Below are 230,686 nucleotides of genomic sequence, written 5' to 3'. Positions count from 1 at the left end.
TTGCCATTTGAAAAATTCCTGGGGCTTGATTTCATGAGTAATTAAGTGGGAGGAACTGCCTTTAGTTTTTTGCACCAACTCGGATATTGTCAAATTGGGCGGATAGCCAGCGAGTAAATGAACGTGATCAACTATGCCACCAATAGCAATTACTTTGCATCCTAACTCGGAACATTGCTTGGCGATCGCTGAATAAATAATCTCTTGAATATCCGGTGTTACCAAAGGTAATCTATCCCAAGTTCCCCAGACACAATGTATGTACAACTGTGTAAAATTTCTGTGCATTTGTTACTTTATTTAGTATAAAAGCCTGCGTAGGCAGGCTTTGTTCTTATAGCCGCGACTTTAGTCGTCTGCTATATTTGCTTTTCGCTGCTAGTTGTCCAATTTTTTTGCTTTCTTGAATAAATCGCGGAATTTCTCTGACTGCGACTGGTGCAAAAGTAGGACTTAATTCGACTTCTGAATATTGATTATCTAATAGAGTATAAATTCGCAAAACAGTACCGTTATATCTCCAAAATTCAGGGATACCCATTGCCGCATAGAGAGATAATTTATCTATTTTGGGTTTGGAGTAATCAACTTTCAGCACTAAGTCTGGTGGAGGATCTTGATTTAAATTAATATTTTCTTTGTCTCTGACTAAAAGTTCATGCTGAATATAATAACTACTATCTGGCTCTCCTCCTTTTTCTAAGTCGTCCCGTGTTAATGTCAGTGAGCCTGTGGTTTTGACCTCCAAACCAAATTCTTCACAAAGAACAAGAATCAAGCCTTCTATTAGGCGGTTCGAGTTCTCATGAGGCATTAATGGGGTCATAATTTCTAATTTTCCATTGTCATAAGCAAGTCGAGAGTTTCGTTCTTTGCCCATATCTGCCAGCATGGCTTTGAATGTCTGCCAGCTAATGTTGTTGAGCAAAGTTCTTGTTTCTGCAAGTGGAACTGTTGTCACCATAGCAATCACTGTTTAACTTAGATTGAGTGCATACATTGATCAATTTGTGGTTTGATGGTCTTTATTTGTAACATTCGCCATAACTATACTCTTGGATGAGTCAAGTCATCATAATGTGATGAATTTTTTGATTTTTTGAGACCCTTACTCCCCAGTGTTGGCAAGGTTTATTTATAATGTCAGCCATTTGGCTATTCCAAAAAGTGTTAAAGCTATCTTTTGTTAGTTTGTCGATCGCGGCGAAGTTTGGTAAATAAAAGAAATAGACTGCGTTGTTTGCTTTTATCCCACATTTTATCTAAAGCATTGTGAGTGCAAAACGGTTGCCAGAAACTACTGCCCATGTTAAAATAACACGCCAATCCTGGCAACATGGGTTTCTTGAGGGCGAAGTCAGCGCCGGAGATTTTGAATGGCATTTCCAATGGCATTTCCGCCGTGGAGAACTGTCGGTGAAACCCTCTCAAGGTCGCGCTTTAATTAAAGAACCTCTTGGTCGCTTTTTAGAAAAACAAGATTATCAGCTAGAACCAGGAGGAGATTATGCTTTTACTATCCGAGCCGAGTTGTAAAGCAACCAGGGACAAGGGAGAGATTCACTATTGCCTATTAACAGTTGATTCTGTCAGACGATTTAAATATCTTTCAATTAATAAGATAGCCACGATGTCATCTATTGGTCTTGGTGGCTGGCGCATTCCTTTTGGCAAGAGTTTTGTTAGTCCTTGGGGTGGATACATCTGCCAATAGCGATCGCGTGCTTCTAAAGTAGAATATCGCTCATCTACTAACATGATATTTAATGTTTGTAACAATTCTTGTTGTAATTTTTGTTTCCACTGCTTGGCTGTGGTTTGATTACCCATCACAAGTAAAGAAACAGGGTATTGTTGTCTGAGTGTTTCTATACTAGCGATCGCTGCTGATGCAGGTACAACTTGATGATAATGTAGCTGTCTGTCTAATCCCATCACAGCTAAACCACACTTATCTTTACCAGGGTCAAAGCCAAGAATCACTGGTTGATTGGGTGAGAATTCATTTAAATTCATATTCAATCAGCTTTAATTTTTAACCTTAACTGAACTATTTTCATTCTGACTTCTGCTGTCAACCCTAGCCCCTAGACTCTAACCTCTAGCCCCTAATTTAAGTACTAAAAATCACTTTACCGTTTTGGACAGCTAATAATTTCACGCGCAGAGGCCCGGCTGTGTATGTATCTTCGGCGGCGATCGCTTTAATATCTAAAGGCTGATCGTATTGTCTTAGCTGGTTAATAAAGCGCAAAAATGTGCCATCTACTTGCACACCTTCTACAATACCGGCATTTCTGGCACGAAATTGGGAAGCAGAAATCAACAAATCTAATCTTTGCCGTAATTGATAAGATGTCATGGTTTTGGGATCAGCACTGGTGCTTGCCAAAACCTCTCCTCCCGTAAAGACTAAGATATTGCGTGCCGCATCTGCAAAAAATTCTATCTGTTTTTCGCCCCGGACGTAATTACCTGCGGAGAAAATTCGCACGACATATTCCCTACCATCGCTGATTTGTCTAATCAACTGCTCAACTCGTTCGGGAGTGACGCGCAATATTTGGGTTTTTTCTGGTGTTGCACTCGGCTCAGTTAATTGAAAGATGGCATTTTGGTTAGCATCGCCTAAAAGTTGCAACACCGCCTGACGCGCCGCCGAGGCTTGACTAACTTGAATTACGGCACCGGCCAAAATTTGACCACGCACCAACGCCAATTTGCCTAAACGCAAGTCTTGATAAGACTGATAATATTTTTCGAGTCTGGCTACTTCTTGTTCTAAATAATCCTGTTGTCTTTCTAATTCTTTGAGGCGAGCTTCTCTGGTGGCAATTACCTGTTCTCTGGCAGTAATTTCTAAATTGCGATTTTGAATGAGTTTATCTAATTGGGCGATTTTGCGATCGCGCTGTTCAATAATTTCTTGTCGGTTGGCGAGTTCCTGATCTCGTTTGGAAATGGCTGTTTTCGCTTCATCAATCGCCTTTTTCGCCTCTGCGTACAATCTTTGTTGTTCTGCCTTTAATTGTCCTACCGCTACTTGTAAGGCTTTTCTTTGGTTATAAACGTTTTCTAATTCTGATCGTGCTTGCTGATATTGAGTTGCAACTTGATTCAAACGCCCTTGAGTGCTTTGTAATTGCCCTTGGATCTTTGCTTGGCGGCTTAGGGTTTGGTTAAGTTTTGCTTGGGTTTCCCGTTGTTTTGCATTGGCCGCTTGCAAAGATTTATTAATTCTTTGTAAGTCTTGTTGCGCTTGGGTTTGTTCTTTTCTGGCTTGACTTAATTCTGTTTCGACTTGGCTTTTTTGGGCTTCTGCGGTTTTGAGTTGTTCCCGCTTGTTTCGCAAGTCTTTTTGAATATCTTCTAATTCAAAGACTCCCTTACGCAAGCCCTCATCCGCAGCAAACAAAATGCCCAAAGTTGATGCAGAAATCAAGCCACCAGTAAAAATCGTCACCACCACTGCCGTATTTTTGGGACGAAGCTTAAAGAGTGAGAGGCGAGCTTTGCCAACCCGTGTGCCAATGCGATCGCCCACAGTGGCTATTACGCCTCCCAAAATTAAAATTGCTGCAATGAGGATGTACCCGGTGGTCATCTTCAGCTACCGAAATGGTTCCAGATACAGCCTACTACTTTCGACCATTGTCTGTGGAGGATTGGAAATTGGCAATAGCGAAGATTTATCAATTTATGATTTGCCTCCAGCTATGGGTATTATCTGCAAAAACACCATACTTGCCAACTTCATTACCTCCAATGCTTTGAATAACCAACAATGTCAGAGTCAGAAAGTCGAAATGCAGAATGAATCACGGTTTGATTCTGACTCCTGACTTCTGACTGCTTTTTTAAGTGAACTGCCTACTTAAGCTAACAGGTTTATGCACAGTAATCTTCTTTTTATGAATAGAAATCATTTTCTTTTCGCGTAAATCACCAAGCAACCTAGTGACTGTGACGCGAGTCGAACCAATTGCTTCTGCGATCGCTTGATGAGATAGCTTCAGATCAATTGTGATTCCATCCGCACAAGGAACACCAAAATCACGACAAAGAATTAATAAAAAACTCACCAATCTAGAACCCATATCTCGGTGAGCGAGGGTTTCAATCATCATCTCTGTCTGTAAAATCCGCGAAGATAGACCCCGCAGCATTAACATAGACAATTCTGGATTTTCCTTGAGTGCTTGCTCTACTTGTTCGATTGGTGCTGATAGCAATTCTACAGGTGTAAATGCAACAGCATGGTAAAACCGATCTGACTTATTTCCAGTCAGCAAAGACAAAACACCAAAAACACTATTTTCCCGTAACAGTGCTACCGTTATTTCTTCTCCTGCTTCGTATACCCTGGAAAGTTTTACAGCACCCTTAAGAAGAAAATAAACTCGTTCAGCAGGATCGCCCGGAAAAAAGATCGTTTTGTTTCGTTCAAACGTCTCCACAACAGGTGGAAACGCCCCAGTTGCCATCTGACGAAAAACATTTGCTAGGGCTTTATCTTGTGTCACGATCATCTCCCTTCCCCTACCCAATGCCGGAAAAACAAATAAACTGATTACCTAAGAATACACCTGAAAAATCAATAAATCACCGTCAACCTTTCTGTACTTTCCTATACTCAAAAGCCAAACTTCAGACTTATTTGTTCATAATGATACATAATTTTTCACCTTTTTAGCTAGTAGTTGTTATAAGTACTTACAAACTCCTATTCATCAGGTTTTTTGCCAAAAAATTCATTGTATCTTGAGAATATCTTCAGGAAGAGCAGACAATTTTTATGCAGCAAACACACCAATTGAATTAAAGAAAAATTCAGACAGCAGAATTTAAGACGCAAAATTAGTCAATGGAGAAAAACACTCACCACTTAATTTGCTGTGTTGTTTGTTTATTCATCCACTAGCCTCACAGAATTTAAGGCTCAATTCGGGCTTCTGGTTTCTTGATTCTGGCCTGTAAAACATGATTTTGATAAATCAAGAAAAACAGGCCTCAGTTTCTAGTATCCTCCTAAGAGGATGTCTGAAAAAGTCCCAGGTGATACACTCAGCAGTTGAAGTATCCTCAATCCCCCTAAAAAATTTAGACTTCTGGCTGTAATTACCTCTGAAAAAGAAAAGTGAACACAGCTACACAGCAGTCAAAAATAGCCATTGTGTTGCCAGACAGAATGCTGCACTCTGCTTAGGGGAATCAAAAATAGTTGATACTGCTCAGACATTTTTTATCATGATTGATCCTGTTAATAATTTCTATGCTGAATCTGACTGGAAAAAACGCCCTCGTTACAGGTATTGCCAATAATCGCTCCATCGCTTGGGGCATCGCCCAACAACTGCACGCCGCCGGAGCGAACTTAGGTATTACTTACCTCCCCGATGAGCGTGGCAAGATGGAGAAAAAAGTTGCGGAATTGGTAGAACCTCTAAATCCCAGCTTATTTGTTCCCTGTAATGTTCAAAACGACGAACAGATTCACTCTACCTTTGAAGCGGTGCGAGAAAAGTGGGGTAGGTTAGATATCCTTATCCACTGTTTAGCTTTTGCAAATAAAGATGATTTGACTGGAGGCTTTAGCCAAACCTCCCGTTCGGGTTTCAATACAGCTTTAGAAATTAGTACCTATTCACTAGTACAGTTAAGTGGCGCGGCGAAACCTTTAATGACCGAAGGCGGTAGCATTGTCACCTTGACATATTTGGGTGGTGTACGAGCTGTGCCTAACTACAATGTGATGGGAGTTGCCAAAGCAGGTTTAGAAGCGAGTGTGCGTTATCTTGCAGCAGAACTCGGCCCGGAAAATATTCGGGTTAATGCCATTTCGGCTGGGCCAATTCGGACTTTGGCTTCTTCGGCTGTTGGGGGAATTTTAGATATGATTCACCATGTAGAAGAAGTAGCCCCTTTGCGACGTACAGTAACTCAACAAGAAGTGGGCAATACTGCGGCTTTTTTGTGCAGTGACTTAGCCAGTGGTATTACTGGGCAAGTGCTGTACGTGGATGCAGGATATGAAATTATGGGAATGTAATAAGATTTGGGGAGTAGTGAGTGGGGAGTGTGGGGAGTGTGGGGAGAGAGGGGAGTGTGGGGGGAAAGATTTCTTCACCATCCTCCCACACCTCCCACACCTCCCACCCCCCTGGATTTCTCTCTTGTGAGAAATCCAGGTTTATTCCCAACTCCCCACTCCCAACTCCCAACTCCCTCAATTAACTATGCAAATCAGCGATACTTCTCACAAAGACTCAATTCTGCACCAAGTTAACTTAACCACGGCGCGTATTGCTTCGGTTCACCGTGTGACTGGTGAAACTGATGTGCAAGTAACTGTCAATTTAGATGGGACAGGAAAATGTCATGCGGCGACTGGTATTCCATTTTTAGACCACATGTTGCATCAAATTTCCTCTCACGGCTTGATTGATTTAGATGTCCAAGCCAAAGGAGATTGGGAAATTGATGATCATCACACTAATGAAGATGTTGGTATTACGTTAGGTCAAGCTTTGCATCAAGCTTTGGGTGATAGAAAAGGGATAGTCCGCTTTGGTAATTTTTTAGCACCATTAGATGAAGCGTTGATTCAGGTGGCGTTAGATTTTTCGGGAAGACCTCACCTCAGTTATGGCTTAGAAATTCCCACCCAAAGAGTTGGTACTTATGACACTCAGCTAGTTCGGGAATTTTTTGTCGCATTGGTGAACCATAGCCAAATGACCTTACACATTCGTCAATTAGATGGTATTAATTCCCATCACATAATTGAAGCAACATTTAAGGCTTTTGCTAGAGCTATGCGAATGGCTACGGAAGTTGATCCCCGTCGCGCTGGGACAATTCCTAGTTCTAAAGGTGTTTTGTAAAAAAGGCAGAAGGCAGAAAAGTCAAAAGTAAAAAACCAAAAGTCAAAAGTACTCTTGATCTTTGACTTTTAACTTTTGCCTTTTGACTTACCGCTACAAGGTTGAGGCAGGAGGTAAATATTATTACTCTACCTGCCATTTGTGCTTTTGAAATGTCCTACCTAACACTTCGACTGCTATATTTAGATGTGTTGCCAGGCTAGACAGCTACTTATTTGATTCTGACTCCTGGATTCTGACTTCTAACTTCTTCTTCAAGTAGATTGAAACTGACATAACAACAAACCAAACCATTGATTTGTATCAGTCCATGTTTGAATCGGAACTAAACCACGGCTTTGGAGTTGTTGTTTAATGGTGTTGAGGTTAAATTTACGTGAGATTTCGGTCAGGATGGTTTCGCCTGGAGCAAAATTAACGGTGAGGTTGAGAGATTTTAATTGCACAGTTTGCGATCGCATACTCCGCAAGTGCATTTCAATTTGATGTGCGGTTTCATTATAAAATGCCCAATGTTCAAATTGTGTGGTATCAAAATTGCCTTCAAATCTGCGATTTAAATGCTCCAGCATATTGATGTTAAATGCTGCTGTCACACCTTGGCGATCGTTATAAGCTGGTTCTAAAATTTCTTTTGGTTTTTGTAAATCGATTCCCAGTAGGAAATATTCACCTACTTGCAGTGCATTGGTAATTTGCGAAAAGAAAGCCTCACACTCTTGGGTAGCCATATTTCCCAAGGAACTACCAATAAAACCAATCATCCTACTTGGAGACTGTTTTAGTGGGAGTTGTGCTAAAGCCATTTCATAAGTTCCCGCTAGTGCATGAACTTGCAGTGAGGGATATTCTTGGAGTAACTTTCTCGCGCTATTTTCCAACATTCCCGCACTCACATCTATTGGCAAATAGCACTGAAGATACCCTAACTTTTGATAAGCATCCAGCAAAATTCGGGTTTTTGTCGAACTCCCACTACCCAGTTCCACTAATTCGCAAGCACCTGTGATTTGAGCAATTTCACCTGCATACTGTTGTAAAATTGCCGTTTCTGTGCGAGTTAGGTAATACTCCGGCAAGTCACAGATTTGTTCAAATAAGTCAGAGCCTTGGTCATCATAAAAATAGTATGGGGGTAAATATTTGGGGTTGTGTGTTAATCCTTTGACTACATCACGTCCTGCTGTTGATGTGACTACTTTTGTGGCTTCTACCAAACGCTGTATTTGCAAACGTTCTTCTAGGTTGTTGAGAGAAGTAACTTTGCTGTTGACAGCTTGAGATATTGTCATTTAACCTCCGTAGAGTTGCAGTAGTAGATTGCTTGGCAACCCAAGCTTTCCTCTAGCTAGTGAAACACACAGCCACAGCTGCTAACCTCACGCTTAAGCTAGATAAATCAAGGTTTAACACTAAACTTGCGTATTTACCACTAAAAAAGCCATAAATTTTCGTTAATTAACACTTGTAGCACAACGAAAACCGGTAAAAACTTGGCGTACATACGGATAGTACCAGTTACGAAAACTACAACGTGCTACCCAGGGACGAGTTGCCCAACTACCGCCTTTTAATACACGGTGTTTGTTATCAAAATAAACTTGAGAGTAACCCACATAAGGGTAACTTTGGAAACCTTGGTATGGGGTAAACCAAGAAGCTGTCCATTCCCAAACGTTGCCGAGGGTATCTAACAAGCCGTAGGGACTTTGGCCTTTAGGGTAATTACTTACTGGTGTTGTCTGACCAATGAGGCGATCGCAATTACAATATTTTTGTGAGGGCATTTCTTCACCCCAAGGATAGGTGCGTCGGCGTTGAGCTTGAGCATCCCAACTAGCGGCTTTTTCCCATTCGGCTTCTGTGGGTAAACGCTTGCCAACAAACCGCGAATATGCTTCAGCTTCGTACCAACTGACACCGCAGACTGGATGATCATCATAACTGCGATCGCTCTGCCAATAAAGCGGTTGTGTTACCTGTTCTGTTTGTAGCCATTGCCACCCAGCCTCTGACCACCACTCAGGATTTTCATAGCCTCCCGCCGCCATAAATTGCTGATACTGCCTGCAAGTCACGGGGTAACGGTCAATCCAATAAGTATCCAGATATACGCGATGACAAAGACTTTCATTATCCAACGCATCTAGAGAATTGTTTCCCATCTCAAATTCCCCAGCCGGAATCATCACCATCTGAGTGTTAAGTGCTGAGTAGGAAGAGGAAACGGGGCAGGGGGCAGGGAGCAGGGGAGAGAAGGATTTTTCCTCTACACCCTTTCTGATTTTCGACAGTTCCAACACATAGCTGAGAATTTCACAGTGTTGACTTTCGTGCTGAATTAAAAATCGCCACAGACGTTCTTGGGGTTCAATATCAACTACTTCCAGATATTGCAGCACTTTCTCGCGGACTGTCTGCAAGTAATAACGGATTTCGGCTAAGTTTGGTAATTTGACACGTTCTGACTTGGGTAAACCATCAGCCGCAAACAGCTTACGATATTGCGGAAATAAACACCTTAAACTGGCACTATGTTCTAGCAACCATAAAGACTCAGTGTAAGCAATATGTCCCAAGTGCCAGCCAATAGGACTAAAATCAGGATGATACTGATTGCAAAATGTAATATCATCTAGCTCATCCAGCAGCTTTAAAGTTCTTTTTCGACAATCATTTAAAGCATAATAAATAAATTCTTTGGTGCTAGTAGATTTGCTCAATTTTGATATCACAGTCTTCTCCCACACTGATGATGCTATTCTCTGGGCAAGGATTCCAATTACCAGGAAATAAAGGTTCCGAAGCAATAATTACTGAGTTCGGGAAATTCAGCTCATCTCGTATCCAATACAAAGACGGATTTGCTGCACCAATAGCAAAACGCGAAGCTATCAAACGTTTACCATCACTGAAAATAATGTTAGCTAAAACCTTGATTTGATGACGTTTCGCTAGTTCAGCAATACCTAACAAAGTAGTGCGTAACGCATATTCTGGCGGACGATGTTTGTTAATTTGACGCTGAGAAAGTAACAATGCAAATAAATGTTCAGAATCTGTACTGCCATAAATTTTGTCGTAAAATTCTGGTGCTAAAGTGCTACGAATTCTGCGGTGTAATGTTTGCCGAAAATTTTCAATGAATCCGTTATGCAGAAATAGCCAATTTTCGTGATTAAATGGCTGACAATTGGCAAAATCTAAAGCTTGTCCGATTGTGGCACTGCGGACATAACCTAATACACAACTTGATTCTACGTAACGGCTCAGATGGGGTAAGTTAATATCATTCCAAATCGGCAATGTATTTTTGTAGATGTAGGGAGCAGTATCTTTGTGAGTATGATACCAACCCATACCAAAACCATCTGCATTTACTACCCCAGAATTCATTTCGCGGGGTTGATAACTTTGGACAATCAAAGAATGTTCTGGTTTATACAGAATATGTTCCAAAGATACAGGTGAACCAAGATAGGCAAGTAAACGACACATGATAAAAGTATTTACTCCCAATTACAGTACAGAATAAGCTTGTTGGCTGAGAATTTCCTGAATTGTAAATGAGTTTGCCCTATACTTGCCCGCTTCACTTTGCAAACCTCCTGATGCACTACAATTTTTTCAAGTTATATTATTCTCTAGTAATTAGTAACCTTGAATACAAAATTATTTACCAATTACCTAACCAATAATTGCTCATGACTAACTCAATGATGGTGATTTTTCCATACAGGCATAATCAAATATGGGTATTTGATGATGAGCGTCTGGGTTTGGTGCAAGAACCGTTTGTGAGTGGTGTACCTGAAATGATTGATATTCTGGTTCAGGGTATAGCTAACGTGGATGAAGGATTTAAATTGCTGTTTTCTGCTAGTCCTTTCCCTGGTTATCAAGCAGAATTAACTTGGTTACGTGAGGAGTATAACGGTAATTGGTATTTGTGGGGTGAAAAAAGTCTGGAAGGTTGGTTATGTCCAGCGTTATTTAAATATTTTGAGCAAGCACCAGCAAAAATATATTGTCAAGCTGAAGGTTTGTATTCTTAAATTTATGCCTGAAATACAAGATCCCCGACTTCTTTAAGAAGTCGGGGATCTGAATATGTCGATATTTAGCTATGGCAGAAGGCAGGAGGAAAAGTCTTACTATCCCTTGCATTCAAGCTTTCAAACTGTCCTAACATATCTGACTACCGCTATATATTTACGAAACACTAGGTATCAGAGAACGCAGAGTATTGATAAAGTTTTGCGCGTAGTTCTGGGTGGAGAAATCGAGGGCGCGTTGGCGTGCAGCGACGGCAACATTTTGGGCAAAGTCTTGTTCATCTAGGTAGCGCAGAATTGCGATCGCCAATGCCTCAGAATCACCGTAAGGTGTTAATAAGCCATTCATCCCGTCGGTAATAATTTCGGTGGGGCCGCCAGCATTACCCGCAATTACAGGTTTACCCAGTGCCATCGCTTCAATAATCACAATACCAAATGGTTCTTTATCAGAAGCATGAACAAAAACATCCATCGCTTGCACCCATTCGGGAATATTGCGCTGGAGTCCAGGCATAATTACTTTTTCTTCCAGTCCTAAATTTGTTATTTCTGATTTAAGAAATTCTTCGTAGTCTGCCTCTAAATCATGCTTACCACCAACTACCAGACAATGAGCATCAGGATACTTCTCTAACACTTTCGGCATTGCTTGAACGAGGACGTGCATTCCTTTCCAGCGTTGCAGTCTGCCCACAATGCCAATTAACGGCCCCTGTGCTGGTAAGCCGAGTTTTTGCCGTGCTGCTTGAGGTGAAGGTAAAGCAGCAGGTTCAAATCTGTCTAGGGCGACACCAGGATAAACCAGAGGTGTGGGACGATGAGGCCAAATTTCGGCTTGGGCTTGCTTACCATCTTGAGAGAGGGTGATAACAGCACGGGCTGGTAATGCTGTGGCGAGACGGACTAACCAAAACTTGTCATGGGGTACTTCCAGTTGATACCAAACAGATGGTAAACCTGCCAGCATAGCTGCCATACCACCATAAAAATGGGTAATCCACATCCAATTGACGATTATATCTGCACGTTCCCGCCGAGCGATCGCAGCGATTCGCAAAACTGTAGAAATTAACTTATGAACTTGCCGCAACCTGCCACTTTCAATCACTCGCGTATCAATACCCAACTTTCTGACTTGTTCCACCATTGGGCCTGATTCTAAAAAGATGGCTATCCACTCGACACCAGCATTCCGTCCTTGCTGCATCAAGTCCAAAAACATCATTTCACCGCCGCCTCTTTGTTCGGCTAGGGGCATGATAACTATAGCTTTCATATTTTTTAATGTATAGGAATCCGATTTGATTTCCGAATCTAGTTGTGTAGGCAGGGAGTAGGGAATGGGGAGTAGGGAGTAGGAAAAAAGCCTGACCTGGGTGTACTGGTTTTTTTCATAAATCAAATATGAGTCCTAATATAAGGGTATAAGTGTTGACTAGATCCCCGACTTCTTTAAGAAGTCGGGGATGTAAGTGTTATAAATTCAAACTTTTTTGATGTTGATAGTATTTATGTGCTGACATTGCCATTGCTAAAAATCCCCACAAAATCATGCCGGAGACGCTTAACATCCCGCTACCGATGACTAATTGAGCGCAAGAACTAATCCCAATGGCACGGGCAGCACTGACGAAGCTATCAAACCGCGCTTCGCTATACTGGATGACGCTAACAAGAATCAGAATTAATCCACCTAAATAAAATACGGCTCCAAACCAACCGAGGGTGAAAAACATATCGAGAATGCCGCTATCAATGACAAATACTTCGATTTGTCCGGTTTTTTCATTTACTTTCCAGATATTGCCTAAACCATTACCCAAAACATTAGAAAGGGCAATACTAAGGTTGCGATCGTAACTACCGGATCTATCCTTAAAACTAGTATCTTTTTCGAGATTAGAAAAACTTTCTAACCGCGCTGATACTACTTCAGAAATTGGTTCAATGGTTGTAAGTGGAATTACACACAATGCCATCACAACCACGATCGCAATTAAGCGCATTTGGATTTTGGCTTTGACTGAACCCATAATCAAAATTACGCCGAGTAGCCAGCCTCCCCAGTTAGTCCGGGCTTGGGCTAATAAAAACGACAAGTAGCCAACAGCCGAAGCGGGAAATATTAATGGCCCAGAAGCGGTAAATAATAACAATAATCCTGTCTGCATTACCGCACCAAATGGCCCGACTGAGTGCAATGTACTCCAAACACGCATTCCAAACGGTACAGGGTTACCAGAACTGGTAAATAATTTTGACTGAATTAGCCAGTATCTATCCCACTCCGGTGCGACGACAAATTGATAGATACCGTAAGCACCAGTGAGTAAGACGCAAAACAAAAATGTCCTCTGTAAATTCTGGCGATAAGTGGGATAGTCTCGCCAGTTCATAAATAGATGAAAAGCAAAAATAATGGGACTCAGCCAGTCTAATAAGCCGCGAGCTACGGGAACTGGAGCGTTATAAATTAAACCTACGAGAAAACTATAAACTACGCCGATAAAAGCCAAAATAAACGGTAAACCTCCCTGACGAGAGGCTCTGGGAAAGTGTCGTAAGAATGTGGCAATTGTGACAAAAACAACTAAATAAGGGGCGATGAGAATTTGGCGGGTAGGGTCCCAACCAACCTTATAATCAATTAAACGCGCAACTAAGGGTGTGAGGAACCACATCCACCAAGTAAAACCGATGTATAAAATGGGATGTCGTAAATATAAAAATATCGCTACGATTAAGGCTGTGACTGGATAAATCAGGCGTAAAGTCCCAGCCGCCCCAGCAAAGTAACAAGTGACACTCAGCAATATAAAGCCGAGAATGGCACTCCAACCTTGTAGCGATCGCTGTCGGGGTGAAAATGGTGTTTCTAAAAAGCTATTAAACAGTAAAGATTGAGAAATCATACCAATTCGTCATTTGTCAATAGTCATTAGTTCTTTGATTCCCACTGCACCCCTGTAACCTGTCATCTCTAACCTGTCACCTGTTACCTGCCATGTCTGCCATCCTTGCCAGCGACCGCGCCAGGAGGCTAATAATTTGCGGGTGGCGAGTCGGCCTTGATTGGGGAAAAATCTCAGCCATTGGATGAAGCCGAAGCAGTCTCTTGTACCAATGAAAATTGCCCACAACAAGAAGATGATCCGGCGTAGGGGTGATAAATGTTCGAGTAAAACTAGGGTTTCGTTATGAACTAAATTAATTTGAGCGATCGCATTAAAATTATTGCGTTGGTCTTCATCAAATCGCTGGGCGGGATAGTGGTCTACTGCAACTTGTGGGTCATAAATCATCTGCCAGCCGGCACGTTTTAAGGCGAGGGTGAATGCCATTTCAAAGTGTACCTGTGCGCCGGAACCTCGCATTCTTTCATCAAAACGTAAGTTGGCGATCGCTTGGGTGCGGAAACTCATGTTCACACCTTTGAGGACATCGACTGGACGGGCTTTGCCGACTCCGAGATGATGGTTGCCAATTACACGCCCAAACCACTGCAATTCACCCACCACAGCGCGAGATTCATCCTCAATTTTGTCACCGTAATGTATCCAATCACGCCCACCAACACCGCCTATTTTGGCATCTGCGAGCAAGTGGGCGTTAATTTTTTCTAACCAATCAGGACGAGGTGCAGCATCATCGTCAGTAATAGATAAAATATCTCCCTCAACGACTGCAAGTCCAGCGTTGAGGGCGGCGACTACTCCGGGAATGGCGACGGTAACAATTTGTAAAGGTAAATGATGGGCGGGAAAGGCTTGGAGAAATTGCCAAGTTTGAGTATCTGTATCCCGCACAACGACGATGACTTGATCAACGGGTTTAGTTTGCGCTTGCAGTGCCGAAAGGCAACGAGATAGATCCAGAGGACGGCGATAGGTCGGGATGAGAACTGTGTTCTTCATGCTGTTGTAACTCCTCAAATAGATCCATATAGGTTTGGGCCATTGTTGACCAACTGTGTTGTTGGGCGACGGCGCGGGCGGCTTGACCCATTTGTTGCATCAAGGTGCGATCGCTGATTAAAGATGACAAGGCAGCAGCTAAGGCCTCAACATCATCTGAATCTGGTAAAACAATTCCACATTCAGGTGTGACTAACTCTGCCCCACCGGTAGCTGTGGCAGTAATTACAGGCAACCCAGAGGCGAGGGCTTCTAACAAGACCAAGGTGCAAGCTTCATAACGGGAGGGGAACACAAATAAATCTACTGCCCGCATGATTTCGGCAATATCACGGCGATAACCGAGAAAATGTACCCGTTCGCTAATGCCTAAATCGGCTGCTAACTGCGGAAAGGGACTACCATCAGTACTCCCGACTACGGCTAGGTGTAAATCAGGTACTTTCACCAAGGCCTGTAAGACGCTATCTAAATTCTTCCGTGGTGTACGGATGTCTCCGGCAAATAATCCTAAATTTACATTTTCTGGTAGGTTTAATTTTTGGCGAGAAGCAACAATATGATTTTGGATTTTGGATTTTGGATTTTGGATTGGGAATTGGTGTCTAGTTTCTGTCAATTCATCAGGTGCAATTATTTGGGAAATTGGGCTGAATTCTTGTAAATCTACGCCGTTGACGATGACTCGGATGCGATCGCGTGGTACACCAATTTTAATTAACTCTTGGGCAACTTTCTCGGAGACGGCAACTACCACTTTAGCGCGTTGAAAAGCTTGTTTTTCCCAACGGGCATTTAAGGCGGTGTACAGCCATTGATAAAAACCGTAAGCATCGCGGCGAACGCGGGAAATATGTACAGGCGATCGCAACCAAGAACTATGCACAAAATGTACAGCATTCACATCAGCCGCCACATTTGTAATTGCGCCATTGATTTTTAATAAATCGATTTGTGAACGATTTTTTTGTAACCAAGCCGCACTTTTATAAGCAAAGATAAAATTCCGTATGAACTCGCTGGGATAATTATCTACGGAAATTCTTATCCAATTAACTTGGTTATTTTTGGCAATTTCTGGTGCTATTTCACTGGCTAATAATGTTAATTGATGACCCCGGCGGATGGCTTCTTGAGCAACTTCATAGTTGACTCTTCCTTGTCCATCACCTTTTTTAATTGTGTGGGTGACAATGCCAAGTTTCATTGATTTTTATACTCCCAGCAATTGATTAGCTAATGATGACGGAGTAAAACTGAGTGTCAGTGCTACTAAAGTTCTGAGATTTAACTTTTTACTTTTGAGGGATTGGAATAAATAAGGACGGGCTGCGGCTATTTGATGATTCCGCAGTAAACCAATACCTAAAGTGGTATGTGCTTCTAAGAATTTAGCTTGAAAATACTCATGGAATTCTTGCAGGCGGCTATCTTCCATGAATATCTTGTAGCAAAATATTTCGCTTTGGGCTTTGCGAATTTTGGCATTAGCATTTTTACTCCCACTTAACATTGTGTCTGTGAGTTCATGGGCGCGGTAATAAGTTAATCTTTCGGGATAATAGTAAGCACCATAACCTGAAATGCAGCAGAGATAAGTTAAATATAAATCCCACATACCGCCGACTTCTTGAGGAATGCTATCCCAATCAATGACACCATTACGAATTACACAAGCAGCAGCAGTAGGGATACTTTTATTAATTAAACCAATTTTAGTGAAAGATGTATGAATACCTGGTGCTAAAATATCTCGCTTAAAACCGCGTGTATTTGCTTCTGTACCAATTGTATTAATGTTACCGTCACCATCAATAATATATTGGTCAGAAAAAGCCAAAATCAAATTAGAATTAGCTTCCAGTGTTGGTACAAGTTTCGCTAAAAAATCCTCATGCCATATATCATCATCGTGGAGACTGGCAAGATATTTACCCCGTGCCATTTTAAAAGCATTCATTTGATTAGACAGCATCCCCACATTTTCAGGATGTCGCCAAAATCTAATGCGTGAGTCATCAAAAGATTCGATAATTGCTTGGGGGCTTTCGTCACTACAATTATCAGAAACAATGATTTCAATATTTTGATAAGTTTGTTTAACTGCACTGGCGATCGCTTGCTTTAAATATTCTGGGCGATTGTAAGTTGGAATAACAACACTAACTAATGGTTCTGGTAATTCAATACTGCTCGACATACAATTAAATCGTTATATTTTTTAATACATTTATCTGGAGACTAAGCATCCCTAGTTATTTTCTAAAAATCCCATTGATGATAATTTAATTTCACACTTTATCCTTTCATCGTGGTATGAAATTCAGCGATAGTTTGGGCATAAATTTGATTTAAACGCTGAACATGAACATCAATCGTAAATTCTTCTTGATACCAAGCTTGGCCTTTTTCACCCATTGTTCTTGCTTTAGCATAATTTGTTGCTAATTCATTAATTGCTGCCGCTAATTGTGCAACATTGTTAGGCGAAACTAAAACCCCGGTTTTGCCATCTTGTATGTGTTCAGGTATTCCCCCGACAGCACTAGCAATTACAGGTCGATAACGCCCATAAGCTTCTAAGGTGACTAAACCCGCAGGTTCCGGCCAAAGACTAGGAAAAATCACCGCCAAACACTGTTGATATAAAGTTTCTAATTGTTCAGAATTACACCAACCATGCCAAGTAATGCGATCGCCTAATCCCAATTCATCGGCTAATTTTTCCATATTTGCCTTATCCCAACCATCACCAGCAATATCTAAATGGATATGTTTTTCAGTTTTGGTTAAGGCTTTGAGTAACCACTCTAAACCTTTATCGGGAACTATCCGACCAACAAACAAAATGCGCTGATTTTGATAAATTGTCCGACTCAGAGGTTCTGTCACAACCTTGGGTAACTGCACACCGCAACGTAGGGTGATCACACGTTCTGGAGATATCCCAGCACTAATGATTTGCTGACGCACATATTCACTATTAGCAATTACAGGAATTTTGAGTCTTTTCAGGTTAGTTAGGGGATTGTAAGCATTCCACCAATTCCCCAAAATTTTGTGTGGTCGCCGACTACCACAACCATCAATTACATGACCCCAAGCACAACCAAGGGGATTCATGACGCGATCGCAAATTTTGCCTCGGTCTGCTAAATATTTCGTCCCACTCGGACAGTAACTACAATGATTATGCAGGGTAAAAATTGCCGGACATTCTTCGCGTAAATCCGCTAAAAATTCTGGGTCGTGAATGTGCAGTAACTTAAATTGCTTTTGATTCTCTGTTTTAATAGACTTGAGAACACGTTGATGCACAGTCTCTTGTTTTGAGACATTACAAGATTCCGAGAGTTGTGAAAGTGCTAAAGAAGCGACATAAGTTTCAATACCTCCTCCTCCGTTAATGTTAGTGTTAGTGCAGTGGTAAATCATCTCTGTATTGGTTACATTTTTGCTCATTTTACAGACCGACATTAAACCAAAATTTGTGTCTGACATCATTAACGTAATGTCTTAAAGCAATATGTTTAGCAGCGTAACGGTCAGGATAAATAAATTGGTCGTCAACGTTGATAATATATTTATCTTCAGCTAGTGCTTTAGCATGGGCATTGTGCATAGCTAAATGCACTATGGTTTGGTCTGTATAAAAAATAGGTGAATCGACAAACTTAGCTACTCGCTCTAGTGGCTTGAGCCAATCGAGTTGGGTTTTGAGAATAAAAAAACCTGCATTAACTGGGTTTAGTTTATCATTTTCATCTAATAAAATTCGTTCATCTAAAGAAGGTTTGCAATCTGGTAAATACCAAGCATATTTATCTTCCCTCTCGCATAAATCGATTAAATCTGTCGCACCAGGAAAGAATAAAATATCGGCATCTGTACAAATAGTTGGTTTGTCAATCGACAGCGACATAAATACAGCCAGTCTACGCCACATTGCCATTGTTGGTCGGTGTGGATGATTGAGGGCATAATCAAAGATATATCCAGGGATATTTTGATTAGCCAAGTCTTTCCAATCAATAACTTCTACACAACTATTGATTTGGCATAATATTTTCCGGGAGTGAACTGTATAACTACCATCGGAAATGACAATAAATTTATCAGGGATGCCTACATGACGAATAAATGAACGAATACTCGCTACTTGTACAGGCAAATCTCGTTCACAAGAAAAAGCATAGACGTTGGTATTAACTCTGCGAGATTGCTTAATAGGTAAACCGCTAATTTTGTCAACTAGTTTCCGATATATATTACTAGTAATTTGCCCTTGGAATCTGGCGGTATGATAGCCAATGTTTACCATTTAATTTACCTCGAAAATATGAGAAAAATAATTAACCGCAGATAAACGCGGATGCACGCAGATAAAATTTCTCGTTGAAAAATCAGAGCGAGAATAGTGAAGTATGAAGTATGAAATTTCATACTTCATACTTCACACTTTTTACCCTGCTTGTCCCATTTCGTACTGAGTTTTGTGATATTCCCAAAGCTTACCTTTTAGCTCTAGGAGTTCTTGATATTTGCCTTGTTCGACGATGCGTCCTTGTTCTAAAACAACAACTTTATCGGCGTTGGCGATAGTAGAAAGACGATGAGCGATCGCAATTACTGTCCGACCTACAGATAGTTTTTCGATGGATTCTTGAATCAAGCGTTCAGTGACAGAATCGAGTGCGCTGGTAGCTTCATCTAATATCAAAATTTCTGGGTCACGTAACAAAGCCCGCGCGATCGCAATTCGTTGGCGTTGTCCTCCAGATAATCTTACGCCTCTATCTCCTAATTTGGTGTCAAAGCCTTCTGGCATTTCTTCAATAAATTCTACAGCGTTGGCTAACCGTGCAGCTTCTCGAATATCTGCGGCTGTAGCGCCTGTTGTGCCATAAGCAATATTTTGCCAAACAGAAGTATTGAAAATGAATGTATCTTGACTGACGACGGCAATTTTATTTCGCAGTGAATTGATATCAAATCTTTGAATATCAACTCCATCAATCATCACATGACCTTCTGTGGGGTCGTAAAATCTCGGAATTAAATCAATTAATGTACTTTTACCTGCACCAGTGGCTCCTACTAAGGCTGTGGTTTTGCCTTTTTCAATACTGAGGGTGACATTATTTAATACTAAATGATTGGGGTCATAACCAAAATCTACAGAAACAACATCAATTGAATGTTTTAACCCAAGAAATTGCAGTTTGCCATTGTGTACATAGGTTTTATCATCAGTCCTCACTAAATCTTTAATATTGTCGGCTGCACCTGCTAAAGTACTCAAATGCGCTCTCGTACCATTAATATCTTGCACAATCGGCACTACTCGAAACAACACAAAGAAAAATGTTAATAAAGACGCAACTTGCAGTGTGCCATTAACCACAAATACTGTAAAGGCAAAAATAATCATTCCGATGAGAATTGTACTAGCGATACTTTCTGCTAATGGTCTCACCAGCGCCCAAATTAAGATAACTTTTTTGGAACTCTTGAGTACATTATCACTAGCCTGATAAAAACGCTGACGTTCAAAATTTTGCGTCCCAAATGCCTGAACTGTACGAATCCCATTAATAAATTCTATAGCGGTGGAAGTAAAATGACCGTTAGCAATAGAAGTACTAAAACTACTTTCCCTCGCACGCGCATTAAGAGTTGATAACCCGACACCAGCCAAAGTAAATAGTAATAAAGATGCAATCGATAACTGCCATGATAACAAAAACATCGATATAAAATAGACGGTAGCGGTGATAGTTCTGGTCATTAAAAATGCTGCACCACTAAACCACTGTTTGATGCGCTCAATTTCTGTTGTAATTGTATTGATCAGTTCCCCAGAGCGAGTTTTTGCGAAGTAACTGAGGGGCAAACTTTGTAACTGTTCAAAAATCTGTTTCCGCAGGCGATCGGCTAAATATAGCTGAGTACTTTCTGTATAGACTTGCGCTAAATAATTAAAACCAGCCCGAAACCAAGTACTGAGTAAAATCAGTAAAGATATCCGATATAACCGATTAATTGCCGAACTATTAGCAGCTAAAATCCAAGTATCAAACCATTCGACACCAGTTTGAATTGGTTTCGCATTGGGGTCAGTTAAATTTTGCAAAAATGAAAGCAAAAAACCAATACTAAAACCTTCAAATGTTGCCGCTAAAAAGGAAAATACTAAAGCAAATATAGCAACCTTGCGGAAATGTTTAAATTCTCGCAATATTAAATAGTTATTTTGCCAAAATGTAGTAGCTTTAAATAAATTATTTAATTGTTTGGTTAGTTTAACAAGCATGAGTTTGCGAATAAATGGTTTCTAATTCCTACAGATGGCTACAGATGCTCTATAAGATTTAGCTTTAGCCTAAATGCGGCAAATGATGTGATCAATTACCGCATTGTTTGTAGAGGTTGTTAGCTAGATAGAGAAGACGGCAGTTAATAATTATGAATTATGAATTATTAAGTTTGATTCTGCCTGGACTGACCAAGATTTTGTAATCACAGGTAATTGATTCAGGGAAATTTGCGCTTCTGAACTTAATCTTATTGCTGTTGATAAAGTCAAATAACGAGACCCAATCAAACCCATATCACCCCGCAGTACATTGAATAACTGTGGTAAGTTTTCAAGACCAGATTTACGTATCCAACGAATTAAGGGTGTAAGCTTAGGTTTGCTTGTAGTGGAGAACTTAATAGCTTGGAAAAGTCTACCTCGTTCTCCTACATACCACTCAGTAGAAAATAGAGAGTCAGGTGAAGTAATTTGCAACAACAGCACTAATCCCAGGATGGCTGGACTTAGTAATAGCAGCAGAAATAAAGCTGCTATCCAATCAATCAGTCGTAGAAACCATCCCCAAGGTTTACTATTTTGTTTAAACAGTAAATTTTCTGAAGATCCGTAAATAAATATGGGCTTATGGGATTTTTTACAAGCATCTGCCCAAAACTTTACCCAAGTCTCACCAATTGTAGGATCTACGCTCACCAAATTTACAGGCGAATGTTTTAAGCAATCGATTAATAATTCCTGGTTTTCTAAAGCTGGCAAATATGGCTGTTTAAATTTACCGGGAGATTTCACTAACAATTTATCCCGCCGCCATTGTAGTGTGCAGTATGGGGTAAGTTCAGTTGTAGGTTGTGGAGTTACACTATCAAAAGTCTGTGGAGTACGAACTAATGAGCTAGTCATGTGTCTTTGGATTAGTACGATAGTAAGTTGCTGATCTCGAAGGCGATTCATGCCAAAGACTTTGATCTGAATCTTGTCTTGCTCTCAAAATTAGTAGATGACTGATGACAAAAATATTCCTTCAAAGCTCAATTTTGCAGAATTTTACTGCTCTGAAGATAGAGAAAATACAAAGATAATAATTAGGTAGATAGCAATCAATATTTAGGAAAGCTTGCAGGTAAACTTGGTATTTTGTGAGTAAAAGAAATATTGGATAGATGTAGAGGCAAATCATCCAATATTCTTTTACGTTATGGATGAGAACTATGTTGAACTTTATCTACCTTAGTTGTTGATTTTCTCAGTCGAGAAAAACTAGTCCACTATTGTCTTTTAGCTGCTTGGAAGGGGCTTTAATCTCTAGGATATAAGAGTCTGTAGAATTGACTATATGCGGAAGTAAATTCTTTATTTAGTCTTTAAAATCATTAGACTTAATCATCATAATTATAAAGCTGAGATAAATATACTGATGTTTTACTTAGTAAATTGGATTTAATTTTGACAACAAAAATGTTTAATTAAGACATTAAAAATAAAAAATTCAGATACTCGACTTCTTGAATAAATTGGGGATCTATTTTTTCTAGGACACAAAAAATATGTGCGATCGCATCCTCCCCAAGAGCGATCGCACATATCTATAAACTTCTAAGTTGTACTATTTTTCTACCGCTTGTTTCAAAGCCAAACGGTATTCCTTGGGATAATGGACAAAACTGCTATCTGAGCTAGAAACGCCATTAGCCACCACCCCAATTAGATTTAACTTGCTCAACATTCCTGTAGCTTGAGCAAGTTGATTACGAGTCACCACACCCATACTAGCCACTAACACCACACTCCGACAGGACGACGCTGTTAACATTGCATCTACCAAACCCAATACAGGCGGCGCGTCTATCAGTACCAAATCATAATTTTCTTCAAAGGTTCTCATCAATTGCATCATGCGCGGAGAACTCAACAAATGGGCGGGATCAGTCGGTTTCGGCCCAGCCGTCAAAATATCAATATAAGCTGAACCTAAAGACTGAATGCCAATCTGATTCGGTAAAGTAATCTCGCTACCCAGTAAAGTCGAAAGTCCTTGCTCATTAGGTAGATTTAGCTGTTCGTGCAGACTGGGATTGCGTAAGTTTGCATCAATCAACAACACCCGTTTGTGTAAGCGAGCCGCACTCATCGCCAAACCCAAAGCCATACCTGATTTAGCTTCATCAGGTAAAGCCGAAGTAATCATCAAAGACTTCAAAGTAGATACAGTATTGAGCAGTTCAATGTTTTTGTAAATTAAGTCCAGAGATTCCCAACGTGGAGGCGACTGTAACACCTGAATTGTCCAAGGTGCAGGGGTTTCCGGCTTCCCAAAAGGTAACTTAATAATTGAATCTCTGGCTTTGGCGGGTGGTAATTTTGGTGTTGTTCCCAACAAAGGTAAAGCAACTTGCTTTTCTAACTCAGCCGTTGTATGTACCGCATCATCAGAAGCCTCACGTAAGAAAGTGGCAATTCCACCCAACATTAACCCCACCACAGCACCTAATAAAAGGTTTTGTTGCAAGTTGGGGCCTAACTGCACACCAACATGGGGTTCTTCTACGACTTCCCAATTAAATCCACCTTTGGCTAATTCTTGGCGCAGTTGTTGTTCGGCTCTTAACAACTGCTCAAATCTTTCACGGCTAAATTGCAACTGTGGTTGGATGCGATTGTAATAAGCCAACAAAGGCGGGAAGCGTTTGATTTCAAAACGTAATTGAGTTTCTTTTTGTGCCAAAGTTTGGTCACGGGCGCTCAATGCAACTATTGTTGTTTGAGTTTCAACTAGTTCACTCGCCAAGTTCAAATCAATTTGGCCAAACTGTCCTTGTTCTAACAACGAGTCTCTAGAACCAACTACACCAGATGATCTTCCGCCTAAAGTTCTACCTACTTCTTGTTCTAATAATGCTTTTTGACTACCTAACTGCTCTTGTAGCTTCTGCACATTGGGAGTTTCATCAGTGAAGCGCAAACGTTCTTGAGCTAAAGCTAATTCTGTTTTTTGAATTTCGTTGAGTAAGCCTTGGTAACGTGTAGATTGGCTCAACCGGGAAGCAACGAGGGCATTTTGAGGAGAACGGTTCAATTGTTCTTCTAAAGATTTCTGTCGTGCTATCGCCTCTTGATATTGAGCGCGAGTTGTACGACGTTCTTGCTCAACATTATTCAGTGCATCTTCCAAGGCTTTGGCTTGAGCCACCGGGTCGATTAAATTTTGGTTACGACGAAATCTTTGGAGGTTAGACTCAGCCGCATTGACTTCTTCACTGGCCTTACTCAACTGTTCCCGGATAACTTGTAGACCTTTTTGCAGCCGAGAATCTTGTTGTTGTTTGTTGTATTCCACATAAACTTCCCGAACAGCAGTTAAAACTTTTTGGGTTTTGATGGGGTCTCTGTCGGTGTAGTCTACTTGGAAAATTTTGGTGGCGATATTATCTTCTTTGGTTTTGAGTTGATTTAAAGCTAAAGCGCCTTTAATCTCACCTACAGTTATGTCTGGGTATTCTTTACGCAGTTTATCCACTGCCTTTTGAATCAGCCCTGAACTCTGCATGAGATTTAGCTGAGTCCCTGTGTCTATCTCTACATTTGATTCAGTAAACTGATTTTCGACTCCACCTGCTTCTTGTTTACCTTGATAGTTAGGTTCTACTAACAGTTGCATTGAGCTTTTGTAAGTAGGTTTAGTTTTAGCAGTAATAATTGCTGCCATCGCAATTGAAGCTACGAATACTGCGACAAACCAAGGAAACCTGCGAATAAAAACTGCTAATATTTGTCCATAACCCGGCTCTGTATCAGTAACTATATTTACACTGGGATTAAGACTAGTTTGAACCACTTTTATTATCCTTCTCTGCGAGACGCTACACGAACAACTAACAAGCCAGATGAATAATTAATGAGTTATACAAGTTTGATCAATAAGTTGCTCAACCTTCCTAAAAAATACTGGTTCTGAAAAATTGTTCACTGCATGATTACGAATATTTTCATAATTCCAAGTGATGCGTCCGGACTCTAGTAATGCAGCTTGTAGAGAGTCTGGTGATTGTCGTTTAAAAAAGACTCCAGTTTCGCCGTGAATTTGGGTATCTAAAACACCACCAGCGCCATAAGCAATAACTGGTGTACCACTAGCATTAGCTTCTACAGGAACTAATCCATAATCTTCTAAGGCTGCAACAATCACTGATTTGGCTTTTGCAAACAAATCTTTACGTTGGCGATCGCTAACATGACCTAAAAATTCAATATTATTTAATGCCTTGGCTTTGAGGCGTGCTTGTTCTGGGCCGTCACCTGAGATTAATAATCGCCACCCCAACCAATTAAAAGCTTCGACGATTATATCTAGCCGCTTATAACTGATCATCCGTGCAGATGCTAAATAATAATCTTCTTTGGTATCAGAATAAACAAATTTACTGGTATCAATTGGATAGTTAACTACAATTGCTGGTTTACTGTAAATCTGTTGAATTCTTTTGGCAACAACGCTGGAATTAGCAATATACAAGTCTGGTTCCTGAGCATATTTCAGGTCTACTTGCCGCATCAGTTGGAAAATTCTTTCAATTAACGGTGCGAAATATCGATAATCTCCATACTCGCGTAAATATGTTTCTGTATCCCACAAAAAACGAGTGACATTATGACAAAAACACACATGATGAGCATCAGGTCTTTTGCGTACAGCTTTGGCAAAACTTGTGCTACTGCTAATAATTAAATCGTAGTCTTGCAAATCCAAAGCTCGAAAAGCTGGAAAGTAAAATGGTGCCATCATTCTAAAATATTTGGCTGCACCCGGAATTTTTTGTAAAAAAGTTGTATTGACTATCCGCTCACCTAAATCAATAGTTTTTTGTGGGTCATACAAAGAAGTAAAAACATCGGCTGTGGGGTAGCGCCTACATAATAATTCAAATACGCGCTCTGCCCCTCCACGCTGTGTTAAATAATCATGGACAAGAGCAATTTTCATAAATTTTATTCAACCTGCTACCAATTTTGACGAGACAAGTAATTTAGCCAATTACTGCTAAAACTTTAGTGTTTAGCACTATAAAATTTCATAACTAATTTATTGGTTTACTAGAATACTTTTTGGCAATATTTATCTGATTTTTTTAGTTGCTTAGATTATTTATAATAGTTACTTCTGATCAAAATTCATTATTCAGTAAAAATATTTCTTTAGATATAGAATAAAAACAAAATTGTAAAAATTGCTAGACTCAGATCCCCGACTTCTTAAAGAAGTCGGGGATCTGGTTGTTCACGAATGATTAAATTAAATGTCAAAACTCAGGAGTCAGAATTAGATAAAGCCAAATCTTACACCAAATTGAATAATGATTGTGAGAAATAGATTTATTGTAGAGACGTTGTATACAACGTCTCTACTCACTTCTACAATCTAAAATCCAAAATGGGATTACCCAATAGCTACGAGAACTTTTTCAGAAGCAAAATAAGCATTTTGTTCTGCGCGTAATTGGTCACAAAGTCTACCTTCGGGTAGCTCTACATCGTCATAAGTCAGCACTTGATCGCGGGGAATATCTCGTTTTAAGCGACAGCCTTCAGCTAGACCCATTGGTAAGAGTTTTTGTGCTTGAACAATGGGTGAATTTTCACATTGGCCGTAGGTCATATAGTAACCAATACCATCGAGAGTTTCGCCAGCTTTCAAATCGATTTTGGCCGTTGTGACTACATCGACCATTGGTTTACCAATTGGAGCCATGACTGCATCGTGGAATAAGACAGCACGAGCCACTGATAAGGGAACTTCAAAATGACAAAGGTGATAAGGAGTATAGAAGCTATAGAGAGGCCCTTCACCTAATTTGTAGAGGTTGAGGTAATGGCGTTGTTTGGGGTCGTCGTGGGTAGCGAAGACAAATACACCGGGGCCGGGTTTAGCACCAACTACATAATCGACGATACCGCCGAGTTCTTTGAGTTGATCAATGTCGTACATATTGGTCATTTCATCAACATGACCTGTGAAGTCATAGCCCAGCATTCCCCGTTTGGCGACTTGCATCCCGGTTGCATTAGCCACGATCGCCTGCTCAAAAGAAATTTTGCTCCCATCAGCAAAGCTTGTTACCATGTGGGCTTTTTGTCCCCAACGTTTAGCAAAGCCTTCTTGGGTGGTGGGGTTGCGATAGGGGTCTTGCAAGCCTTTGATGTTACCGCACAGTAATGGTGTTAAACCAATGCTTTGAACAAAGCGGTACAAATTCATTTCTACCCCTGGCTGGTCGCCATCGCAAGCACTGAGGATAACGCCTGCTTTGTCAGCGTAAACTTTCAGGATGGGGCCGACAGTACCATCAAGTTCAGCGTTCATCATAATGACATGCTTGCGATGGGCGATCGCTTCCATAACGATATGAGCGCCAAATTCGACTGCGCCAGTCACTTCAATAATTGCTTCAATGCTTTCGGCTTGACAGATGATTTTAGCATCGTCGGTGATTGCATATTTGCCACTGGCGATCGCATCTTCTAAATCGCTCGCAGTGTTCACAACTTGCACATCTGCAATCCCAGCTTCTGTATAAGCTCTTTTGGCTCCATCAATACTGCGGTTGAAAATAGCAACTAACTCCATTCCCGGAACAGAATTAATAATTTGATTAGCAATTCCTCGCCCCATAAAGCCAGCACCAATCATTCCCACTTTGATGGGATTCCCAGCAGCAGCACGAGCTTTTAAAGCATTATCAATAATAATCATGAAATTCCTCTTTGAATATCGCTAAATTATCGGCAGTTAATATCAACTATTAACTCAATCATCAGCATAAATATGTCTCATTACTTTACTAATGACAAATGACCAATGACAACCTTAACTAGTTAGTTTGATTTGCACCGACTTACTTATACACTTGCTGAAACAGCTTCAGCTTCTCCGACACGCATCATACTCAACAATGGCCAATTCAAATCTTTCTCAGAAATTTCTGTAACTTCTACAGGCCATTCAATATTGAAAAATGGGTCATTATAGCGTAAGCCACGCTCATATCCTGGTGTATAAAACTCACCAACTTGATAGATAACTTCTGCGTCATCTGTCAGTGCTTGATAACCATGAGCAAACATTTCAGGAACGTATAAAGCCCGATGGTTTTCGGCGGTTAATTCCACACCAATATGCTGTAAAAATGTTGGTGAATTAGGACGCATATCAATAATTACGTCGTAAATTGCCCCTTTAGTACAGCGCACTAATTTTGTTTCGGCTGCGGGGTGGAGTTGATAGTGCATTCCCCGTAGAGTACCTTTTTTATAGTTATAAGATAAATTACATTGAGCAACTACTGGTTTTAAACCGTGGGCTTCAAATTCTTGAGCGCAAAAATATCTGGCAAAAAAACCGCGATGATCGTTTCTTTCTTCTAAGTCAATAATGTAAGCATCTTGAAGACTTGTAGCTGTAAAAATCATGAATTACCTCAATATTAATGTTTAAATTTTTCAGAACTTAGGAGCTATAAATCAGTACTAAAAATACTTAAAAAATCAGGAAAAATTCATAAATTTAAGCATCAATTATCCTGGATAGATTTTAAATTCTCATCCTTCGACAATTTCAGGGTATTACTTCTGACTTATGAGTTCTGAATTCTTACTTACTTTGTTAAACTAAAGTTTTTTCAACTTCAGATACAGTCACTTCAGCCCTGGGATGAGTATCATTCCAAAATTGTGTACACAGGTCTGGTCTTTCGGGAGGATTAGCTGTGTAGCAAAAGAACAGAGTTGAGCGTGTTTCGCTGCGTACAGTGCCATGATGTAAAGTATTTTTGGTATCTACAAAAATGACTGTACCTGCTGGCCCTGGACAAGATTTCCAAGCTGATTGAGGTATGATTGTTTTGACAATTTCATTATCAATCCCCATATAGCTTGACTTGAAAAGATGATAATAAAGTCGCCAATATTTCAGACTAAATAGAGGAGTTAAAGAACGGGGAATGTATTGAAAAGGCCCGGTTTTTTCTTCTACATCATGCAGACAAACAAAGATTTTAATCAAGCGGCGGTCTTCAGCATCACTATGCCATAGTAAAGTGCCGAATTGATGATCGCTAGGGAAATCTTGACGTAAATGTACACCATGAAAAGTGATAGGTATGCCAATATAATTTTCAATTATATTTAGCAATCTTTTTTGCGTTGCCCATTGAGAAAATTCTGGTAAAGCCGTTACTGTGGTAATGTGCGGCCATTTTTCGGCTAAATGTTCATTGTTGGGATTTCGTATCCGAGACAATTGATAATTAGCAGCTTGGAGTAGTTCAGCACTAAAATCTAAACCCAAATCTGCCAAAGTTGTTACATAAACACCGTCTCGTTTGAGAGTTTCGACGATTATGCGATCGCGTGATTCTAATGCTGGTAAATTTTTAGTATGTCGCCAACGTTTGAGGTTAAAAACTAAGTCGGAGTATAGAGAAAATATTTTGTATTTAATTTTTTTTAACATGAGCTTATGATGTCGAAAATTGTCAGTCAACAGTTGGAAATTTATTTCCTCAATTCCTGGAGTGATACTATGTAGCACTAAGCAATTTCTTGCAGCATCTCTGGCTTGGGAAAAGTGTCATCCCAATATTGAGTACAAAGTTCTGGTCGTTTGGGTGGGTTAGTTGTATAAACAAAAAATAGTGCTGACCTTGCTTCGGTGCGGATAGTACCGTGATGTAAAGCAGTTCTGGGATCTGCAATCAAAACTGTACCTGCTTTCCCCGTGCAAGATTGCCAAGCTGATTTGGGAATAATTTTTTCTACTTGTTCATCGTTAATTCCTAAGTAACCAGACTGACGCAACTTGTGGTCAATTCGATAGGAATTTAAGTGGGTATATGATGTTAAAGATAAAGGAATATACTCAAAAGGGCCGTGCTTTTTCTCAACATCATGGAGATAAATAATTACCTTCACTATTTTGCGGTCTTCGGAATCTTTATGCCACAATAATGTGCCAAATTGATGTTCATTGGGAAAGTCTTTGCGTAAATGTACACCGTGAAAAGCAACTGGTAAACCTAAATAATTTTCAATTATCTTTAATAGTCTTTTATTACTTCCCCATTGATAAAATTCTGGTAAATCTGTGACTGTATAAATTTGTGGTAGTCGCTCATTTAGATGCGCGTTATTAATATCTGCCATTCTGCTTAATTGTTGATTAGCAGCTTGTAGCATTTCTTGAGTGAATGGTAAACCTAAATCAGCGAGTGTAGTTACATAAGCACCTTCTCGTTTGAGAGTTTCGACAATCAAGCGATCGCCTGATTCTAGTATTGGCAGTTTGGCTGTATGCTGCCAGATTCTCATTCTATAAGCTAACTCTGAGTTGAGTGTTGCCATTTTGCCTTTTAGTGTGTTCAGCATATATATAACTACTTGGTTTTAATCATGGATTTGGGTTGCGATCGCCTGTTATTAGTACCTCGTACTTCTTGTGGCGTTGGTTCGTTAGCTTCGGCAAGTTTCAAGTCTTTCAACGCCATCACATCAAACATCGAAAGACTGACTAAAGCAACAAACGGAACCGCTACTTTAATGGCAGATACAGGCCATCTTCTTAAAGCACCTAAGAAAACTTTTAAATTAACTTCTTTGCCATTTTGTAACAGCATCCGTCTGCAAAATTGCTTAGAATAACCACATTCTTCTAGTTTCAAAATTACTTCGGGAATGTGTTTGTATTGCATTAAAAGGGCAGATTTTGGCTCTTTTTGCCAATAACTCACACCCACAATACATTCTAAATAAGTTTCTTTAGTGACAATGATTTTGCCGTGTCCAGCACAATAGCCAGCTAAATATGCTAAAGATATCCAATTACTTGCAGCATCCGGCCAAATTTGTAAGGCACGTTTTACTAAGTCAGCGCGGTAAATACTAGCAGTGAGAAAAATAACTGCACCAACACTTTTAGCAAAGCAATGCTCAAATATCGCTTTACTATCTCCTTGTCCATCTTCTGCATCAGCATCAAACCAGCGATTACCCACAATTGTCGGGGGATGAACTGGTTCATTGTTAATTTTATTTCGTCCAGAAAAATTGAGAAATAATAATCCTAAATCTTCATATTGTTTGAGCTTGTGAATCACATAGGGAATAGCTCTATCTTGAATTGGATCATCATCTCCAATTGTCCAAACATATTTAGTTGTCGCAGAACTTAGGCAATACATAATATTCCGCATTACGCCTAAGTTTTCAGGATTTCTATTCGACCTAAAGGTGATATTACTCAGTTTTGCTTGCCATTTCTGAATTACAACCTGAGTATGATCTGTAGAACAGTTATCAGAAACTAAAATTTCACATTCAGATTCAAAACCTTGAATTGCTTTTCCTAGCCATAATAACTGTTTATCCAGTAATTCAGCCCGGTTATATGTAGGAATGGCAATGGTGAGTAATTTATTCATTTTTCGCTAATATCACGGGATAATGTTTACTCTAATTAAAATTGACTGAATTTTGATATACCCGACTTCTTTAAGAAGTCGAGTATATCACTTTGTTAATATTTGAACTTACTTTTTAGTCCAGAAGAAATCTTTGTCAATTTGTTCGGTGCGGATGAGATATTCTAGCTGCTTTAAGCGAGTAAATCCTCTAAATAAGAAGGTGTCTTCAGTCATATCAATTTGACTGAATAAGTTAAATAATTGTTGTGCGCCTAAATGGGCGTTCCAATCACATTTGAAGCCAGGGAGAATGCTGTTAATTTTCTCGAAGGATACGCGATAACTGCGGTTATCAGCGCCATTTTGACCAAAGCTTAATTTACAGCCGGGAAAAGCATCAGCAATAATTTCAGCAATTTCTTTGACTCGATAGTTATTACTGGTATCACCAACATTAAATATTTGATTGTGTACAAGGTCGCGTGGTGCTTCTAAGGCGCAGATAATGGCTTTACAAATATCTAATGCGTGGACTAATGGCCGCCAAGGTGTACCATCGCTGGTCATTTTAATTTCTTTACTTGTCCAGGCTAAACCTGCGAGGTTGTTTAATACGATGTCAAACCGCATTCTAGGAGAAGCACCAAAAGCTGTGGCGTTCCGCATGAATGTTGGGGAAAAATCATCATCCGCCAGGGGTCTAACATCGCGTTCAACGAGGGTTTTACATTCTGCGTAAGCAGTTTGGGGATTGATAGGAGATTCTTCTGTCACATCGCCTTCGGTAGCAACACCATAAACACTACACGAAGACATATAGACGAAGCGTCGCACACCCATTGTTTTTGCTAAGTTAGCAAGGCGTACAGAACCTAAATGATTGATTTCGTAGGTAATATTGGGTGCTAGTTGTCCAGTGGGGTCGTTGGATAGTTCCGCCATGTGAACAACTGCTTCTACACCTTCTAAATCTTCTGGGGTGATGTGGCGGATATCTTTGTTGAGGGTTTTAGCGGTAATTTCTGTACCGTTGTATAGCCAACCAACTTTATAAAAGCCTGTATCAACACCGATGACTTCATGACCACGTTCAATTAGCAGAGGAGGCAATAAAGAACCTAGGTAGCCTTCTGTTCCGGTTATTAATATTTTCATTTGTGGAAATTCCTTTAAAAGTTTTGAGGTAAGAATTCAGGAGTCAGAGAATGTTTTAAAAGCCCTCTATTTGCTAGTAAGACATTTGAGATACCCCTAAATCCCCCTTAAAAAGGGGGACTTTGACGCATTTTCCGGGACTGTAATATATTTACGCCACTCCCCACTCCCAATACTTATGCAACAATTACAGCTTCAAGATGGGATTGTTGGGGAACTTGAGAAGCGATCGCTTTGCCAATTTCTAAAGAAGATGTGGCTGCGGGTGAAGGTGCATTGCAGACATGAATGGAATTTTGACCAGGAATGATCAAAAAGTCATCTACTAGTTTGCCGTCATCCATTAAAGCTTGGGCGCGGACTCCCGCGTGGGTGGGAACTAAATCTTCGGCTTGAACTTCAGGAATCAGTTTTTGCAAACTTCTGACAAATGCTGCTTTGCTAAAGGAACGAATGATTTCTTGGATTCCTTCATCAGCATGTTTAGCTGCAAGCTTCCAGAAACCGGGGTAAGTCATGACTTCTGCAAAATCCTTCAAGTCAAAGTCGGTTTTTTTGTAACCTTCGCGCTTGAGGCTGAGAACGGCGTTGGGGCCAGCATGAACTGTACCATCAATCATTTTGGTAAAGTGAACGCCCAGGAAGGGAAAATCAGGGTTAGGTACTGGGTAAATTAGGGTTTTTACCAGATACCGTTTTTCTGGGATGAGTTCGTAATATTCGCCCCGGAACGGTACGATTTTCGCTTTGGGTTCGACTCCACCTAACTTAGCAATGCGATCGCTATGCAATCCGGCACAATTGATGATAAATTTCGTTTCAAAGTTGCCTTGATTAGTTTCTAGTACTTGATTTTTCCCACTCGCAGAGATTTTCAATACTTTGGTATTGAGGCGTAAATCTCCACCTTGATTTTCAATTAATTGGGCGTATTTTAAACAAACTTGCTTGTAATTAACAATACCAGTTGAAAATACCCGAATGCCAGCCACACAGCTCACATGAGGTTCAATTTCTTTTACCTCTTCTGGGCTGATTTTCTGGACTTTTAAGTTATTTTCTAAACCACGTTGATAGAGATTTTCTAAACGTGGTAGTTCTTGTTCATCGGTAGCAACAATAACTTTACCGCAAATTTCATGGTCAATTCCATACTCTTGGCAGAATTCCACCATCGAGCGACTACCATCACGGCAAAATTTAGCTTTAAAACTCCCTGGTTTGTAGTAAATGCCAGAGTGAATTACCCCGCTATTATTGCCGGTTTGGTGAAATGCCCAGTTGCTTTCTTTTTCTAATACTAAAATGCGTGCTTGTGGATAGCGTTTACCCAAGGCCATCGCTGTTGATAAGCCTACTATGCCACCGCCGACAATCGCAAAATCGTACATGTTATTTGTCATTTGTCATTTGTCATTTGTCAAAAAGCTGAAAGTAGAAGCTTGAGGATGAAATTTCATACTTGACACTTCACACTTCATACTTCTTACCATATTTGCCAAGGAGCTTTACCACTCTGCCATAGTTCTTCGAGATGATTTTTATCGCGTAAAGTATCCATTGGCTGCCAAAAACCATTATGTTTAAAAGCAGATAACTGTTCCATGTCAGCTAACTTTTCTAATGGTTCTTTCTCCCAAACGGTGCTGTCATCCGCAATTAAATCGATAACATCTGGTTCTAGGATAAAATAACCACCATTTACCCAAGCACCTTCACCGTCGCGTTTCTCACGAAAGCTGGTGATTTTTGTTTGCTCTTGTTCTAAAGAAATAGCGCCAAAACGTCCGGCTGGTTGTACTGCTGTGAGTGTCGCTAATGTTTTTTGTTGTTTGTGAAATTTAATTAGCTCGGTGATATTTATATCACTCACACCATCACCATAAGTAAAGCAGAAAGTGTCATTTCCTACATGTTCAGCAACTCTTTTTAAGCGTCCACCAGTCATGGTACTATCGCCAGTGTTGACTAATGTTACACGCCAAGGTTCTGCATAACCAGAATGTACATTCATTTGGTTAAAACGCATATCAAAAGTTACATCTGACATGTGCAGAAAGTAATTAGCAAAATACTCCTTGATCACGTAACCTTTGTAACCACAACAAATAATAAAATCATTAATGCCGTGGGCAGAATAAGTTTTCATGATGTGCCAAAGAATTGGTTTACCACCAATTTCAACCATTGGCTTTGGTCTGATACTGGTTTCTTCACTGAGGCGTGTACCAAGTCCACCAGCCAAAATCACCGCTTTCATGCAATTACCTCGGAGATTTGTAGGGAATTATTATTTTTATTTTCTGGAGATGAAGAGGATGCACTTGGTTGGGGAGAATTTGTCTTTGCTCTGTTTTTCTCCGTACATAATCTAACTAGAATTTTTGCTACTTGTATGAAGAAAAAGTAAATTAAAATCTTAGATGTGTAAAAGGTTGATGAATAGTTTTTATATAATGATTCAGCTCAGAGGGGATTGATAAGTGTAATATGAATTACCTCAGAGAACTAGAACAGGTAATCGAGAAACTCAAAGTAGGTAGAGATTTAGACAGCAAAACATCATCAAAACTACCATCGGGAGACATTCTAAAAAAACCGATAACGGTAGGTAAAGTTTTTGCTGTTACGTTTATTACAGATAGTCAAACTAGAGCAATTTTTATTTGTATAAAATACAGATTCATCCGCGTTTATCTACGTATCCTACCCTTCGGGTTCTCCGAAGGATTACGGGAAGCCGCTACCGCGTCTAAATCTCCGGTTAATATTTATGGGATGTTAAAATAGGAAAAATAATGACTACTTTATCTGGACAACCAGACTATGTTAAATCTTTTGTATTTAGCATTCAGTACGGATAATATAAGTAGCTCAATGTTAAAAATTACCGTTATGACAAGGAAGGAAGCAGGAAGAAAGAAGATATTAGCTGTGTTTACCTGTCTTAACTTAGTTTTATTTTTTCCCACCGACTTACTTAGCGTTTCTTAGTCTAGTGAACTACAATAACAACAATGAGCGAACCAGTTGTAAATATCATCTAAAGAGATTTGGCTAAAAGCAGTTTCAATGGCTGTGGCTAAATTAGGATAACTCCTAGCATCGAGAGAACAGAGTATATTTTTAATCTGTGACCAACAATTTTCAATGGAGAAAAAAGCAGGAGAATATGGTGGTAAATAAATCAATTTAGCTTCGGTAGATTCGATGAGTTTTTCAACATCTCCACCTTTGTGAATTGAGTTATTGACCATGATGACATATAGCGGTTTTCATCCAATGAGGTATATTTCCCTAGCCTCTAGCCTCTAGCTTCTAGCCTAAGCGCCTCTGTTCCTTATCTACCTGTACTGCACTCAACCGAGAAACGCTGTAAATCCCTCATAAATTGCTTCTGAGTGCTGAATTCTGACTTCTAAATTTTTCAAGGTTTTTCGCTCCATGCTCCAGCATCGTAACTAATGACGGCGCTTTGGGAGTCCCGCGCTAAAAGACCGTCTTCCATTTCGACAATCCGATCAGCTATGTCTAAAATCCGGTTGTCGTGTGTCACTAACAAAATGGAAGTTCCTTGTTCTTTGGCGAGACGCTGCATAATTTCTACAACATCACGTCCTGATTGTTTATCTAAGGCGGCGGTAGGTTCGTCTGCTAAGACTAGTGGCGGATTGTTCACTAGGGCGCGAGCGATCGCAACTCTTTGTTTTTGTCCCCCAGATAAGTTATCAGGATAGTAATTAACTCGGTTCTTTAAGCCAACAGCAGTTAGCATGGTTTCTGCTTTGGCGATCGCATCATTTTGACTGACTTTATCATTTAGTTCTACTGCCATTTGAACATTTTGCCGCGCAGTTAAAAATCCTAGTAAGTTATGCGCCTGAAAAATATAGCCAATGTTGCGCCGAATTTGTACTAGTTGAGTTTGGCTAGATCCGAATAATTCTACACCCAAAAATTTTAAATTACCTTCTTGGACAGACCTTAAACCGCCTATCAAACTCAGTAATGTTGTTTTACCTGAGCCAGAAGGGCCTGTCATAATCACAATTTCTCCTGGATAAATTTCCAGGTTAATGTCAAATAAAATCTGTCTTTTTAGTGAGCCTTTGCCATAGTAATGATTTAGATTTTTAATGGCAATTACAGGTTCTTGTCTCATGTTCAGTTGTGGTTTAGAAGTTGACAATCGCTTCTCGGAACTCTAGAGCCTGTCTGCAAATTATGAGTAAGAATTCAGGAGCCAGAATTCAGAATTCAGCATCATAAATCAATCAAGAGTCTCCCAGATTAAAGTTTTGATAGTCTTATAGTATTAGTTATCAAACTCTTATTAACTTTGGCTTCTGGATTCTGTATTCTAATTTCTTACAGTTATAGTGACAGTTTAAGCATTAAATATATATCATTTTGATTATAAAAACTGATTGCTTGCTACATATTTATCAAAATGATTTAGAAAATATCAGCCGGGTCAGCAGAACGTAACTTACGTACAGCGATCGCACCAGATATAAAACACATAATCATGGTTAATATTAATACCGAAACTGCTCTATCGAAGGTCATGAAGATTGGTAAAAGTGTAGCTTCTTTGGCTTTTTGATACATTAAAATTGTAAAAAATAATCCAGGTAGATATCCCAAGCAAGCTAATAATAATGCTTCTTGTAAAATCACTGTCAACAAATATTTTTGCGTATAACCTATAGCTTTTAAAGTCGCATATTCAGATAAATGGTCTGACACTTCTGTATAAAGAATTTGGTACACAATTACAGTCCCGACAATAAAACCCATAATTGTGCCTAAACTGAAAATAAAGCCAATGGCTGTACTACTTGCCCAATAATGACGTTCAAATTCGATAAAGTCTTCTTTCGTCAATACATTTACATCTTGGGGTAAATATTGGCGTAAATCTTTCGCCACAGCCTGAATATCTGCTCCTGGCTTGACTTTAATTACTCCAATATCAATTAAGCCTTGCTGACGGGTATTAAAGATACGCAAAAAGTTAACGTCGCTGGTAATTAAGTTACCATCCGCACCAAAAGATGTGCCTAAAGTAAACAATCCGACTACTTTAATTTTGCGTCTTCTGAGTTCGGCAGTGACAGTTTTACCTTGATCAAAATCAGAGGCGATCGGCCCATACTCCTGCCTAGAAGAACGGTCAAATAAAACGACATCAGGTAGCTTTAATTTGTCGAGATTTTCGGGAACTCCAGGTAAATTAAATAAATTAACTTCCGGGTTAATGCCAAACACAAGTAAGGTACGTGACCGCCCTGTGACTGGATTTTTCCAAGCAGTATAATCTAAATATATGGGATGTACTGATTGTACTGTTGGTAAATCCAAAGCTTTATATAACCGCCGTTGCGAAAAGCTTTTCATCGACAAAATCGCATTAGATTGGCGGTTAATTAAAACAATGTCACCATTTAAACTACTATGTAACTGGACGTTACTGTAATAAAGCGCATCTCGGAAACCGAGTTGGGTAAACATCAAAATATCAGCAAAAGCAATCCCAGCTAAAGCTACGGCTAATCGCGTTTTATCTCGCGTCATTTGTAGCCAAGCGAGAGGTATTTTTTGAAGCATGTTATTTATCAATGGTCTTCTGGAATGAATCAGATTAGTAACTGACTTGAAAGTGCTGAGTCACCGAAGTTTGCTCAACGCGGGGAACCCGCGCACGCAACTTCTCGCTGAGGAGCCAGTGCGTTGGGCGGCTCTGCCGACTTGAAGCAACTGGCGTTGCTGAGTAAAAATGCTAGTCCCACTTTTATGCTTGGCTATGAAATAAGTTTCATTGGGACTGCCTTCTGCTAGTTAATTAGAAGCTGATGGGTTGTTAATCTCAACTAAAACTTTGGCATTAGTTAAGCCAGAAACTTTACTGCTATCTTCTGGAGAGATGGCAATTTTAACTTCTACAACTCTGGCATCAACATCAGCAGCCGGATCATTATTCAGCACATCTTTTTTACCGACTTTTCTGCCAATTTCAGCGACAGTTCCTTTTAATTCACCTTCAAAAGCACCATTATCACTGCTGACAGCAACACTTTGACCAATCCGAACTTTACTAATACTATCTTCTGGAACTTCTGCGATTACCATCATTTGCTCTGTTTGACCAATCTCCGCAATACCATTGGCGCTGATTGCTTCGCCTGACTTGGTGTAAATCTTTAAAATTTCTCCAGAAGTTGGTGCTTGGACGTAGCTTAATCGTAGTTCTGCGTCGGCTTGTTTAACATTAGCGATCGCATTGCTAACTTGTGCTTGCGCCATTTGGACATTCGTCGGATCAACTTCTATCAGTCTCTTGAGTCTGGCTCGTTCTTCGTCGAGTTGTCTTTGTAAAGTGGCTACAGTTTTGTCACGGGTGACTCTAGCTTCAATTAGTTGCTGTTGTAAGCTGGTTAAGGTCTTGACTTGGTTCGCCCTAGCTTCTGCAACTTGTTGACGCAAAGTTGCGATCGCTTGTCGCAGAGTCGCTTGACTTTCCACTACCTGCTGTTGAGCTGTAACTGCACTTAGTCGCCGTCTATCCCGTTCTTGCTGCGATATAGCACCTTGGCGATAGAGAAAATCATAACGTCCAGCATCAACTTGAGCATTACGCTGTTCGGCTTGAATGCGTGTCAAAGTGGCTCTTAAACTATCACCTTGTCCACGCAATTCTGCTTCCAAGCGTTCGACTGTCGCCTGTTGAGCTAGTTTTTCTGCACTCAACTGCGATGCAATTCTAGTAATGGACGCTTGTTGAGCATCCCTCTCGCCGCGTAACTGAGCTTCTAGTCGAGCAATTACCGCTTGTTGCGCTTGCACATCTCTAGGTGAACCCACTCGAATTTGGGCTAAATTAGCACGCGCTTCTAGTAATTTGGCTTTGGCTTGTTCGACACTAGCTAACTGAGTATCATGATTGTCTAAAATTGCAATCACTTGTCCTTTTCTCACCTGTTCTCCTTCGCGGACAAACAGTTGCTTTACTCGTGATGCAGATTGTAATCCTGCTGCTGGTGCAGAAAGTTTAATCACTTCACCGCGTGGTTCTAAACGCCCCACTGCACTAATACTGTTAGCAACTGGTTTGACAGGTACAGATGAGTTAATCTTTCTCAATTGCTCAACTTTAGCTGTAGTAAGTAACCCCGCAGCGATTACTATTGGTAAGGCTACAGCAATGCCCCACCAAATCTTAGGTTGTTCTGGATCAAGTATTGGTGGCCTTGATCTTGGCTTCTCAGTCACCCTTGACATGGTTGTTGCCTGTTTATTTAAAAATGTGCTGATGGATATAAAAAAGTATGAGACGTAGTAGAGATTTGATAAATTACCTCTACTAAATACCCTCTGAAATTTGATGCCAATTAATACTTAGAGCCACAACTTTGACATCATGACACTAATAGTAGGTAGCGTTTATCTCATTAATTTTCAGTAGTGGTAGAGCGAAATTAATGGGACAAACCACCAGTTATTCAATAGATGCAACAATCAAGACAATTGCTAATGCGTAATTAAAAGATCAATGAGAATCCACCGCTTTGAAAAGCAACTCCGGTTCAGTTGGAGACTCAATCTTTATCAGAAACTTAATTATGAACTAGCAATTACAAATTTTCAATCAATTTTCTCAAATAGAGCATCCCTAAGATTACAGTTTCCTTAAACTTGTAGTCAACTAATTATTAGGTTTGTTAACTTTGAACTCATTGGGAAATTTTCTCCACAGATGCTACAGCTAAGGTTAAACTCCATTAAACTATCGTCATAGCAAGAGGCAGGAGGCAGAAGGCAGGAGGTAAAAGTATTAGTGTGCTTCCTGCATTTATATGTTCAAAATTTCCTAATCTATATGCTTCTTGCTATAACTGAATTCTACATTTATCAGTTGCAGGAAAACGTAACAGAATCTACAGATGCGGTAGGGGAAGAAAGTCTGAAGTGTGTAGATGGGTTTTGCTCTGCTTAGTCAAAGATAGTATAAAATTTAGGACTTACGCAGACTCTACGATTTCTTGGCGTTCTCGGCGACTTGGCGGTACCCTGCGGGAAGCCGCTTCGCGTCTACGATAAATTAAGCTTTTTGAGAATTTTTGCGTAAGTCCTGAAATTTTTTCCTTCTGTTTCCTAATTTCTACCTCCTGAGTTGAAAGTGCTGAGTGCTGAGTGCTGAGTAAAAATACGAGTCCCACTTTCATACAAAGCTTGTGAAACTTGTTTCATCGGGACTGCTTTTTACACATAACAAATGACAAAGAACAAATGACTCAGGACTTATTCTGGCAAATCAAATAAGACTGTCGTCATGTAATTATCTGCCCATTCTTGCCCAAAGGCTTTTTCAAGGACGCGGCGGGTTTTATCGTTTTGTTGTTGTTTGGTACAGTAGTTGCGTTGTCCAGCGATAATTTCTTGAGTTTGTTCGGGGGAAACTGGACTAGCTGCAATCGCTTGGGTACAATGTACCTCTAAAAAGTCCTGCACACGTCCCAAGAACCTCGCTTCTTCTTCTGGGGAACTAGGACGGATAAACAAGCAAAATTCTGAGAAGATGTGACCCCATTCTGGTAATTCTCGCGTTTGGGAAAATTCTATTGTTTTCAGTGCAGAGAGTTGATTTGTATAGGAAGCTGGCAAGGTCAAGTCTAAGTGTACAGGAGACAAGTCGGCGATCGCTGCACTAATTTGTCCTCGACCACCAACTAAATCGCAACCAAACATCGGTAAGTCATATTCTGGGCGCGGAAACATCACGCAATGCAAAATATCCAGCATATTTCCCACCTTCGCCAGTTCTAAGTGCATTTTGCGAAACTGTGGTGTTTGATAGCAGCGATTTTCAATTGTCAGTTTTTCACCCTCTAATCGACCTTCCACATATCCCAACTCTGCTGGTAAATGGTAAGGCGACAGTTCTAAATGCTTGTGCCAAGCCGCCTCGATGCTATCAGCTAACTGCCGAATTAGGGGATGTTGTTGTTCACGCAGTGAGGGAGTTGAAGTAAATGACATATTCTCATCAGAAATGCTATCTAAGGCCAGTCTACAGCCAGCCGTGCCACTTCTATTCTGCCGCGCAACATTAAGCAAACTGTTACGCATGGTTGCGTAAAGTTATAAGACATTGACTTTTCAAATTAATTACTTATTTTGTAGTCTTAGTTACAGAATTATTTTGATTTTCATTCATCAGGGAGTCTTCGATTATGCAAATTAATACTCAAAGACCAAATTGTGCTATCCCAGCAGTTAGACAAAATCTAGCTTGGTTAAGCAAAGCCTATAGTCAAAATTCCTTCAAGTTATGTCAACCTGCTGTCTGGGTACGCCTTGCAGAACTCCCTAGCCCATACAGCTATGATGAAGCATTGTTACTCTGCCAAGTTTCTGCCGATGAGTGGTTAGCTTGGGTTCCAGATCATGGCGAAGTGACATTGCGTCTTACTCAAGGGTCAATAGTTTAGGACTTACGCAAAAATTCTCAATTTCAGAAAACTTGACGTAAGTCCTGTTGTAATTAGTTGATTTACTGCCAAAAATCAGTGACTTCATATCCCAGTTCTGCCAACATCTGCCGCAGCAAAGGTAAACTGAGACCGATGACATTACTGTGACAGCCTGCTATTTTCTCAACAAATAAACTACCAAAACCTTCCAAAGCAAAAGCACCAGCACATTTGAGAGGTTCGCCGGTAGCGACATAAGCTTGGATTGCGCGATCGCTCATGGTTGCAAAATAAACCCTCGTCACCTGACACTTAACTAAAGTCTGGTTTTGGGCAGTGTCAATCAACACATGACCTGTGTATAAGTCGCCTATATTACCCTGCATAAATTGCCAGCGAGCGATCGCTTCTGCTGCATTTGCTGGTTTGCCATGAATCTTACCATCAATAGCCAAAACCGAATCACAGCCCATAATTAAAGCTGATGAAAACTGCGGTGCGATCGTTTCTGCCTTACTTTGAGCTAGAACCTGCACTAACTCACCAGGATCACTCAGTTCAATTTGTGACTCATCAAAATCACTGGGTTTAACTATCGGTTCAATCCCAACCGTTTGCAGCAAACGCCGACGTGCAGGAGAAGCAGAAGCCAGTACAAATTGAGGAATATTTATAGTCATTGGTCAATGGTCATTTGTCATTTGTGCTTATATTGCCTTGCTTTCCCTACTCCCTACTCCCTACTCCCCACTCCCTATTAATAATTAATACACGGTGAAAGAATCGACAACATTTTCCATAGTCCGTTTCACCTTTGTCCAACGTTTTTCGGGAATCGAGGCGTTAAAGGTAAACAGTTTGCCACGACTAACAGCAACACTAGCGATGTTATGTCGTTGCTGAGAATTTGGGAGTTTGACTAAATACTCTAATATATAGTAGGTTTTACCTTCAGTATCCTTCTCTCGTGCATCAACTAACTCGGCTGTCCGACCAGAATCTGAAGGTGCAAGGGCAGCTTTGCCAAGTTTATAACCAACTTCTGTGGGAGCGCCCAATTCTTTTAAGGTTTTACCTTCAGGAACCGGACTAATCACTACAGAAACATTTTCGGAGATTTCAATTAAATCATGAAATACGACATCAGGTCCATTGGCAACTTTCACTGGTAGCCAGCCATTGGGGTATAAAAACTGATAACCATCAGCAGTATCTACATAGCTTTTAAATCCAGCCGCAGCAGCTACACCAGGATTAATCAAGCTAAAGCTCAACATTAATAAGCAAATAATTGCAATTTTTTTCCACATTGTTAGAGATTCCTTTGGCGGGAAGTAACAAAAATTAAACATTATGTATCGTTTTTATTGTCCCACCAACGGGGTCGCTTCATCTCGTCATTGGTGATGAGTCATTTGTCAAAAATTAAACAATTTGCAAAACCACAAGTGTCATATCATCAGTGTTTTGCCTATCAGTACCGATAAACTGTTGGACTTGGTTAAATAAATAATCCACAATTTCTTCTGGCCCGTTGCAATAGCGACAAGCGGCGCTAAAGGCTGCTAAAAAGTTTTCTTCATCGAAGCGATCGCCACTAGCCGCCGCCGCATCCGTTAAGCCATCTGTATAATAAATTATCGTATCTCCAGGTTCTAACTGTGCCTGGGCATCTTCATATTGACTGTTGGCATCTAAACCAATCAACATCCCCAACGTATCTAAGCGGCTAACTGTTTTTGTGGCGGCGTGCCACCATAGGGGAGGATTGTGTGCGGCATTGCTGTACGATAAAATCCGATTTCTGGGATTGTACTCAGAATAAAACAACGTCACAAAGCGGTGGGAATTTTCCAAATCCGCATACATCACTCGATTCAAATTTTGCAAAATCCCCGCCGGGGAATTGCCATGCAATACTTCACCCCTCAGCATTCCCCGCATCATCGTCATAATTAATCCGGCGGGAACACCTTTCCCCATCACATCCCCAATTACAAAACCCCAACGGCTATTTTCTGGAGATACTCTATTGATTAACTGCAACTGGTTATGATTTGTAGGAATAAAGTCGTAATAATCACCACCCACACGATTAGCAGGTTTACAACGTGCTGCTAGTGATACACCAGGAATATTCGGACATTGACGCGGTAAAAGTCGGCGTTGAATTTCTGCCCCAATTTCTAATTCTTGGTCTAGGCGTTCTTTTTTCCGCAGTTCTACAGCTAGTTCATCGTTTTCAATGGCTACTGCTGTTTGGTCTGCAACCAAGCGCACTAACTTTTGTCTGGTTTCTGTCCAGCTATAGTCAGGGTCACGACTTAAAACGTAGAGCCAACCGCGTTCTGTATGCTTAACTAAAATTGCCGTGCCGAATATTTGCACATCAGGCCCCAAATAGCGGTGCATCTGATCATCTAATATGCCGGTGGAACTCGCCAAAGGTGTGCTGTTGGGCAGTAATGTAACTTGACTACTGGCTGTTTCTAAAGCTTTGCGAATATTTTTGCGCTGGCGACTATCCTGCCAGTGGAGTTGCTCTAACCTAACTTGACCGTTAGGCTTGTAGAGAAATAAAGCACTACCATCAGCATCTGTCACCCTTGTTGCCATCAAGGGAATCAGTTCTAAAAACTGATTTAAATTGTTGAAGCTTCTGAGGGCAAATCCTAAAGAACTCAGCAAATCTTGAATCTTGTTCTGTTCTCGATGCAACCTTGCCACAAGTTCTTTTAGTGCTACGACTGGTGTGACATCCGTCGCGGCACTATTATTACCATCAGTAGGTTGAAAGGGTACTTGAGACACAGGCACAGATAATATCCAGTTAAGAGTAGTAGATTTTCAATTGATTAATAACTCTTTGCGGCAAAATATTGCTAAATCATATTGAGACAAGATAAGTCAATTTAGCAAGAGTAGAAAGACGTAAGCGAGAGCGATAAAAAACTATAGCATTCGCTCATTTTATTTCTACCTAAATCCAGATACATAAATTTCATGTGTTTTTACGCAAAAGCTGATGAGTATAAATCGGTAAATACCTCCATTGCTGAGAAAACTTCCCACGCTCAGAGCAGTCAATTAGCAAATCATACATCATGAAACATAAAATTCCTTAATTAATTGATTAATTATTTTTGCCAATTTTTGAGATTTTTTCTCGTTTCGGAGAAATATTCAGATACTGAAATAAACGATAACTTAAAATTTTCAGGGAAAATATCACTTTGAACTGGATCAGCTAGAGCATTTTTCTAACTTTTAATTTACCTTTAGAGAATATTTGTCAGCTTTTCAGGAAATTTACTTCATATATACTCCTAAATTTTGACAAGCTGATTTGCTGATAACAATAGGCTTTTGCTAAGTTAACAACGAACTTACTTGAGCTTTTTTGTTTTTTTCAGTATTTATAGCAGTTCTCAATTGGGTTTACAAGGTTGGAACTGGCGCAAAAAGATTACTGGTTGAGACTGGGTGTAGGGGTGTAAGGGTATAAGGGTTTTACATACCTAGACCCCTACACCCTTCTTACATACCTGATTTTTGCGTTTGTCCCATACAGATTTAGCCACTCAAGAGAGCTTCAACAAACTCGTAGCTAGAAAATGGGCGTAAGTCTTCAATTCCTTCACCAGCCCCAATAAAGCGAATTGGTAAACCTAATTGTTGGACTACAGCCAATGCGACACCACCTTTGGCGGTACCATCCAATTTGGTTAATACTACGCCACTCAGTTGGGCGGCTTGGGAAAATACTTCGGCTTGGCGCAAACCATTTTGACCAAGGGTAGCATCTAAAACTAACAGAGATTCGATTTTGGCGTTTGGGGCTTTTTTGTCGATGATGCGGCGAACTTTTGTGAGTTCATCCATTAAGTTCTTTTTATTTTGTAATCTTCCCGCAGTATCAACTAATAATAATTCTGTGTCGCGTGCTTGAGCGGCTGCGATCGCATCAAACACCACGGCGGCTGGGTCTGTATTTTTACCAGGGTTGGCAATGACTTCTACACCACTTCTGTTTCCCCAAACCTTGACTTGTTCGACAGCCGCCGCCCTAAAAGTATCTGCTGCGCCAATCAAACATCTGTAGCCAGATTTTTGCGCTAAATGGGCAATTTTACCGATGGTTGTGGTTTTGCCAGCGCCATTTACACCAGTAATTAACCAAATATTTAAATTGTCTTTATCTGGGGCAAAGCTGGTTTTCTCAGATTTGCGAATTGGCTCTTCTAACATATCCCTTAAGATTTGTTTTAAGTAAGCGATCGCTTCTTCTGGAGGTGTAACTTCTTCCCGCAGTTTTTGTTGTAAAGCACTGATAATATAATCTGTGGCTTCTACACCCACATCAGCTTGTAACAATACAGATTCAATTTCGGTTACGGCTGCTTGGTTGAGTGGCCCTTGTCCAACAATGGCTTTTAGTTGATTGACGATGTTCCGCCGGGTTTTGTCTAATCCTTGGCGTAACTTTTTCAGCCAAGTGATTTCTTCAATCGAAATGTCTTCCGCACGTCTACCTTGAGCCGCCAATAATTCTGCTGACCAGACAAACCCTTCATCAAATGCCAAATCTGGCATTTCTGCGGCAGTTGCTTCACTAACACTTGCTGGCTGTGCCTCTGGTTGTGTAACTTCAATGGCACTAGCTATTAAGCGTTCTTGCTTGGCTTGCCGTTCTGCTGCTGCCCGTTCTAAAAAAGATAATGCAGCCGTCTCGGTGGGCTGAGTTTCTTGTGATGTTACTTCTTCAGTATTGGCTGTAACAGCTACTTCCTCAACAGTAGCCGCTACTTCTGGTTGTGGTGTTTCGATAGTTACCGCAGGTTCTTGACTGGGAGTTGTAGCCTCTTCTGAATCTGCGGCTATCGTGTCTGTTGGAACTGGTTCTCCAGTTTCTAATTGTTGTTTTTGCTGGATATTTTTATAGGCAGCTTTAGCAAACGCCAACAAATCTGCTGCCGAATCTGGTGCAGTTTCTGGGTTAGTATTTGATGTTTCGGTTGCCTCTGGTTCGGTTATAGGTGTGGGAGTATTTTCTGCCTCTTGGTTTTCAGAGGGAGTATCAGAAGAATCGTTATATTGACGACGAAACCAATTAAAAGCCATTGCTGCTAACAGTGTTAGTTGTGATTTAAGTTAGGAGTTATGAGTTCGTAAGTTAAGAGTTTAATAGAATTTGTTACTCTTCCCTGTGGTGAAATCCTCCGGGATATCCTCACCTCTCAATTTCGGGTTACTAGGAGGGGGTGATTCATCCCTCACAAGTACCTGACTTCTCCTCACCTTCAACTCACAACTTAGCATTCAGAATGGTTACAAAGTTAGGATAAAACACTAGGAAGTTTTTTTTGTTCTGTGAATCGCCGCAGCACTCCATTAATAAATCGATGACCTTCATCGCCACTGTAGCGTTTGGCTAACAAAACAGCTTCGTTGATGGCTACGCTGTCAGGCAAGTTTAAAAATGTCATTTCAGCTACAGCGATGCGGAGAATATCGCGGTCAATTTGAGCTAGACGGTTGACTTGCCAATCTACCAAAGCCGCCGATATTTGTTCATCGATCAAGATCCGATGCTCATTTACAGTTTTGACAATTTGAATGGCATATCTGCCAACTTCTCTGTCTTGGTTGGCGAGTTGAATTAATTCGGGAAACTCAACTGCTGCACCAAGTTGATTGATGGCGGTTTGGGTATAAGAGATCGCTTCTTGTAGCATAGTTCTCGCTGTATTCATGTCAGCAGCGCGAGTTTGGCTGGTCAATAGGCGATCGTTACTGCGTTGCAATTCCGCCGCAGCGTTGTCTAAAGTATCTTGCACTTCTGCCCTCAAGGTACGCACGGTTGCTAATACTAATTTGGGCAGATGTTCTTCGGTGAGTTTTTTGGGGTTGACTGGCAGCTGGCTGAGACTTAACAGCGCCAGTTCACGAGCGATTTGTTGGGGTTTGCGGTCTTGCATGGAAGTGAGTGCCTAAGCACTGAATTAGGGTGAAAATTTAATTGATTGCTACAAAGCCAGACATTCATAATATCTATTTACTTGTGTCTTTGCCGGATAAATTTTATATTTCCTCGACGGAAATTACTGAATGTTTTGATTCCCTGGTTAAACTCGCTAAATTTTGTTCTTTGCCTAAAACTAGCGGTGGTAAGGGCGTATTCGGTGCCACAATTCCACCAGAGACAATCACTTTAAAAGCATCTTCGATTGACATTGAAAGATTGATTACATCTTCTTCTGGTACTACTGCATACCATCCTGTAGTCGGGTTGGGTGTCGTTGGGATGAAAACGCTTAACATTGGGCAAGGCATTTGGGATTGAATTTCACTGGCGATCGTACCTGTGACAAAGGCGATCGCCCAAATGCCTTGTCTGGGATACTCAACTAAAACCACACGCCGAAATTTGCCAGGAGAATCTTTCAGTAACGTTTCTAAAAGTTGTTTTAAGGTTTTATATACCTGTCCTGCTAAGGGAATTGCCTGTAATACTCGCTCACCAAAATCTAATAACCATCGCCCAGCAATATTCCGAGCCATTAACCCAATTAACAAAATACTTAACAGTGGTACTGCTAGACCCACAGCTAAATTTAGTATATTTACTAAAATTGGGTGTAGCCCATCAAAGGGATTGAGTTGTTTGGGAACTTGGGTAAGGAAGTCGATTACCCAATTAGCGATCGTGATTGTGAGCCAGATGGTGGTTGCTAGGGGGATAACCACTAACAATCCTGCTATCAGGTCATTTTTCAAGTCCTGCTTTAAGCGATCGATGACCAAACTTAGTTTCTCCTTTTCTTGGCTAGTGAAACTCTAGATAAGCGGAAATTCATACCAGCAGCCGCCCAATTTAGCAGGCTTTACTAGTAATATTTTTTACCCTGTTTTATTTTAGAAAGCTGTCATTAAATAGCTTTTATCTTGATAATATGCTGTTTATCCCAGAAAAGTATTGATTTTTCGCTAGTTAGATGTTGAATACAAAAAGATATAGCTAACTACCGATAGTTCTTCCATCCGCGAGGATGTTACTTTTCTTTGTACAGCTTGTAAATGAATGTTGCAAATATTTTAATTATTACTAATCCTACCGCGATCGCTCAAAATCTGACTACGTTTCTAAAACCTATGTATGACAACTAAAAATCTACTTGTAACTAGTTTAGAACTAACCCGCAGGTAAAGGATGTTTTTCTGAAAAACTTTTGTTATAAATTTTAATATAGTCGTTGAATCAAGATTCAGAATAGACAGTTAAGCTGAAGCCATAACTACCAAATGGTAAAGGGTGTAGATGATCAAAAACCCTGACACCCCTACACCCTTATACCCACCAGAACAAACTAGTTTTGTTTCACCCTTCTCCAGCAATTTGTGTAGCGACAACCTTGCTTTTCTCAGTTTGGGATAGTGTTTCTTCTAAGGTCGGTGTAGGTAGATGCTGCATTTCCCAAACTTTCAGCAAAATTAGGTACTCATAAAAAGCTTGCAAAGTACACCAAGCCATCCCAGCGCGACCATCCAAGCAGCCACCTAACAAAAAATACATATAAAGAAACCGCAAAAAAGGTCTAGCTGGTAAACGCAAAGACAAATCTTTCAAAGCACGCCGTCTTTCTACCTCAGTTTTGCCAAAAAATAAATCCCGCCAAACAACTGTGCCATTTTCTAGTTGATGTACTGTTTCTTTGGCTTCATCAGTAGAATAACGATTATGTTTTTCAATCCAACGGCTCAAACCCTTACTGCAAGTGTAATGAGGGTAAGTTTCTTTTAAAAAACTAGTAGCACCATCACACACTTCTCGTTCTGTGTGACCATAGTCTGTAAACCAGACCTTACCGTGGCGGAAAAGACGCATCTGATAACGGGGATATTGGGTGCTATAGCGAATCCAACGATTCATAAACATTACCCGTTCAGCAACGTAGTAACCAATGTAATCTGGGTTATGTGTTGCTTGTGTGCATTCCGCAAATAATTCTGGTGTCATCCGTTCATCAGCTTCCAGAATATAAACCCACTCATATTTCGGGGGTAGAGATTCTAGCATCCAAGTGCGTTGACGACCGTGGCTTTCAAAAGCGTGCTGCACAACCCGGACAGGATAGCGACTGGCGATTTCCACAGTGCGATCGCTACTGCACGAATCCACAACTATAATGTCATCCGAAAGCATTGCCGACTCAATACAAGGTGCAATATCTAGTTCTTCGTTATATGTCAGTATGTAAATTGAGAACATTTGCAGATTTTATAGCGATTTTCCTAACAGTTAATTTTTAGGAGGCAGTCCCGATGAAACAAGCTTCACAAGCTTTGTATGAAAGTGGGACTAGCATTTTTACTCAGCACTTTCAAATCAGGAGGCAGGAGGCAGGAGGGTCACAATAATTCCTACTCCCTACTCCCTACTTTTTTACCGTGTAGCAGCTTTACGTCCACCTGTTTGTAAAGCACCGCCACCTCTTAATCCTGTCCAGCCAATAATAATGTACCCAATTGATAATAAAAGACTGCTAATTCCAATCCGCAAGCCAGATTTCCAAGCATTGTCTCTTGCTTGTTTTTCCGCATCTTCCTTACGCTGACGAATTTGCCCTTTTCGTTGATTTGCCAGTGCTTGAGGATCGGTTTGTTGGGCAATAAATTTGTCCAGTTCTTGCGGATTAGCTTTAAACTTCTGGAGTAGGTCTTTCTGTGATTGTGGTAATTGCGGATTTGCCAGAGCTGCTTTATACTTTTGATCATCTTTCAGCAAGTCAGCAAACTGCGCTTTTGCTTGGGCGCGGAGTTGTTCTAATTGGGCTTTCCCCTGATCTGTATTGAGTTGCGCCTGAAATTGATTTAACTGAGTGTCGAGTTGTTTTTCTGCCTGATCAGCTTCTTGAGTAATTTGAGTGACAGTTTGTGCTTTGGCTTGATTGACATTGTTCAGGTGCAAGGGAAAAATCAACAAGAAAATTAGACCCAAGACACTAGAAAGTATAAACGCTGGCAATCGTAAGTCGATACCTTTAGGGCCGCCATCACTAGCACCATCAATCCAATAGCCAATCAACAGCGAACCTAAGCCCACCATAGGTACAATCCCCCGGTCAACTAGGGCGGTTGCTAAGTTAATTTGCCATCCGCGATCAGTAGGTTGAAAGGGTAGCAATAAAATTAGAAAGTCCAGCAAAAAGGACAAAATTAAAACTGCCCCAATCACTTTGAGACCAAGGGCTGCGTTCCCGGAAGTAAAACGATTAGTCATATTTTCCAAACTTAATAGTGAGTCAGAGTGATTGTCCTATTTAAAGTTACTGGAATATTGTTCCTGTAACTCTGCCTGTTCAATAAAACTATCTCTTATATAGAAAAGGCAAAGGTAATCCTAGTGGATACCTGTAGGTTTGAAACTACACCACGGTAGCACTAGTTAACTTGAGTGTCTTCAGAAAATACATGGTGTTTGAAGATACGAGATTAGCTGATATTCATCAAAAAAACAACTTTTATTTTCAGCTTCTACTCTATAATTTTTCGCAAATAAACTGACTGCTGAAGCACTTCCTGCCAAATAAGCAAATCCTCTGGTCGGTCAACATCAGCCAAAGTTGGTAAGTATATAGATGAGACACCCAGGGTTGCCGCAATATCTACAGTTTGTTTTAATACCTGAGAAGTTCCCCAATCGATGTTAGTGAATAATTCTGGGATGAAGCGACGCACACCAATTAAGTAATAACCACCATCAATAGCTGGCCCTAGTACCAAATTAACAGTTTGTAGTTCTTGAAAAGCTGTTGCCAAAATTTGAGATGTCACACCAGGACAATCGCTACCAATGATAATTACATATTCAGCATTTTTGCTGAAACCATCAACCAGCGATCGCGCCATCCTTGTACCTAAATCGCCTTCACCTTGAGATGCGTAAAGTAATTCCCCACCCAACCAATCTTGCATTAACTCCAAACTACCACCAGCAAACCGCACTTCCACAGAAACATCAATCGCTTTTTGTAATTCTCCAACTTGCAACAGAGTATATTCGGTCATTTGCTGTTGCAAATTAGCAGCACCAATACTCCCCAAAGCTGGTATTAGCCGAGTTTTAGTCTTTCCTGGTTCTGGATAGCGGGTAAAAATAATCAAGTGCTGCTTTTGAATTTCTGATAATTTCAGCACGTAATAACCTTAACTGTTAGCGACTCAAATATTTTAATAGCAATACTTATCGTTTTCATTAGCACTAGAACGCTCTCTGCCCTTTCGCATTGCGCCTAAAATCGTAGAAACATAGACACATCGCCTAGCCTTGCCAGTTTTATAACTGTATAAAGTAATTTGTCCCAACGTTCGCAACGATGTATTCGTACATTCGTCTCCAGGCTGATAAACTGGACAACCTTGGTGGTTAAAAACAACACGCCAAATTGCTTGAGAAGTATGTTTTGGTAAAGTAGTCTCAGATGTATTGCGATTATTTAAATTTTTATCAATTAGAATATTATTTTCTAAATTCTGCCATAAATTGGCATTATTATTCACAGCATCAGAAATAAAAAAATTTACATCTGCTCGATGAACTGCCCACTTCACAACATTATTTTCCTCACGAAAACTTACTTGCCAACTTACTTTTTCTTTTAGAGCTTGGCTTTGAGCTTGACGCATAGCCAAATAAACTTTATCTTGAGCAGTATTAAGACGGCTTCTATCTACAAAAGCTAACCAGTTTGGTAATACCAGCCCAGCTAAAACACCAAACATTAAAACAATGACTAAAATCTCCGGTAATGTAAAGCCACTACAGGAGTCCGCATATAAGATATTTTTTAACTTATCCCTATAAAATAAATGCACCTGAAAATACTTCTAAAATTAATTTAATGATCACGTACCAAGTTTAATTTCCAAAAACTATGTAGTTTTCATTGTGATTCTGTTAAGTATTTTTGTTGATGTTTTTGTTGGTAAAATAACTATTAATGCGATTTTAAGTAGTAATTTAAACGTAAAATCAATTCGTTTTAATCTTGCGGTATCATAAATAAAAAACAAGTATAAAAACCTAGCAGCTAATATTCCTTTTTGTCGATTAAATGGTTCTTGGAGAGCTTTACATACTAGATACTTATAAAGATTAGTCAGGCTTAAATCCCAAACATTTTTATTTACTAATTTTCTAGTATGATATGCACCTTCTAAAACATGTAAACAAGCTTTTTCCTGTCTAACTAAATTAGAAGATAACGAATTAGCACTGACTCTATACAAAATTTGCACTTTCGGAACACAAACAAAAGAATATTTAGTAGCTAATCGCAACCACATATCCCAATCTTGAGCAGCACTTAGTGATTCATCAAAACCACCTAATTCAATTAAAGCTTCTCTATAAATTAATGGATTAGAACCATTTTCTAAAAAGTTACTTACTAATAACCTCTCATACACATCACCATTAACAGTAATATGACTACCTGAAACTAAAAATTTCCCATTTTCATCTATATAATCAGTCCAGCTATAAGCAATCCTCGCATCAATATTATCTTGCAAAACCTCCAACTGACTTACCAACTTATCAGATGTCCAAACATCATCCGCATCTAAGAAACTGACAAATTCTCCAACTGCTTGCTTTAGTCCTCGGTTGCGGCTGACATTACCACCAGCATTTTCAAAAGAAAATACCTTAAGACGTGAGTCTTGAATTTGTGAAACAACATCTAAAGTTGAATCTGTCGAACCATCATTAATAACAATCAACTCAAAATCTGTAAAACTTTGGCTCAATACAGAATCTATAGTTGTTTTAATAGTTTCTTCGCTGTTATAAGTTGGAATAATTACAGAAATTTTTGGAATATTTTGAATGACATTAGTCATGATTTATCCAAGTTATCTACAAATTTATTAGACAAGTAGCATCGTAAAGCATATAAAGGACTCATCATACTAGCCCAATAAAACTCTATTTCAAAAAGTGCAATCAAATTACTGCTTAAACCTCTTCTATACTTAATCAGATGATTTAAAATTCGGCGCAAATTTCCCAAAACAGTTTTGCATAAGATCATTGGTTTTTGCCAATTTTTAGCATTGATTAACCGGAGTTGGAAAATACACAAACCGCAACCACGAGCCAAATTTAACAAGTAACTCTTCTCAAATCGCCAGCGAGGAATTTGATGATAAACCTGCATCGCCGGATTGTACCAAATTTGCCAGCCAGCTTTGTGTATATATAAAAGTGCTTCTGTATCATCACCACTAAGCATTAATTTTCCTAATCGACCTTTGAAAATCAATTGCTGAGGAACACTTTCAAGCCAAGCTTGTTTACGAACCACCAGTGCAGCACCTGGAGGTAATCTTAAATTATCTGCATCAAATCTGTATACTTCCTGCCCATCTTCTCTAACAGCTAAAAAAGCCTGTATTCTGGAAAAATTTTCTGGTGGTTCTACCTCAAATTTTCCATGAATTTGACCACTCCATGCGCCTGCTTGAGGATATTCTTGCCCAAATTGGTAAGACCTGAAAACCCAATCAGTTTCCGGCAAATTATCATCATCTAAAAATGCAATAAGTCTTCCTTGAGCTTCCTTAACCCCACGCGCACGCGCAAATGCGATTCCTTGTTGGGTTTCTAAAAAATATTTTAAACAACAGTTATTAGCATATAAACCCTGATAATTAATAAATACGTTAGCAGTTGAATCTAAACTATTATTATCAATGATAATAATTTCCCAATTTATGTATTCAACACCTGTTTGTTTTAATAAAGCATCCAAAACATTGGGCAGGCGATCTGCTCCATTATATGTAGGAATGACTATAGAAATATCTAAAATACTGTTCATTAATTTAAAAATAAAAAGCCGTGGTTGAATTATTATATTTTGTTATTTAAATATCCATTTTTCCATAAATAAAAAGGACTAATTAAACTACTTAAAAATAGTTGCATTTCACAAGCTGCTACTAGATTATCTTGAAAACTACCTCTGTATTTTAAGAAATGAACAATTATTTTTCGTAAATCATTTCCTAAATAAATCAGAATTATAAATGGTTTATTATAATATTTTGTATTTACCATTCTAGTCACATAACGGCTCAATCCAATACCTCTAAAAAATGGTATTAGGTAATCCCTTTTTAATCTAGATTGTGGTATTTGATGATAAATCTCCATACTCGGATTATACCAAATTTCCCATCCTGATTTTTGGATGTAACATAGTACTTCTAAATCTTCACTAGTCAGCATATTACCAGGAATTCTCCCAGTTAAAATAGTCTTTTGCGGTACACTTTCTAACCAAATTTGTCGCCTAACAACTAATCCCGCCGAAGGAGGAAGTAATTTTTTGTGAGATTCATAGAGTAAGGGTATATTACCACGCTCTGTAATGGCTAAAAAAGGTGCAATGCGCCGTTGAAAATCTTCAGAAGGTTCTACTTCCCAATCTGGATGAATTTGACTACCATAAGCCCCAGTTTTAGGGTATTTCTGAGCAAAAGTATAAGCTTCTGCTACCCAATTTGATAACGGGTAGTTGTCGTCATCAAGAAAACCTATTAATTGACCTGAAGCTTCTGCTACTCCACGTTTTCGCGCGTAAGCTGCTCCTTGTTTAGCTTCAAACACGTACTTTAAAGGGTAAGCATATTGCCAATTTGTTTGATAATTTTTAACAACTTGATCTGTATTATCTGTACTGTTATTGTCTACAACAATAATTTCCCAACTGATATTTTCAGTATGTTGTTGCTGTTGCAGTCGTTCTAATAACTTAGGTAGACGAGTTGCACCGTTATAAGTCGGGATAACTACTGTAAAATCAAGGCTTGCAGTCATATTTTGAAGTTTATACTTTATGGATATTTTTGATTACAAGTTTAAAAAATACAAATATGAAACCTCATACTTAACTAATGTTATGATTTTGTGTTGAATATACAGTATTATGTACTGTATTTTTATGATTTTTTTGCTGAATTTTAATTACACTCATTATTTTTGCCTCTTAGAGTCGAGCCTAAAATAGTTTTTACAATCACACATCGCTTTGTAGAATTATTAGATGCAGCTACGACAATTTTTAATCCTGGTGCTTCTCCTGTTGCTGGTGTAACAAAGTTTGGCAAAGTACCCATGTAGTCAAAAGTGATTGTTTGTGGACTATTTAAGTATGTTGCACTTGTATTCACGGTGGGGTTACTAATGTTTTTACCAGAGCTAACATTCAAATTTGTAAAAAGGCTGATTTGTCCAGATTTGATCCCTAAAGATTCTTGCATAGACTTCCATTGAATATTAGGACTAGATGCTGCTGTAGAGTCAGGATGAATAGCCAACTTAGGAACTTGATTGTCCATTTTAAAACTGACACTGTAGCTGATTTTTTTTTGTTTAGCTTCTTTTTGTGCTTCTTGTATAGCGGCAAAAACCACATCATTAACTTTATTCACTCGTTGCCGATTAAGGAAATTAAACCAGCTAGGAATAGCAATTGTGCCTAATATACCTATCATCAGCACTACAGCAATAACTTCCACCATACTGAAACCAAAATCATTTTGGATATGTTCAGATAGGTATCTATTTTTAGTTCTCTGAAAAAAACTTAAACTTGACCAGTACATATTATATGCTTGATAAATTAACTATGGTATTTATAAAGATCATTTAGTCAACAAAAACCCGCGTCCTTGTACTCGTACACTTGTACTAGGAAAGTAAGCTCTTTGAGAATTTTGATAATTCAGGTTATTGTCTTGTATGCGAGCAAGTGCATTGCCTCTGATGAAAACCTGTGCTAGTACTTCAGCCGCATCAACACAAGTATAAAAACCACTTGTGAGGCTACCCACAAGTTTAGGACTGGCATTTGTACCTGGACAAACTCCACTGGTGTTAGTGCTAATTGAAGGGCTAGTAGTACTAATGAAATCAATTAAAGTTGTAACTGGTTGAGTGTAGCTGGCTGATCCTGTTAACGCAGTTTTCCATTGATTCATTCTTTCTTTAAGTGTAGAACCAGTGATGTTGGGATCAAGTGGTGGAGGACTAAAGCCAGTATTGTTAGTGGTGTTAGTATTAGCTGAATTAACTTGACCTCGAATTTGAAACCTACCAATTCGTGCTTGTTTAGACCAAGTAGTATTACTACCATTGGTATTAGTAATTAAATAGTATGCGACTAATGAATAAGCATAGCCATCATCTCTGGTTGTATCAGTAGCAGAAGTGACACCAACACTACTAGCTAAAAATTCACGTTTCCAAAATACAAGTATTGGTTTACAAACATTTGCATCATTGCAATTAGGGGCTGTTTTGACTGGTGGTATTTGGTCTTGAATACCTGACAGAGTAATATCTGTAGTATTTCTATTTCTTGTTACTCCATCAGCATCATATATGTATATAGCTTGCTGTAAGTCGCGTGCTATGTAATCTATGGCGGCTTGCATTTCTTGTTCTGTGGTTGCTTTGGCTTGTTCTTTACGATCGCCTTCTAAAAGATTGATCATAAATAACATTAAGGGAGTTATGACTAAAAACGCCATAAGCATAGCTACCAATAGTTCAATCAATGTAAAACCCTTGATGTGATCATTTTTTTGGCAATGTTTGAGATGAGTAATCAGAAGAAATTTTAGTGAACTCATAATTTTGTGGCTTCTCGTTTGTTCACAGGTAATTAATAATCAATATTCAATTGCAGCCACCGCTAAAGCGAGCGCAAAGGTCACTATATTTAGGTACGATATCGCTAATATCTGCTGTCATCTCTACTAATGGTGCTGTCCTTTGACCAATACCTGGGGTAAAAGTGCGTTGTGTAGTTTTGCTTGTAGCTGTATTCTTAAGTAGAGTAGCACTGCTTCTAAAAGCATCTGATCTATAAACTCGTAGTCCCAACGTATATCCTGTAATTGCAGGGTTGCTGTTGCTGTTATTTGGGTTGTAGCGAAAAGCTTGCACAACCATATCTGTCAGACTGTTAGCTTCACAGCTATTAGTACTATCAAAATCTACACAATATAAAGATGTCCCTGTTGGCGCTGTGCAGTAAGAGTTAGCAGTGCAGGTAAGAGTTCCCGTAGTTGTGGGTGCAGGATTATTAGAAGGGGTATTCGTTCCACTTTCTGTTGGGGCTGTGATTTTTTGAGTACGAACTGCATCAATGTAAGCTTTAGCTGCTTGCGTTGCTAATTCTACCCGTCGAGATTGTACACGGGTTGCCACAGATAGGGAAAGTACTGGAGCGATCGCAGCCAGCAAAATTGTTACTACCAGTATCGCTACTAAAGACTCAACAATAGTAAAACCAGCTGCTTCATGTGTTTCTGATATTGTTTTCTTGTCCGCTTTATTTGTTGCTAACTGGAGGATCATTTGTTTCCCTATCATGGCAATTTACCCAATATGTACAAAAAACGAATTGTTAGTTGTTTGGTATGGCTGTCAAAGATGGACAATCACTTGGACGATAACTATCAGGAGCTGCGTAAGCAGTTGGTGAGCCTGATGCTGGTTCAACAGCACAAAGTAATGTTTTTACCCAGGCATCATCTCGCCCTACTTCTCTAAAGAACTCGTTTGGACGGCCTGTTGACGGTAAGGTAAATCTTTGAGCAAACAAGTCTGGTTGTTCAGATAACAGCCCAACATCAAACCCCCATTTTCTGTCAGGTGGGGAGTAGCTAGGTAACACACCATCACCGTTCTGTGTGGGGTAATTGTCTAAGGTGTAGTCAAAAAGACTCAAATTATTAGTTGCAGAAGATGTAATTGAGGTTCGAGCATCCAAAATTGGTGCAATAGGCGCTGTGGAATAAGTACTGCGCTTTAACTGAATAAAGCTGCCGCTAATTTTGGCTGTTTTACTTAATGAGTTGAATGTGACAGGCTCTTTGACACTCCAAGCTTCCAAGAACCGCACCAAGTTTTGCAAACCTGCTGAAACTTCCTCTGGCCTACTAGGGCTATTACCTAATACAAAAGTCGCGTTAAATGTGGTGTCAGCACTAGGAAATTGTAACCAATGATATCTATAGTCATCGCCATTTGCCACTCCGGAACTATCAGGTCTCACATTGGCGTTATTAATTGAAGCTGTATCTTCCGCATTATGAATTTGCAAAACTGGTACTAAGCGTGGCTGACCATCTAAATCTGGATTAGTATCCGCATCAGGGCCATCAATAGGTGGATAATAGAACAGCGATTGCACGTTGTAGTAGCGCGTATTAGCAATGTCAGTGGGATTATTGGCGGTGTTGATTATAGTTCTAAACCACAAGGCACTGTTTCCTTTTTTTCCGTAATGAGTCTTTTCTGTTAAAGTCCCAGTAGCATAACTGCATCCGTTATTAGTGTATGTATTTCCAGTGGTATCCAGGGGACAACCGATTCCCATTGGTTTGTAAACAGTGTTTGATCCTACAGTGGCTGTAACTAGTTGATTGGTGTCATTGCGTGCAAAAGCGACTCGACGGGGATAACCGCGATCTGTAATCATTAATGCTTGTTTATCACCTGTATCACCAGCCCCTAGTCTTTGTCTAATACTCTTGCCACTAGAGGTAGGGAAAGCAGCATCCCAATCTGATAAGGCTGTTGTAGCTGCTGTAGCAGAACCGGCAGCATTGGTTATTGCTTTACCTAATTGATAAGCTTTAATGTCTTTTTCAACTAAGCTTTCACCTGAGTCAGAAGTGTCTCCATCAGAATTTAAATCCAATTGAACAGTGTCATCTAAGTCACCATCCCCATTTACATCAAACCCAACCACCCAATCACTTGGTGTACATTGTTCAATTAAGTCTTTACGGCATAATTCCATTACATACATAGGGTAGTCATCAATTCGGCGCTGAATTGGTGTGACACCATTACGTGCATAAGAACCTGCACTTGCTTTGGGGAAATTCTTATTAGTTCCACTACTTTGCCACCAGCTTGCATTGGTAGCAAAATAGTTTTCCCAAAAGCCATTTTTAAGGCGATTTGTTCTGGCAGAATCGGTAGTATCAACTGCAATACCGCTATTATTGTTGAGGTTATAATCACCATCACTACGAAAACCCTCTACAAAACCACCAGATAGCAGAGTCATGGAATCGGCAATCAAAGTTGCAGGTCTCCAATAATCACTTTTTGTACTGTCGCAAGCAGGTAATCTGTTACGACGACAAGCAAATCGAGTTTCTGCGGTACTGCGGTCATAGAAGTTAGTAGTTGGCTCTTTTTCTGTGAATTCCTCTAGTTCCGTTGTACTACCCAGGGTTGGTTGGTGGACATTGAATTTACCCTTGATGTATGCAGGTAAATTAGTAACCAAAATTAAACCTTTTTCTTTGGGATTGTAATCATTGTTATCAGTGTTAGTTTTTCTGGCCAAAGTCTCGCCATTGATGAGACGGATACCATTTGGACGACGTGTAGGGTCAAGTTGAAAATCTGTGGGACTGAGTAATTCCGATTCAGTAGTGGTGTTACTCGCATCACGCAGGGCATCTTCCCTGGAGGCATAAATAATACCACTATAAGGTAGTAAATATTCGCTAACTGCGATGGTAGTGCCACGTAACTGACTTAAATCAATATCAGTTACACGAACTTCTAATGGTTGACGCTGTTCTAAGTCAAGGTCATAGGTGCTGGAATTAGCGGCTGCACTAATCTGCTTTGCTTCTCTCGCATCTAGGAAAGTTGCTTCTTTGATTGCACCATGAGGAGGCTTGTTAGTTAATGAGGTAGCAAAACCAGCCTCATTATTCAGAATTGAAATAGCGCAAAGAGCAGTATCAATTGCGGAATAGTCAACTAACTGCAAACCTGTGCTGGGTACTGTAGTACCAGCACCAATTTTCCCTAGAGCATCTTTTAGTGGTTCATTCACCCAACGCCCGTTAGGAAATTTTAAATTAGCTTGTAGTTGCAGACGGGTTTTATTAGTTGTAAAGCTTCCTCTGCCAGGATAGTTGTAAACAACACCATTGTTTGACCGACCATTTGTGGTATCTATGCCATATCCACCATTTTGATTGACTTTGTTTTTAGCTGTGGTGCTATCGGTTGGGTCATAGTAGCTACTTACGCAAGCAATTGGCTCCTGGTCGGTTCCATAGTCTACTTTGTAGTGATAGACAGCCGTAGCACGCATGAGCAAATCACCTTTTTTTGTGGCATCTGCTGGTGTAGACATAGGCATAGTATCTGGCCAGACAACAGTAGCAGCACTAGTGGCTGGTAAAAAAGAATAAAGACCACGAGGATAAAAGGGGCCAGTTGTTATGTTAACTGTGTTACCAGTACCATCAACATAGATACCAGCACCAGTGATTATTCTGACACCACCGACACTATCTAGGTCATTAATGGGGTTCTCGGCAGCTTTTTCTTCCCAAAAACCATTGCGCTCGGAGATACCTAAGTCTGCGATCGCTTGAATTTGGCTATTACGCCATCTATTTTGATTTTGTGCCGGATCTGGAGAAGGTGGTTCAGTCCACTCAACATTATTACCAGAACTATTTTTCACAAAATATTTACCATCAGAACCAACATATTGACCGTTGAGTAACCATCTTGCAGGTAAATTATTACCAACCAGGACGCGATCGCCTAGATAAAGTTGAGTGCCTTTTTGCTTTTGAAAGGTTGGATAAGTTGCAGATAACCTGGTTTCGTTCAGAGTAATAGTTGTACCAGTTAATTGATTACTGCTATTGATTGGTTCTCTCCAAGTTGCTGGCGGATTTAAACTGGCATTAATAGCTGTATAGCCAGTTGTAGCTGAACCCCCACTAGCAACTTCAGCAAAAGGTACTCTTCTTGTCCTATTTCTCAGATAAATCTCTACTTCATCTGCCAGTACATTTTTAGCTGTAGCCGCATTATCAGTACTAGTATTGACTTTAGCTGCCACATTTCTTTTTACGTCGTCTGGGTATCCACTGCCATTCACTGCTGAAATTAAAGCACTAGCAGTAGTAGCACTCTGACAAGTTGTACAAGCTGCCAATCCATCTATCTTCATACGAGCAATACGCTCGTTATATGCTGTGTCGTTAAATCCAATTTCCGAACCACCTGCACTGTTTGTAGATTTCTCTGTGCTATCAATCTGTTTTGTCGTGATACCTTTTCCAAACCCTCGATAAAGGTCAACGGTAACAGCACTCTGATTTGTAGTTTGGTTCACATTGCCAGTACCTACATTACCGCCTACACTAATCAGTCCATTTTCTTGGTTATAGAAACATGATGTTTTACTACTCACTTGCCGCAAGGTAAGATCACCAGTACCTCTTCCTACTAGTAAGTTACCGTTTGTATGTATTCTGCCGTTCAGCAATAAGTCTGTAGAACCAACGATAATCTCTAAATCATTTTCAAACCAAACAGCATTATTTGGCAGAGGAACACGACTACGGTCTTGCTGAAATTCTAGTGCGGCAACACTTTTGTTTCCTTTATATGGTTCGTATTGACTTTGATTAGTAGTTATTGCACTATATGCCGCTTGAGTTATTGGGACATTCACAGTGTAGACAAAAAAGCTCTTACCAAGATTACCGCTTTGAAGTTGATACCAACTGGAGTTACCGACTAGGCTAGAAAAGCCAGTAGCACTACTACACTGAGTATTTGTAGAGGCATTATCCATCGGTGGAGTTCTAGCTTCTAACGGGTTTCTTTTACGATTAAATTGCCCTGTGTTAGTATTTCGCGTTGGAGTACGAAAGTAAATTCCATAAATAGTAAAAGTATCTTTTTTCCCGTTATTATCTGTATCAACTGCATATTTCCAAGCAGTTTTTAAAGTTTCGTCATTTTCTAACGGTAGAGGATTAGAAGTGGTGCTAGCTTGAATGCCGGATGTGCCATTAAAGTCAGAAGTTATTTTCAGCCGAGTTTCATCACCTAGACTATACTTAGTCTTGTTTAAAGCATCATATAAAGCACTATCAGTAGGAGTTCCTCGTGGTAATGTAGGATCTTCAAGTAGAGCATCTATTTTAGCTCTAGCACGATCAATAGCAGGAGTCGCAGCATTCAGAACAACTTCATTAACTCGCACATTACTAGCGTTTTTAGAACGTTCAAACGAACGAAATAAAATGGCGGTAGTCAATAAAACAACCACCAATGCAACCATAGCTACTGTTGGCAACACAAAACCAGCATTTACAGAGTCTCGCCGTTTCCTGCTGAGAAATAAAGTCCGCAGTAGCCAATTAATCTGCTTTTTTATCGTGAATAAAGAGTACTTACTAAGTTTTTTGGAGATGATTTTGATAATCTTGACCAGCTGGCGTTTTAAAGACATAACTGCTTTCCTGTCAAGTGGTTTGATGCTAATTGATTTTTGGGCAATTGTGAAATTTACCTGTTGAGTGATTCTTCAGGTTAAATAATTTTATTGATGCTAATTTTTGCTTAACCTGTTGAATTAATATCTCAACACAGTAAAACACCAGACAATGATTTTTAAGTTATACCATTGCTAAACTTTTTATATTTTCTGGAAAATACTGATTTTTCCACTTCAATTAATTTGTTGCTGATCTGGGATAAAATACGTAGGCTTCATCTTAACTTTAAAGATGTGTATTGTATGGGCATACAACTTTATGAAGGTATGTTTGACAAGATAAACTTAGACTACCCAGATGGAGAGGAAAAAATATCAATTGAAGATAAAAAACATGAATTAATTAAAAACCTCCCGATTGCAGGGAGGTTGATAGCATCAATATTCAGAATTTATTAGCTATTGATACATTCGTTGCAAGTAATTTCAACGTATATCTCTCGTATCCTTGCGATTACCAAAGATGAGGATGAATAATTTAAAACTAGGTATTTATGTACCTCTTGTACACAAATACCATCTCGTTGAATTCGCCTTGTTTGATGGTTTAGTAATGGTTCAGGTTAATACCTGCTTCTTTAGCCATTGCTTCTAAACCTTTGACTTCTAAGGTTTTGATGGCTTTGGTAGATAGTTTCAGTTTGACCCAACGATTTCCGCCTTGCCACCAAACGCGCTTGGTTTGGAGGTTGACCTGTTGAAGACGCTTTGTACGGCGATGAGAGTGAGAAATTGCAAAGGCGTTATTTGCTTTCTTACCAGTTAGTTGACAGCGACGAGACATAGGAATTTTGATTTCAATACAACCTTTCTATTTTAGGGCTTCGGAAACAGAATCGGGAGAGTGAGTAGTAGGACTAGTACCGCTACGCGGAAGTCAAAAGTCAAAAGTCAAAAGTCAAAAAGCTTATATTACAAGCTTTTAACTAACTTGAAATGGTATTTTTATTTCCACCGCGTTGTACTAGGTAATTAAATTATTTGTTTTGGGGTGTAGGTGTTCAAAACCCTTACACCCATCTCAACAGGCGACTTTTCTGTGTCAGTCTGGTGTTAACAGCCCTACTTACTGACTTGTTCTGTTAGCTTGGTGAGTACATCGTTAGAACGCTCGACAAAAGATTTCATTCCTTCTGCGTCGAATCCTTTTTGAGACATCAGTGCTAAATCATAAACATGTTGACAAATCATGTTGACTAGCTGACCTGTCGGAGATTCTGCGCCATCTTGAATGATGCTACCTTGGTTGAGATTTGCCAGATTTTGAATTAGGGGATGGGCAGTGTTGACTAGTAAGATATGGTCTTCAGGAAATTCTGCGTTTTGCTGCTGCATCATGGCGTTCATTTCTCGCAGGCGGCGGAGAATTTCTGGTAAGAGTACCATTGCAGGGGGTGTTCCTTGAGGATCATCAGATTTTAAAGCTTCGGTGCGAATGTTGACTTTGGGTTTGTTCAGAGCTTTTTCAAAGAGTTCTTTGATGACTTCGCTCTTGGTTTTATTGGTTTTAGGATCAACAATTTCGCCAGATTTGTCTTGATCTAGCAGTGTATTATCTAAGTCAGAGTCTACGCGGCTAAACTTGACATCATTATATTCTCGTTCCAAGAAGTTAATGAAGTGAGTATCAATGAAGGAGTCCATAAATAGAACTTCCAAGCCTTGATTTTTGTGTAGTTCTATGTAAGTGGCTTGGCTGGCTTCATCGGTACTGTAGAAAACGCGGTTTTCGTGGCGTTCTTTGTTGCGTTCTAAGTATTCTTTGATGGTGGTATAAGGAGAGGTGGTAGATTTGGCTGGGCTGACATCTTGCCAAACATCACCTTCTTGAGATTGTACTTCAACGGCGGGAGTTTCAGCCGCTATTTGGTCAAATTTGGCAGTGCTGCGGAAGATGATAATATCTTCGACTTGTTTTTTGAATTTTTCGTCGTTGAGAGTGCCAAACTTGACGAAAGTGCCGAGATCCTTCCAAGCATTAATGTACTGCTCACGGTCATCACGGTACAGTTCTTTGAGGCGATCGCCTACTTTTTTCGCTATATAATCACCGATTTTGCGGACGGTGCGATCGCCTTGTAACGCGCTGCGGGAAACGTTCAACGGAATATCGGTGCTATCAATGACACCCCGCATGGGCATCAGGAATTGCGGAATGATTTCGTCACAGTTGTCACTGACAAAAACTTGATTGCAGAATAACTTGATTTGCCCTTTTGTCACATCCACATCTGGACGCATTTTGGGGAAATACAAAATACCGTTGATAATAAAGGGATAATCTGTATTCAGATGTACCCACAGCAACGGTTCTTCTTGGAAAGGATAAAGATAGCGATAAAACTCTAAATAATCTTCTTTGGTTAAACTGCTAGGAGACTCTCGCCAAGGCGCTTTTTGTCTATTTAATACTTCACCATCCAATTTGATGGGTACTGGCATGAAGTCGCAATAAGTCTTGACAAGATTCTTGATACGTGCTGGTTCTAGATAATCTTCCTCATCTGGCATTAAGGTGAGGGTGATGGTAGTACCGCGAGTAGTGCGGGAAGAGTCATCTAAGGTAAATTCTGGGGAACCATCGCAAATCCAGTGAACTGCTTGTGAACCTTCTTTATAAGATAGGGTATCGATTTCTACCTTTTGCGCCACCATAAAAGAAGAGTAGAAACCTAAACCAAAATGACCGATAATTGGTTGATCTGCTTTCCCTTCATATTTGTGGATAAATTCTTCCGCACTGGAAAAAGCAACTTGGTTAATATATTTTTTGACTTCCTCTGCGGTCATCCCAATACCATTATCGGTAATGGAAAGAGTCTTTTTATCTTTGTCAATAGCAATTTGAATTTCTGGTTCGTCTACATCACCATTGTATTCTCCGGCGCGAGATACCATTTTCAGCTTTTGAATCGCGTCTACAGCATTGGAGACTAATTCCCGCAGGAAAATTTGATGATCTGAGTAAAGGGACTTCTTGATAATCGGAAAAATATTCTCAGTATGAATACTGATAGTGCCTTGTTCTAGCATGATTGGTAGTTTTGGATGATAGTATCTGAAATTTTTAGGTTATGGCGCATACACCTTGGTCTACTGCAATTAGAGGTAAATCCAGATAGTACAGCCAGCCATGATACCAATTAGGATTTTAAAAGCATAGCTTAAGCGATCGCTCTTTGTTCAAGGCTTGTTTGCCCCCAAGCTATGATGCGGATTTCCCTACCTTTGAGAAAGTATGATACTGAGTGAACAATCTTAATTGTTTTCGGTGGTTTTTTCCAAGACTAAAAAATAGTGATAAGGATTTACGGGATCTGTAAATTCTTGTTTTACCTTTAACCCTGCATTACCAATTGATTTTAAAATCCGTTTTTCAGAGTAGCCTTTTAATCCTACTTCCCAGTAATGCTGATCAGATATGGGTTTGGTACTCCAGAATTTGGGGATTTTAAGTGATAGATATCTTGGCCTTGGTATGTCGGAAACTCTTAATTGTAATGCTAAATATAGGCTATTATAAGGAAGCGAAATTACCAAATATTTCTTTGTGGCTGCTGCCAGTTTTTTTAAAGCTTGCTCTGATTGTTCATAAGGCAAGTGTTCTAAGACTTGAAATAGCACAATAACATCAAATTTATCTTTTGGTAATGCAAAATCTTGTGCTAAATCTAAAGTTATATCTGGGTTGAGATGATGATCGATATCTGCTGTAGTTACTTCATAACCATTGCTCTTGAGTATTTCGGTTAATAAGGAATTGTAAATTCCTATTTCTAAAATATGGTTAACTTTTTTACCCAGAGAAAATATCAATCGCAACTGATGGTGATAACTGATAAATCTGTCTTTCGATAAATATTCTGAATTTTTTAGGTCTAATGATGTAATTAGCTGCATAAAAAATTACCTGTTTCATCTAGGTTTAGGGAGTATATGATTCAAGTTTTCCCATAAAATCACTTTAAGTAACAGTTTATAGCTTTTCTCAGTTGGGCGCAGTATGAGTTGATAGGTAGAGAAATGTACCTCATGGAGATGAAAAACGCTGTAAGACAAGAATAAATTTGGCTTAGTATCTTTTACAAACTTGACAGCCAGCTAACTTGTAGGATAAGTTTCATTTGATGACCTTTCGTCCCACATATTGAAGTGGGTAGGAGGCGATGTATGATTGGCAGTATTTCTTTAATGGCGATCGCACTTATCTAAATCAAGGTTCTTACCGCATATTTGAACCGGAGTGGAAAGCCGAAATTCTCCACTGGTTCAGTCGAGAGGATGTCGATAAGCAGCAAAAAGAAGATTTTATCCAGGCTTTAATAGATTTTGATGACGGTTGCGGCGGTTTTTATCGCTATCGCGCCTATTTTCTGGCTGCTGAGGCTATAGCTAAGTTTCCCGAATGCAGTTTGGCTGATAGGATTGTCGCACAACTGCTCAAATGGAGTTATGGCTATTTTCGTCAAGATAAGCGAGATTGGCAGATATTACCCCAACCTTTGGTAGAGAGGGCGAGAAAAACGCTGGAATTAACCGACAGAAAAAGAGTAGTTGCGGCTTTTGTTCATTTGGTACATACGACTGAAAGCCGCACAATTATGCGACTCGCGGCGGAGAAGTTAGGAAAACTCGATCCAGGTAATAAAAGTGCGATCGCAGCTTTGGCGTTAATGCCAATTGCTGAGGATGAATACGGTTTTTGTGGGCGAAGTTACAGCCTTGCTGAAATAGGTGTAGGCGATGAAACGGCAATTACTACTTTTATTCACGAAATCCAAACTAACCCAGATGCCGAATCTTGTTCCCAGAGCATATCAGGTTTGGGCAAAATAGCTCATGGAAATGAAACTGCGATCGCCGCTTTAATTCACCTGATAGAAACCACCCAGAATAAACGCAACTGTCAAGAAGCGATCGCTTCTTTGAGGAGAATTGCTTCTGGGAATCAAAATGCGATCGTGGCTCTCGGCAAATTTTTACAGACAAACCAGGGCGATACGATCTGCTATGTTGCCGCTTGTGCTTTATGGACAATTGATACAGGAAACCAAACTGCAATACAGGCTTTAGTTAATATCATTGCAACTTCAGCCAGGGGCTATTTAGTAGATTCAGCCGCAGCATATTTGTTAGAAATTTCTCCTAAAAACCAAGAGGCGATCGCATCTCTGTTAGAAATCATAGAGAATACTAAAAACGAATCTCTCCTGTATACAGCCGCTTTTTATTTATGGCAATTCGAGCCTGTTAATCCACAGGTAATTAGCACATTATCCCAGCTAATTCAAAGCACTCAAGATGAATCAGTGCGTTATTATGCAGCATATAGTCTGCTAAAATTTGATCCAGGTAATGCACAGGCGATCGCTGCTTTGTACGAAATACTAGAAAGCGGGCAGACTGAATGGAGACGTTTACAAGTAGCTAAAACATTACTCAAAACTGATGAGTATAGTCACAAAGCAATTCAAACTGTATGTGAGCTAGTGAAATCACCAGATAAGTGGATATTTTCTGATGCGATCGCAGCTTTCTTGCAAGTGCTAGATCCCAATCATCCTCTAACAATTGACACCTACATTCATCTCCTAAATACCACTAAAAACACATCAATTCTGATGGATGTCATTTGGAGTTTACAACGGCTCAATCTAGACAACAAATTATTCCAAGAAAAATTGACTGAACTTATTTCTTCTCTAGTTCAACTGATTCAGACCTTTGTAGATTCTGATGAGCAAAATAGTTGTAGTATTCAGTCTACAACTACTCTATCTTATGAATCCTATCTGTTAGATATAGCTGACAGTTTAAATAAAATCCTGCCAGTTGAATATTTGCCACAAGTCCTCACATCTTTAAAAGACTATTTGAACCAACAATTTTACAAAAATAGTTCTTATCGCTATGAGGCTGTATTTAAAATTATCTTGCATTGTGCTGAAAATCTAAATTATCCAGAGTTTTACCAACTTTGGCACAGCTAATAAATTAAAAAGCTACGCAGAGAAATATTTTAATTCTCTCTGCGTAACTTTGCGTTAAACAACAATCTCACCACTCATTCGCTGTTCCAACAAATCCAATAACCCATCTACATCTTTACCAAGTTGGGCAAAACATTCAGGCGGTGTTGGTTCTGGTGCAAACTGAATTAACTTAACTTCTCCCTTACCAATACCTATCATCAAAACTTCTACTTCTGGCTGATGATGTTCAATAATTCCTAAAATCTCTTGCAGGCGATTTTCCACATTCTCGTTTAATTTCTCTACCGCTTCTTGGGGACAATAAACAAAGTGGGGAGTTGGCTGTAAATCGATGCCGATAGTACCCTGACTGTTGCCATTTTCTAACCATAATGCCCAAGATAACGCCGCCAATTCTTTTTGATTCGCTTTCACAAACCTATCCAACTGACTACGCCACTTACTATCACCTGTCTCCGGCTGGGTACTACCAAACATCATTTATTTGCGCCTTTGCGCCTCTGCGCGAAACTTATCTTAAACCACTCTGCACACGCCACAAACTAGCGTAAACTCCATTTCTTTCCAACAACTCCTCATGGGTTCCCGACTCGACTAATTGTCCATATTCCATGACATATATACAGTCGGCATTACGAATTGTGGAAAGACGATGAGCGATCGCAATTGTGGTTCTATCTACTGTAATCTTTTCTAGCGATCGCTGGATAGCGGCTTCGGTTTCATTATCTACAGCTGATGTCGCCTCATCTAAAATCAAAATTGGCGGATTCTTTAACACTGCACGAGCGATCGCAATTCTTTGGCGTTGTCCACCAGATAACTTTTGTCCCCGTTCCCCGACAATTGTCTCATAACCTTGGGGCAGATTTTGAATAAATTCATGGGCTTCTGCCACCTTCGCCGCTTGGATGATTTCTTCGGTAGTCGCATCAAACGTGCCGTAAGCAATATTCTCCGCTACCGTACCATGAAAAAGAAACACATCTTGGCTAACTAAGCCAATACAACGGCGTAAATCACGCAAACCTAAGTCTTGAATATCCACTCCATCTACCGTAATACTGCCGTTTTCCACCTCATAAAACCGCAGTAACAGCTTCACCAAAGTACTTTTCCCGGAACCCGTCGAACCAACAATGGCGATGGTTTTACCAGCCGGAATCAGCAAAGATAAATCAGTAATTACCGATAATCTATCTTTATAAGCAAAAGTCACATTTTTAAACTGTACTTCGCCGCGCACATTCTCCACAGGTAAGGCGATATTTCCGGGATGAATTGCAATTGGTGTATCTAATAAATTCATCACGCGGTTAGTTGAAGCCATCGCCCGTTGATATTGGTCAAAGGTATCACCTAACCTAGTTAAAGGCCACAACAACCGTTGAATTAAAAACACCAACACGCTGTAAGTGCCAACAGTCATTTGTCCCGCAACCGCAGCCATTCCACCATATAATAGTAATGCGGTGAAACCAACTAAAATCAGCATCCGAATCAGGGGAACAAATGCAGCTGAGAGTTTAATTGCTTTCGAGTTACTTTTTTTGTAAGCTTCACTGTCTTGGGCTAAACGATAACTTTCATAATCTTCGGCGGTGAAACTTTTAATAGTAGTAATCCCACTTAAATTATTTACTAGTCGCCCATTTAAATAACCTACCTTTTCGCGCACATCAGCGTAACGCGGTGCAAGCAGGCGTTGAAAAGCAAAGGAACCCCAAAGAATAAAGGGCATCGGCGACATCGCCATCCACGCTACACTAGGAGCCAAGATAAAGAAAGCTCCACCAATAATGACTACTGTCGTGGCTACCTGGATAATGTCATTAGCTCCCACATCCAAAAAACGCTCTAGTTGGTTGATATCATCACTGAGGATAGACATCAAACCACCAGTACTGCGTTCCTCAAAATAAGCTAATTCCAAATCTTGTAGATGGTTGTAAGCATCCAGTCTCAGGTTATGCTGAATATTTTGCGCCAAATTGCGCCAAAGTTTGGCGTAAGTGTACTCAAAAACTGACTCTAGTATCCAGATGACAACTGTGAGTAGGGAAATAATTAAAAATTGTCCAAAGACATCTTTGACACCCAACTGGGCAATGATAGAATCCTGCTGTTTGACTACCACATCCACCGCTACACCAATTAACCCCGGTGGCGCTAAATCAAACAGTTTGTTCAGAATAGAACAACCAATTGCCAACCAGATTTGTTTACGATACTGGTGTCCGTAGTCAAGCAGGCGGTGGAGGGGATGCACTGAATGTCTACGCTGGTTTAATATCTGACGAGAATTAAATGCTATGGCCACAGTCGTTTAAAATTGTGTGCATTTGATAATAACACGCAGAGGACGTATCTGACTTTTGTAGAATTTAGCCAGACTCAACAGGCAAATAAAGTCTCACAATCATACTGGAGTTGCGGGAAAATCCAAAAGGAGATACAACCTTGAGAAATCAACAATTTGGCAATTGGCAAACTACAATTTTAGGAATTTTGTTAGGAATACTGGTGATTATTGGGCTGAATGCCTTTATCATTATCAATCCAGGGCAAGCAGGCGTGATTAGTATTTTGGGTAAAGCTAGAGATGGTGCTTTATTGGAGGGAATTCATTTGAAACCGCCCTTGATTTCCGTGATCGATGTGTATGATTTAACAGTGCAGAAATTTGAAGTGCCAGCCGAAAGTTCGACCAAAGATTTACAAAATTTATCGGCACGATTCGCCATTAACTTCCGTCTTGATCCTTCACAGGTAGTAGAAGTGAGAAGAAGACAAGGAACTTTAGAAAATATAGTATCAAAAATCATTGCTCCCCAAACCCAAGAAGCATTTAAAATTGCAGCAGCTAAAAGAACAGTAGAAGAGGCTATTACTAAACGGAGTGAACTAAAAGAAGACTTTGATAATGCGTTAGGCGATCGCTTAGACAAATACGGAATAATTGTGCTAGATACTAGTGTAGTTGACTTGACTTTCTCGCCCGAATTTGCCAGAGCCGTAGAAGAAAAACAAATTGCCGAACAACGCGCCCAAAGAGCCGTTTATATAGCCAGAGAAGCAGAACAAGAAGCCCAGGCAGAAATTAATCGCGCTAAAGGTAAAGCCGAAGCACAAAGACTTTTAGCCGAGACTCTCAAAGCTCAAGGCGGACAGTTAGTTTTGCAAAAAGAAGCAATTGAAGCATGGAAAACAGGTGGCGCACAAATGCCGAAAGTTTTGGTTATGGGTGATAAATCCCAAAGTAGTGTACCCTTTATTTTCAACCTGGGGAATGTTCCTAATCAACAATAATTTAGGTAAATTAACCAAATATCCAATCATCAATGATTTACAAACATCTCTGCCTTGTCTACCTTCCCTTGTCTTTTTTGTTCAGATATCCAATAGGGCTGCCATATATTTCACAGTGCCACTTTTAGATTACAGATTGTAGATTTTTTGGCTTTATACCAGGAAACTTACCCACTCAAATTGTTTCCCTTTGTAGCTGAAGATAAGATCAAAATCCCCAATCTAAAATTGATTCTGTTCACCTCACACAAAAGGCAAATTCTCGAAAACCATGATTAAATCTATGCCAAACTCCAACCAACTCCCCCTGACTGTTGCTGATGCTCGAAAATTCCTCAACAAATTCAACTGTTTAGATATTGCCCCAGTCCTTGATAATGCCGAAAAAGCCTTGGTGCGTCAGTCTTTAATCTTAATTACCAAACTTTCTGACTATCAAATATTAGGAATTTGTGCTGACACCGCCGCCGAAGCCCTACTGGCGATGAAAACTTACTCACGGGCTTTAGGTTATGGAGTCCCGACTGATTTACCCACCACCGAAGGGCCAGTCTATATCAAATTAAATGGCAAAAATGGTCTGTGCTATCTTGATTCCTACGCTGGACATCATCGCGGTGTATTAGTATCTTGCCAATCTTATGACGAAAGAGGAATCAACGAAATGTATGGACATCTACCCCTCGATTTATTTGCCTAAAATTTGGGAGAATGTAGGTAAGGTAAGCACCTTGCCTACTGGCTGGCGATCGCAAATAGCAAATCCATATCATGAGTATTATTACACTCCAATCTGTTAAAAAAGATTTTGGCATCAAAGAAATATTAAAAGACGCTAACTTTAGCATTGATGCTAATGATAAAGTTGGTTTAATTGGTACTAATGGTTCTGGTAAATCAACTCTATTAAAAATGATTGCCGGGCTAGAAACATTTGATAGTGGGCAAATTATCACTAGCTCTGGTGCTAAAATCATCTACCTACCTCAGCAACCAGATTTAGATGCAAATCGCACAGTTTTAGAACAAGTTTTTGCTGACAGTGGCGAACAAATGACGCTGGTACGTCAGTACGAAGAACTATCAGATAAACTCGCTCATTATCCTGAAGATACTCAGTTAATGTCGCGCCTATCTAGCGTTATGCAAAGGATGGACGCAACAGGTGCATGGGAATTGGAAACTAACGCGAAAATAATCCTCACAAAATTAGGAATTGCCGATTTTGATGCACCCATAGCCACATTATCAGGGGGATATCGTAAGCGCATAGCCTTAGCCACAGCCTTACTTGCAGAACCCGATGTTTTGCTGATGGATGAGCCGACAAACCATTTAGATGCACTCTCTGTAGAATGGTTACAAAGTTATTTAAATCGCTTTCGCGGCGCATTATTATTAATCACGCATGATCGCTATTTCTTAGATAAAGTCACCAATCGCATCATCGAAATCGATAGAGGTGATATTTACACGTACACAGGCAATTATTCATATTACCTTGAAAAGAAAGCCCTAGCTGAAGAATCAGCAGGCAGTACTCAACGCAAACATCAAGGAGTATTGCGGCGAGAATTAGAATGGTTAAAACGTGGCCCTAAAGCTAGAAGTACCAAACAAAAAGCTAGAATTCAGCGCATCCAAGCTATGCGCGAAACCGAATTTAAGCAAGGTTTAGGCAAAGTAGATATTTCTACAGTCAGCCGCCGCATTGGTAAAAAAGTCATTGACATTCAAAATATTTCTAAAGCTTATAACGATAGAACTCTCATTAAAGATTTTACTTACGAATTCAGCCCCGAAGACCGAATTGGCATTATTGGCGGGAACGGCGCAGGTAAGTCTACTTTAATGAATATGATTACCGGACGTATACAGCCAGATTCAGGTAATGTAGAGATTGGTTCAACAATTCACATCGGTTATTTTGACCAACATTCTGAAGAGTTACTCACAGCTTTGAATGAAAATCAGCGTGTGATTGACTACATCAAAGAAGAAGGCGAATTTGTGCAAATTGCCGATGGCACAAAAATTACTGCATCCCAAATGTTAGAGAGGTTTCTATTTCCAGGAAACCAACAGTATGCACCGATTCATAAACTTTCTGGTGGCGAAAAACGCCGCTTATTTTTATTGCGTATATTGATTAGTGCGCCCAATGTGTTAATTTTAGACGAACCTACCAATGATTTAGATGTACAGACATTGGCAGTTTTAGAAGATTATTTAGAAGACTTTTCTGGTAGTGTAATTGTAGTTTCGCACGATCGCTACTTTTTAGACCGCACTGTAGACACAATCTTTGCCTTAGAAGAAGGTGGAAATATCCGGCAATATCCTGGTAATTATTCTGTTTATCTCGATTATAAAAAAGCTGAAGAAATAGCACAACAAGAAGCCAATAAAAATCAAGAAAAATCCAAAAACTCTGAATTTCAAACCCCAACTCCTGCAAAGTATAACGACACCAAAAAACGCCGTAGATTATCCAATTGGGAAAAGCGAGAATTTGAACAATTAGAAGCTAAAATTTCTCAATTAGAAGCCGAAAAAGCCGCAGCCGAAACAGCAATGAATAAAGTTGTGCCAGGTAATTATAGCCAAGTACAGCAACTCTACGAACAAGTAGAAAACCTCAAACAAGCAATTGATACCGCTACAGAACGCTGGTTAGAATTAGCCGAAATCGAATCTTAAAATTAATGAAGCTTTCTTGAAGTTTTGCTGATTTGTCCTGGTAGAGTCTGTCATCCCTTGCCCTTTGGTAAGGGCATTTCTATGATTAGATTATGATTCTGCTATTTAATAGCGTGTCTGCCATTTCAGTTAGATCAAGTTCGTTTAATTATTTGTAATTCCCGGAATCATTGCACCCCACCCCCAACTTCTTCCCCTCAACAGGGATGAGAGACAAAGCGTAGCTTTGGCAGGGTGGGGTTTAGAGGTTTTAGTAAATAATCAAGCTAACATGATATTACTTGAATTGCTTTGATACAGTCGAATCACAATGAATATTTCCCTATATGTTTGGCGATAGTTTAGGTTCTCTTGCCGTTAATTTTGGCTGAATACTATGTTAAGTTCTCCAATTATTCTGTTTTTGATTGTCACCTTGATTAGTCTTGGTGCGGGAATAATGGGACTATCCATTCTCAAGACGCGAAAGATTCTCAGATTTTTCAAGACAGAATCAGATAAACTCAATTGGCGAGTTATGTTTTCGCTCATGGTATTTTTTTTGGGTGGTTATTTATTATGTATTTATTTAACAATTAACAAGCTGTTTGACTGGATACCATTGCTAACTGGCATGGTTTTCTTTTTTGGTTCATTATTTGTGCTGTTTAGTGTAAATACTTACTATCAAACACTACAACGATTATTTTTAGTACAAGAACAATACCGCATAGCTAAAGATAATGCAGAATCAGCCTTATCTCAATTAACAGAAACTCAGCAATCTCAAATGCAATTAATTCAACGCGAAACCATGTTAGCGTTAGGAAAAATGGTGGCTGGAATTGCCCATGAAATTAATAATCCCATCAGTTTTATTCATGGTAATTTACAATATCTTCGCCAATATACTAATGACTTACTTAATCTTTTAGGTACTTATGCTGTTGTGTATCCTAACCCAGATGCCAAAATTGCTCAAGCTCTTGCTAAAAGTGATATAAATTTTATCCATCTTGATTTACCAAAACTATTAGAATCAATGGAGACCGGCACAGCTAGAATTAGTGAAATTGTCGAATCACTCTCTAGCTTTTCGCGGTTGAATGAATCGGACTATAAAAAAGCTGATATTCATCAAGGTATTGATAGTACGCTTGTAATTTTACAGCACAGACTTAACCGCTTTGCAAGTAATAGTAAACCTATTTCAATAATTAAAGATTACGGCAAAATACCACAAATTTATTGTAATCCTCGTCTTTTAAATCAAGTCTTTCTTAATTTAATTAATAATGCTATTGATGCTTTAGTTGAAAAAGAGGCAATTCCTGATAGTAATCTAGAGGACACACCAACTATTTGGATTCGGACATTTCAATCCCAGGAAAATCAAATTACTATCTCAATTACTGATAATGGTTGTGGCATGAATGAACAAATTTGCCAAAGCATTTTTAAACCTTTTTTTACTACTAAACCTGTTGGGCGAGGCACAGGATTAGGTTTATCCATTTGCCATCAAATTATTGTAGAACAACATGGTGGCTTGATTAAATGCGTTTCTCTGATTAACCAAGGTACTACAATTGATATAATATTACCTATAAAAAGATAGTTATTCGTTATTGATATCAGATGTGATGATTAATTTAACAATTGAAGAATTACGGAATAGTGCAATTAGATTTTTAGAACAAAATCCTGAACAACGGTTAAAAACCCTCAAAAAATTAGGAATAGGTCGTTATACTTTTTTAAGTAAAATTAAACTCAATGAAGCCAATATAGTTTGTATGATGCAATTTTTACAAAATCCTCAACAGCTAAAATTTCCTAATTTAGTTGGTGCTGATTTATCTAATTTGATATTATACGAAGTAAATTTTATTAGAGGTAACTTAACTAATGCAAATCTACAAAATAGTAGTTTAGTTAATGCTGACCTCCTATTTGCTAATTTTACTAAAGCTGACTTACGCAACGCTGATTTAACAGGTGCAACCCTTAATGAAACTATTTGGACAGAGGCTTTAGTAGAAGGATGTCAGTTTGGTGAAGGTAGTGGTTTAACTCAGCTACAGTATCAAGATTTAAAGTTACGCGGGGCTAAGTTCACTCATTTAAAATAATGATGATTAAATTGGTATACAGCATAGTTAAAGCATTAGGGTATGTTAAGACTTTAGCCTAACGCACAGTCAGATAAAAATTATTTTATATTACACAACAACACAGGATATTTTATAAATTTTAAGGGGCATTATTTTTATTACAGTAATTCAATATACTTCCACCAAATAATATAAATAAAATATGCACAATAGATAGAAGAGAAAATTTTATACCTTTTAAAAAGCTCATTAGTAAAATATTGCCACTAATAAATTTTAAAAAAGAGAGTTTACCATAAAATACCATTGAAATAAAATAAAAAAATAGGCAAGGCCAGGTACAAGAGAAGTGTTGTTTCTTCTCAAGGCTTGCATAGTTGCAAATATCAGCATATAAACATCTATACAGAAACCTATAATCCATAAATACTCTAACTGCTTCCAAGCCTTTGAGTTGAGAGCGTCAAGGAAAAAAAATAATTGTATGCAAGATGATAGACATACTACCGAAGTGGCAATCAAATGAATTTTGATGAGAAATACTATATCTTTTAGAGTTAAACCATTTTTCATACTTTGTATATAAGTGAGTAAATAAGTTATTGATATATGTCTCTAAACTAGTTATGTTAATCCATTAGAGTTTGTTACGGCTTCAGGCTAACACACCGCAGAATAGAAAATATCCAGATGGTCTGTTGTGTTGTCTGACAACCCATTTTACTTACTCATTCATATAAGTATGATTAAAATCCAAAAAATTATAAGATGATGATACTGAAAATTTTCTGGATAAATTGATGAGTGATTCTATTAAGTTGCCGAAAAAACTGATGTTATTGGGTTCAGGTGAACTCGGTAAGGAATTTGTGATTGCGGCGCAACGCCTGGGTAATTATGTAATTGCTGTTGACCGCTATGCGAATGCGCCAGCGATGCAGGTTGCTGATTGTGCGGAAGTTATTTCTATGCTGAGTGCTGATGATTTAGAAGCAGTGGTGACAAAGCATCAGCCCGATTTGATAATACCAGAAATTGAAGCAATTAGAACTGAAAAGTTACTAGAATTTGAACAACGTGGGATTACAGTTATTCCGACGGCGGCGGCGACTAACTACACAATGAACCGCGACAGAATTCGGGAATTGGCACATAAAGAGTTGGGCATTAGAACGGCTAAATATGGTTATGCTGTCACTCTAGAAGAACTAATTGCAATCTCCGATGAAATTGGCTTTCCAAATGTAGTCAAACCTGTAATGTCATCTTCTGGAAAAGGTCAATCTGTAGTAGCAAATAAAGATGAAGTTGAAAGGGCTTGGAATTATGCGATCGCAAATTCCAGAGGCGACAGTCAAAAAGTTATTGTAGAGGAATTTATTAACTTTGAAATTGAAATTACATTATTGACAATTAAGCAATGGAATGCCCCAACAATTTTCTGTTCACCTATCGGTCATCGTCAAGAAAGAGGCGATTATCAAGAATCTTGGCAACCAGCAGGAATCTCGGAAGATAAAATATTACAATCTCAAGCGATCGCTACAAAAGTCACCGACGCTTTAGGTGGAGCCGGAATTTTTGGTGTAGAATTTTTTATCACTAAAGATGAAGTAATTTTTTCGGAACTTTCACCACGACCCCATGATACAGGTATGGTGACATTAATTTCTCAAAACCTTAATGAATTTGAATTACATTTAAGGGCTGTTTTAGGCTTACCCATTCCTCATATTGAACAGTTTGGCTCTTCAGCTAGTGCAGTAATTTTAGCCTCAGAAAAGTCAGAGTCAGTACACTTTATTGGAGTTGCTGAAGCGTTAACCGAAAAAGATGTCGATATTAGATTATTTGGCAAACCCTCGGCTCATCCTTATCGACGTATGGGTGTCGCTTTAGCCAAAGCTGAGAATGTGCAGAAAGCACGAGAAAAAGCGACAACAGCAGCAAGTAAAGTCAAAATCATTTCGAGTTGAATGGCATATTAAACCCCTCAGACTAGTACCGCTACGCGGAAGTCAAAAGTCAAAAAGCTTCTATCACAAGCTTTTTACTAACTTGAAATGGTATCTTTATTTCCACCGCATTGTACTAGAAGTATGGGGCTATACAAACAAAGCCTGCCTTTGCAGGCTAATTATATGCTTCTTAATATCGATTTTGTATGATGCAATTATATAAATAGTTAACAAAAGATGTAATTTTATTGAGTTGTTCTACAGAAATAATCTCAATTTTGTTGTTTGTTAGTTTTGAGGATTTTTAGGGAACTCTGGGTATGAAGTAGATTGTTTAACGCTAATCACTTCAAAAAACAACATTGCTGACTCAGAAGATAAATCCGCAAATTTCCGGGCGGATTCAACCTGTGCAGACTTTCAGGAGAACGAGTAATCAAAAAGTATGAGTCAGATACCAGAGCCGAAAATGTTCCCAGATATTCAATCTTTAGCGACAACAGATATCAATGACAATCCCCTAGCGATCGCTCTCTATCAAACAATTGAATATGCTCCGATGGGAATAGCTATATTCAATCAAGATATGCAGTATCTAGCCGTAAGTCACAAATGGCTAGAAATTTATAAATTAACTAAAGATATTATTGGAAAATCTCATTACGAGATTTTTCCTGATATCCCTGAAAAGTGGAAGCAAATTCACCAACAATGTTTAGCCGGAGCCGACGCGCACAACAATGCAGACTATTTTCCCCGTGCTGACGGCTTTGGAGAATGGGTAAACTGGTCAATCCGTCCGTGGTATTTAGCCACAGGTGAAGTTGGCGGAATTATGATCTTTACTGAAAATATTACTCAACGCAAACAAACTGAATTGGCCCTCCAGCGTAACGAAGAACGCTATCGGTCTTTAATCACGGCTACTTGTCAAATTGTCTGGATACTGCCACCCGATGGTCTTGTCATCAACGATATTACGGCTTGGAGAGAATTTACTGGGCAAACCTTAGAAGAAATTTTGGGATCGGGATGGTTAGATGCGGTTCATCCAGACGATCGCTTATTAACCGCTCAAGCATGGGAAAAAGCGGTAAAGAATAAAAACCTATTTGAGATAGAATGCCGGATTCGTCGATATGATGGGGAGTATTTTTACTGGCTGACGCGGAGTGTTCCCGTGCTGGAAGCTGACGGTAGTATTCGAGAATGGATTGGGGTACAGACAAATATTCAAGATCGCAAACAAACCGAAGAAGACTTGCGCGAAAGCAACACCCTACTACGCTCAATTTTAAACAGTACACCCGATTACATTGTCGTTAAAGATGTTCAAGGGCGGTATGTTACCCTGAATTCTAATGCGGCAAACTTTATGGGTCGTGCTGTTGAAGAGATCATTGGTAAAAACGATTTTGAATTAATGCCATTAGAAGTGGCACGTAAGTATACAATTCAAGACCAACAGATTATCACCACAGGTATTAACACCACCGATGAAGAATACCTCTGTAGTGCCGATGGTCGAATTAACGGTACCTTCAGAACGACAAAAACTCCTTGGCAAGATACTGATGGTAATATTTTGGGCGTAATTGCCTTAGCTAGTGATATTGGCGATCGCAAACAAGCCGAGGAAGACTTACGCCACAGCAACACACTAATACGCTCAGTTTTAGACAGCACACCAGATTTCATCTTTGTTAAAGATTGCCAAGGCCGTTATGTAACGGTAAACACTGAAATGGCTAATTTCTTGGGCAAATCAATAGATGAGATTGTTGGTAAAGACGATACAGAAATATTTTCTTCAGATGTTGTCTCAGAAATCCGAGCCAAAGACCACGAGATCATGATAACAGGTAAGACCGAAATTTTTGAAGAAGATGTTTCTTTTGGTACAGTCAAGACAACTTTTCTTACCACAAAAGCGCCTTGGCGAGATGCTCAAGGTAATATTCTGGGGCTAATTGGGATCACCCGCAACATTAGCGATCGCAAACAAATTGAAGAAGACTTACGCGACAGCAACACTCTACTGCGATCAATTTTAGAAAGCACACCAGACTTTATCGTTGTTAAAGATTTTCAAGGCCGTCATGTCGCCCTGAACTCTAACTTAGCCAATCTCATGGGCAAACCCATTGAAGATATTATCGGTAAAGACGATACGGAAATTTTGCCCCTTGATTTTGCTCAAACAATCATGGCAAAAGACCGCCAGATCATGATAACAGGCGAGACAGAGACTTTTGAGGAAGATGTTTCTACTGGTGGCATTAATGGTACTTTTTTGACCACTAAAGCTCCTTGGAGAGATCATCACGGTAATATCATTGGCATGATTGCAATCACACGTAATATTAGCGATCGCAAACAAGCAGAATTTAAACTCCGCCAAACCCTAGAAATATTGGATTCAGCCAGTGACAGTATCATCATTCGAGATATGGATGACCGGATTGCTTACTGGAATCGCGGTGCGGAAGTTCTCTATGGCTGGAAACGCGAAGAAGTAATTGGGCAGTATATTCACACATTTCTGAAAACAGTCTTTCCCAAACCCTTAGAAAACATTTTGAGCGAGTTTTTACAGCAGGGACACTGGGAAGGCGAACTTCATCATCAAACCCGCGATGGTCGGTCAATTATTGTTGCTAGTCGCTGGACATTACAGCGTGATGAAAATGGACAGTCCTATAATCAACTCGAAATTAACAACGACATTACAGAACGCAAACAAGCCGAATTTGCTCTCGCTCAAGCCAAAGAAGCAGCAGAAGCCGCCAGTCATGCCAAAAGCGAATTTTTGGCTAATATGAGCCATGAATTACGGACACCGTTAAATGGCATTCTCGGCTATGCCCAAATTTTACAGCGTTCCAAACATCTCAAGGAAGATGAGCGATCGCGCATTGATGTTATTTATCAGTGCGGTTCCCATTTGCTCACCTTAATCAACGACATCCTCGACTTATCAAAAATCGAAGCGCAAAAAGTGGAACTGATGACCAGTGATTTCCACTTTCCGGCTTTTCTGCAAGGTGTCGCCGAAATGTGTCGCATTCGTGCAGAACTCAAAAGCATTCAATTTCAGTATCAATTTGCCAGCGAATTACCAATTGGTATCCGCGCCGATGAAAAACGCCTGCGACAAGTCTTAATTAACCTCCTCAGCAACGCCATTAAATTTACAGATGTTGGTCAAGTCACCTTTACCATCAGCTATGCTTCTGGAGGTAAAATTCGCTTTCAAGTCCGCGATACAGGTGTAGGTATCGCCCAAGAAAAACTCCAAGCCATATTTCAACCTTTTGAGCAAGTAGGCGACAGACGGCGACAAACTGAAGGTACAGGCTTAGGATTAGCCATTAGCCAAAGAATTGTGGAATTAATGGACAGCACCATTCACGTTCAAAGTGAAATTGGCGTTGGCAGTATTTTTTGGTTTGATGTTTACTTACCAGAAGCCCAAGAATGGGTGAAAACTTCCCAAGCTGATGATTTTGGACAAATTATCGGGATTAAAGACCGCAAACCCAAGATTTTAGTTGTAGATGATAAATGGGAAAATCGCTCTGTGATTTATAACTTACTGACTCCCATTGGGTTTGAAGTTACAGAAGCCAATGATGGTGCAGAGGGTTGGCAAAAAATTGCGGAGTTTCAGCCGGATTTAGTCATTACTGACTTGTTAATGCCAGAACTTGATGGTTTTGAGTTAATTCATCACATTCGCCAGTCAGAAGCTTTTAAACACATCATCATTATTGTTTCCTCAGCCAGCGTGTTTGAAAGCGACCAACATCGCAGCATCGAAGCTGGTGGTAATGATTTTCTCCCCAAACCTGTGCAGGCGATCGCACTATTTCAAAAATTGCGGCAATTTCTCAACTTAGAGTGGCTGTATGAAGAGCAAAGCCCTGAAAACCAGTCAGTAGCACATCAGGTCAACTTCATTCTACCTCCCCAGACAGAGATAGAAACTCTCTATGAGTTAGTAATGAAGGGTAACTTTAAGGGAATCATAAAACAAGCAGCATTAATTTCACAAATAGATCCAAAATATCTTCCCTTTGCTAAACGGCTGCAACAACTAGCACAAGAATTTCAAGACCAAGAAATTCTGGCACTCATTCACCCTCAACAGTAAGCGTTATGAACCTTACAACCGAACAAACTCCCACAGTTTTAATTGTTGATGATAATTCTGCTAATTTAGGTGTCTTGTCTGATGCTTTAGATCAGGCTGGTTTGGAAGTGATGGTAGCGAAATCTGGAAAAGTTGCTTTAGAGCGAGTTAAATATGCTCTACCCGACTTAATCTTATTGGATGTCATGATGCCAGAAATAGATGGATTTGAAACCTGTCGTCTATTAAAAGCAGACCCCAAAACTCAAGATATTCCCGTTATTTTTATGACGGCACTATCAGATACAACCAATAAAATCGCAGGTTTTCAAGTTGGTGCAGTAGACTATATTACTAAACCTTTTCAACAGGAAGAAGTTTTATCACGAGTTCAATTACACCTCAAACTGCATGATTTAACTGTCAAGTTAGAACATAAAAATGCTTTATTAGAGCAGAAAGTTTCTGAAGTTAGCCAAGCTTATGATGACCTAAAGAACGTGCAGATTCAGTTAATTCAAAGCGAAAAACTTTCCAGCTTAGGGCAAATGGTAGCCGGAATCGCCCATGAAATTAATAACCCTGTCAACTTCATTTATGGCAATCTCGTTCATGCCAATGAATATACTCAAGAAGTTCTCAAGCTACTACATTTATATCAAGAAGAATACCCTGAACCCACACCCCGCATTCAAGCAGAATTAGAATTAACTGATTTAGGATTCCTAGAGAGCGATTTGTTAAAATTGCTCAACTCCATGAATTTTGGCGCAAGACGTATTCGAGAAATTGTCAAATCCATACGAATTTTCTCGCGTACCGATGATGCTAACCTCACAGAGGCCGATATTCATGAATGTCTTGAAGGTACACTGACGATTTTAAATTATCGTCTTAAACAAAAATCCGACCATCCTGCGATCGCAGTTATCAAAGACTATGGTTTATTACCACCAGTCGAATGCTATGCCGTACAAATTAACCAAGTATTTATGAATATTCTCTCTAACGCTATTGATGCTTTAGATGAATATGATAAACAGCGTTCTTTGGCAGAAATTCACCAAAAACCCAGTCGCATTGAAATTCATACCAAGATGATTGGTGATGATTGGGTTGCCATTCATATTGCAGATAACGGCCCAGGAATTCCGCCCGAAGTCCAAGCAAAGTTATTTGAACCTTTCTTTACAACTAAACCTGCGGGTAAAGGCACAGGATTAGGTTTATCTATCAGCCATCAAATTGTTGTAGACAAACACGGTGGTCATATTACCTGTAAATCTTCACCAGGAACCGGGACAGAATTCATCGTCAAAATTCCCATCCAACAAACAGTGTCTCAAGTTGCTTAAATTAAAAGTGCTGAGTATCAACCTAACCTACTAACTACAGTCATCACCCTTGAGCATTGACTATTTACCAATTCCCAAATCAACAGCGATGCGATGGGCGCAAGCAAAGCCTGAAAAAGCTACAGCATTTAAACCCTGACCAGGAAAGGTACTATCACCCACACAATAAAGTCCTGGAATAGCTGTGCGGTTAAATGGCATCCCTAACAAGCCCCGCAATTTTCGTCGGGGAATGGGCCCATAAGTCCCATCTTCTCGCCCCAAAAAGCGGCGATGGCTGCGGGGTGTCCCGACTGATAGATAATCTAACCCTGCATCTAACCCCGGAAAAATTTGTTCTAGTCGGTCAATAATTCGCCAAGCTGCTGCTTCTTTTTTGGCTTCATATCTGTTTGTCGATAAACCCAGCCAACCATCAATCCAGTGAGGTGTAAAGGCATGAATGATATGATGTCCCGGTGGTGCTAAATCTGGGTCAAGTAATGTGGGGATGGAAACAAAAATCGTGCCTTCTGCTGCCGTCATTTTTGCCCAATCTTCTAACAAAATATGATGGCATTCTGTGTGCTGAGGTAAAACTGAGCTTTTCACGCCGATATGTAAACTCAAAAAGCTAGGCGATTTTTCATAGCGTTGTTGCCATACTTTCTCATTATTGGGTATTTTCTCTACAGGAATTAATTTGCCAAATGTATCCCAGCGTGTAGCATTAGAAACTATGCGTTTACCTCGATAAATTTGACCATTCGCAAGTTCTACACCGACAGCACGTCCTTGTTCTAGGATAATTTTTTTTACCCTCGCTTGATACTGAATTTGACCGCCAAGTTTTTCTAGTCCTTCTACTAGTTTTTGAGCAATTATGCTTACTCCCCCTTTAGGATAATTAACACCGCCATAATGTCTATCGGAAAAGACCATCCCGGCATTAATCATTGGTGTCATGCTTGCTGGCACTACTGACCAGCAATAACATTCCATATCAATGAATTTTAATAATAAAGGGTCTTTAATATAACGCCGCGCGATATCTCCAACATTTTTTGGTAAATATTTCAGTAACCCAAAACACGCTAAAGGATGCTGGAAGAACATCCGCATCAGATACCGAGGTTCTTCTAACGACAACAAATCCATACTGTTTAGGCAATTAAAAACTTGCCAGCATTCGTTATAAAAGCGACGAATACCTCTTGCTTCTTGAGGAAAGTAAGCAGTAAGATTTTGCAAAAATTTGTCATAAACCCGGTCAACTTTAATGTCTAATCCGTCGGGTAAATGATAATGAATTTGTACTGGATCTGGTATTGTTTCGATTTGCATATTGACCGCATCTAAGGCACGAGTCAGCAAGTTAGTTGTGCCGTTTTTTCCCAGCCCAAAAATCATCGATGCGCCAACATCAAAGTGATAACCGTGCTGTTCAAAATAGCTGGCACTACCACCGGGAATTAAATAACGCTCTAACACCAAAACTTTTGCGCCTTTGGCTGCTAGTTGAGTTGCTGTTACTAAGCCACCCATTCCCGAACCAATGATAATTGCGTCAAATACGAGATTGTTATTTGTCATTGCTCATTTGTCCTTTGTTATTGGTATTGCTAAATACAAACTACAAAATATCCTAATTTCCGTTCCGGAAGTTTATTCACATCTTGCACTAAACGACTGAAGTCGCGGCTACACAGACAAAACCCGCCTATCGCGCTTGCGCTGCGCTTGGCGCACCACGCGGGTTCAAAACCCTTGATTTTATGTTGAGTCCGCGTTCAGCTTTGCTGTTGCCGCAGGCTAGGTGGACTTCGTTTTTATAGCCGCGAATTCCATTCGTTGGGGCTTGGTTCTGAAACCCTAACAAGTGACCAATGACCAATGACTAATGACCAATACAAAAAAAGAGGGACAAGCCTGCGACTGCTGGCTAATCCCGTCTGCCGATCCTTAAAGAGAGGAGAACACTGATTCATAATATAACTTTGATTGAGAATATATGTCAACTACTAATGACAAAAATTTTCAATAGTTTTTGGGAGTTGATTTTGGCTGCCAGCTACACACAGGAAAGAGTATGATGAGGTTTCAGTTCCTATAAAATCAAAAGTGCCAATTTCCAGCCTATGACGGTACAGCTGCGTGTTTACGTTCCACCCCATCCTTTAATTAAGCACTGGTTGGCAGTCGCCCGTGATGCTGCTACACCTTCAGTATTATTTCGCAGTGCCATAACGGAGTTAGGCAGATGGCTAACTTACGAAGCGGCGCGGGAGTGGCTACCAACGCTAGAGACAACAGTGCAGACTCCATTGGAGACTTGTCCAGCAACTTTTATTAATCCAGAAGTACCTGTGGCAGTGGTGCCGATTCTGCGGGCAGGTTTAGGATTATTAGAAGGGGCGCAAACTTTGTTACCTTTGGCTTCGATTTATCATTTGGGCTTAGTGCGTGATGAAGAAACGCTGGAAGCTCGGTGTTATCTGAATAAATTACCGGAAAAATTTGACCCGCAAACTAGGGTGTTAATTACAGACCCGATGTTAGCTACTGGGGGGTCGATTATGCGGGCGATGGCAGAATTAACTCAACGGGGAATTGACCCGGAGTTGACGCGAATTGTCAGTGTAGTTGCAGCTCCGCCAGCATTACAAAAATTAAGTGCCGCATATCCGGGTTTAATCGTTTACACTGCAACTATTGATGAAACAGTGAACGATCGCGGTTTTATTGTACCGGGATTAGGTGATGCAGGCGATCGCATTTTTGGTACTTAAGTTACTATGCAGCTAGGAAAGGAAAATCGCTTAACACAAGATCAAGATTGTAAGATTGCTTCAAGGCGGGTAAAGTTATGAGTCAGCGAGATGGTTTTGCTAGTGGTTTTTTCGCAGGGGCGCTGTTTGGCGGCTTAGTTGGTGGTGTTTTGGGTGCTGTCATTACTTCTCGGCTGGATTTAGAATCAACAGAAGAAGAAGCCGAACTCAGTAATGGTGTGGTAGAGCCGAAAAAAAATTCAGCCAAACGACGGATGAGAGCTTTAGACAATGGAAATCTGGAAATGGAATCAGCTAGGCGATCGCTAGAAGATAAAATTGCTCAGTTAAATGCAACAATTGACGAAGTAAGGCAACAATTGGGCAATGTTAACGGTAGTGCTAGTCAAACAGCAGGCGATCGTTCCTCAATACAAGATTAGTCATCTTTAAATGGCTTTCTGCAACTGAGTTTCCACCTTCAGACTAATCAACAACGGCGGTAAACGTTAGTCGTGGTCAAAATAGATACTGATTCGCAGACAGCATGACAACGACTAAACTAAAATCAACTATAAGACCGCTTGTGAAACTTAGCAGGAAACCCCAAAATCCATGTTTTTACTGATTAGCACCCTCAATACCTTCATACAGCTTTATACGGCTCTACTATTTATTAGAGTTTTATTGACTTGGTTCCCTACCATCAATTGGTATAACCAGCCTTTCTCTGCTTTAAGCCAAATTACTGACCCATATCTCAATGTCTTCCGTTCCATTATCCCCCCCTTGGGCGGCATTGATCTTTCCCCAATGTTGGCGATTTTATTGCTGCAAGTAGTAGGCCAAGTAGTAGGTAGTCTGGTAGGTGGTTTGCAGGTTTTTGCCTAACTATCCACTGGATGTTATTGAAAGTCTGGGTGAGTAAACCCAGACTGTTTATTAAAAGCTGTCGTCACTCAACACTTACACTTCGACTTCGCTCAGTGTACAACACTCAGCATTCAGCATTCAGCACTCAACACTCATCGTCGGACTTGACTACTAAATCCCGATGCTTTAAATTGCTTTAACTTTAAAGGTAATGGCTGATTTGCTGGTACAGAAATTCTCAACTCAAAATCGCTAATTCCTGGTGGAACTTCGGCAATAGAACCAAGGCGGGTACGATTTTGTAAAACTGAGTCGTTGTTAGCATCATATATCCGACCATAGATATCTGCATCGTAGACGGTTTTATAAGTGCCGTTTTCGGCCTTACCTATGACAATAAAGCAATTAGCCGCCGCCGCACTACCACCGCTTGTCACTGCCCCTTTAGCTAGTTCTGGGGGACAATCTTTATAAGAAATGTCAAATAATCTAATCGGGGTTAAAGCCTCGGCTGTTGGTGTGATTACCCATGAGAGAAGGGCAAACAGACAAACAGTAAATATTAGCTGCATCAGTTTTGAGTAGTACTGCATAACCAAAGTTGGGAAATTCCATAAAAATACTTTGCTGTGTTGTTTTTTCATATTTCACACAGGTAATTAATTACTCTAATTGAACTTAGTGCTGAAAAACTCGACATTCAGCACTATTTTTAACCTCAGCTTACCTGAATTTCGTAACCAAGAGATTGCAGACTTTAAATTCTGCGGAGTATCCATCAAGTTTTTTTGATGAATTTTTGTATTCTCTAGTTGACATCCACCTTATATATCAAGAAAATTTGATATGAAGAATAGAGAACCTTAGCGACAAAACGTGAAAAGCAGCCAAGTCTGAGCGGTTTTATTTTAGGTGTACTTTGATGAATCAGAATCCCCAAGCTAATACAAATCGGATACAAGCAGGAAGCAATCTCAGTTTTTTTGAAAAGTACCTCACTGTATGGGTCTTTTTATGTATCTTTGGCGGAATTGTTCTGGGTCGATTATTTCCAGGAGTGGCGGTCGCACTGGACGCAATGAGTGTATATCAAGTCTCGATTCCCATTGCTGTCTGTTTATTTTTTATGATGTATCCCATCATGGTGAAAATTGACTTCACCCAAGCTACAAATGCTATCCGCGCTCCCAAACCAGTGATTCTCACTTTGGTAGTGAATTGGTTGATTAAACCTTTCACGATGGTGGTATTTGCTCAATTTTTCTTAGGATGGTTATTTCGTCCTTTGATTGTTGGAAGTGAAATGATTCGCGGTGGTGAAGTTACACTGGCTAATTCTTACATTGCCGGCACGATTTTACTAGGAATTGCACCTTGTACAGCAATGGTGCTGATGTGGGGATATCTTTCTTACGGCAACCAAGGACACACCTTAATTATGGTGGCTGTAAATTCTTTGGCTATGCTGTTTTTGTATGCGCCTTTGGGTAGATGGTTACTAGCGGCGAATAATTTAGCTGTACCTTGGGAAACTATTGTTTTGTCGGTATTAATTTACGTTGGTTTACCGTTAATAGCAGGAATATACAGCCGTTACTGGATTTTTAAATATAAAGGTAAAGAGTGGTTTGAAAGACGATTTCTTAATTATTTGACTCCCGTAGCGATTACGGCTTTGTTATTAACTTTGGTACTACTGTTTGCCTTCAAGGGTGAATTAATTGTGAATAATCCCTTGCATATTTTGTTAATTGCTGTACCACTGTTTATTCAAACTAATTTCATTTTTTTAATTAGTTATGTAGCAGGATTGAAGCTGAATTTAGCTTACGAAGATGCCGCACCAGCAGCATTAATTGGCGCGAGTAATCATTTTGAAGTAGCGATCGCCACGGCTGTGATTTTATTTGGCTTAAGTTCTGGTGCCGCACTGGCTACGGTGGTGGGGGTTTTAATTGAAGTGCCAGTTATGTTAATGCTGGTTGAGTTTTGTAAGCGCACAGCAAGTTGGTTTCCGAGAGAACCAGAGAAAGCAACCTTGCTAGATCCGCGTTGTTTTGGAGATTGCAAATAATCACAACTATCAGTCACAAAATAAGGATTTGATTTATGAAACGTGTCATGTTTGTCTGTAAAAAGAATTCGGCTCGTTCGCAAATGGCAGAAGGTTTTGCTAAAACTCTGGGACAAGGAAAAATAGCCGTAACTAGTTCGGGGTTAGAGGCGAGTCAGGTGAGACCAGAAGCGATCGCAGCGATGCAAGAAATTGGTATTGATATTACTAATCAGCATTCCAAACCCCTAAGTGATTTTCAAGCTGAAGATTTTGATGTGGTGATTTCTCTGTGCGGTTGTGGTGTGAACTTACCGCCGGAATGGGTGGTACGCGAAGTATTTGAAGATTGGCAATTGGATGATCCAGCAGAACAACCAGAAATTTTTCCCAGAGTGCGCGATGAAATTAAAGAACGAGTAGTTCAATTAATTGCGTCTGTGAATCAAGCATAAACTTGTTTATTTCAGATATGAATACAGGAATTACGCAAAAATTCCCAAAAAGCTTAATTTATCGAACTGCCAAGTCGCATTAGACGCGCAAGCGGCTTCCCGCAAGGTAGAACGCCAAGAAATCGTAGAGTCTGCGTAAGTCCTAGAATAACTACTTACACATATTCTTTTCCTGTTCTCCGTTCCTTGTTCCCTGTTCCCTACCTCCACGAATGAATTTAATTTTGTGCAACTACGTTATATGACAACATTCGACCATCCCCCCAGAATTTTATTTTTGTATGGTTCTTTGCGCGATCGCTCCTACAGTCGCCTGTTAGCCGAAGAAGCAGCACGCATCATTACAGAATTTGGTGCAGAGGTGAAGTTTTTCGACCCTAGAGAACTCCCAATTTACGGTAGTGTCCCTGATACCCATCCCAAGGTTCAGGAGTTGAGAGAATTAAGTATGTGGTCAGAAGGGCAAGTTTGGTCTAGTCCAGAACTGCACGGTCAGATTTCTGGGATTATGAAAAACCAAATTGATTGGATTCCTCTGAATATAGGTGCAGTTCGTCCGACTCAAGGTAGAACTTTAGCTGTGATGCAGGTAAGCGGTGGTTCTCAGTCTTTCAACGCTGTGAATACATTGAGAATTTTGGGGCGATGGATGCGGATGTTTACAATTCCCAATCAATCATCAGTGGCGAAAGCATATCAAGAGTTTAAAGAAGACGGCACGATGAAAGATTCACCCTACCGCGATCGCGTTGTGGATGTGATGGAAGAACTTTATAAGTTTACTTTGTTGTTGCGAGACAAGGTAGATTATCTCACTGATCGCTACAGTGAACGCAAGGAAAAGGCTGCTAAAGAAGTCATTGAAGTGGCGAACAAAGCTTTGAAAGTTAACTAAAATCAAATTTTGGCGATCGTATCGATCGCAATCACACCTGCTATCAGCAGATATACTTTTGGGCGGTATGGCTTTGGTTCTTCGCCAAGTGGTTCACTTTCTTCCTCCTGTCGCTGCTTCATCTTTCGTTCCTTAGCCGGTCGATATAGTTGTTAGAACCCCGTGCAGCCATTCGTCCAGCAGTCGAATATCCGCTTGTACGTCGTTCTTGTATTTTGCTGTGCAGCTATATACGAATGGAGGTGTTATGTCAAGCGTTAGCGCTCTTCTATAATTATAGACCGCCTCTAACGCCCTCTCTATGCTTATCATGTGCGGATTCGTCGATTGTAGATAATCTAGGTGGCGCTGGTAGATTGTGGCTGTTATACGCAGCCTGCGAAACGGGAATTCTGGGTTATTTATAATGCCAATGCCCATTTGTACGCTCCTGTACGGTATATAACGCTGTACGTACCCTCGTAAAACCTGTCCCCCGTCGCACCTTTGGATGCTTAGTTCTTTGTTCTTATCGGGGGCTTCCTTATTGTTCGCATGGCTTTTTGTATCTGTTACGGCTTCCACTTCCTCCAAGGGGCTTTTCTTTAAGCACTCTACTTTCCCTCGCCCCTGCTGCACCACATGGGTCAACTCATGCGCCAACAACTCTTGCCCCCCTTGACTCCCAGGTTCATACTCCCCCTGCCGAAAGAACACATCCTGTCCCGTTGTAAAAGCCTTGGCCTGTATTGACTGGTTCAACTGGTCAGCCTGAGCATCTGTATGTACCCTCACACCACTAAAATCAGCCCCAAACACCTGCTCCATCGGTTCTCTGATACTGTCTGCTAAGGGCTGCCCACCACTTCTAGCCCGTTGTATCCCCGCTTCGACATCGAGAGAGACTGCCATTCCTCCGATATTCATATGCTGAATCAATGGCTGAATTGAGGTGTTACTTTGTTGGTCTAATGAGGGTTCTAGTTCCTCTCTAGCTTCTTGTATACTCAGTTTCATTTGCAGACGTGGGGTAGTTGTGTCTGGCTGATATGGAGGTTGTTGTATTGACATCCTTGACAACCAGAAATTCTGTCCCTGGCCAATTGATTCAGTAGGCTGTTCTTTATTCTGTACAACCTGATTGTCTGTTGAGTGAATACTTTGGACTACATCTTTGGCAATCCTATCTGCCTCTTGCTCATATTTATCCCCTGGTTGTCCTATCGTCAGCTTCATTTGCAGGCGTGAGGTAGATGTATCTGGTTGATATTGTGGTTGATAATTTTCGTTTGCTTCTCCATTGCCCAACTTCATTTGGATGCCTGGGGGCGGAAGTGGTGGTGCGCCATCTGGTCTTGTTACTGATATCCGAGACAACAAAGATTTACTATCAAGACTGCTTGGCTTTGGTGCTAATTCTTGATTTTGGATTACATCATCTTCATTTACATTTTGTTGTGGCAGAGATTCTTCAACTTTGAATGGGCGTGATGCAAACTGATTTGTAGATGAATTAGTCGTTGATTTACCGTTTCTTTGAACTCTTGTGTACATAATTGTTCTCCTATAATGGGCTTTTATTGCTAGTTAAATTTCTGAAATAATGCAAGCTGGTAATGAGCCGTATATTTTTGCTATCCTCATTAAAATTAATTTGTATGACAAAAACGATTGGAGTTATTCATGGGCAAACCAACCCATATTTTAGGGCTTGAACAATTGCTTGAGTCCGACTAGTAACACCTAGTTTTCTAAAAATATTAGTTAGGTGAGCTTTGACAGTTGCAACAGTAATATAAAGGCGTTTGGCAATTTGTTCATTGGGTTCTCCTTGTACAAGCCAGTTCAATATTTCCTGCTCTTGTTTGGTTAAATCGATTTCGCTATTGGAGTTTAATGAATTTCCTGAGTAGTATTGGAATAATCGGAAGAAAACAGTTGCTACATCAGGTGGCAAATAAACTTTATTATTAATAATAGTCATAATTCCTTCACATAATTGCGTGGCTAATTTGTCTTTTAATATATAGCCCCATGCACCTGCTTGCATGGCACGATATACATATTCGTCTTCTTGTTGTGCTGACAAAATTAAGCATTTGCCATTGTAAGATGACTTTTTCAGATGTTGTAAAACTATAATTCCATCCTCTGGAGGTAATTCTAAATCAAGCAATATTAAAGCTGGATGTTGTTCTATATTCAACCTAATAGCTTGCTCAACAGTAGACGCTTCACCAACAACATTAAAATTATATGCGCCACTACTATTATAAAAGCCTAATAGGGTACGAATCCCCTGACGAAATACCAGTTCATTATCTACCAGTAATATAGAAATAACTTCTTTTTTGACATCAATTGTAGTAGCCATAATATTAAATTAGAGTTCAAAATTTGTTCAATCAAGTTAAGCTAATATCAAAGTTTTATTCTTTTACATAAAGCCTTACTCAGAGGTTGTTTGAAAAGTAATCGGTTGTGATAATTAGTAATTTTTCATCCTCTTGAGCCTGTCCTTAAAAAGGCTCACTTGTACACACAAGTCTTAAACGCACTAACTAAAATAAAGCAGGCGATAGCATCTAGTGTGAACTCCGAAGAAACTCTTGAGTAGTTTTATGCGGCGGCAGCACATGATGGGATGCTTTTGATCAACAAAATACGCGGCTATGTATTGACGATTTAGCATAATTTCTTCTTTGAAGAAATTTAGACAGCTTGTGTATGGGCGTTGTTAGACATTTACTGCTCGCTACCTATAACAAAGAGAAATTGATTCTTTTTGAGTTTGATAAATTTTGATGTCGCTGCTGCCAAAACTAGCGTATTTGAACTCCAACCAAATTTGATAAACACCATTACCTGGATATATTATATCGACATAGAAATCATCAACATCTCCAGAGGCATATTTAAAGGTTCTTCTGTCGAGAAGTTTTGACCCTCGATTCTGAGTAACATTTACCGTGTAACGGTACTCTATTAAAGGTAGTCCCGTCAGAGGCTCTTCAAGTCTTGGGCATTTAGAAAAATCCCACTGCAAAGTTACATCAGAGACAAGAAGTACTTCTTGTTTACGATTTCCTAGGCGTAACTTTGCTCCACTAAACTCACTCAAAGAATACTCAACTGTTGGTTTAAATTCATCACCTCTAGCTGAGTTAGGCGAGTTTGATGGTATTGAAGAAGTTGTTGGAAATACTCGTGAGCTTGGTGATGTATTAGATGGAGTATATGAATCTGGTTGGTTAATAACTGCAACTGCAATTGTACTAATCGCACCAATAACTGCTATCAAAACAGGGACAAACCACGATTGTTTTTTATCTTTATCTGAGTCGTTATCAGACATAATAGACATCTCCGAAAATTAGGAAAGTATTTACCTGAATGGTATACAAGATAAAAATTCACTCATAAGAAATTAGAGAAATGTACAATAGTCTAGACCTATTAACCTCTTTATTTCTTTAGTATTTTCTTCAATATATTTCAGTATCTCACTCATCTTTTTGTGTCGAAAAAATGATTTTGATGTTCTTTTATCACAAAATATACTATTTTGGAGATGTCTACCATTACTAGTTCGAGTTTTGCGAATACCTAATTTCATTACCAAATCAGCAATGCTCATATTTTTTATGTTAGTGAAGCATAAGAATAGTTTAACTTTAAGAATTAAACCGTAGAATTACTGTGCTGTTATGCTTTTAATATCCTACTTGCTTGCTGAAGTAGTCAACTACTTTTTACAGTTAAATATTATCACTTACATTTGTTTATATACTTATTAAGTTGTTAAAAACAAAAGCTTAATTCTTCGAGGGTTTTGAGATTTCTTTGTGTTAAGTAAGTTTGCAAGAACTTGATGCAGTTATCTCTGCGTTATTAACTTTCGGAAATTAATTTCTCTAATTCATCTAAAAGCTTAGTGATTCTTTCTTGGTGTTGAGATTTGATTGAAGCTTGTTTTTGATGTAAGAGCTTATTAATGTCATTAAACCTTTGAGTTAAAGTATTTTTTGCTTGTGCTTCTGATGGAAATTTCAGTGCTTTGACCCTAGTTTTGATTTTGCTCAAAGAAAGATTTTCTGCGATCGCTATCTTGAGTAATTCAGTGCGTTGTTGTTCGGATTTAACTCGTGCGATCGCTTGGGCTTTAGTATACTCAATCTCACCTTGTCGCAGAGATGAAAGAATATCTTCAGGCAGCTTCAATAATGGCAGGCGACTAGCACGGAAACTATCTGCGTTGAATTTTCCTATCTGTGATAACAGTAATTCCATCTGCTCAAGTTGAATCAAAACGTTTTGATTCAATTGTTGATTTCTTTGTTTAGCATTAAAAGCACTGTGTAATAGAGAGATAACTTTATTAGAATCTATTCCCAAAGATAACGATAGTAGTTCTAATATGGCTTCAGTTTCTTCAACGGGGTTAAGGTCTTGTCGTTGTAAATTTTCCATGAGAGCAATTTGTAGAGCTTGTTGATCATCTAGCTCTAGGGAAATAATTGGGACTTCAACTAATCCTACAGTGCGTGCGGCTCTGATTCTTCTTTCTCCAGCTATCAATTCATATTTGCCGTGAGCAAGTGGACGAACTAACACTGGTTCTAAAATGCCGTGTTCTTTCACTGATTCTACAAGTTGAGCTAACTTTTTCGGGTCAAAGTAACGTCGTGGTTGTTTCAGAGATAATTCAATCAAATCAATTCCAACTGTAATAGGGCATTGAGCAGGTAAAATACTACAGTTAATATCAAGCTTACGTGTTGATTTTGTCCACCTAAATTGATCTGATAGCGCAGCATTCATCATAAATTTCTCCATTAAAGTTGAAAAACTATCAAATATGATGATTAGCTTCAGAAATGCAACTAAATCTGCTTCTATGTTCAAATTAGAAACTAAATCTGAGAAACTTGTGAGGAATGGCTATTTGTAAACAATTATAAAGTAGTCAAAACAGGTTGTGCTAAATATTTTCTTCTGCAAATAAAAATAATTGGGAGCTAGAATTTGAATAATCAACTGGCTTAGTTAAAGTTGGTAGACATAACCTCTAAGTTGCTATTGACGACCTATGACCCCAGATGAGATTAAAACAGCATTGCAAACAGCCTTTAAGCGTTGTCATGTAGCCAGCTGTCCTCTCTCTGAAATGCAGAAACAGATATTACTGCAAGTAGTCAAGCAAATTTCTCAAGATTCCATATATGATATTGCTAACCCTTTAGACGAATTAGATTCCCAAGAACTGTTAGCATTTTTAAAGTTTGTCAAAACAGAAGAACAACAAAACCGCACATGGAAAGTGCAGCTACTCAATGATTGGCTGCATAACCAAGACTCAGGCGAAGTCCAATTCATCCGCGAACGCTATGGTTTGCTATGGTTGAATCGAGTCGAGTCCTATCATTTTGATAAATATGCTGATTTTGAAGATGCACTCAAGTTAAGAGTAGGCGATCGCATCGAAGTTTCCAACGCCCTATGGGAATGGGTACAAGACAATGGCCCTTGTCAACGAGAATGGTTTCTCTGCACTGTAGTTTACATCGATGAAATCAGCGATAATCACAAATCTTCTCCAAATTGCATTATTCGCTTTTATAACGGTTCCGAATTTGAAGTTCCAGGTATTTATGATTGGAATCGCTATAACTGGCGCTGGCCTCAAAACCAAAAATGAACATCAATTTTTGTAGGCTAGGAGTAGGATTGAAGAAGTCAGAACGCAGGAGGGGAGATGGTTTTAGTTGAACTAACTTTTCTTAACATAGATCGGCTTTTTCTCACTGATACCAATTCTATAATAGTCTGCATATAAACCCCTCAGACTGAAGTCTGGGGCTATGCAGGCTAATTATATGCTTATTCATATCGATTTGGTATAAACCCTTTCTTGTACTAACTTGTCTGCGATACTTTTTCTTCGCGCCACAGTTGATATAAACGATTTGCTGGCATTGTTAAATATAGAATATCTCCCTCGTCTAGTTGTGTTGTGAGTAGTTCCCAACCTTGGACACGTTGACTGTTGCTTTCCACATATAAAGGTACAAAGTCAGCAGATATGGCAATTTCTTTAACTAATTGATTGCAAAAAGGATGTGATGCTGTAATTAGTGTGGCAAAGGCTACCCATAGTTTATCGGCGGTGATACCATTACCAAGGATGCGTCCGCCTAAAGCGGCGGCGGCAAAAGCTGGCGCAGCTAGTTCTGCGGGACTGAGGACGGCTTCAAAATCAAAGACTTGTTGCGCCATCCTAGCAAAATCGGGGTCAGCATAATGGACAATTACAGGAATTTTTGGTGCTAACCCTTTGGTTTTCAGGGCAATTTCTAGGTTCGTTGCATCGTTGTTAGTGACAGCTAATACCGCCGCCGCCGCAGTGACGTTACTGGTTTGTAAAATGGTGCGGAAACTAGCATCACCTTGAATTACCGGAATTCCTAACCGCCGCACTGAGTTGACATATTTATTATTTGAGTCAGTTTCAATCACTATGACTTCATAGCCACTGGTATGAAGTTGCTGGACAATTTTGCTGCCAATGCCACTTAAGCCGCAGACAATATAATGATGACGTTGGGGAATTCTGGCTGCATCCCAAAATTGTTTAAAGCGGCTACCTAACACAAAATCGGTTAGCATCGCATACCAAATACCAATCACCACTGCACCAATCAGCATAATTACAATGGTGAATAATTTGACACTGTTGGGTGCATTTTCGACAACTTTATCATTACCGCCTGCGCCAGTAATCATCCCCACAGAAAAATAAAGGGCATCGACTACAGATAAACTAAGTTCTGTAGACATATATGTGAGTGTGGCGATCGCTATAATTGCTATTAAGACTAGCGCACCAATGACGATTGATTGTCCATGTTGCTGAAACTGACGCAGACTGGTGCAAACTTTTAAGACTTTTTTAATTAACGATCTGCGGGTAGAACGAATGCGCGGTTGAGTTGCGACAATTATGCGATCGCCTACTTGTAATTCTTGTCCAGATAGCACTCCATCAATTAAATTCATCTCCCCTTTTACGGGTAGGTAATAAATTAGTATTCGTGTGGGTTCTTCCCATAAATCACTTAAATTTCGCCCCAACCAAGGATGATTTTCATCAATATATTCTTCTTGAACAGGCCAAGTGTGGTCAAATAATTTGATTTGTCCTATAGCTTGATTTCCTAAAGCCGCAAATGTAAATAATGGTGCGGCTAATCCCACAACACTCATACTTAAATGTTCTGGGAGAGTTTGATCCAGTCTTTCACCCAAGTTTGTATTATAAAAGCGGTTAATAATGCGAATTCGCGGATTTAATACCCGCGCTTGCATCATAATTGATAAATTTAAGGTATCCTCCGAAGCTGTAATTACCAAAGTATGTGCTTGATGAATTCCTGCCGCCTTTAAAGTCGCCGCCGCGTGTAAATTACCAATAATAATATCTGGTGAACATTCGCCAGGAATTGGTTTGTGATGAATACCAACAACCAATGCGCCCTGCTGTCTCAGCAGACGAAAAATTTTATATCCCGTACGCCCTAAGCCACAAACAATGATTCGAGGTTTCATGAGACAGCAGGTAGTATGACTGCGTAATTTATAATTCGTAATTAACCATATTGTGGCGTTGTTTTTAAGGATGTAACTGTAACTGAAAATACCTTAGCGATAAATCAAATTAATTAGGTACTTTTGCGACATTTACAGAGTCAATTTATGAAGAATAGTTAGTATAATGAACATTTTAAGTTATGAATAAGTTAGCGAAATTAACAATTGTGGCTGGTATTTTATGCCCTTTAATTACCGCAGGTGCGATCGCCTCTACAGCGCAAGCACAACCTTCACAAAGTCCACTGGCTGAACCTAATGTAAAATTAAAAGTGCAACGTACAAGCGGAACTTGCCCGCAGATAGTTGGTTTGTGGTGGTTAATTTTACCCTATGAAGGTGGTGCAGAACATACTGTAATTGCAGAGACTAGAGATTTTGCCGATACAACTCAATTAGTCGCATCTAATAATAAGCTGTTTGTTGAGTTTGTTTCACCTTTACGCAGTAATTATGCTAATTGTGTTGGTCAAACTCAAGGACAGGAATATCCTTTTTATAATGTGCAGTTTAAAAATAAAAAGGCATATTTCCGTGTAGATTTGCGAAAAATCAACGCACCAGGACAGCTAATTACTTACAAAACTGTAGCCGCTTTTCGTCCTTATGTGCGTTGGGCGATCGCAGATTAGGAAAGAAGTATGAAGTGTGAAGTATGAAATTAATTAAGAAGCCCATATATATATAGCTTGCACCTAGCCCTAGCGATTAGAAATCGCGGCTATACAAACAAAGTCCGCCTGCGCGGACTAACAGACAATCAAGGTTCTTAACCCGCGTAGGCGGGTTTTGCCTGTTTAGCCGCGACTTCCAGTCGCCTGGTGCAAGATATGTATTAAAAAACTTAAATTTCAGGATCAGCCAAGCGAGTATTCGGGCGACTTTGAGACACATCTTGAATAACTTGTACAGCAGAAACCACAGCTACTAAGGCGATGACGAAGATTGGTAATAAACCTTTGCCAAAAAGTGCGATCGCTAGTAGCACAACTGCACCAACCAAGCGATACAACGAACGAATCTTACAATATCGAATCACGCCATAGCGGTGCAGAATACCCACAGCTAACGAGCATAATGCTACTGCACCACAAATCAACCATCTTTGAGCATCTGGTAACGCTAAAGTTGGTGGACTGACCAAGATTTTTTCGACACCAACACCAGTAGCCGCAATCCCAATTACTAATGGTAAATGGGTGTAAAGCCAAATGTTAACAGTCCCAACTTTTCCTTGAGTGCGTGCAGTTTCAATGGGTGTCCCGCCTAAATTGTCAAAATAAACCCACCACCAACTAAAAGCAATTATCAGCCCAAAAATGGCGGAAATTACCGTCAACACCTGCCATTTTTGCTGTGAGACACCTTCCACCACCGCAATAATCGCTTCCCCCAACACAATAATTGTGAACAATCCAAAACGTTCTGGTAAATGAGAAGCGTGAGGAAGTAAGCCAATTTGATGTTTGCGTGCGGTTATTGGTGTACCAAAATCAATCGCAATTCCCACGCCCCAAAGTGCAAATCGCCAAGGAACAGGAACAAAAGCCGAACTCAACCAAATCAAAGATGCGATCGCAAAACCAATGGCATAGCGAGTTGTTAACGGACGCGCCGACGGAATATGTATCCCCGCCCGCACATACTCCGCCACTAACACAGCCCGACCAAGTGCATAAGCTAAAGCAAAACCCGGCGAACTTTCTCCCAAGCCATGATGAATATTCACAGCCATCCCCGCCGCCGTTAACATTTGTACCCCAACCAACAACCGATGAATCACATCATCGCTATCAAAGCGGTTAGCATAGAACGTCGTCCCAATCCATGACCACCAAATCGGGATAAACAAAACCACAAATCCCAGTAATCCCGACAGCGAAATATCTTCCTTGAGATTATGCGCTACTTGTGACACTGCAACCACAAATACCAAATCATAAAACAGTTCCAGCCAAGTGGCACGTCTTTCTTCTTCACTATCTTCCTCAGCAATACGTAATCTTGGCGGCTGGAGAAAATTTGTCATAAAAATTACTTGCAAATCGCTAATAGCTTTTTATCATACTGACAAAAGAGATAAGGAAGACAAGGGGACAAGGGGGACAAGGAAGATACAGTAGACCAGAGAGGGAGATGTTTATCAATCATTTAGAATTGCTATAGCCTTTTCTAGCCTGCTGATGTACAAATTTATGTGCGTCCATCTGCGGTTAATTAAAGTCAAAATTTAAATGTAATCTCAAGAAACTTGTTATCTCTCTTGAGAAATAAGTTTGTAATTTAAATAAGACTCTACAGACAAAATAAAAAGTCCGCAAGTGCGGACTTTGGTTAGGCTTTCTGTCACTGTAATTGGCTACAATCATGTATCATGATGCTTTTATTTTTCCTTATTTATCATTAGCAATCAAGCTTTGTAGGCTATATATATAGACATAAAATCAGAAATTTTATCCTTAAAATTTAATTAATCAAAAGTATTAAACAAGAAAAAATATAATTTTGAATAATATCAGCGTGATTATCCACAAAATATGTATAGTATCATTTCAATGGATAATAATATCACAGCAATAATATTTTTTAGAAAATCTTGCTAGACATAAGCCAAATATTTAAGTCTATTGTAAACATTCACTTTGATTTTGCATCAATTATAAATAAAGTAAAGGTGGTCAGGTTATCAGCCCTAGAGATTCCCAGCTCTAGGGTTTTACTTTTTTGGTGTAGTTCCAATTATTGATAAATTGATGTACAGAACTAAAAATTTTCAACCACTCGTCAGATAGATGCAACTGATCAAAAGACAATTTAAATTATAAATATAAAACCAAGGGCGTTACGAATTTAGGGTGCAACTATCCTAATGAGCAACCAACAAACACACAGAGTAAAATTATATTTACTCTGTGTTTATCTATGACAAAGAATTGCTATAGCAGTCTCATTTGAGATGTAAATAAAAGAGACAAGTGAGAGTTGTTGCTAAATCATTTATGATTACAAACATTAAGCTACAGCCTTGCTCACTGTAGCTCAATATCCTAACAATTAAATTTCAGCACCAGCTTTAGGTTCAGCACCCATTGGAGAAACATAGTCGCGGAAAATATTTATCTGCTGTTCAAAAGGTAATTCTTTAACTTGATTCAACAAAGTTTCGGCTGCTGAAGAAAGGCGATAACCAGCAGGTACAGGAATAATTACATTACCATCCATCCCTTGAGATAGACGATACCAAAATAAGAGTTTGGTAGTATCTCCTAAAGAACCATATTCTCTGCCAATTTGAGTATCTACTCGATTAATTAAGTCTCGCTGAACTTGTAGTTGTTCTTCGTGGCTTAATTCTTTTACCTGATTAAATAAACCTTCGGCAATTTCTGGAGAAACAGTACTAGCAGCAGGAGCAGCAGGAGTAACAGAGCCACCCATTTCTTTATAGATAAACCAGAACAAACCTAGTTGTTCATCTACATCTAATTTTTGCCAAGATTCAACACATTTACGAATGGTAGGGTCATTAGTTTGAGTGTAGGTCATAACGATTTACTTGTGATTTATGTTGCCATTAGCCACCTTATCAAACACCTATTTCTGGTTTAACCCTACTGAAGACAGATGTAGTTCAACCAAAGAGAATAATTCAGAAGTCAGAATTAAAAGGGAACAGGGAAATCCTCATAATTAAAATTATGAAAAAAGTAGAGGCGTTGTATATAACATCTCTACAGATGAAAATATGAACTTAATTGAATTGATTTATAACCAATTACCTACTAAAACGTAAGGAGACCAATAAAAAGGATGCCTATAATTAGGGTCTGCCAAAAGCAGAAGTTGAGCGCGTCTTAAAGCTTCTGCTTTCGTCTCTTTGGTATTAGCAAACTGTTTATAAAACTCTCCCATAATCATGGCAGTACCTTGATCATCGACACTCCATAATGTTGCTAATGTACTCCGCGCCCCTGAACGCAGTGCAAATCCAGCAAGTCCTAAGCCAGCCCGTTTATCACCACTAGCGGTTTGACAAGCACTCAAAACTAATAGCTCGATCGCATTTCTTTGGCTGGTCTCTCTGGTTTGCAATAATGAACTTAGTTCGTTAACATTAACGCGATCGCCTGCTAAGGTTGGGTCTTTAATTTGCGAATCTTTCCAAGTTAAAATAAATGTATCTTCGGCGTTAGAAGCAAATTGACCGTGAGTTGCAAGATGAACCACTGGTGCGCCAAATGACTTGATGGTTTTTTCTAGGGCAATTTTAGTAAATTGACTATCTAGTAAGACTCGCGCTGGTACTTGTTGTTTAATGGTGTTAATTTCTTGTTCAACACTGGGTAATCCTTCAAAGTTTCCTACAGCTTCCGTGATTCCGGCTGCAATGGTGCGTGGCTTTTCTCTATTGAAAGAACGAGTCGGTAATAGGTGTAACCCTGGTGTGAGTGCAATGTTATAGCCTTTTTGAATCAAATATTCTTTCCCATCATGGAGTGCGGCCATTGGTACACTCCGCAATGCGCCATCTAAGACAAACACTAGGTTTTCTACTTTGTGTGCTTGCAATTGGAGTTCGATATCTTTAATTAACCAGTTATAAACTTTTTGGGAAATTGGCAAAAATTCCCGCGTTGAACGTGTGACTAATTTGGCTCTTAGTTCTTGAATGGTCTTTTCTACTTCTGTTTGAGAAACTGGAATGGGTTTGGAGCGTAATAATAAGTTTTGTTTTTGATTTTTGGCTTTGTTAGGTAAAGAAACAATCACCTCTAAGCGATCGCGTAAAATAATCGGATAAATGACTGCGGCTTTAGGATCAATTTCGTCAATCTGCACAGGTTTCGCATCTAAACAAGCTGTGCGAAAAAAGTTATCTAACTCAGCTAATTGCAATGATTCAATGACATCCCTGGCAGTTTTGAGATTTTGTTGATTAGCTGCTGCATCTTCTTGATATGGTGAATTTTGCAGCAATAAACTCACGAGTTCCCGATAAACCGGTTCAACTCCCTCTTGAAAGGAGAATTGGACTTCCCGGTTAATCGCTACTAAATCACTCCGCAATAATTTGAGATTATTCACTGCTTTGGTGTAAGCTGCGATCGCCGCTTGTTCGTTACGTCGCGGATTATCTTGCGCCTTGAGAATTCTGCCTAATTGCCAATGCCAACGATAAGCAATATCCGATGCACCAATTCCTTCAGCTAATTTCAAAGCCTGCTGAGTCAATTGTTGGGCTTCTTGCCACTGGTGAGTTTGTTCGTATAAATTACCTAATGTCCCTAAAGCATAAGCTTCTGCACGCCTATCCTTGAGCATTTTAGCTTGGTCAACTGCACTGGCAATCATTTGGGCGATCGCTTTCCATTCGACATTTGCCCCAGTTAATTGCACAGTTTCGAGGTTTTTGACATTACTGAAACTGGCATCAGCTAATATCTCATTTTTGGGACAATTAGCATTCATTCCCATCCTGGCAGGTTCAGTTAGCTGTTTCAAACAAGTCAAACTTTGAGCAAAGTGAATCCGCGCATATATAGTTGTGCGATTTACTGGTACAGCATCCAGTTGTTGCTGAATTTCTGGCAACAAACCTTGGACTTGCTGCCATTTTTGATCATCCATTAATAGGCGCATTTGATTCAGTTTTGCCTGTAACCGAGTTAATGGTGATTTAGCTAGGGTAGCTTTAGTGTAATAAGCTAAAGCATTGGCAAGTCTTTGGCTTTTTTCTTCAGGATTCTGCCCTAAACTCAAAGCTTGAGCAGTGTTTCCTAAACTCAACTGAATGTCGGGAATTAATTGTGGATATACTTGTTCAGCTAGGGATAAACTTTTCTCTAGTACTTGCAAAGAACCAAGTTGTTCTATTGTTTTTCCTTCAGCATTTTTTTGAGTTAAATCACCCATCAACCGTAAGGTATTACCTAAATTCAGCAGTCCCGTCACTTTTAGGGGAGAAGTTGGTTGTTTTTCGAGTAATTCATTTACCTGAATTAAAGTAATTCTCGCCCGACGATATAATCCCAATGCTTGTAATGCTTGAGTTTGATTTAGTTGGCTACCAATTTTACCTGCATCATCACCCAATTTTGTATAAATAGCTGTTGCTTGCTCCCAACTTGTTAATGCTTCTTGGGAATGTCCTGATGCTAATTGTACTTGTCCTTGAATGTTCCAAGCTTGGGCAAGTATTGATAAATAGTCATAGGAATTTCTTTGCACCGCTATTTTTAATAATGCTAAACTGTCAGCGATCGCTTTTTGCGCTTGGGGTAATTGTCCAATTTGTTGTTCTGATAATGCCAGATAATTCAATGCTAGGGCTTGATTGAGATGATCGGTTTGTGCTTGAAAGCCTCCCGCCGCTTGCTGAAACAATTTAGCCGCTTCGCTAAAATTTTCAGTTCGGTAAAGTTGCATTCCCTGTTCTAAAGTTTGTTGCGGATTTGCTGATAGCAGAGTTTCTGTGATGGGTGCAGTCACATTTTGCATCGCCACTTGATACGAGTTAGGAATCAAGGCAACTGGCTGAGTAATTTGTGATATTGTGGCTAAAAAAATCAGTGCAGACATAATTCTTTTTTTAATTCGTAATTTCAACTGACAAAAAGCATGTATTTAATTAATTCTGTGTGAGTACATAAAGGAGGTTTATTTTTTGATTTCAAAACTCTTTTTTATGATTCAAACTTCAAACTTCTTAAAATGGTTGAGTATAAACTAAAGAAAAATACAAACCATTTTCCTGCAATGTATTATTCCGGGAATTATCATCAATTAAAGGAATACCCCAATCAAATCGAGCATTAATGCGATCGCTTTGCCATAGCAATCCCAAGCCAACAGAAGCAAGGCTATTAGGATCAGGATCAGCACGATTGGAACTGTTGTAAGCAGTACCATAATCAATAAATGGCGTTAATTGTAGTACACCTCCTAATTGCGGGGCGCGGAGAATAGGATAACGTAATTCAGCCGACACAAAAACAGCGTTATCTGTCAAGAGTAAATCTTGGCGATAGCCCCGCACTGTTTGTTGACCACCCAAACCAAACTGTTCTAGGGGTACTAATGCTCTGTCGGCTAATTGAGCATCAGCTCGCAATAAAAGTAAGGTTTCTGGTGCTAACAGGCGTACCCATTGGGCTTGTCCCCGCCAAGAGAAAAATCTACTATCTGGTGGTGCGCCACTGTTGGTAACATCAAAGGCATCTATCCCAAAACTAAATTGCGATCGCGCTGCAAATACTTCTCTACTATTGCGTTGTGTCCAATCTTGAAAAAATCGCAGCACCGAAAGCCGAGTTTGACCATCCACAGAACCCGGTGAAGGAAAGGGAATACGTTCCCCAGGCAAAGGTTCTAAGCTAACATCACTGTTACGGCGATTGGCTGTAATTCCCAAGGCAAATTCTGTAGTAGGAGTTTGCAAAATTGGTTGGCGAAATGTAATGGCAAAATCTTGGGATCTACCTTCAATATCTAAAACATCAAACGGTTCTTCTACGACATTGCTAGTGGTGTAGTTATATTGAAACTGCACAGTCCCATTGTAGGGATTAACAGGTAATGTGTAGCTGAAATCAACATCATTACTGCCATCGGTGTTGGCATAAGCAACAGAAAGTCCATCACCTAATCCCAATAAATTGGCTTGGTTAAATTGAATTTGCCTTTGAAAACTGCCAATACTCGGAACTCGATTATTATTAAAATTCACCTGGGCGCTGAAGGTTGTATTTTCAGATGCCCTAATATCAATTACACTAGTCCCTGGACGAGAACCAGCCGCCAACTCCGCCGAAATATTTTTAATTAAAGGGTTAAGTTGTAATAGTTGCAGTGCTTGGAGTAACTTGTTGACGTTTAAGGGTTTGCCTGTAGCTACAGCAATGCGACTCCGCACATAATCTGGGTTGAGTCTTTTGAGTCCCCGAACTTCTATACTTTCCACACTACCTTCAATCACTTGAATTTTGACGACACCACCTCTGGCCTTAAAGGTTTGATCAGCCGGGATAAATGCTCCTGAAGAAATGTAACCTTTATCGGTATAGAGTTTTGTAATAGCGTCACTGGCTCTGAGCAATTCTGCAAAGGTGATGGGTTTACCAGTAAATTCTTGCGTGGCTTCTGCCAATTCTGCGCTGCTAAATACAGTACTACCAATTACTTCAAAACGGTCAACGCGAATTGTATCTTGTATTCCACTGGGGATTGTTTCTGGTGGTGGAGTAGTTTCGTTGGGCGTGCGGAATAAATCTTTTGGTGGTGGTAATTTGGGAGTCTCTGGTGGAATTGGTTGCGGTAGTTGTGGTCTTGGTAAATTTTCTGGCGGTGGTAAATCTGGTCTGGCTTGAGCTACTAAATGAATATTTCCTGTCTGCGCTTGCACAAGACTGGGAGATAAATTGCCAAGAAACAAGAAAAGGAAGATCAGATGATTAAGCGATCGCCTATAATCTTTCAGACTCAAAAAATATTCAACGGACATGGTAGGTAGATGTAGATAGGATATGTTGCATGTTTTTGTGGAAGCATCGGCTGTGTCACAAGAGGTATGGGAGCAGGGAGTAAGGGGGAAGACTGAGATGGAGCTTGAACTCCGCCCCAGTCAGAGCGCCCTTCCAGAGTGGGGCTTCGTACCCATGCTTCGCTTTGCGCTCCAGGGAAGGGCTGCTCCCTGTCCCCTTCCCTGGAGCCTCTTCGGTGACTTTGCCTTTGTTAATGTCCGGCTAGTAGCAGTCATCTCCCCAATTGAGACATATCAATATCTATCTTTGAGAGATATTTAAGTTTTTCACTGTTTTTCGCTGACTAATAAACACAAAAAACTATTTCAGATGAATTTATCTACTGATTTTACCAGTATATTTGCGTAGGTAATCTTTCTATTTTATTAATTTCCCTGATGCGCTAATAAATTACTCATCTTGAAAAATAAGACTAAGTTAGCTAAAATCTCAGATTAAAAAATCTGCATCCAAAGTATTTTGGGTATTTTAAAAGACTAAAAATCTGGCGCATTATCTTGCGTTGTCAGTGGAAAAAACCCGCTCTTCGTAAAGCTCTGTAACAGCCTGTGCAGGTTCTCAGGAACTTCCAACTAAAAAATCCAATCATGAGGGTAGCACAGTAAACAGAAACTCGAATCCATTCTCCTACGAAGACGCTAAAGTAAGTAGAGAAAGTGATTTGTATAAGTAATTTTGTGAATTGGTATGAGAAAACCCAGAATAGAAATAACTGGCACTCTCTCACTTGTTACCTGTAATTTACTCAGTAATTTAAACTACAGTTCTTTGACATTTAAAGCCACAAAACAGCAGTATTTATACTATATGCCTTGGTGGTAACAATTTTAGAAAACTAATAAATAATAAGATTTTACTTACAGAGCGATCGCACTTTTATTCAGCAATTATCAATACAACTATTCGCGGAAGTTGGCAGCATTCTGAAAAGAGTGATACATCGTATTTTCAGGAGCGAGGCGCAAGGCCATATTATAGTCTTCCATAGCTTGTTTCTGCTCACCTAGGTCATTATAAGCCTGACTACGCCAAAGATAGAACAGAGCATTTTGGGGATGAATCCCAATGGCTTTACTGTAGTCATCAATCGCTCCTTGTTTGTCTCCAAGGTTCTTGCGCCGGAAATTTGCTCTTTCACCATACAAATAAGCATTCTGGGGATTGACACCAATTGCCTGATTAAATTCTTCAATTGCTCTTTGGCTATCACCTTGTTTGAAATAACTATAAGCTTGTTTAATATATGTAGCAATATCTGTAGTTTCTGTAGTGTTTTGTATTTCTTCTCTGTCTTGGGAAATAGAGCTTTCTTGAGAAAAAGTTTGATCTAAATTTATTTTCTGAAAAGACAGTTTACTTAAAACAGACTTTTTATTTCTCAGCGCCAGCCAGCCAAACACTCCACCACCTGCAATTACTAGCATCATAGATAATTGCTGTCCAATGCGATTTTGATTAGGACTAGAACTCAGTTCAGATAGTTGACTTAGGCTGCTGGTATAACTTTGTTCAGCCATTACAGGTTTAATTTTACCTAAAGGTATGAACAATGTTATTGTCATTAGTGCTGTAGCCGTGAGGAATCTGTGCTTCATAAATTAGCTCGATTTGACTTAAGGAGGGTGTACAGCCAAACTTGGATGCAAGTCATTAACTAAATAAGAATTGATTGACCTTGCTGTAAACATTCTCAGCTAGATGAATTTTGATATCTTATTCAGGGTTTGAAATTAGAAACTGTGATTGCTTCTAATTCTCCCAAAGTTATTTGTTCTTGACTTCTGTGTTAGTACTTACCGGGTATAGTAGCAATCATGATCGATAAAAGTATCTATTTTGCAGCAGATATCAGATGTTTGCATACAATCATACTTTAGGTAGTACAGTAATATCTATGGCCGAATTTTACATTATCAAGGATATATATAATACAGTAGATAACTGTGGCGATCGCCCTTTACATAATTAAGAAAAAATTTTAATCTCTTAGTGAGAGCCTATTCATAAAGTAAATATTAAGTAGAGAAGTCAGTGTAGTAGAAAGATTTTTTGGTAAATAGCAAATATCAGATAAAGTAGTTTTCCTTTATATGAAGTACAAGACAAGTTTTATAACCAAATATGAAAGTGCTTCATACTCCCTAACTTCTAATTCTAATTTCAGCAGAATTGAAATTTCTGAAAACTTGAGCTAGTACAAAAAGGCAAAATTAACCCTTCTCCTGCGGAGAAGGGAGTCGAGGCGCGGCTTGCCGATATGTATAATTTTTCAAGTGGAATGGGATCACACTATCACCTGTAACCTCATCCAACTCTAGAGCTTATCCAAATCCTCAAGAACTTCTTTAGCAGTTTGATATCTTCTGAGATAGTCAAAATAAGTCATCTTGTCTAATATCGCAGCTAAACCATCAGAAACTTGTGCTTTATCGCGCCAAGTTAGTACAGTCGTCTGGGGGTCACGTTCAATTTCTTTAGCAACTTTTCCAGTTAAAGCTTGAATTCCAATCATACCCAAGGCATGAATATCACTGTTCAACCTGGGCTGACCCATAAGTTGTTCAGGCGCTGCATAACCCAAAGTACCCACAGCCACTGTTAAACTTTCTTCTTCTTGCTGTGGTTGAATTTGTTTAACTGCGCCAAAGTCAATCAATACTATCCTATCGTCGGTTTCCCGTCGCATCAAATTGCTCGGTTTAATATCTCGATGAATGACATTATGATCATGAACAAATATTAGTACCTTCAACACATCCCTTAAGATTTTAATTACCTCAGCTTCCTCAAAACGCTTACCAATAACCAACTCATCTTGTAAGCAATGTCCTTTGACATATTCCTGTACAAGATAAAATTGTTGATTTTCTTCAAAATAAGCTAATAGTTGGGGAATACGTTTGTGCTGACCCAAAATCTCTAAAATTTCTGCCTCTGCTTTAAATAAACGCCTCGCAACTTCCAAAAATCTGGGGTCTTTCTGAGCAGGTTGTAAATGTTTGACAACACATTTTGGCGAACCAGGGCGCTTAGTATCATCGGCTAAGTAAGTATAACCAAAACCCCCTGAACCCAGTACACTGCTTACTTTGTAACGGTGGTTCAGCAATTGATCCCTTTGGGGCTGGCTATCAACTGGTGAATTAGCTTCGTTACCAGTATTACTACCTTCTCTTAATAAAGATTTTAAAAGGTCTATAGTTTTTTCTTGTTCTTGAATTTGATGGGCAATTTTATCTCGCTGTAGTTTTTCATAATATGCAGTGTAAACAACTACACTGCCAGCAGCAGCTATTAATCCCAAGACAGGCTGTGCTATTGGTACCCATCCAGCTTGAGTAAAGATAATAAAGCCACCACCTACCAAGCCAACCAAAGCACCGCCACCAGATAAGCCCAAAAGCATGGGATGTTTAATTTTCCATCCAATTAATGAACCGATGACAGTCCAACCCCACAGCCAAATGAATTCTCCCCATTCCGGGAAATACCAAAATATGCGTCTTTGATCAAGAACTGCACTGAGAATTTCACTGACAATATGGGCATGAATAACGATTCCAGGCATTTTGCCCGTGTTGTCTTGTTTACCAGCAGCATAAGGAGTATTCCGGATATCCTGTTTACTGGGTGCTGTGGCTCCAATTAAAACGATTTTGCCCTTGACCCAATCAGGATTAACTTTATTGTTGAGTACGTCTATAAAACTGACTGTGCGGGCAATATTATGAAAGGCACGGTAGTTGAGTAAGATTTGAAAGCCGCCATTATCTGCGGCTACATAACCGCCTGCATCTGATGGTAGACGATGAAACAGGGTTTTTCCCAGCTTTAACTGTAACCCCTCGTCTGTTTGGCTAATTTCTGGTTGGATTTTAGCTGTGTCGGTGAGATATTTTAGTGCGGCTAACACTGCTAGAGACTGTTGGCTTTGACAAGGTACTTTTGGATCTGGGCTGACAAATAGCAGGGCGCGACGAATGACTGCATCAGGATCTTCTGGCAAATCGGCAAATCCGACATTATTGGGATCTAGTCCTGGTGGCGGGGGTGTTGTCGTGCTACAAATCGGAATAATTGTATTGCTTGTTTGCAGGCGGTTAATTAGTTGGGTATGACCAGGGTTGATCGGTACATCTCGAAAGAAGTCTAAAGCAATAACACTGGCTTGGTTACTTTCTAATTTGCCTAACAGCCTGTCTAGTTCTTCATCTGTGGGGGTGCCATGCTTGAGTTGTTGGATATCTTCTTCTGTAAATCCCACAATCAACAGGCGGGGGTCAGGGGGTAAATCTGCACGCCTTTGCATCATTTGGTCAAACACCTTGAGTTCAAAGTATTCTAATAATCTGAGTCTTTGAACTCCAACCAAAACTAGTGTAACTAGGACGCTAGTAACGATGACTGGCTGTGTGAATAATTTTTTCGCCCCTGCAAACATAGTCTTACGAAAGTTGGATTTTTATGGTATGTCAACTACGTTACAGTACAAAACTTTGGCGTGAGTGTAACCATACACATTTAAAAGTAATTGTAGGTTGATAACTTCAAGTTGCGATATTCTGTATCAGAACTGGAACAAAAATCATTAAATCTCTAGAAGTAGGGAGAATCAAAGATGATTTTCCCTACTGGAATTTACACTAACTTGCCTTGGCGATCGCACCACAAGCTAAACGACCACCACCAGCTTCATCGGCTGTACCACCAGATTTCTTTTGATCCTGGAGTTTATGGATAATAACCGCACTACCATCACCATCAAATAAGCTGATGGGACTATCGCCAAGAGTCACACTGCTAATAAATGCTTCTAAACGACCTTGACCCAAGGGATTAATTTTAATATTGGGTAAATCACCTAAATGATAAGGATGATTTTTTTCCACCGGAGTGGATGAACCAAAAGGCCCTGGGTCGAAGTGTCCACCAGCAGAACTAAAAGGCTTTTCGGTACCTGTTTCACAAGCGCCTTTTTCATGAATGTGAACGCCATGTAATCCCGGAGTCAAGATTTTGGGATCACCTTTAATTTCCACAGCCACCCAAACAGACTGAAGTTCGGTATTTTGTACGGCTTTCAGCGTCCCTGTAATCCCAGGGCCAGTAATTTGGGCTTGAGCTTTTAGCGGTACCCCAGCCCCATTGGAAGGAGAAGCACAAGCTGTTAGTAATACTAGACAGGCAATAACAATGTAAGAGATAAATTTCATAATTCAAATTCTCAAAACTCAATCAACACTGGTTTTGTTCTTCAATATCTTGACCACAAGAGGAAGTAAAAATGCGTGAACGTTTACGTAAATGGATACAAGACTTTCAAGAGTGGATTATTTTTGCTCTGATATTTGTGTTGTCAATAGTGGTGATTCGATTTTTTGAAGATAAGCCTCCATTTAAAAGTATTGTGGAATTATTGATGAGTTCTAAGTTCATCAGCACTCTGCAAGATTTGAGTATTTTAGCGGCGGTGATTCTTTATTTCCGAGAAACTCCTTCTCGAAAAAAGCAAGAACATTACGAAGCCTGGCGCGTGATTAACTCAGCCTATGGACAAAGAGCCAGTGGGGGTAGAATCCAAGCCCTACAAGACTTGAACAATGATGGTATTAGCTTGGCCGGACTGACTGCGGAAAAAGCCTATTTAGCTGGGATTAATTTAAAAGGTGCAGATTTGCGAGATGCGAATCTCGAAGGTAGTAACCTAAAAAATGCTTGTTTGCAAGCAATTGATTTACGCAATGCCAATCTGCAACAAGCTGATTTAAGATACGCCAACCTTGAGGGAGCAAATTTAAGAAATGCCAATCTTCAAGGACAAAGTACTAACCTCAGCTATACAAATTTTCAGAATGCTTACTTAAGTCATGCCAATTTTCAATTAGCCTACCTCTGGAGCGCCAATCTGCAAGGTGCTGATTTAAGTTATGCCAACCTGCAAGAAGCTGATTTAAGTTATGCCAATCTGCAAGGAGCTAATCTCAAATATGCTAATTTTCAAGGTGCTGACCTCAGCCCGACTAATCTTGACCAAGCCAATTTTCAGGGGGCAGATTTGCAAAACGCTGATCTCAGAGATGCTCAAAACTTGAATCCAGAACAAGTTAAATTAGCCAGAAATTGGGAACATGCCAGATATGATGAGGCTTTGCAAATGCAGCTAGGGTTAATTCCCACTCACCAAAACTTTGAACTCATACAACCAGAAAACTCTGATCAAGACCATAATTTTTTTGATACCTAGCAGTTCCAACTCTCTGACGATTTTTACAGCTATGAGATTAAGTGACTAAGCATCAATCACCACCTTCCCAACTGGATAAGCCACACAAGTTAAGACATAGCCTTCTTTAATTTCACTTTCTTCTAAGGCTTCGGGATCATAGCCTTCCATTTTGACCGTGCCTTCTAACTTCCGTTTTTTGCAAGTCCCACAAACCCCAGAACGGCAACTGCTACGGATTTTTACGCCTTCTTGGTCTGCCATATCGAGGATAGTTTCTTCGCCATCGCAAGCTACTTCTTTACCCGATTTGGAGAAAACTATCAGGGTTTGACTAGAAGATGCTGGGACTGGAGAAACGGGAGCCGTTGCTGCTACTGGGGTTGTAGACACACGCGCTCCCCCATCTTGGACTGGTGCTGATTCGGTCGAGATTTTGCCAAGCATTTCGCGTAGACCTTTGCCACCTGGAGCCGCAGCAACTTCTACTGGTGCGGGAGCCGGGGCTGGGGCTTTTTTGACTTTTTTCCGGGGTGGGCCGAAGCTTTCTTCGTAGTAGTTTTGCATCGGGAAGTCGATGCTTTCGAGTAAGTCGTTGACCGATTCCATAAATGGGTTCGGCCCACATACATAAACTGTGCGTTCTTTGTAGTCTGGCGCAATCAGTTTTAACATTGCTGCATCTAGTCTGCCGGTGAAACTCATCCAACTTTGACCAGGTTCACGGCGGGTAATGCTAATTGCTAGATTAAACTTGGGATGGTTGGCTGCTAACCAATCAAGTTCCTGGCGGTAAATGATATCTCTGGGGCTACGAGCGCAATGGAAAAAGACGATATCCACATCTGAAGCGGTGTCATATACCCAGCGCGACATAGACATCATGGGTGTGATCCCACTACCAGCAGAAATTAGCAACAGTTTTGGTGAAGGGTTGGCAAAACAAGTAAATTTACCTGTTGGGCCATTGACTTTCAGGACGCTACCTGCTTTTACGTTGTCGTGCAACCAGTTGGAAACTAAACCACGGGGGACATCTGGCCCGGCATCTGCTGGCGCAGGTACACGTTTAACTGTGATTTCTAGGGTATGGGGACGAGAAGGTGTAGATGAGATGGAATAGGAACGCAATACCTGTTCGCCGTTAATTTCTAGGTCGAGGGTGATAAACTGACCTGGTTTATAGGTAAAGAGCATTGGTGGGTCAGCCACGAAGCGGAAGGTTTTAACATCGTGGGTTTCATCAATGACTTGGATACATTGGACGGTTAAATCACCTTTCATCCACCGCTCAATTTGGCTGTGATCTACCGTTGCTAGTGGCATATACTCTTGCGGGTCTTTGGTGGGGAGCGCAGGAGTCGGTAGGGGTTCTGGGGTTGGTGTGGGTGCGACAGGTGCGATCGCTATTTCTGGTTGTACAGCCTGACCATTACTTGCAGTGACAACGTTAGTATTAACGTTAATATTCAAATCAATCATGGTCGGTTCATTGCTGGCTATTAGGCTGATTACCATCAAAAAGAACCGACCAATCTGCATCATATCTCCCGTTTTCAGAGGATAATCTTGATTGATTTGGATCTGGTCAGCATTCAACCGTGAACCAGCCCGACTAGCTAAATCTGTGTAATAATAACTACCATTTTTCAGAGAAATTTTGCCGTGCATCCGACTCACTTCGGCACTATCCAGCACTACATTACAGTTGGGATAGCGGCCAATTAGACACTCATGATTGAGCATGGTATCTAAGTTGAGGTCTAGTTCCTTGAGTTCGTTGGGTTTCTGGGGATCAATGATTCTGAGTTTAAGCATATTAATTACCTAATACGTCAACTTCTCTGTGTTTATACGCAGAAATTTCTGCCGAATTCTGAATTCTGCTGTGTAATCATTACCTAAACTCAATAGAGGTAATGAGGCGTGCTACAAAACTAATGCCCATAGTTTTAACTGGGACGGTACTACCATCCCAGTTAAAATCTTAGAGTTGCGTTATTGAACAAGCTTGTCCCATACTTGCTTGCAGACGATTACTCAAAAGCTCCAAGATATTTCTAGCTAGTAATGTGTCTTGTGCCAGCACTGCCTCAAAATTCTCGGCATTGATTCTGAGTGTCTTGGTTCTAGTACCAGATGCAACGATGGTTGACGCATAATTGGTGTGGTTTAATACTTCCAATTCACCAATTGTTTGTCCAGGTGAAATCATCCCTGACATATCTTGATTGCCCATACTTTGGCTGACTCTCGCCTCACCATCGATTAAAACAATCAGATCATGGGCTGGTGTACCCATCCGGCAAATTTCTTCTTCGGGGCGATAGACGCGCACATGGCTATTTTTCGCCAAATCAATTAAGACGTTGGCTTTTAAACCAGAGAAGAAACTACTCTTATACAGCCACAACAGTTTTTCCAAGGTTCCTAAAGCGTCCGCAATAGTGTCTCCTTGTTGGGCTTGCATTTCCCACTGCACTAAAATCACGATGTCATCACCACTGCTGAAGCGGACAACATCACCTTGTTGGAGTTGTGTTTGCTGGTCAAAGATTTGCGTCTTGCCAATCCGCAGACCATTGCTACTACCCAAGTCTTTGACGCTCACGCCTTTTTCATCTACATAGAAGATGGCATGTTGGCGAGAAACGCGGTTATCGGAAATGATAATGTCATTACCAACTTCCCTTCCAACACGCACTGTAGACTGTTGAAACACTCGTCGTTCTACACGTCCCATGATTTTGATTTGAGCAATCATGGTCGGGACGGTGGTTTTGGTGTGGGGCTGTCCTTGACCCAGAATCCTTTCGGCTGTTTCAATGACCAAATTATCTTTGATGGTCTTTGTATCTAACAGCTGACGGGCTTGTTGGAAACCCAGGCTGGGATCAATTTGATGTAGCGCATACAAACTGGCTGCTTGGACTAAGGGATCGATGTCTTGCAAAAGTTGCATTAAGACATCAATAATCACATCAGAACGTAAAGCAGGTTCGGGGATTTGGGTAGGCGCGACGATGGAACTCCAAGTGGCGGTGGTGGGAGTGGCATTGCGAGTGGCATTATTGTTGCCTGGAACGTCGATTTGGGTATCGGCGATGCCATTATTAAAGTCTGTCGTTAGGGGAACTGATTGGGTTACTAGGTCTTTGGCTTGACGTAAGGCAGAGATTACTCTCATACTCAGACGGGACATCCATCTGGACTGCTCTTCATTAGACCGCAGAATTTCTCCGAGGATATTGGCTGCTAATACACCAATGGAACGAGCAATGTCCAGGGCTTCGGGGGTATCTCCTAAAATTTCTAGGATGCTGAGTAACTGGGTAACAATCAGTTTTTGTTTTTCTTGGACTGCTTGGCGCAGCAAGAGGTAAACAGGTGCGTGGGGGTTGGAAACTAAGTTTTGCAGGGCTTGATAACGAACAGCTAGGTCTTGCAATTGAGATAATAACTGTTCTGCTGTCCGCAGCAGTGCGCCATCTTGGTTAAACATTTCTGCCAAGACTTGTTCTTGTTCGGCAGATGTGATGGCATATTCTTGGCGCAAGCTCATGATTTGCTTTTGTTTGCGCTCAAAGGCATCTGCTAAGGGTGTGCCTGTTTCTACGAGTTCTTGGATGACTATTTCGAGGGCGCGGCGATAACTATCAATCCGCAGTTGGTTTTCCCGGCTGAGTTGTCTTTGGGGATCAAGGAGGGATGGGTCTTCCACACCGAGTTCAGCGAGAACAGAGTAATGCTCTTCATCACTGATGTTCAATTCTTTGCGGACATCTTTGAGAACTTCTAAGCTGTCGGCAGATTGGACGTTACCTTCTTGGAGAGATTCTTGCAATACGCCTTTATAGACGCGCAGTCTGTCGGCTCGGTTAAAACCAGGGAGGACTTTGGCTAGAACATAGACTTCGTTGGGGAGGAGGTCTTGGAGCGATCGCCCTTCCAGGAATTTGCTCCAATCTACGGCGAGTTTGTTCAACTGGCGACGCAAACTACTAGCCAAGCTCTCACGAGAATAATTATCTCTGCTGCGGGCTAAACTTCTGTGTAACCACAAGCTGCTGACGAGGACGATGATGGCGTTGAGTACCAAAATCCCCCATTCTGGAAACAAGCTGATGTTGGGACGACCGCCAAAGGAAAAGAAGACGTTAAAGGAGATAAATGTACACAACACAAAGCAGACGTGTAATATGTCTTCTTCGCTAACGCTTCTACCTTGGCGCTTGAGGAAGGCGCGATAAGCATTTTCTAGGGTTTGACAAATCAAGTAGCTGAGGGCAGCACAAATCCCAATGGTCAGAGGAGAAGCAATGATTTTGGGGATGGGAATAGCTTGACCAAATATGTAAAAACCAGGGTTGAATAGGGTGCTTAACTGTCCTTCTTCATGTGTCCATGCGCCTGAGTAGTAGTAGTCCCAGTTGCCTGCATACAAGAAGTAGTAGAAGTAGAAGCCAAACATCAAGCCAAAATAGGTGTAGAACACTAATTTTTGGTCTGGTCTGGTAATGCCTTCCCAATAGGAGCGTTCGGAGTCAATATCTATACAAGGAGATTGACAGCTAACACAGGCACTTTTTTCGTTACCACTGGTATCTACCGACCGACACATGGATTGAGTGATGCTTTGGGGCGGCTTGAGGTGAGCATCAGTACCTAATAAGCCTCTAGGGCCTGTATAAAACATCTGCACGGGAGCCATTGGGCAGAAGTATTGACACCAACTTCTACCTTTGAATAAATAACCCACACCAATTGACGAGGTGATGGTGAATAGCAAAAACAAAGCCATTGCGGTGCGATCGCTATTCACAAACAAAATGCGGATGTTCAAGCCCAGGTAAAAGAGGAACATTTGCAGGTAGAGGTAATTCCGTCCTAACCAAGATTCCTTTTCTACCCCAGCTAGTTCGTAACGCACGTTACCTGTGTCGGGATTGACCACTTTGCGCTTGCGTTGAATCCCTAAAGCGCGGGGAATTTGGGAGAAGAAATATAAAGGACAGATCCGCCGCCAGAGTTCATGCCCAAATAACACCAAAATCATAATCCCGATGGGCAGTACCATCGCCCAGAAGATCCGCGCTCCCATAGGATAGGGTTGTTCTGGTAAGCATACACCTTGAACTGCGACGCAATCGTCAGGATCGAGATATCTCTCCGGATGGAGATGAAAGGGACTTGCAGTATTACTGGGGTCAGTTAACCAAACTGAAAGGGGATCATAAAATAAAGAAAAGATTAATGTCAGCCAGCCGATCGCCAGCAGCCACCTGACAATGTGCATCTTTTTTTCTGAGACTTGACTAATCATTAGTTTGCAGTTGCTATAAAGTTAGATTTCTACTCAGTAATAGTGGATAAAATTCCCTAGACTAAGAAGTACAAGTTCATAGAAAAAACCTTCAGCTACTAATAGCTTGTATGCTCACATTGGCACACAACAAAATTAGCTGCCCAAGCAACTTGATATTTGATTGCTGGTAAGTTGATTTACAGTCTAGTGATTATACAAATTGATGAAGGTAGTGCTTGGTGAAGTTTGTTTACTATGATGACTCCTAATATACGTACGTATGATGTTATAGGGTTTTGTGTGTCAGAAATTAAAAGTTTTCCTTAATCATTGTTTCACCACGGTAAAGTTTTTTCTGGCGGTGATGAGTTCAGTAGACTAATGAATTGTGCAGCAAGGTACTAGAGGTTCTTGAGCAATTTCTTCTAAACCTCCAGAGCGTAACAAATCTTCCCAATCATTTTTAATTGTCAGGTCATTGGGGCTAGATTTACGCAATTCACTCAGAATTGCTAAAGAATCTTCCCAAAATCCAGACAGGGCATAAATTGCTGCTTGTTCTTCTGGTTGGACTTGCTTAATTTCCGACATCAGGGCAGCATCGGGAGTAATACGTTCAATTGAGCCAGAAACTACATAATCTTGCTGCCGATCGCTGCGATCGCAAATCACGGAAAAGTCCCAGTGATAAGTTTTACCAACTTTTAAACTCGGCACATCGGGTTTTTCTGGTAAACTCAGGCTGAGAATACCAGCTTTACTTGGTGTTGGCAAGGTTTGTTGATACACAACATTATCTTCTTCATCTGACAATACCAGTTCCATAACTGGTGCAGATGTTTGCGGTACATAAAATAAAAACGTCGGGTAAGCAGATGTAGTTCTTTGCATCACATCCAAGGTTGGTGTTAGTGCTGTTAAGCGTTTTTTACCTGGTATACAAACCTCACCGCTTTCGCTCAAACGTGGGGCACTGCGAGTTCCTCCCTGAATTTGCCGCGCTGGTTTGCCCAGGTTTCGGGGAATATAGGTAACATAAGTTGGTCGCTTGCTGTTACCATTGCGGCGATCGCGGGCTACATAAATTTGGATATTATTCATCGCTGTGGTAGCGTAGCGATCGCCTGGTCTTTCCTGGAGTGCTTGTTTAAAATAATTTAAAGCGGCTGAGTAATTGCGCTGACGAGTCGCACTGTAACCCAACTGCATATATTTGTTGTAGTTTGATTGAGCTTGAGCAATGTTATCAGGCGCGGCTACTACTTTATCGAAGCTCACAGGCAACAAAGAGCCAAGCATTAAGCTAACACAGACGCATCTTATCAAGAAAAACGGTTTCATAGTCAATCCCTTCTCTGGGGCTTTACGGTATGTTCATACAACACAGATCAGTTGCATTTCGCATAGATATGCAAAATTTCATCTCTTCTTGTTGACAATTTTCAGGGTTATCTGTGAAACTCCTAGGTTTCTGTAGTAAGGTAAGTCAGTATCTCCTGTGACAATTTCATCAGTAATTCACTACCTTTGTGAAAGGTTGATATTATTTAGCTAGTTGTTATGGGTGGTTTTTACGTAAAACTACTATAATCTAGTTGCAACTTGCTTGTACATATTTTTATGCTCAAGATTAGTAACAAATATGTAAAATAATCATCCTAAATTTTTGTTAAGTAGAACGTTGAATTTATTTATAGCAGAAGGACAGGAGGACAACACTTTGCTCAAGTCTGTCAAATGGCGTTTGGAAAGACAACAACTCTACTACGTCAGCCCTCTCTCTTAATAATCTTTTTTTGGCGAAGGTATTGAGTTGATAAATATTTTCTCAGTCTGTAGTGATACTTGGGATAAAATTTTTGCTTCTGAAGATAGATGATTTTTATAAAATTTTGCTTAATCTATAATAGATATATAGGACTCATATTTGATTTCTGAAAAAAATCAGTACACCCAGATCAGGCTTTTTTCCTACTCCCTACTCCCCATTCCCTACTCCCTGCCTACACAACTAGATTCAGGAATCAAATCATATTCCTATAGCAATCCTATCTGTTGTGAAAAATATTCTTTTTAACGTAGACGCGGAGGGGCTTCCCGTAGTCCTTAGGAGAACCAGAAGGGTAGGGTACCGCAAAGGAAACAAAGAAAGAGAAGAAAGAGAATTTCACAAATGATTTAGGATTGCTATAGATTTGCTTATGTATACAAGATTTATACTGGCTTTACAAAAAAGATTATTAGCCTGCGAGGTATTGTGCTGAAAATAAAAGATATCCGCAATCGGTTTAATAATTTTAAAAAGCGTCGAGTGTCGCCACTGCAATTGAAAGAAATCCGCAGTGGACTTTTAGAAGAGTCAACAGTTAATAGCAATTATATCGTGCTAATTATTGGTTCTTGTATCATTGCTACATTAGGGTTAATTTCTAATAGTGCTGCTGTGATTATTGGGGCAATGATTATTGCACCCTTAATGTTACCAATTCGGGGGTTAGCATTTGGAGCTTTAGAAGGTAACTTCATATTATTTCGTAAAGCTTTTGCTGCTATTGTCATTGGTACTATTTTGGCAATTACTTTAGCTTGGTTCATTGGTTACTTTGTGGCACTACCACAATTTGGTAGTGAAATTATTAGTCGTTCTCGACCTACTTTATTAGATTTAGGAATTGCTGTAGCAGCAGGGGGAATTAGTGGTTTTGCTAAAGTACAACCCAAAATTTCTGAAAGTTTAGCAGGAACAGCGATCGCAGTTGCCCTGATGCCGCCCATTTGTGTTATTGGCTTAGGTTTATCACAATTAAATCCGTCCCTGAGTATTGGTGCAACTATACTTTATCTTACTAATTTATTAGGTATTACCCTTTCTTGTATGCTGACGTTTTTAATCACAGGTTGCACGTCGTTTCATCGTGCTAAAAAAGCTCTAGTATGGACTTTAGCTTTAACATTTATAATTCTCATTCCCTTAAGCTTCAGCTTTTTTCAGCTAATTAGACAAAGCAGACTAGAAGTAAGTTTGAGACAAGCATTACTAAATAGAACTGTTACCTTTCAACGAACGGTACTGCTTAATAGTGATGTCAATTGGTTAAGTAATCCTCCAAAAGTCCGTTTAAGCGTTAGGACTAAAGAACCCATAACACCAACACAAGTGACACTGTTAGAAGACTTTTTAGCAAAAGAAATGGATCAACCATTTACTTTAATTTTTGAAGTGGGTGAAATTGAGGAAGTCAGAGGAGAGAATCCGAAAAATCCTCAGTAAGCAAAATTAGTGGCAGTATGGTAATTTGTCACTTTTTCTTCACATTTATCATAAATAGGAATCCGGTTTGATTTTTGAAATTATCTGTGTAGGCAGGGAGTAGGGAGTAGGAAAGAGGGATTTTTGGGTGTACGGATTTTTTTTCATAAATCAAATATGAGTCCTAAATACTAGAAATAAGGTGACAGGACAAAATTATCCTTATTACTAAATAAAATTCATACAAATAAAGGGGAAATACCATGAAAGGATTAAAAGGGAAAAATGCCCTAATTACAGGTGGAAGTTCAGGGATTGGGCAAGCGATCGCCATTCGCCTAGCTCAAGAAGGTTGCAATATCGCCATCAATTACCGCAAAAGCCCGTCAGGTGCGGAAGATACAGAAGAAATCGCCATGCAAAAAGCTTGTGGCGATGTCAATAACTGCGGTGTTCAGTCTCTACTGATACAAGGAGATATCTCCAAAGAAGAAGACATTGTGGAAATGGTCAATACGGTAGTTGACAAATGGGGCAGTATTGATATTTTGATTAATAATGCCGGCATTCAAACGGAATGCCCATCCCACGAAGTCAAGACAGAAGATTTTGATCGGGTGATTGGGGTAAATCTGCGTGGGGCTTATATCTGCGCCCGTGAAACCATCAAACAATTTCTCGCCCAAAATCGACCAGGAATCATCATTAATATTTCCAGTGTTCACGAAATTATTCCCCGACCGATGTACGTCAGCTATTCCATCAGCAAAGGCGGTATGGAAAATATGACCAAAACTTTGGCTTTGGAATATGCTAACCGAGGTATTCGGGTAAATGCGATCGCACCAGGCGCAACTATCACCCCAATCAACGAAGATTGGATCAACGACCCAGAAAAGAAAGCTGTTGTCGAAAGTCATATCCCAATGGGTCGTGCGGGAACTTCGGAAGAAATGGCCGCAGCCGTAGCTTTTTTAGCCTCTGATGAAGCCGCATATATCACAGGACAAACACTGTTTATTGATGGTGGATTAACACTCTACGCTGACTTCCGAGAAGCTTGGTCTGCCTGAAACATCTGAATTTAGCCTCAAATTAGGCATTCTGAATAACTCCCAACACAATTGAGGTTAGTAATACCAAATTGAACAATGATTGCGACAAATGGATTGCTCAAAAGCTTACCAGTAGAAACTTTTTCAATCCAAAATCTAAAATCTAAAATCCAAAATGGTATAAGCAGCCGTGATGAATTACTAAAACAAATCGCTACAATTGGGATGCGGTAGGAAAGCATTATTAACGTATGAGATTGATTTCTGAGCCAACAATTCCGGTAAAAATCCAAAAAATGAAGGAACGGGTAAGGTGGCGACATAGCAGTATTATCCAGCGCGGCATCAATCAAACTAGTATGGTAATCGATGATGGCAAAGATGAGACCCCCGATTTTTCGTTTTTGGTGATTGGGGATAGCGGGACAAAATCTCATTACGGACACCACCCGCAACGAGAAGTGGCAGAATTAATGCTGGCTCATCAAGATGATTGCCGTTTTGTGCTGCATACCGGTGATGTGATTTATGTGGTGGGTTCCCATGAATATTACCCAGCTAACTTTATTGAACCTTACCGTGAATTTTTGGTGGGTGGCGAGAACCCCAAGAATATTGCTTATGATCGCATGATTTTTAACCTACCGTTTTTACCAGTTCTCGGCAACCATGATTATTATGATGTACCTTTTGTTTATCGCTGGTTAACAGGTAGCACACTCAGGCTACGGCGAATGCTGCGCTACAAAGACTTTGAAATTGGTTGGCATGGTTCTAATCAAGGAGATGCCTATGCACGCGCTTTTCTGGATTATTTAGCCCGTTTTGCTGCTCCCGAAGAATTAAATCACCATTTAGACCAGTATTATACAGGCAAAACCGACACTGGTCGTTGTTTGCGTTACGTACCCGGAGAGTTTACCCGTGTACCTAATCGTTATTACAGTTTTCGGTATGGTGGTATAGATTTTTTCGCGCTGGATTCTAATACTTTTAATATGCCATCGCCTTTACCGACAACTCAAGCGGGTGAAATTTACCGTCAGGAATTACAAAAACGCCGCCAGGAAATCGATAGAGAAGAAGAGCAGATTTTGGCAATGAGCGATCGCCTAAATCCTGATGACCCAGCCGATGCGGAACAACTCGACGACCTCAGTGCTAAATTAGACCAAATTAACGAAGTCAAAATTGACATCGAGAAACAACTATCATCTCAGCAGTCAGCAACAATTGATTTTGAACAACTAGAATGGTTGCGTGACAGACTCATTGAATCTTGGCATACCTCAGAAGTTCGTGGTAGGATTCTCTTTTTTCACCATCCTCCCTACGTCACCGAAGCCACCAAATGGAGTCAAGCCCAAACTTTGGCGGTGCGTCACCGTCTGCGTTGGGTGTTAGAACAAGTCAAAGAAAATCTGGGTTCTTTAGTACAAAACCGCCCCATAGTTGATTTAATATTTAACGGCCACGCCCACTGTTTAGAATATCTCCGCATAGGCGATACAGGATATGCAGATTCTCATATTCCTTGTATTATCTCCGGTGGTAGTGGTCGCCGTCCCCGCCGCCAGCGCGTTGAAGGAACCGAATTGCTAGAGAACTTTAGCGGACTTCCTGGTAGTCCCACTCGCAAAGTTGCCGACTCATTGCTGTATGTTGGTCGCTATGGTTATGGTTCGCAAACACGCTTACCTTATTCTTGTGTGCGAGTTGATGTTAAAGATGGTTGTCCACCTAAATTTATTGTTCGACCTTTAGTTGCAGAACGGTTGGAACAAAAATGGTATCAGCATGAAATGGAACCATTGCTGTTGTAAATGCTGATTTTAATCAGCGACTCATGGCAAAAATCTGTTCAGCCGTTAGCGGAATGTGCGGAAACAAAAGCGAATCAATTTGTTGCTGTCCTCGAAATATCTTTGGGGGTAAATACTCTCCATCTTCTAGTTGATATATTGTGATCGTCGACTGCTTAGGCGAACCAATAAACCGAATCCCACCAAAAGCAGCATAGTCTACAATTATGTACTCCAAAACACCCAAGTCTTCATATTCAGCCAGTTTTGTGAGATAGTCGTCTTTCCAATTGTTGCTAACAACTTCAATGATTCCTGGCGGTGGAATATATGCAGCCGCAGAACTAGAAATAGTTTTCATGCGTTGCCATTCTTCCTTAGCAAATATTACAATATCAGCCTTGCGGCTTTTTTCTTTTTCTCCTGATGCTGTCTTCAGCCGCACCTGTTTAGATTGTCGAGATACATAGGGGAGGTCATTTGCTTGGCAATGATTTTCTAAGTAAGCGCATAGTCGTTGAATCAAATCTTCATGATTGGCATTTGGTTCAGATAACGGTACAGGAATTCCATCCCATAGCTCAAATTCTCTGCCTGAACCATCATCCCAGGCAAGAAACTCTGTAAAAGTCAGTGGTTGTGTGATGGTGACGTACATCGTTCTCGCTCTATTGCTGACGGGTACTTGACTCAATGCTACCAAGATATACAGATTTTTCGAGATTCCCAGAATGAATTTATATGATGAGTGCGATCGCCCCAAGTTCAGCGATAATTACAATGTACTCAAAGTAAATAAATTCCGCCCTGACTTTCTTACTAACACTAGTCACCCCAAGATAAATCAATGGTTTTGAGAGCCATTGTGGTGCATTTATATGATGCGGAATCTTGCGGAAACTATAATCACCGTATAGCTACTTCACTATGTATCTAATCTTGCACAAGTAAATTTTACCAAATCATTGATATTGATATCTCCCGGTAAATTAACATCTAGCTCAATAATAATATTTCCTACTCGTACTAAGTTCTCTTCTACACTTATCACTTGCCCTAATATTTCATGAGCTAAACCACTATTTTTACGGCTAATATAAGGAGTTTTATTTATGATTTCCAAAACAGGGTATCGACTATTAAAAGCTAAAAGTGGTTCTTCAATAAAATCACCTATACATTTATTACAAGGCTGACAAAAGGCAGCACACTCATAAACTCTATCAGTTATATGTAATAAAGCCTCTTCAGCATCTTCTGAAAGAATTTCAATATTTTTAATTAACATATTATTAATAAATTCTTTTCCTCATTTTTCTCTAAGTATATAAAGCTTTAGAGCAAAAAAACAAAATTTTTTCTTACTTGGTTTTCTTACTTTAGCCCAATTATATGCGGTCTAGCAGAATTTTAATGCTTCTTTCTAAGCATTATGTAAGCGCACTAATAAGAATTGCTCGGCTTCTTCTATATAAAATTCCGTACCAATATAAAGGTTGTTATCTTCAAAGTAACTGTAACCAATTGTTGCTCTATTTGTATCAATACCCACTAATGGAGCAAGTTCATAAATAGCATCTTGCCCTAAATATTCTATTTTTCTTTGTCTACAAGATTCTAAAAAATCTGAAACTGTCTGCAAAACCGTACTTGGGATAGAGTATTTTAATAATTTCCGTGAATCTCCATAAAATCTTATACTGGTATTATCTTTTGTTTTTTCAATTTCTTCACTAGATATGTCATTATCGAATTCATCGATTATTTTTCCGCATTCATATATTAAATAGACAAAATTTAAACCTCTATTTACTATAAATGTAAATACAAGAGTTGATAATTTCTCTGATAACTCTTGAGCAAAATAGCGAATATATTCATAGTTAAATTCTTCAGATGCTTGGTCGTAAACTGTAATCCATCCATTCTTACTAGGTGAGACATAAGCCTGATTTCTGGTTATCATTTCAACTATATGAACCACATCCTGTTGTAAATCACATCTAATTTGGTAGTTAACAAATTTTTCTCCCATTTTTACTCCCTTTAGAGAATAGCAATATGTAGATTCTGAATACTGCTGTATTTGTGCTATGCCTATGCTGTACATACTTTGTACAGCAGCATTTACAACGTGCTAATAACCTGATCTGTAAAATAAAGTGAAAGCTTGAGTGTTAATTGATGCTAAATGCTTAACAGGTAAAGCTTCAAACTTAATGTCGTCTTCCCCCACATTTCCGACATTTCTATACCAATTTCTACACGGTAGGAATCAACAAAAAAAAGTGATTAAACTTACTTAACACAAACGTAAACAACGCGATCGCGCTTTGATGTTTGCAAATTACTACTCAGCACTTAAAGCTCGTTCTATCGCACGTCTAATGTAACGTTGATAAGGGATACCTTCTTTCTTGGAAACAGATTTAACTTTTTCTAGCATCTCCTCTGACATCCGTACATTGACACTTTTGTCTTTAGGCTGAAATTCAAAAGTTACTGGCTTGAAATTATCAGGAGTAAGATAATCTGACAAATCCTCTTCTAACAGTGCCTCTATTTCTGCATCAGTTTTAAGTCTTGGGAAAGTTTTGTCCATATTTCTGTACCTCTGTGTCTCTCATATATCTGGCACTGAGTGGTCTAATGAGTATTTCTGTAAGGTAATCATTTCTTGGTGGTCAAGATAGTTGAGAACATCATCAACATACCACCAAGCAAAATAGCGATCGCCAATGCGCCCGTTGCTAAGTCCAGCACGTTAGTATTATCCATTTAAAAATCAACTCCCCGTTTGAGTTCTACGCCGTGATTAGCATAGTGTTTGTGGCAGTATACCTCAGAGTGGATACTGGCTAAATCAAAATAAGCGGGTTGTTGTTGGCAACGGCCAGTGATAATAACTTCTGTGTCGCGGGGTTTGCGGAGTAAGGCTTGGACAATGGGTTCGACGGGGAGGAGTTCTAAATCTACAGTCGGGTTGAGTTCATCTAAGATGATAGTTTTATACAACCCAGAAGCGATCGCAGTTTTAGCAATTTCCCAACCGCGTTCGGCTTCGACATAATCTAATTCTTGGCGAGAATTCCGCCACACGATCGCATCTCTGCCACAACGTTGATGATCTACCACTTCTGGGTATGATTGTTGCAAGGCGGCGATCGCAGCATCTTCTGTATAACCACTCCCACCTTTGAGCCATTGCATAATTAACACACGGGTAGAACCGGGATGGTTAATCCCCCTACCAATGGCTTGTAAAGCTTTCCCCAAGGCGCTGGTTGATTTACCTTTTCCTGCACCAGTATAAATTTCAATCCCTTCAATTAATAGCTGTTGGGCGATGGGGTGGTGTTGGGGTTTCATTTCCGAGTGCAAATCGGCAATTTCTAACAATTTTTCGGGTGCGCCGCGTCCGGTGGCGATGATTTCTAATTCTTGGGGTTTGGCTTTTAACGTCCGCACCACTTCATCAACTGGTAGCAAACCCAAATCGAGGACGGGGTTAAGTTCATCTAAAACTACTACTGAATATAACCCAGAGGCGATCGCACCTTTGGCGACATCCCAACCCCGCGCTGCTTCTTGTCGGTCGTAGGGGATAATTTCTTCAGCACTAAAAAATTCGGCTCTTCCCGTCCGTACCTGATCAATTAAATGAGGAAATCCACGCTGTAAAGCTGCGATCGCTCCATCTTCATCATAATCACGTTCTGGCCCTTTTAAAAAGCGCAGCAGTAAAACGCGATTGTAATTATTTTGGGTATTTATTCCTAAGCCAATCGAGCGCAGCACCACCCCTAAAGCCGCTTGGGATTTGCCTTTACCCAAACCATCATAAACGTGAATTTGACCTGTGAGTCGCTCAGAACGTGCTTGTGCTGTGCGAATTCCAATGCCGTTCCTTGTCATCTCTCAAAAACCTGTAACGTGGCAGTCTCTAATCTTACCTAACCTCTTGCACTTCCAGATATAAAAAATCTCGGTTGGGTACTTCCATACAAGAGTTAGCAGGATATATTAACAGGGTAAATAGGGGTATACTGGCACACCAAGATGGTAAATCAAGGGGAGTAGGGAATCGGGAGTCGGGATACAGCATTGATGAAGGCTTGAAAACCCAACTCATGCTATCACCCTCAAAGGTGGTGCTTCCAACCGACGGGTTGTTGATTCCTCTCTCACTCTCTACTCCCGTCCCAATGGCACTTGGTGATTCACTATATCAGCCTGATTATCCCTATTTTGTCCTTACCCTTTCACTACAAACTTACCTGACTATGCTAAACGACATTTTTACCCTACCTACTCCGCCGCGACTTTTGCCGATTGGCGTAATGTTGTTTAATTTGTTATTTTTTCTGGTGGCGATCCCGATTGAGGCTTATATTTTCCATTGGCGGTTAAAGTTTGACAAAAAAACGAGTATTTTTTATGCGATCGCCACTAATCTCTTTTCGGGAACTCTTGGTTGGGTAATATTTTTTATCTTAGAACCGACGCTACCTCCAGAATTTAAATCGGAATTAATTAACTATGTATTTTTTAATAATTTTCGTTCTCCCACTACCCAAGCTACGTTAATTTTTACGACTTCGATTATTTTCTTTGCTACTTTTTTAATGAAATTTCTACTATTACAGCTTTTGGTATTTACCTTAAGAGATGATGGTTGGAAAAAACCAGAGATTGTCGAAACATCTCAGCGCCGACAGTTACGCCGCAGCGCCCCAGGAATCAAATTGCAGACTACCAATTTAGTTACTACAACATTAATCGCCAATTCTTTTAGTTATACCGTGATTACGATTATTTTGCTGATTCGCAATCGCTAAATTCTATTAATTATTTTGCCATATCCATAACTTAGAGGTAAAAAAAATGAATGTCTTGTTTAAAGATTTGTTTGGCATATTTAAAATTTTTGAAGATGTCTATGCCAGAGTCAAAAAAATCTTAGTTCCTACTCAAGCCTATGCTTGGCAAACATTGATTTATTTGAGTGTATTTTCGGGATTTTTATCTTATTTTGCCAATGGTTATATCAGAGATATCATTGCATTTTGTGGCTGGTTATTTTTAATTGCTGGCACAGCTTGGTATACCACTGATGATCCTCTCAGAGTGCCTGGTACGTTCATGCCTGTGGGTGCATTAATTACAGGATTTTTAGTTAGTGTTTTTGCTTTTGGTAATCAGCAGGATGTAATTACACCCAGAACCATTGTGCTTTGGCCGACGATATCTTCTTTAATTACAGCAATTCCTGAATTTGTTGAAGGTACAGATACAGATTCTAAAGCGCAAATTCCTAAGCCAGAAGTGAGGCAGAAAATTCTAATTTTAGTTGCCAGTTGCATGATTTTAAGTTGCTGGCTGCAATTTTACTTTGTGATGGATAAGTGGTTAAAAGAATATCCTAGTTTACTGGCCGATAATTTTCAGCGCAGTACCTTTGTCAGAAGAACAGATATTAGTGAAAAAGTGCCAAAAAATGGGGTGATTATTTTAGATAAACTGCAACCACTAGTAGAACAACAAATTGATGAAAGACCTTGGTCACAGGTGGAAAAATGGCTGCTTGATGCCAAATTACAAGTAGGAAATTTAGGTAATCGAGTTATTGATAAACACCTAGGAAAATATGAAGAAAAAGCTTTGTGGCAAGTTGAACCGCGTGTGACGAATACAAAATCAGGAGGATATGTTTTAGATTTGTTGAGTATTTGGCGTGGCCCTAGTTCTAGCCAAAAAGGATATTATCTGAAAAAATCTTGTCGGATTGATCCAGTAGCAACTTCCACCAAAAAAGCCATTACAAGCACAAACCCAGAAGACAAAATTGCAGTCGGGGAAATAGAATGCGATCGCGTCAGTAAATTTGTTGCTGGTTCGCCGCCACCACAACAGTAGTTTTGTGGGAGTGGGGAATGGGGAGTAGGGAGTAGGAGAGGTAGGGGGGACAAGGGAGAGTATATTAGTGACAACTCAGTACTTCTAACTCAGCACTCAGCACTTAGCACTCAGCACTTTTAATAACCAATGAGAACTTTTGTAATTGCGAAAAATGTATTTCAGGAAGTAGTGCGCGATCGCATTTTATATGTGATTGGATTTTATACTTTAGTGCTGGCGATCGCCTGGCGAGTACTACCGGAATTTGCGGCGACTACTGAAAACAAAATGATATTAGACTTTGGGATAGTGGCTATTAATGTCATTAGCTTAATTGTCGCCGTATTTATCGGTACTGGACTGGTGAAAAAGGAAATTGATAAACGCACTATTTTAGTGTTAATTGCAAAACCAGTCAGCCGCAGTGAAATTATTGCTGGCAAATTTTTGGGTTTGTCAGCAGTTTTGGCTGTGTTAATCACCAGTATGACGGCCATTTATCTGGGATTTTTGCAAATAGAGAATATCCCTCATCCTACACTCAGTATTGTGATTGCCGCAGTTTTTCTGTTTTTACAGATATCTTTAATCAACGCTGTGGCGATTACATTGGGTGTTTTCACTAATGCTTTACTGGCTGTCACTTTAACCTTTGCTGTGTATTTAATGGGGAATATCAGCCAAGATGTGGTGAAATTTGGGCGTTTGAGTCAAAACACCACCATTGAACGCATTACCCAAGGGTTGTATCTTATTCTGCCAGATTTATCGCGCTTAGATTTAAAAAATGATGCGGTGTATGGAATGCAAGCCTTACCGAATGCAACTATATTAATCACAAATGCTGGCTATGGCGTACTTTATTGTATTATGCTGCTGGCGATCGCTAGTTTCGTCTTCTCTAAGCGAGAGTTTTAAATATTAGTCACAATCAGAAATTGTTTGTAATTCTTAATTAATTCACGCGGGATTTCTAAAGTAAATCTAAAGAGAACCAAAGGGAATAAAAACGAACGGTAGGATGCTGATAATCTTTCGGTAAAACGACTGAAACCAGAATCTTCGCAGGTATATACCAACATAACTAAAAGTCTGAGGTAGGAAACAACAATGCTGGAAAGTCTGGGAAGAATTAACCATCCATTCGTCAGAAGCGTTGCCGCAGCAGCTACCGTTGGTTCAGTAGTTACTTTGTCTACTGCTATTATTATTGGGTTTGCCAATCCTAAAGATAAATCTGCCCATCAGTTTGGTGTTTATTCTTCACTATTTGGTGCGGCGGCTGGGGCTGTATTTGGCTTTGTTTATACAGGTAAAGATAGTGAAGATAAATCCTCTCCCAACATTTCCACAGCAGACAGCAATGTTTGGCAAGACTGGCGAAATTTTGTTGTGGTTCGTAAGGTAAAAGAAAGCGAAGAAATCACATCTTTTTATTTACAACCAGAGGATAAAGGTGAAATTCCCAACTTTCAACCAGGGCAATTTCTGACAATTAAACTTGATATTCCCGGACATAATAAGCCTGTCATTCGGACTTATTCACTGTCTGATTATTCTGAAAAAAGTGAATATTATCGTCTTTCTATTAAACGCGAACCTGCACCCAATGGATTAGATGTGATGCCTGGTATAGCATCTAATTTTATGCACGATCGCATTCAGGAAGGTGCAGTCATTCCCGCCAAACCACCAAATGGTAAATTTGCGCTGGATGTGCATAAATCGACCCCCGCAGTCTTGATTAGTAATGGTGTCGGAATTACACCTATGATCAGTATGGCTAAAGCTTGTACTCGGCTGAATCCTCAGCGTCCGGTTTGGTTTATACATGGTGCTAGAGATGGTCAATTCCATGCTTTTCATGATGAAATGATGGAAATTGCCCAACAAAACCCTAACTTAAATGTACATATTCGCTACAGTCGTCCTAGACAGGAAGATGCAGGAAAATATCAGAGTGTGGGGTATGTTGATGCAGCTTTAGTACAAGAATTATGTCAACAAGAAGCGGAATATTTCTTATGTGGTTCAACTCCATTTATTCAGTCTGTTACTGAAGGACTCAAAGCGGCTGGAGTACCTAATAATAAAGTTTTCTTTGAATCTTTTGGGAACCAGATAAAAACTGAGTCGCCAAAATCAACTCAGACTGCAACTCAAGGTGAAGAATTTGCAGAAATTGTCTTTGCTAAATCTGGTAAAACTTTAACATGGCAACCAAGCGATGGCACTATTTTAGAATTTGCTGAAGCTAATGATATTGATGCCCCTTTTAGTTGTCGCATCGGAGTTTGTGGTACTTGTATGTGTAAACTCCGCGAAGGAGAAGTGAGTTATCAAGAAGAACCAGGCGCAACCATTGATGAAGGTTCTGTGTTGATTTGTATTTCTCAACCCGGTAGTTCTAAATTAGTGTTGGATATTTAATTATGCTTCAGATCCCCGACTTCTTAAAGAAGTCGGGGATCTAAATCATTTAATGAATAATCATGATTTCAGGTTTATGAATTGTGCCTTCAGGCATAATTGTATGCCTGAGTTTGCTATAGATGATTTTTGTTTCCCAAAGATTGGCGTTTAATAAGTTTGCTTTAGTTAAATTAGTCCATGTCAAGTCTGCACTATGTAAATTTGCTTCGGTTAAATTAGCCTCTAGTAATATGGCACCAGATAAACTAGCTGCTTGCAAATTTGCTTTGATTAATTTAGCTTCTATTAATGAAGCTTCAATTAATTGAGCATAACTCAAGTCTGCTTCGGTAAAATCTACACCACACAAAGAAGCACCCCAAAAGTTACTATTAGTACATTGCGATCGCCACAAGCAAGACTCACACAAATTAGCATAACTTAAATCAGCATTACTCAAATTTACTTGGGTTAAATCTGCTTCACTTAAGTCTGCACCAGTTAATTTTGCACCAGCTAAATTAGCACCGCGTAAATTTACTCCCCGCAAGTTAGCACCACTTAAGTCAATTCCTCGCAAATCACGTCCACTGAAATCCTGCTGTTGAATAGATTGTTCTGGAATTTGGCTAGAGATTAATTCCTGTACACCAGCAAAATTTCTCATGTGACTCACCTCAGAGTGTCAATAATTGCAAAGCTCAATTGTGAGAGATACTGTATATCGAGATTACACCAATCAAGATAATTAGCTGAATGAGAAATCAAATAATATTTGGATAATTCACGTAAAATAGCCTAAAAATGTGTTTTTCACAACAAAAAATGCTGACATAAGTCAGGAAATAATCATAAAAGATCCCCGACTTATTCAAGAAGTCGGGGATATTGCTACTCACAAATCAAAATAATTATTCTTCGCCCCAAGTTTGTAATTGAAAATACACTAAAACTAAAGCGATGGCTAATAACACTGTTGCGGCCGCTGCTGCATAACCAAAATCAAATTGACCAAAGGCTTCTTGATAAATGTAGTAAACCAATAAATTAGTTGAATTTAAAGGGCCACCACCAGTAATTACATAAACTTGTTCAAAACTGCGTAATGTGAAAATTGCTGTGGTGATGGTGGCGAAAATTAAAGTAGGGCGTAATCCTGGTAAAGTTACATACCAAAATTGTTGCCAAGCATTTGCACCATCTAATTCGGCTGCTTCATAGCGACTGGGAGGAATTGCTTGCAACCCGGCTAAGAAAACAACCATATTAAAACCTAATTGTTTCCAAATACTTAAAATAATTAACACAGGCATTGCCCAAAAGGTATCTCCTAGCCAAGGAATTGGTGCAATACCAAATGAATTTAAAAATGCGTTGATAGGGCCAGTGGTTTGAAACAGCCAGCGAAATCCTAAACCAGCCGCGACGAGAGAAATAATGGAAGGTAAAAAGTAGGCACTTCTTAAGATTCCCCGCAAAGCTAGAGAAAGATTTAATAATACTGCCAACCCCAAAGGAATAATTAAGCTGGGGATGACAGTCGCCAGGGTAAAATAAATTGTATTGCCTAAAACTTGCCAAAAATCAGGGTTAAGTAACAAACGCCAGTAGTTTTTTAAACCTACCCAATAAGTACCTGTGGATGTAAAACTACCAGCCGTGAAACTCAGGTAAAACAAATAGGCGATCGGCCAAATTACAAAAATTCCTAATAAAATTAATGCGGGTGCAAGAAAAGTCCAAGCGGCGAATGTATCATTATCTAACCATGATTTATTAGTATATATCTTTGGCATCTATTAATTTTCCTTGTTGCTGTTATGACCTTTCGCCCCGATTCTAGTTTTAGCTTGGTTTCTCCCCATATTAGCGATCGCCTACCATCTAGTGATACTCCGATTAAGCTAGGTATTCTGGCTTCTGGAAATGGTAGCAATTTTGAAGCAATTGCCCAAGCTATGGAAAATGGCCAAATTAATGCCCAAATTCCAGTTCTAATTTACAATAATCCCGGTGCGAAAGCAGCAACACGAGCCGCTAACCGTGGTGTAGAAACTGTTTTATTAAACCACCGCGAATACAAAAATCGAGAAACTTTAGATCAACAAATTGTCCAGACTTTGCGCCAGCATGATGTTGACTTGGTAATTCTAGCTGGCTGGATGCGGCTGGTAACATCTGTGTTAATTGATGCTTTTCCTAACAGAATTATTAATATTCATCCGAGTTTGTTACCAAGTTTTAAGGGACTTCATGCGGTGGAACAAGCTTTGCAAGCAAAGGTAACAATTACTGGCTGTACGGTGCATTTGGTTTGTTTAGAAGTTGACAGCGGCCCGATATTAATGCAAGCGGCTGTGCCTGTGTTACCGGATGATACACCAGAAACACTCCATGCCCGGATTCAAATTCAAGAGCATCAAATTTTACCACAGGCAATTGCGATCGCGGCTAGTCAAATCTCACATCAAGCCCCAAGGCGGGAAATCGCAGCTAAATGATTGATCAACCACAAACAGCAACAGCTTGGCAGGGAAAACTGAACTTAGTATATGAGAATTGCCAAAATTCGACCCAGTTAATTTATAACCATCATCAAGCACCGCTCAAAGTGCAACGTCCGTTTTACCCAGAAGGTGAACAAGTCTGCCATAGTGTTATTTTACATACAGCCGGGGGTGTGGTGGGAGGCGATCGCTTATCATCTCATTTTCACCTCAAACCCAATACCCAAGCTTTAATTACCACAGCCGCAGCCAGTAAAATCTACCGCAGTAATGGCTTGCAAGCCAGACAAACTATCGATATTCAAATTGATGCAGGTGCTTGTTTAGAATTGTTACCCCAAGAAACAATTTTGTTTAACGGCGCAGATTATCGCCAAGATTTACGGGTAGAATTAGCACCCGGAGCTAGTTTTTTAGGCTGGGAAATTACCCGCTTTGGTCGCAGCGCCAGAGGAGAGAAATTCTTACAAGGAAAATGGCGATCGCACAGTGAAATTTGGCAGCAAGGTGTTCCATTATGGATAGATCGTCAATTGTTACCAGGGAATCCCGAAATTTTTCACAGTCCGCATGGTTTATTTGGACAACCCATCGTCGGTAGCTTGATTTGGCTTGGTCATCCAGTCTCCACAGAAATCGTCGAAACAGCACGTTCTCTCTTTACCCCCCACTCCCGCTTGGTGAGCGGAGTCGAACCACTACTCTCCACTCAGCACTCAGCACTCAGCACTCAGCACTTAGTAGGCGTGACACAACTAGAACATGGACTTTTGTGTAGATATCGCGGCGCTTCCACATCTGAGGTGCGAAACTGGTTTACAGCTGTTTGGCACATACTACGAACATCATTTTTGAGTCGTGGTATATGTATACCCAGAGTTTGGCAGATTTAAACAAACGATAAAGGATGCAAAGATGCAACTTACGCCGCAGGAAAAAGATAAATTATTAATTTTTACTGCTGCTTTATTAGCGGAAAGACGCAAAGAAAGAGGCTTGAAATTAAATTATCCTGAAGCAGTGGCTTATATATCTGCTGCAATTTTAGAAGGCGCAAGAGATGGACAGACTGTTGCGGAATTAATGAGTTACGGCACAACTTTATTAACAAGAGATGAGGTGATGGAAGGTGTAGCAGAAATGGTACATGAAGTCCAGGTAGAAGCCACTTTTCCAGATGGCACAAAGTTAGTGACAGTACATAATCCAATTCGTTAAATTTATTTTAGAAAATTACTATGATACCTGGAGAAATTATCACAGCAGTAGGTGAAATAGAACTAAATGCAGGTCGTCAGACTGTAAAATTGCCAGTGGCAAATACAGGCGATCGCCCTATCCAAGTAGGTTCACATTTTCACTTTTATGAAGTTAATTCTGCTCTAATTTTTGATAGAGAACAAGCCAAAGGAATGCGTCTGGATATTCCGGCTGGTACGGCAGTACGCTTTGAGACAGGGGATGAAAAGGAAGTCACTTTAATACCCTTTACTGGTAGTCGGCAAGTCTATGGTTTTAATGCTAAGGTAAATGGCCAATTATAGTTAAGGCTTTCATGCCTTAATACCAAATACATAAAGGCAGGGTCAGATGTTTTTGAAAGATTTACGCGGTTTAAATCTAGAATTTTTAAATACCTTAAAAGGTGCAATTACTCTATTTATAGATCCTGGTCGCGCTGATGCAACTCCTGATATTGAAGATGGGATGATTAACATCAAAGCGACTAAATTAGCGATTGAATATATCAAATCAAAACCAGAAGTAGCACAAATTATTCAAGAACGTTACATTGCACCACCTCCAGATATGGAAGCGATCGGCAAATGTCCTGAAGGTTCACTAGGATATGCTTTTGCTAAATATATCAAAGATACAGGTTTTGACCCCAATTACTATCGGGGTTTAAAAATCACAGATGACACCAGCTATATCTTGCATCGCCTCAGACAAACTCATGATATTTGGCATGTAGTTACAGGATTAGGCTTTGATGTCAACGGTGAATTAGGATTACAAGCATTTTGTTTAGCTCAAATTCGTATCCCCTTACCCATCATTCTCTTAGCAGGGGGATTAATGAGAACATTAATTAATGCACCAGAACAAATGGATCATTTATTAACACAAATTGCCATAGGCTATCGTATGGGAGCAAAAGCTAAACCCCTCATAGCCCAAAAATGGGAAGAAAACTGGGATAAACCCCTATCCCAATGGCGCAGCGAACTAGGAATTGAACCCACCTCAGTCTATATACCCTAAAACTCAAATCTGCCCTCAGTAGCTGGAGTGTTTCAGATGGGAATAACAAATGATTATCAGGATTAGTTATGAGTTATAGAATGTCTCGCCGCGCCTATGCAGAAACTTATGGCCCCACAGTAGGCGATCGCATCCGCCTTGCAGATACAGAATTATTTATCGAAGTCGAACAAGACTTTACTACCTACGGTGATGAAGTGAAGTTTGGCGGTGGTAAAGTGATTCGTGATGGGATGGGACAATCCCCCATTTCTAACGCCGATGGTGCTGTTGATTTAGTCATTACCAATGCTTTGATTCTCGATTGGTGGGGAATCGTCAAAGCAGACATCGGCATTAAAGATGGCAAGATATTTAAAATTGGTAAAGCGGGTAATCCTTATATTCAAGACAACGTAGATATTATTATTGGCCCTGGAACTGAAGCCTTAGCTGGCGAGGGAATGATTCTCACGGCGGGCGGAATTGATAGCCATATACATTTTATTTGTCCCCAACAAATTGAAGTGGCGATCGCTTCTGGAATCACAACTATGATTGGCGGCGGAACTGGCCCCGCCACTGGAACCAACGCCACTACCTGTACCCCCGGCCCTTGGAACATTTACCGGATGTTACAAGCTGCTGATGCTTTTCCGATGAACTTGGGATTTTTGGGTAAAGGTAACGCCAGTCAACCCCAAGCATTAGCAGAACAAGTGCAAGCCGGTGCAATGGGTTTAAAACTGCATGAAGACTGGGGGACAACTCCCGCCACCATTGATACTTGTCTGAGTGTGGCTGATGAATATGATGTGCAGGTAGCCATCCACACCGACACCCTCAACGAAGCCGGATTTGTGGAAGATACCATCGCCGCCTTTAAAAACCGCGCCATTCATACCTACCACACCGAAGGCGCAGGTGGCGGACATGCACCAGACATCATCAAAGTCTGCGGTCAAGCAAATGTACTCCCCTCTTCGACAAATCCCACCCGTCCCTATACCCTCAACACTTTAGATGAACACCTAGATATGTTAATGGTGTGCCATCACCTCGACCCAAGTATTGCGGAAGATGTGGCTTTTGCTGAATCTCGCATTCGCCGAGAAACCATCGCCGCCGAAGATATTTTGCATGACTTAGGCGCGTTTAGTATGATTTCTTCTGACTCTCAAGCAATGGGGAGAGTGGGAGAGGTAATAATTCGTACTTGGCAGACCGCCCACAAAATGAAAGTACAACGAGGAAGTCTAGAGGGAGATAACCAAGCGGATAATTTACGCGCCAAAAGATACGTAGCAAAATACACTATTAATCCTGCCATTACACATGGAATTGCTGATTATGTCGGTTCCGTAGAAGCCGGAAAAATTGCAGACTTATGCTTGTGGCGACCTGCGTTTTTTGGTGTCAAGCCAGAGATAGTGATTAAAGGTGGAATGATAGCTTGGGCGCAAATGGGTGATGCTAACGCCAGTATTCCCACACCCCAACCCGTTCACATGCAACCAATGTTTGGCAGTTTTGCTGGTGCGAGGAATGCAACATCTTTCACATTTGTTTCTCAAGAGGCTTTAGAAAGAGAAATTCCTCATCAGTTGGGACTAAAAAAATCAACTGTGGCGGTGACTGGAACTCGCCAATTAAGCAAAGGTGACTTAAAGCTAAATGACGCATTACCACACATTGAAGTAGACCCAGAAACTTACGAAGTCAGGGCTGATGGTGAATTACTCACCTGTGAACCTGCAACAGTTTTACCAATGGCACAGCGTTACTTTTTATTTTGAATTACCAAAATGATAAGAGAGATTGCGATCGCAATCTCTCTTATCATTTATCGTCTAATTATTAATTGCTGGACTAGACGCTAGATCACAGATGACTAAGGAGATGTCGAACCTGGTTGAACACCGCCGTTAGGAGTTGTGGAATCTGGGGCTGGAGTTACACTACCAGGAGTTGTGGAATCTGGGGCTGGAGTTACACTACCAGGAGTGCTGGAATCTGGGGCTGGTGTAATTTGATTAGGAGTTGTGGAATCTGGCATAGTTGTGCTGCCAGGGGTTGTGGAATCTGGGGCTGGTGTAATTTGATTAGGAGTTGTGGAATCTGGTGCAGGAGTTACACTACCAGGGGTTGTGGAATCTGGTGTGGTGCTACCAGGAGCGGGAATTGTATTGGTAGGATTTGTGGTGTCTGGTGCGGTTGTACTGCCAGGAGTTGTAGGTTCAGCAGGTACTGTTGTGCTGTTAGGTGTTGACTCAGGTGTAGTAGTTGTACTGTCTGGGCTGGTTGTGGTGCTAGAAGGCTGTGTTTCGGGTACGGTGGTAGTACCAGAAGAACTTGGAGTAAGTGGTTGACCGTTAGGACAACGGGAATTTAAGGGGAAACGTTCACACAGAATTTTTAAACCTTCTGGTGACAGCTGAATTTCCGTTGGTGAACTAGTGGATGGGCTACTGGACTGAGCAATTGGGGATTTACTGGATTGAGCAACTGCAACATTAGCACTCAAAGCCAAAGTCAAAGCTGTACCAATCAAAGACAGAGATTTTCCCTTCATTATGAACTTAACCTCAACGGAAACAGAACACTCGCCCCATTAAACCAAACAATTAAATTTAAAAAATCATCCTAAAAGCTGATGTTTATTTATGCTAGAAAATTTAGTTATCTCTCCTAAAAAATATTGATTTCAATAATTTTACTGAAGCAAATTCGTTGTTTAAAATACAAAAAATCATCAAAAAATTGTAGTCATCTGATAACTAACTCCAGATAGAGTCAGAGATACATAGATAAAAATCAGAAATTTATCAATGTAAACCAAATAACTTATTTCAGACAAAATCTAGATGGCTAAATATTTTACTGATAAATATTAAAATTTTTTATGCGACGAGATTCGATATTTTATAAACTAGTTCAACAATTTCCACCTTTGTTATTTGAGCTACTGAAGCATCCTCCAAATAATGCTCAAAACTACCTTTTTGATTCACTGAAGAAGAAATGTAGGTTAGTTGGAGCGATCTCAAAACCCAACAAAAGCCTATGTGTGTTAAGTTTCATTCTTCAACCCAACCTATACTAGTTATAATTTTTAGCCATTTGCGATCGCTTCAAAATCCGAAAACTTGTACAGTAAGTTTGTATACTACTTTGTTACTACTCCATTTAAGTACAAGCTTATGGTAGAACCTTTAACAGCAGCAGTGATTGTCTCTCTATTTTTCTCGGAAGCAATCAAAGAAAGTGGTAAAGCTTTAGGCAAAGGTGCGACTGATACATTTGCGAAACTAGTAGATACCATTCGTGAAAAGTTTAAAGCAGAGGGAACAGAAGGCTTACTCAAACGAGCCGAAAATGATCCCACAGACAAAAATAAAGAAAAGCTACAAGATGAATTGCAAACTCAAATGGATGCAGATCCAGAATTTGCCAATAAATTGAAAGAACTAGTTGAACAGCTAAAATCACAAGATGCAACTATTCGTCAAGTAGTTTTGAGTGAAATTGAACTCACTGAGGGTTTAACACTAAAAGACCTCACTCAAAAAGTTGCGGGAGATGGTTCTGTTGAGCAAGTAAACGTTAAACAAGTAAAAGCTAAAAACATTGATGTGAGTAACTTAAACCAAGACGTTGAAAGATAATTCATAATTTGCAATTTATCACAGTTTGTAGGTTGGGTGGAGCGATAGCGAAACCCAACAAAAGCCTCATAATGTAATGCCATATTCTAGTTTAAAATTATGATTAATGAGCCAGACTCTGAAGTTGTACAAGTAAAACTTGAAAATTTACAAGTCGGTGGCAATATTACAATCAAAGATATTACCCAGATTTATCAAACAGTTAATAATTTAGATAATATTCCTAAACCCACTGGATTTCCGCAAAACATTCCTAAAAGTAACACAGATAAATTTGTCGGAAGAGAGGGAAAATTAAAACGTCTCTATCAACAGTTGCAACGTAATGATGAAGTAGTCATTGCGGCTGTGGAAGGTATGGGGGGCGTGGGGAAAACTGAATTAGCAATCCAGTATTCGCTGCTGCATTTACAATTACAGAGTTACCCTGGTGGAATTTGTTGGCTACAAGGAAGAGCAGAAGATATTGGTTTGCAAATTGTACAATTTGCCAGAACAGATTTAGGTTTGCCAATTCCTGATGATTTAGAATTACCAGAGCGAGTGCGTTGGTGTTGGCAACATTGGCGGAAGGGAAACACACTCATAGTGTTAGATGATGTGACAAATTATGGTGGGATAAAACCCTACCTACCACCCCAACCATCTCAGTTTAAGGTAATTATTACCACGCGACTCAAATTAGATTTAGCTGGTTCTTTATTTTTAGAAGTTTTACAAGAAAGCGATGCACTGTTATTACTCAATCAATTAATTGGGGAAGATAAAGTAAAGCAAGAATCGGCAAAGGCTCAAGAACTTTGTCAGCGTTTAGGTTATTTGCCCTTAGCTTTGCAATTAGTTGGAAGGTATGTAAAAAAACGCAAGATAAATTTAGCCCAGATGTTGCGACGGTTAGAAGAAAAAGGATTAGCTCATCCTTCTTTAGTAGTTGATGAAAATGACCCTACTTGGACACTTAATGTAAAACGAGGAGTAGCCGCAGCTTTTGAATTGAGTTGGGCAGAATTAAGTGAACCTGCTCAACATTTAGGTTGTTTACTCAGTTTATTTGCTTTGGTTCCGATTCCTTGGAATTTGGTAGAAAGTGTGGCAAAAGAGAAAGATGCTGAAGCATTGGAAGATGCGAGAGTTGAATTAGAAAACTTGCATTTAATCCAAGGTGAAGATAGTTATCGGTTACATCGACTGATTCAAGAGTTTTTTAGAGATAAGCAAAACAACTTAGCCGTTGCTGATGAGCAAAAATATAATTACTGCGCGGCGATGGTAGAAGTAGCGCAAGCAATTCCTCAAAAACCTGTATTGGAAGACATTACTACATTTACTCCCATTATTCGCCACCTTGCTGAAGCTGCCAAGGCTTACCACGCTTGGTTAAGTGATGAAGATTTAATTTGGCCATTTGTGGGCTTGAGTAGATTTTATGAAAGTCAGGGAGCTTACGCCCAAGCTTTACCTTGGCGAGAGCAATGTGTATCAGTGGCAAAAGAACGCTTCGGAGAACAACATCCCTCAGTCGCCACCAGTTACAATAATTTGGCAGGACTCTACGAATCCCAAGGCAGGTACAGCGAAGCCGAACCACTGTACCAAAAGGCTTTGCAACTTTATCAACAACTGCTGGGAGAACAACATCCACATGTCGCCATGTGTTACAATAATTTAGCTCTACTTTACAATTACCAAGGCAGGTACAGCGAAGCCGAGCCACTTTACCAGCAGGCTTTGCAACTGCGGCAACAACTGCTGGGAGAACTACATCCTGATGTCGCCTCCAGTTACAATAATTTAGCTCTACTCTACAATTACCAAGGTAGGTACAACGAAGCCGAATCACTGTACCAGCAGGCTTTGCAACTTTATCAACAACTGCTGGGAGAACAACATCAACATATCGCCATGTGTTACAATAATTTGGCAGCACTCTACAATTACCAAGGCAGGTACAGCGAAGCCGAGCCACTGTACCAGAAAGCTTTGCAACTACGGCAACAACTGCTGGGAGAACAACATCCTGATGTCGCCGCCAGTTACAATAATTTGGCTCTACTCTACGATTCCCAAGGCAAGTACAGCGAAGCCGAACCACTGTTACAGAAGGCTTTGCAACTGTGGCAACAACTGCTGGGAGAACAACATCCACATGTTGCCACCAGTTACAATAGTTTGGCAAAACTCTACTATTCCCAAGGCAGGTACAGCGAAGCCGAACCACTGTTACAGAAAGCTTTGCAACTAACACAACAACTGCTGGGAGAACAACATCCACATGTCGCCACCAGTTACAATAATTTGGCTAAACTCTACTATTCTCAAAGCAGGTACAGCGAAGCGGAAGCCCTATACCTGCAGGCTTTGCAACTGCGGCAACAACTGCTGGGAAAACAACATCCTGATGTTGCCTCCAGTTACTATAATTTGGCAGAACTCTACGATTCCCAAGGCAGGTACAGCGAAGCGGAGCCACTGTACCTGCAAGCTTTGCAACTTTATCAACAACTGCTGGGAGAACAACATCCTGATGTTGCCATCAGTTACAATAATTTAGCTCTATTCTATTATTATCAAGGCAGGTACAGCGAAGCGGAGCCACTGTACCTGCAAGCTTTGCAACTTTATCAACAACTGCTGGGAGAACAACATCCTGATGTTGCCACCAGTTATTATAATTTGGCTAAACTCTACTATTCCCAAAGCAAGTACGGTAAAGCCGAACCACTGTTCCAGAAGGCTTTGCAAATTGCGGAACTGAGTTTAGGGGTAAGTCATCCTAGCACAATTACTTTTCGTGAAAATCTGGCTATTTGTCAGCAACATAATCAATAAATTGAATTGGGCGATCGCACTGGCATTCTCTTCACTTGACTCAGCCAACGTGATTTTTGATGCGATCGCTAGGTGTAGTGTAACTTCAATACATCGCCTTGGATTGTTAAGCTGATTGACAAATGTGGCTCAAGGCGCAATGATGCGGAATTGTCCCAACTTCTGCTGTGGCTTATGAGTAAAATGGTGAAAGACCTGTCAGGAAATCGCCATTCGCCGATTCTTCACTCTTAAATAATCGTGATCTAATAGCCGATGAATTCTCCCCAACCTCCCCAAAAGCCACAAACTATACTTGGTCAACTGACTCAAGCCGTACATACAATTCAAGCTAGGGTCGATTTTTCCAAGCTGGCACTGAAGCCAAATGCTAGAGTACCGGAACTTTGGGTACAGGATGCAGGGGCGGATAAGGCGGAGGTCTACCCATTGTTAGGCGATCGCTATATTCTAGGACGCAGTTCTAAATCTTGCGATATCGTCGTTCGTAACCCAGTTGTCAGCCAAATTCATCTGTCTTTGTCGCGGGACTCTACCCAACGCAAACCTGTATTCGTAATTCGAGATGAAAACTCAACCAATGGGATTTATCTAGGGAAACGGCGGCTGACTTCTTTAGAACTGCGGCATGGCGATATCATCACTCTAGGGCCGCCAGAACTAGCAGCATCAGTCAGATTGCAATATGTAGATCCACCAGCACTGTATGTCAAAGCTGCAACCTGGGCAGGCTATGGTGTTGCTGGTGCCAGTGCTTTGTTAGCCTTGGTCATTGGTGTGGAATGGCTGAAGTTTTCCGTTCGACCTTTACCGACAGCCACTCGCGCCCCAGTTATAGTTTATGCCCGTGATGGTTCAACGCCTCTACGTGAACCAAGAACAACTTCTCACGTAGATATGAAGAACCTGCAAGACTTTGGCCCTTATTTGGCTAATGCAGTCGTCGCTTCAGAAGATAGCCGTTACTACTGGCACGTTGGTGTAGACCCCTTGGGGATTTTACGGGCAGTCTTAATTAATAGCCGCAGTGGTGATTTACAGCAAGGAGCGAGTACAGTTACCCAACAGGTCGCTCGGAGTTTATTCCGTGATTACGTTGGTTCCCAAGACTCCCTGGGACGAAAATTGCGTGAAGCTATTGTGGCACTGAAGTTAGAAACTTTTTATAGCAAAGATTACATTTTGCTGACTTACTTAAATCGCGTGTTTTTGGGCGGAGATACTTCAGGTTTTGAAGATGCGGCTAAGTATTACTTTGAGAAGTCAGCCAAAGAACTCACCTTAGCCGAAGCCGCAACGTTAGTGGGTATTTTACCTGCGCCCAATGCGTTTGATTTTTGTGGTGACGGCCTCAATAAACTAGAAGCTGCTGATTACCGCAACCGTGTAATTAAGCGGATGTTGGAAATGGGCAAGATATCCCAAGAAGATGCAAACCGGGCGAGACGTTCTACAGTGCAAGTCAGCCCGAAAGTGTGCGAACAGCAAGCCAAAACTATTGCACCTTATTTTTATAATTATGTTTTTCAAGAACTCGACTCAATCTTAGGAGAAGGTGCAGCTAGGGAAGGAAACTACATCATTGAAACCCAACTTGACCCAGCAATTCAAGCCCAAGCTGAAGCCTCACTGCGAAATTCTGTGAATAATGAAGGTTCAAGCTTGCGTTTTTCCCAAGGGGCGATCGTTACTTTAGATTCCAAAACAGGTAGTATTTTGGCAATGGTGGGTGGTACTGATTACCGCAAAAGTCAATTTAATCGTGCTTTCCAAGCCAAAAGACAACCAGGTTCTACCTTTAAAATTTTTGCCTACGCCGCAGCCCTACAACAAGGAATTTCCCCCTATAAAACTTATTCTTGCGCCCCTTTGCCTTGGCAGGGTTTTACTTATAAACCTTGCCGTTCTGGTGCTGATGTCAGTTTAGATATTGCCACGGGTTTGGCACTGTCTGAAAATCCGATTGCTTTGCGAGTCGCCCGCGAAGTTGGTTTAAATAAAGTTGTGACAATGGCTCAGAAATTGGGGGTAAAGTCACAACTTGATCCGGTTCCTGGTTTGGTATTGGGTCAAAGTGTGGTAAACGTTTTAGAAATGACCGGGGCTTTTGGTGCAATTGGGAATAGAGGTATGTGGAATCCTCCCCACGCCATTAGCCGCATTCTCGACAGTGGTGATTGCAAGGATCGTAAAGATTTAAAAACTTGTCGTGTGATTTATTCTTTTGACCAAAACCGTGAAGCTAACAAGCGAGTTCTGTCTACAGAAGTAGCTGATGAAATGACTACCTTAATGCGAGGCGTAGTTACAAGAGGTACAGGACGGAGTGCGTCAATTGGTTTGGGAGAAGCTGGTAAAACAGGAACAACTGATAAAAACGTTGACCTTTGGTTTATTGGGTTTATTCCTAGCCGTCGATTAGTCACAGGTATCTGGCTAGGAAATGATAATAATTCCCCCACTTACGGTAGCAGCGCCCAAGCTGCTCAACTGTGGGGGAGGTATATGGGGAGAATTGCTAGATAGCTCACAGGCTAGTTCTATAAGCTTAAAAGTAAGACGGAAACTTACCTCTACTAATACCAATAATTATCAGCCCAAAGTAGGTAAGGCTTAACTCGATGACAGGAATTTGTCTCGACACCATTTAATGCGTCACTGTACATCATCTCACCAACCGTAAGTAGGGCGGTGCAATTAAACATAACTAACGAAGGCTGTCATTTGTCATTTGTCATTGGTAAGGGTTTCAAGCCAATTTAAGTTTCGTAACATAGTTTGGTTTTTTTTCCACCGACTTACTTAGTTGATAATTCTTAACGAATCTGGGGTGACTGAAATGAAGCAAAACCGTTCCAAAATGAGAATTCTTGCTAGATTTTCCCCTAGTTGCATAATTCCCACAAACTACTCTGATAGTTACTTAATGATTGTCAGGGAGAAGCTAACTTCCGAGAGCAATCATCCAACTAACAACAAACAAAAATCATTTGTGAGGTAAAACTTATGTCTACTCAAAATCTGTTGACTCAATCACCTGTAAACTACACTGAACATTTGCTGGAACGTGCAATTGTCGATGCAGAGTTCAGACACGAACTATTGAGTCGTCCTGAAGAGTTCGGTATCACTAAAGAAGATTTGGAACAACTACCTGATGCTGTAGAAGAACAGAATATGACCTTTGTCGAGTTGGTAGTAGGACGTGACGGTAACATTGAAATTGAGGCAGGAGCGACTTGTGTATCTGGCTTCACTGTTCGTTGTGATGGTGATCGTCCCACTACCGATGACGGTCTACCACCTGATTGCCAAAGTACGTGTGTTTCCGGTTGGACAATCTTATGTGATGGCCATAGTTTGTAATAAAAAAACAGCCTAAACTAGCAAACAAGACAAATGCTGAAGCAGCCGTCAATAGCCAACTGTTTTTTAGGCTGAAGTAATATATTTTTCAATAACCATCATTTAGCATAATGTGGAGCTTACCAAAGTAGGTAATTGACGGCTGGGTGTAAACAAAAATTTGCCAGCAGAAAATAGTCTTTTTGCTGGCAAGTTATTGCGAATATGGAATAAAAATGATGATTGTTGCTGTACAAAGTAACCTAAAAATATTAGCTGCAAAACTTGGTTCGGAGGTGATTTCCGGCGAAATTTTCTCTAATATTGATAGTTTAGTTCAAACTCTTCCTCCTCTTAGCAATGCACTTTTAGAATGTCGGTTAGCTGCAAACCAATCTCAAGTAGATTTCTCAACGATTGTTTTTAATCCTGATGTTCATTTACCTCAACACTTTCTGAATTACCCTGTCTGGAAGAGATTGCAGGATATATGCTGGGAATGGTGTATATCTGATTCTTTCCTTAATCAAAGATTAATGGAAATAGGGCTGGAATTTGATGTAGATGGGAGAATTTCTGATATACCAAATCCAGGAATATTTTTAGTATTAAACCTCGATGTTAACTGGAATCATCAACTATTGTTAGAGATGGCGAAGCGTTTGCTTGGTGAACAAAAGATTACGCCGCAAATATCAAAGAATATACAAATATGTTTTGATACTTTACCTGAAGGTGCAAAGATAATTTGTGTAGCAGCGATGTTGTCACGTTGGTCTGATATTTTAAGATTAAATGTTAATGGGTTACTGCATCATCAAATTAGTCATTATTTAGTTGATATTGGCTGGACAGGTGATGTTGATGAACTAGATGAAGTGATTAAGAATATTTCGCCATTTATAGATAATATTGTTTTGAGTTATGATATGGGCGATCGCGTCTTACCAAGAATCGGTTTAGAATGCTATCTTTTGGGTTTGCCACAACATAATAAACGTTGGTATTCCTTCTATAATTACTTAATTAGCCAAGGTTTATGCAGTTCTGATAAAAGTAAAGCAGTTCTAGCTTGGCCAGAGTTTTCAAAACAAGATAAATCTGCTAATTACACACTCTGCACTAAAATTGTTTACCAGCCAGGATTACCTTTAGAAGCCAAAGCGTATATGGGATTTTGGCCTTATAGGGATGTAGGGGTATAGGTGAAAAAATAAAAAACTATTAACCCTGCTCATTGTTTTATTGTTTCATCACTGAATACTCAGCACTAATTCTCAATACGAATCTATTTTGAAACCAAAATATTACTTTGGAGGAGTTTTATCATGCTTGATAATTTAGCTTTAACTGAATTGGCTTGTCGTGCCAGCAACTTATCTGAGCGTTTAATAATTACTAACAATTTAGCTTTTGGTAATATCCTAGAAAATTGTACAAATCAACTCACACCATTAGATAAGTGGGCAATTAAGAAAATATCTGGTAAATTAGCAGCTACGCAAGTAAAACAGCAGCTATATCAACAGTTAGCTACCAGAATACCTACCATGAGTAATTTAGAAAAATTACTCATAGATTATAAATTATATGAACTGAATTTAGCGAGTTTATCGGTATCAGAAAGGGCAGAGTTTACTCGACTTCATACTACATGGTTACAAGTTTATGCTGAGGCGTTGACTACTTTGAATTTATCTGCAACTGATTTTGCTAATAGTGCTTGGTATCATCCAGACATTTACTACCGACGCTTTGCTAAAGTTTGTGAGCCGTTTTTACGTTGGTTGCAACAAACTCTAGAACCAATTGCTCAAGCCAATAACATAATTAATCCGCAGGTAATTACTGATATTCAACTAGATTTACTCCAGCGTTTTGAACGAGCTTTGGCTCATGCTTTAGAAGCTGATATTAATTTATACTGTCATCAATACAATATCGATAAATCAAATGATGCTCAAGCTTATATTGATTATTTTGAGAATATATTTAATAGTGAACAAGGTTATCACAAATTTTATTGTAAGTTCCCTGTTTTGACTCGACAATTAGCACAAGTTACGTATTTTTTAAGTAAAATTGGGGAAGAAATAATCCAGCGAGTGAGTGGCGATCGCAGTGAAATTAGTACTACTTTTTTTAATGGTGTCCCCATACAGCAAATTGTAGGTTTTGCTATGGGAAATTCTGATGCCCATGCTGGTGGTCACACTGTAGTGATGGTAAGTTTAGCCTTGGCTAATGGTCAATTAGAAACTATTGTTTATAAACCACGCTGTATTAAATCAGAAGCAGCAATGCAAGGTTTATTAGCAACTTTAATTGAAGAAAAAGTCGTCAGATTTGGTAATTATCGCCTGTTGTGTAAATCAGATTATGGTTATGCAGAATTTTTGAAAGTGCAGAACCATACAGATAGCCAGGAAGTTGTGGAAACTTTTTATCAGCAACTCGGTGGTTATTTAGCTATCTTCCACATTTTGGGCGGTAGTGACTTGCATTTTGAAAATATTTTGGTTTCTAATTGTAATGCTTTTATCTGTGACTGCGAAACGGCTTTAGAAGTAGTACCACGTCGGATGACAAAATCACCAGATACGATGTTTGATTCTGTATTTAGCACGGGGATGCTAGACTGGCCACTACCTAATAATACTCCAGAGGCGGAAGGGCGCATTAGCTTAAGTGGTTATGGTGGTGGGGAGTCTTACAAAGTACCTTTTGCTATTCCCCAAATTAACAACCGAATGTCCTTGGCTTTAGCAGTGGAACATGAAGTTGGGGTGGAGGTAAAAGTAAAAGGAAAAAATCGGATATATTACCAAGGTCAGATAGTACATCCACACGCTTATCAAGAGTGTATTGTGGACGGATTTAACCAAGTTTATCGCTGGGTATTGCAAAATCGTACCAGAGCAATCACCTTATTTGAAGAATTATTTGCAGATTCCTCTGTGCGTTTCGTCAACCGCGCTACACAACTTTACGCACACATCCTAAATTCTGCACGCCATCCTAAATGTTTGGCTGAACCTTTAGAAGTTGATTTGGTTTACCATAGTTTAATTGAGCGTCCCCGGATGTGGGATGATGCAGGTAAGCTGGCGGAATTAGAAATTCAAGCTTTATGGCAACTAGACATTCCCATTTTTACTACTAAAGCCGAAAGTAAGGAACTAATTTTCAACTATCAGCAACATTTATCTGATTCTTTAGCAGTTTCCCCATTAGAAAACGCCATCGCCAGAATCAACAGGTTATCAGAAGATAGCCAAATGCGGCAAAATCAATATATTTACACCAGCTTATCTACTGGAGAAATTAACAATCAACACTTTATTGATTCGGCGGTGAATTACGCCTATGAGATAGGGAAACAGTTGTGTTCACTCAAGCAAGATACCTCAGCCGCAGCACCGTGGCAAACTATTGATTTCTCCTCTACAGGTAAAAAGTTAGTTGATATTGGTTCATCACTTTATACTGGTTCTGTTGGTGTTGCATTGTATTTAGCTTATCTTGATGCTATCCGACCTCATCCAGAATTTCGCCCAGCCGCAGAACAGGCTTTAGATCATGCTATCAAAGAACGCGATCGCGTCATGATTGGAGCTTATCAAGGAAAAGCTGGTTTAATCTACACCCTGACACATTTAGCTCAATTATGGCAGCAACCACAACTTTTAGAATTGGCTGAGGAGTTGTGTGATGAACTCTATCCCCTGATTAGTCAAGATAGTTATTACGACATAATTAATGGGGTGTCTGGGGTAATTCCTGTGATGTTGGGACTAGCTCAAGCCCATCCTCATTCTCACACAGCTATGCGCTGTGCGATCGCTTGTGCTGAACACCTATTGCAAAATGCTGTTACAGTCGGTGATACCTTGGCTTGGCCTTATAATCCAGAGTTAGCACAGGGACATCTCACAGGCTTTGCTCACGGAAATGCAGGTATAGGTTGGGCGTTAATTCGTTTAGGTGCATATACTAACGAATCCAAATATATTAAAGCTGGATTACAAGCCTTTGCTTATGAAGCTACCCAATTCGACACCGTAGAAGGTAATTGGTATGATTTACGCACCTCGGTCATGACGAAAAAAGCACCAGGAGCGAAGTTTGGTTATTTTTGGTGTAATGGAGCAGCTGGTATTGGTTTAAGCCGCATTGATAGTTGGGCGATATTGGGTAAAACTGATTCTAATATTTTAGGAGAAGCACACAAAGCCTTAGATATTACACTCCGCAGCTTTAACCGCTTAACAGATGATTCCCTTTGTCATGGTAAATCAGGAAACTCAGAGTTATTACTGCGGTTTGCATTAGTTAGAAATAAACCATATCTGCAAATGGAAGCAAATGTCCAAGCTACAGCACAATGGCGTAACTTTGAACGCGCTCATCGTTGGACTTGCGGTGCTGGTGGTGGCGATATCTTACCTGATTTGATGACTGGGTTATCAGGTATTGGGATGCACTTCTTACGTCTAGCTGATCCTCAGCGTATTCCTTCACCGCTACTGTTGGATATACCACCTCAACAGGTAGTTGCTGCGGAATTTGATGAGCAACGGGAGTTAGTGGCTTACTCCTAAAGTAGTTTGCGTTCTTAGTAGGGACTTTAGTTCTCATATTTTTGAGGACTGAAGTCCTTACTAGAAACTCCCAGATATTTAATAAATTCAGACAATGCAAAAGATAAAATCTCGATTTTGGCAGCAATTTTTAACAGTTGCACAACCTTACTGGTTTCCTCTTAATGCTGGTAGTCAACCTTTTTTGATGCTGGTGTTACTGTTAGTGGTGTTTGTATTTGGAGTGTTTTTTGTATCTATAGAATTATTCGGTTTAATCAGTGAACAATATTTTCCTCAACTTTTAAATAATCTTGCTCCTGGTTTATCAGGATTTATTCACCAAAATATTAACTCTCCCATTGTACATATTATTAGATTAACTTTTATTATTCCCCTCATCGTCTTTGGCTATTATTGGAAACATTTAAAATATCATTGGCGGGCGTGGTTAATATTAGCGGGAATGCTATTAATTATTTTATATGTAAGTGCTATTAACGTAGTCGGTAGTTATGTTGGGCGTGATTTAGTAACTGCGATCGCTAATAAAAATTCACCTGAATATTTTCGGTTATTATTAATTTATACTGGTGTTTTGATTGTCACTACAGTTATTGTAGTTATTTCCCAATATCTCAGGAAGAAGTTAGCTATACATTGGCTCAATTGGTTGACTAATCACTTTCTTCAGAAATATTTTCAAAAGCGAGCTTACTATTATATAAACTCTAACCCCAATATAGATAACCCAGACCAACACATTTCTTCAGAAATTGGCTCTTTCATCCAAAATAGTATTAACTTATTCTTAACCGCTCTCAATCAAATTCTTGATTTAATAGTTTTTTGTGGAATTCTCTGGTCTATTTCTAAATTATTGGTGGGTATTTTAATTGCTTACTCAATTATCGGTAATCTCATTACTACAATTTTTAGCCAAAAATTAATTATTCTCAATTACGACCAACTAAAATGTGAAGCTGATTTTCGTTATAGCTTAGTTCATATCCGTAATAATGCTGAATCTATCGCCTTTTATGGTGGTGAAAAGCAAGAATCTAGCCAAGTCAAACAGCGATTCAATCATGCTATTCAAAACACCAATAGCATGATTGAATGGCAGCGTAATATGGAGTTTTTTACCACTGGATACCGTTATTTAATTATGATTATTCCGTATTTAGTAGTTGCACCTCTATATTTAGAAGGAAAAATTGAACTGGGAGTGATTACTCAAGCTACTATTGCTTGTAATCAGGTGTTAGGGGTACTATCAGTTATTGTCAGTAAATTTGAAACTTTAAGTGCTTTTGCAGCAGTAATAAATCGTTTAGGTAGCTTCTCTCAAGCTTTAGATAAACCACAAACTCAACTTAACTCCAAATCAACCATTGAATTAGTCACTGATAATCATGTGGAATTTCAAAATATTACTTTACAAACCCCTAATTCTGAACGTACCTTAGTCAAAGATTTATCAGTAGCGATCGCAGATGGTAAAAGTCTGTTAATTATGGGTAACAGTGGCTGTGGTAAAAGTTCCTTACTACGTTCCTTAGCTGGTTTATGGAATGCGGGAACTGGTGTAGTTATCCGTCCTGATTTAGCAGAAATGATGTTTTTACCCCAACGTCCTTATATGATTTTGGGAACTCTCCGCGACCAATTACTTTATCCCAAAACCATTCATAACTTCACAGATGCGGAACTTAATCAAGTATTAGCCAAAGTCAATTTAGCCGAATTACCTGATAGAATTGGCGGTTGGGATGTACAACTAGATTGGGATAATGTTTTATCTTTAGGTGAACAGCAACGTATTGCCTTTGCGCGACTGTTATTAATGTGTCCCCGTTATGCAATTTTAGATGAAGCCACAAGTGCTTTAGACATGAAAAACGAGGAGCAGCTTTATCAACAATTACAACAAATGCACACAACATTTATTAGTGTAGGACATCGCTCTAGTTTGATGAAATATCACAAATTATTGTTAGAATTAAAAGGTGATTCCACTTGGCAGTTTTTACCCGCCCAGAAAAATCAAAGGCGAGCATCCACTGTGGAACAAAATAGTCTTTAATTCAGCATTTTGTCACCTAATGACCTAATAGTTTATCTCGCAGATGTTTGATGCGATCGCGCAATTTTGCTGCTTCTTCAAATTCTAGTTTTTTGGCGGCATCTTTCATCTGGGCTTCTAGCTTGCCAATCAATCCGGGAATCTCTTCTAAAGGTAATTCATCAATATGTTCATCAACAACTTTTAAGTCTGCACTATTCAACCTCCGAGATACATCTAAAAACGACAAAATAGCGTTACTGGATTTTTTGACAATTGGTTGTGGTGTAATGCCATGTATCCGGTTATATGCCGTTTGAATGTTACGCCGTCTTTCTGTTTCTTCAATGGCTTTAATCATGCTGTCTGTTAAATTATCAGCATATAAAATCGCTTGTCCGCGAATGTGCCGCGCCGCCCTCCCAATGGTTTGAATTAAAGAACGTTCAGCACGTAAAAAACCTTCTTTATCAGCATCTAAAATTGCCACTAAGGAAACTTCTGGTAAGTCCAAACCTTCCCGCAGTAAGTTTACCCCAACTAATACATCGAAATTTCCTTCGCGTAAATCTTGAATAATTTCAATCCGTTCAATGGAATTAATTTCAGAATGTAAATACCGTACCTTAATGCTATGGTCTTGCAAATATTCTGTTAAATCTTCCGCCATTCGCTTAGTTAATGTTGTAATTAGCGTTCTTTCATGACGGTCAACTCTGTCTTTAATTTCTCCTAGTAAATCATCAATTTGTCCTTCGGTGGGACGCACAGAAATTTCTGGATCAATGACACCTGTGGGACGAATGACTTGTTCAACAATGTGATGATCAGAAATTTCTAATTCCCAATTTCCAGGTGTTGCCGAAACAAAAATACACTGGTTAACTTTTTGCCAAAATTCATCTGCTTTTAAAGGACGATTATCGGCGGCACTGGGCAGACGAAATCCATGTTCAATTAACACTTTTTTCCTGGCTTGGTCACCGTTATACATGCCCCGAATTTGCGGCACAGTCACATGAGATTCATCAATAACTAACAGCCAATCTTTCGGGAAATAATCAATTAAACATTCTGGTGGTTCGCCTGCTTGTCGGCCTGCAAGGTGACGGGAATAGTTTTCTACGCCGTTGCAATAACCCACTTCACGCAACATTTCTAAGTCGTAACGAGTGCGCTGATCTATACGTTGGGCTTCTAATAATTTGCCTGTTGTTTCTAATTCTAGTTTCTGCTGTTTTAATTCAAAGGCAATATCTTCGCAAGCAATTTCTAAGCGTTCTTCTGGGGTGACAAAGTGTCGTGCTGGGTAAATATTGACAGCTTCTAAACTCGAAATAATTTCGCCTGTTACCGGGTCAATATAGCGAATTGCATCAATTTCATCACCAAAAAATTCCACCCGAATAATTCTATCTTCGTAGGCTGGGCCGATTTCTAACACATCACCCCGGACGCGGAAACGTCCCCGACCCATTTCTAAATCGTTGCGGCTATATTGTACTGAAGCTAAATCGCGCAAAACTTCCCGTTGATTAACTTCCATCCCAATTTTTAAGGGTATGGCTGCTTTTAAGTATTCGGCGGGAATCCCTAAACCGTAGATACAGCTAATAGATGCAACGACGATGACATCACGACGTTCAAACAGCGATCGCGTCGCTGAGTGACGCAACATATCAATTTCATCATTAATCGCAGCCGTTTTTTCAATGTAAGTGTCTGTGACTGGGATATAAGCTTCTGGTTGATAGTAATCGTAGTAGCTGACAAAATACTCAACTGCATTTTTGGGAAAGAACTCACGTAACTCATTACAGAGTTGTGCAGCTAAAGTCTTGTTATGTGCCAAAACTAAGGTTGGTTTACCGATTTTCTCAATTACTGCTGCTACTGTAAAGGTTTTGCCGGTGCCTGTAGCTCCCAGTAAGGTTTGGTAACGATTACCCGATTGGATACTGGAAACAAGTTGTGCGATCGCTTGTGGTTGATCACCCGTCGGTGCAAAGGGAGCTTGAAGACAAAATTCTGTCATACAGTTTTACCTTACTCAGTGCTGAGTGCTGAGTGCTGAGTAAAAAGTGCTAAGTACTTTTATCTGTTTCTAAATGCTTCACTATGTTAGAGCGAAATTTTTTTTATCTCAAATCGATAACCCACCTGTGAGTGGATGTGTTTTCAACTCAGCACTCAGCACTTTCAACTCAGCACTTATGATTGGAAATACCCTATCTCATGGTAACGATACCACTCTGTACCTGTGGCCATACAGAACTCAAATGAATTAACAGCAATATTATTTTACAAAAATTGATACTTTAAATTTACTTATGTGTAAGTTTTGAAGATAATTATATATATGCAAGGTTTTTTAAGGGTAAACTTTGATATATGGGAAAAAGTCTAATTTTTCCTCAAATATTGTAAAGTTCATTTAAGAAACCAGAGGTAGAGTTTATGAGCATCAGCAGCACGGGCAAAGCAGCTAGTCCTCGCCAAAGACGTGCCAAGCTCAAGGGGGAAACAACGGTGGAAGTTGAAAACAATCAAGGCCAAACTGTGAATAACGATCAAACCACTCAAGATACAGAAAAATCCGATAAGCCTGGAACCCTAGCCATTGCTGGAGTTCGTCCGATTGCTGGTAGCGATTTACAAGTAGCAGAAACAGTCTCAATTGCAGGTATACGTCCCATTTCTGCTAGTAATTTAGAAGTAGTAGAGACTATCAACGTGATGGGTATTCGCCCCATTGCTGCTAACACTATCAAAGTTGTTGATAGCATTAACCTCTCTGGTTTACGTCCCATTGCTTCAAGTGCCTTGGTAATTTCTAGCAGCTATTCTGTCATGGGGAACCGTCCAGTGGCTTCTAACACTATTGACGATTCTGAAATTCTTATGGGTTTTATCGACTAGAATACAAAAACATCTTTAATTATTTCAACAGCCCGAACTCTTCACGAGAGCGGGCTTTTTAATTATTTAATTAGATAAAAATATCGATTCATCTAATTATCTAGATAACGTAATTATGATGTTTATTGGTTTCAGATCACCGACTTCTTAAAGAAGTTGTTCACATCTTACAGGAGTTTGTTTATTGCAATTCAGGTAGGGTGGGCAATGCTAAAAATTAGCTCAAACCTTAATTTTTACGTTGTAAGCATTGCCTACCCTACGGTTATTGAAAATAGTGCAAGATATGAGTTTGGAGATTTATTTACTATTCCTCATTATATCTAGCTTATTTTGATTCTCTCTCTTTTTATATAGACGAATAATATATCCTGTGGCAGAAGGCTGGAGCTAAAATATCAAGTTAATTTGTAAGAGTAATCACCAAGAAAATCAAAGTTAATTCACAACTTTGAATCTAAGTTTACATAATATTAGGAGAGTAAAATGAGTTTAGAAGAACGCGCCAAAGCTACTGCCAAAAATATTGAAGGTAAAGCTCAAGAAGCACTAGGTAACGTAACTGGCGACCCTAAAGATAAAGCGGAAGGCAAAACAAAACAAGCCGAAGGTGAAGTACGTCAAGGTATGGAAGATATCAAAGATTCTGTTAAAAAAAAGCTTGACTAGAACTAATTCTAGTTAGCAATTAATCAAAAGATGGGGAGGGTGAAAGGGTATATATGTGTATCCAAAATCCTGACATCTATAACCTTTTATCCCTCCATCTCATCTCCATACACAATTTTGTGCGTAAGTCCTATACAAGTAATTTGACTTATTTAAAAGGTTTATTTTGGGAGTGAAATAATGATATCGCTGGAGCAGATTCGCAAAACTGCGATCGCAGGTATTTTAATTGTAATTTTAACTGTAACTACCGCTTGTGGTGGCGCTACAGTCAGCCAAGCTGACCGCACAACCAATCCGCCTGTAATTGGAAGAGATGTCACTTACAGCGAACTAGAAAGAGGTAATACTCCCGGTGGTCAAACTTTTGGTAACTGGGTAGTACAAACCTCTAGAGGCTTAATCAAAGATGCTTATGTCAGAGATAACAACAAATTAGGCGTTGTGATTTCTCGTGAAGTTAGTCCTAATGAAGTGCGCCCTCTAGCTAAGTCTTTAGTTCAAGGCTTTCGGAAAAATTTCCCCAATCAAGATTTAACTGTTTTGGTTTACGGCCCTGATAAAAAGTTAATTTTGACGACTCAATATGATGTCCAGACAAATCAAGTCAAGTATAGCTAATTAGGGTTATTGATTGAATTTAAACTTAGAAATTCCAGAATTTTGCCGAGAAAATTCAGAATTTAATTTTGAATCAGGAGATAAAAAAGTGTCAACCAGCGAAGAATACAGAAGACAAATCATGCAAGATTTAGCTCAAGGTGATGTGGAATCATTAGATGATCCCTCAACTAATGCAGCTACTCAGTACGATAATTTTGACGATTTCGCTCAACGGACAACTACAGATCAACGTCGTCAATTATTTGGTCGTTCTCTTCATCCAGAGAGCATTCCTACCAGCCAAATGGAGCCAGAATTACAAAAGGCGATCGCTCAAATTAAACCAAATGAACGAGATGATGTCGCTCGTGCCTTTTTCAAACATTTGAAAGGTAGAGGTTTGGATGATCGCCACTTAGAACAACAGCTAGGTCTTTCTACTCGCAACCCCAACCGAATGAGTGCTGATGATGTCAGCAAACTCGCTTCTTTTGCTTATCACAACCATCCAGATATTTTCCGCGAAGTTCTAGCAGAACAACCCGGTATTCTTAAATTCCTGAGTAACCCCGTGGTTGCAGCAATTATAGGTATTGCAGCCGCTAAATGGTTAGGTAGCCATAAATAAGTTTTTTCTGGAGAGTAAGACAGTTAGGTGGGTAAAACCACCTTTTTTTATGGCTAAAAAGCGATTCAGTTTAAATAAATTAATAAAACATAGAAAATCTAAATCTAAACGGTAAAATATTTTACATTTTTTACATAAATTTATTTATAGCAAACGAAACAATTAGCTTATTTCTTTTGATATATATCCATTAACGATAATCAAAACTCTCGACAGAGACATGAGGATTTTTATTTCGCTAAATATATAATTAGAGTCTTAAAAAGATACCTAGTATCACAAGTTGTCTCATAAAATATTTATATATGTTTGCAGAAGAACTCAGGAGTCAGAATCAATTAGTGACGGCTCTGAATCCACCACTAATTGTAGACAGCTAAATTTTAAATTTAGCTGTGTCTTAAACCAATTTATTCATCTATAGCATCGTAAAGAATTTATACTGAACTCTGATTCTTATTGAGTTATATAGATGATTCTGGTGCATATAGGCAATAAATTCAGAAGTCTAAAAACTGAAATTTCAAAAATCTCAAAATAGCACAAATATATATACTCAGATTATGTTTGCTAAAACAGAAGTAAAAAAAACAATAGAAATCCATAATGCTCATTTAAGCCGCCGTGATTATCAAACCGAAAAAACACAACCTCAAGACCTAAATATTCCGGCTGCGACATTATATTTAAGTCCTATCGGTCTGCTGTTCAGTTGGATAATTTTTTTCTTGATATTAAGAAAAATCAAGAGATTTCTAGACAATAAAATGGTATTTAGCGTCAATAATTTGCATCAAGTTCCTTGCAAAAATTGTCGATTTTATTCTAATAATCATTATCTTAAATGTGCAGTACAACCTTCTATTGTGCTGACTGATGAAGCTAAAAATTGCACAGAGTTTTCTGACAAAAAAGATAAATCACCAGAAAAACCATTGTTTCCGAGAAGAGACTAGTACAACAAAGCAAAAGTAAAAATTGAGCCATTGCGGTGGACGAGTTTCCTGGCATAAAGGAGACAGTGCCGTGGATATAAGATAATTATATCAATTCAGTATGAACCCTTGTATTTATCTTGGTAAGTAAAGGAATAATCAATTAGGGTTGATTGAGTAGGTACAGAAAAAACACTACTGATTATTGAGAGAATAGCAGTATTAGTGCCGAAACTCAAGAATAATCAACCTATCACCGGAAACTTAGGCAGAAAAATTACTAGAAAATTAGAGATGGCTAAGTATTGATCCTGATACTATTTAGACGGACAGAACTTTATACTACAGAAGTGATGTTTATAACTTCATAATTAATCACTTACTCAGAATAGGGGTACACTGACTGATATTATTAGATTTTTCTTGCCAAAGGCAGAAGGGTGCTAATTTTAAAGATGTTATTTGGCAACTCGTCTTTTTACTCATAAAATCTAAAGACAAGCTCAAGTTCCCTAGAACAGTAGCCTTAGTATCCCCGTCTGGTCATAAATCAGGGTTAAAAAGCTATCACGAAAACTCAAATGCTAGAAATGGTAGATCGGATAAATGATATTGCTTGGCAAGCTCACCAGGGTAGTGTTGCTGCAATCATTCAATTGTTAAACGAAAAGTTAGCCGACTCTGGTGTCAGAACTAGAGCTATTTTCGCTGATGGAGTCTTACAACTTCTGTGTGAGGCATCTAAAATAGAGCAACTGGAACAATCAACACTAGTAGAACAAATCCAGAAAATCCTGGAAGCGATCGCACCACGTAATATTCACCGAGTCAATATTAATAGCCGCATTGTTAGGGAAGAACAACTACTTTGGCTCAAAGAAATTTCTCTCGACCCCGGAAATCAATTACTCTGGTCACAGGAAATTACTTTAGCACAGCCACATATAGTTAAGCAGCTAATTCAAGACTTCACCCAAGCTACAACTCACCTAACACAGTCAACTCTGCTCAAAACTCAATCTTCGCGTAATTCTGTATTTATCAACCGAAACAAATATCGATATTTACCCAAAACCAGAATCCCAACAGTTATAAGTTTGGGCTTTCTGTTGTTATTGGGTTGGTTGGTATATGCTCAGTTAGGTGATAGACTCAAAATCCTAGTTCAATTAGAAAACCCCAAGCCTGTTACTACAGCCAACTCCAAAGAAAACAAACCCGCAGCACCAGTTAATAACGCTCAAAATAATCTTGGCGATCCTGAAGAAGCCAATGATCCTTTTGGTTCAGCCGTGCGAATTGCCAATCAAGCTACCATTAATGGCAAAACAGCTACCACTTCAATACAGTGGTTAGATTTAGCAGCTAAATGGCAACGTGCATCTGATTTAATGGCCGCAGTTCCACCAAATCACACTCGCTATCGAGAAGCGCAGATTCGTACTGAATTATATAGGAAGTATAGTGAAGCTGCTCAAAAAGAAGCTCAGAAAAGCCCTTCCTAAGCTACAACTCTTTGTAAATAACCATAAATCTCATTTTTTCTATACAGATGTAACAAATACTAAAAAATTAGTAACCTTTGATTGAGTTAGAAGCAATATAGCTTGTGATGAAATGACACAAATTTGTCATCAAAATGTCATTTTCATAAGTCAAACTGAGTTTATTCAGATAAAACGAGGTGTAAGTGTGACGCGGCGGTATTTCCGCCTTTTTTATTGCAGGTGCATAAGGCAAATTTTAGTCGAGTGCAAGATAGTCAATGAGATATGAGCATAAAACCCAAAATCATGTAGAGACATTACATGTAACGTCTCTACAGTATTCCACGAATATGCAAACTGCCGTATAATTCATTCACACTTATCTAGGAGTAGCACCAGAGGTTATATACTTCTGCCACATTTGTTCGTAAGCTGCTTCCATTTCACGGGCAAATTGTTTACCATTCCACAAAGGTTCAGTCTGGCGAGATGCTTTCAACTTTCTGGCTACTTGCTGGCGTAAATTTTCATCTTTACCCAAGCGCACACCCCACTCGACATATTCTGCATCTGTCCAGGCAATACCTTCATTGATACCAGCATTAACCATCATAGTGTAACTGTTACGTGCAGCGAATTGCTCACCGACTCTTGTCACTAAAGGAATACCCATCCACAAAGTTTCTAAAGTTGTTGTCGCACCATTGTAAGGATATGTATCTAAAACTACATCTGCAATCCCTAAATTAGCCCGATGAGAGGCTTCTGATGGTGCGCCCGGTAAAAACAGCAACCTTTCAAGCTCGACACCTTCTTCTTCAGCTAATTGATAAAAGAAAGTTTTAATTGATTCTTCGTCAGCATCACCTTTAATTAAAAAGTAGCTGTTAGGTACTTCTTTAATAATTTTCATTTGCAGGCGTGCAGTATCAGGATGACGTTTAAAACCTCGTTGGCCGCTAAAATAAACTACTGCATCAGCAGGAATATTTAAATCATCGCGGCGCAGAGTGGGTACACCTACCTCAAAACCATCAACAGCTATATATGTTTGTGGTAAACGCCAGATTTTTTCTCTGTAATATTCATCTGCTGATTCTGGCAAAACATAAGGATCAGCAATAAAGTAATCAATTGTAGGAATTCCTGAAGCATCCCACCCTAACCAAGTTACTTGAATTGGTGCAGGTTTGAGAGCCATAATTCCACAAGTTAAATCTAAGGTAATACTATCTAAATCAACTAAGATATCAATTTCATCTTGAGAAATTTGTTCTGTTAATGCTTCAGGTATAGCAGATTTATAAGAGTGATTAAAGTTATTTAGATACCATTCATGTAAGGGATCAAATACAGGATCACAACTGAGAAAATAGCCATTAATTTGAAAGCGATCGCGGTCATGATTTTTAATTAACCATCTAGCCAACCAACCAACAGAATGGCTGCGAAAACAATGAGATAAATAACCAATTTTTAGCGACTTTGTAGCTGATAAGATTTTCTGGGAATGTCTGGCTTTATGCTTGATTATTACTTCTTGAGTATAAATTTCAATATTATTTTGACATATTTGTGATAGACCATTACGGAGAGTTCTATACGCTTGTGGTTTATCTTGAAAATATGGTGTAAAGTAATCAGTATTAAATAACCTTGATACTTGTAAGGAACTTAAATTATTAGGACTTAATTGCTTTATTTCTTCTAACAGCAGTTCATGTTTTTGCCAAGCTTCATAAGCAGCTTGCCAGTTTGTACCGCCAGAACTAACTAAACCTCTAAGAAGTAAATTGTTAGCAAATATTTTTTCTGGTAATTCAGTAGCTAAAGAATATGAGCTTCTTGCAGTCTCTATACCTTGAGAATATCTGCCGCAAGTAAAATAAAGACCTGTGAGATAGAATAAAATTTCTCTATTATTTGCATCTAAAGTTAAACAAACTTCTAAAAATGAAGCTGCTAGTCCTGGCTGCTTTTGAACATAGCCAATATTAACCGCCGCAGGAATTAAAATATTGATAAAAGTATTAGCTTGTGATTTTTCACTAATATAGGAAATACAAGTTTTAGTAAATTCTAATGATGATGGATGTAAAGGAGCATAAGTTAAAATATTTTCTAAAATAGCAATTAATAATTTCCATTCTACCGTAACTGCTGGTTCAGCCTGAAGTAGTTTGAGAATTACACAATTTTCTAATTCTTCACCAGTATAATTTTCCAACTTTATTTGTAATTGAATTAAATGTAATAAATTATTAATATCGGCGGGACAAATTTCTTTTATGTGTTGCCGAATAAGCAAAGCATTAGCATTATTTTCTATACTTTCTTGCCTAATTGCTTCTTGGTTTAAAATTTCTCTTAATTCATTTGTTACTTGAGCAATATCATCTTCTTCTACCTCCATCATTGCCATCAGCCAAGTTGTCTGAGCTTCAGCTTCCTGTTTTTGAAGTAACAATACTAAACCCAAATACCAATAATAAGATTTAATATGGGGTTCAACATCTATTAGTTGTTCATAAATCTGAGTTGCCTGATAATAATTTCCTTGAACTAAATATTTATATGCTCTTTCATTTAGTTCTGCTAAACTTTGTGTTTCTATGATTGCAGACATTGAAATCCTCCTGATTTACTACTAACCAATAAAACAAAGTGAGTAGTTGAATATTTCACTACTCACTTAATGCAAAATTCAAATACTATTAGCTTGAGATAGCACAATAACAAGCATTTATGACATTAACCACCCAGAGATTTATAGTTGCTAGGGCAGCCACTAACAGCCGTTGCAGTTGGAACACTACCTGTGCCAGGTATTGGAGCTTCACATGCAAAAGCCACTGTTAATGCTTCACTGGTTTGAGCATTACCAACTATTGTGCCAACAATCCCCACATAAGCTTTTAAAGCTGGTTTACGAGCTTGAGCTTTGTGAGAAATTACACCAGCAACGGTAGCACTGCTACCACTAATAATGCTGCTGTAATCATAGTTATCAGTTTGGGTTTTAATCCCAACACCTAATTGGCTTAAGTCAGTGGAGAAGGACTGAAATTCCAAGAAGTAAGCTTGTTGAGCGCGGTTAATTGCACCAATGCTATTTCTAGCTTCTGACTGCTTGGCTTTGTTAACTTGACCAAGTAAAGAAGGTAACGCAATAGCAGCCAAAACACCAATAATAATTACTACCACGAGCAATTCAATCAAGGTAAAACCTTCATCTGCTCTATTCTTACGATTATTCAGGTGTTGCAAAAATTTAGCTTGAAGTTCAGGTTTGATTGCGGGCTTCATTGAGAGTTTCTCCTCTGGGGGGTGAGATGTATTATTCTTGACTTCTAGGCTTAAGTTACCCACTTGTTTCACGTTTCATATCACCTACAGCAAAAAATTCTGAAAATGTGCCGAATGTACTTTATGCACAACGTTCTAACAGCACGTAGAGAAAGACTTCTAGTTTGCTCAACAGACTTTGAACTTGAACACAGGCTTGCTCATAACTCATTGGTTCTAAAGTGACGGCATTTATTGGCTTAATCAGTAACCAGCGTTGTACTAAAGAGTCAAATGGTTGCTCTCCCTCCCAGAGAGGTAACAAACAAGCCACTAAGTTGGGATCTAAATCTATAGGCCCCTTTAAAGGAAGATTTATATAGTTGGCAACTGACCATGAATTGCCTTGAGTGACGCAGTTAATCAAATCTTGTTTGATTTGTTCTGTTCTTAATTGGGGGTGCAGATGTACTTTTGTACTTTGCCAGTCTGCTAATGTCCACTCAGAAATTGGCTCAAATAACTTTCCTTGATTGGGATGACCACACCAAAAATCTAGTAACCGATGAGCAGGATGTAATAGTTCAAATATATGTAACTGCTCCTCTAGCGAAAGTTCAGGGAGGCTCATGGCTAGAAAAGCGGGCAAATCATCTCGATTTTTAAATAAATCCATCAGTTCCCAATGCCGCCATTGCACCATACTGATAAATTCCAGGTCAGTAGCTTGCAGCATGGCAAACATTTGCTTAACTGTGTAGCCTTTATCCCCTTGGAGCAAATGATTAACTAAAGCTAAATTAGGTGCTTGGTCAAAGGCGCTATCCCAAGCTTTTTGTTTGAGAACTACGTCGTCTCTTAAAGCTTGCATTGTTTCTCGAACTAATTCAACCTCCAGTTCTTGAGGCGTACTATCTAGTAATCCCATTAGTTGAAAAAGTTCTTGAGCTTGGTAATAATAAAATCTTTGGCGGTAACTATGTAAATTAGTATGAATAATTCCATGAGGTTGCAAAACAGATTTCATTGCTTGCAAACCTAAAACTGGATCTGGCAGCAAATAAAGGGTTTCATCACAGTTAATATAGTCAAATTGCATCCCTAACTGGGGTAAATCTTCAATAGAAAGTGTATAAAATTCTGCATGATCAAAGCCATGATATAGCAATCTTTGGCGTGCTAATTTTACGGATTCTGCTGATAAATCAACACCGATAATCTTGGCATCAGGATTGGCTTCTGCTAGGGCTAGTGATGTATAACCAGAACCACAACCCGCATCTAAAATAACTTTATCTTTAGTATTTATAATTTCTTGGTTTCTTAAATAGAAAGATGTGACAAAATTATAAACGTAAAGCAAATTCAGTTTATTTTTAGGTGTTTCCTCCACAGAATTATTAGGGTATGGAGTTGCTTCAAACTGCTGACGAATTTTCTCTTTTAAGTCTAATGTTGGGTTATTCATAGGTAAATTGCTCCTGTGATTGCATTCTTGACAGTCTGTCCTAATACCTGTTTTTGGCAGTAGCATGACTAAAAAGAATTGGCTTAAGTTTGAGTATTCCCATTTATCTACCTTCCCTCTCAATCTATGGTTATGTTATATTAAGCGTAGTCGTTATGAGTTCGTATAGATATATGTCTAACCCAACAGTAGAAAACGTAGTGATTATTGGTTCTGGGCCAGCAGGTTACACTGCTGCTATCTATGCAGCACGAGCTAATCTGAAACCTGTTGTTTTTGAAGGTTTCCAAGCTGGAGGATTGCCGGGTGGACAGCTGATGACAACGACGGAGGTAGAAAATTTTCCTGGCTTCCCGCAAGGGATTACAGGGCCGGAACTGATGGATCGGATGAAGGCACAGGCCGAGCGTTGGGGGGCTGAGTTATATACTGAAGATGTGATATCTGTTGATTTAAGTCAGCGTCCGTTTACTGTGCGCTCTGAAGAAAGAGAAGTTAAAGCCCACAGTTTAATTATTGCCACTGGTGCAACTGCGAAACGTTTGGGTTTAGCCAGTGAATCCCAGTTTTGGAGTCGGGGAATTTCTGCTTGTGCGATTTGTGATGGTGCAACACCAATTTTCCACGGTGCAGAGTTAGCGGTAATTGGTGCTGGTGACTCAGCCGCAGAAGAATCAATTTACCTAACTAAATATGGTTCCAAGGTTAACTTGTTGGTGCGGTCTGATAAGATGCGGGCTTCCAAAGCTATGCAAGACCGAGTTTTAAGTAACCCGAAAATCCAAGTGCATTGGAACACAGAAGTTGTAGACGTGTTTGGTAATGGTCACATGGATGGGGTGAAAGTTCGCAATAATCAAACGGGTGCAGAAAGTGAAATTCACGCCAAGGGTTTATTTTATGCGATCGGTCACACTCCCAACACCTCTTTATTTAAAGGACAGCTAGAACTTGATGAGGTGGGTTACATTGTCACAAAACATGGTTCTGTAGAAACCAGTATTGAGGGTGTTTATGCTGCTGGTGATGTGCAAGACCACGAATATCGCCAAGCAATTACAGCTGCGGGTACTGGTTGTATGGCGGCGTTGTTGACAGAACGTTGGTTGTCTTCTAATGCTTTGATTCAAGAGTTTCATCAAGAACCAACAATCAATAATGAGTTAGAAACTCAGCCAGCCCAAAAGAAAACGGAAGCGGAGGAAGCAGCCGGGTTTAATTTACAGTCAACACGTCATGAAGGTGGTTATGCTTTACGGAAATTATTCCATGAAAGCGATCGCTTGCTGATTGTCAAATACGTCGCTCCTGGTTGTGGCCCTTGTCATACCCTCAAACCCATACTCAATAAAGTAGTGGATGAATTCGACGGCAAAATTCATTTTGTGGAAATTGATATCGATAAAGACCGCGAAATTGCCGAAAATGCTGGAGTCACAGGTACACCGACCGTACAATTTTTTAAGGACAAAGAACTGTTGAAAGAAATCAAAGGCGTGAAACAAAAGAGCGAGTACCGCCAGTTGATTGAAAGCAATCTTTAGGGGAGTCGGGAGTTGGGAATGGGGAATAGGGAAGAAAAGTGAGGAAAGACAAGACGCAAGAAGCAATAGAGAAATCCAGGGGTGTGGGAGGATGGTGAAGAAATCTTTCTTCCCACACTTCCCACACTCCCCACACCTCCCACACTCCCCACACTTCCCACACTCCCCACACCTCCCACACTCCCCACACTTCCCACACTCCCCACACCTCCCACACTTCCCACACTTCCCACACCTCCCACACTCCCCACACTTCCCACACTCCCCACACTCCCCACACCTCCCACACTCCCAACTCACCACTCCCCTATGTACAATGGTCAGCGTATCTTGCTGAATGCAGGCGATCGCTCATGACCATAACTAAACGTCAGCTGCCAACTTTTTTACGTTTTGCCAAAAATCCGAATCTTTCCCAGAAATTAATGATTATTGGGTTAGCCATCACCCTGTTTTTTATCTTTTTGGCATTTTTCGCCCCTGTAATGCAGGCTTGGGGATGGCTACAAAACCCCAAAGATTTTCTTGCCAACCCCATTCAAGAAGCACCATCAGCCAAATATTGGTTTGGTACTAGTCGCTTGGGTCATGATGTATTTTCGCGCACTTTGTTTGGCGCTCAAGCTGCTTTGCAAGTGGTGATTTTGGCCACGGCTCTGAGTATGGTAATTGGTGTACCTCTGGGGATGGTGAGTGGCTATCTTGGCGGTAGGTTAGATAAGGTGTTGCTGTTTCTCATGGATAGTATTTACACCTTACCAGGATTATTACTTTCTGTGACGCTGGCCTTTGTGGTGGGGCGAGGGATATTAAATGCAGCGATCGCTATTAGTATTGCTTACATTCCCCAATATTACCGCGTGGTTCGCAACCATACAGTGAGTGTAAAAACAGAAGTCTTCATCGAAGCCGCACAAGCAATGGGCGCGTCTACATGGATTGTGCTGTCGCGTTATTTATTTTTCAACGTCATTCAAAGCGTACCTGTATTATTTACCCTCAACGCCGCCGATGCAATTTTAGTATTGGGCGGTTTAGGCTTTTTGGGGCTGGGACTACCGGAAGAAGTACCAGAATGGGGACATGATTTAAAACAAGCCCTGGAAGCATTACCTACAGGGGTTTGGTGGACGACACTGTTTCCTGGTTTAGCTATGACATTGATGGTAGTAGGGTTATCCCTACTCGGTGAGGGGTTAAATGAATTTGTCAATCCTCGTTTGCGGGGAGAAAATGGGATTCGGAAATAGTCAACTGGAGTATAAAGTCTGAATAGTGATTTTTTAGTTACTTTTGACTCTTGACTAAATTTGTAATATTTACTGAGAGATGCGTGTGAAAGATAACCTTAGTTTAATTGCTGCTGCCACGGGTGGATTTATGCTTTCTATTGCTCTGGCTGGTATTTTGAGTAGTACCTCAGTTGCAGCTTCCCAGGGGCAATCAGGTGTTAATTATTACCCAAATACTAGTTTACAAGTTGCTTCTTCACGTTCTGATGAATCAACCGATTACATCACGGACAAACACAAGTGATACATTTCTGTATCACAACTGAAATGTGGGATATGCAATTGTGATTAAACCAGAAGTAATTGGGATTGATGTCGGGGGAACAGCAATTAAACTAGGGCGGTTCAGCCAAGATGGTACTTGCTTGCAATCATTAAAGGTGGAAACGCCCCAACCAGCAACTCCAGAAGCTGTGTTGAGTGTAATGGTAGATGCGATCGCGCAAATTGACCCAGATAATCAAACTATTGCCATTGGTGTCGGTACTCCTGGCCCCGCAGATGCGACAGGACGCATTGCTCAAATCGCCATTAACTTACCCCAGTGGCATAATGTTCCTTTAGCTGACTGGTTAGAAGCCAAAACAGGCAAACCCACTGTCATTGCTAACGATGCCAATTGTGCAGGAGTCGCCGAAGCTTGGTTAGGAGCCGGTCGTAACTGGCAAAATTTCATTATGTTGACCTTGGGAACCGGGGTTGGCGGTGCAATTATTCTGGATGGGAAATTGTTTGTCGGACATCGTGGCGCAGGTGGCGAACTTGGTTTAATCACCTTCAACCCTAACGGCCCAATGTGTAACAGTGGCAATCAAGGCTCTTTAGAACAGTATGCTTCAATTATTGCCATTCGTCGCCGCACGGGGAAAGAACCGGCGGAATTAGGCGCTTTGGCTGAGGCGGGAGATAGTGAAGCTTTGGCCTTTTGGCAAGAATATGGCAGAGATTTAGGAACGGGGTTAGCAAGTTTAATTTATGTTTTAACACCAGAGGCGATCGTCATTGGTGGTGGTGTTAGTGCTAGTTTTAAGTTTTTCTTCCCAGCCGCCAAAGCAGAAATTGAACGGCGAGTCATGGCGACTTCGCGCTTTGGTTTACAACTTTTGCCTGCTGAATTGGGTAACTCTGCGGGAATGGTAGGTGCGGCAAAGTTAGCCTGGGAGCATTGTGTAAAAATTGATAGTTTTGCATAATTGCTGGATAATTCACCTCACGCAGAGTTGCAGAGACGCAGAGAGGATCAGGAGTACAACTTTCACGATTGTCGAGATATCTAAATGATTATCCTGAATTCTGACTCCTGAATTCTGCTGTATGTCTGTTTACTCAGGTAAATACTCATCATTGATCACATCTAGTATTTTGTAGAGGCAGATACTAGGAAAAGATTCTATAGGCAAACCAGTTTCAGCTTTTGCCTGCTTAATAGCTTGTGAATAACACTCTGTAAAGATGCTGTCAATATAAGATTTCAGACTAGGCGATTCATATAGAGCTTCATTTACACGTCTACGATGCTCAATAATGCTTGCTTCCCAGCTACCGCTTCTGTGTCCAGGCTGAAATTGCCATTTTAGTAAATGCACCAGAATCACAATCAGATTACTTTTGAGGCTGCGACGCTCACTCCTTCCCATGTCCGCGATTTCTTCAATGAGATTTTCCCAGTCCACATTTGCATAGTCCTGATTTTGCAATTTTTCTACAGTTGTTTCTATCCATTGCAAGTAGTCGGTATTATATAGTGTTTGTGAGTAGGGTTTTAAGAAAGACATGGCTGTTTATTAGGGAATATTTAGACAAACTCTTGCATAATTTTTAGTTTGTGCAGGTGCGATCGCCCCTCTCAATTAAAATATTTCAAACAGCTTCTTCGCTGCTACCTAATTTTCGCTTGAGTATTTCTTCCATTTCTTGAAAATCCTCTTCAGTCTGAGGAAATGGATATTTGGCACTATTGGGATTTCCACGTTTAATTAAAGCCTCAATCGCTTCATCATCTTCTCGATGAGCCAAAATATAGGCTCTCAGTTCTTGACGGGTCATTTTGCTAAAATCAGGTTTCGTCATTGTTAAACTTCCATTGACCATTAGAAAAAATCAGAACCTCTAAACTCTCGGTCACACCAGCGACGCTCTCATTCAAAAACAATTAGATTGCGATCACTAGTTTATTTTTTATGATTTACTCCAGATTTTGATATTACTACCGCTCCTACTAATCAACATTCTTTCTTGTGGAAAGAGTACTGAATTAACTGGTTCAGATTGACCTAAATTACAAATTAACTCTCCTGTTGCTGCATCCCACAATTGAATATTATATTCGTAACTATTGCTGGCTAAAATTTTACCGTCAGGGCTGAATGCAATAGAACTAGGATAACAATCATCATCTGTTGTCGAAATACAGTAATCTTGCTTCCCTGTTTGTAAGTTCCAAAGTCGCACAGTTTGATCCATACCACTACTGCTTGCTAACTTTCTACCATCTGGACTGAAAACTATACATTCGATTACATCCATGTGGTCAGTTAGCTTGAAGAGAATTTGACCAGTCATATTACAGATTTGAATGTCACAACCTACAGCCACCGCAATGGTATTACCATCTGGACTATAAGCTAATGAGTCAATACCATCACGAAATTTTGCTAGTTTACCCAGGCTTTTTAAGGTTTCCAAATTCCACAGATTAATAGCAGGTTTTTCATAATAGAAATCTGTGCCTACTGCTAGAGTTTTATTATTAGGATGAAGGGAAATAGCAATTGAAGCACCTGTTTTTTCTGTCCAACTTCCTAATTCTTCACCTGTTAATGTATTCCAAACTTTAACTAAACCTATTGAGGTGGGTTCGCTAGCACTGGCACTAACTAATATACGCCCATCTGCTGTTATAGCAAGATTACGGATTTCATCATCATGCGCTGTTAAACTATAAAGGCGTTGAAAAGATGGCAGATGCCAAATTGAAATTTGACCATAACCAGCACTAGCAAGAATTTCGCCGTTGGCACTAATAGTCATGCAGTCAATTGTAAAAGGTTCGGTCAATGTTGAGATACATTCCCAATCCATAATCACTTCATTTTTGTTATATCTTGTAAACAACTTGATTGGGAGATAGGTAGGACTTACGCAAGAACTCTCTAAAACCCTCTTTACTTCTTGTCCTTTGCGTTCTTTGCGGTACCCTGCGGGAAGCCGCTTGCGCGTCTACGTTTTTTCATAAATTTGCGTAAGTCCTAATAGGAAAACCTTTATTAACACTACCTCCTCAATTTATTTAATACTTTCTCTCCTGTGGCTCAAACATATTAATCACCACTGGACGATATTGAATATCAATTCCGGCGGGTGAATAGTAAGCCATTGTATGTTGGAGGAATTTTACATCATCGCGCTGCGGAAAGTCTTCGCGGAAGTGTGCGCCGCGACTTTCTTGGCGATTTAAGGCTGATGCTAAGATGGTTTGCCCAACTACCATTAAGCTTCGCAGTTCTAAAGCTTCTACTAATTCGGTATTCCAGCAGCTACCTTTGTCGTCTAAGTAAACCTGAGAATATTTTTGTTGAATTTCTGTGATTTTTTCCCACCCTTGACTCATTAATTCTTGAGTACGGAAAACGCCGCAGAATTCGGTCATGGTATCTTGAAAGGCTTGGCGGACTTGGTTAATCCGGTACTGTCCTGGCTGTTCTAGTAAGGCTTGAATTTCTTGCTGGGCTTCTTTGATGTAACGTTGTTCTTCAATAGAGGGTAATTTACGTTTTTGTACATATTGAGCGATCGCCGCTCCAGTGCGTTTGCCATAAACTACACATTCTAGTAGCGAGTTACTACCTAGACGATTTGCGCCGTGAACAGAAACGCAAGCTGTTTCCCCAGCAGCAAAGAAGCCTTCAACTAAACCATCACCACTACTGCGGACTCGACCATCAATGTTCACAGGGATGCCACCCATACAATAATGAATTGTCGGGCGGACTGGCATTGGTTGAGTTACTGCATCAACGCCGACTAAGCGGTGGGCTTCTTCCCAGCAGAAGGGAACGCGACTCATGATTTTTTCTTTACCCAAATGGCGCAAATCGAGATATACAAAGGGGCCGCCAGCACTACCATCGGGATGCACACCACGCCCCGCCCGAATTTCGTAGGCGATCGCTCGTGAGGTAATATCACGCGGAGCTAGTTCCATACGGCTGGGTGCGTAGGTTGCCATGAAGCGATCGCCTTCAGAATTAATTAAATACGCCCCTTCTCCCCGCACAGCTTCGGAAATCAGCACCCCGACTGGATATAAGCCTGTAGGATGGAACTGCACAAACTCCATATCTTCCAGGGGTAAACCTGCAAGTGCTGTCATCGCCAAACCATCACCTGTAGAAGCATAATCATTGGAAGTGGTGTTATAAACGCGACCATAACCACCAGTGGCAAACATCACTGCTTTTGCCCTGACTACCTCGATATGCCCATCCAATAAGCGATACATCACCAAACCCTTCGCCTGCCCTTCTTCTAAAATCAGGCGCATTACGTACCACTCTTGATAAATCTGCACACCGTAACGCCGCAGATTATTGACTAATTCATGCAAAATTGCGTGACCAGTTTTATCAGCCGCGTAACAGGTGCGATTGTGAGAATGGCCGCCGAAAGCTCGTTGGGCGATGCGTCCATCAGGTAAGCGCGAGAATAAAACACCCATATGTTCTAAGTCAATCACCACACCTGGCGCTTCTTGGGTGAGAATTGCGACTGCATCTTGGTCTGCTAGGTAATCAGAACCTTTGACAGTATCAAAAGCATGTGCTTCCCAAGAATCTGCGGTATCAACATTTTTTAGCGATGCAGCCATCCCGCCTTGGGCTGCAACCGAGTGAGAACGAATAGGGTGAGTTTTGGCGACGACAGCAACATTTAAACTGGGGTCAGTACGGGCAATTTCCACCGCCGCCCGACAACCTGCCAATCCTCCCCCAACAATAATTACATCATGTTCCAGCATAACTAGTCCCCGCAAAAAGCTGCTGTTCTATTGTAGAGATGGGATTTACTGAGCAGTTTCTGATCTTTACAAAAAAATTCCCCATCTACTGACAGGGAAGTTAATCATTCGTTCAGAATTCAACACCAACAATTAATAAAATCTACTACTCCCGACTCATCAGGTAGTAGCTTGTACAGGTTTTTGCTGGGAAATATTACCAGGGATAGGTACAGTTTTGGTTCCTGGTTCTATAGCAACTAGTTCAATATGATTTAACAATGTAGTTACAAAAGCAAATAGTAAGAAAGGTAACGAAAGCAGCACAATTAAACCTACAGTTGCTAAAGCATATACTGGTCGTCTCGCACCCATCAATGCTAAGGCAGATGCCAGACTAACTGCAATTGTAATCAGCCATACAATAATTTGACCATAAATATCGCCAAAGGTCAGGGTACAGACAAATCGATAGTTTTTAATATCACTAATGTTCATTACACTTGCCTCAAGTCTTTACCTATAGGTTCTACGTTAGAGCCATGTTTGGCTATAAAACAATTTCTAAATATTTTTGCAATGTTTGTAATATCACTTTACACTTCGTTTTTTTTGTTACAAAAGTTGTTGATTGAGCATATTTTGATTTTAAAAGTTAATTAAAAGGTTTCATTTTAATTCAAATGATTTTGAAAATCATAAGACAGATTTATTATTTTAAATTTAATTTAATTTAATTTTTAGATTTAGCAGAATAGATATTTTTGATAGTTCAGCTACCCATTGACTAAAACCTCTATGTTCAGTGACTTTTGATTTTGGGTGTGCCAAACTAATGAGCCAGCTATTAATAGTTGTTGTCATCCAATATCGAGTTCTCAATTAGAAGTTTCTGTTATACCCAAGGTTAACGGGAGAAAACGTCACCATTCTCTATTTAGCCATCAAAAGATGATGAGGCGCGATCGCAGAGCGGTAAAACTGCAAAAATTAGGCATTGGTGATTCAATTACTCAAACCTGATATAAACTATGAGTCAACTTCCCGATACACTTGAAGATGCGATCGCCCAAGCCCGCGAAGCTACAAAAGCCGCTTTAGCAGATGGTTACAATCGTGTACAAGTTGATTTGCTGTTCCCAGAACTCAAACAAATGCTTGTAGCAGAACAATTTCTACCGCTATTTGCCGAATATGAGTCGCGGTTGAAAGTGTTCTTTGCTGATGCTGGTGGTGCAGCCTTAGCGCGGCGTGATTGGGTAGATGCACCATTCCAAATTCTGGATATTGGTACAGGTAGGGCTGTTTCGATTCAATCTAAAATTCAGCCAGAAGACGAAATTTTCTTATTTGTTTCCCCCACTTCTGTGGAAATACCCCAATTAGAAAAAGTTTGTGAAATTATTGGCGATCGCCCATTGGTCATGTTAAATCCACGCCTAGAAGATTCTGGGACTGTGGGTATTGGTTATGCAGCCAGACAAATTCGCCAACGGTTTTTGAATACCATTGAATCTTGTTACTACCTGCGCCCAGTGGATGAAACCACTGCTGTATTTCGCTGCTATCCCGGACAGTGGGAAGTTTTGGTACAAAAAGGCGAAAATTGGGAAATAATTGCCGAACTACCCAAAAAACCATCAGGCGATGATATAGATTATCTTCTCCTGCAAGGGCGATCGCAGGGTTCAAGTGACGCTACACCTGTGAAAAAGCCCAGTATGTTTAAGAGTTTGCAACGGTTTATCAAAGCCTTGAGTAGTTAGTCAAGCTGGGGTAGCAAAGGAATATATCTTTGCTACCTCTGTGTAGTGTATGGGACTTACGCATCAAAACAAAAAATTAAGGGTTTTGGCAAGGATGTATGGGTTCAGGGGTATAGGGGAGCCACTGGCGTGGGCGGGTTTCCCGACTTGAGCCAAGTGGCGTGTGTACTTATTCAAAATCCTTACACCCAATCTCCACAGATAATCTTTGTACGTAAGTCCTGGTGTCATAAAAAAAAAGGTAGGAAGCCCTACCTTAATACCCAAAAAAAAGCATTTTGTAACCAAATACAGCATTCAATATCACACATAGATGTGACGACCATATTGCAACCACGCGACAATGTTGTGAATCATCTTACAGCTTGACGGCTTGGACTAGTTTGCCATCTTCCATCTGTACAATGCGATCGGCTATGTCTAAAATGCGATGGTCGTGTGTCACCATCAGGATGGTACAGCCTTGCTCCTTGGCGAGTTTTTGCATCAGATTGACCACATCTCGACCTGATTGACTATCGAGGGCGGCTGTTGGTTCATCGGCTAAAACAATTTTGGGATAACTCACCAAAGCACGGGCGATCGCAACTCGTTGTTTTTGTCCGCCTGATAATTTGTCGGGATAGTAATGTAAATGATTTCCCAAACCAACTTGCTCTAACATCTGAATTGAGCGAGTTTGGATTTCTTGGGAACTAATATGAGTGTGTAATTCTAAACCAACTTTGACATTTTGTACTGCTGTTAAACTACCATGCAGGTTGTGTGCTTGAAAAATATAACCATTATGGCGACGGGTTTTAACTAATTGTTCTGCTGTCGCACCACAAAGTTCTTGTCCTAAAACCTGCAAACTGCCAAATTGTGAAGAGCGCAACCCACCAACTAAAGTTAACAAGGTAGTTTTACCAGAACCAGAAGGGCCTGTCAAAATAATAATTTCACCAGCGTTAATTTCTAAGTTGATTTTAAACAAGACTTGCTTACGCAATGGCCCATAACCAAAGTAGTGATTGAGATTTTCAATAGCAATAATGGGTTTGTCTGTCATAAGTAATTTGTGGGGTTTAGATCCCCGACTTCTTCAATAAGTCGAGGATCTTAGTGATCACGAATGATTTAAGATTGCTATACACAAACGATACTAAAATTGAAAAATATATTGCTGCTCTTTGTACAGATAATATGAACACTAACACCGTCAGTTTACCTGCTCCCCTGGAATTAAATATTGACTTAACTGATGAGCAGTTTTTTCAACTTTGTCAAAATAATCGTGACTTGAGATTTGAACGTACAGCTACAGGGGAATTAATTATTATGCCACCGACAGGAAGCGAAACTGGTTACTACAATGCCGACATAACTTATCAGTTAAGAGCTTGGAGTCGTCAGAATCAGCTAGGAAAATCCTTTGACTCTTCTGCTGGGTTCAAACTTCCTAACGGTGCAGAACGTTCCCTGGATGCGTCTTGGGTGAAGATGGAACGATGGAACGCTTTGACTCAAGCTGAAAAAGAAAGATTTGCACCTTTGTGTCCCGATTTTGTGGTGGAATTAATGTCTCCCAGTGATTCTCTAGAAAAGACACGCGCCAAAATGAGAGAATATATGGAGAATGGCGCGAAATTGGGATGGTTAATTAATCGCCAACAGCAGCAGGTGGAAATTTATCGCCCCAATCAAGAAGTTGAAATTTTGCAAAGTCCAAAAACTTTATCGGGAGAGGATGTTTTACCAGGATTTGTTTTGGATTTGACGGAAATCTGGTAAATATTTTTCATCAACTTTTAAAACATATCAGCAGGGTCGGCAGATTGGAGTTTACGAGTAGCGATCGCACCAGAAATTGCACACATAATAAAAGTGAGGATTATTACTTGTAATCCCCGCATTAAAGTCATATACATGGGTAAATTGGTTGCAGCGCGAGTTAGTTGATAAAGTCCTAAAGACACGGCAACTCCGGGAATAAAACCAAGTAATGCTAATATTAAGGCTTCTTCAAAAATTACACCTAGTAAATAGTAATTGCGGTAGCCAATCGCTTTAAATGTGGCATATTCTCTAATATGGGCATTCACATCAGCAGAAAGAACTTGGTAAACAATAATCACCCCCACCACAAACCCCATTGATACACCCAAACTAAAGATAAATCCAATGGGTGAGTTGGTTCGCCAAAAGTTATTTTCAAATTCAATAAATTCGGCATGAGTTAACACTTTGACATCATCTCGCAGGTGTGATTTCAAAGCCATTGCTACTTGTGTTGGTTCATAGCCAGGTTTGACTTTAATTAAACCCAAACTAATACTACTGGACTGTCGCCGAGGAAATATCCGCAAAAAGTTTTGGTCGCTAGTCATCAAGCTACCATCCGCCCCAAACGACGCGCCAACTTGGAACAATCCACTAATTCTAATTGTGCGTCGTTCCATTTCTGTAGTGAGAATTTTACCTTGATCAATTTGAGCGATCGCTTTTTGATAATCACCTCTTGCACCACGGTCAAATAGTACGTTATCAGGTAAGGCGATGGTTTGTAATTGTTGGTTAACATCGGGTAAATCAAAGACTGGCTTATTAGGATTAAACCCAATGACTAACACTCCCGTCTCCCGGCGCGTTTGGGGATTTTTCCAAATACTGTTACTGAAATACATTGGTTCGGCTGACTCAACCCCCGGTACATCCATCGCTTGATACAAGCGTCGCCGCGAAAACGAAGACATACTTTGCAAGTTACGGGCTTGAGGACTCAGTAACACAATATCTGCTTTTAAACTGCGATGCAGTCTTGTATTACTGTCATACAATGCCCTCTCAAAGCCAAGCTGCATAAACATCAGCACATCAGCAAAGGCAATACCTGATAATGCTACCAACAGCCGACTTTTTTCATGACTCAGTTGCAGCCATCCCAAAGGTGTGCGTCGCTGTATATGTTTGATTATTCCCATCATAAATTAAGTGCTGAGTTAAAAGTGCTGAGTGCTGAGTAATAAGAGTTAAGTAATAAATTACCCTCCTGCCTCCTCAAATTTGAATCACCACTTTCACCTGCATATTGCTGAGGGTGGCTGCTTTTTGAGTGGATGTTTTATCGAGTCGGATATGTACTTCTACGATTCGGTTATCAATGTTACTCAAAGGGTCAGTATTCACGAGATTTTGTCGCCGCACTTGTAAGCCTTTGCGTTCTACGGTTCCTTGCAATTCAATGGGTAGAAAATCACCGACTATTTTGACTTTTTGTCCTGGACGCACTTTACCGATATCGCTTTCGTATACTTCGGCGACGACATACATCTGGCTAGTTTGTCCAATATCCGCAATGCCATCATTACTAATTAATTCCCCTGGCTGGGCGTGAATTTCAATTACTTGACCATCTTGGAGCGATCGCACGTAAGATTGTTGTAAATTTACCTTAGCCCGATTCATCGCTGCGATGGCGCGGTTGACTTCGGCTTGGGCGGCTTCTACATCGACTTGCGGCACTTCGGTAATTTGGTCTAATGTAGCTGCGGCTTCTTGAAGTTGTTGTTCACTAGCTGCTTGAATGCGTTTTAACTGGGCTTGGGCTTCTTGGAGACTTTTTTGGGCTGTTTCTAAACTTAAACGTTTGCTATCGCGTTGGGAAACGGAAATTGCACCTTCTCTAAACAGAATTTGATAACGATTGTTTTCAATAACAGCGTTGGCGACTTCGGCTTGTAAGCGGGAAACAGTGGCGACTTGAGCAGCAATGTCACCTTGACGTTCGGCTTGGAGGCGGGCGATTTTCGCGGTTTGGGCAGCAATTTCTCCGCGTTTTGCGCCTGTTTTAGTACGATTTAGGTTCGCTTGGGCAACTTTTACTTGTTCTTGTGCTTCTTTATATGCTGCTTCTAAGCGATCGCGATTATCTAAAATGGCAATTATTTGCCCTGCTTTTACCTTATCCCCTTCATTAATTAATAATTGTTCGACTCGACTAACTTCTGTTGAGGTCGAAGCTGAGAGTTTTATCAGTTTTCCTTTTGGTTCAATTCGCCCTAAAGCCGTGACTGTTTTGATTTCTGGTAACAGCACAGACGAACTTTGCGCTTTTTGATTAGCAACTTCCCGAAATTTCAACACAGTAAAAAAACTGCTGCCAATTACGGTTAAAGATACAATAGTTGCTATCAAAAAAGGTGGACGGAAAATTAACTGACGAGATATCGGTCTGCCTAGCTTTGAGTTCTGCACGATAGCATACCTTTGAAACCATTCCAATTGGTTGATTCAAATTCCGGTGGCAAAATAAAGTTTTGATGAGAAAAAATCAGAAGGCAGAATTCAGAATTCAGAATAGGTAAAGGTTTGGGCAAGGAAACAATTTTTATTCGGTAATTTTAAAATCATCGTCCAGTCGCACAGCATCTATTCTGGATTCTGACTCCTGAATTCTTCTTTGGTAAATGTCGTGACCCAGTTTGGCTGTAGATGCTCAACGGTTATTCAAGAACAATGAAGCGGGAAATACAAAACTAAACCGTATAGTTATATAATTAGGATTATACTAAACCGAGTAGTTTAGTCAAGCGATCGCGAAAAAGTATTTACTATTTAAGAGCATTGCTAAACTTACTTCCGAATCAGGTGTTACAGCTACAGAAAATCTTCAGATCGATTACAAAATCAGGAATATTGCAACATGGCACGCCCAAAAGCGGGAGAAATTGACCGTTCCAATTCAACCGAAAAAGTCGAAAAGATTCTCCAAGGGGCAATGCAGGAGTTTCTCGCCCACGGCTACGCGGCTACGAGTATGGATAAGGTAGCAGAAGCCGCCAACGTTTCTAAAGCTACGGTATACAGTCATTTTCAAGATAAAGAAGGGTTATTTCGGGCATTAATCGAAAAATTAGCTAGAAAGCGGTTTCATTCCATTTTGGGGACGCAACCACTCCAGGGGGAACCTTATATTGTGCTGCGGAGGTTAGCCAAAACTGCTTTAGATCAAATGGTGAATGACCAAGAATATCAAGCATTTGAGAGGCTGTTAATGGGAGAGTCGGCGCGGTTTCCCGAATTAGCGCAGGTATTTATTGCTAGTATTGCCAAACCCGCAATTGAGACTATCAGTAAATATTTAGCGTCATGTTCGGAATTAAACATCCCTGACCCAGAAGCCACAGCCAGGATACTCATTGGTTCACTGGTGCATTTCGTGATGACCCAAGAGATTATGCACGGTAAGAATATTATGCCAATGGAGAGCGATCGCTTAATTGATGCCTTAACCCACCTCATTGTTAATTGCGCTGATTAACAGCTTGGATTTTCCATAAACCAAAAACTCGATTTTTGCCCATATAAACAGGTTCTAGATTATAGTTAACATTTAAATATAGGCGTAACTTTCTTGATGGGTAAAACAAAAATAAATTATTTGGGGCTTTGGGAATTACCAGATTTTCTGGCTGAGTAGTTAGCTGAAAATTCACATCGGCATTAACTATATGAGTTAATCCTAAAATATAGGGAAATTTCGCATCACTTACTAATACAGGCTGAGAAGTTTGATTGATCACAGCAGCAACTTGATTTAATCTTAAGTTATTTGCCGTACCTTTATTCCACCAAATATCGGATGAGGAAATAATTACACAAGATATCACCCCACAACAAATGATAAAAATCGTAATCAATCGCCAGATGTTCTGCCATTTTATGCTTTGAATCGAGACTAATTTACTAGCCAAAAGATGGGCGACTGTTAATTGAATTCCTAAAAATGTCGGTATCAAATATCTGGCGACTCCCGAACGCCTACCGCCAAAGATAATATCAGGAATTATTAAGGCTATTGCCGTTGTTAAAGTTAAACTGAAGATAAATAACCAAGTAGTTTTAGGCGTTGAACGATAGAGATAGTAAAATCCATAACCAATCAAAACTATTAATCCCAAAGAAAATGGGATTAACCAAATTATTGCTTTAATTGAGGTATTCTCATTAATAATTACCCAATCTAGAAAAATTCTAGTGATATTTAGCAGCCATTTCCCAATTAAAGCTGGTAAATTTGTCGCTTCTGCTATCCAGTCTAATCTTTGAATTCTGTCAGCCATTTTACCTTGGTAAATAACTATCAGCCAAGGTATAAAAGCGATAATAGCTGTTGTGATAGATAATAGATAAGCAATTAATGACTGAGTTTTTTTGAACCCATTTATGCCTAATATATAAATGCCATGACCAAGCATCACAAAGATTGAGAATAAAAATGTGTAAAAACTCAAAATTAGAGAAATTGCATAAATAACCCACCCAATAAATGTTTTTTTACTTAAAGCTAAGAGCATTGCATAATTAGCAATGATAATAGTCAATGTCCATAAGCTATATTCTCTAGCTTCCTGAGCATATAGAATATAAAACGGCGAGATAGCTACTAGTGAAACAGCTATCCATCTTGTTAAAGATAATGCAAATAATTCTCGGCATAAATAATATATAGCGATTAAAGAAAATACACTAATAACGGCAGACAAACTCCTAATTACAGCAACCGAATTACCAAACCAAGCTGACCACGACCAAGCTAAAAAATAATATAGTGGTGGATGTTGAGAATCTTCTATAGCCAGTCGCGCAATTGCACTACTAATACCCTGGGTTGGATTTATTTGTTGATATTGTTTTAATATGCCAACATTAACAACTTCACCCTGGTAAAATTCGTCAATAATTTCTGTACTGGGATGACCAGAAAGCCATAATGAAGTATAAACTTCATCCGTCCAATAAACTTTGCCATCAAGATTAACAAACCGGAAATAAATTCCTAAGAGCAAAAGAGAAATAACAAGAACTTTGAGCCAGATATGTTCTTTTTTATGATGTTGACTATCTAGGGTTTTCATTGTAAGTATTTTTACGCAAGAAGACGCTGCAATTAACTGCTTCTCTAAATTCAATATCAGCCGTTACCTACCATAAACGATGTCGGTTTATTCTTGAGGACTGACGCAAGAAAACGAAAAATTCAGTCTTAAAGACTTACAGAAAATAAATTAGCCAATTTTCGAGAGAGGATATTTTGATTTATCCCCCTGTTCCTTGACTCCCATACACCGCTATACCCTTACCCTCTTACAGCGTTTTTCATCCCAATGAAGTACATTCATCTAGTCTTGAGCATCCTAGCCTCTAGCAACTTGTACCGCACCCAACCGAAAAACGCTGTATGCCAATTCGCAATTCGCAATGACGCGACGCTCGTTCCTCGCTAACGCCATTAAAAAACTTAGATTTAGCAAGGATTTTAGGGTTTAAATCGGTATCAGATTTTTCGTGAAATGGTATTACACTCGTCCCAACCGATCATCTTTGTCTATAAGTCTTGAAGAAGAAAGCACAAATTTTGTGACCTCTATGCCAACAATTTAACCCCCAGATAGATAAAAATTTGTATGCTGAAGTTAACAGGTCTTAATAGTTCTTTTTAAAGATTGTGCAAGAAGATTTTAGATTAATCGTCGATTTAGTATTAGTTTTGGGAGTCGCAGCCTGTGGAGGGCTGTTGGCATCCCTGTTAAAACAACCAGTGCTGTTGGGGTATCTCATCGGTGGAATGGTTGTTGGGCCTGCGGGGCTAGGACTGATTAAAGAGGTTATTCAAGTAGAAACTTTGGCGCAATTCGGGGTAGCCTTTCTCTTATTTGCCTTGGGCGTAGAGTTTTCTTTTGCTGAATTAAAAAAAGTAAAAGCGATCGCTCTTGGTGGGGGTGGACTACAAATCGCCTTGACAATCTTAGTCACAGTGGTGGTGTGTGGCGTAACGGGAGCTTGGGGCAGTTTACCCGCTAAAGGTGTATTCTTGGGGTCAATTCTTTCCTTATCTTCTACCGCCGTTGTCCTCAAGTGCTTGATGGAGCGCAACGAAACAGAAACGCCCCACGGACAGGTAATGCTGGGGATTTTGGTAGTCCAGGACTTAGCTTTAGGGCTAATGCTGGCTGTTCTACCTGCTCTACACGCCCCAGCAGAAGTGATTGGTGTAGCGGTACTCACAGCCTTGGTACGGATTGGTTTATTTGCGGCTGGGGCAGTTGTGGCTGGTATTTGGCTGATACCGCCATTGTTGCGAATGTTAGCCCGTACGGAAAGCCGGGAATTATTTTTACTCGGTGTAGTGGCTTTGTGTTTAGGTATTGCCCTACTTACAGAGTATTTGGGCTTATCAATTGAAATGGGGGCGTTTGTCGCCGGCTTGATGATTTCTGAGGTGGAATACGCCGACCAAACCCTGACTTATGTAGAACCCCTACGAGATATTTTTGCCAGCTTGTTCTTCGCCGCCATTGGAATGCTGATTGACCCGGTGTTTTTGTGGAACAATCTGGAATTAATTTTAGGTTTAGTGGCGTTGGTGTTTGTGGGCAAGTTTTTAATTATTACGCCTCTAGTTAAACTCTTCCGCTACCCGTTGAAAACAGCTTTAATTGCTGGGTTTGGACTGGCACAAATTGGGGAATTTTCCTTTGTACTGGCCAGTGAAGGTCAAGCATTAGGGTTGGTATCTCGACGTATATATTTACTAATTTTAGGAACTACAGCCGTTACCCTGATATTGACTCCCTTTGTACTGCGGCTATTACCATTTTTGTTTAACTTTGCCGAATCGATGCCTTGGCTGAAACCTTATTTAGCAGGAGAAGGTGAAGCCAGAGATGTATCGGAAGAATTACCTGTAAAAGACCATATAGTTGTTTGTGGCTATGGGCGGGTAGGGAAAAATTTGGTGAAGTTATTGCAACAGCATGACTTACCTGTGGTAGTCATCGACCAATCTGAAAGCCGGATTCAGCAGTTAAGGGATGCGGGTGTAGCTTATGTTTATGGTAATTGCGTGAGTTTTCATGTTTTGGAAACCGCAGGGGTAAACCATGCGAAAGGAATGGCGATCGCACTTCCTGATCCTATGAGTACTCGTCTGTGTTTAAAACGCGCTTTAGAATTACATCCAGAATTAAATTTGGTTGTTCGCGCTACCCAAGACAAAAATATTGAGGTGCTTTATCAATTAGGGGCGCGGGAAGTTGTTCAACCAGAATTTGAAGCCAGCTTAGAAATGGCGACTTATTTATTAAACGACCTAGGCTTCTCACAATTTATCGTCCAGCGAGAAATGCAGCAAATCCGCAACGATCATTACTTGGATTTGCGCCCAGAACGTTCTGCTTCTGAGGTTTCCCGCGATTTAGACCAAGCCACCCGCGATTTAAATCGGCGCTGGTATCCCTTACCTGCAACTTCACCCCTCATTGGCATGAGTTTAGAAGAAGCGGATATGCGTTACTTAACAGGGGTCAGCTTGATGGCGATTCGCCGCGCTAATGGCACAGAAATCGACTATCCCAACAATCTCACAAAATTAGAGGAAGGCGATCGCTTATTAGTAGTCGGCGCATCCGAAGAACTAGCCGCCTTAGAAGAATTTGCTCAAGGTAAAATAGCTGTTCCCGGAGAAAATAGTGCTTGTCAATGGATAGTAGTCGAGGCTGATTCTCCCGTCGAGAATAAAACCTTGGCTGACTTGAAAAATCATGAAATATCATTACAAATCCAAGCACTGCGACGAGATGGCAAGTTTATTCGCCGCCCTGATGAAAAAACAGAACTGAAAGTTGACGACCAAGTATTATTATGTGGTAGCTTACCCAGTCTGAATCAACTACAATCTTTATTCACCACAGCCAACAAAATGCCTTTGCCTATCCCCATAGCCAAAGCGAGTGAAGCACAAACCCTCAAAGAGTTTCTGTCTTGAGAGTGCTGAGTCACCGAACTTTGCTCAACGCGGGGAACCCGCGCACGCAAGTTCTCGCTGAGTGCTGAGTAAAAATACTAACCTCTAGCCTCTAGTACAGTCCGGTGGAAATAAATAGACCATAAGGAATTGCTAAAAGGCTTGTGTTATCACTATTATTTCTTTTTCCTTTTGCCTTTTTCCTTTTGCCTTTTTGTACTAGCCTCTAATTAACCCTTGGGTTGAAGATAGACGATCGCTTGTTTCCAAATGGTTGTTTGCTGGTTGTTTTCATCAGCAATACAAACACAACCGGGGTCTTGCCATAAAATCTTACCTGTCAACAGGTCGCCTGTGACTAGTTTGAACTCAACTACTGCGGCTTGTTTAATCAGGTTCTGTACTTGCCGAATGCTAGGCAGCGAAGTATCAAATTCTGTTGTCGGCATTTTTGATAATGGTTTATGCACAATCGAAAGTTTTTTCAGTAAGGAGTTGCAAATTATGAACTATCAATTATGAAGGACAAAATTTCATATTTCATGCTTCATACTTTATACTTCATCCTTTCCTAATCATTGATAATTCATCATTGGCAAAATGGCAATTGAATTTACTAAGTATCACGGTCTAGGCAACGACTTCATTTTAATTGACAATCGCGGGGCAGCCACGCCACTTATTACACCAGAGAAAGCCGTTGAGTGGTGCGATCGCCACTTTGGTATCGGTGCAGATGGTGTAATTTTCGCCTTACCAGGAAAAAACGGTACTGATTACACCATGCGGATTTTTAATTCCGATGGTTCAGAACCGGAAATGTGTGGTAACGGAATTCGCTGTTTAGCTGCATTTCTCGCCGATTTAGAAGGCATATCCCGCACGCAAGATAAATATCGCATTCATACTTTGGCGGGGACAATTACACCCCAACTGACACCGGATGGTCAAATCAAGGTGGATATGGGTTTACCACATTTACTAGCTGGCGAAATCCCGACTACCCTGGGTGCGGCTGATACCAAAGTAATTAATCAACCCCTAGAAGTCGCTGGACAAACTTGGGAAGTTACCTGTGTGAGTATGGGGAATCCCCACTGCATCACTTTTGTGGAAGATGTCGCCGCCATTCCCTTAGAAACCATCGGCCCCAAGTTTGAACATCACCCAGTTTTTCCCCAAAGAACCAACACCGAATTTATTCAAGTGGTAAGTCGTGACTACCTAAAAATGCGGGTATGGGAAAGAGGCGCAGGAATTACATTAGCTTGTGGTACAGGTGCTTGTGCTTCTTTAGTGGCTGGCGTGTTAACCGGAAAATGCGATCGCGCCGCGACTGTAGAATTACCAGGAGGTTGCTTAGAAATTGAATGGTCAGAAATTGACGAACGGGTATATATGACTGGCCCCGCCGAACGAGTGTTTAAGGGTACTGCTTGAGACTGGGTGTAGGGCGGCGCTGGAAAGTCAAAAGTCAAAAGTTAAAAGTCAAAAATTCTCTGACTTTTGATTTTTGACTTTATTTTGCCCTGACACCCTTCCCAAAACTCTTGATTTTTCGTCTCACTGCGGTAAGTCCTGAATTAATTGGAAAGGATTTTTCCTTCTGCCTTCTGCCTCCTGCCTCCTGCCTCCTACCTCCTTCAATACTCAGCACTTCTTATTGCTTAACTGCTTTCATTGACAAACTAATCCGTTTTAATTTCTCGTTCACTTCCAAGACTCTCACTTTGACAACTTGTCCCACCTTGACGATTTGCTTGGGATCTTCCACAAATCTGTCGGCGAGTTGGGAAATATGTACTAAACCATCTTGATGTACACCAATATCGACAAATGCGCCGAAATTGGCAACATTTGTGACAATTCCTTCTAATTCCAGCCCTATTTGTAAATCTCTAATTTCTTTGATGCCTTCTTTAAAGGTGGCATACTTAAATTCAGCGCGGGGGTCTCGTCCTGGTTTTTCGAGTTCGCTGAGGATATCCCGTAATGTCGGTTCACCAATAGTATCAGTGGTATATTTTCTGATATCGACTTTTTTGAGTTTTTCGGAAATTTGACTGACTTGATTTAATTTTACGTTGAGGTCAGAGGCGATCGCTTCTACAACTGAGTAACTTTCAGGATGCACAGCCGTATTATCTAAAGGATGATCACCATTGCGAATCCGCAAAAATCCGGCGGCTTGTTCAAAAGCTTTCGGCCCTAATTTCGGGACTTTCAAAAGTTGGCGGCGATTTTTAAAGGCACCATTTTGATTGCGATAGGTAACAATGTTGTTGGCAACTGCGGCTGTAATCCCAGACACAAACGTTAAAAGTTCTTTAGAAGCTGTATTTAAATCTACACCCACAAAGTTGACGCAGCTTTCTACTGTTTCATCTAGTTTTTTTCTCAACAGTTTCTGATCAACATCGTGCTGATATTGTCCCACACCAATAGATTTGGGATCTATTTTGACTAATTCTGCCAAAGGGTCTTGCAAACGGCGACCAATACTAATTGCACCCCGCACTGTTACATCTAAATCAGGAAATTCTTCTAACGCTACTTTGCTGGCAGAATATATTGATGCACCAGATTCATTCACCATTACTTTAATTGGTTGACGGTCGAGAGTTTGTAATACTTGGATGACAAACTCATCAGTTTCCCGCGAAGCTGTCCCGTTACCAATCGCAATTAGCTCAATTTGATATTTTTCAAGCAAATTTTTAATCGTTTGTGCTGCTTTTGTGCGTTGTTCTGCTGCTTGGTGGGGGAAAACTGCCTGATACTCTAAAAATTTGCCTGTTTCATCTAAAACAGCTACTTTACATCCAGTTCTAAATCCCGGATCTATCGCTAAAGTCGGTTTCATCCCCGCAGGTGCAGACAGCAATAACTCCCGCAAATTAGCCTCAAATGTTTTGATCGATTCTATGTCTGCATAATCTTTTTTGGTAGAAATTACTTCTGCCGTCAGAGAGGTTTTCATCAGCCGGTTAAACGCATCTTTCAGCATCGTCTGATAAAAATCTCGAATATCTCTGACTTTGGTGCGAATTACTTGAGATTCGAGATAACCAAGTACATAATCTTCGTCAAAATTAATATCAAAGCTTAATATTCCCTCTGCTTCACCCCGACACAATGCCAACATATTGTGGGGAGCAATATTTTTGACTTTGATTTGATAATTGCGGTACATCTCAAATTTAGTTGTACCTTCAGGATAATCATCTTTAATCCGAGAAACAAAAACTCCAGCTTCTAGGAAATAATCACGCAAATAAGCACGCAGTTCTGCTGTTTCGGCTACTGCTTCAGCAAGGATATCGGCTGCACCTTTTAGCGCCTCATCTGCGGTTTTTACACCTTTGTCTTCAGAAATATACTTGCTTGCTTCTGCTGCTAAAGATGCAGCTATACCATTTTTAATATTTAAAGATTGAATAAACTCGGCTAAAGGTTCTAATCCTTTTTCTTTAGCAATGGTGGCGCGGGTGCGGCGCTTTGGTCGATATGGTAGGTATAAATCCTCAAGTTCGGTTTTTTGTTGACAAGAGATAATTTGCGTTTTTAACTCATCGGTGAGTTTACCTTGTTCGGCGATCGCATTTAAAATTACAGATTTTCTTGCCTCTAATTCTGTTAAGTAATTGTACTTATCAAACAAATCGCGCAATTGCACTTCATTCATTTCACCAGTGCGCTCTTTGCGGTACCGTGCAATAAACGGAATTGTTGCACCCTCCGCCAAAAGTTCCAGCGCGTTCTGCACCTGATAAAGTTTAAGGTCTAGTTCAGCTGCTAAGAGTTGAGGAATGTTTAGCATTGGGCATCTCAGGGAAAAACGTTACTTCTAAAGGTAATATCCTAGATAGATATTATAGTGACAGCACTGAGTGTTAAACTTATTTACTAGACAATTACGGAATCTTGACTTGGTGATTGTTTATTTATTTAGACTATTGTGAAGCAAACATCTTTAGATGTAAGATTGACAGCAATCATTATGAATAAAACTTTAAATTAGAATTTCTTAATCCTTGGCATCTTAAATTTTAGGAGAAGAATTGTAATGCCTTTGATTTTTTTAATCCCTCTATTTACTGGATTAGCAACAGGTTACTTGTCAAAAAAATGTAGCGATGAACTAGCCTACTTAACAGGCGTGTTTACTATTATCAGCCTAGTTGTCAGTCTAGTCTTAGCACCGTGGCAAATCCAGCTATTACTGTTAGTGGTTGTATTTGTTAGCACTAATAAATTTTTGCGAGATAACGATAAAAATTATACTCACGTTAATAAGAAATAAGTAGAAATTATTAAGTAATAGGAAGATGCGATCGCTACTCGCTCAATTATAGTTGTATAGTTGCGTTGGCAAAATTCAGCCAGTAATTGTCAAGAGATTAGATAGCTTAACAGGCTGGAGTTTGAGAGCGATCGCCTTCTCTTAACAAGACATCGAGCCACAGAAAGTTACAAATTATCAAGACTCTCTAGTTAATAACTTTTGAAGGTGGTTTTATCACCATTGCCAACTATCCCTAAAATATTCAACCGAGAAAGTTTTAAGTTTTCAATAGCACGATTAAGTACTGAAGACTGGGTTTTGCCAATTTTTACCACCATTAAAATACCGTCTGTATTAGGTGCAAGCAAACTAACATCAGCCAGCCCCACCAAAGGAGGTACATCATAAATTACTAAGTCAAAAGAATTATGAAACTCATTCATCAATCGTTTCATTCTTTCTGAAGACAGTAGTTTTGTAGCATCTGGTGGTATTGGCCCAGAGGTGATAACAGATAATTGACTCAGTGTAGGTATTTCTTGAATAGCTTCTCCTACTGGTAAATTGGTCGAAATTAAATTACTCAACCCCCATATATTATTTAAATTTGATAAAGTATGTATAGTTGGTTTACGAAGATCAGCATCTACCAACAGTACTTTCTGTCCCATTGCTGTAGCTATTTGAGCCAGATTAAAAGCAACTGTGGATTTCCCATCACTTGGCATCGATGAAGTAATCACAATAGAACGAATTGGGTGATCAGAATTGAGAAGCTGAATATTGGTATAAAGTACCCGTAAGGCTTCTACAAAATTTGTATTATAGTTACTACTTTCCTGAACTGTGGCAACGTTCAAATTAAGCAGAAATTCAGAGAAGTATTTTGGTAAATCTATCAAAGGCAGATTCCGGGGAAAAAAATAGTTATTTTTCTCAGTTTGAATTTGCTTTTCAAAAGGGATATTGCCTAACAATGGTAATTTTATTTTTTCCTTTAAATCTTTAACACTATTGTAAGTACTGTCTAACTTTTCTAGTAATAAAGCAACACCAACTCCAATTGCCAAACTTGCTACCAATCCCCATAAAAGGTTCTTTTTAAAACTAGATGAAGTTGCCGGAAATCCCGGTCTAACAGGTGATTGAACTAATTCCCAGCTAAATTCTGTTTGAGATTTCTGAATTTGCAAGCTTTCACGAGTAGATAAGAAACGGTTAAGACTGTCAATAGCAACTTGTAATTTTCGCTGTAAATCTGTATATTTACGCGATAAAATAGGTAGTTGCTTGCGTTTTTGTTGCAGTTCTTGCTCTCTTTTTTCTATAGCAAGACTATGCGCTTCTAAAATTCTAATTCCAGTTAGAATTTCAGCGCGTTTAGTATCTAAAATCCGCTTTGCTTCTTGGTTAATTAACGGTAATAAACTATCTCTTTTCTCTTTCAATGATTGGAGTGTAGGATTATCAGGTTGGAAACGAGTAGAATCCGCAGCTACCTGAGTATCTATTTGATTTTTTTGGCTGATTAACTGTTGATATAAAACAGCAGTATTGAGTGCTGCTTTTGCACCATCTGGTTGTTGCAGCAGAGCTAAATTAGCACGAGCTTGTGCCAACTGAAAATTAATTGTTTGCTTTTGTTCAGTTAAGTTTGCTGTTTCAGTATCTAGTGCTTTTGTCTCAGTTTCTGGGTCGTTAAGATTATATATTTGTTTGAGAGTTTGCAATTGTTGTTGCAACTGATCAACACGATTTTGAGATATTTTTAGCTGTGTTTCAACAAACTGGAGCCCTTGTCCTAGTTTAGTTTGTCGTTTCTCTTTACTATATTCTAAGTAAGATTGAGCAGTTTTATCTAAAATAAGTTTCACTTTATCGGGATCGTTATCTCGATAAGTTACTTGTATAATTTTTGTCTTTCCTAATTGAAAAACATTTAAATATTTGGCTAAGAAATCATAACTGATGTCTGGATAGGTAATTTGTACACGCTTAACCACATCATCCAAAATTACTGGACTCTTAAGAATCTGAATTTGGCTATCATAATCTAGAGTAGATTGATTTGAATTAGAATTAGTATCTTTGACTACATCAACACTTTTACTATCTTCGCTAACTGGTTCTACGAGAATCTGAAAACCAGCTTCATATTCTGGCTTGGCTGGATTAAGCGTTAAACCAGTAACAATAACAACCATTGCAACAGTAGCAACGCCAGAAATAATAAGCCATCTTCGCTGCACAATATCCAAGACTTCTTGAAGGTTCCATCCACCTTCTGATTCTTCATTCCACGGTAGAGATTGATTTGAGGAAAATAGATGTTCTGGATTGTTATTATGTCCTGAGTTGGAGTACTGAGAGCGATAATTATCCATATTTGCAAATATTTAGTAAGAAATAATACAATACCATTTATAACAATTTTTTAGATTTATTTTTTGTAGCAGGATTAGTAAATTATGGGAAAATGTGAAAAATTATACAAGCTGTAATAAATCTGTTGAGATAATATTGTATTTACTATTGCTATATACTTTACTTAAAACTAATCTTTGCTGTGTTCACATACACTATTTTAATCAATAACTTTTCAGATTGTAAATCACAACACGAGAGTAAATTAAGTTACGAAATGTAAATATATCCTCTGTATCTCCAAATTTTACTAGTGACTAGGACGTAAGTTATGATGCTTCAAACCTATTAGTCGTCTTATCGAACTACTTTATTGAGCAATAGTCTTATCGAACTACTTTATTGAGCAATAGTTATTTAATTCAATAATTAGTACTTTATTATACTCTTAAAAAGTAGCTCAACAAGACCTGATTCATTAATTAATTCTTAGTGATAAGACTGAAGTTTAAAATAAATGCGAACGAGTACTTAAATAAAAACACACTGTATGAAGAGAATGTATAAAAAAATATGAGCAAGATAAATTTTTGATGAAGCTTGTGAGTAAACTTTGAAACATGATATCTTACTGTTTAAGATTATAACTGTGATTCTTCGCAACCTCTTATAAGCTGCATAAAATCACTACTAAGTAAGTAAATAGCACAAGCAATAAAATGTAAAATCTTACAGTAGAAAATCCTCACCATAACATCTAAATTATGGTGTCTAAAACCTTAAAGAAACTGCCAAAACTTATTTATGTTTATGTAGATGATTAATCTCCGTAAAACTACAAGCTAAAGTAAGAAAGCTTTTTTCTTAAATAAAGCTTAAATGTATATCGTGTGTTCCCCTACTCCGTAATATTGATAATACTGACATAATACGCTTGCCCATATTGTTAGTCAAAATTCTCTAGCATTAGAATTCAAATGAACAGCTTGAGAAAAAGCTGCTAAATTTTGTGGTTTTTATACCAGACTGTCATTAACTAAAGATGGGTAGGGTAAAGTAAGTATTAGGCTAGCTATATTAATGACTTAAGAGCTTTAGTGGTTCAGTTATATTTCCCTAGAAATCTCTAAATTCTTAAGTAGGATACTGCCGATGAGACTCAATGAATGGATGAACCAAAAATTTTCACAATCCATTTCTACTCGGTTAGAAGAAACAAGTGAGAATTCTCTAAACATTCAGCAATCTCTTAAATTATCTGTAGTCACCCAATATTTTCCCCCAGACTATGCTGCTACTGGACAATTAATAGAGGAATTAGTAAAACAGTTAGGGCAGCAAGGGGTAGATGTAGAAGTTTTTACTAGTCAACCTGGATATGCGTTTAGCTCAGTCGCTGCTCCATCTGTAGAAAAGCTAGACCGTATTAGAGTTCAGCGATCTCGGACAGCTCAACTTTGGCCAGGAAGAATTCGCGGCAAAGCTGTCAATGGTGTGCTGTATACTCTACGTGCCTTTTTATATCTATTGAGAGCTTGGCAACGTAACAATGTTATGTTGGTGACAACGGCTCCACCATTTTTGCCATTACTGGGATATTTGGGTTATTTATTGTTTAAACTTCCCTATGTCTGCATCATATACGATCTTTATCCTGATATTGCGATCGCTCTGGGTGTAGTATCCAAAAGTCATTGGCTAGTCAAGATTTGGCGTGCTATTAACCAAAAAGTTTGGTTCAATGCAAAAGGGATTATAGTTTTAAGCCCAGCCATGAAACAACGTGTGTTAGCTCATTGTCCACAAATCAGCGATAAGATTTCTGTCATTCATAGTTGGGCTAACCCAGATTTAATTGTTCCAATTGCTAAACAAGAAAATTGGTTTGCATGGAAGCATAACCTTGTGCAGAAGTTTACAGTTCTCTACTCAGGCAATATGGGACGCTGCCATGATATTGAAACTATGCTAGCAGCGGCCAAAGAACTACAAGATGAACCAATTCAGTTTGTATGTATTGGTGGTGGCGCAAAACGAGAAGAACTAATGCAGGAAGTAAACCGCTTAGGTTTAAGAAACTTTACATTTCTACCATATCAAGATAAGCAGGTACTCCCCTACTCTTTAACAGCTTGTGACTTGTCTTTTGTCAGTGTAGACGAAACCACAGAAGGTCTAGTTGTTCCAAGCAAGCTGTACTCGGCTTTAGCTACGGGAAGGCCTGTAGCAGTCATTTGTTCACCCTACTCTTATCTGAGACAGTTAATTGCAGAAGCTAACTGTGGTGGAACTTTCGACAATGGAGATGGACACGGATTAGCCCAATTTATTCGCTTACTTAGCCGTGACCCACAATTAGGAGAACGGATGGGAAAAGCAGGTCGGCAATACCTGAGATCGCACTTTACACCAAAGTTAATCTCTCAACAGTATTTTGAAGTTTTGCAACAAGCAATTGCTTCTGATGACATACTGTCGGTATCTCAGGTACAAACAAAATAGAAATGGTTAGTTTATCAGTTAATTTAGTGAGAATTTCAACATTGAGAACTCCCCTTTTTGTTCTTCTTACTGTTGATAACAAACTCACTAATTTCAAAACTAAATATTTATATTTAGCTTTAGGAGGAAAATAATCTTCATCTTGCTGAAGAGACCCATTAACAAATAAACTAGAATTTGAATAATTAGCTTTTTTAAATAGCTCAGGATAGTGTTGATTGTTGAAAGAAGTAAAGCTAATAGTTCTATTGCTACAAATCAGCACTTTCCTCAATAAAATTGGTAAATTCAATAAAAATTTAAAATTAGGCAAACTTGTGATTTTTTATCAAAGTTTCAAAACATGTTATAGTAGTAAGTAAGGTAACAAAATTAGTTAATTTAGGTTTTTAATAAATATTAATAGTATGACAAGAAATGAAATAGTAGAATGCTTGTTAAATAATTATTAAAACCAATGGTTATACTTAGTAATAGATTCAAAACCTCAGAGAAATAGTCTAAATCAAATTATTAATAAGATCAGAAATATTTAGGAGATGGGCTTTGATGGTCGCTATGATCTCAGTCCCTCCAACGAAACCTTCCTTGTTTATCTATATTTGTACTTTATTAGTGTGGGAGGCCAAATTGCAGAGAAGGTGTGACCGAAATCGGAAGCGTTCAAAAAGAAGGGCAATTTACTGTCCAATTCACAATTGTTATATAGATAGTGTTAGTCAGAAATATCAGATTTTTGCTGACCAACCAGGTCAATTGCAACAAAGAGGTATCAGTCGACGTAATGCTTTAATGCTAGTAGCAAACCAAACAGCAGTTCTCATAGAAGGAGAATGGTTAGAGGCATTTTGGTGCGAACAGTGCCAACAAACAAAATGGTATCACGTACAAAAGTCTGGCGATCGCACATATAAACTTTCACTAGCTCCTCCAGAACTTTGGCAGCAAGTAACAGGTGTGATTCATCCATCTGGAAATCCTTCTGTGGGAGAGTTTACTCGTCGGCAGTCAAAACTGCTTAATTATCACGGTATGAAAGATTTTCAGTTCGTAAGTTAAATAGATATCAAAACTTTAAATAAATCCTATGACTAGTCAAGATATAGCTTCCACACCAGAGCTAGTACTAGAAGCTGGACGAGTTGAGCGTCAGTATTGGCAGGACTTGTGGCATTATCGGGAATTATTATATTTTCTTGCTTGGCGTGATATTTTGGTGCGTTACAAGCAAACTGTGGTTGGTTTAGCATGGGCGCTAATCCGACCATTTTTGACGATGGTTATATTTACTGTGGTATTTGGTAATTTAGCTAAATTACCTTCATCTGCACCTTATCCAATCCTTGTATTTGCGGCAATGTTACCTTGGCAGTTTTTTGCTAATGCGCTGAGTGACTGTAGCAACAGCCTCCTTGGTAATGCCAACTTGATATCCAAAGTCTACTTTCCTCGTCTAATTGTGCCACTGAGTTCAGTAATTGTCAGCTTTGTAGATTTTATGATTTCTGGCACAATTTTACTTGCACTCATGGCTTGGTATAATTTTGTTCCTGATTTGCGGATACTGACACTACCCTTATTCATTGGTATTGCCTTTGCTGCTGCAACTGGAGTAGGTCTGTGGTTTGCCGCACTGAATGTAGAATATCGTGACTTTCGTCACATTTTGCCATTTATTGTCCAGTTTGGCTTGTACGTCTCACCAGTTGGTTTTAGTAGCAATCTCGTACCAGAACAGTGGCGATTACTGTATTCATTGAATCCAATGGTAGGAGTAATTGATGGATTTCGCTGGGCTATTTTAGGGGGTGATGCCAAAATTTACTGGCCAGGATTTTCCTTATCTCTAATCTTAGTGGGAATTTTACTGCTAAGTGGTATATGGTATTTCCGCAAAGTCGAAAGGACATTTGCTGACGTAATTTAGATAGAAAAAAATGGGAATAAAGCAGATGTCAGACACTGTAATTCGTGTTGAAAATCTTGGAAAAAAATATATCATTAGTCATCAACAGGAGAACTCTGGGCGCTATCGCTACAAATCTCTCCGTGATTTGATTGCTAATGGAGCTAAATCTTTAACTCACAATCTCATCAAGCCTGCTGAGAAAAAAATATCCAATCCACATATTGAAGAATTTTGGGCATTAAATGACGTTTCCTTTGAGATTAAACAAGGTGAAGCCATTGGTGTAATCGGACGCAATGGAGCAGGTAAATCAACGCTCCTGAAAATTTTGAGCCGGATTACTGAACCAACTAGAGGGCGTATTACCATCCAAGGCAGAGTGGCAAGTTTATTAGAAGTTGGCACAGGATTTCACCCAGAACTTACAGGTAGAGAAAACATCTATCTTAATGGTTCTGTGCTGGGGATGAGTAAATTTGAAATTAAGCAAAAATTTGATGAAATAGTTGCCTTTGCCGAAGTAGAAAAGTTTTTAGACACTCCAGTTAAACGATATTCTTCTGGAATGTATGTGCGGTTAGCATTTTCTGTTGCGGCTCATCTAGAACCAGAAATTTTAATTGTTGATGAAGTTTTGGCTGTCGGTGATTCAGCATTTCAGAAGAAGTGCTTGGGGAAAATGGATGATGTTGCAACCAAACAAGGGCGGACAGTTTTATTTGTTAGCCATAGTATGACAGCGATCGCTCAGTTGACTAAACGCTGTATCCTACTTTCTAAGGGTAATATTCAGTTTGATGGTCATACCTCCAATGCAATAAAGTTATATCTCACAGAACAACAAGTTCATAGTGAACAAAAAGCCTATTACCAAGCTCCTGAGAATAAAACTGGTAATTATGTAGCTTGGATACGTATCAATACCTCGGAAGGACAAGGAATTCACTGCTGGGGAGAAGCAATGAAGATTGAGTTTGGTTTACATATAACTAAACCTCATGAAAGTCTGCGCTTTGCTTTTCAGGTAGTCAATTCTTTAGAACAACCTATCTGTATTTTCTGGCTTTTTGATTCCCAGGCTCCATTTTGCAAAGAAGAAGGGACATTTATTCTCCGATGTGAGATTCCGAAATTTAGGCTTTATATGGGTTCCTACTCTTTAACAACATGGTTAGCTGAACGACGTAGTGACACAATACTAGAAAACCTTAAACAAATCTGTCCATTTGAAGTAACTATGCATAAATTTGAACGTCCCGATTACGAATGGCAAGGTAATGAATGTCTTTATATAGAAGATGCAGTATGGCAATCTGTAGAGAAAATTTAATTATCAGGTTTTAATCTCAGATTTAGGAAGTGATAGGTAAACAATAAAATGTCAGTAAGTAGTGATGTTAAGTTGGGTACAGATGTCAAAATTTTTCATCCTCATCTTGTGAACCTTTATGGATGCAAAATTGGTGATGAAACTAAAATAGGTACATTTGTCGAAATTCAGAACGATGTTACAGTAGGAAGCCGATGTAAAATTTCATCGCATAGCTTTCTGTGTGAAGGTGTAATCATTGAGGATGAAGTTTTTATCGGTCATGGAGTCATGTTTACTAATGATCTTTACCCACGCGCCACCAATGAAGATGGCAGTTTAAAAACGGCAGATGATTGGTACACAATAAAAACCTTAGTGAAGCGTTGTGCTTCTATTGGTAGTAATGCGACTATCTTACCAGGAGTTACTATTGGTGAAAAAGCAATCATTGGCTCTGGTGCAGTTGTGACACAGGATGTCCCTGATTATGCAATTGTCGTGGGAGTTCCGGCTCGTGTTATTGGTGATGTTAGAAATCGCTGTCAAAATTTGGAAATGTCAACTAGCAATGTCAGTATGAGTTCAATAGGTTGATTTAGTTAACAACAGTTGACACTTAAATTTAAGTTAAAAAAAGAGCAAAAATAATCAGCTATATCCTTCTTCCGGTAGCATCCTCTGCCACCGGAGTAATTGTGTGTTTTTTAGTTGTAATTCCCTTAATGATTACATTGCAGGCAGATTCAGAGCAAGGCTATCTTTTTAGTTCATGATAGCTTCTCCCAATTCATCGGAATAGAAGTTTGATTAGTAACAGAAAATGGGAAATAACATTAATATCGGTGTCATTGGTTATGGTTACTGGGGCCCTAACCTAGTACGAAATTTTGCAGAAATTCCAGGAACACAAGTAACAAGTGTTAGTGATTTTAAGCCAGAACTCCTGGCGAAAGTACAAGCTCGCTATCCAACTATAAAAGTAACTACAGATAGTTTCGACTTATTTAAAGACCCAACAATTGATGCAATAGCAATCGCTACTCCAGTTTCTACTCACTTCGATTTAGCCTTAGCTGCATTAAAAGCTGGTAAGCATGTATTGGTAGAAAAACCCATGACTACCACTTCCGAACAGGCAATGCGCTTGATTGAGGAAGCAGAAAAACGCAACCTAGTATTAATGGTGGATCATACCTTTGTCTACACAGGTGCTGTCCGCAAAATGCATGATCTAATTGCCACTAAACAATTAGGTGATATTTACTACTATGATTCTGTACGTGTTAACTTGGGTCTGTTTCAGCATGATGTGAATGTGATCTGGGATTTAGCCGTTCATGACCTTTCAATCATGAACTATGTGTTGCCATCTCAGCCTTACGCTGTTTCCGCAACAGGTATCAGCCACGTACCTGGAGAACCAGAAAACATCGCTTACTTGACCTTGTTTTTTGAGAAAAATTTAATTGCTCACATTCATGTCAACTGGTTAGCTCCTGTAAAAGTACGCCGCACCTTAATTGGTGGTAGCCAACGTATGATTGTTTATGATGACTTAGAACCTAGCGAAAAAGTCAAAATTTACGATAAGGGAATTACCTTTAATGGCAATGCTGAAAGTGTTTACCAGATGATGATTGGGTACCGCACAGGAGATATGTGGTCTCCAAAATTAGATATGACTGAAGCCTTACGAACTGAAGGCTCACATTTCATTGATTGTATTACCAAAGGCGATCGCCCCATTACTGGTGGTGAAGCAGGGCTGCGGGTAGTCAAAATCCTCGAAGCTGCAACCCAGTCATTGAAGCAACAAGGCCGATTAATTGAACTGAACTCAGCAGAGGTAGCAGCATGATTCCATTTGTAGACTTAAAATCTCAATATCTCAGCATCAAAGACGAAATTGACAACGCCGTTTTACAAGTCCTAGAAAGTACCCAATTTGTTTTGGGTAATGAAGTTCAAACTTTAGAAACAGAGTTTGCCACTTACTGTAATGCTGATTTTGGCATCGCTGTCAATACAGGTACTAGCGCCCTCCATCTCGCCTTACTAGCTGCTGGAATTGGCCCTGGTGATGAAGTAATTACCGTACCTTTTACCTTTGTGGCAACAGTAGCAGCAATTTGTTACACCGGAGCAGTACCTGTCTTTGTAGATATTGACCCTGTTTCCTACACCATCGATGTTACCCAAATCGAAAAAGCGATTACTGAGCGCACAAAAGCCATTTTGCCGGTGCATTTGTACGGTCAACCAGCAGATATGGAGCCAATTTTAGAGATTGCTCGCCGTTATGACTTGATTGTCATTGAAGATGCAGCCCAAGCTCATGGTGCTGAGTACAAAGGGCAGAAAGTAGGTAGTATTGGGGATTTAGGATGTTTTAGCTTTTACCCTGGTAAAAACCTGGGAGCCTATGGTGAGGGTGGTATGGTGGTCACCAATCATCCTGAATATACCAACAAAATGCGGATGTTGCGTGACTGGGGGCAGGAACAACGATATCACCATGTTCTCAAAGGCTACAACTATCGCATGGATGGTATCCAAGGAGCAATTTTACGAGTCAAGTTACGTTATCTAGAAACTTGGACTGAAGCTCGCCGCAACCATGCAGCACTGTATGATCAATTATTGGCAGACTCATGGCTCAAGACTCCAGTTGTGATGCCCTATAGCCGCCATGTCTACCATATATATGCTGTGCGTTGCCCTGGCAGTGATACTATGCCGCCATCACAGCAGCGTCAAGCTTTGCAAAAAATGCTCAATGAGCAAGGCATCCAAACAGGTATTCATTATCCTATTCCAGTACATCTGCAACAGGCTTATGCAGATTTAGGCTACAAACTTGGAGACTTTCCTTGGTCAGAAAAAGCAGCCAATGAAGTTTTATCCTTGCCAATGTACGCTGAGTTGAAAACATCTCAGATTCAGACTGTTGTTGAGAGTCTCCAAAAATTTGATCATGGGGAAAAAATTCAATGAACAATCACAGTCTCAGCTTGAATCGTCAGCATTTAATGACACTGATACAGAATGTCATTGAAAGTTGTAACCTCCAGCTTAACGATGTTATTTCAGTAGTAGCAGCAGCTAAGGAAGACTTCAATTTAGAAGAACACGATAGCATTGTACTAGCAGAAGCAGCCACAGGACATTATGGACTGACATCTGACAATCGACCTGGTTTGAATTACCGCCGCTTAGTGACCTTGATGCGCCAGGCTATTGAAAGTTGTCACCTACAACTGCAAAATGCCATTGTACTCACAGAAGCAGCCACTGGAGCTTATGTTGTTACACCTGTAGTAGCGGCAATGGCTGGAGCAAAGAAAGTCTATGCCATGACTCGCAATAGTCGTTACGGCACAATAGAGCAAGTCATAGAGCAGACATATCAATTAGCCCAAATCGCTGGCGTAAGTGAGCGTATCGAAATTATCACCGAAAAATCAAAAGATATAGTAGCTCAAGCTGACATTATTACCAATAGTAGTCATGTCCGCCCTATTGATGCAGAGATGATTTCTGGGATGAAACCAACAGCTGTGATCTCGCTCATGTATGAAGCTTGGGAATTTAGACCAGATGATATCGATATAGAAATCTGTCGCCAAAGAGGTATTAAAGTAGCTGGAATTAATGAACGTCATCCATCGGTAGATGTATTTTCATTCCTGGGCTTAATGGCAACTAAACTATTAGTTGATGCAGGGATTGCTGTTTATAAAAGCAACATTTTATTGTTATGTGACAACCATTTTCAAAATTTTATTGAGAGTGGTCTGATCAATGCTGGTGCTAAAGTTGACAAATTCGATAATGTATCTCTAGCCCCTAAAGAAACAGCATACGATGCCATTGTGGTGGCGATGCAGCCTCAATTAGCACCAGTTTTATCTAACTTGGAAGCTGAACTCATTGCAGAACGCTGGCCGGGAGTGGTAGTTGCTCAGTTTTGGGGCGATATAGATCGTTCTGCTTTTCTGGCTCATAGCATTCCTGTGTGGCCGCCAAATGCACCTAATAAAGGTCACATGGCTATTTTGCCATCAGCAATTGGCCCAGAACCGATCATCCGCTTACAAACGGGAGGATTAAAAGTAGGAGAGTTACTTTGGCGTTCTTGTCAACAAGATAAAACATCAAGGGCAACAGCAGAATTTTTCGCTTCTGAGTATATTGACGAGATGATTTCTTCTTAGCAAATAAGAGAAAATATATGCGAATTTCAGAAATAAGCCATCTAGTAAACGTAAAAGTCTTACATGATGGTGATTTTAATTCATTGGGGTTGCTGTCACACAATGCAGATAAAATGCTGGTCACGCTATACGATTCAGCTTATCTCAATCAAGTTCTTGCCAACCCTCATATTACTTGTGTAATCACAACACCAGAAATTGCACTGGACTTACCCGATAATTTAGCGATCGCAGTTTGTGATGATCCGCAAACAGCCTTTTACCAGATCCATAAATACTTATTCACAAAAACTAATTTTTATTGGGATGACTTTGATTCAGAAATATCACCAGAAGCAACTGTTCATGAACGTGCCTATGTAGCTCCTAAAAATGTTCGCATTGGTAATGGTAGCATTGTTGAGCCTAATGCAGTAATTCAAGAGCGTTCTATTATTGGCAATAATGTGACTATTCGTGCTGGAGTCGTAATTGGGGGAGAAGGTTTTGAGCCAAAATACGTAGACGGTAGACAGATCATCTTTCCCCATGCTGGTGGTGTCCTGATTCATGACGGAGTGGAAATTCAAGCCAATAGCCACATAGCCCGCAGTGTTTTTGGTAGCTTTACGGAAATCGGTGAAGATACTAAAGTAGATGCTTTAGTACACATTGGACACAATGTGCGGATAGGTTCTCGTTGTAATATATGTGCCTTGGTAGCTATAGCTGGTAGCACTGTCATTGGTGATGATGTCTTTATTGGTGGACAGTCTGGCATACTCCCAGAGTTAAGTATTGGTAACAATGCGTTTATTGGCACTAGGTCACATATCAGGAAAAATGTTCCTGACTACGCTGTTATGATAGGCGACCCGGCTCGATTTGTGCGTTGGCTAAATGGACATAAACCAGAAGAGAGTAAACAAAATGCAGAATAAGCGAATTTTAATTACAGGTGGTGCTGGCTTAGTGGGTTCTCATATTGCCGATTTATTGGTCAAAGAAGGAGCCTCGGAAATTATCGTCCTAGATAACTTCACTCGCGGACAGCTGAGTAACCTAACTTGGGCTCAAGAAAATGGGCATTTGGTGATTGTAGAGGGTGATATCCGCGATCAAAAACTCCTTGCTGATCTCATGCAAGGTGTGGATATTGTCTTTCATCAAGCAGCCATTCGGATTACCCAATGCGCCGAAGAACCGCGTTTAGCATTAGAAGTGCTGGCAGATGGTACGTTTAATGTTCTAGAAGCAGCAGTTAATGCCAAGGTGAAAAAAGTAGTTGCAGCATCTTCCGCTTCAATCTATGGTATGGCTGAAATTTTCCCGACAACAGAGTCTCATCATCCTTACGATAACCGCACAATTTACGGCGCTGCCAAGACCTTTAATGAAGGTTTACTCCGTAGCTTTCATGCTATGTATGGCTTGGACTATGTAGCATTACGCTACTTTAACGTTTATGGGCCACGGATGGATATTTACGGTGTTTACACCGAGGTGCTGATTCGGTGGATGGAAAGAATTATTGATGGTAAACCACCGCTAATTTTTGGTGATGGCAAACAAACAATGGACTTTGTTTATATTGAAGACATTGCCAGAGCAAATATATTGGCTGCTAAATCCGATGTGACTGACGAAGTATTTAACATTGCTAGTGGTGTGGAAACTAGCCTAAATGAACTAGCCTATAGCTTGGCTAAGGTTATGGGTGCCGATCTCCAACCAGAGTACGGGCCAGAACGCAAAGTCAACCCCGTACAACGCCGATTGGCAGATGTCAGCAAAGCAAAGAAATTATTGGGCTTTGAAGCAGAAATTTCTCTGGAAGAAGGTTTGCAGAGACTGGTGAATTGGTGGCGCGAACAAAAAATAACAAAGGAAATCAGCAATGTCTGAGCAGATGAAGAATATCCCAATCATGAAACCTTGGATCGGGGAAGCAGAAGCTGATGCAGCGAGGCGACCGATTCTGACAGGCTGGGTAACTCAGGGGCCGGAAGTGACTGCTTTCGAGCAGGAATTTGCCGCATATTTGGGCGCACCTTATGCCTGTGCAGTCTCCAATTGCACCACAGCACTACACCTAGCTCTATTGGCGGTTGGTGTCCAACCAGGAGATGAGGTGATTACAGTCAGTCACTCCTTTATTGCCACTGCTAATAGTATCCGCTATTGTGGAGCGACACCAGTTTTTGTTGATATTGAACCGCAAACATTTAATATCAATCCACTTTTAATTGAAGCTGCCATCAGTCCTCGTACCCGTGCCATTTTGGTGGTTCACCAGATGGGAATGCCGTGTAACCTGAAAGCAATTCTGGACATTGCTCACCAACACTCGCTACCTGTAATTGAAGATGCGGCTTGTGCAATTGGTAGTGAAATACTTTGGGATGGGCAATGGCAGAAAATTGGCAAGCCACACGGAGATATTGCCTGTTTTTCATTTCACCCACGCAAGATCATTACGACTGGGGATGGGGGGATGCTGACTACCGCTAACCCCGAATGGGACAAACAGTTTCGCCTCTGGCGGCAACATGGGATGAGCGTGCCTGACACTGTACGTCACGGTGCCAAGCAAGTGATTTTTGAGTCATACCCACTATTGGGCTACAACTACCGTATGACCGATATCCAGGCAGCAGTGGGCAGAGAACAACTTAAACGTCTACCAGAGATTGTCGAACGCCGCCGTTTTCTGGCAGAGCAGTATCAGCAATTGTTGGCAGATGTGCCTGGATTAAAGTTACCAACTGAGCCGACTTGGGCGCACAGTAACTGGCAGAGTTACTGTGTTCGCTTATCGGAGGAATGCAATCAACAGCAAGTAATGCAGACAATGCTGGATGCAGGAATTTCTACAAGGCGGGGAATTATGTGTTCTCACCGAGAACAGGCCTATGTTCATGAAGCTTGGTCTTGTGGAATTACTCAAGAAAAGTGTGATTGTGATGCCGGAAGATGCGATCGCCTTTGGGAAAGTGAGCAAGCACAAGATTGTACTATCCTACTACCTCTGTTTCATCAAATGACTCCAGAGGAGCAAAATTATGTAGTACAAGTATTGAAAACGTCTCTCATTTAGTTATGAAATTTACCGTTAAAGTTAGTATTATTACGGGAAACAGCTATGACTTTTCTGTTTACCAATCAAGTCCCAATCTATCTAGACGCTAACGATAGACCCTATGAATTGGGTATGAAATTCCGCAGTGCTAGAGCAGGACAAATTAACGCCATTCGCTTCTGGAAAGCCACGAGTGAGACAGGAACTCATATTGGTAGGATTTGGTCAGCAACAGGAACACTCCTCGCCAGCGTTACTTTTACTAACGAAACTGCTTCTGGTTGGCAACAGCAGGCTCTAAGTACACCGCTTAATATTCAAGCCAATACAACCTATGTTGTGTCTGTCAACATCAACGCCTATTATGTCGGCACTTACGATCAACTAGCTACCTCCATAACCAATGGCGATCTCAGTTCAGTAGCTGATGGCAACAATGGTTTGTATAATGAAACTTCAGGAGCTTTTCCGACTAATTCTTTCCGTAATAGTAATTATTATCGCGACATCGACTTTGTTGTTGTTGCTGTTCCAACTATTACCAAAGTTAGCGGTGATAATCAGACTGGCGCACCTGGAAGTACCTTAGCCAACCCCTTAGTTGTTCAAGTCAAAGACAGTGCTGGTAATCCTCAATCCGGTACCACTGTCAACTTTACTGTTACTAGTGGTGGGGGATCGGTCTCACCTACCAGTGCAGTCACCGACTCCAATGGGTTCGTTAGTACTAGCTTAACCCTAGGATCTGTGGTTGGAGCGGCGAATCCCGTGACAAATACTGTCAGCTGTACAGCAATAGGAATTGGTAGCGTCACCTTCTCTGCAACTGCCAACCCCTCCGGAAATACCCAAACTGTCTTGACAACTCAGGTACCGAACCTTCAAAACGTCACAGATGGTAATTCCTATGAAGGAGGTATGAAATTCCGCAGTGCGAAAGCAGGCCAAATTAAGGCTATTCGCTTTTGGAAAGCCCCCAGTGAGACAGGAACTCACATTGGCAAAATCTGGTCGGCAACGGGTACACTCCTCACCAGTGTTACTTTTACTAACGAAACGGCTTCTGGCTGGCAACAGCAAGCTCTAAGTACACCACTTAGTATTCAAGCTAATACAACTTATGTTGTGTCTGTTAACGTCAATACCCATTTTGTTCTCACATCTGATGAACTGGCTAGCCCTATAGTTAATGGCGAGCTCAGTTCAGTAGCAGACGGCAACAATGGAGTTTATAGTCTGAGTCCACACTCTTTTCCCACGAGTTCTTCCAACAGGAGTAATTATTACCGCGATGTTGTTTATGCCGTTGGCAGTACTTTAGAGAAAGTTAGTGGAGACAATCAGAATGGTACAGCAGGCGCACAACTGCCCGACCCATTAGTTGTCATTGTCAAGAACGATCAAAACAATCCGGAGTCAGGGAAGACGGTAAACTTTAGTGTTACTGGCGGTGGGGGGTCGGTTTCACCAGCTACTGTGGTAACTGATGCTAATGGTCTAGCAAGTACGGTGGTTACTCTGGGAACTGCACCTAGCGGCACTGGAGGAGTGGTAGTAACAGCGACAGCAGATGGTATTGGCAGTGTAACATTCCTGGCTTCAGCAATTCCAGCCAATCCGAATGCTATCTATTCGGAAAATCAAAATCCTGGTACCACTAATTGGAAGCTTGTCAACCGGGGTAATGGTGAGATCGCAGGCTACGCCTCAGCAACCAGTGTGAATGTAGGTGGAACACTCGACATTAAAGTTTCTCTGGCACAAGAGGGAAATTTCATGATCGACGTGTACCGCTTGGGTTACTACGGTGGTAAGGGAGGAAGGTTGATCACTAGCAGTGGTTGGCTCACTGGCACGACCCAACCTGCATGTACGAAAGACCCGACTACCAACTTAGTAGAGTGTAACTGGACAACTTCCTACGTTTTGCAAGTAGGCAGTAACTGGATTAGTGGTATTTATATAGCCAAATTGACTGATCAGAGGACTAGCAAAGAAGCTCATGTGTGGTTTGTCGTGCGTAATGATGGCATACGTAATGATGGCACTACTGCTGATGTTCTATTCCAAAGTGCTGTTTCCACGGTTTTAGCTTATAGTCCTACAGGCGGAGCTAGCTTATACCCATTCAACAGCATGGACGGACAGAGAGCATTGAAGGTTTCCTTCGATCGACCATACTGGCAATCATACAGCCAAAGTTCCCAAGAGTTCGATACCCCGCTAAGAGTGGAATACAACATGGTGCGTTGGTTGGAATCTCAAGCCTACGATGTGACCTATGTTACAAACATGGACACTCACACTAACCAGCAACTGTTACTTAATCACAAAGTATTTCTGTCTGTGGGTCATGATGAATACTGGTCGTCACAAATGCGCGATCACGTTGAGGCAGCCCGTGATGCTGGTGTCAATTTAGCATTTTTCTCTGCCAATACTTGCTATTGGCGAGTACGATTTGAAAACTCTACTCTTGCTGCTGGGCAAGTAAGTCCTAATCGCATCATGGCTTGCTATAAAGGAGATTGGTCACTCGATCCGGTTGTCCAGCAACAGGGAGCATCAGCAGCTACTAATAAATATCGTAGTTTTCAAAACCAACGTCCGGAAAATTCTTTGTTAGGTGTTATGTACATTGGCTACACCACCATTGGCTACACCACAAATGGCGCTGGAAATTTTATCAACTACGGTGGTTTCAACTTTGTGGTAGGTGCTAATAGTTCAGATCCTTATTACGCATACACTAATCTCCAACCAGGAGATAGCCTGCCTTTATTAGTAGGATCTGAATGGGATGCGGTCGTTAATAATCAGTCAACTCCCCCTGGTATTGTTGTTTTGTCCCAGTCACCAGTAACTACCGAGGGTTCACCAAATGAATATGAACCACCTGGAGAACCTGGCTTGCCTGCTGGTACTAACTACAATTTCGCTAATGCTGCTCGTTACACAGCTAGTAGTGGTGCTAAAGTGTTTGCCACTGGCTCTATTCAGTGGGCATGGGGATTAGATAGCGATGGTGTCAGCCCATATCGGGAAGATCGTCGTGCTAGGCAAATAGCCGTAAATGTTTTAGCAGATATGGGAGCTAGACCCCAAGCTCCAAAAGCAGACATCACAGTACCTTAATACCTTCCTTCCACAGAGTACAGATCCATGTCACCTTTAAAACGCCGACAATTTGGTCAACTGGCTGCTGCTAGTTTGACAACTACTATTCTTGCCGATCTTTCTAGTAAGGCGATCGCTCAAAATAACAGTAAAAGTCAGGAGATTCTTTGTGGAGTCAGCCTTCCTAGTGTATCAAATGCTCTAAATCGTGAAGACCAAACTCCCTCAGTGGATCTAAACCTGACTGAGATGGGAACTGGAAGACTAGTTTCTAAAAAAAATATACAAGCTCAGTTTGTAGATAATCCCTTGTCTGTACGGAAAAAATATCGGGCTTTCTTTACTGGTGACTCTAACCGGATTACGAAATTGGCAGCACTTGGAGATGGGAATGTAGTCATCTCTACAGTTTCCCATACGAGGGATGGAGATTTTAACCATCTCATTTATACTGTTGGTAGTGTTAAGAACCCTCAATTCAAAGCCAAAAAAATCCTAGATTTAGAAACACCAAATCAGACTATTGAAAGCTTGTTACGTCTGCCGAAAAATCAACTTTTGTGCATAGTAGGGATTGAGGGTATTCCGCCTTTTACTTTTAAAATAATCGATTTTAGAACTGGTAAAATTCTGTCTAGCAACGATCTAGACCTACCTCCACTGCCTGCTGGTCATCGATTTGCCAATCTATGTCAAGATAATCAAGGAAATATTTTTGCAACGGAAATCGGCTCCGAAGGTTTTCCGATTTTAATCTCAATGAACTTGCAGGAGAAAGCTATAATGACCGGCAAGGTAAAAATTAAGAGAATAGCTCCATTAACCTTTGAAGGTATTCCTCTCTCTAACGATGTTAAAGACTTAAATTTTTCTACTTCTGGGCAATTGTATGCTCTTGTTGCTGACAAAAGTGGCAAAAATGCTTTATGTACAGTGGATATAAAAAGTGGCATTCTGAAAAGATTCAGGGAGTTTGCCGCAGAGAAGTTTGTGTTCTCGCTTTAAGCCTTTAGGCGCTCGGAGTGTCAACAATAGAGAGTATGATACAAACTATGCCTAACGATACATTCAGCCTTTGGCGAGAAGAAGGCTGTCGCCAAATTCCTCAGAACTTTAATGTTTTTTGCCAACTTGTAGCACAAGCAAAAGATTGTACCCAAAAAGGTAAGTATGAAGCTGGAGCTGTATATGGAGAAATGGCAGCTTGTTATGCTGCTTGGAAACATTGCGGCCTTTTTGTCAGCCAAGAGTTAGAACAAATCTTGCTTGATATTGGTAAAAAAGTTATACCATCACAATGTCACCAAAGAAAGAACACATCATTGCCTGAAGAAATCAAAAACATACTCCATGTTGCAACCTCTGTACAATCAATTGGTGGACATTCTCAGATGATTGGGCGCTGGATTCAGCAAGACAGCGATCGCAACCATTCTTTAGCCTTAACCAGACAGCCACAGAAACAGCTCCCGAAATTTATTACAGATGCAGTCATCAATAGTGGAGGCAAGATATACAAGCTTAACCAGACAAGAGGCAGCATTATTTCATGGGCAAAAAAATTATGGGAAGTTGCAGCAGCAGCAGATTTAGTTGTGCTGCATATACATAACTATGATGTAATTCCGATGATTGCTTTTGCTAATCAACAACAGTCTCCACCAATTATTTTCTTAGATCATGCCGACCATGCATTTTGGTTGGGAGCTGGTATTAGCGATGTTGTAGCTAATCTACGTGAGTCTGGTATGCAAGTATCACAGCAGCGTAGGGGTATTGATCCTCAACGAAATGTACTCTTACCTACAATTTTGGCACCTAATTACAGACAGCTTTCACAAGCAGAGGCAAAAAAACAACTAGGGATAGCTGAAGATCATATAGTATTACTCTCTGTAGCCAGATCACTTAAATATAAAACAATTAATGGCATAAGTTATGCTGATGCTCATGTTGAATTGCTGAAAAAGCATGAAAAATCAATATTAATAGTGGTTGGGGCTGGAAATAGAGAGGATTGGGGAACAGCGATCGACCAAACACAAGGAAGAATTATTGTATACCCAGAGCGGGAAGATACTGCTGTCTTTTACCAGGCTGCCGATATTTATGTTGACTCATTTCCTTTAGTTTCAACTACATCTCTGCTAGAAGCTGGAAGCTATGGTATCCCTTTAGTGAGTCGCTATCCATATTCTGATGCTGCGACTATATTTGGTGCTAAAATGCCAGGATTGACTGGTAATTTAATACTGGCGGGCAATTTAGAAGAGTACACAGCAATTCTCTCCCGCCTAATTGAAGATCAAACATTGAGGTTATCATTAGGGCAACTAACCAGCCAAAAAATTGCACAAACACATTTAGGCAACAATTGGCAGCGTTTTCTGGAAAATCTATACTTGCGTGCTGCTACTTTGCCTAAGATAACTGCGCCTTTCAAGCCAATTGATCAAATGTTTCTGGGTGAGCCAGATATTTTGATACCCAGCATTCAAGGGAACAACAATTTTGATCTTGACTATTTAATCCAGTCTTATATGACAATTATGCCACTGGAACAACGCTTATACCACTGGTTAAAATTGGTCAAAAAGCATGGTTTTCATAATCAATTGGGATTGTTTGGTCAATTTAGGCTATTACTACCTGAATGGTTTTACGTCCTGTATCGAAGTTTGCGCCTAAAAACTTGATAGTGATAACTATCAATAATTACTACAACAATATATAAAGTATTTTATTCATCTGATTAATAGCATCTTATGAATTGTCAATAGGTAAAAAACTATGAAAGTTACATTTTGTACTTATGATGATCCTAATTTTACAGGAGGACCTAATTCATGGTTACGTCAGCTATTGCCAATTCTGCAAAAACACAATGTTGAAATAAATGTTTTATTTTTTACTTATCCAGAAAAATTAGATAATTGCCCTTGTTATCAAGACCTATATCAACAAGGAATTAAATGCTTCGTATACAAATGGATTTCTTCCACCGAACAGAAAATCAGATGGATTTTACAAAACCTATTTGAGCATCCCACAGATATATTTGTTCCTAATATTATTATTCCAGCATACTTAGCTAGTCGTTGGATTAAAGAGGCTGGAATTTCAACAATTGGGGTATTGCACGCAGATGATGAAATATATCGCGGAATTATCAGACAATTTGTTTATGGAAGACCTGAATTTCAACTCTCAGCTCTAGTATCAGTATCTGAATTTTTACTAGCATCTGCACAGCAAACAGCAAAATTAACTACATCGACATTTACCTCTACACAATTTCAAAAGATTCCTTGTGGAACACCTATATCTAGTAACATTGCCTCTTTATCCACAGATAACCTCAAATTAATTTATTTTGGAAGATTGGAAGAAACTCAAAAGAGGATATCTGAAGTTACTTTTGCTTTGTGTAGAGCAGTAAAAGAAATTCCTGGTACTGAAGCTACTATTTATGGTTCAGGTGCAGCTAAACCAAATGTAGAGAAAATATTGGCAGAATATGGAAAAAATGTGCCAATTAAACTGGGTGGACTAATTGATAACTCACAAATTATAAAAGTTATATCTCAACATCATGTGATGGTATTACTTTCTGACTATGAAGGGCTGCCATTAGCTCTACTGGAAGCTATGTCTTGTGGTTTAGTGCCAATTTGCCTAGATATTCGGAGTGGAATACCAGAGTTAGTTGAACATGAAATAACAGGCCTAATGGTTAGTGATAGAGGTGATGATTTTATTAAAGCCGTACGGCAGTTAAAGTCACAACCTGAATTATGGAAAAATTTATCATTAGCTGCCCGACAAAAAATAGAAACAGCTTATTCCACTGAATTATGTGCTTTGCAATGGATAGATTTATTCACACAATTATATGAGCAGAAAAAAGCAAATCAGAAAATCTTGTCCATACCGAAAAGACTAGATTTACCACCTGTTGATTCTGGACATAGCTATTTTGATTGCCGACAGACAGAATTTATGTGGAAACGAATGATAGAAAAAAATCCTATTTCTTTGCTGCTTAATCGTAAATTAGGTATCAGAACAAGTCTAAAAAATTTAGTTAGAGCAAAGACATAGTTATTCTTGAGTTTAGAATTATTGGAAGTTTGATTTTTATGATTAAAGAAAATTCAATAACAACAGATGAATCATTAATTAGTGTAGTCTGTACTATAGATTCTGAGTATGCACAACATTGCTGTGTTATGCTGACATCATTGTTTGCTAATAATCCAGACCAGCATTTCAATATTTATGTAATTACAGATGAATTAAGTTCTTTTAAAATTGAAAAACTTAAACAATTTTTAAGCAATAGTGGGCATAATTTTTCTCTACTACCTATAAATAAAAATCATTTGAAAGATGCTCCAGTCAGCCATCATGTATCTATTGCTGCTTATTTTAGGCTATTAGTAGCTGAGGTGTTACCTGAAATTTTAACAAAAGTATTATATATAGACTCAGATATAGTCTTCCGTCACTCAATTGCTGAGTTATGGAAATTAGATATTAAAGAATTGAGTCATGCTGCCGCAATCGCCATAGGTATGGATGACTATCCAGAAAAAATAGACTTGCCTAAGGATTCATTATACTTTAACTCTGGATTAATGTTAATTAATCTGGACTATTGGCGTAAATATAAAATTTTTGAACGAGGTTGCGAACTAATTCAAAAAAATCCTGAGAAACTGCAATGGTGGGATCAAGATGTCCTCAATATACTTCTTTGTCATACCTGGTTGCCGCTAAATTTGCAATGGAACTCACAAGTTTTTATGGATGGACAAGAAGTACAAATATCTTCTGAATACAAAGATAGGTATGAAAGATTTAATTATCGAACAGCTAAACTTGACCCAACAACTGTTCACTTTATAGGAGGTGGTAGTGCTAAACCTTGGCATTATGCTTGTAAACATCCATTCAAGTATGAATATGAAAAATATCTTCAACATACACCTTGGAAAGGTACAGTGCCTATTGGGCAACCCAGCTTAATTTCCCAAATTAGATATCGTCTCGGTGTAGGTAGTAAACTGCGTCATCTATTTCAATTTTTAACTAACAAGCCCATTTAAATGTTACTTTTGTTTAACCGCCTCCTGACACAACAGAAAAAACTGATAAACATTTGGCAGCAACTTCATCTAAAATTAAGTGGTGTAGAATTAGATTCCTCTTGCACTATTAGTCAGCAAATCTCGGTTTGTCTGGGATTTGCCAATGGCTCTTTTGGCAAAATTTCCCTATCATCAAATGTAAAGTTGGAACAAGGAGTAGTTCTCCACGCTTGGGGAGGAAGTATCACTATTAAAGATAATGTTTTTATTGGGCCTTATGCCGTAATTTATGGTCATGGGGGTGTAACTATTGGACAAGATTCCCTAATTGCTATGCACTGCCGTATTCTTTCCTCCAATCATACTGTTCCTAACGAATGCGATCACATTCGTTGGCAACCAGATATTCTCATGCCAACAACCATAGGTAAAGATGTTTGGTTAGGTGCGGGAGTTACTGTTTTAGGCGGAGTCACAATTGGCGATGGTTGTGTTGTTGGTGCTGGCGCTGTTGTGACTAAAGATTTACCTCCTTATTCCATTGCTGTAGGTGTTCCAGCAAAAGTTATCAAAACACGTATATGAATCCTCTAATTTCAGTTATTATTCCTACACATAATCCTCATTTAACTCGACTGCAAAGAACTTTAGATGGATTGCGATCGCAGTCTTTATCTTATAGTGATTGGCAGTTACTAATTATTGATAATGCTTCTAGCAATCCCGATGTATTTGCCAATTTAGACCTCTCTTGGCATCCTCATACTCAAATTATTCGTGAGGAGCGTCTAGGATTAACCAGAGCAAGAATTGCTGGTATTCAAGCCAGCCAAGGAAAATATATAATTTTTGTTGATGATGATAATGTCCTCTGTCCTAATTATCTTCAAGACACTATCAACATTTTTCATACCTATCCCAATTTAGGCGCAATTGGTGGAAAATCTCTGCCAGAATTTGAAGCAGATCCCGAACCTTGGGTAAAACAATTTTGGGGTTGTCTTGCATTGCGAGATTTAGGGGATGAGATGCAAATTTATGCGTACGACCAAGACCCCAATAACGAGAAACAACACCCTGAATTTGCACCCATTGGTGCAGGGATGGCCTTGCAACAAAAAGCTGCACAATTTTATGTCAACAGTATCTTAAACGATAATCTGAGATTAGGTTTAGACCGTACTGGTAAGAGTTTACAATCTGGCGGTGATTGCGACATTAATCTAACTTTGCTTGATGCTGGTTGGGCTGTTGGTTATTTTCCCCAACTACAACTTACCCATCTAATTTCGATTAATCGCTTAACAAAAGATTATCTGGCTCGACTCAATTATTCTTCTTCCCGTTCCTGGGTACAAGTGTTAGACGCTCACAATATTCGCCCTTGGAAAAAAATTGCTAGTTGGAGTGTTCATTTGAGGAAAGCTAAGGCTTTCGTTAGCTGTCAGCCTTGGAAAAGTCCTGCTAATTATGTGCAGTGGCAAGGTGCTTGTGGGCTGTTTGAAGGTTTAGGGATGTTAAAATGAGCAACTGTAAATACTTATGAATACACTTCAGACTCGTCAAATATCTAAAAAAGTGAACCTAGGAAAGATTTCAATACTCATTACTCGGAAATCAGTTTTTGTTTCTTAGCTCAAATAAACGACTAGTAAAACTTCTAGAAAATTCTTTGTCTACTGAAGGTAGATCATAACTTAGTATTTTCATTTATCCACGACCTAAGCCTAAGTAAATTTTTACTTTAATTTCTTGTCTGAAGGAAATAATATCTATGGGATATCGTAGTGTTTCGCCTGCCAACAAATCCTTAGCTGTGGCAGTGACTAATTCTAAAAAATTAATATCTCATGTAGCTGCTCTGCGACCCCGACAATGGACAAAAAATTTGGTAGTGTTTGCAGCACCGTTGTTTGCCTTTAGTATTACCTTACAATCACTCATAGGTAGTCTATTAGCATTTATATTATTTTGTTGTGCATCAAGTGGTTTTTACTTAATTAATGACATCGCAGATGTTGAATCTGACCGTCAACATCCTATCAAATGTCACCGACCAATTGCCGCTGAATTAGTCAAAATCCCTGTTGCAATAGGGATGGCAGTGGCGTTGTTAGGCATCGCTCTGAGTATCGGATGGTTGAGATCGCCTCAGTTAGGTGCAACCATCACTGCATACACCTTGTTGCAAATCGCCTATAACCTGAGACTCAAACGGATGGTGATTTTGGACATTGGGGCGATCGCTACCGGATTTGTCCTGCGTGCCTTGGCCGGTGCTGCTGCAACCGACATTGTTTTATCAGCATGGTTTATACTCTGTACGGCAATGTTGGCACTGTTTTTGGGGGTAGAAAAGCGTAAAGCAGAATTGCGGTTGACACAAATCAAAGGTAACAAACCTCGTGCTGTACTCAAACGCTATTCCCTACCCTTGCTGAATCGTATGGAAAATGTCGTCAGCACTGGTACAGTTGTCACCTACGCTCTTTGGAGTGCTGGTCCCTACTTACATGGGGCATCCACCTCCTGGATGCTGGTCACCTTACCGTTTGTTTTGTATGGTATTTTTCGCTATCAACTTCTGAGTGATCCTCATGACATTGGCAATCACAGCGATAATTTGGAGCAAGGTGGACGCAGTGAGCGACCCGAAGAATTGTTATTGAAAGACTTACCGATTCTCGTCACTGTTATGGGTTGGATTCTTACTTGCTTTACAATTCTCTGGCTAAACAAGCAAGGAATAATCGCATAAATATTGCAGGATTTGTAGATGAGACATCCCACGACTATTTTGAGAAAACTGTTCAGCACTTTTGGCTCATGGCTGTGTTTGTCCATTAAAGAAAGCAAGCAACCAGGTTTCAAGAAGAAAAGCAATAGCTTACAACAATACGTCCATACACTGGCTCAGATCGAAATTGACCAAATTCAGACTTGTGGCATTAAAGGAATCATTCTTGATTTAGACAACACTATTATTTCAGAAGATGATCGCTTCCTATCTTCTTGGGCAGAAGATTGGATTGTACAAGCAAAGTTAGCCGGATTACAATTTTTTATCCTCTCAAATGGAAAACGTCGCTATCGAGTCAAATTTTGGTCTCATCGTCTCGATATTCCATCTCTCAGTCCTGCCAAAAAGCCATTTCCCCTTGCATTTCGTCATGCAATGGCTCACATGCGGCTACCTGCCAAACAAGTAGTCGTAATTGGTGATAGTTTGCATACTGACTTTATGGGAGCATGGCTGTGTGGGTGTCGCTTTATCCAAGTTGCTAGTTTGCCCCATCCGCCCAGATGGTGGGAAAAACTCGCAAGTAGATGGGTGCAAAGACCTTATCCAGATGAAGAAGAACTGTGGAACTTTGATCCTGATGTTGACTATGAAAGTTTTTTCTAATTGCTTATTCTCATAAAAGAATACTAAATTATTCAACTTACTAAAGTGAATAAATTTTTATCATGAGCAACCAGCTAGTTTTTAGTTTGCTGATTTTAATGACGGTAGGGTTAAATACATTGGCTCAAACTCTGTTGAAATTAGGAGCAGGTCAAAATCCTTTGAACATCTATTTACTTGGAGGTATTTTAAGCTATGGGTTGAGTACGATTTTTTATGTAGTTGTTTTAGGAAAATTAAATTTATCGGTTGCTTATCCACTAGTTATAGGATTGACAATTGTTGCTACTACGATTGTATGGTCAGTTTTTTTAAGGGAAAAAGTTTCAATGCCCCAATGGTTAGGAGTAGGTTTGATTTTGAGTGGTATTTGGGCGATTGCTTTAGCTAAAAGTAATTAATTTGGCGGTGAAATGAGCAACAATACTAAAAATTAGGCTCAGTAATTTTTTAGTCTTAGCTGTGATGTTTTGCATTTCAGAGCATGTTTTAAAAGTGGATGAATATTGTAATCAAGCTCACAAAGTCTAAGAGGAAGCAGCTAACTTAAACATCGCAGACGGTTATATTTCTTGCCATGATTCGTCTTCTAGTCAGACGAATCATAAAAATTTTAACAAATTTAGACTTTTAAAACAGCTTTTTATGAAACTGTTGAGTTCAATACCTAACTTTAAATCAATTTTATCCCTTCTCTATCTCCAGATTCGACAAAATTGGATAGATGTTTTAACTGCCATTATACTTGCAATTTTAGGTGGTGTTGCATGTTACTTAGGCGCGCAGTTGATTGACCCTGTAATTACCAAAGTTATTAACGTTTGGTTTGGTGGCGATATGCAGCGAGTCTTCGACAACATGACTTCTCGTTTGAGCAATCATTATCGTCTTAAGGTGCATCCACTATTTTCACTACTAGCATACCCTGGTGTCAAAGTATTAGAGAAAGCATTTAACTTTGAGCCTGTTACAGCCGTCAGGATAGTTATTGCTGTAGTCGCTGCTCTTTGGCTGAGTAGTCTGTTTATCACACTGAGATTGCTTGGATGCCGCCGATTTGACGCAACCCTATTTAGTATTCTAGGAGCAATCAGTGCAGCAGCTATATTTTGGTTTACTGTTCCAGAAACCTATTCTTTTGGTTCGTTAAGCATCTTACTGGCACTTGGCTTTGCTGTCCTTGCAGAAAATTACCTGTTTTCTTCGTTGTGGTATGTGATAGTTAGTGCTTTAACGCTTAGTATTACTATAACTAATTGGACTGTAGGAATTCTAGTAACAGCAGTTCATCATCGCTGGAAGCAATCCTTACAAATCACTATCAATGCCTTAGCTGTAGTCACACTATTGTGGGGAGTAGAAAAGTATATATTCCCTACCGCTATATTTTTTCTGGGTGATAAAGAGGAAAAGGAATATATAAAGGTATTGAAATCAGGGGATAATTATCTGACAGTAATCAAATCTTTTTTCTCAAATACGATAGTTATGCCAGCCATTAAGGTAGGTGAAAATATCAAACTACCAGAATGGCCATACATGTATTCCCAAGCTGCTAGTCCTGGTTCTGGCAGTATCTGGGGATCTATAGCAGTCGGATTATGGATGGCACTGTTAGCTTTGGGCATTTGGGGATACCTTTCTACTAAAAAGCATCCTAAATTCCGACTTGTTTTAGGGCTTTCACTTCTGGGACAGTTACTACTCCATTTAGTCTATGGAGTAGAAGAGACTTTTCTTTTTTCACTCCATTTTGCTCCTTTATTAATCATACTGGCGGCATTTAGCACTTTGACACGGGCACGTCTAGTAGCCTTGATTTTGGCAGGAATGCTCGTTGTTAGTGCAGGAATAAATAATGCTGGGCAATTTCATCAAGCGACCCAATACTTTTTAAATCACGGCACACCACGTAGCCAAGTTCAATCACAAATGCTGCATCGACCATCTGATCCTTGGTTAAGAAGCACACGTCACGTTTCATATTGAACTTTCATCTCTTAGAACACAAAAATAGCAAACCAATAATAGTTATCCGTAGCAATACTTCTCGGTTAAGAACCAAAGCAAGATAAAGTAATAATTGTTCTCCAAGAAGTGTGATGAGAAAAACTCTTGAAAACCAATCCAACTCAGAAGGGGGTAATAAACATCAACCACTCACTTTTTTTATTCTTAATAGGACTTACGCAAGAACTCTCTCAGACTCTCAGAACTTCGTTTCCTACCCTGCGGGAAGCCGCCATAGCGTCTATGCGCCCTTTACGGTTCGTTTTTTCATAATTTTTGATATTGAAAATTTAAGCTATGTTACCTGATTTATCTATTATTATACCTGCTTATAATCGTATAGAAATACTCAAATACACCCTGGAGAGTGTTCAGCGTGCAATTCAAGATTTCACTGTAGAAATCATCGTTGTCGATGATGGCTCACAAATACCTTTATCAGATTATTTGCAGAATTTTCTTAGCTTGCCTATTAATTTTATTCGTCAAAATAATCAAGGTTCAATCGTTGCTAGAAACCGTGGTTTTAGAGAAGCAAAAGGTAGATATGTATTATTTCTTGATTCAGATGACTTACTCCATCCAGATAAATTAGTAGTTCAAATTAAGCACATAGAAGAAACTCAGTCAGATGTTTGCTATACTGACGAAGCTGTAACCACACTTCAAGGAAATTATACTGATTTAGTATTTAAACCAAAGCGTGTTTTATCAACAGTTCAAGAATCAGCTAGATTTTATTTGCAAGTACAACCATTACCCAGTAACCCAATCTACAAAAAGAGTTATTTAGATAAATATTTGACAAAGCCTTTAGTATCTGCCAATCGTCTTTATGATTCAGTTGGGGATGTTTGGCTTTATTACAATCTAGCAGCTTACCCTGCTAAGATAACTAAACTTAATGGTTATTACTGTGTTTATGGAGAGCATGAAGGTGAAAGATATACAAATCATTGGGAAAACTTAGGTGTTGCTTCTTTAGCATTAATGTTGGCATTTTCAAAAAACTGTCCAGTTAATGAATCTACGTTAGAAGCACGTAGATTAGTAGGTGAATGTGCCTTAATCTCTTGGCGCAAATTACCCAAAAATTTTAATTTAGATTTTGAAAAAAAAATGTGGAGTATTTGGAAAGAATCCCCAAAAGGAGATTTACAAAACTTAGGTGGTAAAAACTTTCAAATTCTAGCCAAACTCTTAGGTGTGCGTAATGCCGCATTCATTTTGCGGTATTTACAAAGGCCTGATTATGCAAAAATTCAGACAATTAGCAGACAAGAATTGAGCAATAAAGTTTCTAGTATAGATAATATTTAAATAATTAGTTAAATGATATTTAATGTTACTTATAAGCAGCATATTCGCCAGTTAGCTAAAAAATGGCAACTGGGTGCTATCGCCTACAAATTATACTATGCTCCCAAGGGATTTTTAGAAAAAATCTCCCGTCAGGGAAGTATCAATATGACCATTGATTATTGGTCACGTCTCCAAATGGAAGCTGCTGCTGATAAACTGCCTACAGTTGCAGTCCAAACATCAGCACCATTTTTAGATATTTACTTTTTGAGTGGACGTAAGTTTTGGTATCAAACCTGTTTTTGTGTCTACTCAATGCAACAACATACAAATCTGATATTGCGTCCAATTATTTATGATGATGGTTCTTTAGAACAGCAATATCAAAACAAGATTAAGCGAATTTTTCCTCACGCTGAAATTATTCTGCTTTCGGAAGTTGAAGAACGCCTAGAGCAATATTTACCACAAAGTAAATTCCCCTATCTCAGAGAACGTCGTCTCAATTATCCTAACCTGAAGAAATTAACAGATATTCATATTGGCTCGCAAGGATGGAAACTGGTACTTGACTCTGATATGTTGTTTTTCCATCCGCCAGATTTATTAATAGAGTGGCTCAAATCGCCTCAGCAACCATGCCACATGGTAGATGTAGAGACATCCTATGGTTATTCTCATTCCTTGATGTCTTCCCTAGCCCAAGCAGAAATTCCAGAGCGGTTGAATGTAGGAATTTGCGGATTAAACAGTGAGGATATCAACTGGGAAAAGTTAGAGTATTGGTGTAAAACTATGATTGAGCAACAGGGGACTCACTATTATCAAGAACAGGCGTTGATAGCAATGTTAATGTCTAGCCAACCTTGTACTGTTGCTCCAGCTACAGATTACGTTGTTCTGCCAAATCAAGCAGAAGTCATTCAGCCCAAAGCGGTGCTACATCACTATGTATCAGAATCTAAATCATGGTATTTTCGCTATGGCTGGAAGCATATTCTATCTTCTACATAAACTGATTAAATTTAATTTATTCATGATTAATTATGAGTAAACAACCTCTAGTTTCAATCCTCATACCTGCTTTTAATGTAGAAGCATGGCTGGCAGAAACCATAGAATCTACTTTGTCTCAAACATGGCAAAACACAGAAATTATTATTGTAGATGATGGTTCAACAGATAATACTCTGGCAATAGCTAAGAGTTTTGCCTCTTCTAAAGTTAAAGTCATCAGTCAAGAAAATAGGGGACAAAGTGCATCTGAAAATCGTGCCTTCCAAGAAGCTCAAGGAGATTTTATTGAGTATTTAGATGCAGATGATTTGTTAGCACCTGACAAAATTGAGCAACAAATTCGGCTTTTGGATGATTGCAGTTCTGAATTTGTCGCGTCAGGAGAATGGGCGAGATTTTATACATCTCCTGATGAAGCTTTGTTTATTCCCCAACCTCTTTGGGTGGATATGTCACCAGTTGACTGGTTAGTTTGTGCTTGGGAAAATCATCTGATGATGCACGGAGCAGCTTGGCTAATTCCCCGCTCAATTGCTGAACGAGCAGGAAATTGGGACGAACGGTTATCGTTGATTAATGATTTTGACTACTTCAGCCGCATATTATTAAATAGCCAAGGAGTTAAGTTTTGTCAGGGTGCTAAAACCTACTATAGATCCGGTAACACTACTAGCCTAAGTGGTTCAAAATCTCGTCGAGCTTGGGACTCAGCTTTTTTAGCTTTGGAGCTTGGCACAAGTAACTTGTTAGCTCAAGAAGACAGCCCACGTACACGTCACGCTTGTGCAACGGTGTTTCAACGCTTCATTTATGAAGTTTATCCTGACGTACCTGATATCTTAAAAAAAGCAGAGGACAAAGTTAAACAATTCGGTGGTTCTGACTTGCAAGCATCAGGAGGGCCGATGTTTCAACTGTTATCCTCTTGTTTAGGCTGGCAAAAAGCCAAAAAAATGCAAAGATTTTTCTATCAATATGGATACGCAAAAGCTGCTTTGGGTTGGAAATTTTCCAAGTTATATGAAAGAAGCTTATACCTATTAAAAGAGACTAAAATGTAGTATTTGCGGCTAAAATAATAATTGATAAATGATTTATTTAGCCACGAAATTCCATTGGCAATTAAAAGTTTTTTATATTATTTAATTAAATAAATGCTAAATGCTGGACACAAAATCTTACCCATCAATTACTCTCTCCCATCCTGCGCCTACTCCTTTTGTGCAGCAAGTTGGTAGAGCATTGTTTGAAGAAGGAATGTTAGGTCAATTTACAACTACATTTGTTTATCGACCTGATGCTCAATGGTTAAATTATCTTCAACCACTCGCCAAGTTATTAAAGTTTGATTTAGATAAACAGTTATCACGGCGTTCCGTAACTGAATTTCCTTTATCCTTAGTCAAGGATTACCCTTTGCATGAAGTAATTCGTCTGTTAGTAGGACGCTTAGATAAAGATAAAAGACTGACAGATGTTGTATTTCATTGGGGTAACAAAGGTTTTGACAATTGGGTGGCGCGTTCGGCGCTAGTAGGAGCTAAAGCTGTGTATAGTTACGAAACAGCTTGTGTGAAAACCTTTCAAGCGGCGAAAAAGCATAATATGGCTTGTATTTATGATGTGCCTGCGCCAGAGCATGATTATGTGACAAATTTGCTAAATGAAGAGATTAAAGATTTTCCAGAATTGAATACTCCCTACTGGAAATATGTTTTGGCTCTGCAAGAACAGCGTACTCAGTGGCGTAGGCAAGAATGGCAGTTAGCTGATGTTGTGATTGCCAATTCAGAATTTACCAAAGCTTCCTATGCTGCTGCTGGTTTAGATGTAGAAAAAGTTAGAGTTGTACCTTATGGTGCGCCGCCAATTACAAGTGAAGTTTCCTTGGGTAGTTCGCAAACAGAACCTCTGCGCTTTCTTTGGGCAGGCACATTTGGCGTTCGCAAAGGGGCGCATTATTTACTGAAAGCTTGGCAAAAACTTCAGCCCAATCCTATCGCTCATCTGGATGTTTATGGTGCTTTAGAATTACCTAGTGCTTTGGTGAATGATTTACCAAAGGAAATTAAAATTTCTGGCACTGTTCCCCATCGTGAACTGTACGAACTCTATCGTCAAGCTGATGTGCTGGTTTTCCCGACCTTGTGCGATGGCTTCGGTATGGTGGTGACGGAAGCATTTGCTCAAGGATTACCCGTGATTACTACGAACCGGGCTGGTGCGGCTGACTTGGTAAAACATGGAGTTAACGGATTGATTATTCCCGCCGGCGATGTTGACGCTTTAGCCGAAGCCCTGGAATGGTGTTTGACCCATAGACAAGAACTCAAAGCTATGCGACAAGCGGCACTAGAAACTGCGGCTAATTGGCAGTGGTCTGATTATCGTCGCACTTTGATTGAAAAGTTGTTAGATGGATTAAAAGCGGCTGGCTACAATCTATGAAACAGCAACGGATATGTCTAGTTAGCCCTGGTCACGTTGCTTCTAACCCGCGATTGGTGAAAGAAGCTAATGCTTTACATGAAGCAGGTTTTCAAGTCAGGGTGGTTGCTGGTGATTACATGGCGGCCATCCGCCCTTTAGATCAAACTATCTTATCAGAGGCTCCTTGGGCTTGGGTGCAGGTGGGGTTAGGCTCAAAACCGAGTTATTTAGCGCGTCGGCTTTGGCAAGATGTGGCTCGACGTATTGCCAAAACTGGTTGGATTCCTGACATATCAATGGCAATTTGGGCGCATAGTTTAGTCAGTTTTCAGCTGGCCAAGGCGGCGGTGGTGGAACCTGCTGACCTCTACATTGCTCATAATTTAGCTGCACTCCCTGCCGCCGCTATAGCTGCCGAGCGTCACCGTGCTAAGTTAGGTTTTGATGCTGAGGATTTCCATACTGGTGAGTTACCTGATACACCAGAGTATCAGGGAGAAATTGCCGTGCGCGATCGCATCGAACGCACCTTTTTACCTCGTTGTCAACATTTAACTGCTGCTTCACCAGGAATTGCCGCCGCCTATGCCAAACGCTACAGCGTTCATATGGAACCAATTCTCAATGTCTGTCCCCTCTCAGAAGCACCCACATCACCCAATCAGCCCCAAGCCTCAGAACCCTCACTCTACTGGTTTTCCCAAACTATTGGCCCTGGTAGAGGAATTGAATCAATTGTCCAGGCAATGGGGCAAATGCAGACTCCTGTACACCTGCATCTCCGTGGTCTTCTAGCGGCTGAATACTCAGAACAGCTGATGGCATTAGGGCAAAAAGTAGGTGTAGGCGATCGCCTCCACATCCTTCCCCCTGCACCCCCATCAGAAATGGTACGCCTAGCCGCCCCTCACGATATGGGACTGTGCCTAGAATTAACTCAACCTCTAAATCGCGCCATTTGTTTAACAAATAAAATTTTTACCTATCTTTTAGCAGGAATACCCCTACTGATCAGCAAAACGCCTGCCCAAGAAGAGATTTATCAACAATTAAAAGCAGCAGCTTTATTAGTAAATATTGAAGAACCAACAACAATCGCCATTGCTTTAGATGATTGGTTTTCTCACCCAGATAAATTTCAGCAAGCTCGTGTTAAAGCTTGGGAATTAGGCAGAAGATTTTATAATTGGGACGTAGAAAAACAAAAATTTTTACATTTAATTGATAGAGTTTTAGCATAATTATATTCATAAGTAATTAATAGATAAACAATTAAAATTATGAACTCTGATATTTTACTTAACTATTCAAAAGAATTTGAGCAAAAGATATCAAATCAACCAATAAAATCAAGATTACGTTTGGCTTCATTTTGGTTGCAGCGTGTCATCAACAATTGGCAAATTCAGCAGCTTAATAAGCATTTATCTGAAGATGATTATAATTCAATTGTCAGAGTCCCATCTTGCTTACAAGACCCACCTTATAAATATCAAGGCTATCAAGGCCCTTGGATAGAAGGCTTTTTTCATGAATACTGGGTCAAGAATAATATAAGTAGCCACATTACCTATCTGCCAATTTTATTTGACAGCTTTTTTTTTCATAGTCAAGTGCATAAATATACGCCTAGACAGTTTGAGTATATTTATGGCCAGTTGCTACAAATCACACAAAAATCTATCCATCCTGACAAAATATATTTTACTATTCTAGGAATGTATGATCACCCCATTTGGGATTGGCATCAATTTCCTAAAAATGTATTGGTATTCAGTGCGAATGGGAATGGTGATATTGCCATTCCTTTACTTAAAGGTAGTCCACAGTTCCAATGCCCACCTAAAGAAATATTAGTTTCTTTTATGGGTAGATTAGATGGAGCTAGTAATACAGGTAATTTGCGGCAACAAATGTATGATAATTTGAGAGATTTTGCCTATTTTGGGCAGGGTGCTAATTGGCGCAGCATCATGGAAAAATCTACATTTACACTTTGCCCACGCGGCTTGGGTAGAACTAGTTTTCGATTATATGAGGCTATTAGTGTTGGGTCAATTCCAATTTATATTTGGGATGATATGGAATGGTTGCCCTATCAAGATGTTTTGGATTGGTCGGAAATTGCTATTAGTGTGAATATTAAAGATTTAGATAAAATACCCCAATTGGTTTATGCCCATTCCCAAGAGGATATTTTCAGAAAACAGCAACTAATGGCAGAACTATACTCAAAATTTTTCACTTTAGAAGGAGTTTGTAAAAATATTTTACGGATGCTAGACAATTTCCACAATTTAGCAGATATCCAAGAAGTTACCAGCAAACGTAAGGTTTAAAAAATTGAAAATTAACAATTTGCTCTCAGAAGGAAGTGAGAGGATTTGAGAAGAGAAATTTTTCATTTTCTTATTGAAATGAGAAGTTCTAAGATTTGAATGAAACAATTGTCAATCATCAATTGATAAATAATTCGATAAATTTCAATTCCAATAGCTCGTTTTATTTTAAAGATTAGTTGCGAAACCTTTAGATGACTAGCGACATTAAACAACTATAGCCAAACTAAAGCTAATGAAAATCCTGCTAACAGCTGATCCAGAATTACCAGTTCCACCAAAATTATATGGAGGAATTGAACGTATAGTTGATTTACTTGTGACAGGATTACAAGCTCGTGGTCACACTGTTGGACTTGTTGCTCACGCTGATTCAACATCACCTGCAAATAAATCTTTTAGCTGGCCGGGAAAGCGATCGCAAAACAAAGTTGATGCAGTAAGAAATACAATCACCCTACGGTCAGCAGTACAGGAGTTTCAGCCAGATATTATCCATAGTTTTTCACGTATCCTCTACTTGTTACCTCTGTTACCTTCACGCCTACCCAAGATTATGTCTTATCAAAGAAATCCCAGTCTTCGCACCACTAGCTGGGGTGGTAAACTGGCTCAAGGTTCTCTGACTTTTACGGGTTGTAGTGATTATATTTGTAGCATTGGCAGGACGGCGGGAGGAGTTTGGCATCCCATTCACAACTGCGTGGAAATAGAAAAGTACACCTTCCAACCACAAGTAGCTCCCGATGCACCCTTGGTATTTCTCAGTAGAGTGGAGCGAATTAAAGGAGCGCATACAGCGATCGCGATCGCCAAAAAAACCGGACGCAAATTACTCATAGCTGGTAACTATAGTACAACTGGCGAAGCTGGTCAATATTGGGAGGAAGAAATTGTTCCTCATCTAGGGAAAGAGGGTATCGAGTATGTCGGTGCTGTCAATGATGTGCAGAAAAATGAACTTCTAGGAAAAGCTGCGGCAATGATTGTACCCATAGAATGGGAGGAACCATTCGGAATTGTTTTTGCCGAAGCTCTAGCTTGTGGCACTCCTGTAATATCTTGTCCCAGAGGAGCATTACCAGAAATTGTTAGACAAGGTATTGATGGTTACTTAATTAACAGTATTGATGAAGCAGTTGCGGCTGTTCATCAGTTGTCTAATATTGATCGTTATCAGTGTCGTCAAAGGGCTGAACAATGTTTTTCAGCCTCTGTAATTTTAGACCAGTATGAAAAACTTTATTCTAGTCTTGTATTTTAGTTAAAACTCGCTCAATTTATTTATGGCTGTTACCACCTTGAGCAACAAGGTAAAATCTATTCTCCTAGCGAATAGCCCATCCACACTAACGGACTCTTCCTACTTGAATGAAGTGTAATAGACCTCTTGCATAAATAAGTTATTGTTTTGCGTTCTTTTTTGCGCCTCTGCGTTAGCTTTATCGGCGTGATGTGTAAAACCCCCGTTATTTATGAAGCGTAAAGTCCTAATCGTCAGTCCCCATTTTCCGCCAATTAACGCCCCAGACCACCAACGGGTGCGAATGTCCTTACCCTACATAGAACAATTCGGCTGGGAAGCACATATTCTTACAGTACGTCCAGATTGTGTAGAAGGCGTACAAGAACCCAACCTAGTAAAAACAGTTCCCCCCCATATTCCCATTACCCATACAGGCGCATTACCAGTTCAGCAAACTCGACGTATTGGGATGGGTAGTTTGGGACTACGATGCTATCCTTACGTACTCCAAGCAGGCGATCGCCTACTGCGTGAACATAAATTTGATTTAGTCTACTTCTCCACAACTATATTTATCACAATGGCGCTGGGTCGGAGATGGTGCGATCGCTTCCAAGTCCCTTACGTCCTCGACTTTCAAGACCCTTGGCTGAGTGACTATTACAAACAAACACAAAATTTGCCACCAGGAGGACACTTCAAATATGGATTTTCTCAACTCCAAGCAAAACTATTAGAACCAAAGGCATTAAGTAAAGTAGCTCATGTAATTAGCGTTTCCCCAGCATATGCCAAAACCCTCCAACAACGCTATCCCCATTTACAACCACAACAGTTTACAGTCCTACCTTTTGGTGCGCCTGAACCAGATTTTGCCGCACTTGCTGCATTGAATATTAATCAAAAAATATTTAATCCCAATGACGGTAAGCGCCATTGGGTATATGTGGGTCGAGGCGGCGATGATATGGCTGTGGCTGTGCGGTCTTTATTTTTAGCTATTCAGTCACACCGTCGCCAGAACCCAGAAATTTGGCAGTCTGTGCAGTTGCACTTTGTTGGTACTAGCTATGCTCCTGGTAATCTAGCAGTGAAAACCATAGAACCAATAGCGCAAGAACTAGGAATTGCAGATTTAGTCAGCGAACATCCCCATCGCATTCCTTATTTTAAAGCACTACAAGTTCTTGTTGATAGCGACGCTATAGTCTTAATTGGCTCAGATGATCCCGACTATACAGCCTCAAAACTCTACCCCTGCATCTTAGCCGGTAAACCTATTTTGGCGATATTCCATCACCAGAGTTCTGTAGTTGATATCTTGCGTAATTGTCAAGCAGGTCAAGCTGTCACTTTTACTTCCCAACAACAGCCTGAAACTTTAGTATCCTCGGTAATTATACAACTAAATTGGTTACTATCTATTAATAAAGGATTTCAACCCCATACAGATTGGTCAGCTTTTCAGCCTTATACAGCTAAGGAAATGGCTCATAAGCAATGTGCCATCTTTGATCACTGTCTTGCTACTGCCCAATAAAACCATCAAAATTCATCAATATGAATCAATTTGCCAATTCAACTCCTCAACAATGGGCATATTTACCTTCTCTGCCAAAAAAAGGGCAGAAACAACTATTGAGGGTATTTTGGCTAGTTGCTTTAGGATTGGTTATATATGAACTTTTCATGGTAGAAAATACTCCCTCTTTAAGTAAGTTGGGAGCTGTTATCATCACGGCAGGAGCTTTGTGGCCTAGTTATCTGTGGTGTTCAGGTCGTGCTAAGGGAATGCCTATATTTCCATTTTTTGCTTTAACACACGTTTGGACTTACGGCTTACCTCTTGTTACTCAACATCCCACAGTTTTAACTTACTCTCCAGAAAATCATTTATTTGCTAGTTTAACCGTAGCTGGATATCTTATTCTGGGAACTTCAGTATGGTTTTCATCTGTCAAATCTCCTCCTCGCGCACCTAAATACTATCGACTTTTAACTAACAAAAAAGGTGATACCAATTCTCTATGAACCTGCATAGAATAAAGCTTGATGGAAAAGAGCTTCAAGGATGAAATCATAACTGGTCAAAGAGGATACTAATTCAGAAGATAATTGAGCTAATAT

191 protein-coding genes (1 of these 191 cut by a window edge) are annotated in these 230,686 nt (G+C 39.9%); 95 read left to right on the top strand and 96 right to left on the bottom strand.

The window, feature by feature from the left end:
- On the bottom strand, positions 1-288 hold the 5' portion of the coding sequence (gene tnpA, locus H6G74_RS07365) for an IS200/IS605 family transposase (RefSeq protein ID WP_190967053.1). It extends 120 nt beyond the left edge of the window; only the first 288 of its 408 coding nucleotides appear in the window; it begins with the start codon at positions 286-288; the stop codon falls past the left edge of the window.
- Positions 289-334: 46 nt separating this feature from the next.
- A complete protein-coding gene (locus tag H6G74_RS07360) occupies positions 335-964 on the bottom strand; it encodes a Uma2 family endonuclease (protein WP_190967052.1) in 630 nt (209 codons plus the stop codon).
- A gap of 308 nt (positions 965-1,272) precedes the next feature.
- Here H6G74_RS07360 and H6G74_RS07355 point away from each other — a divergent pair, with 308 nt between their 5' ends.
- Positions 1,273-1,536: a DUF3146 family protein gene (locus tag H6G74_RS07355; protein WP_190592243.1), complete on the top strand. Its 264-nt coding sequence runs from the start codon at positions 1,273-1,275 to the stop codon at positions 1,534-1,536.
- 27 nt (positions 1,537-1,563) lie between these two features.
- On the opposite strand, the gene H6G74_RS07350 is transcribed toward H6G74_RS07355, so the two are convergent.
- On the bottom strand, positions 1,564-2,016 hold the full coding sequence (locus H6G74_RS07350; protein WP_190967051.1) for a pre-16S rRNA-processing nuclease YqgF: 453 nt from the start codon (positions 2,014-2,016) through the stop codon (positions 1,564-1,566).
- Between the two features lie 97 nt (positions 2,017-2,113).
- Positions 2,114-3,604: a DUF3084 domain-containing protein gene (locus H6G74_RS07345; protein WP_190967050.1), complete on the bottom strand. Its 1,491-nt coding sequence runs from the start codon at positions 3,602-3,604 to the stop codon at positions 2,114-2,116.
- Here H6G74_RS07345 and H6G74_RS07340 point away from each other — a divergent pair.
- Positions 3,597-3,842 carry a hypothetical protein gene (locus H6G74_RS07340; RefSeq protein WP_190967049.1) on the top strand — a complete coding sequence of 82 codons (246 nt, stop codon included), beginning with the start codon at positions 3,597-3,599 and terminating at the stop codon, positions 3,840-3,842. The two genes, H6G74_RS07345 and H6G74_RS07340, sit on opposite strands and share 8 nt — an antisense overlap.
- Before the next feature lie 15 nt (positions 3,843-3,857).
- On the opposite strand, the gene ntcA is transcribed toward H6G74_RS07340, so the two are convergent.
- Complete coding sequence (gene ntcA / locus H6G74_RS07335; protein ID WP_015113299.1) at positions 3,858-4,529, bottom strand: global nitrogen regulator NtcA; 672 nt, start codon at positions 4,527-4,529, stop codon at positions 3,858-3,860.
- A gap of 743 nt (positions 4,530-5,272) precedes the next feature.
- Here ntcA and fabI point away from each other — a divergent pair.
- Together fabI and hisB are read left to right on the top strand one after the other, a co-directional pair.
- Positions 5,273-6,049 carry an enoyl-ACP reductase FabI gene (fabI, locus tag H6G74_RS07330; RefSeq protein ID WP_190967048.1) on the top strand — a complete coding sequence of 259 codons (777 nt, stop codon included), beginning with the start codon at positions 5,273-5,275 and terminating at the stop codon, positions 6,047-6,049.
- Positions 6,050-6,236: 187 nt separating this feature from the next.
- Positions 6,237-6,884, top strand: coding sequence for an imidazoleglycerol-phosphate dehydratase HisB (gene hisB, locus H6G74_RS07325; protein ID WP_190590705.1), 648 nt, complete (start codon positions 6,237-6,239; stop codon positions 6,882-6,884).
- A gap of 254 nt (positions 6,885-7,138) precedes the next feature.
- Here the strand turns inward: hisB and egtD are convergent, their stop codons facing one another.
- The 3 genes from egtD to egtC form a co-directional block, all read right to left on the bottom strand.
- Positions 7,139-8,176, bottom strand: coding sequence for an L-histidine N(alpha)-methyltransferase (gene egtD, locus H6G74_RS07320; RefSeq protein ID WP_190967047.1), 1,038 nt, complete (start codon positions 8,174-8,176; stop codon positions 7,139-7,141).
- 162 nt (positions 8,177-8,338) lie between these two features.
- Positions 8,339-9,619, bottom strand: coding sequence for an ergothioneine biosynthesis protein EgtB (egtB, locus tag H6G74_RS07315; RefSeq protein ID WP_190967046.1), 1,281 nt, complete (start codon positions 9,617-9,619; stop codon positions 8,339-8,341).
- Positions 9,591-10,382, bottom strand: coding sequence for an ergothioneine biosynthesis protein EgtC (gene egtC / locus H6G74_RS07310; RefSeq protein WP_190967045.1), 792 nt, complete (start codon positions 10,380-10,382; stop codon positions 9,591-9,593). The genes egtB and egtC overlap by 29 nt, the downstream gene beginning before the upstream one ends.
- A gap of 206 nt (positions 10,383-10,588) precedes the next feature.
- Between egtC and H6G74_RS07305 the strand changes: the two genes are divergently transcribed.
- Positions 10,589-10,939, top strand: coding sequence for a DUF6717 family protein (locus tag H6G74_RS07305; RefSeq protein WP_190967044.1), 351 nt, complete (start codon positions 10,589-10,591; stop codon positions 10,937-10,939).
- Between the two features lie 157 nt (positions 10,940-11,096).
- Here the strand turns inward: H6G74_RS07305 and H6G74_RS07300 are convergent, their stop codons facing one another.
- From H6G74_RS07300 to rfbF, 19 genes are all read right to left on the bottom strand, one after another.
- Entirely contained in the window at positions 11,097-12,218 is a 1,122-nt protein-coding gene (locus H6G74_RS07300; protein WP_190967043.1) for a glycosyltransferase family 4 protein, read from the bottom strand.
- 199 nt (positions 12,219-12,417) lie between these two features.
- Complete coding sequence (locus tag H6G74_RS07295; protein WP_190967042.1) at positions 12,418-13,854, bottom strand: O-antigen ligase domain-containing protein; 1,437 nt, start codon at positions 13,852-13,854, stop codon at positions 12,418-12,420.
- 9 nt (positions 13,855-13,863) lie between these two features.
- Entirely contained in the window at positions 13,864-14,856 is a 993-nt protein-coding gene (locus H6G74_RS07290) for a glycosyltransferase (protein ID WP_190967041.1), read from the bottom strand.
- Positions 14,774-16,063 (bottom strand): glycosyltransferase family 4 protein, encoded by a 1,290-nt coding sequence (locus H6G74_RS07285; RefSeq protein WP_190967040.1) that lies wholly within the window; start codon positions 16,061-16,063, stop codon positions 14,774-14,776. Before H6G74_RS07285 ends, H6G74_RS07290 begins: the two co-directional genes overlap by 83 nt.
- 6 nt (positions 16,064-16,069) lie before the next feature.
- Positions 16,070-17,056 (bottom strand): glycosyltransferase family 2 protein, encoded by a 987-nt coding sequence (locus tag H6G74_RS07280; RefSeq protein ID WP_190967039.1) that lies wholly within the window; start codon positions 17,054-17,056, stop codon positions 16,070-16,072.
- A 98-nt stretch (positions 17,057-17,154) separates the two neighbouring features.
- A complete protein-coding gene (locus H6G74_RS07275) occupies positions 17,155-18,318 on the bottom strand; it encodes a glycosyltransferase family 4 protein (RefSeq protein ID WP_190967038.1) in 1,164 nt (387 codons plus the stop codon).
- Between the two features lies 1 nt (position 18,319).
- Positions 18,320-19,177, bottom strand: coding sequence for a hypothetical protein (locus H6G74_RS07270; RefSeq protein ID WP_190967037.1), 858 nt, complete (start codon positions 19,175-19,177; stop codon positions 18,320-18,322).
- Positions 19,178-19,318: 141 nt separating this feature from the next.
- Positions 19,319-21,169 carry a heterocyst formation ABC transporter subunit HepA gene (gene hepA / locus H6G74_RS07265; RefSeq protein ID WP_190967036.1) on the bottom strand — a complete coding sequence of 617 codons (1,851 nt, stop codon included), beginning with the start codon at positions 21,167-21,169 and terminating at the stop codon, positions 19,319-19,321.
- Between the two features lie 150 nt (positions 21,170-21,319).
- Positions 21,320-22,075 (bottom strand): heterocyst development glycosyltransferase HepC, encoded by a 756-nt coding sequence (hepC, locus tag H6G74_RS07260; protein WP_190967035.1) that lies wholly within the window; start codon positions 22,073-22,075, stop codon positions 21,320-21,322.
- A 703-nt stretch (positions 22,076-22,778) separates the two neighbouring features.
- Positions 22,779-25,007 (bottom strand): GumC family protein, encoded by a 2,229-nt coding sequence (locus tag H6G74_RS07255; protein WP_190967034.1) that lies wholly within the window; start codon positions 25,005-25,007, stop codon positions 22,779-22,781.
- Positions 25,008-25,064: 57 nt separating this feature from the next.
- Positions 25,065-26,153, bottom strand: a complete 1,089-nt coding sequence (locus H6G74_RS07250) for a glycosyltransferase (protein WP_190967033.1) — start codon at positions 26,151-26,153, stop codon at positions 25,065-25,067.
- 453 nt (positions 26,154-26,606) lie between these two features.
- Positions 26,607-27,920, bottom strand: a complete 1,314-nt coding sequence (locus H6G74_RS07245; RefSeq protein ID WP_190967032.1) for an NAD(P)H-dependent oxidoreductase — start codon at positions 27,918-27,920, stop codon at positions 26,607-26,609.
- A gap of 146 nt (positions 27,921-28,066) precedes the next feature.
- Positions 28,067-28,636, bottom strand: a complete 570-nt coding sequence (gene rfbC, locus H6G74_RS07240) for a dTDP-4-dehydrorhamnose 3,5-epimerase (protein WP_190967031.1) — start codon at positions 28,634-28,636, stop codon at positions 28,067-28,069.
- A gap of 193 nt (positions 28,637-28,829) precedes the next feature.
- Positions 28,830-29,678 carry a phytanoyl-CoA dioxygenase family protein gene (locus H6G74_RS07235; RefSeq protein ID WP_190967030.1) on the bottom strand — a complete coding sequence of 283 codons (849 nt, stop codon included), beginning with the start codon at positions 29,676-29,678 and terminating at the stop codon, positions 28,830-28,832.
- A 77-nt stretch (positions 29,679-29,755) separates the two neighbouring features.
- Positions 29,756-30,589: a phytanoyl-CoA dioxygenase family protein gene (locus H6G74_RS07230; RefSeq protein ID WP_190967029.1), complete on the bottom strand. Its 834-nt coding sequence runs from the start codon at positions 30,587-30,589 to the stop codon at positions 29,756-29,758.
- A gap of 8 nt (positions 30,590-30,597) precedes the next feature.
- A complete protein-coding gene (locus H6G74_RS07225; protein WP_190967028.1) occupies positions 30,598-31,641 on the bottom strand; it encodes a glycosyltransferase family 2 protein in 1,044 nt (347 codons plus the stop codon).
- A gap of 108 nt (positions 31,642-31,749) precedes the next feature.
- Positions 31,750-32,778 (bottom strand): SDR family oxidoreductase, encoded by a 1,029-nt coding sequence (locus H6G74_RS07220; protein ID WP_190967027.1) that lies wholly within the window; start codon positions 32,776-32,778, stop codon positions 31,750-31,752.
- Between the two features lie 176 nt (positions 32,779-32,954).
- Positions 32,955-34,169 carry an L-2-hydroxyglutarate oxidase gene (gene lhgO, locus H6G74_RS07215; protein ID WP_190967068.1) on the bottom strand — a complete coding sequence of 405 codons (1,215 nt, stop codon included), beginning with the start codon at positions 34,167-34,169 and terminating at the stop codon, positions 32,955-32,957.
- Between the two features lie 95 nt (positions 34,170-34,264).
- Positions 34,265-35,038 carry a glucose-1-phosphate cytidylyltransferase gene (gene rfbF / locus H6G74_RS07210; protein ID WP_190967026.1) on the bottom strand — a complete coding sequence of 258 codons (774 nt, stop codon included), beginning with the start codon at positions 35,036-35,038 and terminating at the stop codon, positions 34,265-34,267.
- Between the two features lie 230 nt (positions 35,039-35,268).
- Between rfbF and H6G74_RS07205 the strand changes: the two genes are divergently transcribed.
- The gene (locus H6G74_RS07205; RefSeq protein WP_190967069.1) at positions 35,269-35,568 is read left to right on the top strand and encodes a hypothetical protein; all 300 of its coding nucleotides are present in this window, start codon (positions 35,269-35,271) and stop codon (positions 35,566-35,568) included.
- Between the two features lie 200 nt (positions 35,569-35,768).
- On the opposite strand, the gene H6G74_RS07200 is transcribed toward H6G74_RS07205, so the two are convergent.
- From H6G74_RS07200 to H6G74_RS07175, 6 genes are all read right to left on the bottom strand, one after another.
- Positions 35,769-36,035 carry a transposase gene (locus H6G74_RS07200; RefSeq protein ID WP_242051172.1) on the bottom strand — a complete coding sequence of 89 codons (267 nt, stop codon included), beginning with the start codon at positions 36,033-36,035 and terminating at the stop codon, positions 35,769-35,771.
- A 170-nt stretch (positions 36,036-36,205) separates the two neighbouring features.
- Positions 36,206-36,940: a DevA family ABC transporter ATP-binding protein gene (locus tag H6G74_RS07195; protein ID WP_190967025.1), complete on the bottom strand. Its 735-nt coding sequence runs from the start codon at positions 36,938-36,940 to the stop codon at positions 36,206-36,208.
- A 293-nt stretch (positions 36,941-37,233) separates the two neighbouring features.
- Positions 37,234-38,388, bottom strand: a complete 1,155-nt coding sequence (devC, locus tag H6G74_RS07190) for an ABC transporter permease DevC (RefSeq protein ID WP_190967024.1) — start codon at positions 38,386-38,388, stop codon at positions 37,234-37,236.
- A gap of 231 nt (positions 38,389-38,619) precedes the next feature.
- Positions 38,620-40,059, bottom strand: a complete 1,440-nt coding sequence (locus tag H6G74_RS07185) for an HlyD family efflux transporter periplasmic adaptor subunit (RefSeq protein ID WP_190967023.1) — start codon at positions 40,057-40,059, stop codon at positions 38,620-38,622.
- A gap of 740 nt (positions 40,060-40,799) precedes the next feature.
- Positions 40,800-41,003: a hypothetical protein gene (locus H6G74_RS07180; RefSeq protein ID WP_190967022.1), complete on the bottom strand. Its 204-nt coding sequence runs from the start codon at positions 41,001-41,003 to the stop codon at positions 40,800-40,802.
- Between the two features lie 76 nt (positions 41,004-41,079).
- Positions 41,080-41,817, bottom strand: coding sequence for a phycocyanobilin:ferredoxin oxidoreductase (locus H6G74_RS07175; RefSeq protein ID WP_190967067.1), 738 nt, complete (start codon positions 41,815-41,817; stop codon positions 41,080-41,082).
- Between the two features lie 194 nt (positions 41,818-42,011).
- Here H6G74_RS07175 and H6G74_RS07170 point away from each other — a divergent pair, with 194 nt between their 5' ends.
- Entirely contained in the window at positions 42,012-42,269 is a 258-nt protein-coding gene (locus H6G74_RS07170) for a hypothetical protein (RefSeq protein WP_190967021.1), read from the top strand.
- A gap of 62 nt (positions 42,270-42,331) precedes the next feature.
- Here H6G74_RS07170 and H6G74_RS07165 read toward each other — a convergent pair whose 3' ends face one another.
- The 20 genes from H6G74_RS07165 to H6G74_RS07070 all read right to left on the bottom strand — a co-directional run bounded on the left by H6G74_RS07165 (position 42,332) and on the right by H6G74_RS07070 (position 67,570).
- Positions 42,332-42,925 (bottom strand): Maf family protein, encoded by a 594-nt coding sequence (locus H6G74_RS07165; protein ID WP_190967066.1) that lies wholly within the window; start codon positions 42,923-42,925, stop codon positions 42,332-42,334.
- A gap of 90 nt (positions 42,926-43,015) precedes the next feature.
- Positions 43,016-43,561 (bottom strand): photosystem II reaction center PsbP, encoded by a 546-nt coding sequence (gene psbP, locus H6G74_RS07160; protein ID WP_190967020.1) that lies wholly within the window; start codon positions 43,559-43,561, stop codon positions 43,016-43,018.
- A 115-nt stretch (positions 43,562-43,676) separates the two neighbouring features.
- Positions 43,677-45,068 carry a PP2C family protein-serine/threonine phosphatase gene (locus H6G74_RS07155; protein ID WP_190967019.1) on the bottom strand — a complete coding sequence of 464 codons (1,392 nt, stop codon included), beginning with the start codon at positions 45,066-45,068 and terminating at the stop codon, positions 43,677-43,679.
- Between the two features lie 756 nt (positions 45,069-45,824).
- Positions 45,825-47,372 (bottom strand): signal recognition particle-docking protein FtsY, encoded by a 1,548-nt coding sequence (gene ftsY, locus H6G74_RS07150; RefSeq protein ID WP_190967018.1) that lies wholly within the window; start codon positions 47,370-47,372, stop codon positions 45,825-45,827.
- Between the two features lie 215 nt (positions 47,373-47,587).
- Positions 47,588-48,229 carry a transcription antitermination factor NusB gene (gene nusB / locus H6G74_RS07145; protein ID WP_190588661.1) on the bottom strand — a complete coding sequence of 214 codons (642 nt, stop codon included), beginning with the start codon at positions 48,227-48,229 and terminating at the stop codon, positions 47,588-47,590.
- Positions 48,230-48,332: 103 nt separating this feature from the next.
- Entirely contained in the window at positions 48,333-49,055 is a 723-nt protein-coding gene (locus H6G74_RS07140) for a DUF502 domain-containing protein (protein ID WP_190967017.1), read from the bottom strand.
- A gap of 574 nt (positions 49,056-49,629) precedes the next feature.
- Positions 49,630-50,520 (bottom strand): glycosyltransferase family 2 protein, encoded by an 891-nt coding sequence (locus H6G74_RS07135; protein ID WP_190967016.1) that lies wholly within the window; start codon positions 50,518-50,520, stop codon positions 49,630-49,632.
- A 174-nt stretch (positions 50,521-50,694) separates the two neighbouring features.
- The gene (hpsJ-B, locus tag H6G74_RS07130; RefSeq protein WP_190967015.1) at positions 50,695-51,531 is read right to left on the bottom strand and encodes a hormogonium polysaccharide biosynthesis protein HpsJ; all 837 of its coding nucleotides are present in this window, start codon (positions 51,529-51,531) and stop codon (positions 50,695-50,697) included.
- 254 nt (positions 51,532-51,785) lie between these two features.
- A complete protein-coding gene (locus H6G74_RS07125) occupies positions 51,786-52,448 on the bottom strand; it encodes a TIGR04282 family arsenosugar biosynthesis glycosyltransferase (protein WP_190967014.1) in 663 nt (220 codons plus the stop codon).
- A gap of 33 nt (positions 52,449-52,481) precedes the next feature.
- Entirely contained in the window at positions 52,482-53,033 is a 552-nt protein-coding gene (locus tag H6G74_RS07120; protein WP_199340919.1) for a pilus assembly FimT family protein, read from the bottom strand.
- Positions 53,034-53,183: 150 nt separating this feature from the next.
- Complete coding sequence (locus H6G74_RS07115) at positions 53,184-54,155, bottom strand: glycosyltransferase (RefSeq protein ID WP_190967012.1); 972 nt, start codon at positions 54,153-54,155, stop codon at positions 53,184-53,186.
- A complete protein-coding gene (gene hpsE, locus H6G74_RS07110; RefSeq protein ID WP_190967011.1) occupies positions 54,152-55,135 on the bottom strand; it encodes a hormogonium polysaccharide biosynthesis glycosyltransferase HpsE in 984 nt (327 codons plus the stop codon). The genes H6G74_RS07115 and hpsE (H6G74_RS07110) overlap by 4 nt, the downstream gene beginning before the upstream one ends.
- A 32-nt stretch (positions 55,136-55,167) precedes the next feature.
- Positions 55,168-56,136: a hormogonium polysaccharide biosynthesis glycosyltransferase HpsE gene (hpsE, locus tag H6G74_RS07105; RefSeq protein ID WP_190967010.1), complete on the bottom strand. Its 969-nt coding sequence runs from the start codon at positions 56,134-56,136 to the stop codon at positions 55,168-55,170.
- A gap of 143 nt (positions 56,137-56,279) precedes the next feature.
- Complete coding sequence (locus tag H6G74_RS07100) at positions 56,280-56,840, bottom strand: pilus assembly FimT family protein (protein WP_199340918.1); 561 nt, start codon at positions 56,838-56,840, stop codon at positions 56,280-56,282.
- 123 nt (positions 56,841-56,963) lie between these two features.
- On the bottom strand, positions 56,964-57,953 hold the full coding sequence (gene hpsC, locus H6G74_RS07095; RefSeq protein ID WP_190967009.1) for a hormogonium polysaccharide secretion pseudopilin HpsC: 990 nt from the start codon (positions 57,951-57,953) through the stop codon (positions 56,964-56,966).
- 46 nt (positions 57,954-57,999) lie between these two features.
- Positions 58,000-58,698 carry a hormogonium polysaccharide secretion pseudopilin HpsB gene (gene hpsB, locus H6G74_RS07090; RefSeq protein WP_242051171.1) on the bottom strand — a complete coding sequence of 233 codons (699 nt, stop codon included), beginning with the start codon at positions 58,696-58,698 and terminating at the stop codon, positions 58,000-58,002.
- A gap of 34 nt (positions 58,699-58,732) precedes the next feature.
- Positions 58,733-63,625 (bottom strand): hormogonium polysaccharide biosynthesis protein HpsA, encoded by a 4,893-nt coding sequence (hpsA, locus tag H6G74_RS07085; protein WP_190967008.1) that lies wholly within the window; start codon positions 63,623-63,625, stop codon positions 58,733-58,735.
- Positions 63,626-64,217: 592 nt separating this feature from the next.
- Entirely contained in the window at positions 64,218-64,454 is a 237-nt protein-coding gene (gene rpmB / locus H6G74_RS07080; protein ID WP_190967007.1) for a 50S ribosomal protein L28, read from the bottom strand.
- A gap of 278 nt (positions 64,455-64,732) precedes the next feature.
- On the bottom strand, positions 64,733-66,703 hold the full coding sequence (htpG, locus tag H6G74_RS07075) for a molecular chaperone HtpG (RefSeq protein ID WP_190967006.1): 1,971 nt from the start codon (positions 66,701-66,703) through the stop codon (positions 64,733-64,735).
- Positions 66,704-66,928: 225 nt separating this feature from the next.
- Positions 66,929-67,570 carry a class I SAM-dependent methyltransferase gene (locus tag H6G74_RS07070; RefSeq protein ID WP_190967005.1) on the bottom strand — a complete coding sequence of 214 codons (642 nt, stop codon included), beginning with the start codon at positions 67,568-67,570 and terminating at the stop codon, positions 66,929-66,931.
- Positions 67,571-67,836: 266 nt separating this feature from the next.
- Here H6G74_RS07070 and H6G74_RS07065 point away from each other — a divergent pair, with 266 nt between their 5' ends.
- Positions 67,837-69,660, top strand: coding sequence for a HEAT repeat domain-containing protein (locus H6G74_RS07065; protein ID WP_190967004.1), 1,824 nt, complete (start codon positions 67,837-67,839; stop codon positions 69,658-69,660).
- 54 nt (positions 69,661-69,714) lie between these two features.
- On the opposite strand, the gene ccmS is transcribed toward H6G74_RS07065, so the two are convergent.
- Positions 69,715-70,143 (bottom strand): beta-carboxysome assembly chaperone CcmS, encoded by a 429-nt coding sequence (ccmS, locus tag H6G74_RS07060; RefSeq protein WP_190967003.1) that lies wholly within the window; start codon positions 70,141-70,143, stop codon positions 69,715-69,717.
- A gap of 31 nt (positions 70,144-70,174) precedes the next feature.
- A complete protein-coding gene (locus H6G74_RS07055) occupies positions 70,175-71,983 on the bottom strand; it encodes an ABC transporter ATP-binding protein (protein ID WP_190967002.1) in 1,809 nt (602 codons plus the stop codon).
- Between the two features lie 140 nt (positions 71,984-72,123).
- Between H6G74_RS07055 and H6G74_RS07050 the strand changes: the two genes are divergently transcribed.
- The 8 genes from H6G74_RS07050 (at position 72,124) to H6G74_RS07015 (ending at position 85,210) form a co-directional block, all read left to right on the top strand.
- Positions 72,124-72,972, top strand: a complete 849-nt coding sequence (locus H6G74_RS07050; protein ID WP_190967001.1) for a prohibitin family protein — start codon at positions 72,124-72,126, stop codon at positions 72,970-72,972.
- A gap of 283 nt (positions 72,973-73,255) precedes the next feature.
- The gene (locus H6G74_RS07045; protein ID WP_242048725.1) at positions 73,256-73,672 is read left to right on the top strand and encodes a DUF1824 family protein; all 417 of its coding nucleotides are present in this window, start codon (positions 73,256-73,258) and stop codon (positions 73,670-73,672) included.
- Positions 73,673-73,743: 71 nt separating this feature from the next.
- Positions 73,744-75,672, top strand: coding sequence for an ABC-F family ATP-binding cassette domain-containing protein (locus tag H6G74_RS07040; RefSeq protein WP_190967000.1), 1,929 nt, complete (start codon positions 73,744-73,746; stop codon positions 75,670-75,672).
- A 376-nt stretch (positions 75,673-76,048) separates the two neighbouring features.
- Positions 76,049-77,269, top strand: a complete 1,221-nt coding sequence (locus H6G74_RS07035) for a sensor histidine kinase (RefSeq protein WP_190966999.1) — start codon at positions 76,049-76,051, stop codon at positions 77,267-77,269.
- Positions 77,270-77,294: 25 nt separating this feature from the next.
- On the top strand, positions 77,295-77,783 hold the full coding sequence (locus tag H6G74_RS07030; protein WP_190966998.1) for a pentapeptide repeat-containing protein: 489 nt from the start codon (positions 77,295-77,297) through the stop codon (positions 77,781-77,783).
- Between the two features lie 782 nt (positions 77,784-78,565).
- Positions 78,566-79,741, top strand: coding sequence for a formate-dependent phosphoribosylglycinamide formyltransferase (gene purT, locus H6G74_RS07025; RefSeq protein ID WP_190966997.1), 1,176 nt, complete (start codon positions 78,566-78,568; stop codon positions 79,739-79,741).
- 427 nt (positions 79,742-80,168) lie between these two features.
- The gene (locus tag H6G74_RS07020; RefSeq protein WP_190966996.1) at positions 80,169-83,876 is read left to right on the top strand and encodes a PAS domain-containing protein; all 3,708 of its coding nucleotides are present in this window, start codon (positions 80,169-80,171) and stop codon (positions 83,874-83,876) included.
- A gap of 5 nt (positions 83,877-83,881) precedes the next feature.
- Positions 83,882-85,210 (top strand): hybrid sensor histidine kinase/response regulator, encoded by a 1,329-nt coding sequence (locus tag H6G74_RS07015; protein WP_190966995.1) that lies wholly within the window; start codon positions 83,882-83,884, stop codon positions 85,208-85,210.
- A gap of 60 nt (positions 85,211-85,270) precedes the next feature.
- On the opposite strand, the gene crtH is transcribed toward H6G74_RS07015, so the two are convergent.
- Positions 85,271-86,782 (bottom strand): carotenoid isomerase, encoded by a 1,512-nt coding sequence (gene crtH, locus H6G74_RS07010; RefSeq protein ID WP_190966994.1) that lies wholly within the window; start codon positions 86,780-86,782, stop codon positions 85,271-85,273.
- Between the two features lie 545 nt (positions 86,783-87,327).
- Between crtH and upp the strand changes: the two genes are divergently transcribed.
- The 3 genes from upp to H6G74_RS06995 all read left to right on the top strand — a co-directional run bounded on the left by upp (position 87,328) and on the right by H6G74_RS06995 (position 88,848).
- The gene (gene upp / locus H6G74_RS07005; protein WP_190966993.1) at positions 87,328-87,978 is read left to right on the top strand and encodes a uracil phosphoribosyltransferase; all 651 of its coding nucleotides are present in this window, start codon (positions 87,328-87,330) and stop codon (positions 87,976-87,978) included.
- A 77-nt stretch (positions 87,979-88,055) separates the two neighbouring features.
- Positions 88,056-88,400 carry a hypothetical protein gene (locus H6G74_RS07000; protein ID WP_190594887.1) on the top strand — a complete coding sequence of 115 codons (345 nt, stop codon included), beginning with the start codon at positions 88,056-88,058 and terminating at the stop codon, positions 88,398-88,400.
- Between the two features lie 172 nt (positions 88,401-88,572).
- The gene (locus H6G74_RS06995) at positions 88,573-88,848 is read left to right on the top strand and encodes a YggT family protein (RefSeq protein WP_190966992.1); all 276 of its coding nucleotides are present in this window, start codon (positions 88,573-88,575) and stop codon (positions 88,846-88,848) included.
- 134 nt (positions 88,849-88,982) lie between these two features.
- Here the strand turns inward: H6G74_RS06995 and H6G74_RS06990 are convergent, their stop codons facing one another.
- Entirely contained in the window at positions 88,983-89,423 is a 441-nt protein-coding gene (locus H6G74_RS06990; RefSeq protein WP_190966991.1) for a biotin carboxylase, read from the bottom strand.
- Between the two features lie 329 nt (positions 89,424-89,752).
- Here H6G74_RS06990 and arsB point away from each other — a divergent pair, with 329 nt between their 5' ends.
- From arsB to arsH, 3 genes are all read left to right on the top strand, one after another.
- On the top strand, positions 89,753-90,904 hold the full coding sequence (gene arsB / locus H6G74_RS06985) for an ACR3 family arsenite efflux transporter (protein WP_277927131.1): 1,152 nt from the start codon (positions 89,753-89,755) through the stop codon (positions 90,902-90,904).
- 35 nt (positions 90,905-90,939) lie between these two features.
- Positions 90,940-91,338, top strand: a complete 399-nt coding sequence (gene arsC / locus H6G74_RS06980; RefSeq protein ID WP_190966989.1) for an arsenate reductase, glutathione/glutaredoxin type — start codon at positions 90,940-90,942, stop codon at positions 91,336-91,338.
- A gap of 226 nt (positions 91,339-91,564) precedes the next feature.
- Positions 91,565-92,233 (top strand): arsenical resistance protein ArsH, encoded by a 669-nt coding sequence (gene arsH, locus H6G74_RS06975; protein ID WP_313888462.1) that lies wholly within the window; start codon positions 91,565-91,567, stop codon positions 92,231-92,233.
- 132 nt (positions 92,234-92,365) lie between these two features.
- Here the strand turns inward: arsH and H6G74_RS06970 are convergent, their stop codons facing one another.
- The 4 genes from H6G74_RS06970 to H6G74_RS06955 all read right to left on the bottom strand — a co-directional run bounded on the left by H6G74_RS06970 (position 92,366) and on the right by H6G74_RS06955 (position 97,036).
- On the bottom strand, positions 92,366-93,766 hold the full coding sequence (locus tag H6G74_RS06970) for an eCIS core domain-containing protein (protein ID WP_199340917.1): 1,401 nt from the start codon (positions 93,764-93,766) through the stop codon (positions 92,366-92,368).
- Between the two features lie 127 nt (positions 93,767-93,893).
- Entirely contained in the window at positions 93,894-94,586 is a 693-nt protein-coding gene (locus tag H6G74_RS06965; RefSeq protein WP_190966987.1) for a LuxR C-terminal-related transcriptional regulator, read from the bottom strand.
- 381 nt (positions 94,587-94,967) lie between these two features.
- Positions 94,968-95,567, bottom strand: coding sequence for a hypothetical protein (locus tag H6G74_RS06960; RefSeq protein ID WP_190966986.1), 600 nt, complete (start codon positions 95,565-95,567; stop codon positions 94,968-94,970).
- A 536-nt stretch (positions 95,568-96,103) separates the two neighbouring features.
- Positions 96,104-97,036, bottom strand: a complete 933-nt coding sequence (locus tag H6G74_RS06955; RefSeq protein WP_190966985.1) for a ParB/RepB/Spo0J family partition protein — start codon at positions 97,034-97,036, stop codon at positions 96,104-96,106.
- A 265-nt stretch (positions 97,037-97,301) separates the two neighbouring features.
- On the opposite strand from H6G74_RS06955, the gene H6G74_RS06950 reads away from it, so the two are divergent.
- Entirely contained in the window at positions 97,302-97,910 is a 609-nt protein-coding gene (locus H6G74_RS06950; protein WP_190966984.1) for a hypothetical protein, read from the top strand.
- 218 nt (positions 97,911-98,128) lie between these two features.
- Here the strand turns inward: H6G74_RS06950 and H6G74_RS06945 are convergent, their stop codons facing one another.
- Positions 98,129-99,817 (bottom strand): NAD-binding protein, encoded by a 1,689-nt coding sequence (locus tag H6G74_RS06945; protein ID WP_190966983.1) that lies wholly within the window; start codon positions 99,815-99,817, stop codon positions 98,129-98,131.
- Positions 99,818-99,999: 182 nt separating this feature from the next.
- Between H6G74_RS06945 and H6G74_RS06940 the strand changes: the two genes are divergently transcribed.
- Positions 100,000-100,491 carry a hypothetical protein gene (locus tag H6G74_RS06940; RefSeq protein WP_190966982.1) on the top strand — a complete coding sequence of 164 codons (492 nt, stop codon included), beginning with the start codon at positions 100,000-100,002 and terminating at the stop codon, positions 100,489-100,491.
- A 212-nt stretch (positions 100,492-100,703) separates the two neighbouring features.
- On the opposite strand, the gene H6G74_RS06935 is transcribed toward H6G74_RS06940, so the two are convergent.
- From H6G74_RS06935 to H6G74_RS06905, 7 genes are all read right to left on the bottom strand, one after another.
- The gene (locus H6G74_RS06935) at positions 100,704-101,888 is read right to left on the bottom strand and encodes a low temperature requirement protein A (RefSeq protein ID WP_190966981.1); all 1,185 of its coding nucleotides are present in this window, start codon (positions 101,886-101,888) and stop codon (positions 100,704-100,706) included.
- 1,025 nt (positions 101,889-102,913) lie between these two features.
- A complete protein-coding gene (locus H6G74_RS06930; protein ID WP_190966980.1) occupies positions 102,914-103,405 on the bottom strand; it encodes an orange carotenoid protein N-terminal domain-containing protein in 492 nt (163 codons plus the stop codon).
- A 219-nt stretch (positions 103,406-103,624) separates the two neighbouring features.
- Positions 103,625-106,438, bottom strand: a complete 2,814-nt coding sequence (locus tag H6G74_RS06925; protein WP_190966979.1) for a CHAT domain-containing protein — start codon at positions 106,436-106,438, stop codon at positions 103,625-103,627.
- Positions 106,439-106,565: 127 nt separating this feature from the next.
- Positions 106,566-108,359 (bottom strand): ShlB/FhaC/HecB family hemolysin secretion/activation protein, encoded by a 1,794-nt coding sequence (locus tag H6G74_RS06920; protein WP_190966978.1) that lies wholly within the window; start codon positions 108,357-108,359, stop codon positions 106,566-106,568.
- Between the two features lie 939 nt (positions 108,360-109,298).
- Positions 109,299-109,961 (bottom strand): tetratricopeptide repeat protein, encoded by a 663-nt coding sequence (locus H6G74_RS06915; protein WP_206756978.1) that lies wholly within the window; start codon positions 109,959-109,961, stop codon positions 109,299-109,301.
- Positions 109,962-110,713: 752 nt separating this feature from the next.
- The gene (locus H6G74_RS06910; RefSeq protein ID WP_190966976.1) at positions 110,714-112,840 is read right to left on the bottom strand and encodes a CHASE2 domain-containing protein; all 2,127 of its coding nucleotides are present in this window, start codon (positions 112,838-112,840) and stop codon (positions 110,714-110,716) included.
- A 202-nt stretch (positions 112,841-113,042) separates the two neighbouring features.
- Positions 113,043-113,612 (bottom strand): superoxide dismutase family protein, encoded by a 570-nt coding sequence (locus H6G74_RS06905; protein WP_190966975.1) that lies wholly within the window; start codon positions 113,610-113,612, stop codon positions 113,043-113,045.
- 71 nt (positions 113,613-113,683) lie between these two features.
- On the opposite strand from H6G74_RS06905, the gene H6G74_RS06900 reads away from it, so the two are divergent.
- The gene (locus H6G74_RS06900) at positions 113,684-114,643 is read left to right on the top strand and encodes a pentapeptide repeat-containing protein (protein ID WP_190966974.1); all 960 of its coding nucleotides are present in this window, start codon (positions 113,684-113,686) and stop codon (positions 114,641-114,643) included.
- Positions 114,644-114,688: 45 nt separating this feature from the next.
- On the opposite strand, the gene H6G74_RS06895 is transcribed toward H6G74_RS06900, so the two are convergent.
- The 3 genes from H6G74_RS06895 to H6G74_RS06885 all read right to left on the bottom strand — a co-directional run bounded on the left by H6G74_RS06895 (position 114,689) and on the right by H6G74_RS06885 (position 121,226).
- Positions 114,689-116,440 carry an FAD-binding oxidoreductase gene (locus H6G74_RS06895; RefSeq protein WP_190966973.1) on the bottom strand — a complete coding sequence of 584 codons (1,752 nt, stop codon included), beginning with the start codon at positions 116,438-116,440 and terminating at the stop codon, positions 114,689-114,691.
- A 169-nt stretch (positions 116,441-116,609) separates the two neighbouring features.
- The gene (locus H6G74_RS06890) at positions 116,610-119,918 is read right to left on the bottom strand and encodes an FHA domain-containing protein (RefSeq protein ID WP_190966972.1); all 3,309 of its coding nucleotides are present in this window, start codon (positions 119,916-119,918) and stop codon (positions 116,610-116,612) included.
- A gap of 387 nt (positions 119,919-120,305) precedes the next feature.
- Positions 120,306-121,226 (bottom strand): DUF928 domain-containing protein, encoded by a 921-nt coding sequence (locus H6G74_RS06885; RefSeq protein ID WP_190966971.1) that lies wholly within the window; start codon positions 121,224-121,226, stop codon positions 120,306-120,308.
- Positions 121,227-122,184: 958 nt separating this feature from the next.
- Here H6G74_RS06885 and H6G74_RS06880 point away from each other — a divergent pair.
- The 4 genes from H6G74_RS06880 to H6G74_RS06865 all read left to right on the top strand — a co-directional run bounded on the left by H6G74_RS06880 (position 122,185) and on the right by H6G74_RS06865 (position 126,055).
- Positions 122,185-123,198: a TIGR00341 family protein gene (locus tag H6G74_RS06880; RefSeq protein WP_190966970.1), complete on the top strand. Its 1,014-nt coding sequence runs from the start codon at positions 122,185-122,187 to the stop codon at positions 123,196-123,198.
- Positions 123,199-123,440: 242 nt separating this feature from the next.
- Positions 123,441-124,250 carry an SDR family oxidoreductase gene (locus H6G74_RS06875; RefSeq protein WP_190966969.1) on the top strand — a complete coding sequence of 270 codons (810 nt, stop codon included), beginning with the start codon at positions 123,441-123,443 and terminating at the stop codon, positions 124,248-124,250.
- 78 nt (positions 124,251-124,328) lie between these two features.
- Complete coding sequence (locus tag H6G74_RS06870; RefSeq protein WP_190966968.1) at positions 124,329-124,466, top strand: hypothetical protein; 138 nt, start codon at positions 124,329-124,331, stop codon at positions 124,464-124,466.
- Positions 124,467-124,483: 17 nt separating this feature from the next.
- Positions 124,484-126,055 carry a metallophosphoesterase family protein gene (locus tag H6G74_RS06865; protein WP_190966967.1) on the top strand — a complete coding sequence of 524 codons (1,572 nt, stop codon included), beginning with the start codon at positions 124,484-124,486 and terminating at the stop codon, positions 126,053-126,055.
- A 13-nt stretch (positions 126,056-126,068) separates the two neighbouring features.
- On the opposite strand, the gene H6G74_RS06860 is transcribed toward H6G74_RS06865, so the two are convergent.
- The 5 genes from H6G74_RS06860 to H6G74_RS06840 all read right to left on the bottom strand — a co-directional run bounded on the left by H6G74_RS06860 (position 126,069) and on the right by H6G74_RS06840 (position 129,949).
- On the bottom strand, positions 126,069-126,692 hold the full coding sequence (locus H6G74_RS06860; RefSeq protein ID WP_190966966.1) for a Uma2 family endonuclease: 624 nt from the start codon (positions 126,690-126,692) through the stop codon (positions 126,069-126,071).
- A 267-nt stretch (positions 126,693-126,959) separates the two neighbouring features.
- Entirely contained in the window at positions 126,960-127,322 is a 363-nt protein-coding gene (locus tag H6G74_RS06855; RefSeq protein ID WP_190966965.1) for a hypothetical protein, read from the bottom strand.
- A 135-nt stretch (positions 127,323-127,457) separates the two neighbouring features.
- Entirely contained in the window at positions 127,458-128,069 is a 612-nt protein-coding gene (locus H6G74_RS06850) for a hypothetical protein (protein WP_190966964.1), read from the bottom strand.
- A gap of 315 nt (positions 128,070-128,384) precedes the next feature.
- Positions 128,385-128,636, bottom strand: coding sequence for a CopG family antitoxin (locus H6G74_RS06845; RefSeq protein ID WP_190966963.1), 252 nt, complete (start codon positions 128,634-128,636; stop codon positions 128,385-128,387).
- Positions 128,637-128,812: 176 nt separating this feature from the next.
- Entirely contained in the window at positions 128,813-129,949 is a 1,137-nt protein-coding gene (locus tag H6G74_RS06840; protein WP_062288172.1) for a cob(I)yrinic acid a,c-diamide adenosyltransferase, read from the bottom strand.
- Between the two features lie 368 nt (positions 129,950-130,317).
- Between H6G74_RS06840 and fraC the strand changes: the two genes are divergently transcribed.
- The 4 genes from fraC (at position 130,318) to H6G74_RS06820 (ending at position 134,362) form a co-directional block, all read left to right on the top strand.
- Positions 130,318-130,872, top strand: a complete 555-nt coding sequence (fraC, locus tag H6G74_RS06835) for a filament integrity protein FraC (RefSeq protein ID WP_199340924.1) — start codon at positions 130,318-130,320, stop codon at positions 130,870-130,872.
- A 46-nt stretch (positions 130,873-130,918) separates the two neighbouring features.
- The gene (gene fraD / locus H6G74_RS06830) at positions 130,919-131,950 is read left to right on the top strand and encodes a septal junction protein FraD (protein ID WP_190966962.1); all 1,032 of its coding nucleotides are present in this window, start codon (positions 130,919-130,921) and stop codon (positions 131,948-131,950) included.
- Between the two features lie 129 nt (positions 131,951-132,079).
- Positions 132,080-132,850 carry an ABC transporter permease gene (locus tag H6G74_RS06825; RefSeq protein ID WP_190966961.1) on the top strand — a complete coding sequence of 257 codons (771 nt, stop codon included), beginning with the start codon at positions 132,080-132,082 and terminating at the stop codon, positions 132,848-132,850.
- Between the two features lie 192 nt (positions 132,851-133,042).
- Positions 133,043-134,362: a 2Fe-2S iron-sulfur cluster-binding protein gene (locus tag H6G74_RS06820; RefSeq protein ID WP_190966960.1), complete on the top strand. Its 1,320-nt coding sequence runs from the start codon at positions 133,043-133,045 to the stop codon at positions 134,360-134,362.
- Between the two features lie 49 nt (positions 134,363-134,411).
- On the opposite strand, the gene H6G74_RS06815 is transcribed toward H6G74_RS06820, so the two are convergent.
- Both H6G74_RS06815 and H6G74_RS06810 read right to left on the bottom strand, forming a co-directional pair.
- Entirely contained in the window at positions 134,412-135,011 is a 600-nt protein-coding gene (locus H6G74_RS06815; protein ID WP_190966959.1) for a pentapeptide repeat-containing protein, read from the bottom strand.
- A 244-nt stretch (positions 135,012-135,255) separates the two neighbouring features.
- Positions 135,256-136,140: a carbohydrate ABC transporter permease gene (locus H6G74_RS06810; protein WP_190966958.1), complete on the bottom strand. Its 885-nt coding sequence runs from the start codon at positions 136,138-136,140 to the stop codon at positions 135,256-135,258.
- A gap of 24 nt (positions 136,141-136,164) precedes the next feature.
- Here H6G74_RS06810 and purN point away from each other — a divergent pair, with 24 nt between their 5' ends.
- The 6 genes from purN to ureC all read left to right on the top strand — a co-directional run bounded on the left by purN (position 136,165) and on the right by ureC (position 140,891).
- Positions 136,165-136,845, top strand: coding sequence for a phosphoribosylglycinamide formyltransferase (purN, locus tag H6G74_RS06805; protein ID WP_190966957.1), 681 nt, complete (start codon positions 136,165-136,167; stop codon positions 136,843-136,845).
- Positions 136,842-137,744, top strand: a complete 903-nt coding sequence (locus tag H6G74_RS06800) for an urease accessory protein UreD (protein ID WP_190966956.1) — start codon at positions 136,842-136,844, stop codon at positions 137,742-137,744. The genes purN and H6G74_RS06800 overlap by 4 nt, the downstream gene beginning before the upstream one ends.
- Before the next feature lie 22 nt (positions 137,745-137,766).
- Entirely contained in the window at positions 137,767-138,069 is a 303-nt protein-coding gene (gene ureA, locus H6G74_RS06795) for an urease subunit gamma (protein WP_190966955.1), read from the top strand.
- Positions 138,070-138,089: 20 nt separating this feature from the next.
- On the top strand, positions 138,090-138,395 hold the full coding sequence (locus tag H6G74_RS06790) for an urease subunit beta (RefSeq protein WP_190966954.1): 306 nt from the start codon (positions 138,090-138,092) through the stop codon (positions 138,393-138,395).
- Positions 138,396-138,441: 46 nt separating this feature from the next.
- Positions 138,442-139,116, top strand: a complete 675-nt coding sequence (locus H6G74_RS06785; RefSeq protein ID WP_190966953.1) for a Coq4 family protein — start codon at positions 138,442-138,444, stop codon at positions 139,114-139,116.
- 68 nt (positions 139,117-139,184) lie between these two features.
- A complete protein-coding gene (gene ureC, locus H6G74_RS06780; RefSeq protein ID WP_190966952.1) occupies positions 139,185-140,891 on the top strand; it encodes an urease subunit alpha in 1,707 nt (568 codons plus the stop codon).
- A 95-nt stretch (positions 140,892-140,986) separates the two neighbouring features.
- Here ureC and H6G74_RS06775 read toward each other — a convergent pair whose 3' ends face one another.
- On the bottom strand, positions 140,987-141,667 hold the full coding sequence (locus H6G74_RS06775) for a hypothetical protein (RefSeq protein WP_190966951.1): 681 nt from the start codon (positions 141,665-141,667) through the stop codon (positions 140,987-140,989).
- A 330-nt stretch (positions 141,668-141,997) separates the two neighbouring features.
- On the opposite strand from H6G74_RS06775, the gene H6G74_RS31795 reads away from it, so the two are divergent.
- The 8 genes from H6G74_RS31795 to H6G74_RS06735 all read left to right on the top strand — a co-directional run bounded on the left by H6G74_RS31795 (position 141,998) and on the right by H6G74_RS06735 (position 155,600).
- Complete coding sequence (locus H6G74_RS31795; protein WP_190966950.1) at positions 141,998-142,198, top strand: DUF2887 domain-containing protein; 201 nt, start codon at positions 141,998-142,000, stop codon at positions 142,196-142,198.
- A 97-nt stretch (positions 142,199-142,295) separates the two neighbouring features.
- Positions 142,296-142,760 carry a hypothetical protein gene (locus H6G74_RS06765; RefSeq protein WP_190966949.1) on the top strand — a complete coding sequence of 155 codons (465 nt, stop codon included), beginning with the start codon at positions 142,296-142,298 and terminating at the stop codon, positions 142,758-142,760.
- A 99-nt stretch (positions 142,761-142,859) separates the two neighbouring features.
- Positions 142,860-145,589 carry a tetratricopeptide repeat protein gene (locus H6G74_RS06760; protein ID WP_190966948.1) on the top strand — a complete coding sequence of 910 codons (2,730 nt, stop codon included), beginning with the start codon at positions 142,860-142,862 and terminating at the stop codon, positions 145,587-145,589.
- Between the two features lie 255 nt (positions 145,590-145,844).
- Positions 145,845-148,115 (top strand): transglycosylase domain-containing protein, encoded by a 2,271-nt coding sequence (locus H6G74_RS06755; RefSeq protein ID WP_190966947.1) that lies wholly within the window; start codon positions 145,845-145,847, stop codon positions 148,113-148,115.
- A 480-nt stretch (positions 148,116-148,595) separates the two neighbouring features.
- Positions 148,596-148,955, top strand: coding sequence for a cinnamycin family lantibiotic (locus H6G74_RS06750; protein ID WP_190966946.1), 360 nt, complete (start codon positions 148,596-148,598; stop codon positions 148,953-148,955).
- 215 nt (positions 148,956-149,170) lie between these two features.
- Positions 149,171-150,139, top strand: a complete 969-nt coding sequence (locus H6G74_RS06745) for a hypothetical protein (RefSeq protein ID WP_242051170.1) — start codon at positions 149,171-149,173, stop codon at positions 150,137-150,139.
- A 123-nt stretch (positions 150,140-150,262) separates the two neighbouring features.
- Positions 150,263-153,535, top strand: coding sequence for a type 2 lanthipeptide synthetase LanM family protein (locus H6G74_RS06740; RefSeq protein WP_190966944.1), 3,273 nt, complete (start codon positions 150,263-150,265; stop codon positions 153,533-153,535).
- 94 nt (positions 153,536-153,629) lie between these two features.
- Complete coding sequence (locus H6G74_RS06735) at positions 153,630-155,600, top strand: ABC transporter ATP-binding protein/permease (protein WP_190966943.1); 1,971 nt, start codon at positions 153,630-153,632, stop codon at positions 155,598-155,600.
- Between the two features lie 16 nt (positions 155,601-155,616).
- Here the strand turns inward: H6G74_RS06735 and uvrB are convergent, their stop codons facing one another.
- The gene (uvrB, locus tag H6G74_RS06730) at positions 155,617-157,614 is read right to left on the bottom strand and encodes an excinuclease ABC subunit UvrB (RefSeq protein ID WP_190966942.1); all 1,998 of its coding nucleotides are present in this window, start codon (positions 157,612-157,614) and stop codon (positions 155,617-155,619) included.
- A 422-nt stretch (positions 157,615-158,036) separates the two neighbouring features.
- On the opposite strand from uvrB, the gene H6G74_RS06725 reads away from it, so the two are divergent.
- From H6G74_RS06725 to H6G74_RS06700, 6 genes are all read left to right on the top strand, one after another.
- Positions 158,037-158,498, top strand: a complete 462-nt coding sequence (locus H6G74_RS06725) for a hypothetical protein (protein ID WP_062288109.1) — start codon at positions 158,037-158,039, stop codon at positions 158,496-158,498.
- A 486-nt stretch (positions 158,499-158,984) separates the two neighbouring features.
- Positions 158,985-159,167, top strand: a complete 183-nt coding sequence (locus H6G74_RS06720; protein WP_190587895.1) for a CsbD family protein — start codon at positions 158,985-158,987, stop codon at positions 159,165-159,167.
- A gap of 180 nt (positions 159,168-159,347) precedes the next feature.
- The gene (locus tag H6G74_RS06715; RefSeq protein ID WP_190966941.1) at positions 159,348-159,788 is read left to right on the top strand and encodes a hypothetical protein; all 441 of its coding nucleotides are present in this window, start codon (positions 159,348-159,350) and stop codon (positions 159,786-159,788) included.
- 88 nt (positions 159,789-159,876) lie between these two features.
- Positions 159,877-160,398, top strand: coding sequence for a hypothetical protein (locus tag H6G74_RS06710; protein ID WP_190966940.1), 522 nt, complete (start codon positions 159,877-159,879; stop codon positions 160,396-160,398).
- Positions 160,399-160,961: 563 nt separating this feature from the next.
- Positions 160,962-161,354, top strand: a complete 393-nt coding sequence (locus tag H6G74_RS06705; RefSeq protein ID WP_190966939.1) for a hypothetical protein — start codon at positions 160,962-160,964, stop codon at positions 161,352-161,354.
- A gap of 569 nt (positions 161,355-161,923) precedes the next feature.
- On the top strand, positions 161,924-162,838 hold the full coding sequence (locus H6G74_RS06700) for a hypothetical protein (RefSeq protein WP_190966938.1): 915 nt from the start codon (positions 161,924-161,926) through the stop codon (positions 162,836-162,838).
- 361 nt (positions 162,839-163,199) lie between these two features.
- Here H6G74_RS06700 and H6G74_RS06695 read toward each other — a convergent pair whose 3' ends face one another.
- From H6G74_RS06695 to H6G74_RS06685, 3 genes are all read right to left on the bottom strand, one after another.
- Positions 163,200-165,446, bottom strand: a complete 2,247-nt coding sequence (locus H6G74_RS06695; protein WP_190966937.1) for an O-linked N-acetylglucosamine transferase, SPINDLY family protein — start codon at positions 165,444-165,446, stop codon at positions 163,200-163,202.
- Between the two features lie 125 nt (positions 165,447-165,571).
- Positions 165,572-166,126, bottom strand: coding sequence for a type IV pilin-like G/H family protein (locus H6G74_RS06690; RefSeq protein WP_190966936.1), 555 nt, complete (start codon positions 166,124-166,126; stop codon positions 165,572-165,574).
- Positions 166,127-166,247: 121 nt separating this feature from the next.
- Positions 166,248-167,573: a class I SAM-dependent methyltransferase gene (locus tag H6G74_RS06685; RefSeq protein WP_190966935.1), complete on the bottom strand. Its 1,326-nt coding sequence runs from the start codon at positions 167,571-167,573 to the stop codon at positions 166,248-166,250.
- A 173-nt stretch (positions 167,574-167,746) separates the two neighbouring features.
- Between H6G74_RS06685 and trxB the strand changes: the two genes are divergently transcribed.
- From trxB to H6G74_RS06660, 5 genes are all read left to right on the top strand, one after another.
- A complete protein-coding gene (gene trxB / locus H6G74_RS06680) occupies positions 167,747-169,117 on the top strand; it encodes a thioredoxin-disulfide reductase (protein WP_190966934.1) in 1,371 nt (456 codons plus the stop codon).
- Between the two features lie 81 nt (positions 169,118-169,198).
- On the top strand, positions 169,199-169,474 hold the full coding sequence (locus tag H6G74_RS31085) for a hypothetical protein (protein WP_242051169.1): 276 nt from the start codon (positions 169,199-169,201) through the stop codon (positions 169,472-169,474).
- Positions 169,471-170,367 (top strand): ABC transporter permease, encoded by an 897-nt coding sequence (locus H6G74_RS06670; protein WP_190966933.1) that lies wholly within the window; start codon positions 169,471-169,473, stop codon positions 170,365-170,367. Before H6G74_RS31085 ends, H6G74_RS06670 begins: the two co-directional genes overlap by 4 nt.
- 85 nt (positions 170,368-170,452) lie before the next feature.
- Positions 170,453-170,653, top strand: coding sequence for a hypothetical protein (locus tag H6G74_RS06665; RefSeq protein ID WP_190966932.1), 201 nt, complete (start codon positions 170,453-170,455; stop codon positions 170,651-170,653).
- Positions 170,654-170,693: 40 nt separating this feature from the next.
- Positions 170,694-171,602: an ROK family protein gene (locus H6G74_RS06660; RefSeq protein ID WP_190967061.1), complete on the top strand. Its 909-nt coding sequence runs from the start codon at positions 170,694-170,696 to the stop codon at positions 171,600-171,602.
- A 129-nt stretch (positions 171,603-171,731) separates the two neighbouring features.
- Here H6G74_RS06660 and H6G74_RS06655 read toward each other — a convergent pair whose 3' ends face one another.
- The 5 genes from H6G74_RS06655 to H6G74_RS06635 all read right to left on the bottom strand — a co-directional run bounded on the left by H6G74_RS06655 (position 171,732) and on the right by H6G74_RS06635 (position 175,903).
- On the bottom strand, positions 171,732-172,184 hold the full coding sequence (locus tag H6G74_RS06655) for a DUF29 domain-containing protein (RefSeq protein ID WP_190966931.1): 453 nt from the start codon (positions 172,182-172,184) through the stop codon (positions 171,732-171,734).
- Between the two features lie 85 nt (positions 172,185-172,269).
- Positions 172,270-172,479, bottom strand: a complete 210-nt coding sequence (locus H6G74_RS06650; protein ID WP_190966930.1) for a DUF6887 family protein — start codon at positions 172,477-172,479, stop codon at positions 172,270-172,272.
- A 108-nt stretch (positions 172,480-172,587) separates the two neighbouring features.
- The gene (locus H6G74_RS06645; protein ID WP_206756977.1) at positions 172,588-173,466 is read right to left on the bottom strand and encodes a WD40 repeat domain-containing protein; all 879 of its coding nucleotides are present in this window, start codon (positions 173,464-173,466) and stop codon (positions 172,588-172,590) included.
- A 232-nt stretch (positions 173,467-173,698) separates the two neighbouring features.
- A complete protein-coding gene (locus H6G74_RS06640) occupies positions 173,699-175,426 on the bottom strand; it encodes a succinate dehydrogenase/fumarate reductase flavoprotein subunit (RefSeq protein ID WP_190966928.1) in 1,728 nt (575 codons plus the stop codon).
- A 159-nt stretch (positions 175,427-175,585) separates the two neighbouring features.
- Positions 175,586-175,903 carry a hypothetical protein gene (locus H6G74_RS06635; protein ID WP_062288069.1) on the bottom strand — a complete coding sequence of 106 codons (318 nt, stop codon included), beginning with the start codon at positions 175,901-175,903 and terminating at the stop codon, positions 175,586-175,588.
- 533 nt (positions 175,904-176,436) lie between these two features.
- Between H6G74_RS06635 and H6G74_RS06630 the strand changes: the two genes are divergently transcribed.
- On the top strand, positions 176,437-177,171 hold the full coding sequence (locus H6G74_RS06630; RefSeq protein WP_190966927.1) for a DUF1995 family protein: 735 nt from the start codon (positions 176,437-176,439) through the stop codon (positions 177,169-177,171).
- Positions 177,172-177,529: 358 nt separating this feature from the next.
- Here H6G74_RS06630 and H6G74_RS06625 read toward each other — a convergent pair whose 3' ends face one another.
- The gene (locus tag H6G74_RS06625) at positions 177,530-178,222 is read right to left on the bottom strand and encodes a DevA family ABC transporter ATP-binding protein (protein ID WP_190966926.1); all 693 of its coding nucleotides are present in this window, start codon (positions 178,220-178,222) and stop codon (positions 177,530-177,532) included.
- A gap of 134 nt (positions 178,223-178,356) precedes the next feature.
- Here H6G74_RS06625 and H6G74_RS06620 point away from each other — a divergent pair, with 134 nt between their 5' ends.
- Positions 178,357-178,944, top strand: coding sequence for a Uma2 family endonuclease (locus H6G74_RS06620; protein WP_190966925.1), 588 nt, complete (start codon positions 178,357-178,359; stop codon positions 178,942-178,944).
- A 17-nt stretch (positions 178,945-178,961) separates the two neighbouring features.
- Here the strand turns inward: H6G74_RS06620 and devC (H6G74_RS06615) are convergent, their stop codons facing one another.
- Together devC (H6G74_RS06615) and H6G74_RS06610 are read right to left on the bottom strand one after the other, a co-directional pair.
- Positions 178,962-180,137 carry an ABC transporter permease DevC gene (devC, locus tag H6G74_RS06615; protein ID WP_390849147.1) on the bottom strand — a complete coding sequence of 392 codons (1,176 nt, stop codon included), beginning with the start codon at positions 180,135-180,137 and terminating at the stop codon, positions 178,962-178,964.
- A 73-nt stretch (positions 180,138-180,210) separates the two neighbouring features.
- Positions 180,211-181,407, bottom strand: coding sequence for an ABC exporter membrane fusion protein (locus H6G74_RS06610; protein WP_190966924.1), 1,197 nt, complete (start codon positions 181,405-181,407; stop codon positions 180,211-180,213).
- A gap of 448 nt (positions 181,408-181,855) precedes the next feature.
- Here H6G74_RS06610 and H6G74_RS06605 point away from each other — a divergent pair, with 448 nt between their 5' ends.
- Entirely contained in the window at positions 181,856-182,473 is a 618-nt protein-coding gene (locus H6G74_RS06605) for a TetR/AcrR family transcriptional regulator (protein ID WP_190588203.1), read from the top strand.
- On the opposite strand, the gene H6G74_RS06600 is transcribed toward H6G74_RS06605, so the two are convergent.
- Positions 182,457-184,070: a glycosyltransferase family 39 protein gene (locus tag H6G74_RS06600; protein ID WP_190966923.1), complete on the bottom strand. Its 1,614-nt coding sequence runs from the start codon at positions 184,068-184,070 to the stop codon at positions 182,457-182,459. The two genes, H6G74_RS06605 and H6G74_RS06600, sit on opposite strands and share 17 nt — an antisense overlap.
- 590 nt (positions 184,071-184,660) lie before the next feature.
- Between H6G74_RS06600 and H6G74_RS06595 the strand changes: the two genes are divergently transcribed.
- A complete protein-coding gene (locus H6G74_RS06595; RefSeq protein ID WP_190966922.1) occupies positions 184,661-186,979 on the top strand; it encodes a cation:proton antiporter domain-containing protein in 2,319 nt (772 codons plus the stop codon).
- 209 nt (positions 186,980-187,188) lie between these two features.
- Here the strand turns inward: H6G74_RS06595 and H6G74_RS06590 are convergent, their stop codons facing one another.
- Entirely contained in the window at positions 187,189-187,407 is a 219-nt protein-coding gene (locus H6G74_RS06590; protein ID WP_190966921.1) for an Hfq-related RNA-binding protein, read from the bottom strand.
- Between the two features lie 151 nt (positions 187,408-187,558).
- On the opposite strand from H6G74_RS06590, the gene dapF reads away from it, so the two are divergent.
- Entirely contained in the window at positions 187,559-188,398 is an 840-nt protein-coding gene (gene dapF, locus H6G74_RS06585) for a diaminopimelate epimerase (RefSeq protein WP_190966920.1), read from the top strand.
- Positions 188,399-188,618: 220 nt separating this feature from the next.
- Here the strand turns inward: dapF and H6G74_RS06580 are convergent, their stop codons facing one another.
- On the bottom strand, positions 188,619-190,778 hold the full coding sequence (locus H6G74_RS06580) for a Tex family protein (protein ID WP_190966919.1): 2,160 nt from the start codon (positions 190,776-190,778) through the stop codon (positions 188,619-188,621).
- A 246-nt stretch (positions 190,779-191,024) separates the two neighbouring features.
- Here H6G74_RS06580 and H6G74_RS06575 point away from each other — a divergent pair, with 246 nt between their 5' ends.
- Positions 191,025-191,261, top strand: coding sequence for a hypothetical protein (locus H6G74_RS06575; RefSeq protein WP_190966918.1), 237 nt, complete (start codon positions 191,025-191,027; stop codon positions 191,259-191,261).
- Between the two features lie 191 nt (positions 191,262-191,452).
- On the opposite strand, the gene H6G74_RS06570 is transcribed toward H6G74_RS06575, so the two are convergent.
- A complete protein-coding gene (locus H6G74_RS06570; protein ID WP_190966917.1) occupies positions 191,453-193,627 on the bottom strand; it encodes a GumC family protein in 2,175 nt (724 codons plus the stop codon).
- Positions 193,628-194,759: 1,132 nt separating this feature from the next.
- Here H6G74_RS06570 and H6G74_RS06565 point away from each other — a divergent pair.
- The 31 genes from H6G74_RS06565 (at position 194,760) to H6G74_RS06415 (ending at position 230,590) form a co-directional block, all read left to right on the top strand.
- Positions 194,760-196,109, top strand: a complete 1,350-nt coding sequence (locus H6G74_RS06565; protein WP_190966916.1) for a glycosyltransferase family 4 protein — start codon at positions 194,760-194,762, stop codon at positions 196,107-196,109.
- A gap of 630 nt (positions 196,110-196,739) precedes the next feature.
- On the top strand, positions 196,740-197,168 hold the full coding sequence (locus tag H6G74_RS06560) for a hypothetical protein (protein ID WP_190966915.1): 429 nt from the start codon (positions 196,740-196,742) through the stop codon (positions 197,166-197,168).
- A gap of 28 nt (positions 197,169-197,196) precedes the next feature.
- Positions 197,197-198,036: an ABC transporter permease gene (locus H6G74_RS06555; RefSeq protein WP_190966914.1), complete on the top strand. Its 840-nt coding sequence runs from the start codon at positions 197,197-197,199 to the stop codon at positions 198,034-198,036.
- Between the two features lie 25 nt (positions 198,037-198,061).
- A complete protein-coding gene (locus H6G74_RS06550; protein ID WP_190966913.1) occupies positions 198,062-199,348 on the top strand; it encodes an ABC transporter ATP-binding protein in 1,287 nt (428 codons plus the stop codon).
- Positions 199,349-199,396: 48 nt separating this feature from the next.
- Positions 199,397-199,924, top strand: coding sequence for an acyltransferase (locus H6G74_RS06545; RefSeq protein ID WP_190966912.1), 528 nt, complete (start codon positions 199,397-199,399; stop codon positions 199,922-199,924).
- A gap of 226 nt (positions 199,925-200,150) precedes the next feature.
- On the top strand, positions 200,151-201,188 hold the full coding sequence (locus H6G74_RS06540) for a Gfo/Idh/MocA family protein (RefSeq protein WP_190966911.1): 1,038 nt from the start codon (positions 200,151-200,153) through the stop codon (positions 201,186-201,188).
- On the top strand, positions 201,185-202,324 hold the full coding sequence (locus tag H6G74_RS06535; protein ID WP_190966910.1) for a DegT/DnrJ/EryC1/StrS family aminotransferase: 1,140 nt from the start codon (positions 201,185-201,187) through the stop codon (positions 202,322-202,324). Before H6G74_RS06540 ends, H6G74_RS06535 begins: the two co-directional genes overlap by 4 nt.
- Entirely contained in the window at positions 202,321-203,544 is a 1,224-nt protein-coding gene (locus H6G74_RS06530) for a hypothetical protein (RefSeq protein WP_242051168.1), read from the top strand. The genes H6G74_RS06535 and H6G74_RS06530 overlap by 4 nt, the downstream gene beginning before the upstream one ends.
- A gap of 17 nt (positions 203,545-203,561) precedes the next feature.
- Positions 203,562-204,464 (top strand): DapH/DapD/GlmU-related protein, encoded by a 903-nt coding sequence (locus H6G74_RS06525; RefSeq protein ID WP_190966909.1) that lies wholly within the window; start codon positions 203,562-203,564, stop codon positions 204,462-204,464.
- Entirely contained in the window at positions 204,454-205,428 is a 975-nt protein-coding gene (locus H6G74_RS06520) for an SDR family NAD(P)-dependent oxidoreductase (protein ID WP_190966908.1), read from the top strand. Before H6G74_RS06525 ends, H6G74_RS06520 begins: the two co-directional genes overlap by 11 nt.
- Positions 205,421-206,620, top strand: a complete 1,200-nt coding sequence (locus H6G74_RS06515) for a DegT/DnrJ/EryC1/StrS family aminotransferase (protein ID WP_190966907.1) — start codon at positions 205,421-205,423, stop codon at positions 206,618-206,620. Before H6G74_RS06520 ends, H6G74_RS06515 begins: the two co-directional genes overlap by 8 nt.
- A gap of 45 nt (positions 206,621-206,665) precedes the next feature.
- On the top strand, positions 206,666-209,737 hold the full coding sequence (locus H6G74_RS06510) for a N,N-dimethylformamidase beta subunit family domain-containing protein (protein ID WP_190966906.1): 3,072 nt from the start codon (positions 206,666-206,668) through the stop codon (positions 209,735-209,737).
- A 27-nt stretch (positions 209,738-209,764) separates the two neighbouring features.
- Entirely contained in the window at positions 209,765-210,724 is a 960-nt protein-coding gene (locus H6G74_RS06505) for a hypothetical protein (protein ID WP_190966905.1), read from the top strand.
- Between the two features lie 47 nt (positions 210,725-210,771).
- Positions 210,772-212,415 carry a glycosyltransferase gene (locus H6G74_RS06500; protein WP_242051167.1) on the top strand — a complete coding sequence of 548 codons (1,644 nt, stop codon included), beginning with the start codon at positions 210,772-210,774 and terminating at the stop codon, positions 212,413-212,415.
- Between the two features lie 94 nt (positions 212,416-212,509).
- Complete coding sequence (locus H6G74_RS06495) at positions 212,510-213,820, top strand: glycosyltransferase family 4 protein (protein WP_190966904.1); 1,311 nt, start codon at positions 212,510-212,512, stop codon at positions 213,818-213,820.
- 38 nt (positions 213,821-213,858) lie between these two features.
- A complete protein-coding gene (locus H6G74_RS06490; RefSeq protein ID WP_190966903.1) occupies positions 213,859-214,827 on the top strand; it encodes a glycosyltransferase family 8 protein in 969 nt (322 codons plus the stop codon).
- The gene (locus H6G74_RS31470) at positions 214,828-215,394 is read left to right on the top strand and encodes an acyltransferase (protein WP_190966902.1); all 567 of its coding nucleotides are present in this window, start codon (positions 214,828-214,830) and stop codon (positions 215,392-215,394) included.
- A complete protein-coding gene (locus H6G74_RS06480) occupies positions 215,391-216,335 on the top strand; it encodes a glycosyltransferase (protein ID WP_190966901.1) in 945 nt (314 codons plus the stop codon). Before H6G74_RS31470 ends, H6G74_RS06480 begins: the two co-directional genes overlap by 4 nt.
- A gap of 248 nt (positions 216,336-216,583) precedes the next feature.
- Positions 216,584-217,567, top strand: coding sequence for a decaprenyl-phosphate phosphoribosyltransferase (locus H6G74_RS06475; protein WP_190966900.1), 984 nt, complete (start codon positions 216,584-216,586; stop codon positions 217,565-217,567).
- A gap of 18 nt (positions 217,568-217,585) precedes the next feature.
- Positions 217,586-218,215 (top strand): YqeG family HAD IIIA-type phosphatase, encoded by a 630-nt coding sequence (locus H6G74_RS06470; RefSeq protein WP_190966899.1) that lies wholly within the window; start codon positions 217,586-217,588, stop codon positions 218,213-218,215.
- Positions 218,216-218,277: 62 nt separating this feature from the next.
- Positions 218,278-218,616, top strand: coding sequence for a DMT family transporter (locus tag H6G74_RS06465; protein ID WP_190966898.1), 339 nt, complete (start codon positions 218,278-218,280; stop codon positions 218,614-218,616).
- A 244-nt stretch (positions 218,617-218,860) separates the two neighbouring features.
- Positions 218,861-220,204: a hypothetical protein gene (locus tag H6G74_RS06460; protein WP_190966897.1), complete on the top strand. Its 1,344-nt coding sequence runs from the start codon at positions 218,861-218,863 to the stop codon at positions 220,202-220,204.
- Between the two features lie 318 nt (positions 220,205-220,522).
- Positions 220,523-221,545 (top strand): glycosyltransferase family 2 protein, encoded by a 1,023-nt coding sequence (locus tag H6G74_RS06455; protein WP_190966896.1) that lies wholly within the window; start codon positions 220,523-220,525, stop codon positions 221,543-221,545.
- 12 nt (positions 221,546-221,557) lie between these two features.
- Positions 221,558-222,541 (top strand): glycosyl transferase, encoded by a 984-nt coding sequence (locus tag H6G74_RS06450; RefSeq protein ID WP_190966895.1) that lies wholly within the window; start codon positions 221,558-221,560, stop codon positions 222,539-222,541.
- Positions 222,542-222,573: 32 nt separating this feature from the next.
- On the top strand, positions 222,574-223,605 hold the full coding sequence (locus tag H6G74_RS06445; protein WP_190966894.1) for a glycosyltransferase family 2 protein: 1,032 nt from the start codon (positions 222,574-222,576) through the stop codon (positions 223,603-223,605).
- Between the two features lie 100 nt (positions 223,606-223,705).
- On the top strand, positions 223,706-224,992 hold the full coding sequence (locus H6G74_RS06440; protein ID WP_190966893.1) for a glycosyltransferase family 4 protein: 1,287 nt from the start codon (positions 223,706-223,708) through the stop codon (positions 224,990-224,992).
- Positions 224,989-226,215, top strand: coding sequence for a hypothetical protein (locus tag H6G74_RS06435; protein WP_190966892.1), 1,227 nt, complete (start codon positions 224,989-224,991; stop codon positions 226,213-226,215). The genes H6G74_RS06440 and H6G74_RS06435 overlap by 4 nt, the downstream gene beginning before the upstream one ends.
- A gap of 39 nt (positions 226,216-226,254) precedes the next feature.
- On the top strand, positions 226,255-227,313 hold the full coding sequence (locus tag H6G74_RS06430) for an exostosin domain-containing protein (RefSeq protein ID WP_190966891.1): 1,059 nt from the start codon (positions 226,255-226,257) through the stop codon (positions 227,311-227,313).
- A 235-nt stretch (positions 227,314-227,548) separates the two neighbouring features.
- The gene (locus H6G74_RS06425; protein ID WP_190966890.1) at positions 227,549-228,577 is read left to right on the top strand and encodes a glycosyltransferase; all 1,029 of its coding nucleotides are present in this window, start codon (positions 227,549-227,551) and stop codon (positions 228,575-228,577) included.
- 211 nt (positions 228,578-228,788) lie between these two features.
- Positions 228,789-230,099, top strand: coding sequence for a glycosyltransferase (locus H6G74_RS06420; RefSeq protein ID WP_190966889.1), 1,311 nt, complete (start codon positions 228,789-228,791; stop codon positions 230,097-230,099).
- 20 nt (positions 230,100-230,119) lie between these two features.
- Complete coding sequence (locus H6G74_RS06415; protein ID WP_190966888.1) at positions 230,120-230,590, top strand: hypothetical protein; 471 nt, start codon at positions 230,120-230,122, stop codon at positions 230,588-230,590.
- Positions 230,591-230,686: the final 96 nt, after the last annotated feature.

The sequence above is a fragment of the Nostoc spongiaeforme FACHB-130 genome, assembly GCF_014698475.1.
Lineage (GTDB): Bacteria > Cyanobacteriota > Cyanobacteriia > Cyanobacteriales > Nostocaceae > Nostoc_B > Nostoc_B spongiaeforme.
This window is presented reverse-complemented; position numbering and strand designations above follow the sequence as displayed.

What these genes read in the sequence shown, in the direction of transcription:
- H6G74_RS07360 (WP_190967052.1), bottom strand. Translation starts at nt 964, where the DNA reads ATGGTGACAACAGTTCCACTTGCAGAAACAAGAACTTTGCTCAACAAC.
- H6G74_RS07350 (WP_190967051.1), bottom strand. Translation starts at nt 2,016, where the DNA reads ATGAATTTAAATGAATTCTCACCCAATCAACCAGTGATTCTTGGCTTT.
- H6G74_RS07345 (WP_190967050.1), bottom strand. Translation starts at nt 3,604, where the DNA reads ATGACCACCGGGTACATCCTCATTGCAGCAATTTTAATTTTGGGAGGC.
- ntcA (WP_015113299.1), bottom strand. Translation starts at nt 4,529, where the DNA reads ATGATCGTGACACAAGATAAAGCCCTAGCAAATGTTTTTCGTCAGATG.
- fabI (WP_190967048.1), top strand. Translation starts at nt 5,273, where the DNA reads ATGCTGAATCTGACTGGAAAAAACGCCCTCGTTACAGGTATTGCCAAT.
- hisB (WP_190590705.1), top strand. Translation starts at nt 6,237, where the DNA reads ATGCAAATCAGCGATACTTCTCACAAAGACTCAATTCTGCACCAAGTT.
- egtD (WP_190967047.1), bottom strand. Translation starts at nt 8,176, where the DNA reads ATGACAATATCTCAAGCTGTCAACAGCAAAGTTACTTCTCTCAACAAC.
- egtC (WP_190967045.1), bottom strand. Translation starts at nt 10,382, where the DNA reads ATGTGTCGTTTACTTGCCTATCTTGGTTCACCTGTATCTTTGGAACAT.
- H6G74_RS07305 (WP_190967044.1), top strand. Translation starts at nt 10,589, where the DNA reads ATGACTAACTCAATGATGGTGATTTTTCCATACAGGCATAATCAAATA.
- H6G74_RS07300 (WP_190967043.1), bottom strand. Translation starts at nt 12,218, where the DNA reads ATGAAAGCTATAGTTATCATGCCCCTAGCCGAACAAAGAGGCGGCGGT.
- H6G74_RS07295 (WP_190967042.1), bottom strand. Translation starts at nt 13,854, where the DNA reads ATGATTTCTCAATCTTTACTGTTTAATAGCTTTTTAGAAACACCATTT.
- H6G74_RS07290 (WP_190967041.1), bottom strand. Translation starts at nt 14,856, where the DNA reads ATGAAGAACACAGTTCTCATCCCGACCTATCGCCGTCCTCTGGATCTA.
- H6G74_RS07285 (WP_190967040.1), bottom strand. Translation starts at nt 16,063, where the DNA reads ATGAAACTTGGCATTGTCACCCACACAATTAAAAAAGGTGATGGACAA.
- H6G74_RS07280 (WP_190967039.1), bottom strand. Translation starts at nt 17,056, where the DNA reads ATGTCGAGCAGTATTGAATTACCAGAACCATTAGTTAGTGTTGTTATT.
- H6G74_RS07275 (WP_190967038.1), bottom strand. Translation starts at nt 18,318, where the DNA reads ATGAGCAAAAATGTAACCAATACAGAGATGATTTACCACTGCACTAAC.
- H6G74_RS07270 (WP_190967037.1), bottom strand. Translation starts at nt 19,177, where the DNA reads ATGGTAAACATTGGCTATCATACCGCCAGATTCCAAGGGCAAATTACT.
- hepA (WP_190967036.1), bottom strand. Translation starts at nt 21,169, where the DNA reads ATGCTTGTTAAACTAACCAAACAATTAAATAATTTATTTAAAGCTACT.
- hepC (WP_190967035.1), bottom strand. Translation starts at nt 22,075, where the DNA reads ATGACTAGCTCATTAGTTCGTACTCCACAGACTTTTGATAGTGTAACT.
- H6G74_RS07250 (WP_190967033.1), bottom strand. Translation starts at nt 26,153, where the DNA reads ATGAAAATTGCTCTTGTCCATGATTATTTAACACAGCGTGGAGGGGCA.
- H6G74_RS07245 (WP_190967032.1), bottom strand. Translation starts at nt 27,920, where the DNA reads ATGATTATTATTGATAATGCTTTAAAAGCTCGTGCTGCTGCTGGGAAT.
- rfbC (WP_190967031.1), bottom strand. Translation starts at nt 28,636, where the DNA reads ATGATTTTTACAGCTACAAGTCTTCAAGATGCTTACATTATTGACTTA.
- H6G74_RS07235 (WP_190967030.1), bottom strand. Translation starts at nt 29,678, where the DNA reads ATGTTAAAAAAAATTAAATACAAAATATTTTCTCTATACTCCGACTTA.
- H6G74_RS07230 (WP_190967029.1), bottom strand. Translation starts at nt 30,589, where the DNA reads ATGCTGAACACACTAAAAGGCAAAATGGCAACACTCAACTCAGAGTTA.
- H6G74_RS07225 (WP_190967028.1), bottom strand. Translation starts at nt 31,641, where the DNA reads ATGAATAAATTACTCACCATTGCCATTCCTACATATAACCGGGCTGAA.
- H6G74_RS07220 (WP_190967027.1), bottom strand. Translation starts at nt 32,778, where the DNA reads ATGAAAATATTAATAACCGGAACAGAAGGCTACCTAGGTTCTTTATTG.
- lhgO (WP_190967068.1), bottom strand. Translation starts at nt 34,169, where the DNA reads ATGTACGATTTTGCGATTGTCGGCGGTGGCATAGTAGGCTTATCAACA.
- rfbF (WP_190967026.1), bottom strand. Translation starts at nt 35,038, where the DNA reads ATGAAAGCGGTGATTTTGGCTGGTGGACTTGGTACACGCCTCAGTGAA.
- H6G74_RS07205 (WP_190967069.1), top strand. Translation starts at nt 35,269, where the DNA reads ATGAATTACCTCAGAGAACTAGAACAGGTAATCGAGAAACTCAAAGTA.
- H6G74_RS07200 (WP_242051172.1), bottom strand. Translation starts at nt 36,035, where the DNA reads ATGGTCAATAACTCAATTCACAAAGGTGGAGATGTTGAAAAACTCATC.
- H6G74_RS07195 (WP_190967025.1), bottom strand. Translation starts at nt 36,940, where the DNA reads ATGAGACAAGAACCTGTAATTGCCATTAAAAATCTAAATCATTACTAT.
- devC (WP_190967024.1), bottom strand. Translation starts at nt 38,388, where the DNA reads ATGCTTCAAAAAATACCTCTCGCTTGGCTACAAATGACGCGAGATAAA.
- H6G74_RS07185 (WP_190967023.1), bottom strand. Translation starts at nt 40,059, where the DNA reads ATGTCAAGGGTGACTGAGAAGCCAAGATCAAGGCCACCAATACTTGAT.
- H6G74_RS07180 (WP_190967022.1), bottom strand. Translation starts at nt 41,003, where the DNA reads ATGAAAGTGGGACTCGTATTTTTACTCAGCACTCAGCACTCAGCACTT.
- H6G74_RS07175 (WP_190967067.1), bottom strand. Translation starts at nt 41,817, where the DNA reads ATGTCATTTACTTCAACTCCCTCACTGCGTGAACAACAACATCCCCTA.
- H6G74_RS07170 (WP_190967021.1), top strand. Translation starts at nt 42,012, where the DNA reads ATGCAAATTAATACTCAAAGACCAAATTGTGCTATCCCAGCAGTTAGA.
- psbP (WP_190967020.1), bottom strand. Translation starts at nt 43,561, where the DNA reads ATGTGGAAAAAAATTGCAATTATTTGCTTATTAATGTTGAGCTTTAGC.
- ftsY (WP_190967018.1), bottom strand. Translation starts at nt 47,372, where the DNA reads ATGGCTTTTAATTGGTTTCGTCGTCAATATAACGATTCTTCTGATACT.
- nusB (WP_190588661.1), bottom strand. Translation starts at nt 48,229, where the DNA reads ATGCAAGACCGCAAACCCCAACAAATCGCTCGTGAACTGGCGCTGTTA.
- H6G74_RS07135 (WP_190967016.1), bottom strand. Translation starts at nt 50,520, where the DNA reads ATGTTCTCAATTTACATACTGACATATAACGAAGAACTAGATATTGCA.
- hpsJ-B (WP_190967015.1), bottom strand. Translation starts at nt 51,531, where the DNA reads ATGACTAATCGTTTTACTTCCGGGAACGCAGCCCTTGGTCTCAAAGTG.
- H6G74_RS07120 (WP_199340919.1), bottom strand. Translation starts at nt 53,033, where the DNA reads ATGTTTGGTGTTTTAGCTGGGCTGGTATTACCAAACTGGTTAGCTTTT.
- H6G74_RS07115 (WP_190967012.1), bottom strand. Translation starts at nt 54,155, where the DNA reads ATGACTAATGTCATTCAAAATATTCCAAAAATTTCTGTAATTATTCCA.
- hpsE (WP_190967011.1), bottom strand. Translation starts at nt 55,135, where the DNA reads ATGAACAGTATTTTAGATATTTCTATAGTCATTCCTACATATAATGGA.
- hpsE (WP_190967010.1), bottom strand. Translation starts at nt 56,136, where the DNA reads ATGACTGCAAGCCTTGATTTTACAGTAGTTATCCCGACTTATAACGGT.
- H6G74_RS07100 (WP_199340918.1), bottom strand. Translation starts at nt 56,840, where the DNA reads ATGGTGGAAGTTATTGCTGTAGTGCTGATGATAGGTATATTAGGCACA.
- hpsC (WP_190967009.1), bottom strand. Translation starts at nt 57,953, where the DNA reads ATGAGTTCACTAAAATTTCTTCTGATTACTCATCTCAAACATTGCCAA.
- hpsB (WP_242051171.1), bottom strand. Translation starts at nt 58,698, where the DNA reads ATGATAGGGAAACAAATGATCCTCCAGTTAGCAACAAATAAAGCGGAC.
- hpsA (WP_190967008.1), bottom strand. Translation starts at nt 63,625, where the DNA reads ATGTCTTTAAAACGCCAGCTGGTCAAGATTATCAAAATCATCTCCAAA.
- rpmB (WP_190967007.1), bottom strand. Translation starts at nt 64,454, where the DNA reads ATGTCTCGTCGCTGTCAACTAACTGGTAAGAAAGCAAATAACGCCTTT.
- htpG (WP_190967006.1), bottom strand. Translation starts at nt 66,703, where the DNA reads ATGCTAGAACAAGGCACTATCAGTATTCATACTGAGAATATTTTTCCG.
- H6G74_RS07070 (WP_190967005.1), bottom strand. Translation starts at nt 67,570, where the DNA reads ATGCAGCTAATTACATCATTAGACCTAAAAAATTCAGAATATTTATCG.
- H6G74_RS07065 (WP_190967004.1), top strand. Translation starts at nt 67,837, where the DNA reads ATGTATGATTGGCAGTATTTCTTTAATGGCGATCGCACTTATCTAAAT.
- ccmS (WP_190967003.1), bottom strand. Translation starts at nt 70,143, where the DNA reads ATGATGTTTGGTAGTACCCAGCCGGAGACAGGTGATAGTAAGTGGCGT.
- H6G74_RS07045 (WP_242048725.1), top strand. Translation starts at nt 73,256, where the DNA reads ATGCCAAACTCCAACCAACTCCCCCTGACTGTTGCTGATGCTCGAAAA.
- H6G74_RS07040 (WP_190967000.1), top strand. Translation starts at nt 73,744, where the DNA reads ATGAGTATTATTACACTCCAATCTGTTAAAAAAGATTTTGGCATCAAA.
- H6G74_RS07035 (WP_190966999.1), top strand. Translation starts at nt 76,049, where the DNA reads ATGTTAAGTTCTCCAATTATTCTGTTTTTGATTGTCACCTTGATTAGT.
- H6G74_RS07030 (WP_190966998.1), top strand. Translation starts at nt 77,295, where the DNA reads ATGATTAATTTAACAATTGAAGAATTACGGAATAGTGCAATTAGATTT.
- purT (WP_190966997.1), top strand. Translation starts at nt 78,566, where the DNA reads ATGAGTGATTCTATTAAGTTGCCGAAAAAACTGATGTTATTGGGTTCA.
- H6G74_RS07020 (WP_190966996.1), top strand. Translation starts at nt 80,169, where the DNA reads ATGAGTCAGATACCAGAGCCGAAAATGTTCCCAGATATTCAATCTTTA.
- H6G74_RS07015 (WP_190966995.1), top strand. Translation starts at nt 83,882, where the DNA reads ATGAACCTTACAACCGAACAAACTCCCACAGTTTTAATTGTTGATGAT.
- crtH (WP_190966994.1), bottom strand. Translation starts at nt 86,782, where the DNA reads ATGACAAATAACAATCTCGTATTTGACGCAATTATCATTGGTTCGGGA.
- upp (WP_190966993.1), top strand. Translation starts at nt 87,328, where the DNA reads ATGACGGTACAGCTGCGTGTTTACGTTCCACCCCATCCTTTAATTAAG.
- H6G74_RS07000 (WP_190594887.1), top strand. Translation starts at nt 88,056, where the DNA reads ATGAGTCAGCGAGATGGTTTTGCTAGTGGTTTTTTCGCAGGGGCGCTG.
- H6G74_RS06995 (WP_190966992.1), top strand. Translation starts at nt 88,573, where the DNA reads ATGTTTTTACTGATTAGCACCCTCAATACCTTCATACAGCTTTATACG.
- H6G74_RS06990 (WP_190966991.1), bottom strand. Translation starts at nt 89,423, where the DNA reads ATGCAGTACTACTCAAAACTGATGCAGCTAATATTTACTGTTTGTCTG.
- arsB (WP_277927131.1), top strand. Translation starts at nt 89,753, where the DNA reads ATGAATCAGAATCCCCAAGCTAATACAAATCGGATACAAGCAGGAAGC.
- arsC (WP_190966989.1), top strand. Translation starts at nt 90,940, where the DNA reads ATGAAACGTGTCATGTTTGTCTGTAAAAAGAATTCGGCTCGTTCGCAA.
- H6G74_RS06970 (WP_199340917.1), bottom strand. Translation starts at nt 93,766, where the DNA reads ATGTACACAAGAGTTCAAAGAAACGGTAAATCAACGACTAATTCATCT.
- H6G74_RS06965 (WP_190966987.1), bottom strand. Translation starts at nt 94,586, where the DNA reads ATGGCTACTACAATTGATGTCAAAAAAGAAGTTATTTCTATATTACTG.
- H6G74_RS06960 (WP_190966986.1), bottom strand. Translation starts at nt 95,567, where the DNA reads ATGTCTGATAACGACTCAGATAAAGATAAAAAACAATCGTGGTTTGTC.
- H6G74_RS06955 (WP_190966985.1), bottom strand. Translation starts at nt 97,036, where the DNA reads ATGATGAATGCTGCGCTATCAGATCAATTTAGGTGGACAAAATCAACA.
- H6G74_RS06950 (WP_190966984.1), top strand. Translation starts at nt 97,302, where the DNA reads ATGACCCCAGATGAGATTAAAACAGCATTGCAAACAGCCTTTAAGCGT.
- H6G74_RS06945 (WP_190966983.1), bottom strand. Translation starts at nt 99,817, where the DNA reads ATGAAACCTCGAATCATTGTTTGTGGCTTAGGGCGTACGGGATATAAA.
- H6G74_RS06940 (WP_190966982.1), top strand. Translation starts at nt 100,000, where the DNA reads ATGAATAAGTTAGCGAAATTAACAATTGTGGCTGGTATTTTATGCCCT.
- H6G74_RS06935 (WP_190966981.1), bottom strand. Translation starts at nt 101,888, where the DNA reads ATGACAAATTTTCTCCAGCCGCCAAGATTACGTATTGCTGAGGAAGAT.
- H6G74_RS06930 (WP_190966980.1), bottom strand. Translation starts at nt 103,405, where the DNA reads ATGACCTACACTCAAACTAATGACCCTACCATTCGTAAATGTGTTGAA.
- H6G74_RS06925 (WP_190966979.1), bottom strand. Translation starts at nt 106,438, where the DNA reads ATGTCTGCACTGATTTTTTTAGCCACAATATCACAAATTACTCAGCCA.
- H6G74_RS06920 (WP_190966978.1), bottom strand. Translation starts at nt 108,359, where the DNA reads ATGTCCGTTGAATATTTTTTGAGTCTGAAAGATTATAGGCGATCGCTT.
- H6G74_RS06915 (WP_206756978.1), bottom strand. Translation starts at nt 109,961, where the DNA reads ATGACAATAACATTGTTCATACCTTTAGGTAAAATTAAACCTGTAATG.
- H6G74_RS06910 (WP_190966976.1), bottom strand. Translation starts at nt 112,840, where the DNA reads ATGTTTGCAGGGGCGAAAAAATTATTCACACAGCCAGTCATCGTTACT.
- H6G74_RS06905 (WP_190966975.1), bottom strand. Translation starts at nt 113,612, where the DNA reads ATGAAATTTATCTCTTACATTGTTATTGCCTGTCTAGTATTACTAACA.
- H6G74_RS06900 (WP_190966974.1), top strand. Translation starts at nt 113,684, where the DNA reads ATGCGTGAACGTTTACGTAAATGGATACAAGACTTTCAAGAGTGGATT.
- H6G74_RS06895 (WP_190966973.1), bottom strand. Translation starts at nt 116,440, where the DNA reads ATGCTTAAACTCAGAATCATTGATCCCCAGAAACCCAACGAACTCAAG.
- H6G74_RS06890 (WP_190966972.1), bottom strand. Translation starts at nt 119,918, where the DNA reads ATGCACATTGTCAGGTGGCTGCTGGCGATCGGCTGGCTGACATTAATC.
- H6G74_RS06885 (WP_190966971.1), bottom strand. Translation starts at nt 121,226, where the DNA reads ATGCTTGGCTCTTTGTTGCCTGTGAGCTTCGATAAAGTAGTAGCCGCG.
- H6G74_RS06875 (WP_190966969.1), top strand. Translation starts at nt 123,441, where the DNA reads ATGAAAGGATTAAAAGGGAAAAATGCCCTAATTACAGGTGGAAGTTCA.
- H6G74_RS06870 (WP_190966968.1), top strand. Translation starts at nt 124,329, where the DNA reads ATGATTGCGACAAATGGATTGCTCAAAAGCTTACCAGTAGAAACTTTT.
- H6G74_RS06865 (WP_190966967.1), top strand. Translation starts at nt 124,484, where the DNA reads ATGAGATTGATTTCTGAGCCAACAATTCCGGTAAAAATCCAAAAAATG.
- H6G74_RS06860 (WP_190966966.1), bottom strand. Translation starts at nt 126,692, where the DNA reads ATGTACGTCACCATCACACAACCACTGACTTTTACAGAGTTTCTTGCC.
- H6G74_RS06855 (WP_190966965.1), bottom strand. Translation starts at nt 127,322, where the DNA reads ATGTTAATTAAAAATATTGAAATTCTTTCAGAAGATGCTGAAGAGGCT.
- H6G74_RS06850 (WP_190966964.1), bottom strand. Translation starts at nt 128,069, where the DNA reads ATGGGAGAAAAATTTGTTAACTACCAAATTAGATGTGATTTACAACAG.
- H6G74_RS06845 (WP_190966963.1), bottom strand. Translation starts at nt 128,636, where the DNA reads ATGGACAAAACTTTCCCAAGACTTAAAACTGATGCAGAAATAGAGGCA.
- H6G74_RS06840 (WP_062288172.1), bottom strand. Translation starts at nt 129,949, where the DNA reads ATGACAAGGAACGGCATTGGAATTCGCACAGCACAAGCACGTTCTGAG.
- fraC (WP_199340924.1), top strand. Translation starts at nt 130,318, where the DNA reads ATGCTAAACGACATTTTTACCCTACCTACTCCGCCGCGACTTTTGCCG.
- fraD (WP_190966962.1), top strand. Translation starts at nt 130,919, where the DNA reads ATGAATGTCTTGTTTAAAGATTTGTTTGGCATATTTAAAATTTTTGAA.
- H6G74_RS06825 (WP_190966961.1), top strand. Translation starts at nt 132,080, where the DNA reads ATGAGAACTTTTGTAATTGCGAAAAATGTATTTCAGGAAGTAGTGCGC.
- H6G74_RS06820 (WP_190966960.1), top strand. Translation starts at nt 133,043, where the DNA reads ATGCTGGAAAGTCTGGGAAGAATTAACCATCCATTCGTCAGAAGCGTT.
- H6G74_RS06815 (WP_190966959.1), bottom strand. Translation starts at nt 135,011, where the DNA reads ATGAGAAATTTTGCTGGTGTACAGGAATTAATCTCTAGCCAAATTCCA.
- H6G74_RS06810 (WP_190966958.1), bottom strand. Translation starts at nt 136,140, where the DNA reads ATGCCAAAGATATATACTAATAAATCATGGTTAGATAATGATACATTC.
- purN (WP_190966957.1), top strand. Translation starts at nt 136,165, where the DNA reads ATGACCTTTCGCCCCGATTCTAGTTTTAGCTTGGTTTCTCCCCATATT.
- H6G74_RS06800 (WP_190966956.1), top strand. Translation starts at nt 136,842, where the DNA reads ATGATTGATCAACCACAAACAGCAACAGCTTGGCAGGGAAAACTGAAC.
- ureA (WP_190966955.1), top strand. Translation starts at nt 137,767, where the DNA reads ATGCAACTTACGCCGCAGGAAAAAGATAAATTATTAATTTTTACTGCT.
- H6G74_RS06790 (WP_190966954.1), top strand. Translation starts at nt 138,090, where the DNA reads ATGATACCTGGAGAAATTATCACAGCAGTAGGTGAAATAGAACTAAAT.
- H6G74_RS06785 (WP_190966953.1), top strand. Translation starts at nt 138,442, where the DNA reads ATGTTTTTGAAAGATTTACGCGGTTTAAATCTAGAATTTTTAAATACC.
- ureC (WP_190966952.1), top strand. Translation starts at nt 139,185, where the DNA reads ATGAGTTATAGAATGTCTCGCCGCGCCTATGCAGAAACTTATGGCCCC.
- H6G74_RS06775 (WP_190966951.1), bottom strand. Translation starts at nt 141,667, where the DNA reads ATGAAGGGAAAATCTCTGTCTTTGATTGGTACAGCTTTGACTTTGGCT.
- H6G74_RS31795 (WP_190966950.1), top strand. Translation starts at nt 141,998, where the DNA reads ATGCGACGAGATTCGATATTTTATAAACTAGTTCAACAATTTCCACCT.
- H6G74_RS06765 (WP_190966949.1), top strand. Translation starts at nt 142,296, where the DNA reads ATGGTAGAACCTTTAACAGCAGCAGTGATTGTCTCTCTATTTTTCTCG.
- H6G74_RS06760 (WP_190966948.1), top strand. Translation starts at nt 142,860, where the DNA reads ATGATTAATGAGCCAGACTCTGAAGTTGTACAAGTAAAACTTGAAAAT.
- H6G74_RS06755 (WP_190966947.1), top strand. Translation starts at nt 145,845, where the DNA reads ATGAATTCTCCCCAACCTCCCCAAAAGCCACAAACTATACTTGGTCAA.
- H6G74_RS06750 (WP_190966946.1), top strand. Translation starts at nt 148,596, where the DNA reads ATGTCTACTCAAAATCTGTTGACTCAATCACCTGTAAACTACACTGAA.
- H6G74_RS06745 (WP_242051170.1), top strand. Translation starts at nt 149,171, where the DNA reads ATGATGATTGTTGCTGTACAAAGTAACCTAAAAATATTAGCTGCAAAA.
- H6G74_RS06740 (WP_190966944.1), top strand. Translation starts at nt 150,263, where the DNA reads ATGCTTGATAATTTAGCTTTAACTGAATTGGCTTGTCGTGCCAGCAAC.
- H6G74_RS06735 (WP_190966943.1), top strand. Translation starts at nt 153,630, where the DNA reads ATGCAAAAGATAAAATCTCGATTTTGGCAGCAATTTTTAACAGTTGCA.
- uvrB (WP_190966942.1), bottom strand. Translation starts at nt 157,614, where the DNA reads ATGACAGAATTTTGTCTTCAAGCTCCCTTTGCACCGACGGGTGATCAA.
- H6G74_RS06725 (WP_062288109.1), top strand. Translation starts at nt 158,037, where the DNA reads ATGAGCATCAGCAGCACGGGCAAAGCAGCTAGTCCTCGCCAAAGACGT.
- H6G74_RS06720 (WP_190587895.1), top strand. Translation starts at nt 158,985, where the DNA reads ATGAGTTTAGAAGAACGCGCCAAAGCTACTGCCAAAAATATTGAAGGT.
- H6G74_RS06715 (WP_190966941.1), top strand. Translation starts at nt 159,348, where the DNA reads ATGATATCGCTGGAGCAGATTCGCAAAACTGCGATCGCAGGTATTTTA.
- H6G74_RS06705 (WP_190966939.1), top strand. Translation starts at nt 160,962, where the DNA reads ATGTTTGCTAAAACAGAAGTAAAAAAAACAATAGAAATCCATAATGCT.
- H6G74_RS06700 (WP_190966938.1), top strand. Translation starts at nt 161,924, where the DNA reads ATGGTAGATCGGATAAATGATATTGCTTGGCAAGCTCACCAGGGTAGT.
- H6G74_RS06695 (WP_190966937.1), bottom strand. Translation starts at nt 165,446, where the DNA reads ATGTCTGCAATCATAGAAACACAAAGTTTAGCAGAACTAAATGAAAGA.
- H6G74_RS06690 (WP_190966936.1), bottom strand. Translation starts at nt 166,126, where the DNA reads ATGAAGCCCGCAATCAAACCTGAACTTCAAGCTAAATTTTTGCAACAC.
- H6G74_RS06685 (WP_190966935.1), bottom strand. Translation starts at nt 167,573, where the DNA reads ATGAATAACCCAACATTAGACTTAAAAGAGAAAATTCGTCAGCAGTTT.
- trxB (WP_190966934.1), top strand. Translation starts at nt 167,747, where the DNA reads ATGTCTAACCCAACAGTAGAAAACGTAGTGATTATTGGTTCTGGGCCA.
- H6G74_RS06670 (WP_190966933.1), top strand. Translation starts at nt 169,471, where the DNA reads ATGACCATAACTAAACGTCAGCTGCCAACTTTTTTACGTTTTGCCAAA.
- H6G74_RS06655 (WP_190966931.1), bottom strand. Translation starts at nt 172,184, where the DNA reads ATGTCTTTCTTAAAACCCTACTCACAAACACTATATAATACCGACTAC.
- H6G74_RS06650 (WP_190966930.1), bottom strand. Translation starts at nt 172,479, where the DNA reads ATGACGAAACCTGATTTTAGCAAAATGACCCGTCAAGAACTGAGAGCC.
- H6G74_RS06640 (WP_190966928.1), bottom strand. Translation starts at nt 175,426, where the DNA reads ATGCTGGAACATGATGTAATTATTGTTGGGGGAGGATTGGCAGGTTGT.
- H6G74_RS06635 (WP_062288069.1), bottom strand. Translation starts at nt 175,903, where the DNA reads ATGAACATTAGTGATATTAAAAACTATCGATTTGTCTGTACCCTGACC.
- H6G74_RS06630 (WP_190966927.1), top strand. Translation starts at nt 176,437, where the DNA reads ATGAGTCAACTTCCCGATACACTTGAAGATGCGATCGCCCAAGCCCGC.
- H6G74_RS06625 (WP_190966926.1), bottom strand. Translation starts at nt 178,222, where the DNA reads ATGACAGACAAACCCATTATTGCTATTGAAAATCTCAATCACTACTTT.
- H6G74_RS06620 (WP_190966925.1), top strand. Translation starts at nt 178,357, where the DNA reads ATGAACACTAACACCGTCAGTTTACCTGCTCCCCTGGAATTAAATATT.
- devC (WP_390849147.1), bottom strand. Translation starts at nt 180,137, where the DNA reads ATGATGGGAATAATCAAACATATACAGCGACGCACACCTTTGGGATGG.
- H6G74_RS06605 (WP_190588203.1), top strand. Translation starts at nt 181,856, where the DNA reads ATGGCACGCCCAAAAGCGGGAGAAATTGACCGTTCCAATTCAACCGAA.
- H6G74_RS06600 (WP_190966923.1), bottom strand. Translation starts at nt 184,070, where the DNA reads ATGAAAACCCTAGATAGTCAACATCATAAAAAAGAACATATCTGGCTC.
- H6G74_RS06590 (WP_190966921.1), bottom strand. Translation starts at nt 187,407, where the DNA reads ATGCCGACAACAGAATTTGATACTTCGCTGCCTAGCATTCGGCAAGTA.
- dapF (WP_190966920.1), top strand. Translation starts at nt 187,559, where the DNA reads ATGGCAATTGAATTTACTAAGTATCACGGTCTAGGCAACGACTTCATT.
- H6G74_RS06580 (WP_190966919.1), bottom strand. Translation starts at nt 190,778, where the DNA reads ATGCTAAACATTCCTCAACTCTTAGCAGCTGAACTAGACCTTAAACTT.
- H6G74_RS06575 (WP_190966918.1), top strand. Translation starts at nt 191,025, where the DNA reads ATGCCTTTGATTTTTTTAATCCCTCTATTTACTGGATTAGCAACAGGT.
- H6G74_RS06570 (WP_190966917.1), bottom strand. Translation starts at nt 193,627, where the DNA reads ATGGATAATTATCGCTCTCAGTACTCCAACTCAGGACATAATAACAAT.
- H6G74_RS06565 (WP_190966916.1), top strand. Translation starts at nt 194,760, where the DNA reads ATGAGACTCAATGAATGGATGAACCAAAAATTTTCACAATCCATTTCT.
- H6G74_RS06555 (WP_190966914.1), top strand. Translation starts at nt 197,197, where the DNA reads ATGACTAGTCAAGATATAGCTTCCACACCAGAGCTAGTACTAGAAGCT.
- H6G74_RS06550 (WP_190966913.1), top strand. Translation starts at nt 198,062, where the DNA reads ATGTCAGACACTGTAATTCGTGTTGAAAATCTTGGAAAAAAATATATC.
- H6G74_RS06545 (WP_190966912.1), top strand. Translation starts at nt 199,397, where the DNA reads ATGTCAGTAAGTAGTGATGTTAAGTTGGGTACAGATGTCAAAATTTTT.
- H6G74_RS06540 (WP_190966911.1), top strand. Translation starts at nt 200,151, where the DNA reads ATGGGAAATAACATTAATATCGGTGTCATTGGTTATGGTTACTGGGGC.
- H6G74_RS06535 (WP_190966910.1), top strand. Translation starts at nt 201,185, where the DNA reads ATGATTCCATTTGTAGACTTAAAATCTCAATATCTCAGCATCAAAGAC.
- H6G74_RS06530 (WP_242051168.1), top strand. Translation starts at nt 202,321, where the DNA reads ATGAACAATCACAGTCTCAGCTTGAATCGTCAGCATTTAATGACACTG.
- H6G74_RS06525 (WP_190966909.1), top strand. Translation starts at nt 203,562, where the DNA reads ATGCGAATTTCAGAAATAAGCCATCTAGTAAACGTAAAAGTCTTACAT.
- H6G74_RS06520 (WP_190966908.1), top strand. Translation starts at nt 204,454, where the DNA reads ATGCAGAATAAGCGAATTTTAATTACAGGTGGTGCTGGCTTAGTGGGT.
- H6G74_RS06515 (WP_190966907.1), top strand. Translation starts at nt 205,421, where the DNA reads ATGTCTGAGCAGATGAAGAATATCCCAATCATGAAACCTTGGATCGGG.
- H6G74_RS06510 (WP_190966906.1), top strand. Translation starts at nt 206,666, where the DNA reads ATGACTTTTCTGTTTACCAATCAAGTCCCAATCTATCTAGACGCTAAC.
- H6G74_RS06505 (WP_190966905.1), top strand. Translation starts at nt 209,765, where the DNA reads ATGTCACCTTTAAAACGCCGACAATTTGGTCAACTGGCTGCTGCTAGT.
- H6G74_RS06500 (WP_242051167.1), top strand. Translation starts at nt 210,772, where the DNA reads ATGCCTAACGATACATTCAGCCTTTGGCGAGAAGAAGGCTGTCGCCAA.
- H6G74_RS06495 (WP_190966904.1), top strand. Translation starts at nt 212,510, where the DNA reads ATGAAAGTTACATTTTGTACTTATGATGATCCTAATTTTACAGGAGGA.
- H6G74_RS06490 (WP_190966903.1), top strand. Translation starts at nt 213,859, where the DNA reads ATGATTAAAGAAAATTCAATAACAACAGATGAATCATTAATTAGTGTA.
- H6G74_RS31470 (WP_190966902.1), top strand. Translation starts at nt 214,828, where the DNA reads ATGTTACTTTTGTTTAACCGCCTCCTGACACAACAGAAAAAACTGATA.
- H6G74_RS06480 (WP_190966901.1), top strand. Translation starts at nt 215,391, where the DNA reads ATGAATCCTCTAATTTCAGTTATTATTCCTACACATAATCCTCATTTA.
- H6G74_RS06475 (WP_190966900.1), top strand. Translation starts at nt 216,584, where the DNA reads ATGGGATATCGTAGTGTTTCGCCTGCCAACAAATCCTTAGCTGTGGCA.
- H6G74_RS06470 (WP_190966899.1), top strand. Translation starts at nt 217,586, where the DNA reads ATGAGACATCCCACGACTATTTTGAGAAAACTGTTCAGCACTTTTGGC.
- H6G74_RS06465 (WP_190966898.1), top strand. Translation starts at nt 218,278, where the DNA reads ATGAGCAACCAGCTAGTTTTTAGTTTGCTGATTTTAATGACGGTAGGG.
- H6G74_RS06460 (WP_190966897.1), top strand. Translation starts at nt 218,861, where the DNA reads ATGAAACTGTTGAGTTCAATACCTAACTTTAAATCAATTTTATCCCTT.
- H6G74_RS06455 (WP_190966896.1), top strand. Translation starts at nt 220,523, where the DNA reads ATGTTACCTGATTTATCTATTATTATACCTGCTTATAATCGTATAGAA.
- H6G74_RS06450 (WP_190966895.1), top strand. Translation starts at nt 221,558, where the DNA reads ATGATATTTAATGTTACTTATAAGCAGCATATTCGCCAGTTAGCTAAA.
- H6G74_RS06445 (WP_190966894.1), top strand. Translation starts at nt 222,574, where the DNA reads ATGAGTAAACAACCTCTAGTTTCAATCCTCATACCTGCTTTTAATGTA.
- H6G74_RS06440 (WP_190966893.1), top strand. Translation starts at nt 223,706, where the DNA reads ATGCTGGACACAAAATCTTACCCATCAATTACTCTCTCCCATCCTGCG.
- H6G74_RS06435 (WP_190966892.1), top strand. Translation starts at nt 224,989, where the DNA reads ATGAAACAGCAACGGATATGTCTAGTTAGCCCTGGTCACGTTGCTTCT.
- H6G74_RS06430 (WP_190966891.1), top strand. Translation starts at nt 226,255, where the DNA reads ATGAACTCTGATATTTTACTTAACTATTCAAAAGAATTTGAGCAAAAG.
- H6G74_RS06425 (WP_190966890.1), top strand. Translation starts at nt 227,549, where the DNA reads ATGAAAATCCTGCTAACAGCTGATCCAGAATTACCAGTTCCACCAAAA.
- H6G74_RS06420 (WP_190966889.1), top strand. Translation starts at nt 228,789, where the DNA reads ATGAAGCGTAAAGTCCTAATCGTCAGTCCCCATTTTCCGCCAATTAAC.
- H6G74_RS06415 (WP_190966888.1), top strand. Translation starts at nt 230,120, where the DNA reads ATGAATCAATTTGCCAATTCAACTCCTCAACAATGGGCATATTTACCT.